We start from the raw sequence: 230,686 nt of genomic DNA, 5'->3' as shown, positions 1-230,686 counted from the left end.
CCGTTACGATTTCCAAAATTTTAAAGTTAGCGTTAAGGCGTCCAATGTATTTATGACGCTGCAGGCCTACCGCAAGCTTTCCTCTCAGCTAGAACAGCCGTTGCACTTGGGGGTTACCGAAGCGGGAACCTTCCGTTCTGGCACGGTGAAGTCTGCCGTGGCGCTAGGCGCGCTACTGATGGAAGGCATTGGCGACACTATTCGTGTTTCTCTGGCGGCGGACCCGGTAGAAGAAGTACGCGTTGGTTTCGATATTCTGAAAAGCCTGAACCTGCGCAAAAAAGGCGTGAACATCATTGCCTGCCCTAGCTGTTCACGGCAAAACTTTGATGTGATCAAAACCGTGAACGAGCTGGAAGCGCGTCTGGAAGACATCAATGAATCCGTCGACCTGGCGGTGATTGGCTGTTTGGTAAATGGCCCCGGCGAAGCCCGTGAAGTGGATGTGGGGCTCACCGGCGGCACGCCCAATAATTTAGCCTACCGTGACGGTGAAAAAAGCCACCACATTACCGCTGACGATCTGGTCGACGAGCTTGAGCGAATGGTGCGCGCCAAGGTCAAGAAACAGCGCGAAGACGAAGAAAAAGGCATTATCGCCCGTAGTGAATAGAAGGCGAGGGATCCAGTGGGCCGGGCGTGATGGGTTTGCGTCTGGTGCTTGGTGTCCAGCGTTCTGCGTTTTTTAAGGAATTGCAGTGAGTAAGAAAATCACGTCTATCCGTGGGATGAACGATATCCTGCCGGAACAGACCGGCCTGTGGCAGTGGCTGGAAGCAAAAGTGGGTGCGGTGCTGGCCAGCTATGGTTACCAGGAAATCCGCATGCCGATTGTGGAGCAGACCGACCTGTTCAAGCGCAGTATCGGTGAAGTTACGGATATCGTCGAAAAGGAAATGTACACCTTCGACGACCGCAACGGTGACAGCTTAACCCTGCGTCCAGAAGGTACCGCCAGTTGCGTACGCGCTTGTGAACAGCATGGTCTGTTGTACAACCAGACCCAGCGCTTGTGGTACGCCGGGCCCATGTTTCGCCACGAACGCCCTCAGGCGGGCCGCTATCGCCAATTCCACCAGATCGGTGTAGAAACCTTTGGTATGACAGGGCCAGATATTGATGCGGAAGTCATCCTGCTTACCGCACGCCTGTGGAAAGCTTTGGGGCTGGAAGACAAGGTGGTCTTGGAACTGAATTCCTTGGGCGACAGTGCTGACCGGGCTCGTTATCGTGATGCTCTTGTGGATTATCTGAAGGCCCATTTTGACGACTTGGATGGGGACTCGCAGAAGCGCTTGGAGCGTAGCCCGCTGCGTGTCTTGGATAGTAAAGACACGGGCACTCGCGAGGTGCTCAAAGGCGCGCCGCAGCTGGCGGATTATTTGAATGATGAGGCGGTGGCCCATTTTGAAGGGCTGAAAGCCTTGCTAGATGCCAGTGGCATTGCTTATAAGGTGAACCCGTATTTGGTACGCGGGCTCGATTATTATGGCAAAACTGTTTTCGAATGGGTGACCGATGCGTTAGGCGCACAGGGCACAGTATGCGCCGGTGGTCGCTACGATGGCCTAGTGGAGCAGCTGGGTGGCAAACCGACCCCAGCAGTGGGTTTCGCCATGGGGATCGAGCGGTTGATTTTGCTTATCGAGCAGGAAAGACCGGAACTGTCAGCGCCGGTGGACGTCTATGTGATGGCTATGGGGGATGTGCTGGCTCCGACCATGGCGTTGTCCGAACATCTTCGTGATGCTTTGCCCGGTCGTGCAATTCAGTTGCACTGTGGTGGCGGCAGCTTCAAAAGCCAGATGAAAAAAGCCGATCGCAGTGGTGCTGCGGTGGGCTTGATTATGGGTGAAGATGAATTGGCCAGTGGCGTGGTGACGGTGAAGCCACTGCGCGGTCAGGGCGAACAGGTGCAGGTTGCTCAGGGCGATGTGGCCAATGCGGTGACATCGTTTCTTGAATAATAGAGTGTTCTGAACGAGACAACAGACGAGTTTAAAGTTTAAAGTTTAAACGAGATCAAGATATTGCCATCCGGAAAGGATTTCTCCGCACTCTTGAGCTTTAAACTTTCAACTCGACAAACAACGACCCGAACCAACCTCGGGATATAAATACGAAAGGAGAGCAGGGTGGCAGATTACATGCGCGATGAAGAAGAACAGGCAGAGCTGCTAAAAGAGTGGTGGCAAAAGAACGGTACGGCCACGATTATTACCGTGGTGTTAGCTGTAGCCGCTCTGATTGGTTGGCGTGAATGGCAAGACCACCAAGGCGAACAGTCCGCCGAAGCCTCCAAACACTATCAGGTGATGGTCGAAGCGCTGACTGCACAGGAAGTGGATGAAGCGACAGTGAACCAGAAGGCTGAAGCGTTGAAAGAAAATTTCCCCGGCAGTGCCTACGCCAACTACGCCAATTTGGCGCAGGCTCGTTTGGCGGTGCAAGCGGGTGATTATGAAAGCGCTGCATCTCTACTGCAGAGCGTGGTTGATGATGGCGCTACAGATGCGCTGATTTACACCGCCCGCCTACGCTTGGTACGTGTGTTGTTGCAGCAAGAAGCCTATGACAAGGCCGCCGCCGAGCTGGATAATAGTTTCCCGAGCGCCTTCAATGGCATGGCTCTGGAGCTGCGTGGTGACTTGGCGAAGGCCCGTGGCGATCATCAAGCTGCCACGGATGCCTATACCCAGGCGCTGGAAACCCTGCAGGATAACGGTGAAAAAGACCGTGTGCAGATGAAACTGGACGACCTGAAGAGCTAAATGAAATATTTCCTTCTCCCCCTCGCACTGACCGGCCTGTTGTTGACCGGTTGTAGCTCCAACCCGAATGCCATTGAGCCCAATGACTTGCCGGATTTTGATGCCAGCTACAAGGTAAAACGGCTCTGGAAGGAGGGCGTGGGTGACGGGGTGGAAGAAAGCCAGTTAACCCTGCGCCCGGCGGTGACCCAGCAACAGGTGTTTGCCGGTGATGTGTTCGGTGAGGTGTATGCCGTTAGCCGCGATAAGGGCAAGCGCCAGTGGCGGGTTAAAACCGGCGATCGCATTGGTGGTGGCTTCTACGCCGGTTACGGCATGGTGCTTTACGGTACACGCGAGGGTATGGCTGTAGCTCTGTCCATGGATAATGGTGAGGAGCTGTGGCGAACCCGACTTTCTGGTGAAGCGCTGGCAATTCCTGCCAGCAACGGCGCTATTGCTGTGTTTCAGACTCAAGACGGCCATGTGACGGCGCTGGATGCTAGCACGGGTGAGAAAATGTGGGATTACGAAACCGTGGTGCCCACTCTGACCCTGCGTGGGCTGGCCCAACCCGCCATTGTCGATGGCCGTGTGTATGCCGGTTTCGCCAATGCCAAGCTAGCGGCTCTGGACGCTGAAACCGGTGTGCCCGTATGGGAGCAACGCATTGCTGAACCTACCGGGCGTTCTGAACTCGACCGTCTTACTGATGTGGACGGGAACTTGATCGTGGAAGGCGGCGGCGTTTTCGCGGTGGCGTTTCAAGGCAAGGTAGGTGTGGCGGACCAGGTTAATGGCCGGCAATACTGGGCTAAGGAAATGTCCAGCGCTCAGGTGATCAGTGCAAGCGGTGGCCGTTTGTTTGTGGCCGATGACAATGGTGTGGTGTGGTCTGTGGACCAGCGCACCGGCAGTATCATTTGGAAGCAAGACAAACTTTATGGGCGCCGGCTCACTGGCACAGCGGTTCAGGGAGAGCTGGTCGCAGTGGGTGATTTTGAAGGTTATCTGCACTGGATGAATACAGATGACGGCACCCTGCTAGCACGCAAGCGGCATGACCGTGATGGCTTTGCTGGCACCCCGGTTAGCTTTGACGATACCCTTTATGTGCTGAGTTATGACGGTAAGCTTGCGGCTTATGGATTGCGTCAAAAGTAACCCGTGCATTTAGTTTACCTTTGAAAAATCTGCGTGCTGCGCAGATTTTTTCGTTTGGCGCCGCCTTTGGCGTTACCATAGCGCCGTTGAAACCTCGTTGAGATGACTATGAAGCCGGTAATCGCCTTGGTTGGGCGGCCCAATGTGGGCAAATCCACACTTTTTAACCGACTGACCCGCACTCGTGATGCCTTGGTGGCTGACTTTCCGGGGCTGACCCGTGACCGTAAGTACGGGGATGGCCAGCTGGGCGGGTATTTGTACACCGTAGTGGATACCGGCGGTATCGGCGAGAACGATGACGGCATTGACGTACCGATGACCAGTCAATCCTTGCAGGCGGTAGGTGAGGCGGATGTGGTGCTGTTCATGGTGGATGGCCGTGCCGGCCTGACCGCCGCCGATGAGCAGATCGCCAGTGAGTTGCGCAAGCTGCCCAAGCCCACCTATCTCATCGTCAACAAGACCGATGGCGTGGACGCGGATTCGGCCATGTCTGAGTTCTTTGCGCTGGGGCTCACCGAAGTGTTACCTATCGCCGCGGCCCATGGCCGTGGTGTGACCAGCATGATTGAACATATCCTCGAAGGGTTCACGGATCTGGAGCTGCTTCCGGAAGGCGAGCATCGCACCTCTAAGAAACCCGGTGAAGACAGCATTCGCGTGGCGGTATTGGGGCGCCCTAACGTGGGCAAATCTACCCTAATCAACCGTATGCTTGGTGAAGAACGGGTGGTGGTGTTTGACCACGCTGGGACCACTCGTGACTCCATTGAGGTGCCGTTTGAGCGCATGGGCCGCGCTTATACCTTGATCGACACTGCCGGAGTGCGGCGGCGCGGTAAAGTGTTCGAAATGGTTGAAAAGTTTTCTGTGATAAAAGCGTTACAGGCCATGGAAGCTGCCCAAGTGGTGGTGGTGGTGATCGATGCCCGCGAAGGTATTACCGATCAGGATCTGCACCTTCTGGGCTATGCCCTAGATAGCGGCCGCGCTTTGATGATTGCTGTGAACAAATGGGATGGTCTGGAGGCAGATCATAAAGAACGGGTTCGAGTGAATCTTGGGCGACGTTTGGAGTTTGCTCCCTGGGTAAAGATAAAATTTATTTCTGCTCTGCATGGTACTGGGGTTGGGGACCTTTGGGGCATGGTAGAGCAAGCTTGGGATAGCGCCTTTATCAAGATTGGCACCAACGAGCTGACTCGGATGATGGAAGAGATCACCAACGGCCACCCGCCACCGCGCAATGGACGCTTTCGTGCCAAATTGCGTTATGCTCACTTGGGCGGCAATAACCCACCGACGTTGGTGTTGCACGGTAACCGCACGGAAGCCTTGCCGACCAGCTATAAGAAATTTCTGGAAAATCGTTTCCGCGAGCTGCTGAAACTGGAAGGTACGCCTATCCGGCTGGAATTTAAATCTGGCACGAATCCTTATGAAGGGCGCAAGAATGTACTGACAGACCGGCAAGTGCACAAGCGCAAGCGGATGATCAAGCGGATGAAGAAATAACCCTTCTGGGCAATGCCGGGGGCGGTAACGCATATCACGGGGGATGGGTTATCAAACGTTGGGGATACGTTGGAATAGCCGGGGGGCTAAGCCTGCTCTGTGCATCGGTGCAGGGTATGGAGCCAATAATGGAACCCGCCCAGCAGCCGGCCATGGTGCTGACACCTGCCCGTGTCAGCCAGCCTCAGTCTGAGGCCCCCGCCAGCGTTACCGTTATCGATCGCACCTTAATTGAAGCCAGTGGCGCTCGCGAACTCTACGAGGTTCTTAAGCTGGTGCCGGGCATGGCCGCCGTGAAAGTGGATGGCAATGTTCCCTCTGTGGCTTACCACCCAACCCTGGCGCGGGATCAGCGCCGCATGCTGGTTCTATTGGATGGCCGTAGCCAGTACCAACCGGGCCTGTCCCGGGTCAGCTGGAACGATATGCCGGTGGATATACGGGATGTGGAACGCATAGAAGTGACCCGTGGCCCGGCAGCAGCAGCATACGGTGCCAACGCCTTCACCGCGGTCATTAATATCATTACCCGAGATCCGCGCGATATCAGCAGCAGCGGTGTGACAATGCTGGGCGGAAACAATGGCATTCGTGATGCCCATTTGGTCGGAGTTCATCAGCTGAGCAATGGTGCCGTGCGGGCCTCGGTGTCCCGTCGGGCGGATAACGGCTACGATGAACCTTTCGAAGGAAAAACCCTGCCGGATGACAAGCACATCGAAACACTCAACACTGAATGGGTGTGGGAAGCGGATGAGCGTAACACGCTTACGGTGCAGGCAGGGGGAAGTCAGAGCCGCTTGGAGCGCCAGCAGGAAGCGGGACTGACGGATATGGGTGAATACCAAGACGACCCGATACAGAAAGGCGAACGGGCCTTTTTATCGCTGCAATGGCAGCACAACTTTAGCCGTACTCATCAGCTGCAGATCCTCACATACGGCCAATACAATCAAGAAGTAACCGGTTTTGAGTTGTGTTATCTGGACCCGGTGACCGGCAAGCCAGGCCCTGGTGGCGGTCTGTTTTTTAGCAAGGAATTACGGGATTTGTATTTGCAAAATGGCGGTGACATAGAGGCGACTTTCGCTGCCTTCCCGTCCGACCTTGATGTCATGAATCGTTATTTGAGCCTTCAAAGTGCGGGCTCGCCTTTTTGTGCCAGTAGTGAGCTGGATATTCAAGAGGTTCGCTATGATTTGGAAATACAAGACACCTTACACTTGGCTCGCTGGGCTAGATTAGTCAGTGGTGCGGAGGTCCGCCATGACCGGGTTCAGTCCGATAGTTACCTGGGCGGCACAGAGGATAATGTCAGCTATCGTCTGTTTGGCAATTTGGCACTGGATGTTCTGGATCCGGTAACGGTAAATTTAGGTGGCTATTGGGAGCGAGACCAGATTAGCGACGATCACTTCAGTCCTCGTGCTGGCGTAAACTGGCGAGTGTTCCCCGGTCATCACCTGCGTTATGTTTATTCTGAGGCTCTACGCACCCCGGATATTTATGAAGAACGCGCCAATATCAATTTCCAAGCGCAAGCTCTGTCATCTCCCTTTGGCGAAAACGCCCAGACACTACTGGGCTGGTCGCCAGCCTATTTTTTTGTGACTCAACAAAGTCCTGCGACCTTTAAACCAGAGAAAATGCGCTCCTGGGAGGTAGGCTATTACGGTCAGTTTTCCGCGGTTGAGCTGGATGTTCGTTATTTTCAAGAAACCCTGACTAACCTGCTCAGCACAGCATTGAATTCCTTTGATTTTGAACCCAACAACGACGGTAGGGTGAATCACCAGGGCACCGAAGCCCAGCTCACCTGGCGCCCGGCAGCGTCGCATTTGTTCCGCGTAACCGGTGCTCATATCCACACCCGGAGCAATGTGAAGACTGAGTACCGTCTGGCTGCACGGAATTCCGGTAGTGCTCTTTGGTCATGGCAGTTCAGCCAGCATTGGGCATTTTCTTCGGCCTACTACCTATCTAATGATTACAACGATAATCGTTTTGAACGTGTGGATATGCAGCTCCGTTTTCGACATCGTGCGGGCCCTACGGAGCTGGAATGGCAGGCTGTCGTGCAGCATGGGCTGAACAAGCAGCCGGTAGTCTTTCCAGAGAACCGTTATCAGCAAGACAGGATGTGGTTTGGTGTGACGGTGAGGATGTAATCGGATGCGGAGCTGGCAGGGACCTATTCTCGGTTTCCTTTTGCTGTTGGTATCGGCAGTCCCTGCGTTGTCTGCGCCGCCAGTAACGGTGCATGTGCTTGCTGAACCCTCCCCTTTTAGTGATGTATTTGTATCGTCTCTGACACAAGAGCTACCGAACAACCTGCGTATGGTTGATGAGCCTGAGGCTGCCGATGTGTTGGTGGCGCTCGGTGATGCGGCTTTTAGCGGTGCTCTGGTCCATGGTAAACCGTTGCTGGGCATTTATGTCAGCCGTGCGTTGAGTGAAGACGCCGAACGGCAAGGCTGTCAGTGTGCGGCTGTTTGGGCGGGAGTGAGCCTGCTTGACCAATTGCGCATGGTGCACACCATGATGCCCCTAGCCCGTCGGGTCGGCGTGGTAATGGGCACAAACAGCGTTTGGCCTATAGAGGTGGTGCGCCGCCACCGTGGCGCCATCAAGCTGGAGTCGTTGCCGGTAAACAATGCCCGGGATTTGGGCAACACACTGCGTGAAAATCTTAATCATCTCGATGCAATTGTGTTGCCCGTGGATGATGCCTTGTTGGGGCCTGATGCGGCCAAGCTGGTGTTACTGACCAGTTACCGCCAGCGTCGCCCGGTGTTTGGCCCAGACCTAACGTTTGTGAATGCGGGTAGCGTTGCTTCATATTTTGCCAGCGGCAGCGACCTGGTCAGCGAAGGGGCTCAGCGGCTGCATTACTTTGCTAATAACAGGCAATGGCAGGCATCGTCGTTCGTGGTTCGCCCATCGGTGGTGGTTAACGAGCATGTGGCCAGAGGGTTTGATATGCGTTACCGCACCAGCGGTACGCTCCAAGATGCCTTACAAGACGCGAGGGCGTTGCCTTGACTGGTTCTGACTCACCGCGCAAGGGCCCGGGCATTCGCAAACAGCTGCAAATCTTGGGGCTAGCACCTGCGCTGTTTATGCTCGGCCTTTTGTTGATGGCGTTGACTTGGCAGCGTTTTGAAGATGCAGACCGGGATCTGCACGAGTTAGGCAGTTTCCTCGCTCAGCAGATTGCCTCGGCGTCAGAGTATGGTGTGTTGGCGGGCAATTACACGGATTTGCGTCGTCAGGCACAGATGGCCATGCAGCGGGCTGATCTGCAATACGTGGTGTTCCGGGATAGCGATGGGCTGGTGTTACTCTACGAGGGGCGCGATGCACTGGAGGAAAACGCGGATATTATCGAATTCCACTCCGGTATTTATCGTCAGCCGGTGGTACCCGAAGGCATGCTCGACCATACCGAAGGGCGGAACATAAAGCCGGATCGTATTGGTGAAGTGGTGTTGGGGATGTCCAGCGCCCGGTTGCTGGCCCGGCAGAAAGAAATTTTGAAGGCTAGCCTGATTCCGGCCTTCTTTGCGATAATTTTGGGGCTCTGGATCGCACACTATCTGACCCGGCAGATTGCGGCCCCGCTTGGCGACCTGTCTGGTCTGCTTCGGACTCTACGTTACGGGGAATACACGGTACGCGGCCGTCGTCGTTTGCAAGGCGAGTTGGGTGAGCTGCAGGACAATATCAATGAATTGGCCGGCGCCCTAGAGGGTGCCCGCCGCAAGCAGCAAGCGGCCATGACTGAATTGCAGGATGCTCATCGTCATGCTCAGACGGCAAGCCAGGCAAAAAGTGACTTTCTAGCGATGATGAGCCATGAGCTACGTACGCCTATGAACGGCGTTCTGGGTATGCTGCAACTGCTGGAAGAAACCGCTCAGAATGATGAGCAGCACGAATATACGCAGGCGGCCTTGGAGTCCACCGGACATTTACTCGATGTAATCAACGATATCCTTGATTTTTCTCGCATCGAAGCCGGCCGCATGGATCTCGACCCCTCCTTTTTCGAGATACTGCCTTTGCTGAAAAATTGCGTGGCGACGTTCCGCTATGTGGCAGAAAGCAAAGGCCTGTATTTGCAACTAGAAGGCGCAGAGGCGCTGGCTGGACAAGTGGCGCGCAGCGACCCAACCCGGTTGCGACAGGTGCTTAGCAACTTGATTTCCAATGCGGTGAAATTTACTCAAGAGGGGGGGGTTACTGTGTCCGTATCGGTATCACCGGTACATGGCGACTGGCTAGACCTGAGTATTGCCGTGGCCGATACCGGCATCGGTATTCCTCGCGAAAAACGCGCAGGCCTATTCAAGGCGTTCTCGCAGATTGATTCGTCCACCTCGCGCCGTTTTGGTGGTACCGGGTTGGGGCTCGCCATCGCTCGCAAGCTTAGTGAAATGCTTGGCGGCACTCTGACCGTGGACGGCCGTGAAGAGGGCGGCAGTATCTTCACGTTATCGCTGCGTCTATTGTGCCGAGAACAGCGAGAGCCCAGTGAAGGTGATATTGCGAGCCGGCAGATTGAACAGGATCAGCCCATTCTGCATGGGGTAGTTTTGTTAGTAGAAGATAATCCGATCAATGCCATGGTGGCCCGGCGTATCCTTGAGCGGATGGGCGTTTGCGTGGTGACAGCCGGAAACGGTCACGAGGCGCTGGAAAAGGCGCGCCAGCGCGACTTTGACTGCATTCTCATGGATGTGCAGATGCCAATAATGGATGGGCTGGCCGCTACCCGATTGTTGCGGCAATGGGAGCGGGAACAGGGGAGGGCGCCGATGCCGGTAGTGGCGCTTACCGCCAATGCCATGAATGAAGAACGTGAACGTTGCCTAGCGGCGGGGATGAACTCCCATCTCGCCAAACCCTTCCGGCGCCAGCAATTGGCGCGAGTGCTCAGTCCGTATCTGACACCTGGACGTGTTCTACCCGGGCGATAATTTCGCCGTCGGCCAGCCGGGTAGTCAGGGTGTCGCCGGCTTGCAGCTGTTCCACAGAGCGCACCGCCTGGTTCCCCTTAAAAGTAATACTGTATCCCCGTGCTAGGGTTTCCAGCGGGCTGGCGGTATGCAGGCGCTTACTCAACCCGGCTAGCTGCAGTTGTTGCTGCTGAAGTTGGCGCAGGATTGGCTGAGGGAGTCGCTTGCTCAGGGTTGCTAGCCGTTGCTGGCGCTCCACCAGCAATCGTTGCGGGGACAGCCGCGCCAGCCGTTGCTGGCTGGGTTGCAGGCGGCCCTGCAGCAGGGTGAGGCGATGTTGCATTTGCCGCTGCAGGCGGTTTTGTAGCTCATCCAGTCGCTGGCTGCTCTGTTCAAGGTGCTGGCGGGGGGAGCGCAGCCGTTGGCTGAGATGGCGCAGGCGCTCTTGCACAGTACGTAGCTCTTGCGCCATGACCCAGCGAAGTCGCCGGTGTAGCCCCGCAAGTCGTTGACTGACAATGGAGAGATCCGGGCTCACCAGCTCGGCGGCGGCGGAGGGGGTAGGCGCGCGTAGGTCGGCGGCAAAGTCGGTCAAGCCGGTGTCCACTTCATGGCCCACCGCTGAAACAATGGGAATGGGGCAGTTCGCCACGGCTCGGGCCAACCCTTCGTCATTGAATGCCCACAAGTCCTCCAGAGAACCGCCGCCACGCCCCAGGATCAGCACATCACATTCATTACGTGCCACGGCCAATGCCAGCGCTTGGCGCAATTGCGCCGGAGCCTCGGCTCCTTGAACGGCAGCGGGGTAGATCAGCACGGGTATGGAAGGGCATCGGCGCTGCAGTACTTGCAAAATATCGCGAATAGCGGCGCCGCTGGGTGAGGTGATGACCCCAATCTGGTTGGGCCAGGCGGGCAGCGTTCGTTTGTGTTCCTGGGCGAACAGGCCTTCACTTTGTAGCTGGGCTTTCAAGGCGTCGAACTGGGCTTTTAATGCGCCCTGGCCAGCGGGCTCCATGTGTTCGACCACAATCTGGAAATTGCCGCGGGGAACGTAAAGGGTGATCTTGGCGCGCACCAGCACCTGTTCCCCGTTTTGGGGGGCAAAATTCAGTAGCCTGTTACGATTACGAAACATGGCTCCATTAATCTGGGCACGGGTGTCTTTCAGGCTGAAATACCAGTGGCCGGAGGCCGGGCGAGAGAAGTTGGACAGCTCTCCCTGGAGCCAAATCAGGGGAAAAGAACTTTCCAGCAGGCCCTGGGCATCCAGGTTTAACTGGCTGATAGACAGCGGTTCGGCGCGGGATGAAATGGTCATCGCGGGAGGGTAGCCCGTTTTTTTGTACCCTGCCAGCGGTGATTGTGTGGTTAGCCGGTAATGTCGTATAATCGCCCGCCTAATTTAACGGGGTGCCTGTCTAAATTTTAGGTGCTACCGCTCCGCCCGGTGGAATCCGCCAGGCTCCCCCCTCACTTCCTACGGTGCAATATGCTCAGAATTGCCCAAGAAGCACTGACGTTTGATGACGTTTTGCTTGTGCCCGCCCATTCCAATGTGCTGCCCAAAGATGTGTCCCTAAAGTCCAAGTTGACTCGGGGTATTGCTTTGAACATTCCGCTGGTATCCGCAGCCATGGATACGGTTACCGAGCACCGCCTAGCCATTACTATGGCGCAGGAAGGGGGTGTTGGTATCCTCCATAAAAGCATGGATATCGAGGATCAGGCGCGCAACGTGCGGATGGTTAAAAAGTATGAATCCGGGGTAGTGAAAGACCCGATTACCGTCACCCCAGATACCACGGTTGCCGAGCTGATTCGTATTACCGAAGCGAATAATATCTCCGGTGTGCCGGTGGTTGAGAAAAAAGGGAATGGCGATAAGGTTGTGGGTATTGTGACCAGTCGTGATACCCGTTTCATTACCAACTATGACCAATGTGTTAAAGACATCATGACCGGCAAGGATCGGTTGGTGACTGTGCTGGAAGGCGCTGGCGCCGATGAAGTCCAGGCCCTGCTACACAAACACCGCATTGAGAAAATCATTGTGGTGAATGAAGCGGGTGATTTGCGTGGCATGATCACCGTCAAAGACATTGAGAAAGCCGCTAAATATCCTAATGCCTGTAAAGACTCCCAAGGTCGCTTGCGTGTTGGGGCCGCGGTGGGTACCGGTGCGGGCACTGACGAACGTGTTGCTGCGTTGGTTGAAGCCGGTGTGGATGTGATCGTTGTCGATACCGCTCACGGACATTCCCAAGGTGTGATTGATCGGGTGTCTTGGGTGAAGAAACACTTCCCCGATGTACAAGTCATTGGCGGTAACATTGCTACCGCTGCGGCAGCAAAAGATCTGGTTGCTGCTGGCGCAGATGCAGTGAAAGTCGGTATCGGCCCCGGTTCCATCTGTACTACCCGTATTGTGGCCGGTATTGGTGTGCCGCAGATTACCGCTATTTCTGACGTGGCGGCAGCATTGGAAGGTACGGGTGTGCCCTTGATTGCTGACGGTGGTATCCGTTTTTCCGGAGATATTTCCAAAGCGGTGGCGGCAGGCGCCAGCGCCATCATGATCGGCTCCTTGTTGGCGGGCACAGAAGAAGCGCCGGGCGACGTTGAGCTGTTCCAGGGTGGCTATTACAAAGCCTACCGTGGCATGGGGTCTTTGGGGGCCATGTCTGGTTCTACGGGCTCCTCAGACCGTTATTTCCAGGATGCTGCTGCAGGCATTGAAAAGCTGGTTCCGGAAGGTATCGAAGGCCGGGTTCCCTACAAGGGCCCAATGAGTGCCATCGTTCATCAGTTGACGGGTGGCCTGCGTGCCTCCATGGGCTATACCGGTTGCGCCACCATCGAAGAGATGCGGACCAAGCCGGAATTCGTGAAGGTGACTAACGCCGGCATGAAAGAGTCCCACGTGCACGATGTGACAATTACCAAGGAAGCGCCCAATTACCCAGTAGGGTAATGCGAACGTAGACGTAGTGTCGCTGGCCAAGAGCGCTATGCTTGAAGCCAGAGACGGAATGCTGAAATCGGTCGAGCCGCGCTCGACCGATTTTTCTTTTTAAAGTGCTAGGCGGCAAATATTTGGCGCTTGGTCCGTTCTAACCAGGTTCGGCTCTAACCGCCGGCAACCACCGGGATAGACCCCAATGACAGACATTCATGCCCAGCGCATTCTCATTCTGGACTTCGGATCCCAATACACTCAACTGATTGCGCGTCGTGTGCGTGAAATCGGGGTATATTGCGAAATTCGTGCCTTTGACATGACGGCTGAAGAGCTGGCCGAATTCGCGCCCAAAGGCATCATCCTTTCCGGTGGCCCCGAATCTGTTACCGCAGCGCAAACGCCACGGGCGCCTCAAGCCGTGTTCGAAGCGGGCATTCCGGTGCTGGGTATCTGTTACGGCATGCAGACAATGGCCGAGCAGTTGGGCGGTAAGGTCATCGCTGGCGAAAAACATGAATTCGGTTATGCCCGTGTGGAAAAAGCAGAGCCTAATGCGCTGCTTGATGGCATCGTTGACCATGAAGAACAGGGCAAGGAATTCCTCGATGTATGGATGAGCCATGGCGATCGTGTTGGTGAAATGCCAGCGGGGTTTGTGGCCACCGCCACCACCGGCAGTTGTCCCATTGCTGGCATGGCCAATGACGAAAAGCGCTTCTATGGCATTCAGTTTCATCCGGAAGTGACCCATACCTTGCAAGGTGGTCGTCTGCTGGAACGCTTTATACGCGAGTTGTGTGAATGTGAGGCGCTTTGGACGCCGAGCAACATCATCAGCGATGCCATTGATACCATCCGTGAGCAGGTAGGCACCGACGAGGTGATCCTGGGGCTTTCCGGCGGGGTGGATTCTTCCGTGGTCGCAGCGTTGCTGCACAAGGCAATCGGCGATCAGCTCACTTGTGTGTTTGTCGATAACGGTCTGTTGCGTCACCAGGAAGGTGACCAAGTAATGGAAATGTTTGCCGATAACATGGGTGTTAAGGTGATCCGGGTGGACGCGGAAGACAACTTCCTCGGAAAACTGGCCGGTGAAGCGGACCCGGAGAAAAAACGCAAAATTATCGGTAATACCTTTATCGATATCTTCGACGATGAAGCGAGCAAATTGCAGAACGCTAACTGGCTCGCCCAAGGCACTATCTACCCGGACGTGATTGAGTCCGCCGCCAGCAAGACTGGCAAGGCCCATGTTATCAAGAGCCACCATAACGTGGGTGGCCTACCGGAAGATATGAAGCTCAAGCTGGTTGAGCCTTTGCGTGAATTGTTCAAGGATGAAGTGCGCAAAATTGGCTTAGAGCTGGGGCTGCCCTACGACATGGTTTACCGCCATCCTTTCCCTGGGCCGGGGCTGGGCGTACGTATCCTGGGTGAAGTGAAGAAGGAATATGCTGACACCTTGCGTCTAGCGGATCATATCTTCATTGAAGAGCTGCGAGCGGCAGGCCTGTATCACAAAACCAGTCAGGCTTTTGCGGTGTTCCTGCCAGTGAAATCGGTCGGCGTGGTGGGTGATGCCCGTCGCTATGAATACGTGGTGGCCCTGCGTGCAGTGGAAACCATCGACTTCATGACCGCCCGCTGGGCGCACCTACCCTATGATTTCCTAGAACTGGTTTCCAGCCGGATCATCAATGAAATTCCAGGTATTAGTCGGGTGACCTACGATATTTCTTCCAAGCCACCTGCAACTATCGAGTGGGAATGATCACTCGTTAGGCACTAGCTGGTACTAACTGGCATTTAATGACAAAAAAGGCCCATGTTTTCATGGGCCTTTTTTGTTTTTATATCTGGCAGTATTTGGCAAATGATGGCAGCGAGGAGCATCGATTGAGCGTGGTATCCAAGGTGGTATTATCGAGACATGAGAGGTAGGTTGAAGGGGGCATGGTACAGAGGGCTTGAATAACTTTCTCTTGGAGCAATCTGAAAACTGTTATACCCGTATAGCGTCAAGTTGCTTTGCCTTATCTGTGCTGGCTGATCGATGCCGAGTTCCGCCGATGTTCCACAAGAGCAGCAGGAATTTTTATGATGGACAGAAATTCGGGTCAAAAACTGACATTGAAGCGGCTCGTAAGGGTGAACATTGCTCGGGTCGTCGTCGCCGCGATTGTCGTCGGCCTAGGCGCTTGGGCGTGGTGGTTTGTTCAACCAAAGGGTTTGCCAGAAGGCTTTGCTGCTGGCAACGGCCGAATCGAGGCCGTTGAGATCGACGTCGCGGCCAAGACTGCGGGCCGGGTCAAGGAGATCCTGGCTAACGAAGGCGACTTTGTCCGCGCCGGGCAGGTGCTGGCGAAAATGGATTCGGTCGTTTTGGAGGCACAACTGCGCGAGGCCCAGGCGCAGTTGCGGCGCGCGCTTATCGGCATAGAGACTGCGCAAAGCCAGGTGACCCAGCGAGAAGCCGAGAAGCAAGCGGCCGAGGCGTTCATTGCTCAGAGGAAGGCCGAACTCGATGCTGCGAAGAAGCGCCTTGACCGTACAGAAGAGTTGGCTTTGAAAGGGGCCGCGGCCCTGTCCATGCGGGATGACGATCGTGCCGCCTTCCAGGCGGCGAAAGCCGCAGTCGGCGCCGCGGAAGCGCAGGCGGCCGCCGCCCAAGCGGCCATAGGACGAGCCAAGTCGGATGTTATTGGGGCGCAGGCGTCGGTGGAAGCGGCGCGGGCCACCATCCAGCGCATCCAGGCTGACCTTGATGACAGCGTTCTGAAGTCGCCGCGCGACGGTCGTGTCCAGTACCGCGTCGCTCAGCCCGGCGAGGTGTTCTCTCCGGGTGGCGTCGTGCTGAATATGGTTGATCTCGCCGATGTCTACATGACCTTCTTTCTGCCGACAGAACAAGCCGGGCGCGTCGCGTTGGGAACCGAAGCGCGGCTCGTGCTCGACGCCGCTCCGCAGTACGTGATACCGGCCCAAATCTCGTTCGTCGCGGATGTCGCACAATTCACGCCCAAGATGGTGGAGACGGAAGAAGAACGCCAGAAGCTAATGTTTCGCATCAAGGCGCGGATCGACCCTGATCTGCTTAGGAAGCACCTCCACCAGGTCAAGACCGGCCTCCCCGGCATGGTCTATGTGCGCCTCGACCCGCAGGCAAGCTGGCCTCCTGAACTGCAACTCAAGCTGCCACAATGAAACGGGATACGAGCCAAACGTCCAATAACAGCGAGTTGGCCGCCATGCCGGTCGCCCGCTTGAGGAACCTGACCTTGCGCTACAGGGAGGTCCACGCGCTCGATTCCGTTAGCCTTGAGATCCCGGCCGGCTGTATGGCCGGGCTGATTGGCCCGGACGGGGTCGGCAAGTCGAGTCTGCTGGCGCTGATCGCGGGTGCCCGCGTGATTCAGGAGGGTGAGGTCGAGGTGCTCGGCGGCGATATGGCCAATGCGCGCCACCGCCGTAGCGTTGGTCCGCGCGTTGCGTATATGCCGCAGGGGCTCGGGCGGAACCTTTATCCGACGTTGTCTGTGCGCGAGAACCTCGACTTCTTCGGACGCCTGTTCGGGCACGACGGCGGCGAACGGGCGCGTCGCATCGAAGCGCTGACCGAGGCCACCGGACTCAAGCCGTTTCTCGATCGGGCGGCGGGCAAGCTATCCGGCGGGATGAAGCAGAAGCTCGGACTCTGCTGCGCGCTGATCCATGATCCGGACCTCCTGATCCTCGACGAGCCGACCACTGGGGTGGATCCTCTGTCACGACGCCAGTTCTGGGAATTGATCTCCGAGATTCGTTCTTCCCGAGCCGGTATGAGCGTGCTGGTGGCCACGGCCTATATTGAGGAGGCGGCACGCTTTGATTGGTTGGCGGCGATGGACGGTGGGCGGGTGCTGGCTTGTGACAGCCCCGAAGGTTTATTACAGCGTACAGGAATGGATTCGCTGGAAGCGGCCTTCATCCGGCTGCTGCCGGAAGACAAGCGCCGGGATTATCGGGCGGTTGAGATTCCATCGCGGTCGGAAGAGGCTGTCGATACCGCGATCGAGGCGCAGGATCTGACCATGCGTTTCGGCGATTTCACTGCCGTAGACCGTGTGAACCTGAGAGTCCCAAGGGGCGAGATCTTCGGTTTCCTTGGCTCTAACGGCTGCGGCAAGACCACTACCATGAAGATGTTGACCGGCCTGCTGCCGCCGAGTGAAGGCCGCGCCTGGCTGTTCGGGCAGGAGGTGGACCCGCACGACCTCGCCACCCGTCGTCGCGTCGGCTATATGTCACAGTTTTTTTCGCTCTACACCGAACTGACGGTGCGGCAGAACCTGGAACTGCACGCCCGGTTGTTCCAGGTGCCCGCCGCCGAGATTCCGCAGCGTGTGGAGGAGATGATCGAGCGCTTTGATCTGGTCACCGTGGTGGACAGTTTGCCGGGCCGACTGCCCCTCGGGCTCCGACAGCGCCTGTCGCTGGCGGTGGCCATGATCCACAAGCCCGAGATGCTGATCCTCGACGAGCCCACCTCGGGTGTCGACCCGGTTGCACGCGACGCTTTCTGGCGCATGCTGGCTGAGCTGTCGCGTCGGGATGGAGTGACTATCTTCATCTCCACTCATTTCATGAATGAGGCCGAGCGTTGCGACCGCATTTCGCTGATGCACGCCGGCCGGGTGCTGGTGACCGATACGCCTGCTGCTCTGATCAGCCAGCGGGGCGTGGAGACTCTGGAAGAGGCGTTCGTGGGGCATCTGGAGGAGGCGTTGCAGGAGGCCGAGAGACAACCAGAAGGGATAGCTTCGCTCGGTTTGGTTGATGCGTCAGCAGGCCATGTCGAACTACAGGGCTGGCGACGCCGGTTTGACCCCCGGCGCATGCTCAGCTATGCGTGGCGCGAAGGGCTGGAGTTGCGCCGCGATCCCATCCGGCTAACGTTGGCGCTGGTCGGTAGCGTCATCCTGATGTTCGTGATGGGCTATGGGATCAGCCTTGATGTCGAGGATCTCACCTTCGCGGTACTGGACCGCGACCAGACCACCGTCAGCCGCGATTATACGCTTAACCTCGCCGGCTCCCGGTACTTCGTCGAGCGGGCGCCGATTACCGATGATGCCGATCTCGACCGGCGGATGCGCGAAGGCGACCTTAGTCTGGCGGTCGAGATCCCGCCGGGTTTCGCGCGTGACATCGCCCGGGGCCGGCGGGTCGAAATCGGCGCCTGGATTGACGGCGCCATGCCGGCACGGGGAGAGACCGTTCGCGGCTATGTGCAGGGGATTCATGCCCACTGGCTGGCGACCAAGGCGCGTGAGGCCGGCTACGGCGAGGCTTTGGCGGGACTTGTTAATATCGAGACCCGGTTTCGCTATAACCCGGACGTCAAGAGCCTGGTGGCGATGGTGCCGGCGGTGATCCCGCTGCTGCTTATGCTGATCCCGGCTATGCTCGCGGCGCTCAGTGTGGTGCGGGAAAAGGAGCTCGGTTCCATCACCAATTTCTATGTCACGCCGACGACGCGGCTTGAATTCCTGCTCGGCAAGCAGTTGCCCTATGTCGTGCTGAGCTTCCTGAGCTTCCTGCTGCTCACGCTGCTCGCGGTGAGCATCTTCGGCGTGCCGCTGAAAGGTAGCTTCCTGACGTTGGCAGTGGGTGCGTTGCTCTATGTCGGCACCGCGACGGCCTTGGGGCTCCTTATCTCTACCTTCATGCGCAGCCAGATCGCGGCGATCTTCGGCACGGCGGTGCTCACTATCCTGCCTGCAGCGAACTTCTCGGGCATGATCGATCCGGTGTCGTCCTTGGAAGGAATGGGCCGGCTGATTGGCGAGGTCTATCCGACCACGCATTTCTTGATGATTGCGCGCGGCACCTTCTCGAAGGCCCTCAATTTCTCCGATTTACATGCCGCTTTCATCCCGTTGGCGCTGGCCGTGCCGGTCCTGACCGTGCTGTCCGCCGCGCTGCTCAAGAAGCAGGAGCGGTAGCCCATGCGCCTTGCCAATATTCTCCACCTTGGGGTCAAAGAGTTACGCAGCCTCGTCCGCGACCCGATCATGCTTGTGCTTATCGTCTACGCCTTCACCATTTCGGTCTACACGGCGGCCACGGCCATGCCGGAGACCTTCAACAAGGCCCCGATCGCGATTGTGAATGAGGATCGCTCTCCAGTGTCATGGCGCATCGTCAGCGCCTTTTACCCGCCGTACTTTGTTCCCCCCGACGTGATCGACCAGGCCGAGATGGATGCCCGCATGGATGCCGGCATCGACACCTTTGCCCTCGACATCCCTCCCGACTTCCAGCGCGACCTGCTGGCGGGGCGCAGGCCAACGATCCAACTCAACGTCGATGCCACGCGCATGAGCCAGGCTTTCAACGGCAGCGGCTATATTCATAGCATTGTGAGCGACGAGGTGCGGGCCTTCGCGCAGCGCTACCGCGAGGTTCCGGAGTTACCGGTCGATCTGGCGCTGCGGGCGCGCTTCAATCCCCAGCTCAACAAGTCGTGGTTTGGCGCCATCATGCAGGTCATCAACAACGTGACCATGCTCTCCATCGTCCTCACGGGCGCGGCGCTGATCCGCGAGCGCGAGCATGGCACGGTCGAGCATCTGTTGGTCATGCCGGTCACCCCTTTCGAGATTATGACGAGCAAGGTGTGGGCGATGGGGCTGGTGGTCCTGGCCGCCACCGCCTTCGCGCTTACTGTCGTCGTGCAGGGCTGGCTGTCTGTGCCGATCGAAGGCTCGCTTACGCTATTTCTGGCCGGGGCGGCGCTGCATCTTTTCGCAACCACCTCGATGGGCATCTTCCTCGGCACCGTCGCCCGCTCCATGCCGCAGTTCGCCTTGCTACTCATGCTGGTGCTGCTGCCGTTGCAAATGCTCTCCGGTGGCTCGACACCGCGCGAGAGCATGCCGGAGGCTGTCCAGTACATCATGCTCGCCGCGCCCAATACCCATTTCGTGATGCTGGCCCAGGCGATTCTGTACCGCGGCGCGGGCTTCACGGCGGTCTGGCCGCAGTTCCTCGCCATCGCCGTGATTGGGTCGGCCTTGTTCGGCTTCGCGCTCGCCCGGTTCCGTCGCACCATCAGCACCATGGCTTGAGCATACAAAAAAGACAGGGACAAAAGGTCAGGACGCCCTCGCTGGCCGAACAGGCCCAGAAAATTATTCACTAAATGTCAGGTTCTTAGGAGCCGCGTGGCTGGAATAGCCAACGCAAGAACGAGCCGGCGCGTTCGGCGTTACCTTGACCTGGTAGAACGTGCGCCTGAGCGATAACCACGTCCCGCGTACCCGCGAGTTCAAGGCCCAGAATGAGGTCGACGAATTCGGAGCCCTCAACCTCTCAGTGCGACTTTAGGGTGTGGCTTAGAGTATTACGCTAATACCTGAATGCTTGCTTCTCGAATTCATGCCTCGAAACGAATTGGATGAGTTGGGAAAGTGCGCTTGGATGATGCGCCGTCGCCCAGTTTCTCTTTCTGGTTCAATTGTTTGTGGTGAATTATTTTACAGAAAGGCCCATTTTCTCATGGGCTTTTTTGTCTCTGTTTGGCCGCCGATTACGTTTCGTAAAAGCGAGTAAAACTGGCCATTGGTTTAATGCGTTGTTGTTGTTTTGGGAGTACTACTTGGATCGACCTTTTGGATCGTTTTTGTTGCAGTACACGGTTAAGGGGGCGAACAATTTTTAAGCATGTTCTAATCATGGTGTTTTCATGGGTCTCGCACTCTGTGCGATACCGAAATACGCGCCGTAATATTACTACTCAGCGATAGACTCTTAATGTTCATTGGGGGTCTATGAGCGATACAGGAGTAACACATGAGCGATAAACCAGCGAAACCCACCACAACAGATGGTGGCATCCCAGTAGCCAGTGATGAACACTCCCTCACAATAGGAGCGGACGGGCCGATTGTCCTTCACGATCACTATTTGATTGAGCAAATGGCGAATTTCAATCGCGAGCGTATCGTAGAGCGCCAACCCCATGCGAAGGGCGGCGGTGCGTTTGGCCACTTCGAGGTGACCAAGGATGTAAGTGCATACACTAAAGCTGCAGTATTTCAGCCCGGCACCAAGACGGACACTCTGATTCGATTTTCTACGGTAGCCGGTGAGCGCGGCAGCCCAGATACTTGGCGTGACCCACGAGGCTTTTCGCTGAAGTTTTACACCAGTGAAGGCAACTATGACATGGTGGGTAATAACACGCCGGTTTTCTTCGTGCGGGACCCAATGAAATTCCAGCACTTTATCCGCTCGCAGAAACGTCGCGCCGACAACGGCCTACGCGACCACGATATGCAATGGGATTTCTGGACGCTTTCGCCTGAGTCGGCGCACCAGGTGACTTGGTTGATGGGCGATCGCGGTATACCCAAGACGTGGCGTCACATGAATGGCTATTCCAGTCATACCTATATGTGGATCAACGCCAAGGATGAGAAGTTTTGGGTTAAATACCACTTCAAGACCGATCAGGGTATTGAATGCATGACCCAAGATGAAGCCGACAGCATGGCCGGTAAAGATGGCGACTATCACCGCCGTGATCTGTTTGACTCCATCAAAAACGGCGATTACCCAAGCTGGACTCTGCACATGCAGATCATGCCGTTTGAGGATGCCAAGACCTATCGGTTAAACCCTTTCGATTTGACTAAGGTGTGGCCGCACAGTGACTACCCCTTAATGGAAGTCGGCAAACTGACGTTGAACCGCAACCCGACTGATTTTCACACCGAGGTGGAGCAAGCCGCATTTGAACCTAACAACCTCGTGTCCGGCATCGGTTTGTCCCCCGACAAAATGTTGCTAGCTCGTGGCTTCTCATACGCGGACGCTCACCGTCACCGGCTGGGGGTGAACTACAAGCAGATTCCTGTCAACAAGCCAAAGTGTCCGGTGAACAGCTACAGCAAGGACGGAGTGGGGCGTACCGAAAATGTTTCCGATCCGGTTTATGCGCCGAACTCCTACGGTGGGCCAGAAGCTGATCCGCAACGGGGCCAGGATGGTACGCAGTGGTATGCCGATGGCGACATGGTTCGCCAAGCGTACACGTTGCGCAAAGACGACGATGACTTCGGTCAGGCGGGAGCCTTAGTACGCGAGGTACTTAACGACGAAGAGCGTGATCGCCTTGTAGATAACATTGTTGGTCACCTGTCTGCGGGTGTATCCGAGAGGGTTCTGCAACGCGCGATTGAGTATTGGTGCAATGTTGATAAAACGCTGGGTGATCGTATTGCCAAAGGTCTTAAAGGCTAGTGGCTGCATGAACCGCAGGGTGGTCGACGTTTAGGTTTCTGCGAAGACGTTTTAAACCCCCGCTAGCAGGCCTTTCGTCAGCCTGAGGCAGCCGTCAATGGTTGTCTCAGGTGCTACAAGGCGTTCAGTTACTGATTGGCCCTAATCCAAAGAAATACACAGGTTATCGTTGGCGTTTATGCTCGGCGCCGCATCACTGAAGGTTCGGTCTAGCGCCCAATTGCTAAAGGGCAGATAGAGCTCTTCCTTCTCTCTACATTTCTGTTGGTTTGTTACGGTTTATAGCTAACAGTTCCGACGGCGGGTGTTGATCGCCAAGCCAAATAACACCGGCACTAGCAGTGCCAATCCGAGTATCAAATTGATAGCTCCTTGTGCGCTCCCCGTATGTGTCCAGTAGCCTGCAATTGCCCAAGGTGCAACGGCCCGTGCCAGCGACATGGGAATCAGCATGATGCCGTTAATTCTCCCGTAATGGTGGCGGGACAGTAGCTCGGGAACGGCCATTGCGCGAACGATGGTGAAGATGCCATTGGCGCCACCGTAGAGTAGACACAGCGCAACCAGCGTTAGTGTGCTCGGCGGAGCTTTCAGCAGCACAATGGCAACGGGGAAGGTGATACCGGTGAGCAGGCCCAGTTGTCTTATCGTGATCTTTTTGAAAAGTAGTATCAGTACCCTTGCACCGACTTGGGCAGGACCAATGAGCGCTATGGCCAGGACCACGGATTGGGTGTCATCAGAGCGCGCGACCAGCAGGGGGTAGAGGTGATACGTGAAACCTGAAAACAGGGCCATGTAAGCACAGAATGATGCGCTTAAAAGATAAAATGTTGGCTGCCGCAAGATGGGGGAAAGGGACGGTTGATTTGCGGCGACGGTTTTGGGTGGTGTGACGTTGCGTGCTGTTGTGGCTGGCGGAATGGCCCAGTAATAAAGTGGTGCGGCGATGGCCAGGTTAATGGCGGCAAGAGACAGCAAGGTGCCGCGCCAGCCTAATGCATCCAGCATGGACTGCACCAAGGGTACGAACAGGGTGCTGGAAAAGCCTGCCCAAAGGGTTATCGCGGTAATGGCTGAGCGTGCCTGCTGAATGTTCAATTGACGAACCACCACAGCAAAAGCGGGCTCATACAACAATGTGGCTTGAAGCCCAGCCAGCGTAATGATGGCTGCATAAAAGGCGGGCGCCGTTGCGGCATAGGACCATAATAGCGTGGTTAGTGATGCGGCGAAGGTTGCCCCCACCATAATCTTGCGGCCATGCCCACGATCGACCAGGGTGCCAACCGGATAAGCCATGGCTGCCGCGAGAAGTAAGCCGGCAGTGGCCGCACCGTAAATCGAACTGCGGCTTATTCCTGTGTCGTTAATCATCGCCTCTGCTATCAAGGGGAAGCTGTAATACAGCACGCCCCAAGATACCAGTTGCGAAAGGCCCAAAGCGGCAACAAAGCCATATTTAGCGGGCTGCACATTCATCCCGGGCACGTGGGTGCCGCGCAGGGTTGAACTGGAGTTGGCTCCTCTTCGCTGTCCAGCGCGGAGATCACCGATAAAACCTGCTTATAACCGGTGCGAAGCAAAAAAGTGGGAGCCCGACCGTAGCTTTTTATGCCAACGATATAGAGATTCGATTCAGGGTGAGACAGTTCGGCTGCGCCATGCTCAGGTACGGAGCCACAGCTGTGCATGTTTGGGTCGATCAAAGGCGCTAGCCTGGTGGGGCTTTGTGTGGCCGGATCGATGGTGGTGCGAAGCTCGGATAACACACTGAGGTCAGGACGGAAGCCGGTTGCCGCAATGATGCGGTCAACAGGAGGAAGTGACTTGCCATTACTGTGTACGATAAGGCGGTTCCCGTCTTGGCTAATGGTGTCGACCTCAATGCCGGTATGAACGTGTATTCGGTCTTGCTCGAGTAACGCTTGTATATGCACCTCCAATGCTCTGCGCTCTTGGAGTTCATCATTAGCAGGCGAGCGAACTACGTTAGTGACGGATTCGCTGCGAACAGCCCAATGCACTTGCATGCCGGCGCTTTGTTCTGAAAGTCGAACCAGGTCTTGTAAGGCATTAAAAGCCGAGTGACCGCCGCCAACCACAAGTACCGATTTGTCGGTGTAGTGTGCACGGTCAACGCCAAGGACATCAGGAACGCCGTAGCGAATGGCGTTGGACGCAGCATTTTCTCCTAATGCAGGAATGCCATGGGCGCCAAGCCAGTTGGGCGTTTGGTAGGTGCCTGAGGCGTCGATTACCGCTTGAGCGGTGACGTCGTGCTCTCCATCAGGTCCTGCTATGCGGAGCACAAAAGGGGTGTCGTCCCGTCCTTTTGTGCGTAATACATCATGGTTGCATCGACTCACATGGAGAACCCGGTTGTTAAGGTGCAGGTGCGAGGCGATTTTGGGGTGGTTGGCTAGCGGCAATACATAATGCTCTAGGAGCTCTTTCCCGGTGGGAAACTTCGCTAGCGAGGGTTCCGTCCAGTTACCTTGGTTCAGCAGCTCAACGGCGGCAGGGTCGATGTTGTACGACCAGGGTGAAAACATGCGGACATGTCCCCAGCGAGCAAGATGGGCGCCGGCCTGCGTGCCCGCCTCAAAGATGATGGGTGTGTAGCCGCGATTAAGCAGATGAACGGCGGCGCTGAGGCCAATCGGGCCTGCGCCGATAACGGCGACCGGGAGAGTGGCGAGTGTTTTGTGCATACTGTCATCCTTCTTAATCTGTTGGTACTAACAACAAAATGGTTAAAAAATGCCGCTATGAGCCTAGGCGAGCGCGGGCCGCAGCGGTCAGCTGGCGGATCAAGGCCAGGGCGCCATCGACCACTTCCGGCGGCAGGTTCTTTATCATTGAGGCTTCTTCAGCTACCAAATCCTGGCGGATCGTCTGATACAGTTTTTTGCCCTCAGGCGTCAGCGAAAGTTGCACCGCGCGTTGATCTGACGGATCCGGGGTTTTCAGCACATATGCCTTGCGCAACAGGGAGTCGACGACTCTGCTGGTCGTGCTTTTGTCCAGATACATCTCCGAAGCCAGGGCCTGCAGCCGTAAAGGGCCACGCTTTACTAGGGTTTCGAGCGCATAGCACTGAGCCACGGATACGTCGTGGGAACAAATGTAATCGCGATCGCGGAACTGGTGAACCCGTATCAACTGATTGACGGCTTCATACAGCTGTTCGGCACGATCTGTACTGGAGGACATAGATAATTGTCTAAACGTTTATGTTGTTACTGGCAACTATATTAATGGAATCGGCACAGTGCAACATCACGCGTAAGTAAATATGGATGTGATGCTTGAAAAGTAACCGGATTTGCTTAAAATACCCATCCTTCCTGGGAGTTGGGGCCAGTCTTCGAAAGGGTAGGCCGTGCTTCGATTAGGCTTTCAGGTAGAACTCATTCCGTTTCAGCTAGTTGCGTACGTCGGCCAGAGTAAGGGTCGGGGTTGTTGTGCCCGTTGTGGTGGCATACAATGCGCGCCTATTTACTGAGGCGGTGAGGCTACTCGCCTCGTTTTCGACAACAGATTGGAGGTTCACGACATTAAGCGTGGAGGCAAAGGCCGCGAGCAGCGCGCCAATACAAATCAGCAAATCCAGGCAACCGAAGTTCGGTTGATCGATGTGGATGGTGAGCAGGTCGGTATCGTCAGCCTGCAGGACGCCTTGGAAAAGGCCACTTCTAAACAGCTGGATCTGGTGGAAATCTCCCCTGGTGCAGAACCACCGGTTTGCCGAATTATGGATTACGGCAAACATCTGTTCGAGGCTAAACAAAAGGCCAAAGAGGGGCGCAAAAAGCAGCGTCAGACTCAGGTCAAGGAAATCAAATTCCGTCCCGGCACCGATATCGGTGACTACGATGTGAAACTGCGTAACCTCATTCGTTTCCTTGAGGCCGGCGACAAAGCAAAAATCACCGTCCGCTTTCGCGGTCGTGAGATGGCTCACCAGGAACTGGGCCGGGAACTTCTTGCTCGTATCGAGAAGGACTTGGAAGAATACGGTTCTGTTGAGCAACGTCCGAACATGGAAGGGCGCCAGATGATCATGGTGCTCGGCCCGGGCAAAAAGAAGAAGCAGTCATAACGGACTGTTTAATTAATTCATCAACTTGAGAAGGTACCATGCCTAAAATCAAGACAAACCGTGGGGCTGCCAAGCGTTTCAAAAAAACCGCCTCCGGTTTCAAGCGCAAGCAGGCATTCAAAAACCACATTCTGACCAAAAAGTCTTCCAAGACTATTCGTAAACTGCGTCCGAAGCAGGAAGTCCACGAGAATGATGTGGCTCTTGTTAAACGCATGATGCCCTACGCATAACTTTTACGGATCTGGAGACTAAACAATGGCACGAGTAAAACGTGGTGTGCAGGCGCGCCGTCGGCACAAGAAAATTCTCAAGCAGGCTAAAGGCTACTACGGTGCCCGCAGTCGTGTATTCCGCGTAGCGGTACAAGCCGTTACCAAAGCCGGTCAGTATGCTTACCGCGACCGTAAGGTTCGTAAGCGTCAATTCCGTCGTCTGTGGATTGTGCGTATCAACGCGGCTGCGCGTTTGAACGGTCTGTCTTACAGCCGTCTGATCAATGGACTGAAAAAAGCGTCCATCGACATCGACCGTAAAGTACTGGCGGACATCGCTGTCCGCGATCAGGCAACCTTTAGCGCTTTGGCCGAAAAAGCCAAAGCGAGTCTCACCGCCTGATTTACTGTTCGGTCTTAGACTGAACAGCATACTCAACGGGGGAAGAGTTCGCGCTCTTCCCCCGTTTTTGTTTGAAAAAAGACCAGTTGAAAGTTGAAAGTATAAAGTTGAAACGCGGTTGGGTTTTAATGCCAATCGAGTGGCTTTTCCCCACGCTTTACTGGGGCGCGGCTTTAGCCGTGTCGGGTCGTATCTTTCTGGAATCGCGCTTTGCAACTTTCAATTTTCTTCTGATTTAAAGACTGCGGAGTCTTAAATGGAAAATCTCAATGCCCTGGTCGACGCTGCTCTGGCAGAGGTCGAACAGGCTGGCGACATTCGGGCCTTGGATGATGTGCGGGTAAAGTACCTGGGCAAGAAGGGCGAAATCAGTGCCCTGATGAAAGGCTTGGGTAAGCTGAGCGCTGAGGAGCGCCCGCAGGCGGGTGCGGTGATCAATGAAGGCAAGCAAAAAGTCCAAGACGCCATTGCCGATCGTAAGAGTGCAATGGAGGAAGCGGCGTTAAAACAGCAGCTTGCCAGTGAAACCGTTGATGTCACCCTGCCGGGGCGTGGAGAGTTGCCGGGTGGGTTGCATCCGGTAAATCGTATGCGCCGTCGCATTGAAGATTTCTTCCTGCGTTTGGGCTTTGACATTTCCGAAGGCCCGGAAGTGGAAGACGATTTCCACAATTTTGAAGCGTTGAATATCCCTAGCCATCACCCGGCCCGGGCCATGCATGACACCTTTTACTTTGGTGATGGGCGTTTGTTGCGTACCCATACCTCACCGGTACAGGTGCGGGTGATGGAGCAAGGCAAGCCCCCGTTCCGGATTATCGCCCCGGGTCGAGTGTATCGTTGTGATTCGGATCTGACCCATACCCCCATGTTCCACCAGGTGGAAGGTCTGTTGGTAGACAAGGGCATAACCTTTGCGGACCTGCGTGGCACCGTGGCGGAATTCCTGCGTTACACCTTTGAAGTGGAAGATCTGCCGGTGCGTTTCCGTCCCAGCTATTTTCCGTTTACCGAGCCAAGCGCCGAAGTCGATGTGGGCTGTGTCAGCTGTGGTGGAGAAGGCTGCCGGGTGTGTTCGCACACAGGTTGGATCGAAATCATGGGCTGCGGCATGGTGCACCCAACGGTGCTTGAGGCCGGCGGCGTTGATGCAGAAGAGTACAGCGGTTTTGCGTTTGGTATGGGCATCGAACGTATCGCCATGCTCCGTTATGGCGTAAACGATTTGCGGTTGTTCTTTGAGAACGACACCCGCTTTTTGTCCCAGTTTGGCTAACGCCTCCCGCGAACAAGTTTAAGGAATTTCGACAATGCGTTTTAACGAAGCCTGGTTGCGGGAGTGGGTTAACCCGGCCATTGATACCGAGACCCTGGTACAACAACTGACCATGGCCGGTTTAGAAGTGGATGCCGTGGAGCCCGCTGCACCGGCCTTTACCGGTGTTGTGGTTGGGCAGGTTGAAAGCTGCGAACCGCACCCGGATGCAGACAAGCTGAGTGTTTGCCAGGTCACAAACGGTACCGACACGGTGCAGGTGGTTTGCGGTGCATCCAATGTGCGTGTCGGCCTGAAAATGCCTTTCGCCCAAGTGGGTGCAGTGCTGCCTGGCGACTTCAAGATTAAGAAAGCCAAGCTGCGTGGCCAGGAATCCAATGGCATGCTGTGCGGTGCTTCCGAGCTAGGCCTGGAAGACCTGATTGATGGCTTGATGGAGCTACCGGAAGATGCGCCGGTGGGCACGGATTTCCGTGACTATCTGAGCCTAGACGACACCGTCATCGAGGTAGATCTAACGCCTAACCGGGCGGACTGCCTGAGCCTGCGTGGTATCGCGCGGGAAGTAGGGGTGATGAACCAGACGGCGCTCACCGAAGCTTCCATTAGCAAAGTGGCCCCTGTCATCGACGACAGCCTGACTGTGACGTTGGCGGACAGCGCCGGCTGCCCCCGTTATCTTGGCCGCGTCATTAAAGGAGTGGACGTCAATGCCGCCACTCCACTGTGGATGGTAGAGCGCCTGCGTCGAGCTGGCCTGCGCACCATCGACCCGATTGTGGACGTGACCAACTATGTGTTGGTAGAGCTGGGGCAGCCGCTACATGCATTCGACCTGGCAAAACTGAACGGTGGCATCACCGTCCGTAAGGCCAAGGCTGAGGAAAAGCTCACCACTCTGGACGACCAGGAGCTGACCCTGCGCGATGACACTCTAGTGATCGCCGATGATACCGATGATAGTACTGCTTTGGCGTTGGCCGGTGTGATGGGGGGCAAGCCCTCATCAGTGACCACGGACACGCAAGACATCTTCCTAGAGTGTGCCTTCTTCGCGCCGTTGGCTATTGCTGGCAAGGCTCGCTCTTACGGTTTGCACACGGATTCTTCTCACCGCTTCGAGCGGGGTGTCGACCCACAACTGCAAAACGATGCCATTGAATACGCCACTGCCTTGATCCAGAAAATTGCCGGCGGTCAGGCTGGCCCTGTCACTGAAACGGCGGACGAAGCGCAGCTGCCCAAACAGGCTGAGCTCACCTTGCGTGCCGAACGCATCGAGGGCTTGCTGGGGATGGCCCTTCCCTCTCAACAAGTGGAAGACATTCTCAGCCGCTTGGGCATGGACATCTCAGCCAAGGATGAGGGCGAAGAGTGGCGCGTGCTGGCGCCCAGCTGGCGCTTTGATATGGCCATCGAACAGGACTTGATCGAAGAGCTGGCGCGGATTTACGGCTATGAAAAACTGCCTAGCCGCGTGCCCGCGGGCTCACCTTCCGGTGATACCGTTCCAGAGCATATTGTGGCACTGCGGCGTTTAGCCGACACCCTGATGGACCGGGGCTACCAGGAGGCCATTACCTACACCTTCGTAGAGCCAGGCCTATTGGCTAAAGTGGAACCCCGAGTAGAACCGCTGCCATTGCTCAACCCGATCTCTATGGATCTGGGTGTCATGCGTACCACGCTGTTGGCCGGCTTGTTCAGTACCGCCCGCCACAATTTGAACCGCCAGGCTGATCGCCTGCGTCTGTTCGAGACCGGTCTGCGTTTTGTCCCTACCGATGCGGCAGACGTGGAAGGCGGGCTAGCCCAGACGCCCATGATCGCCGGCCTGCTTTACGGCAGTGCCCAGCCGCAGAACTGGGAAGGCAAACGCCCGGTAGATTTCTTTGACCTGAAAGGGGATGTGGAAGCCTTGCTGGCCTTGTCCGATGCGGATGCCTTCAGTTTCGAGCCCGCCGAGCATCCGGCGTTGCATCCGGGACAGACCGCTGCGCTGAAACGTGACGGCGAGATCGTTGGTTATCTGGGGCGGATTCACCCACGGCTAGCGGCAGATCTGGACCTGCCGGGTCAGCTGTACGCCTTCGAGCTGGCCCAGGCGCCATTGCAGCAAGGTGTCCTGCCGAGCTTCCAGTCGGTGTCTGATCAGCCACGCATGCGCCGTGACCTGGCCTTCGTGGTAGAGGATAGTATCCCCGCAGGTGAGCTAATCGCGGCGGTGCGTTCTACCTGTGACGAGCGTCTCACCGGGGTCAATATTTTCGATATATATCAAGGTGATAGCATCGGTGAAAATCGTAAAAGCCTCGCTTTGGGCTTGACCTTCCAGGACCGTTCGCGCACTCTTAAGGATCAAGAGGTGAATGACTTGGTGGATGCCGTAGTATCCCAGTTAAAACAACAGTTTAACGCCATCTTAAGGGACTGAATTAAGGAAGGGCAGGGGAGCTATTAATGGGAGCGCTGACCAAAGCAGATATGGCCGAGCGTTTGTTCGAAGAATTAGGCTTGAACAAGCGTGAAGCCAAAGAAATGGTGGAAATGTTTTTTGAAGAAATCCGCCATTCGCTGGAAGATAATATTCCGGTGAAGCTCTCAGGCTTTGGCAATTTCGACCTCAGAGACAAGAGTGAACGCCCAGGGCGGAACCCGAAAACCGGTGAAGAGATTCCCATTACCGCTCGCCGGGTTGTTACCTTTCGTCCAGGGCAAAAATTAAAACAACGGGTTGAGGCGTATGCTGGAACCAAGTCATAACGACGAATTGCCGGCGATTCCAGGGAAGCGATATTTCACCATTGGTGAAGTCAGTGACCTATGTGACGTCAAGCCGCATGTATTGCGCTATTGGGAACAGGAGTTTCCACAGCTCAACCCGGTAAAGCGCCGTGGTAACCGCCGCTACTATCAGCGTCAAGACGTGCTGATGATTCGTCAGATCCGCAGCTTACTGTACGATCAGGGCTTTACCATCGGTGGTGCCCGACAACAGCTTTCTGGCGGCGCCAACGCTGAGCAGGTCACACAGTATCATCAACTCATCAAGCAGATGATTGTGGAGATGGAAGAGGTTCTAGACGTACTTAAAGCCTCCTGATCCAGACAGATCTCTTGCAGGTGTTTGCCTGTAAGCAAGAAGCCCCGGCAGCCTCGCTTCCGGGGTTTTTTCATGCCTGCTTCCCCGCAATCCGCTCACCTCGTAGGCGCGGTCGTTCGGCTGCGAATGGGCAGCCGGCTATAGTTTTCGGTGGAACTACCCTTTTCACAGGCCCGGTCTGACAAGCCGGGCTGGAGAGCGGATACGACGTTGCTGTCTCGGCGCCGCATGAGTCCGACTTGTTGCTTGCAACTTGGCGCTTGTGTCTTCATCGCTTAAACCCTGATCAACCAGTACGTTACTGGTTCCATCCCCCAATCAAATCCGCTATTATGCTCGCCGCTTTGGTAGCACTGCCTACCAAGCACATCTCGGGGCGTAGCGCAGCCTGGTAGCGCACTTGCATGGGGTGCAAGGGGTCGGAGGTTCGAATCCTCCCGTCCCGACCAATCGAGATACAAAAAAGCCTGACTGGAAACAGTCGGGCTTTTTTGTGCCTGGGCCGAATGTAGAAAACCAAAACCCCCTACAAGATTAATCTCGTGATTTTGGAAATATGTAAGTCAGGAATCGTCTTACTCCACGACAGATCACAGCGGTCCTCTTCATGGTTTCGCTAACATATCCGGCAATGGCATGTTGTTTCTCAATGGCTGGGTGTCCGCGCCGAACGTGCCTTTATCTAAGTGTGACAGAATCAAACCTTCAGCTATGTCATCTTTTGTTTGTTGCCGCTTTTTCTTTCTTTGATGAAATCTTCCCGTTTAAGAGAAAAGATTGAAGTGTACGAGAGTTAATTCGTTCCCCAAAGCCATCCTTTGACCTCATCCCTGTTGGCCAGCACCACCTGCTGGGCCTCGGGGTCTCGGTGCTGCGGTCCATCCAGTCTTAGGAGCTGCACAATGTAATTGGCCATGGCCGCCCGACACTCAATAGTCAGCGCCCCATCGGTCATGCCGTAATCCAGAGCAATCACCGCCTGCTGAGCCGGAGATAGGCGAGGATCTGGGGTGACCTGCAGAGTGAGCCGCTCTTGCCAGGCATCATCCTGTTCAGCGTGGTGTTCGCCGGGAAGCGTCAGCTCGGGTTCATCTTGAATCCGGCTTAATACGAAATCCCGATAGTCACTATTTTTCTCGCACCAGGCACGAACATGCCAGCGCATACCACTGTGCACCACGGTGTGGGGCTGGATGACTCGATATTCCGGTTCCGGATTACTCAGGGAGGCGTACTGGATTTCCACACGTAGATTGTCTCGGCAAGCTTGAAGAATCGGGCGCAGCACACTAGGGCGTAGGTCACGGGAAGGAGGAAGCAGCACTTCGGTATTGAGTTCGCGTACATCCAGAGTTTCAAAAGCACAGCTCAGATCCTCCCTGGCATGCATCATCTGCAGGTATTCGTCGGCCACGCCCCGAGTGAATACCGGCTTGAAGGTGCTGGCGGGCTTGTAGCCCTTCAGGGAGCGGTCGTAATCCAGGTTGCCAGGCGCATATTCAGCAAGATAGTGGTTAATATCCTTGCTGGCCTGCTGCCGGCCGATGCCAAAAGCTCGCTGCAAGTGGTTCGTCGTCAGTCTTCCCTCCCAGAGCGCGATGACCTCGATCAGTCTGTAGCGCAATAACAGATCCCAGCGCAGCGGCCAGTCTGCTGCGTTTTTACCTGCAGTCCGTGCCATGGATATGCTCCAAAAAGCGATATGTGCCAAAAAGTGACGTGTTAATGTAGCCAGTATCGACATGACAATAATAAGTAAATATCCTTTGGGTGTCATCATGGACGAGACAAAAGCGGCAGGATGCCGCATCTGACTTAGGGAAAAGTGGCAAAGGAGAAAACAATGAAAGTCTATGCACTACTGATGCTGGTCCTGGCGGCCATGGCCATTACCGGCTGTTCCGATCCCACCATCGATGCCTCCAGTGAGGCCAAGATGAAGGAGTCAGTTGCCAAGGTCCGGGAGTCATTGCCAGAGGCGAAACGGTCAGACTTTGACCAGGCGGTTCAGTTGATTGCCTTTAGCCAGGTCGATATGAAAAGCCTGTTTGCCAATGGCGGTGCTGATGCGGGAGATATGGAAGGCAAAATGCGGGATGCCCTGAACGGCAAGACGGCGGAGCAGGTGCTGGCTCAGGCAGAGCAAATTCAGGCCGACCGCAAAGCCCGGGAGAAAGAGCAAGCACTGGCCGAGATTCGCGAACTTGTTGCCAAGCGGGAAAAGGCTGAGCAGGCCAAACAGCAGCTGGATAAGTTCCAGGTGGTACGCTCCCGCTTCACTATGCGAGAAAGGCAATACCTTGGCGAGCAGCCGATTATTGAGCTAACGGTGAAGAACGGTACGGATCGGGCCATCTCCCGTGCTTATTTTTCAGGCACCATTGCCAGTCCTGACCGGAGCGTGCCCTGGCATAAAGACCAATTCAATTACAGCATTCCCGGTGGTCTGGAGCCGGGTGAGGAAGCCTCCTGGACGCTGGCTCCGAACAGTTATTCTGGTTGGGGTAAGGTGGATGCCCCTGCAGATGCTGTGTTCACCGTGATGGTGGAAAAGCTGGATGGGCCTGATGGGGAGGTTCTGTACTCCACGAGAGATTTCAGCGAGCGAGATCGTAACCGGCTGACGGAGCTGAAAAAGCAATATGACGTTGATTAAACAGACCATCATCCAAATTGCAGAGAAATAGTGATGGGTAAAATGTAGAGGGGGAGGCAGTCATAGCTCTTTGTGATAGCCTTCTCAAAAAAGTGAATATACTTCACGCGTCTTGAGAAGCTGCTTTGACATCAAGGTGATATCAGGGCGGAGAGCCAAGAGCATTGGGATTCTGACAATGAGTAAGAATCGCCAAGCATTATGGAGCCTCGCCTCCCGGTGTATAGGGGTGTCGTGCCGGGGCAGGCAGGGGGAAAGGGATTTATGAAGTCTGTCAATTTCGAGTTTCTACGCCCGGCTAATGAAGCCTTGACCGAAGTGGCGGGTTTGGCCGAGGCGGTCCTGCATATTGATCCCGGCAGTGCCCTGACCCGGCTCAGAGGCTTTGCTGAAGAAGTCACCAAGGCCATCTACAAAGAAGAGCTGCTGCCGCGCCTGCCCCAGGCGACCTTCTACGAGTTGCTCAAAGATCCGGTGTTCACAGCTTGCACCAGCAAGCCGCTGGTCTACCAGATCAATGCTTTGCGTATTCAGGGCAATGAGACCGCTCATGGCGCCAAGGGCTCGGTGAGGGATGCCAAGGTGGCGCTGGGTACAGCGCACCAGCTCGCCATGTACATGGCAATCAAGTATTACGGGAAGAAGAAGGCAGATATTCCCGACTTCCAGGAAATCCCGGATCAATCCGCGGCGCTTGGCGAGCTAAAGCAATCGGTTGGTGCTTACAAAGAAGAGCTGGAAGCCCGGCAGGAAGAGGTAAAGGCACTTCTGGAGGAGCTGGACAGGGAGCGGACAAAAAATGTTCAGCATATCGATCCGCCCCAGCCTGTAGAGCTGCAAGAGAAACACCAGAAAAGCCAGGCCGTTGCCGATAGCTTGCAGTGGAACGAGGCCAAAACCCGCAAGCAGCTCATTGATGTCATGCTCACCAAGGCAGGTTGGGATGTGGGTGACTCGGAGCAGGTAGGCCAGGAAGTCGAAGTGGACTTCCCTAATAATCCCTCAGGCAAGGGCTATGCCGACTACGTGCTGTGGGGTGATAACGGCCAGCCCCTGGCCGTCGTGGAAGCCAAGAAATCCGGCAATGTCAGCTTGCAGGCGGGTCGCGAGCAGGCCCGCCTGTATGCCGATGCCTTCGAACGCATGGGCTATCAGCGCCCGGTCATCTTCTACAGCAATGGCTACGAAACCTTCATCTGGGATGATCACCAGTACAATTCGTATCGCCAAGTCTACGGTTTCTATAGCAAAGACAGCCTCAATTACCTGATTTACCAGCGTCACTACCGCGCCGCCGAACTGGAGAAGTTCAACCCGGAACTGCGCATTGCGGACCGCCCTTACCAGATAGAAGCCATCAAGACGGTTGCCGCTCACTTTCAAGGCCAGCGCCGCAAGGCTTTGATCATTCAGGCCACGGGCACCGGGAAAACCCGAGTGGCCATTGCTCTGGGCGAGCTATTGTTACGCACCGGTTGGGCCAAGCGCGTGTTATTCCTTTGTGATCGCAAGGAGCTGCGTATTCAGGCGGACGAAGCCTTCAAGCAGAATCTGCCCAGCGAACCGCGCTGTGTCATCGGTGAAACCAACCAGATCGACCAGAATGCGCGCATCTACATTGCCACCTATCCCGGCATGATGAACCGCTTTGCGCAGCTGGACGTGGGCTTTTTCGACCTGATCATCGCCGATGAATCCCACCGCAGTATCTACAATAAATACCGTGATCTATTTGATTACTTCGACGCCCTGGAAGTGGGTCTTACCGCCACCCCGGTGAAATTTATCAGCCGTAACACCTTCGACATGTTCGGTTGTGAAACTACCGACCCCACCTTCGAATTTGGTCTGGATGCGGCGATCAACAACGAACCACCATATTTGGCGCCGTTCCGCGTCAAGGATCTCACCACCGACTTCCTGCGTGATGGCATCCACTACAATGACCTGAGCGATAAGCAAAAGCAGCGCCTGGAAGAAGACCTTGGCGAGGAGGAAGCTCGCACCACCACCATCGCTGGCAAGGACATTGGCCGTAAGATCTTCAGCGAAGATACCGATCGCATCATCCTGGAAAACCTGATCAATAACGGAATCCAGGACGAAACCGGCTCACTCGTAGGCAAGACCATCATTTTTGCCCAACGCCAGGACCACGCGGAGCACCTGGAGGCGCTGTTCTGCAAGCTCTACCCGCAATATGGCACCAAGGTATGCAAGGTCATCCACAACAAGGTTCCCCATGTGGATAGCCTGATCAAGGAATTCAAGAAAGCCGATAACGACTTCCGCATCGCCATTTCCGTCGACATGCTCGACACCGGCATTGATGTGCCCGAAGTGGTCAACCTGGTTTTCGCCAAGCCGGTTAAGTCTTGGGTCAAGTTCTGGCAGATGATCGGTCGAGGTACCCGTCTTTGCCCGAACCTGTTTGGCCCCGGCAAGGATAAAACCGAATTTCTTATCTTCGATCATTACAGCAACTTCGATTTCTTCGAGCAGGAATATAAAGAGCCGGAAGACACCGGCGGAAAATCCCTGCTACAAACTACCTTCGAGGCCCGTCTGGAGCTGGCCGAAAGCGCACTCAAGAACAGCAACGCTCCAGCCTTCGATGCCGCCATCGCACTGCTTCAGGCCGACATTAACGACCTGCCGGAAACCAGCGTTGCCGTAAAACGTGAGCTGCGCCTGGTGCACCAGCTTCAGCAAACCGATGGCCTGAAGAAATTCGAGGCCACTACCCGGCATAAGCTTGCCGAAACGCTAGCGCCCCTAATGTCAGCCAGAGTGCTGCGAGACAAGCACGCCACCGCGCTCGATAAGCTGATCGCCAGCATCCAGCGCTGCCTGGTGGAGCAGGCTAGTTGTTTTGAAGATGGCCGGGATGAATTCCTGGCCGAACTGGACAAGCTGGCGGTGAATATCCAGGCCGTCCGGCAAAAAGATGCCCTGATCGCCGATGTACGCAGTGCAGACTTCTGGCAGCAGCCCAGCATCGAAAAGCTGGAAAATGCCCGTAGCGGGCTGCGCGGCATCATGAAATACAAGCAATCGGGTGGAACAGGCGGCTACGCCACGCCTTCTACCGGTACGTCTGATGGCGGCGTAGAAGAAGGGGAGCGGAAAGTCACCATCGCCGGTGCCAACGAAGCCATGATCTATCGTCGCCGCCTGAAAGGCATTCTCGATGACATGCTGGCCGCCAACCCGGTATTGCAGAAAATCCGTCAGGGCGAGCCCATTGCTGTGGCGGAACTGGAAACGCTCACCTCCACCATCCTCACCAGCCACCCCGGCGTCAGCCTCGAAGTCCTTAACGACTTCTATGGCCGTACCGCGGACCAACTGGCTGTCACCGTCCGGGAAATCATCGGGTTAGACCCGCAGGCAGTGGAAAACCACTTTAAACAGTTTCTCCACCAGCACCCCAGCCTCACTGCCCAGCAGGTGAGGTTCATGAACCTGCTCAAGAACCACATTGCCCAGCATGGCTCCATCGTCGTGGACAAGCTCTACGAGGCACCGTTCGACAGCATCTCCCACGAGGGGATTGATGGTGTATTCAGCCCACAAGACGTGGATGACCTGATTGCCGTGCTGAAACCCTTTTTGCGTCAGGATGACGCACATTGATTGATTGATTGATTGGAAATAAGGAAGAAGGATGCTCTGGAACACTGAACATAGTGTGGTAATGGTTGTTGCAGCCGTGGTCTTTATCGGCATGGGCTATTTGCTGGCCGCGCTGAAAGCAGCAAAACGGGTTGCCGGGCTGGAAGGCCAGCTTGATCAGGCTAAAGCCGACCTGCAAGAAACCCGGAGGCAGCTGACACAGGCCCAACAAGAAGCCGCAACGCTAAAAGTAACTACTCACCAGCAAGAACTGGAAATGAGCAAGCTGACTTCCGAGCTTGCCACAGAGCAGAGCCGTGTTAAGGAACGCCAAACACGCCTTGAAGAGCTTCAGGCTCAGTCAACATCAGAGCTTCAGCAGTCGCGGGACGAATTGCGAACCATTCGTGATGAAAAACACCATGCAGAGAAAAGCCTGGAAGCGGCCCAGTCCGATATCCGTGCCAGCGAGAAACGCCTGGAGGACGCCAGTGCGCGCATTCAGGAACTGAAAGACCTGGCCGCTGAAAATACACAGGCCCATAAGGCCTTGAATGAACGCTATCTCAGCCTGAATACCGAACACACCCAACTGAAGACCAACCTGGAGCGGAAGGAAGAGCACTACAAGGAGCAGTTAGAGCAACTTGGCGAGGCCCGGCAGTCCCTCACCAAGGAATTCGAGAACCTTGCCCACAAGATCTTCGAGGAAAAGGGGAAGACCTTCACCGATACCAGCAAGGCCAGCATCGACGTTATGCTCAAGCCTTTTCGTGAACAGGTCGAAGGCTTTCAGAAGCGCGTCAACGAAGTGCATGAATCCTCCGTGCGAGGTCAGACCGAAATGCACAGCAAGATCCGAGAGGTGCTGGATATCGGGCTGAAGATGAGCGCCGAAGCCAATAACCTCACCTCGGCGCTGAAGGGTGACTCCCAGCAGCGGGGGGCGTGGGGTGAAGTGCAGTTACAGCGAACTCTGGAAATGAGTGGCCTCATTGAAGGTGATCACTACGACGCCCAAAGCGAATTCAAAGACGCTGAGGGGAAACGCAAGCGCCCGGACTACCTGATCAAGCTGCCTGACAACAAACACATTATTATCGACAGCAAGGTCTCTTTAGTGGCCTACGACAAGGCGGTGGGTGCGGAAACACAAGAAGAGCACCACTTGGCCATGGACGAACACGTTAAGGCCGTTAAGCGCCATATTGATGACTTGGATGGAAAGGACTACACCAACCTTATCGGCATGCGCAGCCCCAGTTTCGTTCTTATGTTTATGCCCATCGAGCCAGCCTATATCGAAGCGATGAAATACGATAAAGGGCTGTTCGAATACGGCTACAAAAAGAACATCGTTCTGGTTTCACATACCACGCTAATCCCGATCCTGCGCACCGTGTCCAATCTGTGGATGATCGAGCGTAGTAATGCCGAAGCCCGCGAAATCTCCGAAAAGGCAGGTGAGATCTTCAATCAGGTTTGCACCGTGGCAGAGCGGCTCAACAAGCTGGGCGGCACCCTGAAAACCGTTAGCAGCCACTACAACAGCACGGTAACCGCGCTGGCGGGGCAGCAAGGCCTGTATGGGAAAGTGGAGCGTTTCGGCCAGCTTTCCACCAAGGTCAGCAAGTCATTGCCCAGTCTGGAGCCCTCTCATACCGATTTTGAATCCGAGCGCCTCGCCTTGATCGTCGAGCCACTGGAAGAACCAGACGAGAGGGATGAAGAAAGACCAGAACAGGGCGAAGCATTAGGCCAGATTAGTGACCAATCACTCTCAGGTGCTGACGAATCAGCAGATGAAACACCGAATCAAGAGATCAACTAAATGCTCACAGGCCAGCTAAAAAACGACATCGACAAACTATGGGAAAAGTTCTGGACCGGGGGTATCACCAACCCCCTCACGGTCATCGAACAGATCAGCTACCTCATGTTCGCCCGCATGCTCGACATGCAGGAAGAAGTGGCAGAGCGTAAGGCCGCCCGCAGCAAGAAGGAGTTCGACCGCCTGTTCCCGAACACCCCGGAAGGTCAGCTACTGCGCTGGAAGAACTTCAAGAACCTCAGCGGCAAGGAGCTGCACAAGCACCTCAAAAATGCGGTCTACCCCTATTTCGCCAGCCTCGGGCAACATGCAGAAGAAGAGGGCCTGGGCAGCGAAGGCAGCGCCACCCAGGCGCTGGGCCACATCGGCGAATACATGCAAGACGCCGATCTGGAGATCAAGAACGAATCCGTACTGGTCTCCGCCGTGGAAATGGTCGATAACCTGCCGCTCACCCAGAGCGACGTGAAAGGCGACATCTACGAATACCTGCTCAGCAAGCTCACCACCGCCGGCATCAACGGCCAGTTCCGCACCCCGCGCCACATCATCGACGCCATGGTAGAACTGATCGACCCACAGCCCACTGATGTCATCTGCGACCCGGCCTGTGGCACCGCCGGCTTCCTGGCCCGTGCCATGGAATACCTCAACCGGGTGCATTCCAGCGAGGCCGGCACCTTCGAAGACGAAGACGGCAACAAACATTACACCGGCGACCTACTGGAACCCTACCGGGAGCACATCAACAAACAGATGTTCTGGGGCTTCGACTTCGACACCACCATGCTGCGCGTCTCCAGCATGAACATGATGCTCCACGGCGTAAACGGCGCCAACATCCTCTACCAGGACAGCCTCAACAAGTCCGTAAAGGAAAACTACCCGGAACAGGAAGAAGACTTCTTCGACATCATCCTCGCCAACCCGCCGTTCAAGGGCAGCCTGGATGAAACTAACACCAACCCGGATGTGCTCGGCCTGGTCAAAACCAAGAAGACCGAACTGCTGTTTGTCGCCCACATCCTCCGAGCCCTCAAACTCGGTGGCCGTGCCGCCGTTATCGTCCCCGATGGCGTCTTGTTCGGCTCCTCCAAGGCCCACCAGCAACTGCGCACAGAGCTCATCGAAAACAACCAGCTCGAAGGCATCGTCAGCCTCCCCAGTGGCGTATTCAAACCCTACGCCGGTGTCAGCACCGCTATCCTGCTGTTCACCAAAGGTGGCAGCACCGAGCGCGTCTGGTTCTATGACCTGCAAGCCGACGGCTACAGCCTGGACGACAAGCGCACCCCGCTGAAAGGCGAAGGCGGCGATGATCTGCCAGATGCCATTGCCAAATGGAAGCAGTACAGAGAATTGGTCGAAGCCAACGCCAGCGAGAAAAAAATAGAAAAGGCATTCGGCGACAAAACCCAGAAAGCCTTCGTCGTCAACGCAGCCGACATCGCCAGCAACAAGTACGACCTCTCCATCAACCGCTACAAGGAAGTGGTGTACGAAGAGGAAGAATACGAAGACCCGAAAGTGATCCTCAAGCAGCTAATGGCGCTGGAAGAAGAGATTATAGGGGATTTGAAAGATCTGGAGGAGATGCTGTGAGTTGGCCTCTCGTACCTGCCTCAGAAATAATGGTGAAACGCGGCGGTTCTTTAAACCCGGCGAAATTTCCTGACGAAACGTTTGAGCTGCTTAGCATCCCTGCCTTTGACAAGAATAAACCTGAAATCTTGAAGGGGGCAGAGATTGGTTCCTCAAAAAACTGTATTGAGCCTAGGGATGTTCTGCTTTCGAAAATCGTTCCCCATATCAGGCGCTGCTGGGTAGTGCCGGAGAAGGGCGGCTATAGGCAGATTGGTTCGGGGGAGTGGATTATTTTCCGTGATGAAAGATTTTATCCGGGGTTTCTGAAGCATTATTTCACCTCCGAGTTATTCCATAGGCAGTTTATGAATACTGTGGCAGGGGTGGGTGGATCTTTGGTTCGGGCTCGCCCAGCTGGTGTTGAACGTATCGAAATTCCGCTTCCTCCCTTGGAGGAACAAAAACGCATCGCCACCATCCTCGACAAAGCCGACGCCATCCGCCGCAAACGCCAGCAAGCCATCCAGCTCGCCGAAGAATTCCTCCGCGCTGTGTTTCTGGATATGTTTGGTGATCCAGTGACTAACCCGAAGGGGTGGAAAGTTAAAAAAATTGATGATCTTTGTGAGGTTCAAGGTGGGCTTCAAGTAAGTAAAAAACGATCAGAACTTTCAATTTCAGCTCCTTATTTGCGCGTAGCAAATGTGCTTAGAAATCGTCTCTACCTGGGCGAGATTAAAGAGATAAACCTTACTCAAGCTGAATATGATCGAGTTAGGTTAAAGCGCGATGATGTTTTGATAGTTGAGGGGCATGGAAATCCAAATGAAATCGGTAGAAGTGCTCTCTGGACTGGAGAAATTGATGGCATGGTTCACCAGAATCACTTGATTCGTGTTCGAGTTAAGTCTAAGGAAATCCGTCCTCGATTTGTAAATGACTATATCAACTCGCCAGGAGGGCGGGTTCAAATGATGAAGGCTAGTAACACTACCTCGGGATTGAATACGATAAGTACAGGTATTGTTAAGTCGACCGAAATTATTGTGCCCCCTATTTATCTTCAAGATAAATACATGTCTGTGGTGAGTAAGTTTGAAGATGTTCTTGTTAAAAGCAGAATGCATGAAGGCGGAATTGATTCAAGCCTTTTTTCGTTAATCAAAAAGGCTTTTAAGGGAAATCTTTAGGTGGGAGGTAGGTTGTGAGTAAAAGCACATTCAAGGTGGATACACGTTTAGCCTATTTGCTAAGTGAGAATTACCGATCACCGGAAAAAGCCTTGAAGGAGCTGGTAGATAATGCTTGGGATGCTGAAGCGCTAAGGGTGAGCATTACGTTGCCAGAGCCAATGAGTGGTGATGCCATCATTGTGGAGGATGACGGTGCGGGTATGACCTTGAATGAGTTGCAGAATGAATACCTGAATGTGGCCAGAAACCGCCGTCAGCGGAGTGGCGATTTTACGCCAAATTTACGGCGAAAGGTAAAAGGCCGCAAGGGGATTGGTAAGTTTTCGGGGTTGATGTTTGCTGCATCGATGACCTTGGAGACACGGGCAAGAGGGACGCAATCCACATTCTGTCTCGATCGGGATCTTTTGGAGAGCTCTGAGGGATTGCCTGAAATGCCCTTAGAGATAGTGAATTCAGATGTTTCCCCGGATGTCCATGGTACCCGTATTAATCTAGCTGAGTTGAACCAGAGCCAAAAGTTCCCAAATGAAAATAAGCTAAAGCAAGTGCTTATTGCAGATTATGGCCGAGAAGAAGGCTTTGAAATTGTAATTAACGGAAAGCCTTTAGGGGTAGACGACCTACAGGGCGAATATAAAGAAGAATCAATTCAATTAAGTTCAGGTGAAGCGAAATTGCGCTCCACAGTTAGTGACCAGAAGCGTAAATTGCGAAAACCGGGAATTACAGTCCGCATCGACGGGAAGGTCGTTGGTGATCCTTCTTTTTTTGGTCTGGATAAAGATGACGATATTCCTCGTAAGCTGCTGGATAAGTGCTACGGCGAGATTGAAATTACTGGTTGCTCAGATGATGTGACTGCAGACTGGGGTGCAATTATTGAAGGTAGTAAGACCGAGCAAGATTTGATTTCTTCTATTCAGCCTGTCCTGCGAGAACAACTAAAATCTGTTTACGGTCAGGAAATGCATTTAGCTCAGGCAAGATTGAGGAAAAGAGCCAAGGATCGTATATCGAGGCTTCCTGAAAATCGGAGAGCTTTTGCTGATGAAGCAATAAAGAAGATTCTTGACCGGTTTTATCAAGAGCCAGAGGACAAGCTGGAACCAGTAGTTAATGTGCTGCTGAATGCGATCGAGCTTAATGATTACAGGGTTGTGCTAGAGCATATTAATGATGCAAAGCGGTCTGAAGTAAGTCGTTTCTCAGAGGCTCTGGAAGAGTTTGGAATCATAGAGCTGGCGATGGTGGCAGAACAGGCACGGAGCCGGCTTCGTTTCCTGGACTACCTTGAAGGTATGTGCGGAAGGAAGGAAACCTTGGAGGTTCATGTTCATAAAGCGATTGAAAAAAATCTTTGGATCTTTGGTGCGGAGTACAGCCTGTTTAGCTCAAATGAAACGTTAAGACGCCAAGTTGAAGTTTACTTGAATAGTAAGTATGTGGGCGATAGGGAAGATAAGCGGCCTGATTTATTTCTCACCGAGAATATAAATGGTGAGCGTCTGCTAATCGAATTTAAGCGGCCGAATCATTCTTTAAGGTTTAAAGATTATCAGCAAGCGACAGCTTACAGAAACGACTTCCATCAAAATGGCATTGATAAGCAGATCAATGTGATTTTGATCGGAGGGAAGCTTGGCAATGATTTGTCTATCCAGGAGCGGCGGGAGCCGAATGTTAAAATAATGGCATTTGCTGATTTAATCTCCTCGGCTAGACGTCAGTGCCAATGGTTATTGGAGGCGAAATGAATGGGGGAATGCTGACGGGGCTTGCGGTGTATGGATTTTGAGGTGTTCGTGTAGATTCCCCGCTTGTTGGTTTGTAGTTGCTGCCTGGTGTAAATTGTACTTATTTGTTTTTTGTTGATTAATTTATGCCTTCTAAATCAATGGTATATGTTTTTGGTGTGTAGTTATGATTGACCCGGGTGTGAATTTTCCTTTGAGGCTGGTGAGTCCTGATTTTGACTCGCCGCTAACAGATACATTGATGGAGCTGAACCACCTTCGCAGGCTGAAACTGGGGGGGACAACGGCCCCATGGATGTTTTTTCAGCTCAAGAATATCTTTCATATTCTGGAGAGTATTGGCTCGGCTCGTATCGAGGGAAACCGGACCACCATCTCGGAATGTTTTGAGCAAAAAATTGAACATGGGGGGCGCTCCAACGAAAGGTTCTCGGAGATCGCCAATGTTGAAAGGGCGATGGAGTTTATTGAAGAGCAAATTGATGAAGGTACTGAGATAACCCATGTCTTTATTCGTGAGCTGCATAACCTTGTCGTTGATGAGTTGAGCGATGAAGGGGATAGAACACCAGGAGCTTACCGAACGTGGAACGTCCAGATCCAGAATGCGGCGCATATTCCACCCGAGGCGCATTCTGTCCAGCCTTACATGGATGAGTTGATTACGTTTATCAACCGGGATGATCCATCGAAGTACGACCTGCTAAAGACCGCGTTAGCTCATCATCGCTTTACCTAGATTCACCCCTTTGGCAACGGTAATGGCAGGGTGGTTAGATTGCTGACGTATTCGTTGCTGATCAAATACGGCTTTAACGTCAAGAGTGGGAAAATTCTTAATCCAACAGCAGTGTTTTGTAATGACCGGGACGTGTACTACGAGCGCCTTGCTGAGGCAGATATTGGCACGGATACGGCGTTGCTCAACTGGTGTGACTATGTATTAAGCGGCGTGCTCGGTGAGGTAACCAAACTGAACAAGCTGCTGAATTTCGATTTTTTACTGGAAAGAATCTTGCTGCCGACTTTGCTAAAAAGCGAAGAGCGGCGATATATTACCAGGGCGGAATCAAGAATTCTGCAGGCTGGAGTACGCAAGCAGAGCTTCAAGGCAGGGGATATTAATAAGTCTTTCGATGGCCTGGATGCCCGGCAAAGAACACATAAAATCGCCAAGATGAAAGATGCGGGGCTGATAAAACCTTTAAAGCCGGGTGGTCGCACTTACCATGTCAGCTTTATGAATAACTTCTTGATGAGAAGCCTGATTCAGGTGCTGGAAAGCGAAGATTTCATTCCACCTATTGATCGCTAGAGGATAAGGCCGTTAGCGGCCAATCTACTGTGAGGGATAAGGCTATGTCTGACGGGGATACGTCAAAAATAAAAATCCGCACCACCCTGGTGGAAAAGATCAACTTCGCCTGTCACCAGAGCGCATTTGCGGTGCTGCGGGAATTGCAGATCGAGAATCTGGATGAAGAGCAGGATCTGTCAGACCTGGCGGTGACATTAGAAGCCTCACCGGCGTTTGTGAAGTCGAAGACCTGGACGGTGGACCGGTTGGCGGCGGGTGGTTTGCTGGCCATGAAAGACCGTGACTTGGAGCTGGATGGCGGTTTCCTGCTGGGGCTGACGGAATCCATGCGCGGCAGGGTGACAGTTCGTGTCACTCAGGCTGAGCAGTGCCTTGCCGAGACGATGATTTCGGTGGAGTTGCTGGCGTGTAATGAGTGGGGTGGGGCGACCTACATCCCTGAATTGTTGGCAGCGTTCTGCACCCCGAACGACCCGGCAGTGGATCGGTTGTTGGGCCAGGCCAGCCAGATTCTTCGCAAGGCGGGTAAGTCGGGCAACATCAACGGCTACGATTCCGGCAGCCGTGAGCAGGTGTGGCTGATGGCGCAGGCCATTTATTCCGCCATTGTGAAAATGCAGATCGGCTATGCGCTGCCGCCAGCCAGTTTCGAGAGTAATGGCCAGAAAATCCGCCTGCCCAACCAGGTTGAAAGCGCCAAGGTGGCTACCTGCCTGGATACTACCTTGCTGTTTGCGGCAGCACTGGAGCAGGCGCAGCTGAACCCGCTGGTGATTCTTACCCAGGGGCATGCGTTGGTTGGGGTATGGCTGGACAAGGAAGATCTCTCCAGTGTTGTGGTTGATGAAGCCGAGACGCTGCGTCAGCGGATTCCCCTGAAAGAATTGATCCTGATTGAAACCACGTTGATGACCAATCACCCTGCACCACCTTTCTCCAAGGCGGTGCAGGAGGGTAGTAAGCAAGTGTCGCTGGACAAGGATGGCGAGTTTGTCGCAGCCATCGATATTCGCCGGGCACGAGCGCATCGTATTAATCCCATTAGCCTAAAGTCGCAGATCGCGCGGAAAGAGGAAACCATTGATGATGAAGAGGATGTTGAGCTCTGGATTGAGTCTCCGCCAGATGACCTAGGGAAGTCGCCAGTACATATGGAAGGCGATGTACCGGAGGATACGCCGGGCGGTCGCCTTGAGCGTTGGCAGCGCAAGCTGCTGGATCTGTCTGCGCGTAATCCGCTGCTGAATCAGAAGCCCAGCAAAAGTAGTTTGACGTTAGTATGTCATGACCCGGGTGAGCTTGAGGACGTTCTGGCTACTGGGGCTAGAATTTCTGTTGCTCCCTTTCCCCAGTTGAAGGCTCAGGATCAGGATTCGGATATCCATCGACAACGTACCGGGGATGACCTGAAAGAGGTTTATGCCCGCGATGCGCTGACCAAGAAGCAGGTGTTGGTAGACCTGACTCAGGATGATTTGGATAAGCGGGCGGTGGAGATTTACCGCAAGGCGCAGACGTCGCTGAAGGAAGGCGGGTCCAATACCTTGTTTCTGGCCGTGGGCTTTCTGCTATGGAAGCCGCAGGACAAAGGGGACCGCCGCTACCGAGCGCCGCTGATTCTGTTGCCGGTCTCTCTGGAGCGTAAGTCCGTGCGCAGTGGCGTGAAGATGGTGGCCAATGATGATGAGCCCCGTTTCAACACCACTTTACTGGAGTTACTGAAGAAAGATTTCGGTATCGAGATTCGCGGCCTCAGCGGGGCTCTGCCTGAGGATGAAAGCGGTGTTGATGTGGCGGGCATCTGGAATCGGGTACGCCATGCCATCAAGGATGTGCCGGGCTTTGAAGTGGTGGAGGAAACCGTGCTGGGCCACTTCTCCTTCGCCAAGTACCTGATGTGGAAAGACCTGGTGGATCGCTCCGAGGCGCTGAAAGAAAGCCCGGTGGTGCGGCACCTGCTGGATACGCCCCGCGAGGCGTACGAAAGTGATATCCGGTTTGTTGACCCCAAAGAAATTGATCTCGAATACACCCCGGCAGACCTACTGACCCCGCTAGCAGCAGACTCTTCTCAGATGGCTGCTATTGCCACGGCGGATCGCGGCAAAGACTTTGTCATCATCGGCCCACCAGGCACCGGTAAGAGCCAGACCATCGGCAACCTGATTGCGCACATGCTGGGCAAGGGCAAGAAGGTGCTGTTTGTCTCCGAGAAGACCGCCGCTCTGGAGGTGGTGCACCGGCGTCTCAAGGATATTGGTCTGGGCCAGTTCTGTCTTGAGTTGCACTCGAACAAAGCCCGGAAGGCTGACGTGCTGGATCAGCTACGCACCTCCTGGAATAGCGCCTCCCAATCCACGATCCGTGACTGGAAGGCTGAGGCAGAGCGCCTTAAGGCATTGCGCGACCGCTTGAACAGGGTGGTGAATGCCTTACATCAACGGCACCGCAATGGCCTGACGGCGCACTATGCCATTGGGGTGAAGGTGCGTGATGCTGATTTGGCCGCCAAGGTGAAGCTGAGCTGGCCCAATGCAGCCTATCACGATGAAGTGCAACTGCAGAAGCTGCGTGAAATGGCCGAGTTGCTCGCAGTGCAGGCTAAGGCGGTTGGCAACTTGGTCGATCATCCTCTTGGTGTGATCAGCAACTTTGACTGGCGGCCACAGTGGGAAGAAGAAGTAGTGGCTGCTGCTCGCAGCCTGAAAACGGGTGGCGCACAGTTGACCGAGAAACTGACCTTACTTGAGAAGGCGCTGGGCATCAGCCTTGGTGTGGTGGGCTTGCCCAAGCTGGCCGCCATGGCAGAGTGCGGGCAAGTATTGTTGGACGCCTACCGCCAGCAGGCTTCTTTTGCGCTGGAGCCAGATGCAACGGATCGGCTGGATGCGCTCGAAGAAGCCGTCACGCAGCTGAAGACCTATATCGAGACGCAAGCGAAACTGAGCTGTACCTATGAGGCGTTAGCTTGGCAAAAGCTGGACGCGGGGGTACTGGGGCAAGCCTGGGCGGAGGCTAATGATACCTGGTGGCCCAAGAGCTGGTTTGCCAAGCGTAAGGTTGTGAAGCAAATGCGCGAAGGCGGAGCGCAGGGTGATCCGGACCCCACCAATGATATCCCGGTGCTGCAACAATTGCGGGAAACCGGTGGCCAGATCGACCGTCTCGATGGCGTGCTGAAAGGCCTGCGGGAATGGGACTCTTATAACTCAGACCCTGTTGCCATGACTGCCTTGAAAGAGCTCGGTTCACGGGCTCGTGTCGCTGTTGGCAAGCTGGCGGATGACGCGGAGTCTCTGGTGGCCCTGCGCGGCAAGATTCGAACCTTGCTTTATGACGCGAACGACCTGTTGGCTCCAGAGGCCCCCGTGGGGCGTGCAATCAATGATTTCAGAGCGTCTTTCGAGTCCTTTAATACCCATAAGGAAAAGTTCGAGGCATTGATTGGTGCTTCGTTGGAGGCTCGGCTTTCTGGCGATGTGCCGGCCCTTGAGTCACTTGGTGCGCAATGTCAGGAAATTGTCGATAATCATATTGCCTTGCGAGACTGGTGCGCTTGGGTGCGACGTCGTTCCGAGGCACTGGATTTCCAGCTTGGCCCGCTGGTGGACGCCCTTGAAAATGGCACGGTGCCTGCGGACCAGGTGGAAGAGGTCTTCGAGGCGGCCTATTGCAGTTGGTGGTCGTCGGCGGTGATTGGTGAGGATGAGGTGCTGCGTACCTTCTCTTCTCCAGAGCATGAAGCGGCGATTGAGAATTTCCGGGAGCTGGATACCCGGTTCAGTGATCTGACGGCGAAGTATATTGCCGCGAATCTGGCAGGGGAAATTCCGGACCAGGAGACCACAAAGAAGAAGTCGTCTTGGGGTGTGCTGGCCCATGAGCTTCAAAAGAAAATGCGACATAAACCCGTTCGGGAAATGATGGAGACCATCCCGGATGTAATTACGACGTTGGCTCCCTGCTTGATGATGTCGCCTCTGTCGATTGCCCAGTTCCTGTCTGCCGGGCAGGCACAGTTCGATGTGGTGATTTTCGATGAAGCCTCTCAGATCACCGTGTGGGATGCGGTGGGCTCACTGGCCCGTGGTAAGCAAGTGATTGTGGCCGGTGACCCGAAGCAGATGCCGCCCTCCAATTTCTTTGGCCGTTCTGATGATGATCCAGATGGTGACATAGACGGGGAGGGGGATCTGGAAAGCATCCTGGATGAACTGATCGGCGCGAGCATTCCTCAGCGCGTGCTGAACCTGCATTACCGTTCACGCCGGGAAAGCCTGATTGCCTTCTCCAACAGCCGCTACTATGACAGCTCCCTGATCACCTTCCCGGCGCCAGTGCATCCCGACAAGGGGGTGTCACTGGTGAAGCCGGAGGGCTTCTATGCCCGAGGCAAGGCCCGCCATAATCAGGGGGAGGCCAAGGCCATTGTGGCGGAGATTGTACGGCGCCTGACGTCGGATGATCCTGCCGTTCGCAATCTCTCCATTGGGGTGGTGACGTTCAATACTGAACAGCAAAGTCTGATTGAGGATCTGCTGGATAAAGCCAGGGCGGAAGATCCGGGCATCGAATGGGCCTTCTCCGAGGACGAACTGGAGCCGGTGTTCGTGAAGAACCTGGAAACCGTGCAAGGGGATGAGCGGGACGTGATCCTGTTCAGCATCACCTATGGCCCGGATGAGGCCGGTCACGTCACCATGAATTTCGGCCCACTTAACCGGACTGGCGGCGAGCGTCGCTTAAACGTGGCCATGACACGAGCGCGCTCCGAAATGATGGTGTTCTCCACCATGCCGCCAGAGCGCATCGATCTGGCGCGCACGCAGGCCCGCGCCGTGGCGGATCTCAAGCACTTCCTGGAATACGCCGAACGTGGCGCCTCTGCCTTGGGTGCGGCGGTACACGGCTCCATGGGCGACTTCGAGTCCCCCTTCGAAGTGGCCGTGGCCAGAGGGCTGCAGGAAAAAGGCTGGACAGTGCATCCCCAGATCGGCGTTTCTGCCTACCGCATCGACATGGGTATTGTTCACCCGGACAAACCAGGTATATACCTGGCCGGTATCGAGTGCGATGGCGCCATGTACCACAGCTCCGCCTATGCCCGTGAGCGCGATAAGATCCGTCAAGGGGTATTGGAAGGACTGGGTTGGACCCTGTTCAGGGTATGGTCCACGGATTGGTGGACGAATAAGCACAAGGCTTTGGAAGAGGTAGATGCTGCATTGCGTGAACAGCTTTCTGCCGCGCGGGGCGGGGGGGTGAAGCTGTCCACTCCACCTAAACTGAGACAGACCTGATTAGAGACAGCGCCTGAGAAATCTGGTCTGGAACGTTTATTCCGGCGGCATCAGCGCACAGCTGGATAACCAGCACGCGGGTGTTGAGTTCGTTGATTGACACAGGGCTCGGCGCCTTGCTGAACACGAACTGCTTAATGATCAGGCCCATGAAGGGGCTGGTTTTGCTGGTGGGAGGCGAAGATAGGCAGGTAATTTAGTTACTTCCGGTGCTGCCCTTCGCCTTATACGCCGCCTTCCTGGCTTTCTTCTTCGCCTCTTTTTCCTCTTCTTTTAGCCTGCGTATCTCTGCCACTTTCACATGCTCTTTCTCGGCCATGGCCGGGGTTTCCAGGGTGATGGGGCCGAGTTTGCCGCTGCGGTATTCGTTGATGAGCAGGGCGGCGGTGCGGTCGAAGTCCACGTGGCCGCCTTTGCCGATACAGCCGCGTTGCTTGCCGATGGTTTCCAGAAACGGCACGCCTTCATCGGGCAGCGTGTCGAGTTTGAAGCGCTCCTTCATTAATTCTGGATAGGCTTGCATGAAATACTCGGCGGCAAACAAGGCTACGTCGTCTTCTTGCATGGCGGTGGCTTTGATGGCGCCGGAGAGGGCCAGGCGGTAGCCGCTGTCCGGGTTTTCAATTTTAGGCCAAAGGATGCCGGGGGAGTCGATCAGGATAAGGCCGTTGCGCAGGTCGATGCGCTGTTGGCGCTGGGTGACGGCGGGCTCGTTACCTGCCTTGGCAATGATACGGCTGGCCAGATTGTTGATCAGGGTGGATTTGCCCACGTTGGGAATGCCGGTGATCAGGGCGGTGACGCTGGTGGCCCGGTCTTCGCGTTTACCAGCCATTTTCAGGGCGGTGTCTAGCAGCTTGCGGATCTGTTCCGGCTTTTCGGTGGTGATGGCCAGGGCGCGGACGGTTGGATCTTGTTCAAGATGAGCCAGCCATTGTTGAGTAATGGCGGGATCGGCCAGGTCGCTTTTACTGAGCAGTTTCAGGCAGGGCTTGTCGGCGCGAAATTGTTCGATTACCGGGTTGGCACTGCTATAGGGTAAGCGGGCGTCTACCACTTCGATGACCAGGTCCACCTTGGGGAGAATGTCGCGAATTTCGCGGATGGCCTTGTTCATGTGGCCGGGGAACCAGTTGATGCTCATGGGGCGCCGTATCGTTTGTATTGAATGAAACGGCAGTATAAACCAGCTGAGCGGGGGAGTATTGCCGGTTGCTTGGGGCTGGGCCCTGCGGGCTATTAACATTGCCAAGCCATTCTTAATGCGTGTTTTTGAAAATATCGTGGGCTTTCTGCGCTATTTCGATTTTCCCGATTTGCCTGAAAAGGGTGAAGGCGTCTTTATCACTCCCGGTTACAAGGCACATTGATGCTGCTAATAGTATTGGGGCTAAGCGCACAACCCTTGGCGGCGAGGTGATTGCCAACAGCCTGCAGGCGATGCTGTTGAGTTACATTGCATTCAAGTTTGTAAATCGGCAGGAAAGCGCCACCATCGAACCAATTACGCTGGCGGCCCTCTAACCATTATGGTTCGACTCTCCTCACGCATGCTTCGCCCACTAGGCGCTGGCTTGTTGTTATTGCTGGTTATCGTATTGCTGCTGATTCTGGTGGCGGTAGGCTGGGCCTATAGCGCAGGAATACGCGTCAGTGAGCCGGGGTGGCAGCACGGCCTGACGCTGGGCCAGTGGCGTGTTGTGCGCGACGACTGTGTGGCCGCACAAGGTACCGACCTGAGCATTGAGAGTGTTTGGCCGCTGAACGTGACGCAGCAGACGCTAGCGTTATATCACTGTGCGAAAAGTGATTCTGCGCAGACGTCGGCTAGCCCCTTTGCTGACGGGCTTCCCTGGGCGCCCCCTTTCCATCTAGACGTTGTCGAACTGGATTTGGCCGGCGTTATTGACTATCCCCTTCCGGTAATGATGCTGACACTCCACCAGCAGGCGCAGCATTGGCAGCTGCAAGCCTCCGCCCCGCACGTGGCGCTACAGGCGCAGTATCAGCGAGCCAGCGGGGCTTGGGAGGCCAGCGGTGAGGGAGCGTTAAACGCAGTATTACCGGACTGGCAGGGCCACTGGCAATGGCGTGGCCAAGGGGCTTGGCAGGGCGAATCCGCTGGGGAAATACAGCTGGATCTTGATTCGGCCGGGCCAGTGTCGCAAGCACAACGGGCGGACCTGTTGGCGCAGGCTCAGTTTCAAGGTGCCCAGTGGCAGTTGGAGGCGGACCTGTCCCAGCCGTTAGCGCTGAATAGTGACTGGCAGCTGACGGCAGCAGAGCCTCTTAGTGTTTCCGGCAATGGCGTGGCATTAGCTCGGGCAAAAGTGGCGCTGGCGTTGGCCGGCCCGCTTGGCACCGTGACGTTGCAGGCAGCCACTCACTGCGCGCCGCCCGAAAACTGTGAACCAAAAGCTGCCGCAGACTCCCCTCAGGCGATTGAACAGGGGCGGGGAACGCTGCGATTGCAGGGCGAAAGCCTGGAGGGAGAAGTGGCATTTTACTGGCAGGATCGGCTGCTGGTGCTTGAGCCCGCCTCCCTGACTTTGCCGCAAGCAGTCACTGCCCAGTGGCAGGAGCCCTTGCAGATACCCATGGCTCGTTCTGGGTTCACAGCGTTGCCGTTGGCGTTGGGCTACCAAGGATTGAAAGTAACCACCGGTGCCAGTGAGGTTCAGTGGGCACTGGCAGACGACGATGCGCTGGCAGCGATAGAGTGGCAGTGGGCTGGCGATGTGGCCTTGCATGGCCAATGGCAGGGATACCAGTGGCAAGGGGCCTGGCAAGGCGTGGTCGGTAGCCACGGCCTGGAGGGGGTTCCACTCACGCTGAGCGCACGACAAGGGAGTGACCAGCTGACCTTTCGGTTGCCCGTGGATACCTTGCAACAGGCACCATACGGTGCCGAGGCTAGCGTGGCTGGTAGTCTGTCCGGTTACCCGCTAGAGGGTAACCTGGCGTTTGCCCAGTCTGGTGCCGGTTGGGCCGGCACCTTGCAGGCAAACACCGTCTTGCCGCAGTTTGAACAGGGTGGGCAGGTGGCGGTCAAGGCGCCTTGGTCGCTGGTGGATGGCACTGTCAGCGTGGCGGCGGGGAGCCAGGCATCAATCTCTGAAGGTTTGATCGGGCAGGTCTTGATCCGGCCTTTATCGTTGAGTGCAACGGGGCCGTTGCGGATCAATGAACAGGGCATCAGCGGCGACCTGGCCATCCACAGTGAGGGCTTGCTGGCGGCACGCTGGCGTTTGCCGCCGATATCGGGAACCGCGACGGTGGAAGGCGACCAGATTCAGAGCCGGTTAACGGTTAGCGAGTGGCAAAGTGACCTGTGGGCCAACGCCACGCTTGATGGTAACGGGGGGGCGAAAGGGGCGATGGCGCTGCGTAGCGCGCTGACCCCTGCCATGGGCGTCGGCTTGGACGTCACGCCACGGCAAGGGCAGCTGGAAGGGCGTGGTCATTGGCAATGGGGGAAAACGCTGAAAGCCAGCGGCGATATTACTCTCACCGAGACAGACTTAGACTGGGGCAGCGTCACCGCTCGTGGTGCTGCCGCTGAGATCCATGGTGAATACCATGACGGTGATATTCAGATCAGCAGCACGGGGCCGGTGACGGTGCACACTCTGGATATCGGTACGCCAATGACCGACCTGGCGTTAACCGTGAAGAGTGACCTGTCACAGTGGAATGTTACCGATCTTCGCGCGAATCTGCTCGGTGGTTATTTGCGCTCTCCGTCGCTGGACTGGCCCTCCGCTCGGCCTCAGCCGGTAGTGATCAGTCGCATTGATCTAGCCCAGGTCGCGGCGCTGCAGAACCCGTCGCCAGTGTTGCTGGCCGGGCGAGTAGGGGGATATGTTCCGCTGCAACTGGGTGAGGATTTTATGGTTATCGAGCAGGGGCGGCTGGCCAACGAGGGGCCGCTGTCGTTGATCATTCCTGATTCGTCCAGCGTACAAAGCATGGCGGAGTCGAATCAGGCGGTGAAGCTGGCGCTGGATAGCCTTAGTACCTTGCTGATTAGCGATTTTCAGGCTCGCATGGCGATGAATAAAGCCGGTTGGCTGGATGCGAAGATTACCATCAAAGGCGAAAACCCACAGAGAAATAATCTGCCGGTGGTGTTTAACTACACGCACCAAGAAAACATGTTAGCGCTGATGCGTAGCTTGCGTATCGGCGATGAAATCACCGAACAACTGCGCACGGAGAATCAATGATGAAACAAGTCGGGCTGGGCACGGTGTTGTTGGCCGGGTGTCTGTTGGCGGCTTGCACGCCTACGGTGGCCCTGAAAGCGCCGGAAGAACCCATCACCATTAACTTGAATGTGAAAATTGATCATGAAATCCGCCTGAAGGTGGAAAAGGATATTGATCAGTTGTTTAGCGAAGATAGCGACCTGTTCTAAGGAGGGGTTATGAAAATGTTAAAACCTGCATTGGCCATGGTGGCATTATTGATGAGCATGGCCGCGTTTGCGCTGGACCTAGGTGAGGCGAAAAGCCAGGGGCTGGTGGGTGAACAAACGGATGGTTATCTGGGAGTCGTTAAAGCTACACCGGCTGCGGTGGAATTGGCCGCGGATATCAATCAGAAACGCAGAAATGCCTACGAGCGAATTGCCAAAAAGAACGGCATTACCCTAGATCAGGTGGCGAGGCTGGCAGGGCAAAAAGCCATCGATAAAACGAGACCAGGGCAATACGTAAAAACACCCGATGGACAGTGGGTAGAAAAATAATTTTCATGAAAATTATCCAAATAATGATTAGGTGTCATTAGTGTGTAAGGCAGTGATCACGCAGGATATGCTTCAATAAACCCTGTGTGAAATAACGATTTTTATGGCCGATTTTTTCTTTTTTATGTTTGGATATCGCAAAAATTTGGACGTGAAACGAAAGAATATTGTCATAAAAAATGGGGTATTGCGGTTGCCATGCGGCTGCTGATTAGGCCCTTTGCTCTGGCCGGAGAAAATCTCTCTGGCCAGTGCGGGTACATCGGTACACGCCCGCCGTGTGGTAGGCCTCTATTTCGCGCTTTTCAACGTTACACTTTTAACTCAACCTCTCTGCTAACCCCGATGCCCGCCAAGTCCGCTTTTTCACCGCACTGTCCAGCACGGCCGATTTGCCGAATTCCAGCAAGGTGAAGCGATCCCGAGCCCGGGTGACGGCAGTGTAGATTAACTCTCGGGTAAGCAGGGGGTGGGGGGCATCGGGTAATACCAGCAGGGTATGCTTGAATTCCGAGCCTTGGGATTTGTGTACGGTCATGGCGTAGACGGTTTCTACCCCGTCCAGGCGGCTGGGTAATACCCACTTGATGCGCCCGTCCGGCAACTGGAACGCCACTCTTAACAGCAGCTCCGCGGTACCCTTCCTGGTCTCAAGTAAGGGCAGCGTCAGTCCCACATCGCCATTCATTAACCCTAGCTGATAATCGTTGCGCGTCATCATCACCGGGCGACCGGGGTACCATTCCCGTTCCGGCGCCAGGTCCTGTTGTTGTAGGTGGTGGGTGATGCGTTGATTGAGTTGTTCTACCCCGAAAGGACCGCTGCGCAGGCCGCTGAGCAGTTGCTGGTGGGTGAGCTGTTTGAGCAGGCCGGCGGCCCAATCATCGAAATCGTGTCGCTGTGCAGGTGGTGTTGCCACCGCGCTAAACAGTGCCCGTAGGCCTGTGTGACCATTACTGCCGTTGAGCAGCAGGGTTTCCAGTTGCTGGCTATCGCTGCTCAGGTGTTGGCGGTACAGGCTGTCCGGGTAGCGTTGAAAGCTCTCGCGCACCTGCGGCAGGTTTTCTTCGTTTACTGCCCGCGCCAGTTCGCCGATGCCGGGGCTGTCCTTGGAGCGCCAGTTGGTGCGCAACATGGCGGTTTGTTGCGCTAGGGCGTTGCCTGGGTTCTGGTCTGTCTCCTGATAGTCACTGATATCCGCGCCACAGGTATTGTTAACGAATTCGATAGTACGTTGCTTGTAGCGACCTTCGTGGGCATGACGGCACAAGTCACCCATCACCGCACCGGCTTCCACGCTGGCCAGTTGGTCCTTATCGCCGAGTAGAATCAACCGGGTGTGTGGGCTCAGGGCTTCCAACAGGCAAGCCATCATGTCCATGTCGATCATGCTGGCTTCATCCACCACCACCAGATCTGCGTGCAGTGGATTATCCCCATGATGGCGAAAGTGACGGCTGTCTGGCCGGGTGCCGAGCAGGCGGTGCAGTGTGGTCACTTCGGTGGGAATGGCATCGCGCACGGTGGCGTCCACGTGGAGTTTTCCTACCTGCTCACCGATGGATTCGGTGAGCCGTGCCGCAGCCTTGCCGGTGGGAGCGGCGAGACGAATACGCAGGCGCTGGTTATCGGCCATTGCCAGGCTTTGCAGCAGGCCTAACAAGCGTACCACTGTGGTGGTTTTGCCGGTGCCGGGGCCGCCGGTAATGATGCTGATCCCGCTGCGGCTGGCCAAAGCACAAGCCACCTGTTGCCAGTCGGTGTGGTTGTTGGAACCGGGAAATAATTTGGCCAGGGCTTCGCGCAGGGGGGCTTCAGGCAGTGGATTGGCGGTGGCCAGTTTTTGCTCGATGGCGTCGGCCACGGCCACTTCCCGGGCCCAGTTGCGGCGCAGGTAAAGGCGGCTGCCGTCCAGTACCAATGGTGTGCTGCCGTTTTGGCTGACCAAGGTGCTTTGCTGCAGTTCATGGAGCCAGTTATTGGGCTCGCCGGGTAACAGGGCGACCAGCTCCGGCGGCGGGTTGGTGCCCCAAAGCTGGGTGGCTAACGCGCGGTTTTTTAGATCCAGACACAGGTGGCCACTGGCTTGCTGGTTGCTGGTGAAGGCGGCGAGTAATAACACCTCGTAGCTTGCTTGCGGGCATTGTTGTTTCAGGAAACGGGCAATGGCCACGTCCAGATCGCGCAGCAAATTGTTGTCGCGCAGCAGGATTAGCGCGTCTTCCCAGGTGAGGGCGGAGAACAGGTCAGCTTGCATAGGATGCCTCCAACCCGGTGGGAGGTTGAACGTTGATCGTTGGAACGCGAGAAGGGCTCGAGCCTGTCGAGCAGGCTCTATGTTGCGATTTGTGTGTGGTGCGCGGGCACGGCATTGCAGTGACAGCAGAGAGCGTTCGCATTTCTGAACGTTGAACTTTCAACTTTTCCCTCATTCCTCACCCCCAAACATGACATCCAGCGCTTCGATCAGTTCGCTATCCGGTCGATCGAATACGGTACCCGCCGCCGGGCCTTGTAAACCACGCAGAAACACATAAACCGCGCCGCCCAGGTGCTGGTCCGGGTGGTAATTCGGTAGGCGGCTTTTTAGCAGGCGATGCAGGGCCAGCAGATAAAGCACGTATTGCACTTCGTAGCGTTTTTCCAGCACCGCGGCGGTCATGGCATCCAGGGTATAGGCGCTGTCGTCTACGCCCAGCCAGTTGGATTTGTAGTCGAGCACGTAGTATTTGCCCTCGTGTTCGAACACCAGGTCGATAAAGCCCTTGAGCATGCCATTGAGGGTGTCGGCTTCCAGTTTTGGGCGCGGGTAGTGCGGGGCAATATGTTGTGGGTGAACGTGCTGGCGGATTAGGGTGTCCATGTCGGCCACGTTGACTCGATGGGCAGGAAACAGGAATTCCAGCTCCGGCACATAGGTGTGCAGGGTATCGAGAGAGACGGTTCCTTCGCTTAATGGCAGCGCAGTGGTGACCGCCTGCTTCCACCAATGGCGGATGACATCGGTGTAATCCTGCCAGCCCCGGGCCTGGAGTTTTTCTTCCACGCTGGTTTCAAAGTCCATGGGGTCGGCCAGGGTTTGTTGGAAGCGCTGGTTGGCGGCCTGCTCAAGCACATCATGCAGCAGCGTGCCCGGCGCTGCGCCGCGTGGGAAAGCGTGGATGGTATCGGCTAACGGTTCCACATCCGCGGCGGGTTGTTCGTCCTGTTGTTCTGCCAATTGATCCCCGCGCGGGTCCGCGGGTGCCAAGGTTTCCTGCACCTGTTTGAGCGCGCTGTAGCTGGCAATCCACCAGGGTTGCCGTTGGCGGGGCGCAGGTATCAAGGGCGGGCGCAGGGTCTGTGATTGCGCTTGAGGCTGATACGATTCGGTGTTGCTGTGCGGTGCCTTAATGATGTTGACGGCATCGTTTGCGACGGGTGCAAGGGCGGCGCTCAAGCCATCGTTGGCCACGCCGTTGCCGAACAGTAACCGGCCGATGGCGCTTTTTTCCAATTGGTTCTGTTTACCCCGGCCTTTGATATAGGGGGCCAGCCCCAGCGTGCAGCGGTGGCAGGCGCGGGTCAGTGCCACATAGAGCAGGCGCATGTCTTCGGCGAGGCGCTCGTGATCCGCCTTGCCTTGTATTGTGTCGTCCGGTTCCAGCGATACATTGAGATGATCGTTCTCGTGGTAACGCAGGGGTGGTTTGTTTTTGTCCGCCGGGCGGAAGCTACAAATAAAAGGCAGATACACCAGCGGGTATTCCAGCCCTTTAGATTTGTGAATGGTGATGACCTTTACCCGGTCGTTGTCACTTTCCAAGCGCAGTATGCTTTCCTTGCTGCTGCCACGGCCTGCTTCAACCGTACTTTCTACAGTGTCTTCAAGATAACGAATCAAGGATTGCTCGCCATCCAATTGGGTAGCGGCTTGCTGTAACAGTTCGGCCAGGTGCAGCAGGTTAGTCAGGGCACGCTCACCGTCCAGGTTTTGGCTAAGCCGGGCGGGCACATGGAAATCCATCAGCAGGCTGCGCAACATGGGCAGCACGCCCTGGTTTTGCCATTGCTGCCGGTAGCCGTGGAACTGCTCTACGGTTTCTTCCCAGCGCACTTCATCCTGGTTGAGGGCATCCAGCTCCGCGTAGGCCAGATCCAGCACGGCGCAGGCAAGGGCACTGCGTACTCGAGTGTCGGATTCCGGGGCCGCGCAGGCGTGCAGAATCAGCAGCAGATCATGGGCTTCGGGCTGGGCGAAAACGGAATCCTGATCGGACAGATAAACGCTGCGCACATTGCGTTGCATTAACGCATCGCGGATGGCTTTGGCTTCGGTGCGGTCGCGCACCAGAATGGCGATGTCGTTGGGGTGCAAGGGCCGGAAGGTGTCGCCTTTCTGAAATCCGGTAACGCCGTTGACCGCACCATTAAGCAGGTGCGTAATTTCACTGGCGCAGCGTGCGGCCTGTTCGTCACGGTACTGGCCGGCACTGACGGGCTTTTCCTTGTCGTCTACCCACAGGGTAATGCCGGATTGTTCTGTCTTGTCGATCAACAGAACATCCTTGCGGCCATTGGCTTTCACGGCGTTGAAGGGGATGGCGTTGTCCATCATGAACACATCGCCAAAGGTGCTCTGGCTGTAGTGGAATAGATGGTTCACCGCCTTCACCATAGTGCGAGAAGAGCGGAAGTTGGTGTCCAGCGTGTAGTGGTTGCCTTCGGTGGCCTGGCGCGCTTTCAGGTAGGTGAAAACGTCGGCGCCTCGGAAGGCATAGATGGCTTGCTTGGGGTCGCCGATCATAAACCAGCCGGTGCTTTGCTGCTCTTCATAAAGGGCGGAAAAAATGCCGTACTGGGTCGGGTCGGTATCCTGAAATTCGTCGATCAATGCCACCGGAAATTGATCGCGGATGACCTGGGCAAGCCGTTCGCCATTACCGCCCTTCAAGGCGTCGTGAAGGCGGCTGAGCATATCGTCGAAGCCCATGGTGGCGGTTTGCCGGCGTACTTGATCCACGCGCTGGTCGATCCAGGCGGCGGCATGGGTGAGCAGCTCGGTGCGGGGCAGTGCGCTGTTCGCCCGGCCTTCCATTACCGCATCCAGTTGTTGGCAAAAGGCAAAGCTCGGGCGGTGCTCTTGACCAGCCTTGGTGAGCTTCATGCCTTCGTGGGAAAACTTGGCCAGGGTGTCATAGGCCTTGCCGTTGAGCCGTTCGCCATTGGCATAGCGCTGCAGCGTATGCAGCATGCCGGGCAGGCTGGTGGTGCGGTAGCTATTGCCGTTTAGCCATTTGTTGTCGCGAGCGGCGCGTACCCATTCAAGAAAGTCCGGCAGTTCGTGGGCCAGTTGCTGGCGGGCCTGCTGGTCCCGTTCCTCTTGCGGGCCGGTTTGGTTCAGCCAGTGAGCCACGCTTTGCGGTAACGCTGACGGGTCGGCTTCTTTCAATCCCAGTAACGGCCGACAGGCTCCCAGCAAGGCGTCCGGGTTGCCCAAGTTCTCGTTTTGCAGGGCATTGGCCGCGCTTACTGGAAATTGGCTAATCACCGAGCGCCAGTAATCTCGAGCAGCCAGTTGCTGCTCTTCGCTGGCGTCTTCCTGCAATTCCAGGCTGAACAAGCTGCCCGAGTCGAAGGCGTGCTGTTTGAGCATGCGGTTGCAGAAGCCGTGGATGGTGTAGATGGCGGCTTCGTCCATCCACTGGGCGGCGGCATCCAGGCGCTGGGCGCAGCTGGTGCGTTGTTCGTTTTCACTGTAATCGCTAAGCAGTGCCGCCAGCACTGGATCGTCGGCTTCAGCGTGGGGGTCGGCAAAAATGCGCGCGGCATCAGCCAAGCGGTCGCGGATGCGTTCGCGTAGTTCTTCGGTGGCGGCTTCGGTGAATGTGACCACCAGAATTTCCGGCGGCAGCAGCGGACGTGAAAACCCGTTTTCGCCTCCATGGCCCAGTACTAGGCGCAGATAAAGAGCGGCCAAGGTAAAGGTTTTGCCGGTGCCCGCACTGGCTTCGATCAGCCGGGTGCCGTGCAGTGGAAAGGTAATCGGAAGCGGACGTTCAATGTTCATGCGTCATCCCCCGGTTCGAGCCACTGGGCATGCTGGTAGAGCGGGGCATAGAGTTGTTCAGTCCAGTATTCGAAGGCGTTGGCATCGCCATGGGAGGCGGCCAGTAAGGTGTCGAAGTCGGCCCAGGCGCGGGCAATGGCCGGTTCTTTTTCCTGTTCGCCGGTATGCATAAAACCGGACTCAAACACCTTGCGTGCTTCGTTCTCACCGTTGTCTTTTTCTTCCCCTTTTAGCCAGGCGAAGGCGGTGGCGCAGGCCACGGGCAGGGGTTCGCATAACGCCTTCTGCCAGGCGTAACCTAGCTGATCCAGGCATTGCTGGGCGTCGCTGCGATGAATGTGGGGCAGGCTAAAGCGCCCGTCCTGACCTTGAATATGCGTGGTCAACGGCAGCCCGGCGGCGCAGGCGGCCAGGTGCAAGGTCCAGTCCCGAGTCAGTTTGTCGAATCGCTCTTTTAACTTGCCGGTGTGCAGCACCAACCGTTGGGCGTTGGCGCTAGAGCCACGCAAATCAGTGAGCCAATCTTCGATTTGTAAGGGGCCGGCGGTGAGGCGAATTTCCTGCTGTGGTTGCAAGGTTCCGCTGTCGGCCAGCAGCGTAAAGTAGTGTTCCAGTGGCTGCGCGAGCGGCAACAACAGGCTGTCGCGGTTGCCCTCGTCAAAGGGCGCCAGGGGTAGGTCGCCGCTGCCAGCGAGACGGTCCATGGCTACGCGCATGGCGTCATTGGCATGTTCCGGGCCGGCGCGCAGCGCTTCATTAAGCAACTGATCCTGTAACTGGAAACGTTGCAGTCCATCGAATGAAAACGGTTCGCTGTCATCCAGCACTTGGCGCTGTTGTTTCAGGCGCGCCTTTAAGCGCTGCTCGAAAAAATGGGCCACGGGTTGTTTGAGAAAACGCCCCAGGGCGGCGCAGGAAATGGGCTCGTTATTTTCCAGTGGCGGCAAGGGCTGATCATTGTCGACCCTGTGCGTTTGCTCCTCGTGGAGGGCGCGCCATTCGTTGGCGTAGGTGTGCAGGATGTGGGCGTCGGCGTTGTTGGCTGCACTGGCGTCGTTGGCCGAATAAAAATAACGGGCGCTGAACGGTTGCAGCGGATGCGACACGGTGAGGGCGTCCACCGGTTCGCCCTGATCGGTGTGCCAACGTTGATTAATGTGATCGCGTAGTTGTGCCACCAGTACCGAGGGCGGGCGTTCACTGTTGTCGCGGACGTTGCGGCCTGTCCAGCTAATGTAGAGGCTGTCGCGGGCACTGAGCAGGGCTTCCAGAAACAGGTAGCGGTCGTCGTCGCGGCGGGAACGATCCCCTGGGCGGTAGTTACCCCATTGCCGCATTAAATCAAAGTCCATGGGTTGCTGTTGGCGCGGGTAGTCGCCGTCTTTCATTCCCAGCAGACAGACATGGCGAAAGGGAATGGCGCGCATGGGCATCAGGGTGCAGATGTTAATACGCCCGGCCATGAAGCGCTGTGACATGCTCTCGGCATTGAGGGCATCGAGCAGGGGGCGGCGGGCCACGGTGAGAGGCAGGAGGCTGTCGAAGTCGGCTTCGGCGCAAGCGGCCAGCCAGTCGTTAAGGGCATCGCGCAGGCCTGCGTCCAGAGTCTGGTCTGCTTCGTCCACGGGGGCGAACAGGTCATCCAGCAGTTGGGTAAAGCGTTGTTGCCACTGTCGGGCGCTGGCGTCCGTACGGCTTTGCTGCCAGTGCTGCTCCAGGGTGTCGAGCAGGCGCGACAGTCGTCCGGCCAGCTCCGCGCCCAGGCCGGCTACTTCGTCCAGCGGCTCGATGCCCATCCAGGCCGGGCCGTCGCCGAGCAGGTAGCCGGCCAGCATCCGTTTCAGGCCGAAGGCCCAGCTATTTTGTTCAAAGCCGGGCACGTCCAGGGTTTTGCGTTGTGGGCTGTTCAGGCCCCAGCGAATGCGCGCCTGGTCGATCCAGCGGGCCAGTTGCGGCAGGTCGCCTTCGTCGATGCCGAAGCGCTCGCGCACCGCGGGCACATCCAGCAGGTCGAGAATATCGGTGGCGGTGAAGCGCCATTGCGGCAGGTGCAGCAAGGATTCCACTGCTTGGGCCAGCGGCGAGGCGGCGCCGGCACTGCGGTCGCTGAGGGTGTAGGGCAGGTAGCGTGGATCGTCCCGTTCCAGTCGGCCGAATACCGCATCAATGTGCGGCGCGTAGGCTTCGATGTCTGGCACCATCACGATCACATCGCGGGGCTGCAGGGTAGGATCGTTGCTGAAACGGTCCAGCAGTTCGTCCTGGAGGATTTCCACTTCCCGCTGGGCGCTGTGGCCGATACGGAACTGAAGAGAGCTGTCCATTTCCAGAGGCAGGCGCCGGTTCGGTTCGGGCAGCGGTTCCAGATCGAGAATGTCCTGCTGCAACTGTTGCAACAGGGTATGCGGCTCGCGGTTTTCAAACAGATCAATCTGGTTTTGGAAGGCGCTGCGATAACTGTCCGGGTCGTCGTGGTCGTAGAGCAGGCCGATAAAGTCCCGGCCCTGTTTGCCCCAGGCCGCCAGCAGCGGATTGACCCGGTTTTCCGGCAGGGCGGTCAGGTGACGTTTGCGGTTGTCCAGCTGGCGGCGCAGCAGTTGTTTGTCTTCGACGATATCTGCCCAGTAATGCTGACAGGGGTTTTGTACCAGCATCAGTATTTGGCAATGCTGGCTCAGTGCGGCCAGTGCTTCCAGGGCCTGCTGGGGCAGGGCGCTGATACCGAAGATGATCAGCCGGCGTGGTAGCCTCGGCGGTGGCGTGCCCTGTTCCTGTTGTTGAGTGAGTGCAGCCATGAAATCCCGGTGGATGGCGCTGCGGCTGAGGCCTTGTTTGCTGTCATCCATGTCCGCCAGCAAGGCACGCCACAAGTGAGCTTGCCATAACTGGCTGGCGGGAAAATCATCGAAGGTGTCGCGATCCTGGGTTTTGCGCAGGCGGTCGTTGCCGTTTTCCCAGTCGTCCAACCAATCTGCCCGGTACATTTGATAGGCATCGAACAAATCCGCCAGTCGCTCGGCCAGTTGGTGGCGTTTGCGGCCATCCACATCGTCGGCAAGAAAGTGGCGTAGCGGGCCGAAGTGTTCGCTATTGAGCAGGGTGGGCAGCAACCGGTACAACCGCCACAGCAGGCGGGATTTGTCGAAAGGGGATGTGCGCGGTACCTGGTCTTCACCCAGCACGGTGCGATAGGCCCCCCACAGGAATCGGGCTGGCATCTGGAACTGGAAACCGGCGCTGATGCCGAGTGCATCCGCCAGCTGCAGTTTCAGCCACTGCGCCATGCCGTTGGACTGCACCAGAAAGGTTTCCGTTTCCAGCGGTGACAGTGGTTCGCGCTGCAACCAGTCGGCCACCAGCTCGGTGAGGGTTTCCAGACGGTTGCCGTGCAGCACCATCAGCCCGTTTTGCATGGATATTCCTTGCCTGACTTGTGTGTATGCGAAAGGAGTTAGATTAAGGGAGAGCGCGGCTTGGTGCCACAAAAGAGCCGCTCCTTACACGCGAGAGTATTTAAATAATCGGATGCTGGAATAATGGGTGCTTCATTCTCTTCAGGCTTTAGGTTGTTGGCAAAATGAAAACACCCCGCATCGGCGGGGCGTTTTCATGCTGGCTGTCCGTTGCTGTTAGCTTTCCATTTCTGCCAGCTCATCTTCAAAGAAGAATTTCTCTTCGCCGAAGGCCGGTTCCAGATGATTGAGCCAGGTGGCTTCTTCGTTGTATTTGGCGAAGAAGGGGCGCTGGACCCAATCGTGGTTGCGGCCTTGAATGAAACGCAGGGCGAAAACTTTCTCGCCGTTGATTTCGGTAACGCCCTGGATTTCCACCTTGCCCGGGTGGCTGGACATGCTGGGGCCGCGCGCGGTGCGAGCGATGCCGGAGACCTGTTTCATGGCATCGCGATAGATGTTCCAGGCCTTGGCCAGCGGCACTTCAAAGTAATGGCGGGCGCCGGTGTCTCGCTCTACGAACATGTAATAAGGAATGATGCCCAGCTCGACCTGGGTTTGCCACAGGCGCGCCCAGTCGTCGGCGTTGTCATTAATGTGCGCCAGCAGCGGCCCCTGGGCACGGATCACGGCACCTGTGGCGCGGACCCGTTTCACCGCTTCACGGGCGATGTTGGTTTGCAGTTCCTGCCAGTGGTTGTAGTGGGCCATCAGCGCAAGGTGTTTGCCGCTGGCGATCACCTCTTCGAACAGGTGTAGCAGATCCTTGGCGTCGGCATCGGAGACCACTCGCTGGGGCCAGAAGGTGAGTGCCTTGGAGCCGATACGGATGGTGCGGATCTGTTCCAGTTCCAGCAGCGGCTCGATATGAGCTCGCAGGTTCTTGGTTTTCATCACCAGCGGATCACCGCCGGTAATCAAGACATCGGAAATTTCCGGGTGGGCTTGAATGTACTTCTTCAGCTGGCCGGCTTCCTTGGTAGCGATTTTCAGGTCGTTGTCGCCGATGAACTGGGCCCAACGGAAACAGAAGGTGCAGTAGCTGTGGCAGACCTGACCCTGGCTGGGGAAAAACAGCACAGTCTCGTTGTACTTGTGTTGGATGCCTTCGATCTTCTCGCCGTCCACTTCTGGGATGTTGTGTTCCATCTGCCCCGCAGGGTGCGGGTTCAGCGCTTCACGCACTTCGGCGATAGCGGTTTTAATGGCGGTTTTGTCGCCGCCACGCATGGCATCGGCGACCTTGTCGAAGTGTTCCGGGGCCAGCATGCCTTTCTGGGGAAAGGTGAGCTGGTAGATGGGATCATTGGGCACATTATCCCAGTTGATCAGTTCGTTGATCACATATTCGTTGACCCGAAACGGCAGAACATTGGCCACCACGTCCATGGCAAATCGGGTCTCGTCGTCCAGGCGCTGTAGTGGTTCGATTTTGTCCAGCTGGCGCGCGGTGTAGACCTTGAAGCGACGGGGCTCGTCGTAGGCGTGGTCGAAAGTATGGGCCAACGTGGCGGTGCTTTCTTGGATGTCCTGGTGCAACGGAATAACGGTATTGGTTTCGGGCATGGTATTGCTCCTCATCATGCGCCGGCATGACGTAAACGCCGTCAACACCGGTACACTGGTTATCTAAACCAGTGGAATAATCGTGACTACTGATGGCCAGCGGCGGCTGGCGCTAAGCTGGGCTTGTTAGCCCGTTTTACGTGCGTCGGCGTGGCAACGCAGAGGACTTGGAACGGATTGCCCCCCAGCCATATCGGGGGGGGGGGGGAGAGTGGTCGTTATCTGTACGCGGCTTAACTGGCGCCAGCTGACCGGTGCTCCAAAAGAGGGCGTATTCTAAGGAACCAACGAGCAAAGCGCAAAGCCCCACCGCCTCGGGCCTAGCCGGTTATGCTATCGTTGGGCCGATACCCGCTTCAGGGACGGAACTTGATGCCTTTGGATGCCACTTACTGGACCGCTGAGATTGATGCATTATTGATAATGCTGGAACCCTATTGGCCCTACGTGGCAGCCGTCATTAGTATCGGGTTGGCGGTAACAGTGACCGTGCATGTCGCTCAGAACAAACGTGATGCTCGGGCGGTGGCGGCGTGGACCGGTTTGGTCTGGCTGGTGCCGGTGCTGGGTGCTGTGCTGTATTACATGCTGGGGGTCAATCGCATTCGTCGGCGGGCTCGTCAGCTAACCGGTGGGTTGATCGACAGTAACGATGGCTGGCGTATCGCTGCCGAACCTGAACCGGATCTTGAACACCTGAAGGTCCTTAGTCGTCTGGTGGGGCGGCTGACACATCTGCCGCTTACTGATGGCAATCATATTACCCTGCTGGATGCGCCCATCGCTTATCAGGCAATGATGGATGCCATCGATAGCGCCACGGAAAGCATTTATCTGGCGACCTACATTTTCGGCAATGATGCTGCCGGCAAGCCGCTGGCGGATGCGCTTTCGGCGGCGGTGGCGCGCGGGGTCAAGGTGCGGGTGTTGGTGGACGGCGCCGGCGCCCTGTATTCCTTGCCTTCGATAGTCTGGCGCTTGCGCCGTGGCAAGGTGCCTGTGGAGCGTTTTCTGTATTCCCTGGCTCCGTGGCGCATGCCGTATTTGAATCTGCGCAATCATCGCAAATTTATGGTGGTGGACCGTCGCTATGGGTTTACCGGGGGGATGAATATCCGGGCGGGCTATATACAGCAGCCGCCAAAGATCACGGATTTGCATGCCCGTATTGAAGGCCCAGTAGTAGGGCAGTTACTGCGCACTTTTGCTGCTGATTGGTATTTCACTAGTGGTGAATTGCTGGACACCTGTTATTGCGGCCCAGCTTGGCTGGGCGCAGTGCAGTCCCGGGGTATCAGTGCTGGGCCGGATGCGGATTTCGATAAACGTCGGATGACGTTGCTCGCGGCCATTGGCAGCGCTGAATCCCGAATTCGCATTGTTACCCCGTATTTTGTGCCGGACCTGACTCTGCTGGCCACATTGCAACTGGCGCTGCTTAAAGGCGTGCAGGTGGAGATTGTGATTCCTCGCAAGAATAATCTGCGGCTGGTGCACTGGGCCAGCCTGCATGCTTTGCGCTGGTTGGTATCGGAAGGCGCGGAGCTGTACCTGTCACCGCCGCCATTCGACCACAGCAAGGTGATGACGGTGGACCGGCACTGGGTCATGTTGGGCTCGGGAAACTGGGATGCGCGCAGCCTGCGATTGAATTTTGAGTTTGACCTGGAATGCTATGGGGAGGCGTTAGCTGGGCAGATTGATGAAATGCTGGATGAACGTATTGCGTTGTCTCAGCGGTTCGACCAAGTGGGTTTTGAGCAGTTGGCACCTTGGCGACGGGTCCGTAATGCACTCGCGCATATGCTGGAGCCCTATTTATAAAAGGGGGTTAGTTAGCGCTTAGAGAAAAGCGTGATTATTTGTGTGGTCTTGATCGCGCACTGCCGGATTGAAGGGGCACATTTGCGCTATTGCTAGTGTTGATGGTTGTGAGCCTGCCCAGCGTTTGTCTGGGTGACTATGACGCGGTGGGGATGGATGTATATGCATACATGGGGCTGTGCATTGGTTATCTAAGTCATCCCCCCTTTTGGCCAGTAAAAACCGGATGCCCCTGTGCGAGAGCCTGTTACCCAGGAGCCCAGCGGGCCACACGGGATTACCTCACGGCTACTTGCAGACACTGGGTGCCTGGCAGCAATCCGCAGGGAATCGAGCGGTGGCCGCGGTGACCCCCGAAAAAAGTTAGCGCTTCAGGGGGGACCCTGGTCCCATCAGTGCCCAGATAATTAAGCCAATCAGCGGCACAATCAGTACCAATAATACCCACAATACTTTGGCGCCGGTTTCAGCGGAGGATTGGAGAATCATTACGATGGCGTAGATCGCCACGGCCAGTTGTAACAGTCCCAGTAATTTCATCGACATTCCTTTTTATCCAACGTGAGCCTTCAATTTAGAGGACTTGGTGGAAAGGGTAAATCTCTGAGGTGTAAAACCGGGTCAAGATTGCGGGCGCTCGCCCCATAGTTTTGTCTAGTGATCAGCATCAGACCCTTATAGAACAGGGCTATCACCGACAGGCCGGCTCCAGAAACACAATGCTCACCAGCAGGTCGGCCAACAGAAAAGGCTGCTGATCCGAATGATCATAAAAAAAGTGATGCAGAGGAAAAGGAAAGGTGGTGCCCCGGAGACGATTCGAACGTCCGACCTAGCGCTTAGGAGGCGCTTGCTCTATCCAACTGAGCTACCGGGGCTGAAAGAGGTGACGATTGTAAGGATTTTGCTGCGCGGTGCCAGTTATGGGGGGAGCAAGCGGCTATTTTATCGGCGCTTACTCGCCCTGCGGGCGCCGGCAAAGCGGCGGTATCCGCTTCGCGTTCGTTCGGCCAAAGCACGCTTTGGCCCCCCCCGCACTCACCCAACTGATCTACCGGGGCTTAAAGAGGTGACGATTGTAAGGATTTTGCTGCGCGGTGCCAGTTATGGGGGAGCAAGTGGCTATTTTATCGGCGCTTACTCGCCCTGCGGGCGCCGGCAAAGCGGCGGTATCCGCTTCGCGTTCGTTCGGCCAAAGCACGCTTTGGCCCCCCCCGCACTCACCCAACTGAGCTACCGGGGCTTAAAGAGGTGAAGATTGTAAGGATTTTGCCGCGCGGCGCCAGTTCCGGGGGATGGTGGCTAATGTTGCGACGACTTTGGGTGATGTTGTGAGACATGTAGCGCTCCGCCCATTCCGCTATTGCTTGAAGCTTTCACGTAACGTTTGCGACAAGCCTGCATCTAATTGATAGCATTAAAGAAATTGAAAAAGGTGAAGTATGCAGGACACCCACGATTTATTGGTGCGCAGCAGCACAGATTTTCCGTCACTACGTCGCTATGGAACGTCCGTGTTGCAAGTGAACTTGGGTTATCTGTGTAACCTGAGTTGTGTGCACTGCCACGTGAATGCTGGCCCCACGCGCACCGAGCTGATGGATAAGGCCACTATCGACCTGGTTCTTCAGGTGATCCGCAAGCGGGATATCAAGGTCATCGACCTTACCGGCGGCGCGCCGGAGATGAACCCGCATTTTCGTTACCTAGTGCGTGAATGCCATGCACTCGGTGTGGAGGTTATCGATCGCTGTAACCTCACCATCCTGCTCGAACCCGGCTATGAGGACTTGCCACAGTTTCTGGCCGATCACCATGTGCATGTGGTGGCTTCTTTGCCGTGTTATTCCGAAGAGAACGTGAATAAGCAACGCGGAAAAGGGGTGTTTCAGGGGAGCCTAGAGGCGATTCGGCGGCTTAACGAAAAAGGCTACGGAGAGGATCGAGTATTGGATCTTGTCTATAACCCCACCGGAGCCTCCCTGCCGCCTCCCCAGCAGGCCCTGGAAGCCGATTACAAGCGCGAGCTGATGGAGCATTTTGGTCTGCGTTTTAATCATTTGTTGACGATTACTAATATGCCGATTAGCCGTTTCGGCGCGGTGTTGTTGGCCCATAATCAGTTCAACGACTACATGCAACTGCTGCGTGACAGTTATAACCGCGAGACTTTGCCGGCATTGATGTGCCGTTCCATGGTCAGTGTGGATTATCAGGGGTATCTCTACGATTGTGATTTCAACCAGATGCTGGATATGCCGCAAGGTCATCATGAAAACCATCAGCATCTGTCGAGCCTGCTGGATGAGGATATTGAAGGCGAGCCGATTTATGTGGCAGATCATTGCTTTGGCTGCACCGCCGGTGCCGGAAGCAGTTGCGGTGGCGCGCTGGGATGAGTCGGGTGAGCGTTATCATCCCTGTGCTCAATGAGGCCGATGTGTTGGCCGAGTCACTGGCGAGAGTGCGCGCTGCATTGCATGCAGGTGACGAACTGATTGTGGTGGATGGCGGCAGTACTGATGATAGTGTTGGTATTGCCCGGCAGATTGCCGATACGGTGCTAACCAGTGAGCCGGGCCGTAGTGCCCAAATGAATGCCGGTGCGAAGTGTGCCACTGGCGTATGGCTGTGGTTCGTGCACGCGGATACCGTGCTCGACTCGCGTCACCGTGAGGCCTTGGATGAGGCGCAGCCGAAAGGGCAATGGGGGCGTTTCGATGTGCGCTTGAGTCAGCCGCGTTTTCTGTTTCGCATAATCGCTTTCATGATGAACTGGCGTTCTCGCCTCACTGGCATCGCCACCGGCGACCAGGCCATCTTTGTGCGCCGGGATGTATTCTGGGAGCAGGGTGGATTTCCCGCCCAGCCATTAATGGAAGATATTGCCCTGTCACGCAGGTTGCGTGCGCAGTCTCGGCCACTGTGTTTGCGTCCACCGTTAATTACCAGTAGCCGGCGGTGGGAAGCCAACGGCCCCTGGCACACTATTTGGCTTATGTGGACGTTGCGTTTTCGATACTGGCGTGGTGCTAGCCCAGATGTTTTGTATCGGGATTATTACCGGGGGGATGCGGGTTGACGGACACGCCATTGCTGATCATTTTCGCCCGAGCTTTGCAGGCAGGGCAGGTAAAAACACGGCTGATCCCGAACTTTGGTGCCGAAGGGGCCATGCAGATTTATAAGCAGTTGCTGTGGCGTACCTTTTCTGCCGCGCAGGAGTTTCCTGGCGATGTGCAGTTGTGGCTGGATAAGCCAGATGCGGCGTTGAAGGCTGAAGCAACAGTGCGTGGCTGGTCTTGTCATTTACAGTCGGATGGCGATCTTGGTGAACGGATGGCCAGGGCGCTCTCACATGGATTGGATCACTTCTCTCGGGTTTTGCTGATAGGTAGTGATTGCTTGCTGCTAGGTCGCCCCTACTTCGAACAGGCACTGCATACACTCGCGCACGCGCCTGTAGTGTTTGGTGCCAGTGAAGATGGTGGCTATGTGCTTCTGGGTAGCAGTCAGGCATCGCTCTGGTCTGCCGCTCGTTTTAACGGTGTCCGCTTTGGTGGTCACCATGCACTGCAGGATAGTTGTGCCTGTTTTGCTCCGGAACAAATAGTGGTGTTGCCGCCGCTATGGGATGTGGATGAAGCGAGTGATGTTGCCAGGGCCCGCTCGTCCGGACTTTTACCGCCTGTCGCTTGTCCTGAGTTGGTGGGTGCGAGGAAGGGTTGGACTTGATTAAATTTCTAGCCTGTAACACAAACAGAGTTTCTGTCGTGGCTGTGGTAGCGGCGGTAAAGGATCACGGGGTAGGTTGATGCAAGATGGATCGCTCCTCGATGCTGAGCTCGTTTCCGAATTGCAGGAGATAATGGGCCAGAATTTCCAGATGCTGGTTGAGTCCTTCCGGCGTGATGGTGAGCAACGTCTGGCCGCCATGGAAAAGGCGCTGAAAGCAGAGGATAAAGAGGCTCTTCGCCGCCAGGCGCACAGCCTCAAAGGTAGCAGCAGCAACCTTGGTGCTGTCCGTGTCGTAGATGTGTGCGTGGCACTGGAGTTAGCGGTGTCTAATCGTGAGTTAGCCAATGTTCCCGTTTTGCTTGAATGTTTGAAACAGCAATTCAGGCAGGCCTGCACGGCACTGCAGGCCTGCCTAGCGTAAAAAGATCGTCAGGGCTGGTCGGATTTTAGGCAAAAAAAACCCTCTTCCGAAATTGGGTGGAAGAGGGGTGTTGTGAGCGCTATTGCTAGCGCCTTGGGGGGATACTGGTCGATCTATGGTGCCTTGTAGCACCACGTTTCTATGGAAATAATGCTACCGAGAAGTGCTTCCTCTTGCTGTAAAGAGCGGTGAGGAAATGTAAGAGTTTGAGTGGCTTTTGGCTTCGAGATGTAGCCATTTTGCTCCGAGCACTGGTTATTGGGTGAGGTATCTTGTAAGCAATCTCTTACAAGACTGTAGGATAAACTGGTGTTTTTGGCAAGATTTTAGGATTGAAACGCAGAGAAATATCATTAAGTATTTGTTTTTAATGGTTATTTATTTTTTGTGTGATTTTCGTCCAGACTTTTAATATTTATTTTACCCACAGAGCAAAATCCGGTTGATATAGTATTTGCGTGTTCAGGGAGTTGGGCACAAGGATTTGCAGGGATTGCAGTACAAGGATGTTGCGGTGAGCGCAAAAGAGTCAGGATGACTCGACGCAAAAAGGGCGGCAGGATGCCGCCCTTTTATTTTGCCCAGAGAAAAAGGATCCGCTTAGCGGATCAGTTTCTCCCGCTTGTTGGGCACACCGTCCCACTCTTCAGCGTCGTCCGGCGCATCTTTCATTTCGGTAATGTTCGGCCACTTCTCTGCCAGATCCGCATTGATCTCTAGGAAATCTTGCTGGTCGTCTGGCAGCTCATCTTCCGAAAAAATCGCGTTTACCGGGCACTCCGGCTCGCATAGTGCACAGTCGATACACTCGTCCGGGTGGATGACCAGAAAATTCTCGCCTTCGTAGAAACAATCTACCGGGCACACTTCCACACAATCGGTGTGTTTGCAGTTAATGCAGTTCTCACCTACTACGAACGTCATATCCTGTCCTCGCCAGGTGTCTTCAATTTATACAGCGCCAGTGACTGATTATAACAGCAACGGGCACGGTCTCGCTTGGGGTGGCGCTAGTCTAGCGATATGCCCTGAGGCAGGCAAACGGAGTGTTGATATAAGGTTATAGCGCCAACACTCTTTCTATGCGCGCCGGCAGCTCGCGCCCACTTAGGTTGCTCTGCAGCGTCTCTAAGAGGGCTTAAGTCAGCTTTTTCAATGTATATAGCGCCTCCAGGGCTTGCTTTGGTGTCAGCTCGTCTGGGTCTAGATCGGTCAACGCTAGCTCGATCGCATTGGGTTCGTTGAATAGTGAGGCCTGGGCCGGAGCCGCCGCCGGTGATGGGGCGGCATAGCTGCTGGGGGGAGTGGCTGAAGGCGCCAGCGGTTTGCTTTGTTCCAACTCGCGTAATTTCTCACCGGCTCTATGGATCACGCTGCTCGGCACTCCCGCCAGTTGGGCTACCTGAAGACCGTAACTGCGACTGGCCGGTCCTTCTTGTACTCGGTGCAGAAAGACAATGCGGTTATCGTGTTCGCTGGCGGTCAGGTGTGCGTTGTAGATGCCCGGCAGTTGCTCTGGTAGTTGAGTCAACTCGAAGTAGTGTGTGGCGAACAGGGTAAACGACTTGAGATTGCGCGCTAGGTGCTCGGCGGCAGCCCAGGCCAGGCTAAGGCCATCAAAAGTGCTGGTGCCGCGGCCAATCTCGTCCATCAGTACTAGGCTTTGGGCGGTGGCGTTGTTGAGGATGTTGGCGGTTTCTGACATTTCCACCATAAAGGTGGAGCGGCCACCGGCCAGATCATCGGACGAGCCAATGCGGGTGAAGATCCGGTCCAGGCTACCGATGCGGGCACTGGCCGCCGGCACACAGCTGCCAAGGTGAGCGAGCAGCGCGATCAGGGCGGTTTGGCGCATGTAGGTGGATTTACCGCCCATGTTGGGGCCGGTAATGATCACCATACGGCGGGCATTGTCTAAGTGCAGGCTGTTAGGAACGAACGCGTCGTCTAGCACCTGTTCCACCACCGGGTGACGGCCATCCACAATTTCGATGATCGCTTCGTCATCTACTAACTGTGGGAGCACCCAGTTGAGTGCTTCGGCCCGTTCGGCCAGCGATGCCAGCACATCGAGCTCGGCCACGGCGGCAGCACTGCGCTGAAGGGCGTGCAGGTCGGCGGCCACTTTTTCCAGTAGTGCTTCGTAGAGGCGTTTCTCCAGCGCTAGAGCTTTGCTGGACGCGGACAGGGCCTTGTCCTCAAATTCTTTCAGTTCGGGAGTGATAAACCGTTCAGCATTTTTCAGTGTTTGACGGCGTTGATAATCTGTCGGCGCCTGATCGGACTCGCGTCGCGACAGCTCAATGTAATAGCCATGCACGCGGTTGTACTTCACGCGCAGGGTGGAAAGCTGGGTTCGTTCGCGCTCGCGGGTTTCGATATCCACTAAAATCGCACCGGCGTTTTCGCTGATGGAACGCAGCTCATCCAGCTCTTCACTGTAACCGGGAGCAATGACGCCGCCGTCGCGTATCAGCATGGGCGGATTCTCGATCACCGCCGTGCCCAGCAATTCCACCTGGTTCGGAAACTGGCCGATGCGCTCAATCAATTCGCAAAAACAATCGGCGGCGGGTAGGGTGCCGATTAGAGGCGGCAGCGCTTTGAGGCTGGCGTGCAGGCGCGTCAGGTCCCGAGGGCGAGCAGAACGTAACGCCACCCGGCCGAGAATGCGTTCCATGTCGCCGATGTCGTTAAGCACATCGCGGGCGGACTCAAAGCACCAGCCCTGACGCAGGGCGTCGATCTGGTCCTGCCGCTGGGTGAGCGTGGTGCGGTTGCGCAATGGCTGGTGTACCCAGCGTTTAAGTAAGCGCGCGCCCATGGCAGTTTTGGTGCTGTCCAGCACCCAGGCCAGGGTGTGTTGCTCCTGGCCATCCAGGGTTTCAGTCAGCTCCAAGTTACGGCGGGTGGCTGCATCCATGGCGACCGCATCATCAAAGCTTTCTACTGTTAGGCCGGTGATATGTGGGAGTTCGCCGCGCTGGGTTTCCTTGGCATAGCCAAGCAGTGCGCCAGCGGCGGAAACCGCCACGGGAGATGGCTCACCAAAGCCGGCCAGATCCTGCACCTGGAACTGTTGGCACAGCTGGCGACGGGCAGCGTCTTCATCAAACTCCCAGCTCGGACGTTTACGAGTACCCGGTCGATCGGACCAGCGCCCCGGCAGACCATGCTCTTCACTGATCAACAATTCCGCTGGCGACCAACGCTCCAGCAAGGCCTGTAATTGCTCGGCACCTTCTACTTGAGTGACGAGAAAACGCCCGGCGGCCAAATCCAGGCTGGCGCAACCGTATTGATTATTATGGTCGAAAACCGCGCACAATAAATTATCCCGACGCTCTTCCAGTAAGGCCTCATCGCTCACCGTACCGGGCGTGACGATGCGAACCACCTTGCGCTCCACCGGCCCCTTGGCCAGCGCCGGGTCACCGATTTGTTCGGCAATGGCCACGGATTCGCCCAGCTTCACCAGCCGCGCCAGGTAGTTCTCCGCCGCGTGGTAGGGAATGCCGGCCATGGGAATCGGCTTGCCGGCACTTTGACCGCGTTGGGTCAGCGTGATATCCAGCAGTCGCGCCGCTTTCTGCGCATCGCCAAAGAACAACTCATAGAAATCCCCCATGCGGTAGAACACCAGCTGGTCCGGGTGTTCGGCCTTAATGCCGAGGTATTGCTGCATCATCGGCGTATGTTGGCTTAGGTCCGCGGTCACAGGTCCTCCATGGGGCGGTAATGAATCAGTGGGCGGTCATGATATAGCGATATGGGAGAGGATTCATGGGGAGATCTGGATGGTTTTTAGGAGGGACTATCTCTGTCTGCCCATTACCGAGTTTATATGCAGGCCGGGTGAGGCCGTTTGGCTTGCACGGAGGGCATCATTCATGCTGCCCCGCGATCTAAACGAGGTTGCCGTTGCCAGGCATAAAAGCCGCTGGGGTGAACGTCCAACAGGAAGCATCGCTCGCTATGTTTCTTTATAAAGGTGTACCTCAATCGGACTGACTAGCAAAGTACGCCGCGGCTTTTTTTAGGATGTCACGCTCTTCGGTAACGCGGTTAAGCTCTTTCTGGAGCTGGCGGATCTCTGCCAGGTCATCGGTCTTAGCCTGATGCTGCTCGGAATCCGGGCCAAATTTCCTGATCCAGGCGTACAAACTGTGGGTAGTGGCACCGGGTCGATCAGCCACTTGGGCTACGCTGTGACCACGATCCGTCACCTGACGAACCGCCTCAATCTTGAATTCTTCGGGATAGCGTTTGCTGCTCATGGGTACCTCTCTGATTGCCATTTTGGATGGCTGAAAGGTGTAGCAAACTGGTGGCGATTCAACCGGCAGAATTCAATGCACAGTTAGAGGTGAAGTTACCGGATGGTAGCCATGCATAACAAAGCCAGCCAGAGGGACCAAAAAACCGCCGCTTCGCTCTGGTTTTTCGGCCCCTGCTGGCAGGCGTTAGGTTTAAGGTGAACTAAATTGATACCTGTTGAGAAAACAACGTTCGGAGTTCCACGATTTCTAGCCTTCATAGACCTGGGTTATCTCAATGAAGCTGTGAAAATTGCTGAAGAAGTTTTTGAGGTTCAGGCTCGAGAAGCTGGCAACGCGCCAGACCAGAATCAATTAGGGAATATAAACGCGACTAGACAAAGTCTTTACAGATCCATCTTTATAAGTGCATATGCATGCTTTGAGCAGAATCTTGATGAGCTATGCAATATGAAGCGTGAAAAATTAGCGTGTTTGTTGAAACCAAACGACCTGAAAGATCGAGGGATAGCGCGTTCAATAAAGTATGCGCAAAAGGCGCTTTCTGCTGCTATTGATACCAATAAGAAACCCTGGGTAACGCTAGAGCTTCTAGGCTCCGTCAGAAATCACTTGGTTCACTACGGTCCTAGCTTCAATGATTCCGGTGAGCACTCCAAGCTCTACGGTCGGCTACAAAATTCAGATCTTGTGTCTCTTAGACCCATGATTTGTTTCGATGCTGAGCAGCTTGAGAAGGTGTTTGATGTGCTTCTTACTGGGGTGAATGATTTTTCGGAGTCAATGTCTTGAATTTGAATGTGTATATGAAAAACCTAACAAGGTCCTGCAGTCGGACAAAATCATAGTGTCATGTCTTTTGCAAAATTTGCAAAATCCCCGCCACTACGCTTTTGCCGCTGAGGAACGGCGTTAAATGGCTCTGCTTTATTGTTGCAGCGCAAGATTCTGAGTCGGTGCTATAGCGAGCGTTTGTGTGCCGTTAGAAAAATAAGAGGTTGTGGCTTGGTTGCCCCGTTCGTTTTGGGCGGCCACATTCATTGTTGGGGGTGGCTGCAAAGTCTTCGTTCTTGCGGGTGCCATAATTCAGTTTGGTTCGCAGGCTCACATCGTGCCAGTAGAGGCGTTGGTGTGTCGCCACTTAACCAGGCAAGGCCGCGGACGCAAAATGCGCGCTGATCTGTAACCACTTTTGTGGACAGAGTTTTCTGTTCATGAGAGGGGTGCAGTGTGGGACCGTGATTCGGGGGCAGATACCCTCTTGAGTTTCCGACTCTGCCCCCGAAATTATCACTGCTTGTAATAGCTGGTGGCCAGATCGATCTGAAGCTTCCGTCACCCATGTCAACGGCTGGAAAGTACAGTGACTCGATCCTTGCTTCCTTTTCCTTCATCAACAATGAGCTGCCCCTGGCCGAAATCAATGAGAACCTGTGCTCAACAGAAGGGGGAGTGAACAACTAGTGTTTGAGTCAGGTAACCGGATTATTTCTGTCTTGATTTTGTGCGTGTCCCCGATGAGTACAGCCTGTAAAAATGGATATAGAAGTGCAATAAAAAGGGCCGGAAGACAAGATTCCGGCCCTTTTGCGTTACTGAGCCCGCAATTCTTTCTTCATGATCTTACCTATCGGATTGCGGGGAATGACATCTACTAGCCTCATCTTTTCGGGAAGCTTGTAAACACTCATACCCTGACTCTTCAGGTAGTCATTGATTTCCTCTAACGCTGGCGGATGGCTCTCATCCGCAGGCACCACGCAAATGCAGACACGCTCCCCCATGATTTCGTCCGGGTGGGGTATGACGGCAACGTCTTGCACCTTATCAAAGCCAAGCACGGCGTTTTCCACCTCGACACTGGAGATGTTGAAGCCTCCGCGGATCACCATGTCTTTCTTGCGATCGTAAAAGCCTACGTGGTTGGCATTTTGCACAATGAACAGGTCTCCGGTGCGGAAGAAACCGTCAGCGGTGAAAGACTGCTCGGTGATGTCCGGGCGTTGGAAGTAACCGGCAAAGACCCCCGGGCTTCGGTAGCAAAGCTCTCCGATGCCTCCGGGCTCGGTGATCTCTTCATCTTGGTCGCCGAGAATCTTCACTTCAATGCCATTGATGCCGGAGGGCCATTCGACGCTTTCTCTGCCCCACCAGGGTAGATGATCCACCCGCATAGCCAGGTCCGGTACGTCGGCGGGGCCGGCCACTAGGCAGGAGCCTTCGTTCTGGCCCCAGATATTGACGATGTCGATATCCCAGCGGCGCTTGAACTCCTGCATGGACCAGGCAGAAGGCGGTGCTGACCCGGTGGTGATGGTCCGCACGCTGGACAGATCGAGCTGGTCCACGTTGGGCAGTTTGGCGATCATGTTCAGCATCGCCGGTACTAGGATGGTATATTGAATGCGCTCTTCGGTAAGCTGGCGCAGCAAGATCTCCGGCGTGATGGGATGGTGCAGCACTAGGGTCCCTGCTGTCGCTAGCCAAGGTACGTAGTTCACCCCCACCGCTGTCATGTTTACCAGGGGCGCCACGCATAGAATCCGGTCGCCCTGCTGCAAGCCACAGGTGGTGAACACGAGGTTAATCATGTACTCCCAGTTGTTGTGGCTCATGGGGCAGCCTTTAGGGTCTGCCTCAGTGCCAGATGTCCAGCACAGCGTAAAAATATCATTGGCTTCTACTGGCACCTCAGGTCCCTGGCTGGGTTTGCTGCGGGCAATATCGGTCAGTTCTTTCAGGCCGATGTAGTGCTCGAAACCCAACTCCTGGCCTAGAGCTTGGTAATCAAAGCCGTGAAAGCTCTCAGCCGACGCGTAGAAGCGGGCCTCGGTCATTTTTTTCACATAACCCACATCCTTGCTTCGCCATTGCATAGGCAGTGCAGAAAGCAAGCCGCCGGCCTTTGCTGCGGCTAGGTACAACATGGCCAGCTCCCACACGTTGGGTAACTGGGCCACTAATACGTCGTCCTTACCAAAGCCGCGGCGCGACAATTCTGCTGCCGTAGCATCCACTGCCTGGCCGAACTCTGCCCAGGTGAGGCGCTGGGCGGGGGTGCCCACCAGCTCGTTCCGGTTGGGGGGATCCACCACCGCTTCTCGCTCTGGGTGGGCGATACAATTGGCGGCCGCGCGCTGGAGCAGGGTCTTGTCCCCCCAGTGCCCCATGTTCGTATATTTCTCAACCAGTTCAGGTTTGTGCAAAATCATGAATTAATTCTCCTGTGACGGTTATTGTTGTTGCCATCCAATTGGAAGCGATGATGGTTGACGTCGACACTCGGGACCACTTCCTGCCAGTAGTGCTTCGACACTATCCGCCAGTGATACTTATTTTTCTAGGACGGGTTTGAACGTCTCGATCATTTTGCTGGCATTGCTAATATTGTATTTCTTGGTGTAAGTGGCGGCATGGGTGTAGATGCTGAGGGCATGTTGCTGTAGTAAGTTACGGTAAAGAGCCGCAATGGGCCGCTTTGGAAAGGGCGGGGATCTCCACCGAAGCGCATTCAAAAAGTCTCGCTAACCGGAATGTATATGCCTCGCATCGCCGTCTTTGCTGACGTCCAGAATATTTATTACACCACCCGCCAAGCTTTTGGGCGGCCTTTCAATTATCGGGCGCTTTGGCAGCTGCTGTCGGCGCAGGGCGAAATAGTTCACGCATTGGCCTATGCCACTCACCGTGGCGACGACGGGCAGACGAAATTTCAGGATGCGCTTAAACACATTGGCTTCACGGTTAAACTCAAACCCTATATTCAGCGCAGTGACGGTTCCAGCAAGGGTGACTGGGATGTGGGCATTGCGGTGGATGTGATGACGCTGGCTCCAGAGGTGGATACGGTGGTGTTGCTTTCCGGGGACGGAGATTTTGATGTGTTACTAACGCGAGTTGGCGCTAATCCGGGGGTTCGTACGGAAGTGTATGGTGTTGAGCCGCTGACTGCGCGTTCGTTGATTGATAGTGCCTCGGTGTTTCATCCGATAGGAGATGCGTTGCTATTAAAGTGATATCAGAGACTTCCGAGCGCTGATAGGCGCGGCAATGGATATCTTTGGCTGACTGTTGATAACCAAACGCAACGATTTTGCTAATGCTCTGGGGTTAAAAATCCGGATGATAGGACGTTCGAGCCTACCCTAGGTGTCAGGCCACTGCGATACGGATAACAATAAGGAGCAGCAAGTATGGCCCGTAAATTGTCTATTATGGATTCCGGCTGGTTAATGATGGAGACCCGGGAAACCCCTATGCATGTGGGGGGGTTGGCGTTGTTTGCCATTCCAGAAGGTGCTCCTGAGGATTATGTGGAAAGTATCTATCGATACCTGGTGGATGTGGATAGCATCTGCCGCCCATTTAACCAAAAGATTCAGTCTCATTTGCCCCTGTACTTAGATGCTACTTGGGTGGAAGACAAAAATTTCGATATTGACTACCACGTACGGCATTCTGCCTTGCCTCGGCCGGGACGGGTGCGTGAGCTGTTGGCGTTAGTATCGCGGTTGCACGCCCAGCGTTTGGATCCTAGCCGCCCGTTGTGGGAGAGCTATTTGATCGAGGGGTTGGAGGGAAACCGTTTCGCTCTTTATACCAAGATGCATCACTCCATGGTGGATGGGGTGGCAGGGATGCACCTAATGCAGTCTCGCCTAGCTACTTGTGCGGAAGACCGTTTACCCGCCCCTTGGTCTGGCGAGTGGGATGCAGAGAAGAAACCGAGAAAGAGCCGTGGCGCTGCAGCGGCGAATGCCGGTATGAAAGGAACAATGAATAACCTGCGCCGAGGTGGTGGTCAGCTTGTGGACCTGCTGCGACAGCCCAAGGATGGCAACGTAAAGACTATCTATCGGGCGCCGAAAACCCAGCTAAACCGCCGGGTGACGGGCGCGCGACGCTTTGCTGCCCAGTCGTGGTCGCTGTCGCGGATTAAAGCCGCGGGCAAACAGCATGGCGGTACGGTGAATGATATTTTCCTTGCCATGTGTGGCGGCGCGCTGCGTCGCTATCTGCTCAGTCAGGATGCCTTGTCCGATCAGCCGTTGGTAGCCCAGGTGCCAGTAGCCTTGCGTAGTGCGGATCAGGCTGGTGAGGGTGGCAATGCCATTACTACGGTTCAGGTAAGCCTGGGTACGCATATTGCTCAGCCGCTGAATCGGCTGGCCGCAATCCAGGATTCCATGAAAGCGGTGAAATCTCGGCTTGGTGATATGCAGAAGTCCGAGATCGATGTTTATACGGTGCTGACCAATATGCCGCTGTCTTTGGGGCAGGTCACGGGCCTGTCCGGGCGCGTAAGCCCCATGTTTAACCTAGTGATTTCCAATGTGCCGGGGCCGAAGGAAACGCTTCATCTCAATGGTGCGGAGATGTTGGCTACCTATCCGGTGTCATTGGTTCTGCATGGTTACGCCCTAAATATCACTGTGGTGAGCTACAAGAATAGCCTTGAGTTTGGCGTGATCGGTTGCCGTGACACGTTGCCTCATATTCAGCGTTTTCTGGTTTATCTCGAAGAATCGCTGGTGGAGCTGGAGCCTTGATTCGGTAATGGTGACTTGATGTATAGAGGCTCCCTAACAACATTGCAGCTTGGTGATTGAGTCGATAATCAACGCGCATTTCTGCTGTATGTTTTTCCCCTTAACCACACATTGCCGGCATGCTAACGGGTTCGCGTATGGAACCCATGCTGCTGCATCCCTCAGGGGGCTGAGTTCTGGTGGAGTAGGTGTATCGATGTAATCGAAGGTTTATGAGGCGTACGTTAAATTGCCACTCCCAACCGCTCTTTTGTTCTTCTCGCCTGCATCTTCCCTTAAAATACCGGGCAACTAATTCCTCTGGAGCAAGATGTCTATGGGCCGCGCCTACCAAAACCGCAAAGAATCCATGGCGAAAACCTCGGACATGAAAGCCAAGGTGTACAGCCGCTATGGTCGGGAAATCTACGTTAGCGCGAAATCCGGTGGTGTGGACCCTACTGCGAATCTGGCATTACGCAGCCTGATTGAACGCGCCAAAAAAGATCAGGTGCCCGGTCATGTGATTGATAAAGCCCTCGACAAGGCTAAAGGGGGTGGCGGTGAGGATTACTCCCCGGCCCGCTATGAAGGCTATGGCCCTGGTGGCAGCATGGCACTGATTGAATGCCTCACTGATAACCCGAATCGTACCTTTGGTGATGTGCGTATGGCCTTTACCAAGACCAAATGTAAGATCGGTACCCAGGGTACGGTGAGCCACATGTTCGATCACGTGGCGATTTTCGTTTTTGCCCACGAAGATGAAGATGCGGTGCTCGAAGCCCTGATGGATGCGGATGTGGATGTCAGCGAAATAGAAAACGATAACGGTATGCTGACGGTGTTCACGCCTAACACCGAGTATTTCAAGGCTAAGCAGGCGCTGGTCGAGGCCTTCGGGGAATTGGAATTCGAGGTGGATGAAATTCAGTTTATTCCGCAGAGTTACACCACCATCAGCGCCGAAGACATGGACATGTTCGATAAATTCATGGCCATGTTGAATGATTTGGATGACGTTCAGAACGTCTATCACAACGTGGATCTGGGCTGATTCCAGTCCTGCAATCGTCAATCCGCAACGGAGAATGCCCTGTGCTGGATAACGACATCCTCGTCGCCGCCGTCGCACTGGCCGGTGCCCTGCAAAAACAACGTTTGCTGTTGGCCACTGCGGAGTCCTGTACCGGGGGGGGCATTGCCCAGACGCTCACCAGCCTGTCCGGCGCATCCACTTGGTTCGATCGGGGTTTTGTCACCTATTCTAATGAGGCTAAGCAAGAGATGCTTGGCGTGCAGGCCTCCACGTTGGCGACCTCGGGCGCGGTTAGTGAAGCAACGGCACTGGACATGGCGCGGGGCGCTATTAGCCATTCCCGTGCCCATGTGAGCGTGGCGGTGACGGGTATCGCCGGGCCGGATGGCGGCACGCCAGATAAGCCGGTGGGCACCGTCTGGATTGCCTGGGGGCAGAAGCTGGGTTATGCAGAAGCTCGCTGTTTCCAATTCGACGGGGATCGCGATGCCGTCCGTCAGCAGAGCATCCTGCACGCCATTCTGGGCTTGAATGCCCGTCTCAAGTAGCCACAATCAGGCTATTCCTTTTCAGCCCTGCTGAGGCGGGGCAGACCAGACAACGATCTGGAAGGTTGCAATGCACAGCCAATGTTGGTCATAATACTGTCCATAACGCCAGTGCTGGCCGAAAGGTCAGATAAGGCGGGTCGGATACGGTTAGATACGGTTAGCGTCAATGAATGACGCGCCGAACACGGAGAGGGGTCACAATGAGCGATAAAAGTAAGGCGCTGTCCGCTGCGCTGTCACAGATTGAGCGCCAATTTGGCAAAGGTTCTGTCATGCGCATGGGCGATCGCAAGCGTGAGCGCATGCCCTCCATCTCGACCGGCTCACTGGGGCTGGATGTTGCCTTGGGTATTGGCGGTCTGCCCAAGGGCCGTATTGTCGAGATTTATGGCCCTGAATCCTCCGGAAAAACCACCCTGACATTGAGCGTGATTGCCCAAGCTCAAAAAAAAGGTGCCACCTGTGCCTTCGTGGATGCTGAGCATGCGCTAGACCCGGATTACGCAGAAAAGCTGGGCGTAAACGTGGACGACCTGATTGTTTCCCAGCCAGACACCGGAGAGCAGGCACTGGAAATCACCGATATGCTGGTGCGATCCGGCGCGGTGGATGTGGTCATCGTCGATTCTGTGGCTGCGCTGGTGCCGAAAGCTGAAATCGAAGGGGAAATGGGTGACACCCACGTGGGGTTGCAGGCTCGTCTGATGAGCCAGGCGCTGCGTAAAATTACCGGTAATGTGAAAAACGCCAATACACTGGTGGTCTTCATTAACCAGATTCGCATGAAAATTGGTGTGATGTTTGGTAACCCGGAAACCACCACCGGTGGTAATGCCCTGAAGTTCTACTCCTCTGTACGCTTGGATATCCGCCGTATTGGTGCGGTGAAGCAGGGCGACGAAGTAACCGGTAACGAAACCCGGGTGAAGGTGGTGAAAAACAAGGTGTCGCCGCCGTTCCGTCAGGCTGAGTTCCAGATTCTCTACGGCCAGGGTATTAATCAGCTGGGAGAAGTGTTGGACTTGGGTGTTCAACAGGGGTTGGTGGACAAATCTGGCGCCTGGTATGCCTACAAAGGCGACAAGATTGGCCAAGGTAAGCAGAACGCCTGCGAGTACCTGCGAGAAAACCCGGCCATTGCCGAAGAAATTGAAACCGAAATCCGGGCCCGCCTGTTGCCGGACCCTACAGCTGAAGCCCCGGCAGAAGAGGCCGCCCCCGCTGACGATGAGTGAGCCGCTGACCGAAGCCGAGTTGCGCCAGCGGGCAGTTGCCCTGCTGGCCCGGCGCGATCACTCCCGCCGTGAGCTTGTCACCAAGCTGCAACAGCGCCTGGGGGATCAGCCGGCGCTGGAGGCGGTGCTAGCCTGGTGTGAGGAGCACGATTTTATCGATGACCGGCGCTTTGCCGGTTTTTTTGTGCGCGCGCGTATTGAGCGAGGGCAGGGGATGTTGCGGATTCGTCAGGAACTGCAGCTAAAAGGCGTTGAGAATGACTGGATTGCTGAAGCGCTAGAGAATGCCGAGGTAGATTGGTTCGCGCTGGCGAAAGACGTTCGTGCCCGCCGTTTCCGGCAGTACCCCCAAGACCAGAAAGAAAAAGCCAAGCAGCTACGTTTTCTGCAAAGTCGCGGCTTTAATGCGGAACAGAGCTTCGCTGCGCTGGATATGCAGGACGCTGAACTGGATTAAATCTGCTGTTTTCTTGTGCTTTCAAGTGCTCCCCCGTTGCGTTGCTGGCGGCGAAATTCAAGCCAGGACCAAAAGCACTTTCGCCCCAGAGCGCACAGGACAGATAGAGATGCCCTTAGGTGAGCGCGCCGCTAGCGTTGCTCATGCTCTTAGCGCGGGAATGCGATTGGGCGGGAGTATATGTGTTGTGCTCTGGTGAGCATCTTCTTGGCGGCGTATTCTGCGTTTTTAATGCGTGTGTGAGATTTTTCATGGAATACCTGTCTGATCCTTGGCTGGTGGCTGCCATGCTAGGCGCTGGTGTGTTGGCAGGTTTTATCAATACTCTGGCAGGAGGCGGCGGTTTGCTGATCTTGCCACTGTTAATGCTCAGCGGCATGAGTGCGGCCCTGGCCAACGGTACCATGCGCGTTGCAGTGTTGATTCAAAGCGCGGAAGCGGTGCGCCAATTCAATAAACGTGGCTCTATGCCCTTTGCCGATCTGCCCGCGATATTGGTGCCGAGCTTGCTGGGAACATTGGTGGGGGCGCTGGCAGCAGCCTTTCTTCCCGAAACTATTCTTAAGCCTGTGCTTCTAATTACGCTGGTGGTGGTCGCGTTACTAATGGTGCTGCGCCCGTCGCAGATGTCACCGGACCCGAACTCAGTGCCATTGTCTCCTAATACCAGCCTGTCGGGCTGGATAGGGCTGTTTTTCGCTGGAGCCTATGGTGGTTTTGTTCAAGCGGGCGTGGGCTTCGTGTTACTGGCGGTGCTTGCCGGGCAGTTACGCTACGACCTGCTACGCAGTAATGCGTTGAAACTGGCTATCACGGGCAGCTTCACCATATTAGCGCTGGCTATCTTTGTGGCCCGGGGGCAGGTGGCCTGGTTGCCTGGGCTGGTGGTTGCGGCGGGTAGTCTGATTGGCGTTCGGCTTGGGGTCAGCTTTGCTCACGCCGTGTCCCCACGTGTGCTCAAGCGTATTTTGCTGGTGATGGTGTTGGCAGTATGCCTAGCCGCGGCAATCAAGGGGTGAGCTTCAAACCATACCCCATAAGGTGCGAGAAGAAAGAGGGTGAGCGGGGAGCGCTTATGACCGTATTTTTCCTCTCAGGTTTGTACGTGGCCAGGGTCTGTCAGCTTTACAGGTGATGCTTCTTTGTTGCCGCTTGGGGTTTGTTGCTTCAGGTTAACTTGTCACCATCGCAACCACGCCTTGAGGGCGGTATACTCGGCGCCTCTGACCGCCAGCCAAGAAAACGTTTCTCTTATGAAAAGTGCTGAATTACGCCAGGCCTTTCTGGACTATTTTGCCAGCCAGGGGCACACCAAGGTGTCGTCCTCCTCACTGGTACCTGCTAATGACCCGACACTGTTGTTTACTAACGCGGGCATGAACCAGTTCAAGGATGTTTTTCTGGGACGTGAGTCCCGGGATTACACGCGTGCTACAAGCTCCCAGCGCTGTGTCCGCGCCGGCGGTAAGCACAATGACCTGGAAAACGTGGGTTATACGGCGCGGCATCACACCTTCTTCGAGATGCTGGGCAACTTCAGCTTCGGGGACTATTTCAAGCGCGAAGCGATCAAGTTTGCCTGGGAGTTCCTCACTGGCACCTTGGGGCTACCGGAAGAGCGGCTGTGGGTTACTGTGCATGTTTCCGACGATGAAGCCGCTGATATCTGGCTAAAAGAAATGGGAGTCAGTGCCGAGCGCTTTTCACGGTTGGACGAAGACAATTTTTGGCAAATGGGCGATACCGGCCCATGCGGCCCGAGCTCTGAAATTTTTTATGATCACGGCGCCGATGTGCCCGGTGGCCCACCGGGTTCTGCAGATGAGGATCTGGATCGCTATATCGAGATATGGAACCTGGTGTTCATGCAGTATGACCGCCAGCCAGATGGGGAACTGCAGCCTCTGCCTAAGCCCAGTGTTGATACCGGCATGGGCCTGGAGCGCATTGCCGCAGTGCTGCAGGGCGTACATTCCAACTACGAGATCGATCTGTTTCAGGCATTGTTGCAAGCTGCGGCCAAGGCCACGGGCTGTACTGATCTGGAAGAGAAATCACTGCGCGTGATCGCAGACCATATTCGTTCAGCCAGTTTTTTGATTTGTGATGGGGTGATTCCTTCCAACGAAGGTCGTGGCTATGTATTGCGCCGCATCATTCGTCGCGCCCTGCGTCATGGCCACAAGCTAGGGCAGGACAAACCGTTCTTTTCCACCTTGGTGGCCGCACTGGTGGCGGAGATGGGTGAGGCCTACCCGGAGCTGGGCCGGGAACAGGCGAGAATTGAAAAGGCCCTACTGGCGGAAGAAGAGCAATTTGGCCGCACTTTGGCTGCGGGCATGAAAGTACTGGAAAGTGCCATTGAGCAGCTTGATGGTAGGGTGTTGCCCGGTGACGTGCTGTTTAACCTCTACGATACCCATGGCTTTCCACCGGATCTGACCGCGGATGTAGCCCGTGAGCGCGATTTGAGCGTGGATATGGACGGGTTTGAGGCCGCCATGGCTGCCCAGCGAGAGCGGGCCCGTGGTGCCGGTAGCTTTGCCAATGATTACAGCGATCGCCTGAATATCGATGCGATAACCGATTTTTCCGGTTACGAGAAATTGGCCGATGACAATACGGTGGTTGCTTTATACAAGGACGGCGCCGCTGTGGACACCCTCAATGCCGGCGAAGAAGGCATGGTGGTGCTGGATCGTACGCCGTTCTATGCGGAATCTGGTGGGCAGGTGGGTGATACCGGTGCTCTAATTGCGGATGAAGCCCGCTTCATGGTCACCGATACCCGTAAGCGTCAGGCAGCACATGTGCATGTGGGCAAGCAGGTAAGCGGCAGCTTGACCATTGGTGGCAAGGTGTCGGCCTGTGTGGATGTGGATCGTCGTCTTGCGGTGATGCGTAATCATTCCGCAACCCACCTTATGCACGCCGCCCTGCGTAACGTGTTGGGCGAGCATGTACAGCAGAAAGGATCGTTAGTATCGGCGGACTATCTGCGGTTTGATTTCTCCCATGGAGAAGCGGTCAGCGAAGCCCAGCGTGAAGAGATTGAAATTCTGGTGAATCGTCAGATCCTCGCTAACACTGCGGTAACTACGGAGTTGATGGATATTGAGTCCGCCCGTGAAGCCGGTGCCATGGCACTGTTTGGTGAGAAATACGATGATCAGGTGCGTGTGCTGAGTATGGGCAGTGACGGTTTTTCCAAAGAATTGTGTGGCGGCACCCACGTAAACCGCACCGGTGATATTGGATTATTCCGCATTACTCTGGAAGCCTCCGCAGCGGCAGGTGTGCGGCGTATTGAAGCGGTCACCGGTGAGCATGCGCTAGCGGTGATGCGCCGACAGGAGCGCGCGCTCAGCGAGATTGCGGCCACGGTGAAAAGCTCGCTGGATAATGCTGCTGATCGCGTGCGTAGCCAGGCACAGAAAGTCCGTGAACTGGAAAAAGAGATCGAGCGTCTCAAGCAGAAATTGGCCAGCGGCGCCGGTGGTGACTTGACCAGTGAAGTACAGGATATTAATGGTGTGAAGGTGTTGGCGACGCAGATTGATGGTGCCGATGGTAAAACCTTGCGGGTCACTATGGACAAGCTGAAAGACAAGTTGGGTTCCGCGGTGATTGTGTTGGCAGCAGTGGAAGGCGAAAAAGTGGCTTTGGTGGCCGGTGTTACTAAGGACCTGACCACCAAATACAAAGCGGGTGATCTGCTCAAGTTCGTGGCCGAACAAGTTGATGGTCGCGGCGGTGGTCGCCCGGACATGGCCCAGGGTGGCGGTAATAATCCCGCTGCGCTGCCCGGGGCGCTGGAAAGTGTAAAGGCCTGGGTGGCCGAGTAGGGCAGCTGGGCCACTAATACGGGGTATTTTTGGCCAAGAAAACCCACTTTGGTGGCGGAATGAGGCTCAAATTCATTCCTCCACACCACCTCAACATGAAATGGTGGCGCGTCTCTGGTATAGTTTCGCGCTCCTTTTTGCAGAAAAAGCGACTTTATGGCTCTTATCGTGCAGAAATACGGCGGTACCTCGGTAGGTACAGTCGAACGTATCCAGGCCGTTGCCGAGAAGGTAGCGGGCTTTCACAAACGGGGTGACCAAGTGGTCGTCGTGGTCTCCGCAATGAGCGGGGAAACCAACCGGCTCATCGAGCTGGCCAACGGCGTTACCGACAAACCCTCTCCACGGGAAATGGACGTGCTGGTCTCTACCGGCGAACAGGTCACTATCGCCCTGTTATCCATGGCGCTGCAGAAGCAAGGCCTCAATGCCCGCTCCTACACCGGCAGCCAGATTCCTCTGCGCACCGACAATACCTACTCCAAGGCCCGCATCGAAGAGATCGACGACAAGAAGGTTCGCGCCGATCTGGATGGTGGCAGTGTGGTAGTGGTGGCGGGTTTCCAAGGTGTTGATAATGACGGCAACATTACTACGCTGGGCCGTGGTGGCTCCGATACCACCGCGGTAGCGTTGGCTGCTGCGCTGAAGGCGGATGAGTGCCAGATTTACACCGATGTGGATGGTGTGTACACCACCGACCCACGAGTAGTGGATAACGCCCGCCGCCTAGACAGCATTACCTTCGAGGAAATGTTGGAAATGGCTAGCCAGGGTTCCAAGGTTCTGCAGATCCGTTCTGTGGAATTCGCCGGCAAATACAATGTGCCGCTGCGTGTTTTGTCCAGTTTCCAGGATGGCCCTGGGACACTTATTACCGTCGAAGACGAGGTTGATATGGAAAAGCCGGTAATCTCCGGAATTGCCTTTACCCGTGATGAAGCCAAGATTATCGTGCGTGGCGCCCCGGATACCCCGGGTATTGCCTACAAAATCCTCGGCCCGGTGAGTGCAGAAAACATTGAAGTGGACATGATCGTACAGAACGTAGGTAAAGACGGTGCTGCCGATTTCACTTTTACTGTGCATCGCAACGATTTTGCCCGCGCTCAGGAAGCCCTGCGTAATGCGTCTGAAGAGCTGGGTAACCCGGAAATCATCGGCGATGACAAGATTGCCAAAGTCTCTTTGGTGGGCGTGGGCATGCGTTCTCATGCTGGCGTGGCGTCCAAAATGTTTCAAGCGCTCGCTACCGAAGGTGTCAATATCGAAATGATTTCCACCTCTGAGATCAAAGTGTCAGTGGTCATCGCCGAGAAGTATCTGGAGCTGGCAGTCCGTGCCCTGCACTCCGCCTTCGAGCTGGATCAGCCCGGCGTCTGAGCGACATACCATCAGGTAGGTGTGGGGCGACGACCGGTCGGTCTAGCCCCCTTTCACGGCAAGACTTGAGAATGTGATTCAGGCATACTATCGGCCCCGTGCCAGGGGTGGGTAAAGGTCTCTACACCAAGGAGTCGTCAAGGACGGCAACCCGCGAGCCTTAGGTACGGAAAGCGCTCACGGAAATGAAAGGACCCCAGGAGGGATCATATGTTAATTCTTACGCGTCGAGTTGGTGAGACCTTGATGGTGGGTGACGAAGTCACTGTTACTGTGCTGGGAGTAAAAGGCAATCAAGTTCGTATTGGTGTGAATGCGCCAAAAGAAGTTGCCGTGCACCGTGAAGAAATTTATCAGCGAATTCAGCACGAAAAATCATCAGATGGCGAGTCTGCCTGATTTTTGAGCTGTATTTTGTTCGCAAAGTCGTTATCATGCGCGGCGAGTTTGGTGACAGGGCCGATTAAGAGCGTTCACCACCAGACCACAAGCAGTACCGCATTCCGGAGAGGTGGGTGAGTGGCTGAAACCAGCTCCCTGCTAAGGAGCCATACGGGAAACTGTATCGCGGGTTCGAATCCCGCCCTCTCCGCCATATTCAAAAAAGCCCCGCAATGCGGGGCTTTTTTTGTATTGTTTCCGCTGGCGCTGCTTCTGCGCAGCATTGGCTTTCCTAACTCCGCCTAGCCCTGAACTTGCGCTACACTACGCTCCCGAACCGCTGTCCCCATTTCCATGGTAAAAGGTGATCCCATGACCGACTCCCTGACTATTGCTCGCCCTGACGATTGGCACTTGCACTTTCGCGACGGCGATTTGTTAGCGGAGACAGTGCCTGCCACGGCAAATGTATTTGGCCGGGCCATTGTTATGCCTAATCTGACACCGCCGGTAAATACCGTGGCCGAGGCCGCCGAGTATCGTGAGCGGATTCTGGCGCAGGTGCCGGCTGGGGTGAACTTTGAGCCGTTGATGGTGTTGTACCTCACGGATAGCACTCCGGTGCAGGAAGTAGAGCGCGCTGCGAACAGTGATTTTGTCCATGCGCTCAAACTCTATCCAGCGGGGGCCACCACCAACTCCGACAGCGGGGTGACCGACCCGGGCAAAATTACGCATCTCTACGAAGCGATGGAGAAGCACGATGTGCCGCTGCTGGTGCATGGTGAGGTCACCGATGCGGAGGTCGATATTTTTGATCGGGAGCGAGTATTCATCGACCGATACCTAGCGGATATCCGTGACCAATTTCCAGCATTGCGCATTGTTTTTGAGCATGTGACCACGGCAGAAGGCGTTAACTTTGTGCGCGAGGCGAATGCGCTTACAGCGGCGACGGTCACACCTCAGCATCTTTTGATGAACCGCAATGATTTACTGGTGGGAGGCGTGCGCCCGCACAATTACTGTCTGCCGATTCTCAAGCGTCGCCAGCATCAAGAAGCTATTCAGAAAGCGGTGATTGAAGGCAATAGCCGTTTCTTCCTGGGCACTGATTCTGCACCCCATGCACGCACTAAGAAAGAAGCCGCCTGCGGTTGTGCCGGTTGTTATTCAGCTCGTGCGGCATTGCCGCTCTATGCGACCTTCCTAGAGCAACACAATGCGCTGGACAAGCTGGAAGGGTTTGCCAGTCACTTCGGTGCGGATTTTTATCGCCTGCCTCGCCACACTGATACCGTAACCTTGGTGCGTAAACCTTGGGCTGTGCCTACAGTAATCGATGCAGCAGGTGAGCCGGTGGTGCCTTTCTTTGCCGGCGAGCAGCTGCCCTGGTCGCTGGGTTGATCGCCATGGAACCACGCATTCCGGTTGTAGTGCTGACTGGCTTTCTGGGTAGCGGTAAAACCACACTGCTTAATCGTTGGTTACGCGAACGAAAGAACGTTGCCTTGATCATCAATGAACTGGGTGATATTGGCATCGACCAGTACCTTACCGGTCGCCGAGATGTGCCGGTGTCGCTACTGGCTGGGGGCTGCTTGTGCTGCGTGATTCAGGGCTCCTTGTCCACCACATTGCGCAACCTGTTGATGGCTCGCAAGAGCGGAGACATTCCTGCTTTTGAAACTGTGGTGATTGAAACTACGGGGGCGGCGGACCCCTTTGGTGTGATTTCACCACTGGAGCAGGATCTCTGGTTAAAAAAACGCTTTTTTTGTCAGTCTGTACTGACTGTGGTGGATACCCTGGCCGGTACCGATGCGCTTGACCGCCACCCCGAAGTGCTCGAGCAAATCCACGCTGCAGATGTGTTGTTGCTTTCCAAGGCAGAGCAGGTCGATGAGGCTTCACTACAAGGGTTGCAGTCGCAGTTGCGGGAGCTGAATGCGACAGCACGGCAATATCGATTGGACAACGATGATCCCGGTTCGCAATTGCTGGATAACGTTTTTGAGCGACGCTGCCGGGTGACGGGTCTGTTTTCGCTGGTGGTTGATCCTGCTACGCCTGCGGTATCCGGTTTGGTGAGTCGCCCGGTACAGAGCCAGGGGCGTCATAACTTATTTAGTGCTTCCTTGCGCTGGCCCTATGGATTGAGTTGGGCGCTGTGGCAAGCTGCTCTGCAGCAGTTACAAGAGCAATGCGGCGAAGCGTTGGTGCGGGTGAAAGGGTTGCTGCAGGTAAGCGGCTTGGATGGCCCTTTGCTGGTGCAGTGGGTGGCGGGGCAAGCTCCGGAGATGACACCATTGAATGATTGGCCTGACCAAGACGGTGACTCGCGACTGGTGCTGATTGTGAGACATAATCAGGCTGACTTTGCGGGCGAACAACTGGCACACTGGCAGGCATTGTTGGATCAGTTGCTGACGACTTCGGCGTGAACCGCCAGCCCTAACGAAAGCGCCTTTCATTGCGGCAGAGTTTTATGGGTTACCTCTATTTGTCCCTAGCCATTGTGGCGGAAGTCGTGGCCACGTCGGCATTGAATGCCTCTCAGGGCTTTACCCGGTTGTGGCCCTCGGTGACCACCGTAGTGGGCTATACCATTGCTTTTTATGCCCTGTCCCTAGCCTTGCGCACTATTCCTATGGGTATCGCCTATGCGGTTTGGGCAGGAGTGGGTATCGTATTGATTGCGTTGGTGGGAGCGGTGTTTTTCAAGCAGCTCCCTGACGTGCCTGCCATGGTGGGTATGGGTTGTATTATTACGGGCGTGGTGTTGGTCACGCTGGTCTCTAATACGGCCAGCCATTGAGCACGTTGAGTCAGTAAGCCGATTAAAAACAAGGAGATGTTGTGACGGATCGAATTAATCAGGTAGAGCTGGCGGTGGATCGGGTTATTGAGGCCACTGGTGGCGAAATTCGCCTAGCCATGCCGCTTGGGCTGGGTAAGCCTAACCGGTTTGTGAATGCGCTCTACGCCCGTGTGGAGGCGGACACACGCTTGAGCCTTGATATCTATACGGCTTTATCTCTGAGCAAGCCCAGTGCTGGCAGCGATTTGGAAAAGCGTTTTCTGAATCCGTTTGCCGATCGGCTTTTTGCTGACTACGAAGAGTTAACCTATTTGGCCGCGCAGAAACGTGGAAACCTGCCTGCCAATATTCGTGTATTCGAGTTTTTTGTGCAGCCAGGCAGCATACTGGGCAATGATGTGGCGCAACAACATTACATTAGCAGTAACTACACTCATGTGGCGCGAGACCTCAATGCTCGGGGCGTGAATGTGGTGGCACAGTTGTTGGCGCATCGCCAGGTAGACGGCAACGATGAATACAGTTTTTCCTGCAATCCAGAAGTCACTCTCGACCTTATGCCGCTGTTAAAGGCGCGCCGTGAAGCCGGTGAAACCATTTTGGCCGTGGGCCAGGTGCATCGGGATCTGCCGTTTATGGAGAACGATGCTCGGGTGGAGGAGTGGCTGCCCGAAATGGATCTACTGGTAGATGATCCGCAAGGACATACCCGTTTGTTCAGTACACCGAACATGCCGGTGAATATTCAGGACCATTTCGTTGGGCTGCACGCCAGCACTTTGGTGCGCGATGGCGGTACGTTGCAAATCGGTATTGGAGCATTGGGTGATGCGCTGGTGCACCATTTGCGCTTGCGAGATCAGGATAACCCCCGTTACTTGAAGGCAGTAAAAGCCTGGGCAGTGCCACCGGAGCATGAGGCGCTGATTGAACAAGAAGGGGGAACCGGTGTTTTCCGTGAGGGCGTTTATGGTTGTAGCGAAATGATGACCCATGGGCTGTTGACGCTGATTGATGACGGCATCATTCGCCGCCCTGTGTATGACTGGGCGCCATTGCAACGGTTGGAAATGCATAACCCGACCACCCCGGGGCTGGCACTGCTGGATGCTTTGCGAGAACAGTCAGCAATTAGTCGGCGGCTGGATAAGGAGCAATTGCGTACGCTGAAGCGGTTTGGCATTTTTCGTAATGAAATTGATAAGCACGGGGATGAATTACAGTTGCCCAATGGGGTGACGGTACCCAATGATCTGGATGATCGCACCACCCGTGAGGCTCTGAAAGCGGTGTTCGGTGACCGTTTGGTTGGGGGGGTAGTCATGCATGGTGGCTTTTTCCTGGGCCCCCGTGATTTTTATGCGCGCCTGCTGGAGATGAGTAAGCAAGAGCACGCCCAAATTAACATGACCCGGATCAGTTTCATCAATCACTTGTATGGTGATGAAATCCTCAAACGGTTACAGCGTCAAGATGCCCGTTTTGTGAATACCGCTTTCACCGTCACCTTGCTTGGCGCGGTGGCTTCGGATCAAATTGAAAACGGCAGGGTACTTAGCGGGGTAGGCGGGCAGTATAACTTTGTCAGCCAGGCCCATGAGCTGGAAGGTGCCCGTTCTATTTTAATGGTACGAGCCTGGCGAGAACGCGCTGGCGAGGTCATGAGCAATATAGTGTTCAGTTATGGCCATAACACCATTCCTCGACACTTGCGCGATATAGTGATCACAGAATATGGGGTTGCCGACCTTCGTGGTAAGACCGATGAGGAAGTGGTGATGGCCATGCTAAACGTGGCCGATAGCCGTTTTCAGATAGAGCTGATGGAGCAAGCTCAGGCAGCAGGTAAATTGCGTGAGGATTACCAAATACCTGAAGTGCATCGTCGTAATAATCCCGAACACCTGCACGAAATAGCAGAACGGTGCGGTAAGGATAGCTTTCCATTGTTTCCGCTGGGTACGGACTTCACTGAGGTCGAGCAACGCTTGTTGACAGCGTTAACTTGGTTGAAAGAAAAAGTGAGTCACAAGGAGTACCTGAAATTGGGACGCAGGGCGTTATTCCACGATGGCAGCCCGTCCGAGTTTGCTGCGCAATTGAAACGTATGGAACTTAACAAGCCGGAAGGGGTTCGAGAACATATTTTCCAGCGCTTGTTGCTGACTGCGCTGGAGGCCACACAGGAAAACTAGGTTTATACAAGCTTTCCACTAGTCTGTTGGGTGTCTAGGCAGGGGCGGCAGAGAGCGCTGCCTTAACCCCTGTTGGCGAAGGCGTTACTTGTTATCGTTCTTTTTGTTTTCCGGGTTGATTTTTCGGCCCGGGCGGGGACGGTCGCTACTGGAAAGGGTGCGCCAGAAAGGAATGCGACGGGTCACCGAAACCATTTCGTCGACGCTGTCGCTAATGCCGGACAAGCGATCAACCGTGTCGCGTAACCCCACCAGTTCATCCACGTGAGCAGCAATCTTGAACATCACCATGTAAAATTCCAGCAGGGCGCGTAATACTGATGCGGTTACTAGGAAAGTGAGTGGCGCGCCAATGAAAAAGTAAAAAAGGCCGCGCCAAGTGGACGTCATAAACGCGTCCACACACAAATAAATCAGAACCAAGGCAATGGCGGCCAGAGCGATACCATACACACCCGGTAGGACCTGAATGATCATGTATTTATCGAACTTGAAGTTAAATAGTTCGCGCCAGTATTGCACCATCCAGAAGTAACCCCGGCGGATTTTTTCATTGAAGGTTGCCGGTGTGGAAGTTTGTTGGTCGGTACTTTCATCGGTGTCGCGTTTTTGATCTACCATTTTGCGTATTGCTCCTCGACAAAACCGTAGTGGCGTTTGATGCAAAGTCGGCGCCCGTCATCCAGGCGAAGTTCGCCATCGAAGTGGCCAAACAGCTGATTAAAGTTGCTGGCAAAGAGGCCCAAATTAAGGCGCTCTTTGTGGTTCCCGTTGGGAGTGAACTGCAGGTTTACACGCCCGCAGAGGCTATGGATATCCCAAGGTTGCATCAGATCATCACGATTGTAATCAAATAGCACCCCGCCGGTAGGGACCATGACATTATCAATCCACAAGCAGTTTTCGGAAAAGGTTGTCTCATTGACACCGCAGGATAGGTTCAGTCCGACGCGAGTGTCGCCCACCCGGGTGGACAGGCAGGCCCAATTCCAAAAGGTTTCACGGCGCATATAGCCGGCGGAAAAATCATGGTGCCCGCTGGCATCTAAGGCAGTCAGGTCAGTATGCTTGCCTTGGCGCTGCAGTGATCCGGTGACGGCTTTGCCTGCCACTTTATTGGCATACACCCAACCATTAATACCGGTGCGGGTGCACAAAGACATGGGTTGAAAATCTGTGCCTTCGTCCATCTGGGCATGGAGGGTTAGGTCGTCTAACTTCACTGATAGACTTTTGCTGAGAGCACCTACACTATCCTGCTGGTAACCGAGGCGGATAACCACATTCTTTTGCTGAAATACGCTTTCTCCTTGTCGTGGAGAAGGCGACATGTGCAACCCTTTGCCTAATGGTGAGCGCCAAGTATACTGGTGGAGAACGCCGGTTTGCGGCTCAAAAAGATAGAAAAAAGCCATGCCCAAGTAGGCCGTGTGGGCAAATGCGCAACCGGCTAGAAGTTCATCGCTGATAATGCCGAAGTACTGGAACTGCTTGTAATGAAAATGCCGAGTAAAAGACGACGCCGGCTTGCCCATGGGGGTGCGATAATCCGCTTCACGACCGTTGATGGTAGCAACAGTGTGCGGGAATACGCCGAAAGCGACCTGGCCTTGATCATTAACTAAGGCCGGCGGTTGTTGTGATTTCATAGGGTCGGCCAGCTGACAGGTATAATGAAGCCCGGTTGGTCATGGAGAGGGTTTGTGACCATGAGGGGCGAGAGTTTGATCCAACATAGTCAATCAATGAAGGGGGATCAACGAAAGTGGGCTCTTTGTCCGACATAAACGGGGGCGTCCAGAACGGACGATCAATGATGGACCTAGTACCCTCATCCAACTCATGTATGGTTCGCCACCATCCGTGCTCGTGGCCAGCGGCCAGCATTTCCCCTTCGCTGGGAGTGTCGCAGTGATAGAAGAGGCTGCCGCGTGTTAGCAGGGGCTGGCCGTTTTCTTCCCCGCCTTGTTTTACTCGCTGAGCGCGGGCAATCTCTGATTGATATCGGCATAATCCCCCAGGAATTAGCAGGAGCCAAAATTAGAGTATTCTCGTGCTCTATGCGCAGAAGGTTTTGCATTAAACGATTAAAATTTACTGACAACCAAGTCATGGCTATTCTCAAGCAAACCGAAGGCGGTGTTCCGGTACCTGAGCTGTGCCGGGAATAGCTGAGCAGTGCTAAATTTACAAGTAGCGCAGCAAATACGGTGGCACGGATGCCTCAATAATGGCTAGCCTGAAGGAGCTTGAAGATAGAGAATCGGCGGCTGAAAAAGATGTACGCTGAGGAGCGCCTCAAGTCTGAGCTACGTAAGGAAGCCGTCGAAAAAAGTGATAAGCCCTGCCAAAGGCGCGAGCTTTCTAAAGCAGCGGTTGGTTAACAGGGCGTCAGTATGCGGGTGTGTAGTTCCCCCGCTTTAGTGGACACCTTCTCTTAATCAGAGGAGGTGGCATATGCCCCGATACAACAATCCGAGAAAGACTTGGCGGTATTCGACAGACTTTAAAGTAAAGGCCGTTGAGCTTAGCTGTCAGGAAGGCATTCAGGTTCAGCAAGTGGCAGCTGGGTTGGATATCCACCCGATGATGCTTTCGAGGTGGCGCAAGGAATACCGTGAAGGAAAGATCAAGCCAGATGGCCGAAAGCGTGTTGGTGTGATGAAAGAAAAGAAAGCTCCCTCCGGCGAGGAGTTGAAAGAGCTCGATAAGCTCAAACGGGAAAACACCCGCTTGCAGAAGGAAAATGACCTTCTAAAAAAGTGGCAACGGTATCTGTCGGATCGACATCAGAGCGATTTGGATTCATCCAGGAACACGGACGAAGACTAGGCGTCAGGTACCTGTGCAATTGGTTGGGTGTGTCGAGGAGTGGCTACTATGCGTGGTGCAAACGCAAGGAGCCGCCACGAGCCCGAGAAGATAGATGCTTGCTGAAGAAAGTGCGCCGGATCCATGGGGATTGCCGGGGCGTCTATGGCAGCCCGAGAGTGCATCAGGCCTTGCGTCACGAAGGCGTCCGGATTGGCCCGTAAGCGTGTTGAGAGGCTGATGAGGGAGGCTTCGCTGGTGGGGCGTGTGGCAAAGCTGTACCGCAGGGTGCCGGGGGTGGAGCGATTCTATCAACGCCACAAGAACCTGCGCCTGAATAGGCCCGCTCCAACCGGGGTAAATCAGCAGTGGGTAGCGGATCTCACTTATATCAAGGTTAACCGGCAATGGCAGTACCTGGCGGTCGTGTTGGATGTCTATTCGAGGAAGGTGATTGGCTGGTCGCTGGGGGACAGGAAGACAGCTAATCTGACTCTGAGGGCCTTGCGCCATGCTTTACGGGTGCGAATGCCGTGTTCCGGTCTAATATTCCATACGGATCGTGGAGTGGAGTATGGCGCGTACTTGATCCAGAACGAGCTAGGCAGGCACGGCATCAGACCCAGTATGAATCGGCCTAAACACTGCACGGACAATGCGCATATGGAATCGTTCTTGCATAGTATGAAAGCTGAAGTGATCCATGGCGTATCGTTTAAGGATGAGCAAGAGTTGCGAGCGGTTCTGAGTGGCTACATCAACCAGTTTTATAACCAGAAAAGGTTACACTCTGGCATTGGCTACGTGGCCCCGGCAGAATACGAGAGAATGGCAGCGTGAAATGAAGCGTGTCTATTTTGTCGGGGGAAGATCAGTGGCCTGCGAGGCCTATAGTATGAGTGAACGCAGTTACCGTTATCAGGCCAGATTCAGCGACGAAAATGCCGCCATCGCCGATTGGCTGCTGCGGTTAACTCGCAACCAGCGCAACAGGAACTTCGGTCTATGTTTCTTGTACTTGCGCAACGTGAAGGGTTTTCCATGGAATCACAAGCGGGTGTACCGCATTTGCCGAGAGCTGGAGCTTAACCTTCGAATCAAGCCTAAGAAGCGGCTCAAGCGTGAGAAACTTGAGGAACTGTCGGTACCGGCTGAGCATCGGTCGGCGAACTTCATGCATGACCAGTTGGGCTATGGCCGCAGTTACCGGTTTCTCAACGTGACCGATGAATGTAATCGATAAGGCCAGAGTATAGAGGTGGATTTCTCCTTGTCCGCTGAGGGGGTTATCAGAACACGGGATCGGCTGATTGAATGCCGAGGTAAGCTCAAGCGATTGCGTGGCGACAATGGGTGGGAATATCTCCGTGGTGTACTCGCAGCCTAGACTGATAAGAATGGCATCACACTGTCATTTATTCAGCCAGGTAAGCCGCTACAGTTTCCACTCAATTATTGATGTTCAGGATTGTGCAACTCAGTGGCGATGGCTTTACAACCATGAATGGAAAATATGGTCCTTGGCCCATACCTCTACTTTTAGCTCCAGTTAAAATGGGAGGTTATTACATTTGAATGAAATTCGAACGAATTAAAGAGGCGGTTCTGGCCAAAAAGTACGGACGTTAAAAAATAAAAAAAAAGCGGCTAAAGAACGCAGAAGATTTAATCGAAGATTCAGAATTATATTGAATTATAAAACCCCACCGGATTTAATGAGAGAGCATATCAAGGTCATTGCCACTTAAAGGGTGGTGTGCTTCTGATTTGAATCTGCGATTGAAAATACTCAGCTATCGAGACCAACGTCAATGAAAAAACGTATAGCCGCTCAATCAAGCTCAACGGTAGCGCTTGTTAATTCATCAAATGGTTCATTACGGGGCACCCAGCCTGAAGACAAGTTCAATGAGCAACAGGATTGCACAAACCTTGGTGGATCTATCTCGCCGGAAATCAAATCCCTCCCTTTGGCCAGCGCACAGCGTGGTTTATGGTTTGGTGAGCAAATTGGGCCTAAAGATGCGGTATATAATATAGCGGAATATTGTGAAATTCTTGGTGAAATTAAAGTCGATATTTTCATTGCCGCGCTTAAGCAAATTACCCAAGAGGCTGAGACTACTCGAGTCGAGATTCACGACACAGCAGACGGTCCTAAGCAAATTATTCTAGATCGCTATAAAAGCGAGTTTCCGGTGATAGACTTGAGCGGGGCCACTGATCCTAGGTCTGAAGCAGAGAAATGGATGATGGATGAGCTCCATCGGCCTGTTGATCATGCCTGTGACCCGCTGTGGTTTTGCGCACTCTTTAAAATTAGTGAGCAGTGTTATTTTTGGTATCAACGTAGCCATCACCTAGTGCTTGATGGTTTTAGTGCCGGCATTATTTCACGGCGATGCGCCGAGATTTATAATGCTTTACTTGAGCATCGAGACATTGGTCCTAGTCCATTTCTACCTTTGCGCATTCAGCATGAGCAAGAGCAGCGCTACCGTGAGTCTGCACGGTATGAGCGTGATCGTAATTACTGGATAAATCAACTTAGCGGATTACCCGATCCGGTGTCGCTTACCCGACACAATGCAGTGCGCGCGGGGGGAATGCGCAGGAGCACCGCTCAGTTATCTATAGACACTAGCAATACACTGCGTAATTTAGGAAAAGACACTAAGGCGAGTTTGCCTCAGATACTAATTGGTTTGTTTTCGGCCTATATATATCGGATGACAGGCGCAGATGATTTGGTATTTGGTATGCCCGTATCTGCTCGCCCCAATCGTGATATGCGCAGTATTCCGAGCATGATGGCCAATGCAGTATCGATTCGTTTGGCGATGAATGCTGAGCTCAATTTAAGCACTTTAACAGCGCAAGTATCTAAAGCTGTCAGGCAGGCTTTGCGACATCAGATGTTTCGCTATGAGGATTTGCGCCGTGAGCTAGGCTTGCTAGGCCAAGGACAGCAAATTTCTTGGGTCGGCGTGAATATAGAGCCCTTCGATTATGACCTGCGATTTGGCGGTCATCAGTGCCTCGCCCATAATATTTCCAACGGCACCGTCGAAGATTTAACGGTGTTTATCTATGATCGTGGTGCTCATGCGGGCTTGCGTATTGATTTGGATGCTAACCCCGCCCTGTATTCTCAACATGATTTAGATACTCACAGAGACCGTTTTGTGCGGCTAATTAGTTCGGTTGTTAACGATCCTAGCGCACCAATCGGAAACATAAGCCTGTTGTCTGAATTTGAAAGAAAATGCATCTTAGATGACTGGAATAAAACTGAGAAGCCATTACCAGACACTAATTTGCTGGCGCTATTTGATAGCCAAGCGATAAAAACGCCGGATTCGATAGCTCTTACAAGTGGTGACAAAAAACTCACTTACCAGCAACTACAGAGTGAAGTCGTTAGGTTAAGCCACGCCTTAATCCAGCGTGGCATTGGCAGCGGCGACATTGTTGCAGTTGCTCTTCCCCGCGATGAATCTATGCCAATCGCTCTTCTCGCCATAATGAGAACTGGTGCCGCCTATTTGCCGTTAGATCCGACGGCGCCTGCAGAGCGCTTGGCATTGGTATTGGGTGAGGGTAAGCCTACGCTGATCTTATCTGCGTCGTCTATTAGCCGTGCATTATTTAAAGACGATGTCGCTGTACTTAATTTAGATACTGTCGATACTGGCTTAGCTGAAACAAGTATTAACCCTGCACCTATTCACGGCAACACCAGTGCCTATGTTATATATACATCTGGATCAACTGGGCGCCCTAAAGGGGTTGAAATCAGCCACCGGGCGTTATTGAATTTTTTGTTAGCTATGCAGGATGAACTGCAAGTTCATGCCAATGATAAATTATTAGCTTTAACGACCGTCGCATTTGATATTGCCGCGCTTGAATTATATTTGCCATTGATCAGTGGTGCTGAGGTGGTGATCGCAAGTCGCGAGATTGCAAAAGATCCCGAAAAGCTTGCAGCGCTTATTGCCGATGAAAAAATTAACCTAATGCAGGCGACACCTTCCCACTGGCAAGCATTATTGGCAGATTATGCCGATCAAATTAGCAATGTACGGCCCTTGGTGGGGGGGGAAGCATTGCCTGCGCAACTCGCCCATAAAATGCGCAAATTAGGCCATCCTATTATTAATCTCTATGGCCCAACTGAAACTACGATTTGGTCTACCATCATGAAGTTAGATGGCGACGATTTAGACGCGCCGCCGATTGGTCGTCCGATCCAAAACACGACAGTATATGTGTTAGATCAAGAGATGCAGCCAGTGCCCTTAGGAGCGATTGGGGAACTGTATATTGGCGGTGTTGGTTTAGCAAAAGGCTATTTACATCGGCCTGAACTTACCGCAGAGCGTTTTATCGAAAACCCCTTTGGGGCTGGTCGCTTATATAAAACCGGTGATTTAGTTCGTTGGCGCGCAGACGGTGTATTAGATTATTTGGGCCGTAATGATTTTCAAATTAAAATCCGTGGTTTTCGTATAGAAGCTGAAGATGTAGAATCAAATATCCAACGTTGCGAGGGTGTAAAACAAGCCGTTGTCACCCTTCGCGAAAATCCGGACGGCGAGAAAAGGTTAGTCGCGCACTTTGTTCCCTGCAGGCTCGACACCGGAGAGAGCGCAATAGTTGATACTGCAGTGTTGCGTAAGCGCTTAGCGCAAAGCTTACCTGATTATATGATTCCATCGGTGTTTATGTGTGTCGATACCTTGCCCACCAACGTTAATGGCAAGTTAGATCGAAACGCCCTGCCGGAGCCGACCTGGCAAGCCTCTCTTGGTTATGTCGCACCTCGTACAACGCTAGAAACACAGCTCGCGGCTTTATGGTGTGAGATTTTTGGGCGTGAACGAATCGGTATTCACGATAGCTTTTTTGACCTAGGCGGCGACTCTCTAACAGCTGCAAGAATGGTATCGCGTTTACGTGAGTTGCTTACTCAGGATATTCCTCTCGCCGCCATCTTTGAAGCCAGCACAATCGCAGAACTCGCTGCGCAATTAGAACATCATCAATCTGTTGACCCCTTGGACATGATGTTACCGCTTAAATCCTCTGGCACCGCAAGCCCGCTGTTTTGTATCCATCCGGTAATTGGTTTAAGTTGGAGCTACAGCGGTTTAACCCGCTATCTCGATAAAGAACAACAGCTTTATGGTGTGCAAGCCCGAGGTTTAGCCACCGAACCCCAACAACATGGGGCTGCAGGTTTAGGTTTACCTACAAGCATCACAGAAATGGCTGGCGAATATATTGAACAACTGCGACGCGTGCAGCCAGCAGGGCCGTATAAACTATTGGGCTGGTCCTTAGGTGGATTAGTGGCACATGAAATCGCACGACTCCTAGAGGCTGAAGGCGAGGAAATAGGTTATTTAGCAGTGTTGGATTCCTACCCTTATGTGCAGCAGCCAGCGCAGTTAGCAGACGAAGCACAATTAGTACAAAGTGCATTGACTTTTATGGGTTTGGCCTCGGACTCTTTGCCTCAAGGCGAAGAAAGTATGGCCAATTTAAGCGATTTGTTGTGCCGCGAATATGATATTCACAACCTCCCTTTTGTGAAAGAAATGCAGCAAAGTAATGGCAATATTATAGAGAGCGTTAGGCTGATTATCGAAAATAATCTTGTTATTTCCCGCCAGTTCACGCCAGGGAAAATCAAAGCTGCAATGCTGTTTATTGCCGCAACTGAAACAGTAGAAACTGACATGGTCGATGTACTGCACAACAGCGCTGATATTTGGCAAGAGTATGTTGGCAAACTCACGATTCATCACGTGGACTGCCATCACCAAGATATGTTCGACGCACCTGCGCTAACGAAAACCGGCCCCTTAATCGCTGACTCACTTATGCCATAAAATGTGGCGTACAAATGAACTACCGTGAAACCTCAGTACAAGGTGTCAAGTGCGAGGCACTTATTAGCGCTGTAAAAGAGCAGTAATTATGCTTAAACATCACTACCATATTTAGGCTGTTAATGAATATTACCATCTTTAGTATCGGCACTCAGGGTGACGTTAGGCCCTTTATCGCTCTGGGTTTAGGATTGCAGGCTGCGGGCCATAAGGTCTGTATCGCCAGTGGTAAAACCTGTAAGGACTTGGTTATAAATCACGGCCTGAGATATGCGCCCTTGACCGCAGATTTCTTTGAACTTATGGCTAAAGATCCGCGTGCTATTCAACGCGGCCTGAATCCCTTGGCCTTAATGAACACCGCGCGCAAGCATCTTAAGGATATGGGTCGACACTGGGCTGAAGAAGGGTTGGCCGCCGCTAAAGATGCTGATTTACTGTTAGGCAATGGCATGATGGCGGTGCTAGCGAACTCTCTGGGCGAAGCACTGAATATCCCGACGGTAGAAACGCATTTGCAGCCAGTAACCCCTTGCCCTGACATTCCGCCGATGATGCTGACACCACCGAGCAAACCACGTAACGGCAGGGTTAACGAATGGCTTTACCACCTTTTGCGAGTCATTACATGGCGTATGCTAAGTGCAGCTTACAGTCCAGTGCGTAAAGCCCTTCAACTGCCGGCACTACCTTGGTATGGCCCGTATTATCAACAAAAGATAGAAGACCGCAGGATTCTTTACGGCTACAGTCCCGCCTTACTTCCACGATCACGCCACTGGCCCGCGGGTGTGCAAGTGACAGGAAATTGGTTTTTAAACGGTGAATCACAGTGGCAGCCATCAGCGGAGTTAGAGCAGTTTCTCGCTACTGGCGACAAACCAATATATATCGGCTTTGGCAGTATGCTAAGTGACGACACCGATAATCTTAGTGCCCTCATCTATGAAGCCGTTGCAGAAAGTGGACGCAGAGCAATTATTGCGACGGGATGGGGGGGGCTTAAAGCAAAGTTCAATAATAATCCTAATATTTTAGTTATTGAGGCTGCGCCGCATGACTGGCTATTTCCCAAGGTTTGTGTCGCGGTTCATCATGGCGGTGCGGGTACCACGGCCGCAACCATTCGCGCGGGCATTCCTTCGGTGGTTATTCCATTTTTTGGTGATCAACCGTTCTGGGCTTGGCGACTTGAGCAAAATGGTGTGGCGCCCAAAATGATTAAACGCAAAGACCTCACCGCTGAGAAATTAGTCGCCGCCATCAACATGGCTTGTGTACCTGAGATGCAAAACGCCGCCGCTAAAATGGCAGTAAAAGTGGCCGAGGAAAATGGCGTTCAATGTGCGATAGATCTATTGACACAATGGGGCTTACTCGATTCTTCCGACCTCAATGCCAACACGTTATCGGCTGATACTTGAGCGCTATCCACGCAAGTTACGGCGACGTGATTAAGCCATTAACACAGGGGCTATCGAATTTTTTTACTGCTGGTAAAACCGTTATACTCAGCGGTTTTACCGGCACCTGCTATCACTGCCGCTTTGACGCCGCGCATTACCATGATGCCCTCTTTGCACGTTACAAAACTCCCCTTCCCGCCACGCTAAGCAATGCGACAGCCTCACGCAAAGCCGAATTTCTTGCTGGACGCATTGCAGCACATAATGCTTTTATTCAATTAGATTTAAGGCCAGAGATTATTGGCATTGGTTTGCGGCGTGAGCCGCAGTGGCCGCCGACAGTGTTGGGTTCAATCAGTCATCATGGAGACAGTGCATTCTGTATGATGATGCCTCGTCCTGCTCAGGCACCGCTTGTTTCTCCTGGAATTGATGTCGAAAAAGTGATTTCAGCAGACGATCGAGCCCTCTTGAGCCCAAGTATTCTCAGTCATGAGGACTTAGAGTTTATTCACGGAAACTTTGTAAATATAGAATATGGTTTTACAGTGGTATTCTCAGCAAAGGAGGCCCTGTTTAAAGCACTGCACCCAGCGGTGGGGCGATATTTTGATTTCCTAGATGTAAAAATATCGTCAATTCATACTGAGCGTTGTGAGCTAGAACTTCGCCTAGTAACTAATTTGTCCGCGCAGCTTTTAAACGCCCATACCGTCACCGTATATTGGAGGAGGGAGATAAATACCGTCATTAGCTGGGTGCTCCCTAGCCATTGAGGGTTGTAGTGGCATAGCGAATTTGGCCACCTGTTTTTAAGTGCATGATCTCTCACAGAGAAAGTCATGTGGATATGATGACGGAGAAAAGAACTTTTAGCCCGGAGTTTCGTTTGGAGACGGCGGAGCTTGTGGTCGACCAGGGCTACACTTTGAACGCGGTTGCGATGCTATGGGGGTCGGCAAGTCCACGATGGAATATTGGGTGCGTAAACTGTGGGCTGAGCGCGCAGGCGAATGAAGGAGCTTGGGCTGGTCAACACTCAACCGTCGAGTCACGTCTACAAGAAGGCCGATCAGTCGCACGTGGATATTTCCAATCTGTTCGACTGTGAGTTCGATGTAAGAGCGCCCAACAAGGCCTAGGTAGGGGATATTATCTATATCTGGACGGGAGCCCGCTGAGCTTATCTGGCGGTCGTCATCGAGCAGTTCCCTCGTAAACCGGTGGGCAGGGTCTTGTCGTTCTTCCCGAACACCGACATGGTAGAAAAGGCGTTGATGCTGGCGTATGAATCTCGCGGCTGTTCACCCAAAGACGTTCTATTTCACTCGGATTAAGGTTGCTAGTACACCAGCCTGGGGTTCCGGCAGTTGCTTTGACGTTACCGGATGACGCAGAGCCTCAGTCGACAAGGTAATTGCTGGGACAATGCCTCGACAGAGCGCTTCTTCAGGAGACAGAAAACGGAATGGATGCCTGGGATTGGCTACCCCCAATGTTGCGGCAGTGAAGCAATCTGTGACCGGCTATATGCTCGATTACTACAGCAGTCTCAGACCACACAAGCATGCCGATGAACTAGCGCTGAATGTGGCGGAAAAGAGCTACAGCAATGCTCAAAAGTCGGTGGCCAAAAACACTTCACCACTACAGTGGAGATTCGGGCTGTGCTTTATGTATTTACGCAACGTGAAAGGCTACTCCTAAAATCATAAGCGCGTATATCGGCGACCCAGTGGCTGTGGCAATACAATAACGAACGGCCGAATTCAGTCATCGGCGGAGTACCCCCGACCCAGCTACTACCGGTGGGCTAACCTTCTACTCATGGGGGCGGTTAAAAAAGGGGGGGCGGATTACAATGCTCAAAGAGTAATCCTAGACGCCGTGGCGCGGCGTGAACGTGTAATCGTTCGGCCGCTCGGCGCGTAGTAATGCCGGGTCCGCCTGCAATTCATGCTGCAGTAGAATACTGGCATCCAGAAATGGAGAGCAGCGCAACAGAGCGGGAGCGTGTACTAGCCAGCCCAGTTGGCGGGCGAGCGTCTCTGTTGCACTATGGGGCATTACACCGATGTGGGTACGGAGGAAGCCTGCTCTTCGCGCTTTTCCAGGGCGCTACGGACTTCGTCGGCCCAGCGTAGCCAAGTTTGTTGGTCCAGAATGCCACGGCGCAGGGTTAGGTAAGTGAACAGGTCACGGTCCTGATGGGTGTCATTCAGTTTAGCGGCCAAGGCTTCAAAGGTGTTCAGTCGCTCACGCCGTAGATCCGTCTGGTCGTCTAGCTCTCGAATGATGGTGGCGCTGTCGGACATGCTTCCGCCAGCAATCTTCACCATAAAAGCGTCACGAACTCGAGGTGGAGCTGCGGGTTTACGAAGCCAACGAGTCAACTCGTCACGCCCTTCATCCGTGATCCGGTATAGTTTTTTGTCTGGTTTGCCATCTTGGGGAATATGGCGATATTTCACCATGCTTTGATCGTTGAGCTTACCCAGCTCAAGATAGATCTGCTGGTGGGTGGCGTTCCATACTAGCCCGATACTGTTGGCAAATTCGCGAGCGAGGTCATAACCGCTGGCTTCCTGATCTTGTAATAGGACAAGTATGGCATGGCGCAAAGACACGGCTCACTCCTCGTTTTTTTATGATGTCTTACCCGTTTGATAGTAGAGAGCTGTGTAGTTGCTGCGCAATCTGTTGAATAAGGAGTTTTGTAAAAACTTGATGAGGTTACTCTACAGGCTTCAGCAAATGTAAGTATTTGTTATAAAAATAGATGCATCTTGTAGGTCGTATGGCGGATAAAGGAAAACGATGTTGTATTTCTATATCCGCCTTAATGTAACGTTATGCAAGCGAGAGCTTGGCGGATGCATATTCGTCAGCAGCCTAATGTTGCGTTAGATCTATCTCGGGGCGTTACGGTCGATACTAGGTAAGATGTTTTACTGGTAATATTGTCGAAGGGTGCCATCTTTTTAGGTTATTTTAATCGAGGCTTTATTAGGTTTTTATCCGTAGAAATTATGAGGACCTCAATCTGCTTGGACTCCTCGGGCGTTTGCGGCCTTTACATACTCGCTGAATAACGGCTTTGGTCGCTGGTGCAGGTTGTCACTGGAGTATAAGGCTAACGGTGGCGTTGTTTTTTTCAGTCAATGAGCCAAGGACAGTCGTCATATCCGCTAAAGTGCAGGGGTGAATGACTTGAAGTGGTGTTTCGATGGCTGTTTATTTTTCTTGGCGAATGGCAGATGATTCGCGACCGTCAAGAGGCTTGCAAATCAGTAAGCCTGAGGAGAATGTCATGTTAGGCGTCGTGAACGCGGATGCTGACCAAGTTAAACGCTGGTTGCAGCAGGCCAATATTCAGCACTATATCTGTGAGCACTGTCATGCCCTGCACTTGTCCGAACTACAGGAACGGGAAGGGGTGGTGGACGCGCGCCTGTTCGTAGAAGAAGACGGGATTCTGTTGACCAGTGAATTGGAAGTGCGCCCTGCGGCTTTATTTGCGGTGCAGGCGGAGCTGGGCCGGCTGAACATGGCTTACCCCTCGGTGAAGGTGTTTTTGGATGTGAATGATGATTCCCTGCCACGCCTTGTGGTCTGCGATTTGTTGTTGGGCCGCAAAGGGGTGACCTTTGAGCAGTTTATTTATTTTGTCCAAGCGACGGTGGATGCTACGTTGCAACTGCTTGATGAAAGCCAGGAATCTGATTGGTTGCTGTGGCCGGATGACTTTGAATCCGGCGCCAGTGGCGCGCTGCATTAACATTGCCGCCGGGTCCCGGCGTTTGCGCATACGCTAAGAGGGCACGGACGGTGCACGATAATGCGGATTTGTTGGGTGGTGTGGGCGGTAGCCTTTTAGACGGCCTGATTGATGGTTTGGTTAGGCGTGGCTATGCGGTGGCGCCAAATTATTTTTCTGCTGCTTTGGTGCGGGCTCTTCGTGAAGAAGCGCGCTACAAAGATCAGCATGGTGAATTTCGTCTTGCCGGCATTGGTCGTCGCCAAGAACATCAGAAGGACACCCGGGTACGCAGCGACCGTACCTGCTGGTTAAAAGGTGATTCGCTGGCTCAGTGTCAATTGTTTGAAGGGCTGGAAAGTCTGCGTTTGGCTGTGAATCGTGAGTTGTTTATGGGGTTATTTGAGTTGGAGTCTCATTTTTCCATCTATGGGCCGGGGGATTTTTATCAGCGACATGTAGATGCCTTTAATGGCAATAACGGCCGGCTTTTGTCGGTGGTGCTGTATCTCAATGAAGGTTGGCAAAGTCAGTGGGGGGGGCGTTTGCGTATCTGGCCCAAAGCGAATGCTAACCGCGTAGTCACGGAAGTGGAGCCTCGGGCAGGGACGCTGGTGGCGTTCCTAAGTGAGAACATTCCCCACGAAGTCCTGGCAGCTACTCGAGAACGTTACAGTATCGCTGGGTGGTTCCGTTGCAATAACACCACGGCCGACAGGCTCGACCCAGCACGTTGATAGCGTGATGTTTTTTGCCGCCTCGACACCCATTTTGGCCATCGGGCCTGATTCACTATTATAACAATGCCAGAGACACTGTTTTGGTTTCTCAGCGTTGCTTGCCAAAAAAACATCCAACCCCTTGAAAGCGGCTCCCTGAGCCCCATTTTCTCATTCAGTGACAACTGGCCGGTTGGAGTAATGCAGACAGTCTTAGTGACTGCTTTTGACTCCTTGTCACATCAACCATTTTTAAACCGTTTTCCAGCGGATGCCTGCGGGGTCTGCTGGTGAGATTGGAATGAGGATAGTGTGATGAATACCGGATTTTCCCTTGCCCCATTGTTTCGCCATTCTGTTGGCTTTGATCGTTTCGATGAATTGCTGGACGCGGCGTTGCGTGCGGACCAGTCCAATGGTTACCCGCCGTACGATATTATCCGTGAAAGCGATGGCCGCTACCGTATTGTTATGGCGATGGCAGGCTTTGCGCGCAATGACCTGGATATCACCGTGCAAGAAAATGAACTTCGCATTCGCGGTAACTTGAAAACGGAAGACGATAGCGAACGTACTTGGCTGCATCGTGGTATTGCCCGCCGGGCTTTTGAGCGGACGTTCAAGCTGGCTGACCACGTGGAAGTGGAAGCGGCTGGGTTAGAAGATGGCTTGCTGACCGTGACCTTGACCCGCGTGGTGCCAGAAGAGAAAAAGCCCCGTGTGATCCCGGTTGAGGGCGCGTCGCCACCTGCGAAAAGTAATTAATCAGCCATATTGTCGACGCAAATTTGTGACACGGCAAAGGGGCTCTAAGGAGCCCCTTCTTTATTGAATGTGGGTAACCATATGATGGTTTAGGTGCGTAATGGCTGGGTGGCTTGCGCGGCCTCTCGTCCATAAACCGTCACCTGTCCCCGCATCATGCCTGCTGCTTTTTGGCGATGCGGGGCTGGCTCTGTCTGTGCCTAGCGTTCCATCCAATACGCCGCAACATCCAGCATACGGTGGCTGAAGCCCCACTCGTTGTCGTACCAGGCCAGCACTTTTAATTGTTGCTCCAATATCCGTGTGTGGTTGGTGTCGACCACGCAAGAGTAGGGTTGGTGGTTAAAGTCACTGGAAACCAGGGCCAGATGGTTCATGGCCAATACCCCCTGCAAGTCACCGTGGGCCGCATTGTTCAGGCTGTCATGAATCGCCTCCACCGTAGCGGGCTGTTCCAGCAGCAATGTCAGGTCCACCAATGATACGTTGAGGGTGGGAACTCGCACCGCCATTCCGTCCAGTCGCCCGGCCAGGTGAGGCAGCACTTTTCCTACGGCTTGAGCTGCGCCGGTGCGGGTTGGAATCATATTGACTGCCGCGGCGCGGGCGCGCAATAAATCTCCGTGGGCCTTGTCTACCAGGTTCTGGTCGTTCGTGTAGCTGTGGATCGTGGTCATTAGCCCCTGTTTCACCGTGAAGTTGCGGTCCAGTACATCTACCAGCGGAGCCAAACAGTTGGTGGTGCATGAGGCGTTGGAAACGATGCGTTGATTGTCATCAAGAATCTTGTGGTTGACGCCATAAACCACCATGGCGTCGGCGTCGCCCACCGGGTAGCTTGCAAGTACCCGGCGAGCGCCAGCATCAAGGTGCTGTTGAAGTTGTGCTCGTTGCTTGTAGCGGCCGCTGCATTCGAACACTAAGTCTGGAGCCAGTTCACGCCATGGTAATTTTTCCAAATCGGCAATGGCGTAGCAGGGCACGCTGAGACCATTAATTTCCATGGTTTGGCCGTCATAATGCACAGGATGAGGCCAGCGACCATGGGTGGTATCGAAGGCAAGCAGGTGCGCGAGTACATTGAAATCGGCAAGATCGTTGATGGCGACAAGTTCAAAACGCTCCCGGGCTGGATGTTCGCTGAGGGCCCTAACTAGGCAGCGTCCTATACGGCCGAAACCGTTGATGGCAATGCGAATGGTCGGATTGCTGTCCATGAAGCCTCCCTGTTCGCGCTGGGGTTAGATATAGAGTCTGATGGACCCTACTTTGCTTTTTCAAGTGTAGCCTTGCGGCTCGACTGGGGCCAGCCTGCTCAAGCTTTAGCCTGATGAACGCCCAACCCCGGTCGTGCTCTTGCAATAGCGGTGGGCTTTCGCCACAATGCGCGCTCGTTTCGCGGCTACTTGGTTACTAGGCTGCAAACGCGTTATGGTCGACCCGTCGGTCCCCCCGCAACGATAAGCTGCGAACCCCGCCAGGCCCGGAAGGGAGCAACGGTAGCAGTGGACTTGTGTGCCGGGGTGCGGCTGGCGGGAAGACCGCTCTAATTCCTGTACTCCCTCCCATCGCGCTTTTACGTAACACGCTTCTTGTACTGTCCTCCTTTCGGGAACTTCGTTAGCATAAGCTTTTTGATTCCAATCCTTTTTTCTTCGTGGTCGAGAAAGCCGCTGGAGTGCTATGAGTTACCAGGTTCTTGCCCGTAAATACCGCCCCCGCACCTTTGATGAACTGGTGGGGCAGGAGCACGTTTCACGGGCCCTGATGCATGCCTTGGACCAAGATCGTCTCCACCATGCCTATCTATTTACCGGAACCCGCGGGGTGGGCAAAACCACTATTGCCCGTATCCTTTCCCGATGCCTGAACTGTGAGCAGGGTGTTAGTGCCCGGCCGTGCGGTGTATGCCCTACCTGTCAGGAAATCACCGACGGCCGTTTCGTTGACTTGATCGAAGTGGATGCGGCCAGCCGCACTAAGGTGGAGGATACCCGCGAACTGCTGGATAACGTGCAATACGCGCCGACCCGAGGGCGCTACAAAGTGTACCTGATTGATGAGGTGCACATGCTTTCCGCCCATTCTTTCAATGCGTTGCTGAAAACTTTGGAAGAGCCCCCGCCCCATGTGAAGTTTCTGCTGGCCACTACAGATCCGCAGAAACTGCCGGTGACGGTGTTGTCCCGCTGCCTGCAATTTAGTCTTAAGGCTTTGCCTGCAGAGCAGATTGCTGGGCATTTGAAAACGCTGCTCGACAAGGAAATGATTCGCTACGATGAGCCTGCACTGCTCTCGTTGGGCAAGGCGGCTGAAGGCTCTATGCGTGATGCGTTGAGTCTCACGGATCAGGCTATTGCGTTTGGCGGTGAGCAGCTTAGTAGTGAGGCGGTGAACGCCATGCTGGGCACCGTGGACCGTAATCATGTGCTTACCCTGCTGGTGGCGCTGGCCGAACAGGAACCGGGTGGGGTGCTGCAGGCATTAGCATCGGTGAGCGAGCATTGTCCTGGTGAGTTGGCATTGCTGGATGAGCTGATCAGCCAGCTGCACCAACTGGCGGTGTGTCAAGCGGTGCCAGGCAGTTACGATGAGACGCAACAGCAGCTCGCTGCAGCGCTTACTGCAGAACAGATTCAGCTTTATTACGACGTGGCTCTACGTGGCCGCCGTGACCTGCAGGATGCCCCAGATAGCCGCGCAGCCTTGGAGATGCTATTGCTGCGCATGGTGTTGTTCACTCCCAAAGGTGTATTGGTGCAAGGGGATAACCCCTCAGTAAAAAAGCCTAAAGCGGTAGCGTCGTCGGAGGAGCCCGGCGACAAGCCAGATTTGCGTGCCCTGTTGAACAAAACGCCTGCCGCTGCGCCGGCCCCGGTCTCGCTGCCTACACCTGCATCGGCTTCTGCACCTGTTACAGCACCAGAGCCTTCGCCGACACGGGCTGCACCGGCCGCTGCCGAGCAGGCAGCATCAGCGGACGATGCGCCACCTTGGGATGAAAGCCCTGGCCCATCAACGTCTGCTGTCGCGGTCGCGCCGTCGCAGAGTGAACCGCAAGCTGAGCCAGAGCCTAATCAAGCGCCAACGCAGGAAGTAGAACCTCTGGCGCCGCTCGCGGAGCCCACCAATGAGGCGGAAGTTGCCACCTGGTGGGCCGCGTTGTTGTTGCGGCTGGACGTAGATGGCACGGTGCGCAATATCGCTCGCAATGCGGTGCTGATCAGCCGCGAGGAAAGCGTCTGGACGCTGCGCATCAGCCCAGGTCATCAGGTCTTGGTTAACCGCGAGCGGTTGGAAGAATTGAGTGGAGCGCTGGGGAATTACTTCCAGCGGCGTATTCAGGTTCAAGTGGAATTTGAGCAGCAGCCGGGTGCGACACCTGAGGTCATCGCCGAAGCTCGCCGGCAGGAATTGCTGCTCCAAGCTAAAGACACTTTGCATTCGGATCCGGTGGTGCAGCAGTTGATCACCACCTTTGGCGGTCGGTTGGATGATGAGAGTGTCACCCCGAAAGAGAGAGTGGAATAAAGAACGCGACACGCAACAGGCGAGATGATAAAGCATGGTTTGTCCGTGCTGGATGCTGCTTGAAGCGTTATATGGGAGTAAATCATGGATTTCGATATTAACAATCTCATGCAGCAGGCCCAGGCCATGCAAGAGAAAATGAAGAAAATGCAAGACGAAGCCGCCAATGCTGAGGTGGTAGGTGAGTCCGGTGCCGGCTTGGTGAAAGTCACCATGAATGGCCGCCATGATGTGAAAGGGGTGGATATTGATCCAAGCCTAATGAGTGAAGACAAGGAATTGCTGGAAGACTTGCTGGCCGCTGCGGTGAACGATGCGGTGCGCCGGATCGAGAAGCAGCAGCAAGATAGCATGCAGAACATGGCGGGTGGTTTTCCGTTCCCACCGGGTTTCAAACCCTAAGTTCAGCGACGAGACCCCGAAACTGTGAAACACGCGCCGCTGGTTGACCAGCTTATCAATGCCTTTACCTGCTTGCCCGGCGTTGGGCCTCGTTCGGCCCAGCGTATGGCTTATGCGTTGCTGGACCGCGGACGCGAATCTGGACGTCGCCTGGGCGATGCCCTCCATGCGGCTATGGATGGGGTTCAGCATTGCGAACGGTGCCGCAATTATGCGCAATCGACGCTTTGCCCGGTGTGTGAAGATCCGCGTCGAGATGCGTCGTTGGTGTGTATTGTGGCAACCCCGGGAGATGTGTTGGCCTTTGAGCAATCAGGCGAATACCGCGGCCAGTATTTTGTACTGATGGGCGAGTTGTCGCCGCTGGATGGCATAGGCCCCCGTGAGCTGGGGTTAGATGTGCTTGAGCAGCGTCTTAATGAAGGGCAAATCAGTGAATTGATACTGGCCACAGGCACCACGGTGGAAGGCGAAGCCACTGCGCACTATGTGTTGGGCCTGGCTCAAGATGCCGGGGTGGGTGTGAGTCGTATCGCTCAAGGGGTGCCAATGGGGGGCGAGTTGGAGTTTGTGGATGGCGCCACCTTAGCACAGGCTCTGAAAGGTCGCAGGCCCTTTGATGCTTGAAGTTTCGGTCCCTTTCTTGAGCGCCTAATTTTTCCACTTTATCGATAAATCAAAACGATTGGATTCGTCTGGTTTCCTCCTCTGGCTTTCTGGTAAGGTAAAACCAAGCAAGCGCTAGGTTGTTTGTAATCAATAAATCCAAGGAGGCCCTGTGAGTGCCCTGAATTATTTCAATGAAACCCATCAGATGGTGCGCGATACGGTGCGCAAATTCGTTGAACGGGAGATTCTCCCGGAAGTAGACGATTGGGAGGAGGCGGGAGAATTTCCCCGTGAGCTGTACAAGAAAGCGGCATCTGCAGGCATTCTTGGCATCAATGCACCGGAAGAATTTGGTGGTACCGGTGAAGATATCTTCATGAAAGTTGCTGCCTGCGAGGAGCTGGTACGGTGCTCGTCCGGCGGCCTTTGCGCGAGCTTGGGCTCACTGGATATTGGCCTACCCCCCGTTTGGAAATGGGGCAGCGAGGCCATGAAGCAGCGGGTCGTTCCGGAGGTAATCAACGGAGACAAGATTTCGGCGCTGGCGATTACCGAGCCTAACGGGGGGTCTGACGTGGCCAACCTGCAAACTCGAGCGGTACGTGACGGTGATCATTATGTGGTAAATGGAGCTAAAACCTTTATTACCAGTGGGGTGCGCGCCGATTATTACACCGTAGCCGTACGCACGGGTGACAAGGGTTATGGCGGTATCAGCCTGTTGCTGATCGAAAAGGGTACCCCGGGCTTCACCGTTGGGCGCAAATTGAAAAAGATGGGCTGGTGGGCGTCTGATACTGCTGAGCTATTTTTCGAAGACTGCCGGGTGCCGGCGGAAAACCTTATTGGTCCGGAAAACGGTGGCTTCTACTGCATTATGAGCAATTTCCAGATGGAGCGACTGGTACTGGCAGTAACTGCCAATAGCACGGCTCAACTGGCACTGGATGAAGCTCTGCGCTATGTGAAAGAAAGGGAGGCATTTGGTCGGCCACTGGCAGGCTTTCAAGTAACACGGCACAAGTTGGCAGAAATGGCCACGGACGTAAAAGCCAGCACAGAGTTTACCTATCGGGTTGCCGCCAAAATTGCAGCTGGCGAGAATTGCGTGCTGGATGTGTCCATGGCGAAAAATGTGGCAACGCGTTGTGCTGATCGCGTGACCTACGATGCGGTACAACTATTTGGCGGCAGCGGATACATGCGGGGCACCGTGGTGGAGCGCCTATTCCGCGATAATCGGATTCTCTCTATCGGCGGCGGCACCCACGAGATCATGAATGAGGTGATTGCAAAGCAGATGGGGTTATAAACGGCAAGCTTCAAGCTTGCAGCTTAGAAAAGCGCTAAACGTAAGAGGCCGCGTCTAATTTTTATGGACGCGGCCTCTTTGCTTTAGAGCGAAAAAAGCTTCAATTTTTAACTGTCAGCTGCACTCTGCACGGGTCGCTTCCATTTTGCAGCGAACCTTGCGCAGAAGAGTGAGCATGTCCTGATCGTAGTAACCTTCGTCGCGAAGTTGATCACGGGCTTCCTGCATCATGACTTCATATTCGGCTTTGTCCGCATCGGGGATTTCTACCCACCAATGCTTGGCCACATGCTTGGCCTCATTATCTAACTGGCTGGTAATCCGTTGCAGGTTATTATAGAAGTATTCCCGTGATTTTTGAGCCATTTCTGCTGGGAACCGGTCTTTCTTCGCAATTAACTGGAAGGTTAGCTGAACCAGTGGGTAATTGATGATTCCACCGTCTGGGCTCAAGCCCTTGTACAATTCCAGAGCGCTGTAGGCCACCAGCGGTGCAACAATGATATCAACAACGCCATTGTTGAACTTGGTGGAGAAGTTGGTGATGTCTGAGGCGATGGGTGTAGCGCCGACCTGGGAAACGAGTTTGGCTTGGGTTTCATCGTATTCTAGAACCGCGACCTTTTTGCCAGCAGCCTTAGCCAGAGAATTTACTTCTCGGTCATTCACGAAAACAAATGCGGCCCCAGCGGGCGCAATTCCCATAATTTGGTAGGACCCTTGGGATAGTTTGTCCGCGCTTTGGGGGTGGGAAAGTACTTGTAGCAGCACTTTCATATGGTCCATGGTGGGAATGGCCCCAATGGAATCCACTGTCCCTGCATATTTATTGAATGCCCGACCGCGAATGCCAGTAATCAAAGAGGCATCGCAAATACCGGCTTTCAGGTCCTCAGCAACAATGGCCTCGTTGGTATAGGGCACAAGCTCTGTTTCCAGGCCCCAGCCTCGCGCGGCGGCTTTCCAGTCTCTCATGGCGTTCATGATCGGGCCTACATTGCCGACAATATCAAATACACAGATTTTGCGTTTGATGGTGTTTGCCTGTGCGCTAAAAGGCGCAGACAGGGCATAAAGGGCTAGAATGGCGGTAAACAGCTTCTTCATCAGTGTATCCCTGCTTGTTATTACTAGTATGTTTGCCGATGGTTGATTTTCTCGATAGTAGAGATGTCAACCGCCAACGCAATGCCTTTGATTTTTTGCTCAAGGGCATTCTGGCCAATCGCCATCGTAATCAGGTTTGGTGTTGGCGGCGGGTGCACTCGGTGCACTTTCGGTAAGCTTTGCTGGAACTGGATTGATCACTGTAGCCAAGTAAATGGACAATTTTTTCCAGGGGCAGGCAAGGTATTGAGTTGCAAAGGTTTCCCGCACTTTGTTGCGGATACGACTAAAGGCTGTGCCCGCCACTAACAAATGCTGCCGTAGCGAGCGCGACCTTCATGTCCAGCTTTTCAGCAATGGTTTGTAGTGAGCTATTACGACCAAAAGGATTTATTAGGGCACGGGAGGTCAGGTTATTTGATGCTGCGGGAAGGGTACTCTGGGCAGCAGGACGATATTGGCGCAAAAGTAGAGAACCAGTTTGAGCCGCATTTTCACTATCAGTTAGCCAGAAACGTTGGCCAACTGGAACCGCTGCGCTGTGTCGTGCATCCGGCTAGGTGTGAGCGTTATCTGCAACAGTGCCGCCAGCATAGAATGGTCGAAGGCATATCAAGATGGAGTCGCTGCATACTGGCCCGCTGGCGAGCAGCGCGCCACAGCGGAGATGGCCAATGAACGTGGCTGTATGCAAGGTCAAATAGGCCTGCAGTAATGTGAGAAGCTATGCTTGTATGATGACGAAGGTATGAAGCACAAAAAAGCCCCGCCGGGTTTGGCGGGGCTTTTTTGTGGCAGGTTCCTAGCTTGCCTGCTTACGCCTTACCTTGGTTGGCGACTGCTTCTGCCGCTTTCGCTGCAGCTTCGGCATCGCCCAAATAGTAGTTTTTAATGGGTTTGAGATTGTCGTCCAGCTCATAAACCATCGGCACTCCAGTAGGGATGTTGAGCTTTACGATTTCTTCGTCAGAAATGTCGCCGAGATACTTCACCAGCGCACGCAGACTATTGCCATGGGCGCAGATTAAAACCTGTTTCCCAGCTTGAATTTGCGGTTTGATATCACTTTCGAAGTAAGGAATAAAACGGTCCACCGTGTCTTTAAGACTTTCTGACAAAGGAATTTGAGCTTCACTCAAGTCCTTGTACACTCGGAAGTTGCCAGCGTAGCGCTCATCGTCACGTTCCATTTTCGGTGGCGGCGTATCGTAGCTACGGCGCCATATATGTACCTGGTCGTCGCCATATTTGGCGGCTGTTTCCGCTTTATTCAAACCCTGCAAGGCACCGTAGTGGCGTTCATTCAAGCGGTAGTCACGGATAACAGGGATCCACATCTGGTCCATGTTATCCAGAATGCTCCACAGGGTGCGGATCGCACGCTTGAGCACCGAGGTATAAGCCAGGTCAAATTCAAACCCGGCCTCTTTCAGTAGTTCGCCTGCGGTGCGGGCTTCTTCGCGGCCTTGCTCGGTAAGATCAACATCTTTCCAGCCTGTGAAGCGATTTTCCTTGTTCCATACGCTCTGGCCGTGGCGGACCAGTACCAGTTTCGTGCTCATTAGCGTCATCCTGTGCGATTTCAATGCGGCGCAAAGAGTAGCAGAAATGTGCCGGGAAATTGAGCGCCACAGGCCGTATAATCGTCGCAAATTCTGTTGTTGCCGTCGAAGGTGCCTGCTTTGTGTGTATTTTGCAGGTTATTTTGCCCTTCTCTTACGGCAGCAAAGATCCGAGAAAGCCGTATGTTAGGGCTTTTACATTCCCGGAAAAGGCAAAAAGATGGCGTATCTCTGGTGCGAAGATAACAAAGAGATCAGCGAATGGCAGGCAAGCCTGGCGGCAGGTAGTCGGCTATACCTGGACACGGAATTCATGCGTGAGCGCACCTTCTGGCCACAATTGGCACTGGTGCAAGTCCATGATGGTGTGCGCATTCGACTTATTGATACTACCGAGGTTGATGGGCCTACTTTGTTGCCAGTATTTCAGAATCATACCTTGGTGATGCATGCTTGTTCCGAAGACTTGGAAGCAATTGCTACGTTTACTGGCCAGTACCCGGCGGCCATTGAAGACACCCAGATTGCCGCTGCACTGAGCGGCGAAGATATGCAGTGGGGTTACCAGAAAGTGGTTCAAATGCTGTTGGGTGTTGATCTTCCGAAAGGGGCCACGCGAACCAATTGGCTGAAACGGCCATTAAGCGATGAGCAACTTCACTACGCGGAAGATGACGTAAAATATCTCCCGGAAGTGGCGGGGATTCTCGCCGAGCGACTCGATGGCTTGGGCCGCCGCGCTTGGTGGGAAGAAGAATGCGCTCGTTTGCTCAAGCAGGCTCGCAGCCAAGTGCTGCCGCAAGACGCTTGGCGTAACGTGAAAGGCGCGGGCTTGCTGCAGGGCGAAAGCTTGGCGGTATTGGCAGCACTGGCGCCGTGGCGTGATCAGATGGCTCGGGAGCGAGATCTGCCCAAAAGCTTTGTGTTAAAAGATGCCCAGTTGCTGGACTTGGCCCGTACCAATCGTACCGACAGAGGCTTGCTCGCGGACTTGGGCTTTCATCCCAAACAGATTCGTCGCGACGGAGATGCGTTGTTGGCATTGATTGAACAGGCCCGAGGGCAGACTCCCCCCGATCCGTTGCCGGGGCCGCCGGATATGGCACAGAAGAAACTTGCCAAAACCCTGCGTAGCCGGGTTGCGATTATTGCCGAAGAGTTGAATATGAAGCCCGACGTATTGATGCGTCGCCGTTGGCTGGAAGCCCTGATCCGCCACCCGGAGAGGGTGCCGGAACCGTTGACCGGCTGGCGTAATGATGTTGTCACCCAACCTCTGCTGGAGTTGCTGTAGTGAGTGAGGGAGTGCTGAAAGGCAAATTGTTTTGTTCGATCTATAAGAGCCGCCGCAAAAGTGGCATGTATTTGTATGTGGATCGGCAAAAAGGGCTTAAAGAGGTGCCCGAGATATTGATGGGACAGTTTGGTCATGCCGAGCACGTGACTGATATGATTCTGAACCCGACGCGCCCATTAGCACGCGCGGATGTGGAGCAGGTCATGGAAAAAATCCGCGAGCAGGGTTTTTACTTGCAAATGCCACCACCGCCGGATGAAGACCTGTTCATGGCTGATGGCCACCCGGATAAACCGGTTCGACATGATGCCTGATACGACGCTGCCGCTGCGGGGTCAGTTCTGGACTCTCCCGCTGAGCGACCTCAATGTCCGCGAGTGGGAAGCGCTGTGTGATAATTGTGGCCGTTGTTGTCTTGTAAAACTGGAAGATGAAGACAGTGGCGAGTTAGCGTTTACCAATCTGGCGTGCCGCTTTCTGGATAGCAAGCAATGCCAATGTCGTGTGTATGAAGAGCGTTTTAAGCGGGTTCCGGATTGCATTCGTGTCACTGAGAGCATTGCTAGGGATACGAATTGGTTGCCACCCACCTGTGCATACCGTTTACGTGCAAAAGGTAAGCCGTTACCCGCTTGGCATCCGTTGCTCAGTAACAATGCTGACAGCGTGAGGCAAGCGGGGATTAGCGTCGCGGGGCGGGTGGTGTCAGAGCAACTTGTGCGGGAAGATGATTGGGAAGAGCATATTGTTCACTGGATCGACTGATGTAGGCGGTGGCTTGCCGGTGGGTTCAATAACATGAGTGGGAGACGTTGTGACAACACAAGCATATTTATGGGGTTGGTTTGCCTATTTGCTGGGCAGTATCGGTGTCTTGTTCGTTTGGTGGTGGCTAACACGCCCTCTGAGCCGCTGGGCTAAGGTGCCGCTGCGAACTCTGCTAACTGCCCTGTTGCTCACACCATGGTCCGTATCTGCGCAGCATGACGAATGGGCTCCGGCTTGGGTGGTGAGTTTGTTTGACGGCCTGGCTCAGGATAATGTGAGCCTTTGGCGCGCCGGTGGCCCATTGGTGGCGATGTTGCTGGTGGCGCTGGTGGTGGCTGCATTAGAGCTGTGGCGGCAGCGGCGCAAACAAGCGGCTATGCTGGCTCAGCAATGAGCGAGTGTATCTTTTGTCAGATTCAGGCGGGGACTTTGCCCGCCAGCGTGGTCTATGAAGATGATTTGGCGCTGGTGATTCTGGATTTGTTCCCGATCCGTGAAGCCCATTGTTTGGTGATTCCTCGCCAGCATGAATCCTTGCTGGAAGGGTTGGATGCTGCGGTGACGCATCGGTTGATGGATCTGGCCCGGAGGACGATTGTGGCGCAGAAACGGGCCGGGCTTGCCGTAAAGGCGCATAATGTGGTGGTTAATGATGGCCGCGAAGCCAATCAGCATGTGCCCCATGTGCATGTGCATGTGATTCCCCGTCGCGGCGGCGACACTTTAGCGACCGCAATGACTTGGGCAACCCGCCTAATGAATGTGTTCGGGATGGCAAAGCGGCGTAAACGCCTTGATCGGCTTGCGGGTTTGTTAAGCGAGCATTTTCCGGAAAAGCTCTGATGTTTGTTGTCTTGCAGCGTTTCTAAATGGTGCGCTGCGAGAGTCGGTGCTCGCGCTTTGTTATCTTTCTCCTACCCTGCCTAGGGTTTCTTTTTTCTGCGTTTGTGGTCATGTACGGCTTTTGCCAAGGCAGACTTGTCATAGGCTAGGGCTAGCGTTTAATGCCCTGCGGTCGTGCTTGGGGTTGCTTTCACTGAAACAGGTGAGGGGGCTCCCTACAGTAAAATGACTGGTCGTCCTGGCCCTGGACGGTCAGTCACTAAAATGTCCTGTTGAGTCGAAGTGAGCCGCCCATAAACGTCCGTCGGCGCGCTCCAGGTTCAAAGCTATTCCGGCGAGAAGATGGCCTTCAGGTGCTGCGCACCAAGCGATAGTGCCGTAAAGATGGTAGGTGCCGTAGTTTTCCAGCAGAGCAACCCAGAGCTCCACATCCGTATCGGGCTTGATTGGTGAGGGTAGCTCCACGCTGATACCCGCTAGGGAAATGTCGTGAGAGGTTAGATAGAGGCGATCTTCCGGGTCTAAGGAACTCGATCCTGCCGGTAACAAGGTGAGAGACAAGTTCTCTTCACGGTTGATTCGGGGGTGGCGTCGGTTGTCAATTTTTGTAGCCATGTGACTTATCCGTAAATCATTCTGTCAACAACGTAAGCGGCGGTGGCTATGGTGGCAACCACCCCGAACAAGAATAGCAAGAATAACAAGGCGGGTTTGGCCGTTTTGGGGAGGCCTTCGGTTTTTCGTGAAGGCCGGTTTTCTTGGGTTTTACTCATCCGCTATCTCCCTGAAATCTCCAGATACTTTACAGTATTCGTTATTGCGGAACGATAGGAAACTGGCGGGGTGAGAAGCGGGTAAATATGTCCGGTTAGTAGGGGCTTCTTTTTCCAGTTAAATAGTTTTTGTTGCTGAAATAAAAAAGGGCCCGATTGGGCCCTTTTCATGTTCAGTTTGGCGGGTTAATGGGCGCCAGCCTGAATTTTCTGGAACAGGAACTCGTGGAGCGAGTCCGACATCAGCGGTACGTAAGATACCAGCAGCAGTGCGGTCAGCATCACCGCAATAGGCAGTAGGAATTTCTCATAGCGACGGTAGAAGTTGCCACCCGGCACTTTTGCGGATTCCACTTCTTCGTCTCCCACTACTTGCCTTGTTAGCAAGTGGTTTAGCGCCACTGGAGGTGATAGATAACCCAGCTCAAAAGCTACCAGGGTAATCATCCAGAAGTGTAGTGGGTCAATCCCATTATCGAAGGCAATTTGTGCAAGGGTTGCGTTCACCAAAATTACTGCGCCATAGGGGTCCATAATCATGCCGATAATCACCATGGTGACCACCAGCAGTGTCATGGCTACCCAGATACTCGGGAACGTCTCAGGCAGCATTTCCATGACCCCGGAACGCTCGATGATACCGCCGACGCTTACCGATAGAGCCATCAGCATCAGCAACGCGCCAATGTGCCCGGTGGTTTCGTTAGTGGCAAACCGCAATGAGCTTTCCATCTTCTCACCCACACCGGGCTCTGGTTGGTAATGCGGGTCCATATCCGGTGTTTTTACAAGGTAATAAATTGCCAGACAAGCGCCGAGAATAGCATTACGCCAGAAAAGTCCCCAAAACAGATCGTTCAATTCCTCAGCGGAGGTGCCGGTAGGAATAGCACCAGCGTCTAGCGCATTGTTGATGCCCCACAGGTTGTAGCAGGAGTAGATCAAAAGGGGCAACAGGACGATCGTGAAAACGTGCAGGGATTTTGTGCTCAGTTTCTCGTAGGCCAGAATGGCTAGCAGCATTACCGGCAGGATAATGGGTGCGTAGTTTTCGTTTAACTCGGTGTCGAGTAGATCACGGAAGAACACCACTACGGTCCCCATGATAATCACATAGGGCAGTAGAGGGATGAGACGTTTCAAGCTTTGCGGTACTGCTTCAGAGAACGGAGCAATGCGTGCCGGAGCAGTACGGGCAAATTGGCTGTAAATGAAGAACAGGAACAGCGACAAACCAAAGATTTTCAGGCCGGAAGTGAATAGCTCATCTGTGGTCACGCTATTGTTCAAAGCGGCGATGATCACGACCAGCAGGCAGGGACGTAAAACCACGCCCATGGAGCCAGACATGGCGGTGGCGGCCAGCGCCAGTTGTTTACGAGCCCCAGCGCGAACCAACTCGTTATAGATGGTGGCACCGGCAGCAATAACGAAGATACCGGAGGCGCCAGTGTAGGCTGTAGGAACCGCTGCAACAGCAAGCACCACAAAACACATCAACTCCGGTGACATTTTCCAAGGACGTAGCACGTCGAAAACTAGGTGAGCCATCTTGGTTTGACGCAGCAGCATGCCGATCCAGATATACAGTGCCAAGCTCAGGAACAGGGTGGACAGTTCCATCATCATGCCAAGATAAACGCTAATCCCGTGGTAGTAGCCTTGGCTGATAAATTGTGCGCCAGCGGTAAGGCACATGAAGCTGTATAGCGGGATGGTCAACATTGCCTTGCCCCAAGTACCTCCTTCCTCAAGGTCTTTGGGCGGGCGAATCAGCTGGTAGAAAGCAGCGAAAGAGAGCAGCAGGAAGCCGGCAATCCAGAACTGGTGCAAGTAAAAGTGATTGACCTGAACTCCGTCGGCAATGGCGCTGATTTCTTCGCCTCGGTATAGCCAAGCAGAGAGGAGTAGCATTATGTTGGCGGCGAGCTGGCCCAAGCTAGAAACAAAGTGGTCTTTACGTGTATGAGCGGGACGTAGCGAAATGTGGTGGCGCGTTAATGTGGCGGTCGCGGCACAGATCATTACCAGCAAACAAAGCAGTAGACGCTTGTAGTTGCCCAGGGTAGTTACCACTTTGGCTACGCCGCCTTCCAAGGTACGGAAGGCAATCACGCCGGGGGTGGCTTTGTCCTGAATCAACTCATAGCGTTCCCATCTGCCGCGACAGTTATGCCTGGAAGATTCCAAGGACTGACGCAAGGCCGCTTCGTCCACGTCGGTTCCAAAGATGGAGGCTAGAGGATCGTCAGCCATTTGCTGTTTTTTCTGCTTAATGGCTTTTGCCAGCTCCTGATCCAGGTCTGGATCACGGTTACAGGTGGGCTGTTCCACCACTCCAGCGCCACGCAAAAGGAAATAGCCCTCCCAGGTATTCTCGCCGATCTTCAGTAGCTGCGAGTGAATTACTTCGCCGGAAGCCAGAAAAATGGTCAGCAGAAGAAGAATCAGTGTAGGAAGTGAGGATAGCCATTCCGCGACGGAACGGTTTGCAACAGTTAACGAAGGCTTGTCCATTGTGCACCCGGTTATTGTTATACCGCCTGAGCTACGGAGGGGGGGGGCGCTTTGGGGGGTAGGGTAGCGCTTTTGCCCCCGCCTTTTTAGGGCGATGTAAACATTTTTTCTTACCTGATCACCCGTGGGAACGGGTGACAGAATGTGAGTTGTTAATGAAGGACGGGGCCAGTTGGCCCCGTTCAGTTGAACTTTTTATTCAACAGGGTTAACGCACTCTGCGCGTGATGGTTCGTGTTTACAGCGTACTTTACGTAGCAGACCCATCATGTCTTTATTGTAGACGCCGTCTTTGGTGAGGGCGATGCGAGCGTCACGCATCATTTCGTCGTAACGGAGCCTGTCCGCCTCAGGAATACGAATCCACCACTTCTTGTTAACTTCGCTGTTGGCGTTCTCAATGACACGCATGGCGCGGTCAAACTGACCGAGCATGTATTTGCGTGACTGTGCAGCAAAATCAGCAGGGAACTTGTCCTTTTTCAGAATGACTTGTGCGGTCAACTGACCGAGTACGTAATCGACGATGCCGCCGTCAGGCTGCATGCCTTTGTACAATTCCAAGGCAGAGTACGCAGCAATGGGGGCAAAGCAGACATCAACGGAACCATTATTAAACCGGCTAGAGAAGTTGGAAATGTCAGACATAACCGGTGACATACCTACGCGGGAGGCCATGTTTGCTTGAGCCGAATCGTATTCCAGTACCGCGATGGACTTGCCAGACAATTCGCTGACGGTGTCGATAGTGCTGTCTTTAACGAACAGGTAGGCTGCTCCCATAGGGGCGACGCCACCTACTTCATAAGGGCCGGAAACCAACTTTGCATTGATGGATGGGCTCTCGCTGGTTAGCACTGTAATCACGGTGCGCATAGCGTCATAGCTAGGGATGGAGCCAATGGAATCCAGGCTGCCAGTGTAATTGTTGAACTGACGGCCGCGGATACCGGTTAGGACGGCGGCATCACATTGGCCGGCTTTCAGGTCTTCAGATGCGATTTTTTCATCTGTGTAGGGCTTGAGTTCAAAGTCCACGCCCCAGTTCAGCGCCGCGGTCTTATAGTCCTTCATGATGTTGTAGATATCGCCATTCGCGCCAATGATGTCAAATACGCACATAGTGCGCTTTTCGGCGGCTTGGACGGGGGTGAACGTCAATGCCAGAGCGGCAGTGGCGACCGCAGTGAATGCCTTAACATAGCGCATGATAGTCTCCTGGTTACTTCTTTAACTGTTTAACGCGTTAAAAGCGGCCCGAAGGCCGCTAGATGGCTTATAGCAAATCGTTGATATCAATAGCGGGGCCAGACGAGGCTGTGTCATCCCAGAAAGTGCCAGTGCCGCCTATAGGTGTACGCTTACCGGTATTCTCAGTCCATTCACGGTCCGAAATACCTTGGATAATAAAGCCAGCGATGGCGTCTAGCATAGCGTAGTCTGGATTCAGGCCTTCATCATTTGCTGCGTAATCACGGATGGCTTGGCGCAGACGCTCATCGTTGCCTTTGCTGAAAGCGCTCATGGCATACAGGGCGCTGCCCAAACGAATGCCGCTGTCGAACCCTGCCTTGGCTGAGGCTTCCAGCTCGGCCCATGCATCAGCGTTCGGTGGTGCTAGCATTGGTAGCAGGTTCCATACTGCAGCACGGGTACCGCGCGGTACGCCCCACCACTGATCGTTATCCAAGCATTTCATGTTGCGTTCAACTTTGGCTGCGATATCACGAGGTACGCCTACTGCACCGTCGGAAGCGCCGTCGTTAAGCAGGGATTGAACACCGGAAATGTTACCGACCAGCCAGACCATTTCGTCAAAATCGTTATTCATGTTAGGACATTCACCGTCCTTGACTTCGCCGAAGGCTTGCATCATGTAGTTGTAAGCTTTGTACTGGCGATTTGCGGCAATGGCAGACCAGCGTTTCTGCTCGATGCGTGCATCTTGTGCTTCGCTGACTCGGCCATCTTTGACTGAACGCATGTAGCGCAGTTCAGCATCAAGAGCAATTTGCTCGGCGCAGGTGGCGGCAACGGTGAAGACCATGGCGCCCAGTTTGCTGGGGTCGGATCCAACACGCTCGAAAGACATCAACAGAGGTGTCTGTGCTTCGCCGGTGACGCATGCCATACGTACGTCATCATAGGTCATCATGTAGGGCAACATTTCGGATCGGCCGAAGCTGACCAAAACATCACCGGTAGCCTTATAGACAACACCGCAGCCTTGCAGAGCTAGGATGGCGCTTCCTACCAAGGCCAGACCGGAATGTCGTAGCATTTTTTTCATGGAAAGAGAACCCATTCGTAAGCTCCTTGTTTTTGTTCTCAAAATAGGGTCGTCAAAGGTACGAAAGTCAGCCGTTTGACACAAGCGGCAATTACAAAAAATCCTTCAAGCAATTACAAACAATAAATTTGCTATATCATGGTTTCTATCCGATAAATCATGTACTTCATAAAATAGATACGACTTTATTATGAGTGATCACAGTGACGTCAAAGATATGCGGGCCTGGCTGGAGGGCGAACGCAGTGGCCTTTCCCTGGCACTGAATACGGCACGGGGCGGACTACGAATACTCGAAACGTTGGGTGTAGTGGGGCGCCATGGGCTAGGCTGGGCGCTCGGTGATCGCCCGCCAATCCCGGCTTTGCTGCGTGCCACCTTCGAATCTTTAGGGACGACATACATTAAATTAGGCCAATTTATTGCCAGTTCCCCATCAATTTTCCCTGAAGAGTATGTCGAGGAGTTTCAACGCTGTCTCGACAGGACTCCCCCCCTACCTTTTCATTACATTCGGGATACTGTTGAAGCCGAGCTAGGCTCCAGCCTGGAGACGCTTTATGAATTTGTGGACCCTAAACCATTAGCCAGTGCGTCAATTGCACAAGTGCACGCGGCAAAATTGAAGGATGGTCGCGATGTGGTAATTAAGGTTCAACGCCCGGGTGTAAAGAATGTTTTGCTTACAGATTTCAATTTCTTGTACTTCGCGGCAAGACTTACTGAACGGTTGGCGCCGGGGTTGTCACGTTCTGCTATTTCGGGGGTCATTGAAGAGTTACAGGCGGGCATGCTGGAAGAGTGCGATTTCATAAAAGAAGCGGGCAATCTTAAAGCGTTTAATGTTTTCCTGCGCAATACCGGTAACACTCAGGCCATAGCGCCAGAACCCGTTATGTCACATACCACGGGTAAAGTCCTGACCATGGAGCGTTTTTTTGGCGTGCCTCTAACGGATATGAATGTACTAAAGAAGTATACCGACGATCCGGCGGGTACGTTGATTTCTGCGCTGAACACGTGGTTTTCTAGCCTTATGATGTGTGACTTCTTCCATGCAGATGTTCATGCGGGTAATTTAATGCTGCTAGAGGATGGCCGAGTCGGATTTATTGATTTTGGCATCGTCGGGCGTATTCGTCGTGAAGCCTGGAATGGTATGGCGGCTTTCTTTGATGCCATTGGTCGTGGGGATGTGCGAAAGATGGCGGAAGCCATGGTCGTGATCGGAATGACTCGTGACGAAGTAGATGTTGCAGCGTTGGCGCGGGATATTGAAGGATTGCAGGGAGCGTTGGGCCAGGTGGATCCTTCTGCGCTGATGCAGGCAGACCGTAACGACAAGGAAGTGAACAGCCTGCTGGTAGATATCGTGAAAATTGGTGAGGGGCATGGTATTCGATTCCCGCGGGAGTTCGCCTTATTGCTAAAGCAGTTTCTCTATTTTGATCGTTATGTGCAGGTGTTGGCCCCGGAAATGGACATGTTCAGTGATAACCGGGTCGATATGTTTGGTTCCATAGAGGAAATACCTGGCGGATTTTTACATTAGAATTAGCCGTTAGCAGCAAAGAAGATAGAAAAGGAGAACGAGGAAAGTGTCTTCGTTTTCCTTTTAGAATTTTGGGTTTGAACTCTTGAATTGAAGCCGCGGGTAGCGTGATAACCGTGTGGCAGGGCTTTTGGCTACGCGTTGTAGTTTGTGGCTTATTTCTGCGTTTATTCCACCGGATTACTGCATTCCGCTCGGGTGGCGTCGAGCTTGCAACGAACCTTGCGTTGCAGGGTCAGCATGTTGGCATCATAGTAGCCTTTTTGGCGTAGCCGTAGACGCGCTTCCTGCATCATTATTTGATATTCTTTTTTATCTTCTGGCGGAATCTGGATCATCCAGCGTTCTGGCACTTTGACGGCTTCAAGATTCAGTCGTTCCATGATTAGAGGGTAGCTTTTGTAGAATTCTTCGCGCACCAGCTGTGCTACTTCATTCGGGAATTTGTCTTTGCGACCGATCAGCTGCATGGTGATTTGAGCCAGCGGGTAATCAATGATACCGCCATTCGGCCCCATTCCTTTGTACAGTTCCAGTAATTCGTAGGCGAGTAGTGGTGCGACGATAACGTCAACCACGCCGTTGTTGAATTTATTCGGTGCTGAAACGATATCCGATGCAATTGGCGTCGCGCCAATCTGTGAAACCATTTCCGCTTGTGTGGGATCATAGTCGAGCACGGCCACGCGCTTCCCTGCAGCTTTGGCTAGAGTGTTAATGTTCTTGTCATTGACGAAAATATAAGCGCCACCAGCCGGTGCAACGCCGAGTATGACATACTCACCGCTGATCATCTTGTCCGCGCTTTTCGGGCTGGCAAGGGCTTGCAGAAGGATGTGCATGTGCTCTTGGGTTGGCAGGGCGCCAATGGCATCGATGGTGCCGGTATATTTGTTGAATTGGCGGCCCCGTAACCCTGTAATCAGCGCTGCATCACAGAGGCCGGCTTTGAGATCTTCGGCTGCTACGCTTTCTTTGGTGTAGGGCTCGATATGAAGATCCACACCATATTGCCGTAGCCGGGTACGCTGGTCCTCAGCTGCCTTGAAAATTGGCCCGGAGCGACCGCCAATATCCCAGATGCAAATTCGACGTTTGAGGGGCTCGCCCAGACTGAATCCCGCAGCTTTCTGCATGGCTTTGATCCGTTCATCCAGACTACGGTTCTGGTCATAGGCTATCGCACGCAATGTGGCCGCCAGTTCCGGTGTAAATTCCACACCGGGGGCAAAGCGCTCTAGTTCGGCCCGTTGGGCCGGCGTCAGATCAAAGGCTTCATTGGCATGAAGAAATGCGCTGCCGACTAGTAGAAAAGAAAGAAAAAAGTAACGAAAAAATCTCACGATAGCCTCCATGGCTATTATCGTTTGTTGTTGCCATAAGGTGCTGTGGTCTACAGCTATACTGGCAGTGTCGCTCATTAGCTTGGCCGGCTCGGGGGAGAGATGAGCAAAAGATATGTTGTTTATTACTCAATGCTTTGGCTGCATTCGGGGCGACCCGCTTCTAGGCTGCAACGAATACGTTTCATGATGTTCAACATGGTGGGGTCATAATATTCGCTATCGCGTAGCTTGATACGTGCATCGCGCATCAAGCTGTTGTAGTTCTGCTTTTCGTCTTCGGGAAGTGAAATCCACCAGTGAGAGGGAATGCGATCCGCTTCTTTTTTCAGCGTGCTTTGTACCGCTTGGAAACTGTCTGTTGCAATTTCACGAATCAATGCCGAAAAGGCGGGGGGGAAGCGATCTGCATGAGCGATCAGTTGCGCGGTCAATTGTACGATGGGGTAGTCCACGATGCCGCCATTGGGCTCCATGCCTTTGTAAAGTTCTAGGGCTTGATAGGCAATCAACGGGGCGGGTAACACATCAACACTGCCATTATTGAATTGACTGGGAGCAGTAGCGAGAGTGCTGGCGACGGGGGTGGCACCGATATGGGTAACCAATTTGGATTGACCAGGATCGAAATCTAGCACCGCAACTTTTTTTCCTGCTACTTTTGAAAGGGAGTTGAGCGCCCGATCATTGACGAAAAGGTAGGCCGCTCCAGCAGGCGTAATGGCTAGGGTCTGATACTTATTGCTGGCCATTTTTTCGGCCAGTTGTGGGTGAGCAAGGGTGCGCAGTAAAACGTTTACATGCTCCAGTGTAGGCAGGGCGCCCAGTGCATCAATGCTGCCGGTGAAACGGTTAAAATGACGAGCCCGGAACCCGCTCATTAGCGCGGCATCACAGTGACCGTTTTTCAAAGAGGCAACCAACACACCTTCATTAGTGAAGGCTTCTAGACTGATATCAATATTATAGCGCAACAAATCTATGCGTAAATTGGTGGCGCCATTATATATCGGCCCGGAACGCCCGGATAAATCCCAAAGGCATATGTGCCTTTTCAGCATTTCACCGTCGGCAAGCCCCATGGATTGTCGGGCCTGCTTGAGTTGTGTTTTTTGTTTATCGGTCAGTGCCAGAGCACTGCTATGGGTTGCAGCAACCAACAGCAGTGCTGAGCATAGATACCTAAACGTCCCCATGACGATTCCTGTGTCATTCAATGGGGGCGTTTATAGCATTTCGCCGTGTGGCGAAGTTTTACCTGTTGTATGACAATTGTACAAAGCTTTCCGAAAGTCAGGGCGCGCAGGGTTTCCAGTAAGTGTTGTCGCTCACCTATTGGCTGATGCTGCACTCAGAGCGAGCTGGGTTGAACTTGCAGCGGATCTTGCGCTGCAACGTCAACATGTCGCCACTGTAATAGCCTTGTTCGCGTAGCGCGTCGCGAGCGTCCTGCATCATGACTTCGTATTCTTGTTTGTCTTTCTCTGGGATATGAATCATCCAACGCTCGGGTACCCGTTTGGTTTCCTGTTCGACGCGCTTTATAACCGTTGGATAGGCCTCGAATGATGCTTCGCGTATCAGTTGCGCTACTTCGTTGGGGAATTTATCCAGTCTTCCGATGAGCTGCATGGAAAGCTGCGTCAGTGGGTAGTCGACGATGCCGCCATCTGGACTCATGCCTTTATAAAGCTCAAGAAGTTCATATGCCACTAATGGGGCGGGCAAAATATCGATTTGCCCATTATTGAATTTGTTAGGCGCGGAAACGATGTCGGTGGCAATCGGTGTTGCGCCAATGGCGGCGACCATTTGCGCTTGGGTCTGATCATAATCCAACACCGCTACGCGGTGGCCGGCGGCCTTGGCCAGTGAACTGATGCTGCGATCGTTGACAAAAATATGGGCGGCACCGGCAGGGTAGATGCCCATTACTACGTAATCCCCTTGCACCATATGACCAGCCTGTTTGGGATGGGCGAGGACCTGTAGAAGAGTTTGCATATGCTGGTCGCTGGGAACGGCACCAATGGCATCGACGCTGCCGCTGTAAAGGTTGAACTGGCGTGCGCGCATGCCGCTCATCAAGGCCGCGTCACAGAGGCCGGCCTTGAGCTCTTCCACCATCACCGTTTCGTTGGTGTAAGGCACCATGTCCAAATTGATGCCGTACTCGATGGCCAGTGCTCGTTGCTCCATGGCGACATTAAACACCGGCCCATTGCGCCCGCCAATATCCCAAATGCAGATGGTGCGTTTCAGTGCGCTGCCAGCGGGCATTTGGTCCAAGCCCACCATTTGGCTGATGGCTTTGAGCCGGCTGCGAACCGGCATTTCACGGGTATAAAAAATGTCTTCCAGCTTTTCAAGGGTGTTGTCGTTGAGCGTGACGCCGGGCAGCAGTCCTCGTAATTGTTCTTTCTGTGCGTTGGTCAGCGTGGTGGCGCTCAGGGTGGCACATAGTAGGCTAAGAACAAAAAAAACAGAAAGTCGGATGTGCATGGGGATCTCCAGGCCGAGTTGTTGTTATAAGCAACCTTGCGGTAACAGGACTGTGTGTTTTTGAAAAATGCGGCAGGTTGTCACGGCAAGAACTGTTGTGATTGTTTTATAGCCTATAGAGATAGCACGTGACGAGCATAGAAAGGAGGGCTTTGGCGCAGTGGGTGACCGCGTTACGGCAAGCTGTGGGGAAACGGTCAAAGGTGGGACGCGTTGAACGTACTGAAAGTGCCAAAAAGTGCAAATTTCAAACGGGGTAAAGGGTTCAGGGGATATTCAGGACAATGCCCGCGCTGCATTTAGCCGCGAGCATTGAACCGTACCAACACGCTGCTGACGTGATTGCCTCTTTCCAACGTTGACCGTTCTACTTTGAACTTGCCGTTGTTACTTCGGTTGAGCATCGATAGATGCGCCGGTGACGTTTCGGCTATCCGGGCCCAACAAGAACAGATAGGGGGCCATGATGTCGGCGGGGGTCTTCAATGTGAGAGGGTCTTCGCCGGGGTAGGCCATGGCGCGCATGTCGGTGCGCGTACCGCCAGGGTTAACGGTGTTGACGCGAATGTTGCTGGTGTTTTCCAGTTCTTCCGCCAGCACTTGGGCTAGGTTTTCAGTGGCCGCCTTGGAGACCGCATAGGCACCCCAGAAAGCACGGCCTTTGCGCCCCACGCTGGAGGATGTAAATAGCAGGCGAGCATCGTCGCTGGCGCGCAGCAACGGCAACATGGCTTGGGTTAGATAGAAAGCGCTATTCACATTGGTTTGCATGACCGAATCCCAGGTGCCAGTGGCATAACGATCCATAGGCGTAATGTCGCCGAGCATGGATGCGTTGTGCAAGATGCCATCCAGTCGCCCGAACTCTTTGTCAAAAAGCCCGGCCAGTTCCTGAAAATCTTCCGGGCGAGCGACCGTTAGATTCACCGGCGCCAGCGCGGGCTCCGGGCCACCCGCGGCTTTGATTTCATCGTACACCGCTTCCAGTTTTTCCTGGGTGCGGCCTAGCAGAATGACCGTGGCGCCATGGGCTGCCAGGGCCAGCGCGGCGCTGCGGCCGATGCCGGCGCCTGCACCAGTGACGAGGATAATACGACCTTTGAAGGTGTCTTCAGCGCATTGGTAATTGAGGGCTTGTTGTTGGATATCAGTCATGGTGGTTCCTGTGTCGCTTTCGCCAAGCACGAGGCCTGACTTAGGTGCTGTAACTAACCGTAAGGTGGAGCGGGCATCTGCCTTAATTGCCGTTCTAGTGCTGCCCTATGATTAGTTTAGTCCGCGTTTTATGTATAGAGTTTCTGCAAAAGCGGCAGCAGGTCGCTGCCGTCTTCCAGGTAATAATCTGCCTGCCAGCCACGAGGGTCGTCGTCTGCATCGATGTAACCAAAGGCGGCAACGGCGGTGGCCATGCCCGCATTCTTGCCAGCTTGAATGTCGCGCAGGTGATCGCCCACATACAGGCAATGTGCGGGTTTTACCTGGTCGGCGTTGGCGGCAATCAATAGGCCTTCCGGGTCGGGTTTGCGTTGCTTGACGTGCTCCGGGCAAATCACCGGGCCAACGCGTTGGTGCAGCTTGAGCCCTTCCAGTACGGGGCCGGTAAAGCGGTCGGGTTTGTTGGTGACGATACCCCAGGGCAGTTGCTGAGCGTCCAGCCAGTCGAGCACGTCCTCCAAGCCTGGGAACAATACCGTATCCACGGCCAGATGCTGTTCGTAGGCATTGAGCAGTTCGTTCAGCAACAGAGCAAAGCTTGCATCGTCGGGGCCAACACCAAAACCGAGTTCGGTGAGCGCGCGCGCGCCATTGGATACATTAGCGCGCACCGCAGAGTAGCTCACTGTGGGGCGACTATGCTTTTCCAGCAATGTATTGAGTACCGTATAAAAGTCCGGGGCGGTATCGATAAGGGTGCCATCCAAATCGAAATAAACGGCTTCAAGGCGTTCCATTATTGGCTCCCGCAGGCAATCAGTCGCCCTTGCGGGCGTGCATCAAGTAATTCACCGATACATCCCGATTCAGTTTGTAAACCTGGGTGAGCGGGTTATAAACCATCCCGGCGGTGTCTTGTACATCCAGCCCCGCATCGCGGGCCCAGCCAGCCAGCTCGGAGGGTTTAATCAGTTTGGCGTATTCGTGGGTGCCGCGCGGTAGCAGGCGCAGCACATATTCCGCGCCGACAATGGCAAACATGAACGCCTTGGGATTGCGGTTGATGGTGCTGAAAAAGACTTGCCCGCCGGGTTTCACCAGGGTGGCGCAGGCGCGAATCACCGAGGAGGGATCCGGTACGTGTTCGAGCATTTCCAGGCAGGTGACCACGTCATACTGGCCGGCGCGCTGTTCGGCGATCTGTTCCGCCGGGATTTGCAGGTATTCCACCGCTACGCCGGCGTGTTCTGCGTGAATGCGGGCGACCGCCAGCGGGGCTTCGCCCATGTCGATGCCGGTTACTTCTGCGCCGCGTCGGGCCATGCCTTCGGAAAGCAGGCCGCCACCGCAGCCGATATCAATGACTTTTTTGCTCGGCAGGCTGACGCGCTCGTCGATATAGTTCAGGCGCAACGGATTAATGTCGTGCAGCGGGCGGAATTGGGAATTGGGGTCCCACCACTGCTCAGCCAGGGCGTTGAACTTGGCGATTTCGCCGGCGTCTACGTTCGGGGTGTGGGTTTGCTGTTCAGTCACGGTCGGCTCCGGCGATTTTTTCTTGCCACTGCTTGGCATTCTTGAGGATCAGGGCTTCGTTGAGTGTGGTTAGCTGGCGGTTATCCATCAGGCAGCGCCCGCCCACCCATGTGTGGGTGATCTGGTCGCGGGTGGCAGCGTAAATCAATTGGGCCACTGGGTCATAGACCGGCTGGGTCTCCAGTCGGTTCAAATCCACAGCCACCATATCCGCCTGTTTACCCATTTCCAACGAGCCGATTTCGTTATCTCGACCCAATGCTTTGGCGCCATTCAGGGTGGCCATTTTCAGTGTTTCCATGGCCGGTTGCGCATCCGCCTGCAGGCTGACGCCCTTGGTTAAAAAAGCGGCGGTGCGGGCTTCACCCAGCATGTCCAGATCATTATTGCTGGCGGCCCCGTCGGTGCCTAGCGCTACGTTAATATTGGCTTTGCGTAGTTTCTCAACCGGCGCGAAGCCACTGGCCAGTTTCAGGTTGGATTCCGGGCAATGCACAACGTGGGTGCCGGTTTGTGCCACCAAAGCGATTTCTTCATCGGTGAGTTGGGTCATGTGAACGGCCAGCAGGCGCGGTGATAGCAAGCCCAGATTATGCAGCCGGGTCAGGGGGCGCTCGCCAGTGTTGCGCACCTCCATCTGGATCTCCCCGGCTGTTTCGTGCACGTGCATCATTATTGGTACGTCCAACTCTTCGGCGAGGGTGAGTACTTTCTGCAGAGGTCCATCGGACACCGTATAGGGGGCATGGGGGCCAAAGCCGATCTGGATGCGCGGCTCATGTTGCCATTCATCCATGGCGTCGGTGGCCAAGCGCAAATACTCCTCCGGCCCGGAGCCCATAGGGGTGGGGAAGTCCAGCAGCGGGCAGAACAGGCTGGCGCGCAGGCCGGCTTCAACCGTGGCGCGGGCGGCATTGGCGGGGAAGAAATACATATCGGCAAAGCAAGTGGTGCCGGAACGGATCATTTCTGCTGCGGCGAGCCGGGTACCGTCGTAGACAAAGGTTTCACTGACAAAGCGGCCTTCGGCGGGCCAGATATGTTTTTCCAGCCAAGTCATTAGCGGCAGGTCATCGGCGATGCCGCGTAGCAAGTTCATGGCCGCGTGGGTATGGGCATTGACCAAGCCTGGGATTAGCAGGTGATCACCCAGGTGCTGTTGCTCTTCGCTTTGCCACTTTACGTTAGCCAGGGCGCTGGGGAGCAGGTCGGCAATGCGACCGTCTTTGACCACCACGGCATGGTTCTCCAGCACCGCTTCCTGCGGGGCCACAGGGGCAATCCAGCGGGCGTGGACGATCAGGTCAGCCTGATTGTCGCTCATGCATAACTCCTTGCTCGAACTGGGGGCAGTAACCCCCGAATTGTGCGCCGCAGTATAGCGTGTCGCGGTGGATCTTGCCCTGACTGCGTGACGGTAAACTGTTTGCATGTTGGCAAGGGGCGCCATCTTGCGAGCTTCGACGCAGAGATGGCGCCGATACCCTCCAGCTGTGCTATCATCCCGGGCTTTTCCGGGCTTTATAGATCGGAATTCGCAATGGCAGTGGAGTCGGGCAGGGCGAATGTCCCCCGAAATACCTCGGCCTATAAGAACAGACTGCACGGGTGGCCATGGGCACCCCGTGAAATCGGCCCGAAAATGGGCCGGCTTGGGGAAGCCGCAGGGGCTTTCCCAACACCTTGTGGATAGTAAGGATCGCTATGACGGATCTCGCCAGAGAAGTTACCCCGGTCAACATCGAAGACGAACTCAAGCAGTCATACCTAGATTACGCCATGAGCGTAATCGTTGGGCGGGCGTTGCCGGATGTGCGCGATGGCCTCAAGCCGGTGCATCGCCGCGTGCTGTTCGCCATGCACGAGCTGAATAACGATTGGAATAAGGCCTACAAGAAATCGGCCCGTGTGGTTGGTGACGTGATTGGTAAATACCACCCCCACGGTGATTCAGCGGTATACGACACCATCGTGCGGATGGCGCAGCCTTTTTCCCTGCGCTACATGCTGGTGGATGGCCAAGGTAACTTTGGTTCCATCGATGGTGATTCCGCTGCTGCCATGCGTTACACCGAAGTGCGCATGGCCAAGATCGCCCATGAACTGCTGGCGGATCTGGACAAGGAAACCGTGGATTTCGTCGACAACTACGACGGCACGGAACGTATCCCCGATGTGATGCCCACTCGAGTGCCTAACCTGTTGGTCAACGGCTCTTCCGGTATTGCTGTGGGCATGGCCACCAACATTCCGCCCCATAACCTGGGCGAAGTGGTGGATGGCTGTTTGGCACTGATTGATGACGATAGCCTCACTCCGGATGACTTGATGGAATACATCAAGGGTCCAGACTTTCCCACTGCCGGCATTATTAATGGCCGTGCGGGAATCGTGCAGGCTTACCGTACCGGTCGGGGCCGCGTTTATATGCGCGCTCGTGCGGAAATTGAAGCCACCGACAAGAGCGGTAAAGAAGCCATTATCGTCACTGAGATCCCTTATCAGGTGAATAAGGCGCGGCTGATCGAGAAGATCGCCGAGCTGGTGAAAGACAAGAAAATCGAAGGCATCACTGAACTGCGCGACGAGTCTGATAAAGAAGGTATGCGCATCGTGATTGAGCTGCGCCGTGGCGAAAATGCCGAGGTAGTGCTTAATAATCTGTACCAACAGACCCAGATGGAGTCGGTATTCGGTATCAATACTGTGGCCTTGGTAGATGGCCAGCCGAAGATTCTTAACCTGCGTGAACTGCTGGATGCCTTTATCCGTCACCGCAGGGAAGTGGTGACTCGTCGAACCGTTTATGAATTACGTAAAGCCCGCGAAAAGGCTCACCTGCTGGAAGGCCTGGCGGTTGCCCTGAGCAATATTGATCCGGTTATCGAGCTGATCAAGGCCTCACCCAGCGGCGCTGAAGCCAAGGCCAAGCTGTTGGACAAGGGCTGGAAGCCCGGTGACGTGCTGCAAATGTTGGAGCGTGCCGGTGGTGAAAACGCGGCGCGCCCGGATGGCCTGGATGAACAATATGGCCTGGTTGATGGCCTTTATCACCTGAGCCCGGAACAGGCCCAGGCGATTTTGGACCTGCGCTTGCAGAAGCTGACCGGTCTGGAACGGGAAAAACTGATCAATGACTATCAGGAGCTGCTGGAGCAGATCGCTGAACTGCTGAAGATTCTCGGTAACCCCGAGCGTCTCATGGAAGTGATCCGCGAAGAACTACAGGCGGTCCGTGAAGAATACGCTGACGAGCGCCGTTCCGAGATCGTTGCGTCCCGTCAGGACTTCAGCATGGAAGACCTGATTGCTGAAGAAACCGTGGTGGTGACCCTGTCCAACGGTGGTTATGCCAAAATGCAGCCCATCGACACCTACCGTGCTCAGAAGCGTGGTGGTCGCGGCAAGTCTGCGGGCCAGCTAAAAGATCAGGATTATGTGGAGCACCTGCTGGTAGCCGGCACCCACGATACCCTGTTGCTGTTTACCAATGCGGGCAAGGTGTTCTGGTTGCGTACCTTTGAGTTGCCTCAGGGGGGCCGGGCATCGCGTGGCAAACCAATTGTTAACCTGCTGCCGGCATTGGGTGCTGACGAACGTATTACCGCTATTTTGCGTCTGGATGCCGACATGGTGCGCCAGCAGAAAGCCGGTGGCGAAGAAGACATTGTTGATGTAGATGACGCCGCTGACGTAATCGAAGACGAGACAGATAGTGATGTTGAGGTTGAGGGTGAAGTCGAGGCGGTGACTGATACCGTTCCTGGACCCTTTATCTTCATGGCCACGTCCAGCGGTATCGTTAAGCGGACCGCCCTGGCCAACTTTGCCCGTCCACGCAGCTCCGGTTTGATTGCGGTGAAATTGCAGGAAGGCGAACATCTGGTGAACGTGGCCATTACTCAAGGCCACGAAGACATCATGCTGGTTGCCCGCAACGGTAAAGCCGTGCGTTTCCATCAGTCCAAAGTGCGTGTTATGAGCCGTCTGGCTCGTGGTGTGCGGGGTATCAAGCTGGCCGAAGGGGTGGACGTTATTTCCCTGATTGTGCCGGAAGAAAATGGCCAGATTCTTACCGCCTCTGAGCACGGTTATGGCAAGCGTACCCCGCTCACTGACTATCCCACCAAGGGGCGTGGCGGCCAAGGTGTGATTGCCATGGTGATCAACGAGCGAAACGGTGAGCTGGTGGGCGCCACTCAGGTGTTTGGCGAAGAAGACATCATGCTGATTTCTAACCAGGGCACCTTGGTGCGTACCGGTGTAAATCAGGTGAGTACGTCTGGTCGTAACACTCAGGGTGTTCGCTTGATTCGCTTGGCCGATGGCGAGGCATTGTGCGGTCTGGCTACTATTCCTGAGTTGGAAGGTGTCGAAGAAGAGGACGGCGAAGCCGATGAGGTGCTGGACGGTGAAGCAACCCCAGAAGCGCCGAAATCAGACGCTTCGGACGACGCCGAGGAATGAGTCTGTAGGAGCACCATTTGAGGCGCGAATCTTCTCATTCAAAGGAGGGTTTGCATCTTGAAAGGGGCTCTTGCGCGGCTTTAAACCTGCTTTGTTGTTATACCCAAGCCCGGTGTTACCGGGCTTCTTTGATTAACCGGTTTTGTACTTTTAATTCAGTCACGGAGAAATATGCATGTCCCGCGCCTATAACTTCTGCGCAGGTCCGGCGGCATTGCCGCAGGCAGTACTCGAACAAGCCCAGCAGGAAATGCTGGATTATCGGGGTCTGGGTCTTTCCATTATGGAAATGAGCCATCGCGATAACGTTTTTGTAGAGATTGCCGAGCAAGCCGAAAAAGACCTACGCGACCTGATGGGCATCAGCGATGATTACGCTGTGCTATTTCTGCAGGGCGGGGCGTCCAGTCAGTTCGCCATGGTGCCTATGAATTTGTTAGGCGATGGGGAAACGGCGGATTATATCAACACCGGACAGTGGTCCAAAAAGGCCATCAAGGAAGCTGGGCGCTACGGCAACATCAATGTGGCTGCCAGCAGCGAAGACACTAACTTCTCCACGGTGCCGCTCCAGGAAAGCTGGAATCTCTCTGATAATCCGGCCTATGTGCATTATTGCCCGAATGAAACGATCGGTGGTCTGGAATACAGCTTTGTACCGCAAGTGGGGGATACCCCACTGGTAGCGGACATGAGCTCCACTATCCTTTCTCGTCCGATAGATGTGAATCAATATGGGCTGATCTACGCTGGCGCGCAGAAGAATATTGGCCCCGCCGGCCTTACTCTGGTGGTTATTCGTAAGGATTTGCTTGGCAAGGCAGCAAACAATGTTCCGGCGATGCTCAATTACCAGACCCATGCGGACAATGACAGCATGTACAACACACCGCCGACCTTTGCTTGGTACTTGTCTGGCTTGGTGTTCTCCTGGCTTAAAAAGCAGGGCGGTGTGGGCAACATGGGCGAAATCAATCAGCGTAAGGCGGAAAAGCTGTACCATTTTATTGATCACAGCGGCCTTTATAGTAATCCGGTAGAGGTGATCAGCCGCAGTCGTATGAATGTGCCTTTTGTTCTGGCAGATGATCGCCTCGACAAGCCATTTTTGGATCAGGCTCAGGCGGCTGGGCTGTTGAACCTCAAAGGCCACCGTAGCGTGGGAGGCATGCGCGCCAGCATCTACAATGCAGTGCCCGAAGCGGCGGTGGATGCACTGATCGACTTCATGGCAGAGTTTGAAAAGAAGAACGCTTAAGCGCTTCATGTAGCACGCACCACACCCTGCTTGATGTGTTGGTGCCGTCGCGAAGCACAGTGATTGTTTGGAAGGTGGGTAAAACAATGAATTTGAACGGTCGGCGCCAGATCGTAACCAACGCTCCCACGCTTATTCGCGTGTTGCGGGAAGGGCGCCGCGTGCTTGCGAGGTCAATATGACCAATACCTTGGACGACTTGCGTAACGAAATTGATGAGCTGGACCAGAAGCTTCAGGACCTGCTCAACCAACGCGCGGCCTTGGCCCATAAGGTGGCGGAAGTGAAGACGGCCACGGACCCGAACCCGGTTTTCTATCGCCCAGAGCGTGAAGCTCAGGTGCTGCGCCGGGTGAAAGAGCGTAATCAGGGGCCGCTGGATGGCGAAACCATGGCGCGTTTTTTCCGTGAAGTGATGAGCGCATGCTTGGCACTTGAACAACGCATGAAGGTCGCGTTTCTTGGACCGGAAGGCACGTTTACCCAGCAGGCGGCGCTTAAGCACTTTGGCCATGCGGTAGAAAGCCTCCCGCTGGCTGCCATCGATGAAGTGTTCCGCGAAGTGGAGTCCGGTGCGGCCAACTACGGTGTGGTGCCAGTGGAAAACTCCACCGAAGGGGTGGTGAATCACACCCTGGATACCTTCATGACCTCCAGCCTGAAAATCTGTGGTGAAGTGGAGTTACGCATTCATCATCACCTACTGGCCGGGGAGCATACCCGCCAGGATAAGGTGACGCGGGTCTATTCCCACCAGCAAACTTTAGCCCAGTGTCGCCAGTGGCTGGACGCCCATATGCCCGGCGTGGAGCGTATTGCTGTTAGCTCTAACGCAGAGGCTGCGCGCCGCTTGAAAGACGAGTGGAATGCCTTGGCCATCGCTGGGGAAATGGCGGAAGAGCTGTATGGGCTTACTGCGGTGCAGCGCAATATCGAAGATCGCCCGGACAACACTACCCGGTTCATCATCATTGGGCGTCAAGACACTCCGCCCTCAGGCTGTGACAAAACCAGCCTGATGATCAGTGGCAAGAATCGCCCAGGGCTGCTCTATGAGGTCTTGTCACCTTTCCGGGATGAGGGCATCAACCTGACTCGCCTGGAGTCTCGACCCTCTCGCACCGCCAACTGGAGCTATGTGTTCTTTGTGGATTGCGAAGGCCACAAAGAAGATGACACCTTGCAGGCGGTGCTGGATAAACTAGAAGCCGCCGGCAACACCATCAAGCTGCTGGGTTCGTACCCCAAGGCGGTGTTGTAACCTACCCTTTGGCACCGTAATCCCGGTGGGAGCCGTCGTTCGCCCATGATTGTTGGCCTGGGTGCGCTTTCGTGGTCGGGCGACCGCTCCCACAGTTCAAGGAGTCAACAATGACCTGTGACTACATCAAACTCGCCAACAGCGGTGTTCAGCAACTCAAGCCCTATGAGCCCGGCAAGCCCATTGCCGAGCTGGAGCGGGAGCTGGGCGTGACCGATATCGTCAAGCTGGCGAGCAATGAAAATCCGCTGGGCCCTAGCCATAAAGCGTTGCATGCGCTGCGCCATCTGGATGATCTGCATCTGTATCCTGATGGAGCCGGGTTCTCCTTGAAAGCCGCGTTATCGGAAACGTTGGGTGTGGCGAGCAACCAGCTGACGCTGGGGAATGGTTCCAACGATATATTGGAGCTGATTGCCCGCGCCTATTTGCAGCCCGGTGATGAGGCGATTTTTTCCGAATATGCCTTTGCCATTTATCCTTTGGTAACGCTGGGCTGTAGCGCCAAACCGGTACAGGTCTGCTCGAATCTTTATGGCCATGATCTGGCGGCAATGGCTGACGCCGTCACTGAACGTACCCGCGTAATGTTCGTTGCGAATCCGAACAACCCCACCGGTACTTGGTTCAACGCCCATGCGCTGGATGAATTTTTATCGCGCATTCCTGAGCGTGTGATTGTGGTGTTGGATGAAGCGTATTTTGAATACGTGGAAGAAAGCCATTACCCAAACGGCATCGATCGGTTGCAAAAATACCCAAACCTGGTGGTAACGCGAACCTTCTCTAAAATTCACGGCCTTGCGGGTTTGCGTGTGGGCTATGGGGTATCCAACCCGCAGATCGCCGATGTGCTCAATCGTATCCGTCAACCGTTCAACGTGAATACGCCGGCCATGGTGGCAGCGCAAGCGGCGTTGTCTGACGAAGACCATCTGGAAAACTCACGCAGTGAAAATACCAGTGGTTTGGTACAGATCGCGGAAGGCTTGCTGACGCTAAATCTTGAGCAGATTCCTTCGGTGGCCAACTTTATTGCTTTTGATTGCGGGCGAGAAGCCATGCCGATCTATCAAGGTTTGCTCAAACAAGGCGTCATTGTGCGGCCTTTGAGCGGCTACGGCATGCCCAACCACCTTCGCGTCACCGTGGGCACCAGTCGTGAAAATGAGCGCTTCCTTGATGCGTTGAAACATGTGCTCAAGGAAATGGCGAATGAATAGGCCCCAACCTTTTTTGGGCGCCCTTGTGGGGGCGCCGTTCAGGGCGTCAACCGTACCGGTAATGGCGGCTCACAACGTGGTTCACACCCCGAGGCGTGTTCGTGCAGATAAACGGGAATGCCGTGATGTCTGAGCCTTTGTTTAATCGTATTGCAGTGATTGGCCTTGGCCTGATTGGTGGCTCCTTCGCCGCCGCAGCCCGGGAAAATGGCCTGGCGCGTTCCATTGTGGCGGGCTCTCGTTCTGCCCGTACCCTAGAGCAAGGCATTGCTTTGGGTATTGTCGATAGCGGCAGCCAGGATTTGGCAGAGGCTGTGGCCGGCGCCGATCTGGTGTTTGTTTCTACCCCAGTATCCGCCATGGGTACGGTGCTGTCGGCATTGAAGCCGGGGCTGTCGAACGGAGTTATCGTCACCGATGGGGGTAGCGTGAAAGGCAACGTGGTCAATGCGGCCCGCGATGCTCTGGGCGCCCACTACGCCCGCTTTGTGCCAGGACACCCCATTGCAGGCAAGGAAAAAAGCGGCGTAAGCGCGGCCGATGCGAAGTTGTACCGCGATCACCGGGTGATCCTGACCCCCACCGACGCCACCGACCCGGCAGCTACCGCCAGAGTGCGCGCCCTGTGGACGGGCATGGGGGCGGAAGTGTTGCAAATGGCTCCTGATTATCATGATCAGGTGTTGGCAGAAACTAGCCATCTACCGCATCTGCTGGCGTTTTCTCTGGTGGATACGCTGGCCAGGCAGGGAGATTCCACGGAGATCTTCCGCTATGCTGCCGGCGGTTTTCGCGACTTCACCCGTATTGCCAGCTCCGATCCGGTGATGTGGCATGACATTTTTCGTGAAAACAAGGCGGCTTTGCTGCAGGCGCTGGGACAGTTCAGCGATGGCATCGATCGCTTCCGTCAGGCAGTAGAAAACGAAGATTCTGATGCCCTGATGGGCATCATGACCCGGGCCAATACGGCGCGGGCCCATTTTTTGGCAATGAACGGGCGCACCTCTTATACCCGCGCCCATAGTGTTCAGAGTGTAGGTGACGACACAACCATGACAGACAATACTCACGCCACAACCAATCCCACTTTTGTGGTGGCCCCCGGTGGTCAATTGCAGGGGCGCCTGCGTGTGCCGGGCGATAAATCCATGTCCCATCGCTCCATCATGCTTGGTTCGCTGGCAGAAGGCGTTACTCAGGTGGAAGGGTTCCTGGAAGGGGAGGATGCGCTTGCCACCTTGCAAGCTTTCCGTGACATGGGGGTAGTGATTGAGGGGCCCCATAACGGCCAGGTCACTATCCATGGTGTGGGCCTGCATGGTCTCAAAGCCCCCGAGAAAGCCTTGTACATGGGTAACTCAGGCACCTCCATGCGGTTACTTACCGGCTTGCTGGCGGGGCAGTCCTTTGATGTGGAGTTGACCGGGGATGCGTCCCTGTCCAAGCGCCCCATGGAGAGAGTAGCCAAGCCATTACGCGAAATGGGGGCTCAGATTACCACTGGTACAGACGGTCGCCCGCCAGTGCGTATTCGTGGTGGCCAGTCCCTTAAAGGCTTCCATTACGACTTGCCCATGGCGTCTGCTCAAGTGAAATCAGCGGTGCTATTGGGCGGGCTCTATGCTGATGGCGAAACATCAGTAACGGAACCGGCGCCTACCCGTGATCACACTGAACGCATGCTGGGTGGTTTTGGTTATGAAGTGCGTCGAGACGGCGCCACCAGTGCACTGTCCGGTGGCGGCAAGCTCACTGCGGGCAAATTGGAGGTGCCCGCGGATATCTCCTCTGCCGCCTTTTTCCTGGTGGGCGCTTCCATTGCCGCTAATAGTGAAGTGACGCTACCGCACGTGGGGATCAACCCTACCCGGACCGGTGTAATCGATATTCTCAAGCTGATGGGCGCGGATATTCGCTTGGAAAACCAGCGCGATGCAGGTGGTGAGCCGGTGGCCGACCTGGTGGTTAATGCTGCTCCGCTTAAGGGTATTGAGATCCCCGAGGCGCTGGTGCCTTTGGCCATTGATGAATTTCCGGCCATTTTCATCGCCGCGGCCTGCGCTCAGGGCGACACCATTTTGCGCGGAGCAGAAGAGCTGCGGGTGAAAGAATCCGATCGTATTCAGGTGATGGCCGATGGCCTTGCTGCGTTGGGTGTGAGTCACCAAGTGTTTGATGACGGTATTCGTATTACCGGTGGTGAGTTTGGCGGTGGGGAGGTGCAGTCCCATGGTGACCACCGCATCGCCATGAGCTTTGCCATGGCGGCTCTACGCGCCACTGGCCCCATTACTATTCATGATTGTGCCAACGTGGCCACCAGCTTCCCCGGGTTCGCCCAGTTGGCGACCCATGCAGGCCTGAAGCTGGAGGTGAAATGACCCCGATTTTAACCATTGATGGGCCGGTATCCTCCGGCAAAGGCACGGTGGCCCGGCGGGTGGCAATCCGCTTGGGGTGGCATCTTTTGGATTCCGGTGCGCTGTACCGTGTGCTTGGCTATCATGCAAGAAATCAAGGGGTTGCCCTAGACGACGAGCCTGCATTAATTGCTCTTGCGCAAGACCTGCCAGTACGGTTTGTGGAGCAGCAAGGCAATACTGCGGTGATTCTTGCTGGCGAAGATGTATCCAATATCATCCGCCAGGAAAGTGTCGGCGAATTGGCCAGCCAGGTGGCGGTATTGCAGCCTGTGCGAGACGCTCTATTGGCCCGTCAGCGGGTTTTTGCGGAATCGCCCGGCCTGGTGGCCGATGGCCGTGACATGGGAACCGTGGTGTTCACCTCCGCACCGCTCAAAATTTACTTGACTGCCAGTGCTGAAGAGCGCGCCAGACGGCGTTTTGAGCAGTTGAAGGAAAAGGGCTTTGGTGCTACCCTCGCGACCCTCGTCGAGGACATCCGCACCCGGGATGACCGTGACATGAACCGGGAGGTGGCGCCGTTGCGCCCGGCAGACGATGCCGTGGTGATCGATTCCACCACCCTGACGGTTGATGAAGTGGTAAACCGGATTCTTGATGAGGCTGCCGCACGCCAGCTGGTGTAACGGTAGCGCACATTTCGTTAGCGCCCTTCGGTGGACCGCCACCGTGGGGTAACTCTGTGTTAAGCGGCCGATCTGCTCAACCCTGAAAAAGTAAGCCAGCTGGGGAAGGGCGGATCTCATCTATTGACTAACCCATGTCTGCTGGTTGGCATGTGCGAAAACTGAGTGAATTTCATGACTGAATCTTTTGCTGATCTCTTTGAAGAAAGCCTAAAGGACCTGGACGTTGCCCGTGGCTCCATTATCAAGGGTACGGTTGTATCCATCGATAGCGACTGGGTAACCGTTAACGCAGGCCTGAAATCTGAAGGCATTATTGCCCGTGAAGAATTCCTTAACGAGGCAGGCGAGCTGGAAATTGTCGAAGGCGATGAAGTAGATGTTGCCGTAGACGCCATCGACGATGGTATGGGCTTCACCCGTCTGTCCCGTGAAAAAGCCAAGCGCGCCGAAGTTTGGGGCGAGCTGGAAAAAGCTTTCGACGAAGACGAGATCGTAAAAGGTATGATTTCCGGCAAGGTGAAGGGTGGCTTCACTGTGGACATCGGCCCGATCCGCGCTTTCTTGCCCGGTTCACTGGTTGATATTCGTCCGGTTCGCGATGTTGCGCACCTGGAAGGCAAAGAGTTGGACTTCAAGGTCATCAAACTCGATCCTAAGCGTAATAACGTAGTGGTTTCCCGTCGTGCCGTGATGGAAGCAGAGCACAGCGCAGAGCGCGAGCAACTGCTGGAATCCCTGCAGGAAGGCATGGAAGTCAAAGGTATCGTGAAGAACCTGACCGACTACGGTGCGTTCGTAGATCTGGGTGGTATCGACGGCCTGCTGCACATTACCGACATGGCTTGGAAGCGTATCAAGCACCCGAGCGAGATCGTGGAAGTGGGTCAGGAAATCGACGTTAAGGTTCTCAAGTTTGATCGCGAGAAGATGCGTGTTTCCCTGGGTCTCAAGCAGCTGGGCGAAGATCCGTGGCACGATATCGTGGGCAAGTACCCAGAAGGCACCCGCGTGAAAGCCAAGGTAACCAACCTGACCGATTACGGCTGCTTTGCTGAAATTGAAGAAGGTGTGGAAGGCCTGGTTCACGTTTCCGAAATGGATTGGACCAACAAAAACATTCACCCGTCCAAGGTTGTAGAGATTGGCGACGAAGTGGAAGTGATGATCCTGGACATCGACGAAGACCGTCGTCGTATCTCCTTGGGTATCAAGCAGTGTCAGTCCAACCCGTGGGATGCCTTCGAAGAGAAGTATCAGAAAGGCGAGCGCATTAGCGGCAAAATCAAGTCCATCACCGACTTCGGCATCTTCATTGGCTTGGAAGGTGGCATCGATGGCTTGGTGCACCTGTCCGACATTTCCTGGGAAGAGCAAGGCGAAGACGCCGTGCGTAACTTCAACAAGGGCGATGAGCTGGAAACCGTGGTACTGTCTATTGATGCAGAGCGCGAAAGAATTTCCTTGGGTATCAAGCAGTTGACAGATGATCCGTTTGCTCAGTATGTTGCTGCAAACGACAAGGGAACTATCGTTAAGGGTGTAGTGAAAGCAGTAGACGCGAAAGCGGCCATTGTTGAGCTGGCTGAGAACGTTGAAGCTACCCTGCGCGCCAGCGAAATCAGCCGCGACCGCGTTAACGATGCGACCGAGGTGCTTAAGGTCGGTGATGAGGTGGAAGCCAAGATCACCAACGTTGACCGTAAGAACCGTGTTCTCAGCTTGTCCATTAAGTCCAAGGACCAAGCTGATGAGCGTGAAGCCATCGAAGGCCATCAGGAGCAGCAAGACGCCAACGCTCCGAAGACCATTGGTGACTTGATCAAGAAGCAAATGGAAAGCAGCAACGAGTCATAAACGGCTCCTCCCAGGGGCCGGCATCGCGCCGGCCCCACTGGGCTAGGAGCCCAGGGAGTAAGCTGTAATGGCATTAACCAAGTCAGAATTGATTGAGCGCATCGCCGACCGGCAAGCGCAGCTGTCGCCCAAGGATGTGGAACTGGCAGTAAAAACATTGATTGAACAAATGGCCGATTCTTTGGCCGGCGGTGGTCGCATTGAAATTCGCGGCTTCGGCAGTTTTTCCCTCCATTTCCGTGCCCCCCGAGTGGGTCGCAATCCTAAAACCGGTGCCAGTGTTGAGCTGCACGGTAAGTACGTTCCTCACTTCAAACCTGGTAAAGAGCTGCGTGAGCGGGTCAACGAATCGCTAAGTGCAGATTCCGGCGAAGATGTTGATAATAACGGCAGTAACGGTAATCAAGCTGCCGCCAGTTAGTGTTGCCTGGCTTTCGAGCCTGGCCAGAAAAGGACGTTTCTGATGCGAAACCTTTACCGAATTTTGGTGATCTTGGCCGTTGTGGCCATTTTTCTTATCGCTTTTCTTTTTGTGACCAGCAATCGTGACCTAGTAATGATCGACCTGTTAGTAGACTCCTGGCAATGGCAGGTGTCCTTGGGTGTGCTGGTGATCTCTGTGTTGGCCATCGGCCTGTTGGTTGGGCTGTTGGCGGGGGTTGGCCTGCGAGGTATCAAGGGCCTGTTTTCATGAGCGAATCGTTGTGGCTGATTCCGCTATTTTTTGTAGCGATTTCTGCCGGTTTTTTTATGGGCCGGCGCGAAAGCAAGCGCCGCCAGCGCCGCCGCATGGCGTCCTTGTCCAAGGATTATGTGGCCGGCATCAATTTCTTTCTCAATGAAGAGCCGGACAAGGGTATTGAGACCTTGCTCAATGGCTTAGATCTGAGTGAAGAAGGGCTGGAAACCCATCTGGCACTGGGCAAGCTGTTTCGCAAGCGAGGTGAGTTTGACCGCGCTGCGCAGCTGCATACCCACCTGCTTGAACATGGCGACTATGGTCGTACAGTACAGGAAGAAATTCAGTTGGAGCTGGCCCAGGATTATCTGGCCAGTGGCATTTTTGATCTGGCTGAACAAGTATTGCTGGAAATGCTAGACCAGGACTGCCAAGCAAAGGATGACGTTTGCGAGCAGTTGATGGGCCTGTATGAACAGGAGCGTGACTGGATCAATGCCATCAGCATGGGCGAGCGTTTGCTCAAGAGCCGTGCGAACTTGGCGCCAGTGCTGGCGCAGTTCTGTTGTGAGCAGGCGGACAACCTGCGCCGTGATGGTGATACTAACCCGGCCCGCCGGATGCTCCGTCGAGCGCTCTCGTTCGATAATCAGTGCGTGCGCGCGAGTCTGGCCGAAGGTGATCTGGAAATGGCCGAGTCGCATTGGCAGGCAGCCATCGATGCCTTCCAGCGGGTGTGGACCCAAGACAGTGATTTCTTCGATGAAACCCTAGAGCGTTTGCGGCAGTGTTTTCAGCATTTGGAGAAAGAAGAAGACTTTATTCAGATGCTGGCCGATTACAGCGCTGAGAAACCCAGCACCACGCGGATATTGCTGCTCTCGGAAACGCTTAAAGAGCGTTATGGCGACAAGGAAGCGGCAGACTTTATTCGTGAATACATGAAGGCCAACCCGTCAGTGCGTGGGCTTAACCGCATTATCGACATGAGCCTAGCCAGCATTGCGGAGGGCGAAGCCCGTGAGCATCTGGATATGCTCAAGCAGGTGTCGGAGAAGTTACTCAACGACAAGAGTCTTTATAAGTGCCGTCGTTGTGGTTTTGAAACACCGCTGATGCAGTGGCGCTGCCCAAGCTGCAAACGCTGGGGCACCATTAAGCCGGTGGTGAAGGAAGCATAGCCCGCTACAATGCGAAACAGAGTGTCGCTCGGCTTAAAGCTTTTGGCCGTGAATACTTTGTGCCCTAATTGCGCGACCAACAGACAATTCGGTTTCGATATATTTTTTCGCGTTGCGCCGTGCTGCCCCGAATTCTTGAACCACTGTCTCGCAACGCCTAACATACCCGCGCTCCCACACCTGAGGATTCCCCTATGACGATTTCCAGCCCCGTTATTGTTGCTTTGGATTATCCGGATGCCGCTCAGGCTCTGGCGATGGCGCAACAGCTGGATCCGGCCAAGGTGCGGGTAAAAGTGGGCAAGGAAATCTTCACTCGCAGTGGCCCGGCGGTGGTCGACTCCTTGCACAAGCTAGGGTTCGAGGTGTTTCTGGATCTGAAATTCCACGACATTCCCAACACCGTGGCAGGGGCTGTGGCGGCAGCCGCAGACATGGGGGTGTGGATGGTGAACGTGCACGCCAGTGGCGGCCAGCGGATGATGGAAGGTGCAGCTAATGCCATTGCCAACCATGCCCAGCGCCCACATCTGATTGCGGTGACGGTACTCACTAGTATGGATGATAGCGACCTGCAGCAGGTGGGCGTTGTCGATGTGCCCAAAGTACAGGTGCAGCGGCTGGCAGAATTGGCGAAAGCGTCGGGAATGGATGGTGTGGTTTGTTCAGCCCAAGAGGCGGGGCTGTTAAAGCAAGCCTGTGGCGCCGCCTTTGAACTGGTAACCCCGGGTATTAGACCGCAAGGAACGGCGGCGGGGGATCAGCGCCGGGTACTTACGCCGGTACAGGCTCGTGATGCGGGTGTGGATTATATGGTGATCGGTCGGCCTATTACTCAGTCGGAAACGCCTACGGACGTAGTCGACACTATACTACGCAGCTTGGCATAACTGGCTTACAGCACTATTTGCCGTTGACGGATAACAGCGGTATTTCTGCCTCTTTAAGGTGAGATCTCCATTCAGAATAAAATTAAGGAGATTCCACATGAAAAAATATTACATTGCTATTCTCCCTCTGCTGATGGCGTTGGTGATGCCCGCTTGGGCTGCCGATCTGCAGGCTGCTTCCGGCACGGATGCTGCCAAAACTGCCACCGCCTCCAAAGCGAAAAGTCACACCATCAACCTGAATACTGCGGACATTACCGAACTGGAAAAACTCAACGGGGTCGGCCCGAAAACGGCCCAAGCGATCATTGATTTCCGTAACGCACAGGGTGGCTTTACTAGCCCGGATCAGTTGTTGGCGATTAAAGGTATTGGCGAGAAAACACTGGAAAAAATGCGCGATCAAATTGTGGTGAAATAACACTTGGAGCAAACAACCGGGCCGAGTTGCCGCAGCCAGGGGCTAGGTTCCAGGCTGCGGCTGAGCAGGTTCATCAGGGGTGCGGTTCGTTGCCCCCATCGTTTTGATGATCGAGGGAGCTGATATCTTCAGCACGATCCACGTCACGCTCAGGCTGTGGCGCCTTGGGTGGCACAAGTTCACTTTCAAGTTCTGATTTATCTCCGTTGTTTTCCTTTTGTTCTTTTTTCTTGCTGGCTTTTTCAGCCTGGGCTTCGACTTCCTCGGTGCTCTTCACTTCACCGATTCTAAACGCGGCGAACCCGGCGTGAACCACTTGGTTCACCGCCATGCCCAGCACTCGCCCGTTATAGGGGGCGATAATGGCACTGCCAGTATTGCTGATCGGGTCGGTTACGGTGCCCAGTATCTGCCCTTTTTTCACTTTGTCGTTCAGTTCCACCTCAGACAACAGAATTCCACCTTGGCTTGCGCGGATCCATTCTGATTCGAAAAATACCGGTTGTGGTGCGCTCCAAAAACGGCTGGCTTTGCGCATTTCCAGGTTTTCCAGCAGGGTTTCTATGGCCTGCACACCATAGCTTACCGCCTGGGTTTCTAACCGGTTTGGGCCGCCGGCTTCCATGGTTACAGCGACAATACCTTCTTTTACCGCCGCATCACGGAGCATGCCGGTCACCCCGGGGCTGTGCAGTACGGTCATGCCGCCAAAGTGTTTCGCGAAAGCAACTACGTCCTGATTGTCTAAATCGGCACGTAGTTGGGGTTGGTTAATCCGCTTCTGGGAGCCTGTATGCAGGTCTACCAAGTAATCGCAGTGGCTGACGATATTTCCAAACAACGAGTGGGCGACACGGCTGGCTGCGCTGCCATCCTTATTGCCGGGGAAGTAGCGGTTGAGGTCGCGGCGGTCGCTTAGGTAGCGGCTGCCGCTGCGAAAACCGTCTAGGTTAACAATGGGAACGCCGATCACAGTACCGGCCAGTTCGTTAGGCTCCAGTTCGTACATGAGCCGCCGAACCATTTCTATGCCGTTTAATTCGTCACCGTGAATAGCGGCGGTGAGGCACAGCTTTGGACCAGGTTTTAAGCCATGGGCGACGAGTACTGGGACTGGAGTGGCAATGGAGGCGAACGACTGATCCGGCGTCCAGTGTAGGGTTGCGAAGGTACCGGGCTGTACTCTCTGGCCAAGCAGAGGTAGCGGGTCTGGCCCCGCAGGTTCAGCTTCGCCTGTTGCCTCGTTGGTATCCGAGTGATCGGTGTTTGAGCTCTCTATTCGATGAGGGGGTTTATTCGGCGCGTCCGCATCGGTTTCTTGCTGTCGTTCTAGTGCTCTCTCTTCATCTTCCACCTCGGTGGCCCAAACGGGTTGGGCCAGAGTGGCGAGTAATGACAGGGTGCCCAGCGTTATCCATGACAGAGGTTTGTGCACAATGGCTCCTTGCATATTGTTGTCCGTGTTTAGGGGGCCGCTGCGCTGCGTCAGTGCTAGCCGAACTGGTCCAGTTCATCCCAGCGGGCAAAAGCTTCTGCCAGCTGCTGTTCCAGCTCGCTTTGTTGCGTTTGTGCAGCGCTGATTTGCGCCGCGTCACCCTTGTAAAAATCTGGGTCAGACATGCGGGTTTGTACCGCATCTAAGTCTGTTTCCAATTGTTCAATACGAGCGGGTAATTCTTCCAGCTCCCGTTGATCCTTGTATGACCGTTTTTTGCGCGGCGCAGCAGGTTTGTCCGCCATCACCTGCTTGGCAGCTTTGACGGCTTTTTCCCGTTTGGGTTCCGGGCGCTGCCGTAACCAATCCTGATAACCGCCCACATAGTTGTTCAACCCACCGTGTTCGAAAACCAGAGTGGAGGTCACCACATTGTCGATGAACTCTCGGTCGTGGCTGACGAGCAGCAGAGTGCCTTGGTAATTGATCAGCTGTTCTTCTAGGAGTTCCAGAGTTTCTGCATCCAGATCGTTGGTGGGCTCATCGAGCACCAAAAGATTGAATGGCTTGGTGAATAGTTTGGCCAGTAAAAGGCGGTTGCGTTCGCCGCCTGAGAGCGATTTCACTGGTTGGCGGACCCGAGCGGGGTCGAATAGAAAATCTTGTAAATAGCCGATTACATGTTTGCTTTGGCCATTCAGGTTAATGACATCGGAGCCTTCCGCCACGTTGTCGATAACGCTTTTTTCTTCGTCCAAGGTATCGCGTAGCTGATCGAAATAGGCCACCTGTAACTGGGTGCCCTGTTTAACGGTGCCACTGTCCGGGGTCAGCTTGTCCAGTAGCAGGCGAATCAGGGTGGACTTGCCACAGCCGTTGGGGCCGAGAATTCCCACCCGGTCGCCGCGCATCAAGGCCACGGAAAAATCCCGCACAATTTGTTTGCCGCCCACGGCATAGCTGATGCTATCGGCCTCCACCACAATCTTGCCGGAGTTATCGCTGCTTTGGATGGTCAGGCTGGCGGTGCCCGTGCGGCTGCGACGCTGGGAAAATTCATCGCGCATAGCTTTCAGGGCCCGTACCCGGCCTTCATTACGGGTGCGGCGTGCCTTGATACCCTGGCGAATCCATTTCTCTTCCTGGCTAAGTTTTTTATCAAACTCGGCGTTGGCCCTTTCTTCCGCATCCAGTGCTGCCTGCTTGCCGCTTAGGTACTTTTCGTAACTGCCGGGCCAGCTGGTCAGCTTGCCCCGATCCAGCTCGATAATACGAGTGGCCAGGGAGCGAATGAAGGCCCGGTCGTGTGAAATAAAGACCAGAGTGGTGCCGACGTTTTTCAGAAACTCTTCAAGCCACTGGATGGATTCCATATCCAGATGGTTAGTGGGTTCGTCCAGAAGCAGGATGTCCGGGTCTTGCACCAGTGCACGGGCGAGCAGTACACGCCGCTTCATACCACCAGAGAGGCCAGCGAAAGACATGTCGCCGTCCAGGTTGAGCTTGGATAGCACCGTATCCACTCGTTGGGATAGCTGCCAGGCACCACGGGCCTCAATTTCGCTGCTCAGCTCTTCAAAACGGGCCAGTACCTTGTCGTCTCCGTCGCCCAGATGGTGCACCAGTTCTGCGTGCTCGCTAAGCAGGGCGCCTTGTTCACCCAGCCCTTCGGCCACCATAAAATGCACACTGTGTTCTTGGTCGTCTGGCACTTCCTGTTCCAAACGAGCCACACTTAGCCCCTGAGTCTTCTCGATCTGGCCGTCATCGGCCTGGATTTCCTCGGCGATGACCTTCATCAGGGTGGACTTGCCGGCACCGTTTCGGCCGATTAAACACAGTCGCTCCCCTGTGTCGATGGATAGGTTAACGTGGTCCAGCAGCGGTTGTTGTCCGTAACTGAGTTGAATGTCGCGAAGCGTGAGTAAAGGCATACAGTCGGTTGGTCAAATATGTGAGTATTATGGGGCCAAGCTGCAAGCGACCAGCCACAAATCATAGGCCGCGATCACGCATCTATATCATTCTGCGTTTGTCTGCGCGCACGGATAGGGTGCGCAGAACGGGGCGATGATGAAGGCACGACATATTTGTGTGCTTTGTCGCTTGAGGCTGGTCGCTTGCAGCGCCTTATTGAACGCACAGTGTAGCAGCTTGTTACGGGCGTGTACTGGTCGTTGGGCCTTGGCCTGGGCAGTATGGCGGGGTGAAAAATAGCAGGTGGCTATGGCGTGCCACTGAGCAAGAAAGACCAAAAAAGGGAAGGGGAATGTCGGAATTTCTGCGTGAACGCTACGAAGAAGTGGACCTGACGCCGGGGCAGGGCAAAATCACAGCGACGATTTCCATCGGCCTAGGGTCGCTGGCGTTGTTAGGCAGCTTCTGTTTTCTTTATCCGGAACTGTTCACTACCCCGGAGTTTCGGGCTTTCTATAATGCCGATGTGCTGCGCATTGCCCTGTTTATTGGCATCGGGATTGGTTTTACTTGCGGTTTTTTCAGCGTTTTCCGGCATCAGGAACGGCGTTACGGCATCATCGGTATGGTGCTGGCCTGCATGGCTGCATTGATCGGCTCCGGGCGGCTGGATATGCCGCCGGTGGATGGCCGCAGCCTGTATGCCGGGCTGGATTATTTTATCTTGACCCTGCTGGTACTGGGGCTGGTGTTTATTCCGCTGGAACGCGCCTACCCGAAAAACCAGGAGCAGAAAACCTTGCGCGGTGGCTGGGTCACCGACATGAAGTATTTCCTGTTTAGCCATGTGGGGTTGCAGTTGATCAGCTTCTTTACCGTTATCCCGATTCAGGTATTTCTGCATGACAAGGTGAATATCGGTTTTCAGCAGACCATTGCGAGCCAGCCCTTGTGGTTACAGTTCATCGAAATCCTGATCGTAATCGATTTGGGCAGCTACTGGATTCACCGTGCCTTCCACGAGGTGTCCTGGTTATGGAAGTTCCATGCGGTGCATCATTCCACTACCCAGATGGACTGGCTGGCATCCTCGCGTTTGCATGTAGTGGAAATTCTCGCTAATCGTTTTGTGGGCTACCTGCCAATTTTTATTCTCGGTTTTTCGCCCTCGGCCGTGTATGCCTACTTGGTGTTTGTGTCGTTCCACGCCATCTTTATTCATGCCAATGTGCGCTTCCGTTTCCCGGGCGTGCGCTGGCTGATAGCCACCCCGGAATTTCATCATTGGCATCATTCTTCAGAAGACGAAGCGGTGGACAAAAACTACGCCGCCTTCCTGCCCATCTACGATAAACTGTTCGGCACCCTGATCATGCCGGATCGGCTCGCCGGTGAGTACGGTACCCGTGCCAGCACTCAAGTACCTGAAGGGGTGGTCAAACAGTTCCTGTTCCCGTTTCGCCGGGGGTAAAACAATTTCACCCAAAGGGCATAGGGAGCGCACAAAGAAAACGTTCTAAGTGCGCTCTGTACCCTCTGTGGTTAGCAAGGGTTTGATATGGATGACATCGTAGACATGCTGCGCGAACGCCATGACGGCGGCCTAATCGCCTTGGAGCTACCAGACGAAGACCGGCTGGTAGAGATTGAAGAACAGCTGTTGATTTCATTGCCGGCGGACTACAAAGCGTTCCTGCTTAGTGCCAGTGATATCGTGTGTGGCAGCCTGGAACCTGCCACAGTGATGGACGATTACGCCCACAACTTCCTCCCGGAAATGGCCGCTAATAGTTGGAATCAGGGCTTGCCGCGCTACTTGATTCCCGTCTGTGAGACTCCCAATGGCATCTATGCCATGTCACAGGAAGGTGAAGTGGTGCTGTGGCAGCCCGAGCAGGGGATCAACGAAGACGAGGTATGGGGTAGCATTTGGCAATGGGCCAGAGAGGTCTGGCTGGAAAGTTAAGCTCGCGCCATCAAAACGCGCCCGGTAGGTATTTCCTTCCAGAGACGAGCCCCATTAAGCGAAGAAAAAAGGGGCTGCTCTCTGCCTACCAAGATAACTGCCCGCCAAGATAAAAAGCTTTTCTTTACACGGTGCGCACCTCGAGGGGGCTATTACAGTAGGCTGTGAAGATTTCTCAGAACCCCGCCAAGTCCAGTTCATTATTAATGAGCACCACGCACTGCGACGCAAACAACATGGTTGGCCCCAAACTGATTTTCTCCGTGCCCAGCCGCTTTAAACTATTAAAGCTCTTCTTGGGCATGGGAATATGGTCAGTGAGCAAAAAACAGGGTTTCTGCGCAAAGTCTAGTTCGCGAATGTTCTCGCCTTTCGGGTCCATCATGTATAACTGATGCCCATCCTCGGCCAGTTCCTTCACTACCTTCTCAAAACTCTGTGTGCGCACGGTAATGCCGCTTTCCACGGCCTTCATCTGCTCCTTGCCCATGCCGGCAGAGGCGTCCAGAGCTCGTACCACCTTGGCCAGCAATGCCTGCTCATGGAAGCCTCCAATATCTCGCATCTCCGCCGCCACAAAGGTGATGGTGCGTGAATAGTCCTGGGTGCTTTCCAGCACCAAATGCACCACCACGTCATCACGATGGGACTGAGCCACAAAGATCGCATTCATTAAAGTATGCGCCAGAATCTCGCTATGGGCATCGCCCCCCACATTGGCGAGCAAGGTTTGGCTGTGGGTAGAAGCGGCACGGGCGCGGAGAACGAAGGTACGCATGATCAGTGGCTCAAGAAAATGTGCAGGGGATTGTACATCACAGGAGGCCCGCCCGTGATGGCCCGCCCGTGAAGCAACGAGCCTAGCCCGTTTTCAACAGAACCTTCCTTTCAACCCCGTGTAAGACATTTGTCGTTCAGCCGCTTTAGTGGACACCTTCTCTTAACCTGAGGAGGTGGCTAGCGCTCCGATACACTATCCGAGAAAGGCCTGACAATATTCTACAGACTTGCAAGTAAAGGCTGTTGAGCTTAGTTATCAGGAAGACATTCAGGTTCAGCGCATTGCGGCCGAGCCGGGATATCCTCCAGATAATGCTTTCGAGGTGGTGTAGTGGCGCAAGGAATATCGAGACCGCAAGATCAAGCCAGATGTCCCCGCCGCCTCTTTATACCGGCTTAATTACTGGTCAGATCTAATCCACCAATGATGTACAGCCGGTTTCCGTCGATGGTGTTGGTGTCGAGCATTTTCTGCTCTAACTCACCGTCAGTGGACCAAGTGGCAAAATCGTCATCATTCAGAACACCAAGGTGGTTGTCGTCAATGACCCACAGACCTTCCATCTTGTCGTGGGGAAAATTCACTGCAGCGACCATATCGACGACCAGGCTCTTTTCCGCCGCTACAATGCCTGCGCTGGTCAACGTACTCCAGTCGCCGTCTGCAAGAACCACCTGCTCCAGGGTCTTGCTGTCGATGGTCAGGCCTAGCTGGTCGTCCTGTGCTATGTCTGTGGTGGCGGCTACCTTCTCAAGGTTGGTGGCGTTGGACAGGTCGATGCGGTAGACATGCTTCTGGGCGCTGGGGGTGACAGCACTTGCACCCTCGGGGCCACCATAAAGGAAGCTGCCGTCACGCTCGATGACCAGAAATTCGGTGTCGCTTAGGGCGACAATTTCTGAGTTGGAATTTTGAGTTTTTTCTTGTTTGTACAGGTACTGCCCTACCTCTTTTGTCTCCAGGTTAACCGTGACGATACGGGTGATGTTTAGATCTTTGACGCTACTGTCCGGGTTGTACAGAGTCGATTGCATAATGCCGACGAGGGTCTTTTCGTCCGGAGTGATCGCCAATCCTTCCATCCCGCGGTTGGCGCGGCGGTTAGCGAACTCCGCTGGCAGGTTGATGCTGGTGCGTGTGTCGTCGGCAAAGGCGTTGATACGGTCGATCTCTACGCCGTTGGCATTGTAGTGGACAATGTGCGGTCCATACTCGTCGCTTACCCAGAAGGTTCCATCGCTTAGCGCGACGAGACCCTCGCCATCGAGCCCGTAATTATCCAGTTTGAATGGGTTGGTGGTCTCGTTGTAGGGCTTGGTGTTGTCGATCACGATGGGATCGCCGTTATCGTCGTAGGGGGTCTCACCAGTGCCGCCCAGGGCGGCGCTATTGGGCAGGCCGCTGATGTTATTCCCGTCGCGGTCTTTGAGCAAAAGGGTGCTGACGTGGTTTATCTGGCCGTTCTGCATAACCTCGAATAAACCAATACGCGGGGTGTAGTCCGGGCTTGGAAACTTCTTTCCCTTGCCGTAGTCGCCGGTGAAAACGGCGTTGGGACCTCGGTCGGTAAGGGCGTAGAAGTGGGTGGGCTTGCTGGGATGGGCTGTCATTGCGGAGCCGAAACCCCCGTTACGTACTTCAAATGTTTGTTGGGTTTTGGCATCGATCAGGTCGCTGCGCAGCACATCATAGGATAAGAATACCCCTGCCGCCGGATAGCTTTCCAAGACCGCTGCAGTTTTTACACTGCCTGTTTCATCGTCACTGTCATTATCGCCACCGCAGCCGACGAGCACGGAAGTGGCCAACAGCGAGGTAAGCAACGCTTTTCTCTTAAACATCCGTTTTATTCCTTTTTTTTCAAAAAAATCGCTGAAATTATTCCGGCATAAGGCCACGGGGCACGAGCAGTGCTCGCGCTACTGACAAAATGTTGGGATATATTCGTAAACAAAGGTGGTCTTGGTTTTGGAGTCGGAATCAACCCACCCGCTGAGGCTCTTGAGTGCCTCGAAGGAGTCCTTGGCGCGGTTGACCACTTTGCGTGTGTAGTCCGCCGATACGTCTTCATACTTGAACGAGATTTCGGCGACTAGCGGTTTTTGGCTGCCCGAGGGGATGCCTTGGTACCAGAGGGTGACGCTGATTTGCGCATCGTGCTGCCCCAGGTCTATTTCGACACCGCGGTAGACATGTTCGCGCACGCTCAGGTTGCCGACTAAAGATAAAGCGAGGTCATCATCGAGCCCGTAGTGGGAATGAAATTCAGGGAAGTGGACGTTAACATCCTCTATTTTATTAATAGTGCGCGCGTTGGGGGCTTTGGTGGAGTGGCTATAGACGACCTTGAAGGGTTCGTTGGCATTGGCGCTCACGTCGGACTCAAGTTTCGTCTCGGCACCTGGAGTGTCGGAGGAGACATCCTCGAAATCTGAAAGATAACGGTCTGGGGAACGAAACTTCAGCGCGACCTCGGAGGCGCCGTTTTCAACTCGCTCTCGCAAAGAGTAGCCGCGGCGACGAAGCTCACAGCTGCCCTGCGTGTCGAAAAAACTGATGTCGCGTTGCTTTTCTAGCCACGGCAAGCCGCTCACGCTGCGGTTAATAGCGTGCTCTATTGCGTTGTGCGCATCATCGAGCAGCGAGGTGACGGTGGCGCTTTCAGTGCTATAGCTGAAGGGGGCGACATGTAGCATTAGCTTGTATTCGCGGGAGGTCACATCAGGGTTGGCCAGCGCACTGCCGACGGGCAACAACAGGAAGAGGGCAAGTAGCCGATAGCGATTTCTCATTGCCGTAATCCTTGTGTCTTGTTGTGCCTGATGAGGGAGAGCATTTTCTATGTCCACTGAAGGACTATCGGCATGCACTGAGTGGTGCAAACTGCTAAGTGACAACCGGACGGCGGTGAAACGCGTATTAATTTAGGCGCAAAAAATTACAGTACAGTGACGCTGGCTGAGAGTTTGCTAGCAGAGCTTGCGATTGAAGGACGGGGGGCTGGTCATGCTAAGGGGCATAGCCCGTTATCGACACACTGTGCATCGCTTTTAGTTCACATTCGTTATGCGTGTAGCGGGCTCTGCAAAAGGCTGTATCCAGAAAACCAGTAACTCAGGGGGCTTGGTTTATTTATTCGTTAGCGGCGCAGAGCGCCGCGTGTATTTTGTCGTCACAAGCGCCCCGGCAGAACGTTCGGGACATCCTGCTATCGCTGTTCGGATGGTCGATGATGGGCTCGCTACTGTTTTGTCGGTGTTGCTGATCAGGGTGGGCATTTACCCTTGCCGATACACACGACTTCCGGTTCGTGCAGACGGTTTCAGGGTTAATTGCCGTCTTCCAGAAAGCGATCAGGACAGGATGATGGTGTTAGCCGCTAATTAGCGCTCTCTCCTTTAGCAAACCCTCAATCTCCGGAATACTCGCTGGATCATCAATGGTGGATGGAATGTTGTATTGCTCGCCATTGGCTATCTGGCGCAGTAATTTACGCAGGATCTTGCCGGAACGGGTTTTGGGTAGGCGCTGGGTGATGAGAGTGTCTTTCAAGCAGGCGACAGCGCCGATTTCTTGGCGGATACGGGCGACCAGCTCTTGGTTGAGGGTGGCGGCGTTCACGTCTGTACCATCTTTGAGTAATACCAGCCCTAGGGGGACTTGGCCCTTCAGGTCGTCAGCAATACCGATTACGGCGCATTCGGCCACGGCGGGGTGGCCGGCGAGCACCTCTTCCATTTCGCCGGTGGAAAGGCGGTGGCCGGCTACGTTAATCACGTCGTCGGTGCGGCCCATGATGAACACGTAGCCGTCTGCATCTTTGTAGCCACCATCTCCGGAGGTGTAATAGCCGGGGAACTGTTCTAGGTAGCCTGCGAGGAAGCGAGAATGATTGCCCCAGATGGAGGGTAGGCAGCTGGGAGGTAGTGGCAGTTTGATCGCCACGTTGCCCTGCTGGTTGGGGCCTAGTTCGTTGCCGTTGTCATCTAGGATGCGTATATCGTAGCCGGGGGCGGGCAAGGTAGCGGAGCCGGGCTTGCAGGGCTTGGGATCAATGCCCATGAGGTTGGCGCAGATGCCCCAGCCGGTTTCAGTTTGCCACCAGTGGTCTACGACTGGCAAGCCGGTGATCCCCTTAACCCATTCGTAGGTGGGCGGGTCCAGGCGCTCGCCGGCCATGAAAATTGTTTCCAAGGCCGATAGATCATGTTGCTTGATGCCTTCGGCGTTAGGGTCTTCTTTCTTAATGGCGCGAAATGCTGTGGGGGCGGAGAACAGGGCTTTTACCTTGTATTCTTCTGCTACCCGCCAGAAAGCGGCGGCGTCGGGTGTGCGTACCGGTTTGCCTTCATAGAGCACGCTGGATAGGCCTGCGAGCAGAGGGGCATAGACAATGTAGGAGTGGCCGACTACCCAGCCCACGTCTGAAGCGGCCCAGAAAGTGTCACCTGGGTCCATATTGTAGATGGCTTTCATACTGTAATGCATGGCCACGGCGTGGCTGCCATTGTCGCGGATAACCCCTTTAGGTTTGCCGGTGGTGCCGGAGGTATAGAGGATATACAGCGGATCGGTGGCCAGAACCGGGGTGCACTCTACGGGGCTAGCGGCGGAAACAACCGCTTGCCAGTCCAGATCCCGATCGACCTTCAGTTCGGCTTTGGCCTGGGGGCGTTGGTAAATAATGTTGTGTTCCGGTTTGTGCTCTGCCTGCTCAATAGCAGCATCCACCAGCGGCTTGTAATGGATGAGCTTGTTCACTTCCACTCCGCAAGAAGCCGAGACAATGACCTTGGGTTGTGCGTCATCAATACGCACGGCCAGTTCATGGGCAGCAAACCCGCCAAATACTACGGAGTGAATGGCGCCAAGGCGTGCAGTGGCGAGCATGGCCACGGCGGCTTCGGGAATCATGGGCATGTAGATCAGCACCCGATCGCCTTTTTTCACCCCTTGTTGTTGTAGTGCGCCGGCGAAGATGGCCACCCGGTCGGTGAGCTCGGCATAGCTGATGGCTTGTTTGCTGTTGGTGACGGGCGAGTCGTAATAGATGGCCACCTGGTCACCACGGCCTGCGGCCACGTTGGCGTCTAGTGCCATGTGGGCGGTGTTCAGCACGCCATCGGTAAACCAGCGATCAATGCCGTTTTCATCTTTGCCGAGAATGGTAGAGGGAAAGCTGAACCAGTCCAGTTGGCGGGCCTTGGCGGCCCAGAATGCTTCCGGTGTGGTAATGGATGCGGAATATTCTTGTTGGTAGCTCATGCTGGACCTCTTTTTGTAGCCAGTTTCTCCCCCCGTTCTTATTGGGTAACGGGGGAGTCAATCTGGCGGGCATCGGGGCATTGTTGGGCAACTGTCGGTCAGAACACAGGGTTGCGTTGTGTGATCTTATGCTAGACGAGGGTGGACCTGTAAAAAATTAGACTTAAGTTCAAAATTGAGGGCTACGGTGGGCGGGCTCGTGAAAAAGTAGTGCGTGTTTACGTCAATGCACTTTTTGCGCGAGTGCGTCACCATGGGGCCACATTCACAATGACGGAGGGTGAGATGTATATCGCCATGAACCGCTTCAAGATCAAACTGGGCTGTGAGCAGGATTTTGTAGAGATTTGGAAAGGGCGCGACACTTTCCTGAAAGAGGTGCCGGGTTTCAAGAGTTTTCACCTTCTGCAGGGCGCGAGCAATGAGGAGTACACATTATTCTCATCCCACGCCACTTGGGAATCGCGTGAAGCATTTGAAGGCTGGACTAAGTCCGAGGCGTTCCGCAAGGCCCATGCCAACGCGGGTGCACGCCGGGATATCTACCTGGGGCCGCCGCAGTTGGAATGTTTTGAGGTGGTGCTGTAAAGCTGACTCCGCCGTAGGCGGCGCGATCCCCCTTGCAGTGAACTCAGCAAGCCATCGCGCCGCCAGCGACGCGCCTATGCTACGGTGATTATTTCGGATCCTTGGTCTGATTGGATTTGCCGTCGTTGGCATCCGAGGGGCGCGCGGTGGTGTCCCCACTGTCTTCAGCCGAATGGGTTTCCAGGTTTAGCTGCTCGCCGTTGCCGTTGCGGATATGAATATCCAGCTGGCTGAAGGCAATTTCCACGCCATGTTCGTTGCACATAGCATCAATGTGGCGGTTAATCTCATCGGTGGCGGCCAAGCGGTCGTTGATATTATCCACATGGACGCGCAGTTCGTGGTCCAGCGTGCTGGCACCGAAGCCCATAAACAGCACTACCGGTTCAGGGTCGTGTAACACTCGGCCATTTTCTTTGGCCGCTTGTAGCAGGATGTCGCGGCACTTCTGTAAGTCGGAACCGTAGGCAAAGCCCACCTTGAGGATGATCCGAGTCACGGTGTCGGACAGAGACCAGTTAATTAGCCGCTCGGTGACGAACACCTTGTTAGGAACCAGGATTTCTTTGCGGTCGAAATCAATCAGCGTGGTGGCGCGAATGCGAATGCGGCTGACCGTGCCGTCCAAGTTATTAATGGTAATCACGTCACCAATGCGGATGGGCCGTTCGAATAGCAGGATGATGCCGGAAATAAAATTGGCGAAGATTTCCTGCAGGCCAAAGCCCAGACCCACGCCTAATGCCGCTACTAGCCATTGCATTTTGTCCCAACTGAGCCCTAGGGCGCCAAGGGTGAGTATGATGCCGCTGGCCACAATGACGTAGGAGAGCAGGGTGGTGGTGGCATAACTGGTGCCTTGGCGCAGGTCTAGCCGTGATAGCACTAACACTTCCAGGAGCCCAGGTAGATTACTGGCCAGCAGAAAGGTCACTACACCGATGATCAGAGAGGTCATCACATCGCCAAGGCTGATGGGCGAGGTGGTGGTGGCTTGGCCTGTGCCTTCCGCGGTTTCCCACAGGACAATGTTGTCGGTATAAGCTAAAGCATATAGCACATCTGACCAGACCCAGTAGACCAATAAACCAATAACAGCGACTAGTGCTAAGCGGATAAGACGCAGAGACTGCTCGTTGACTTGTTTTAGGTCCAATTGCGGCTCTTCGACTTCTACAGCTTCAGCGCTGCTGGTCTCTTCTTTTTGTTCCGCTTCGCGCTGGGCCACGGCCCGCTTATAGGATAGCCGCTGCGCAGCCACGGCGAGCCCGCGTACAGCGGTAGCATCTAGGATGATCCACAACGCAATCAGATAAAGGCTGTAAATCATGTGTCCGGTGAGCCGTACTGATGTGTAGTAGTAACCCACGCCAGTGAGCACGATGAGAGTGAGTGGGGCAAGAATACATAGCCCCGTGGCGAGGCTGCGCATGGTGCGGCTGTAATGACGGCCGGGGTATGACTGGGCCACCCAAGGCAAGCTCACCATGATGGTGATCATGGCCACCATCATAATCACTAGACCTAGCCGATCGTTGCTGAGTTGGGCAGGCCACTGATCGCCGAACGCGACCAGTAACGTGAGGGGGATTAACGCCAAGCCGGTTACTAGCAGGCGCCGGCGCATTTGTTGGTTGTATTCCCTACTCCAGCGGAACTGGCGTTGTGCGATGCCATTGTTCTTGAGTAGACGATAGAGCACTTCAAAAACTAGCCACAGCAAGGCGACTTGGGCCATGGCGGCGCCCATGACGCTAGTGAACGTGCCGGGCTGTACCCATAGGCCAGCAGCCAGCAAGACAAGGAAAAGCGGGAATGGGGCAGCAATTAAAAAAGTATAAAGCAAACTCAGGGGCGTATGGGCCTGGCTGTCACGGCGCAGGAAACCCACATCCTTATTCATTGTATCAATGCGCGATTTCAGTTTATTGCGAATCAGCATCAACAACGCCGCCGGGAGAATTAGGCCGATCAACCAGGCCCATTTGCGAGTGAGCAGCTCGCTGGTGCCCTCCTGCAGATCAGCCCAGGGAATGGCTTTAAGTTGTTCCATTAACTCCTTAGGTAGCTTGCCGAGCCATTCGAAACTGAGAGGTTGGTTGCTGGGCATCCAGAAGGTTTGTTCGGAAATGGTGTTGTGTAAGCTGCGGGTGATTTTACGTAGTTGTTCATGGCTAAGCTGGGTACGCGTCAGGATCGCCAATTGGCGGCTCAGTTCTTGATCCAGTTGATCGTAAATGGCCAAGCGCTCTTCGCGCAGAAGGGCAAAGGCTTCCTCTAGGGCCGGGCTCAAGGGGGCGTCTATTTTAGCCTGTGAGGGCAGGGGCGCATCATTTAGATCTTGCATGGCCTGTTGGATTTCGAACTGATTCAGGCGGGTATTGGAAATCTCCTTTTCCAGGTTCAGCTCACCCTGATCCTGAGGCAGGCTTTTTTGTTGTTCGTAAAGAATACGCGATAACAGCAGGCTGCCATCGAGCATGCGGATTTGGTCGTTAACGGTGGATGAGAGAGAGCGGGCCTTGTCCAGTTCGGTTTTTGTCGTGACCGCCTCGCGTAACCGGCTGTTTACGCGTTCGCTGACGCGGGCCAATTGCTCGCGCAGCTGGCTATTTTTTGCCATGGCTTGCTTGACTTGCGGGTGGTCCAGCACGCTTGTGGGAAGGTCTGTATCCGGTGATTTAGCGGTCGGCTCCAGTTGGTTTAGGCGCCGTTCATTAATCAGTGGCTGCAGGGCATCCAGTTTTGCCTCGATGATGAGTTGTTTTTGTTTGTCGCTCTGTTGTCTCAGCCGGGCAATGTCCTGTTGCTTGTCGACGATAGCCAATTCCTGGTTGTAACGCTCGATGCGTGATTCCAGGGCGCTGATCTCCGTGTTTAGGCTGCGTGTCTGCAATTCAGATAAGGGCTCGCCATCTTCATCTATACCCTGATTGAGGCGTGAGCGGATGGTGTCGAGCCTGTCCATAGCTTTGCTGATTACGTTTTGAGCCTGCTCCGGAAGGGTCTGGGTACGGGTCAGGTCGCTGTTGGCGTCGGCTAGATCTTCTTGGTTCGTTTCCAGAGCGTTTAATTCATTGACCAGCGTTTGTACCAGTGTTTCAAGTGTTTCGCCGGCGTAATGCTTGCTCCAATCGGTTTCTCTCTGTTGACGCAGGCGTATAAGTTCCGCGTTTAGTTGCCGGCGCTCGCTAGCTGCTTTATTGGAAAAGCGTTTTAGCTCCTCGATTTTTTTCTGGTTGCTATCGATTTCCTCTCGGAATTTCAGTGTTTGCTTGAGCTGTTCCTTTTCAGGGTTTTGCGTGCCGTCGGATTGCTTGTCGTTGGTTTCAGTAAGCTGTTTTTGTAGGTCGCCAACACCGGGCAAGGTGAAGCTGGCGGACTGTGCCATGGCGAGAACGGGCAGCAATATCAGCAAGACGAGAGGCAGGCGTCGATCCATAATAAGGAGGGCTCTTGGAAAGTATGGGTATCTTTGTATCACAGGGTCGGGGCTATTGCTTTCCCTGCGATGATAATCGGCGAAGTAATTGGCGAACCAGGCCCAGTTCCCGGTCGTTAGCCAGCGGTAGTAATTCATCTACCCATTGGTGCAGGTTTTCATTGGGTTGTATGTGCAACGAGGCAAGCTGCTGATGCACTGCCTGACGCGTATGGGAAAAAGTGGCCGGGTCCGGTTCTGTTATTTTTACAGCGGGTTGCTTGCGCAATTCCCAAGCGTAGATCATTACCGCCTGCGCGAGATTCAGCGATGGCTGCTGCTGCGCCAGTGGAATACTGCTAGCCAAGTCGCAAAGGCCCAGCTCGTCGCCGGTGAGACCGCTGGCTTCCCGGCCAAAAACGATAGCCACCCGCTGTACGCTGTTTCCCTTGCCGGCCACCAGTGCGGCACAGTGATCTGCATCCACGTAGCGATCTTTTTGCAAGCGGTGCCGGGCGGTGCAGCCGATGCTTAGGTCTACATCAACCAGGGCCTGCGCCAAGGAATCCACGATCATGGCTTGTTCCAGCACGTCGTTGCTGTGGTGCGCCACCCAGTGGGCGGCGGTCATATCGCCGGGGTTTACCAGCCGTAACTGGGAGAAGCCCATGGTTTTAATAGCACGGGCTGCGGCGCCAATGTTTTCCCCGCGAGCGGGTTCCACCAGAATAAAAACAATATCCATTTATAGTCACTTGTTCAGGCTGTGTGTAACGCGAACCATTCTATACGAGCCGTTGGTACGGTTTGCAGAAAAGAGGGTTGTAGATAGAGGGGGGATAAAGCCCATGCTCAGACGGGGATTGTTATACGCATCTATTTTTGTGCGTAAATAATAGGGGGAGGGCTTCCACGGCGACGCTCGCACTCACTGGCCACGAATATAGCAACCGGCCGAAATCCTGCATGAACGGCGTGATCAGGGCGTGACACAGCAGCCAGAACCTTCGTTTTAAGGCGCCGCCGAAGAGGAGGGAGGCTCGCTGGTCTTTGGGCAGGGCTGGTTGCCGATTTCGCGGGCACTCGCCTGGATCTCTGGATCGTCCGGAGCCAGCGCTAAGGCCTGGCAGAGACTTTTGCTAGCCTCTTGTTTCTCTCCCATTGCCAACTGAGCATAGGCCAAGTTATTCCAAGCAGCGGCCAATTCAGGTTCATTGTGCACGGCCTTTTCAAAGGCTGCTCGCGCCTGCGCCTGTTTATTTTGTGCCCACAGGGCATTGCCATAGCCAAACCATAATGGGCCGTTTTGTGGAAATGCCTCTACGGCCGCTGGCCAGAAGTCGATGCTATTTGGTAATGCAGAGATGGCGCGCAATAGCGCATCCGGTTCGGCGCTGGCGGGGAGCTGGCCGGGGGCGACCAAGGTGAATCCCCATTGATCGGCTCTTGCCCAAGTGCGGATAAAGCGGTTCCAGTGGCTGGTGTCGCTCTGCGTTGTACCGCTGTGCAATACTACAGTATCGCCCTGGTTACGGTAGCCGGTAACCACCGCGAAGTGCCACTTTGGCCAGTTTGGCAGCGCCAAATTCTGCATCACCAGCACCGGCCGGTTAGCCTGCAACTCCTGGAACAGGTGGTCGGCAGATTCCACCGGGTAAGCCATTAAACCGCGGCTGCGGGCGGCGGCACGCAGTTCAATACCCAGCGATCCTTTGCGCTCCGGTAGCCAGACTTCGTCCACTAGGGCGTCGGCGCTGACAGGCTTACCCGCCCATTGCAGCATCATTGCCAGTGCGGCCGGGCCACATTGATAGGCGTCTTGGGGGACAAAGGGAACCACGACCTGCTGGGAGGTTTGCACTGTGGCACTTTGCGGAGGCGGCACACTCTGACAGCCACCCAAAGCGAGCAGGGCGGCTGTCAATAGAATGGCGAGAGATCTGGGCAGCGCTGTAGTTATCATCAGCTTGCCGGTCGCTTAATTAACCGGGTCGATTACAGGGAAGACATCGGTAGCGCCGAGCAAATCCAAAATCACCAGCACTAGAATGATAGCAAGCACGACGCCGAATACGCCTTGGCCGGCGGGTAACGCTTCGGATTTCTGGGCTAGCTGTTGCAGTTCAGTATGGGTGAGGCGATCCAGTCGCTGGCTCACTTGTTCTTGGTTGACGCCGTATTCGCTCAACGCCTGGGCGGCCACTTTATGATCCATTAACCGCATGACCTGCTGCTTCATGGCGGCGCGATCCTGTTGCTGGATTACAGTGTCATTACCAATCATGGCGGCCTGCGAGGCGGGTACAATGAGCACCTGCATAAATAGCAAAACAAAGGCACTAAGCATTCCGGTAACGCGTTTGGATGGGGTCATGAAGCAATCTCCTCAATGGTTGATGGCTATACTTTACCAGTGTGGCCGCTATTCAAAAGAATGGCGGCATCATTAGAAGTTTTTTTTACAAGAACTTTACCGATCTCCGCCGCTGCAATGCCTTTGCTATCAAGCCGTTGCAGTGCCTGTTTGGCATAGTCAGCGTGCAGGCAAAATAACAACCCCCCAGCGGTTTGCGGGTCGCACAGCGCGGTGAGTAATGCTTCGGCCACTGGTTGTTGCTGTTGGCAGTGCACCAGTATTTGGCGATTGGCGTCACTAAGAGTGCTGGCCACACCCTGCTCAATTAACGAGAGCGTGCCGGGTAGCAAGGGGACCTTGTGGCAGTCCACGGACAGACTAACTTGGCTTTGCTGGCTGATTTCATAGAGATGACCCAGCAGCCCAAAGCCGGTGATGTCGGTGCAGGCATTTACCGGTATCCCCTGTAGCGCTTGCTGAGCAAGATGGTTGCTGATCAGAAGATGGCGCAGGGTGGTGTCCAGCCAGGGGCCGTGGAACGCGGAGCTCGGCTCGCGGCTAACCTGCATCAAGGCGGCCAATTGCACCCCGCTACCCAGCGGCTTGGTGAGGATAAGGCGGTCGCCGTCACGGGCGCCGTGTTTGTGCCAGAGCTGTGCTGGGTCTGCCTGGCCATTGACGGTGAACCCGGCGGCCATCTGTGGCCCTTCGATGGTGTGCCCACCTACCAGGGTGCAGCCTGCGGCATTCAGCTCGCGAACCGCGCCTGCCATCATCCGTTGCAGGTCCCGGCTCTGCAGTCGCGGGTGGTGCCAGGGCAGGGTGATGTTGGCCAGAGCCGAATGGGGTTGGGCATTCATGGCGTACACGTCGCTGAGGCTGTGCAGCGCGGCGATACGGCCGAACAGGTAAGGCTCATCGATAAAGGCGGGAAAGAAATCCAGGCTCTGCACCAGTCGCTGCCCGGCAGGCCAATCAATAATGGCCGCGTCATCGGCGGCATCCACCCCGGCTTCGATGCCGGGGTTCACCACCGGTTGCAGCTCGGCCAGTGCTTCATGCAAGGCGTCACTGCCCACCTTGGCGCCGCAACCGGCGCAATGCAATGTATCTGGATCAGCGGGACCAGGGGGCATGCTCGGAAGCTGCTGATCGAACTTGGCCATGAACGCCCGGTCGATGTGATCCTTCCAGCGCCATACCCAGTGCCCGGCCACAGACAGCCTGCCGCCACGGCTGGCAATGGCGTCTTTGCCGCCGGTGGACAGCAGCGACAGGAAACGGGATTGCGGGCGATAGGCGACTAGCGGTTGCCCTTGAATGACGGCGCGTAGGTTGGTGGCCAGGGTGCGAGCCTGGCGAACAGCATAGACCCCGGCCTTGGGCAGCGGCGTAGGGAAGGCGGCACAATCACCTGCGGCAAAAATGCGTTTATCAGTGGCCGTTTGCAGGGTTTCCGTGACCCGCACAAAACCTCGTTCGTCGCACTCAAGGCCGCTGTTTTCCAGTATCGGTAAGCCCCGTACCCCGGTGCACCAGAGCACCCATTGGGCGGTGAGTGGCTGATCTCCCATATGCAGTTGCTGATGAGCATCACAATGAACGCGACTGTCGGTATGCAGGGTGACGTTGTGGGCTTGCAGCCGCTTGTGCATTTTCTCGCGCACGCTGGCAGGAAAGCCCGGCAGTAGATTGCCGCTGGTGATCAATTGAATCTGTGCCGGTTGCTGGTGGCGCTGGAAATGTTGGGCCATGGCCAGGGTCATCTCGGTACCGCCGGCCCCGGCGCCGATCACTGCCAACGAGGGCGATTGCCGTTCGGCGTGTTGGCAGAGTTGCTGCCAGCGGGCATAGAAACTGGCCACTGGCTTCACCGGGACCACACGGGGGTGGCTGCCGCCCAGAGGGCTCAAATCCGGGGTGGCGCCCACGTCCAGGCTTAACCAATCGTAGGCCAGTTGGCTGCCATCGCTGAGCTGTAAGTGTCGCTGTTGCGGGTCCAGCTGGGTGACGCTGGCTTGAATAAAACGGCAGCCGCTAGCCTGGCACAACCGGTAGACATCCACGTGGGTGTCATCCAGGGTGTAGTGGCCGGCGATCAGCCCTGGCAACATGCCGGAGTAGGCGCTAAGGCTGTCCGGTGAAACCAGAGTCAGGCGCACGCCGGGAATCGGCTTCATGGCCAGCATGCGCAGGGCCAGCGCGTGGCTATGGCCAGCACCGACAAAGACCAGGTCGTAGTGGGCGGAGGGACTTATCACAGTGGCATCATCACAGTTGCAGTTCACCTTGCAGGTAGCAGCGTGCGGTGCCGCTAAGTGTGACGCGGTCGCCTTTTAACTGACAGTGCAATTCTCCGCCCCGGGCAGATAGCTGGCGGGCATGAAGATGTGTTTTGCCGAGTTTTTCCGCCCAGTACGGCACCAGAGTGCAATGGGCAGAACCGGTGACCGGGTCTTCCGGAACGCCTTTGGCCGGGGCAAAAAAACGGCTGACAAAATCACAGTCGTCGCCGGGGGCGGAAATCATTACTGCGAAGGTATCCAGTGCCGCGATGGCGGTGAAGTCGGGCTGAAAATGACGCACCTGGTCGGCGTTGTCCACGATAACCAGCGTGTCACGAGCCTGTAGCACCTCGCGAAGGGGTAAATCCAGCGCTTGGGAGAACGGGGTGAGATCGGTGAGCGCATGGGCCGGCCGGGACGGAAAGTCCAGGCTCAGTGTTTGCCCACTGCGGGTGACGAACAAGGAGCCGGAGGCTGTGGAAAAGCGTACCCGTTCACCGGGAAATCCCAGAGCATGGAAGACTACCCAAGCAGCAGCGAGCGTGGCGTGGCCGCACAGATCCACTTCGACTGTTGGGGTAAACCAGCGCAGCGCGTAGCCCTGTTCGTCGGGCACCAGAAAGGCGGTTTCCGAGAGGTTGTTTTCCAGTGCGATGTTCTGCAGTAGGGCGTCATCTAGCCAGTGTGTCAGCGGCACCACGGCGGCGGGGTTGCCGGCAAACAACGCATCGGTAAAGGCGTCCACTTGGTACAGTTTCATAGTGTGACTCGTGTTTGCATGTTCCGGGTGTATTTTGGTTAGCGGCGTGCCGGGGCATTGCTTGCTGAAACACCGTGCCCCGGCTGCAGCCTCAGGCGCCGTCGCAGTGTTCGCGACAGAGTATCTACGCCTAGATTGAGCAACACCGTGGCCAGGATCAACAGGGCGGTTCGGTCAAAGCGGAATTCCGCCACGCTAGAGTCAATATAAAAACCCAGAGTGTGAATGCCAAGAATCCCCAGCACCGCCGTTTCACGCATGATCACCTCCCAACGATAGAGCAAGAACGCGAGCAGATTAGGGCTGATGCGTGGCAACACTTCGTAGGCGTAGCGGTTGATGCCGGTGGGAGCATCTGCGCGCAAGCGCAGTGTCTCACTGAAGCGGCCGGTCAGGTGAGCGACGATGGCGCCGGTATGCAAAGCAAGAGCGAGAATGCCGGGCAGCATGGAAGGGCCGAGCAGGATAAGGAAGAAGAAGGCGAGAAAGAATTCCGGGGTAGTGCGTAGTACCACCAGAATGCCCTGGCCCAGAGAGCGGCTGGCTCGGTTGCCGAATAGCGGTGAGGTGAGCGGGAACAATAACAGCGCAAGGATGCCGGTGAGCAGGAGCGCGGCGAGACCCAGCACCACTGTTTGCCATAGGCCGGGCCACAGCTGTTGCTGCCAAAGCATGGCAAACCATTGGCTCAGTTCCAAGAGGCCACCACTTTGACGTAGAGGGGCGGGCACCAGATCTACGGTGATGAAGCGTACCAAGGTATCCAGGTTGCCGGTAAAAAGGGGCGGCGCCCAGGCCACGGCAGCAATTAGGTAAAGCGGAATTAAGCCAGGGCGTAGCCACCAGCGCAGGGTGAAAATCAGGGCAAAGAAGAGGTAGAGCAGGGCGGCGCCCTGGTCGTAGACGCCTTCACGAAACGCGGTTTCCAGGTGGAAGCCCAGGGTAGGCAAACCGATAAAACCCAGAATGGCGGAGGCGCGCAGGGCGCATTCTAGCCGGTAGCTGCCATAGGCTTTGAAGGCCTGCCAGACCAGTGGCAGGCGCGCGAAGAAAAAGCGGCTGATCGTGGTGGTGCTGGCGGGTAATGCATGGGAGGGGGCTGGGTCTGCCTCTTCGAGAAATTCCCCAAATACTTTGGCAAAGATGCCCGCATAGGGAATGGCGATGGCCAGTACCCCGGTAAGCGTGCTCAGCCCGGCAACCTGCAATAGCAGCAGGCCCCAGAATAATTCATGGATGGCGCGGATGCTGGCGGCGAAACCGCGCACGGCACGTGAAGACCAGCAGATCGCCATAAAGAAGCCGAACAGGGCGGCCAGCGCCGTGCCTTGCCAGGCAAAGGCCAGTGTATTGGCCAGTGCTTTGCCCAGTTGTTCGGTGGCAAAAAAGTCCGGGGCGAGAAACCCCTTGCCCATGCGCAACAGTTCTTGGCCGGGGCTGGAACGGGCGATTTCCATATCGGCCAGCAACAGTGCCAGCAGGCCGGCCAGGGCGATGCCACCGGTGGTGCGTCGCCAGCGACTGGCGGTGGTGTTCAATGGGGCGCTGGCCGGTTTCATGGTGGGGTGTTCACTGATACGAGCGGTGTTGGTATGAAGCGTCCTGATATAACGCATCCAGATCGCTGAGTGACAGCGAATGGGTGGCGGCATCGAGTACGACTTTGCCGTGGTTTAGGCCAATGATTCTATCGCTGCAGGCCAGCGCCAGCGCTCGATCGTGCAGGGCGATTACGGCACTGTCATGGCGGGCCAGCGACAGGGTCAGCAAGGCAAGGCCTTGATGTTCGTCCAGGCTGGATACCGGTTCATCGGCCAGTAGAATCGGGCGTTGGGTATAGAGCGCCCGGCCCAGTGCGGCGCGTTGCGCCTGGCCGCCGGAGAGCTGGTCGATACTGGTGAACAGTTTGTCGTGCAGAGACAGATCGGTGGCCAAGGCGCCAATTTGTTCACGCTCATGGCGACTAGGAGCAATCAGATTTCGCAGATTAGTGAGAGTGCTATTGCGTGACAGGGCGCCCATGTAGATGTTGTGGAACACGCTAAGCATGGGCACCAGGGCGCCAGCCTGAGGGCACCAGGCACAGGCGCTCTCCTGCTGGTTGCGCAGGGCATTAAGCAGGGTGGATTTGCCGGCACCAGAGGGGCCGAGCAGGGCGACTTTCTCGCCTTGCTCGATGGTTAGCGTCAGGTTAGAAAAGACAACCTGATCGCCATGCCCCAGCTGAGCCTGCTGAAAATGGAACACGTCAGTGCTGACCGTGGCCGTTAGTCCAACAGACCAATGGCGCTGGCGGTTTCCTCGATGGGGGCGTAGTCCGCATTGGACGCGGGTACAAACTTCTCACGGGGGAACGCTTTCAGCAGCACCGGATCGTCGATGGCCAGTAATACCTCGGTAACGCGCTGGCTAAAGCCGTCGCCAAAACGCTCATTCAGATCACCACGTACTGTCCAGTGGTAGTCGGGGTAGCTGGGAGTTTCCCAGATGACACTGACTTTGCTGGTGTCAATTTTGCCTTCCGCCAGCTCACGCTCCCAAACCTTGAAGTTCACCGCGCCAGTGGCGTAGGCGCCGCTTTGTACCAGTGCAATGGTGCGGCTGTGGTCGCCGGAGAAACCGACTTTTTCGAACAGCGTGTCCGGCGCTTCATTGAACGTATCGCGCAGATAGAATTCCGGCATCAGGCGGCCCGAGGTGCTGCCTTTGGAACCGAAGGTAAATGACGGTTGTGCAATGAAGTCTTCACCCAGTGTCTCTACAGGCTTGAGCCCGGTGCTGCTGTTGGCGATGAAGTAAGACTTGAAGGCAGTGTCTTCCTGGCCCTGTGCAATGGCCTGGGAGCCGGGGACAAGACGACGAGCCTGAACACCGGATAAACCGCCAAACCAGGCCATTTGTACCTCATCGTTGCGAAAGGCGGTAACGGCGGCAGCGTAGGATTTCACCGGAACGTATTTCACCGGTACGCCCAGTTGGTCTTCCAGATAAAGGGCGATGGTGCCGAACCGTTTTTCCAGCTGAGACTCATCCTGGTCGGGGATGGCGGTAAAGATGAAGGTGCCGGTGTGGGGGTCATTGCAGGCAGAGAGCAGCAGGGCAGCAACCAGTGCAACAAGAAGTTTCAAACGCATCGTTGTCTCCGTTCAATAGGGAGGCTTAAGGAATGTTGGATTCGGCAAGGAACGCTTATGCAGTATAGCGGCCTGCCGGTGATATTGCTCAGCGACTGTTAAGGAAAGCACTGACTTCAGCTCGGCTGCCCTGGAACAGGATAGTGCCCGCCCGGCGCGACAACATGTAGTCGTACATGGGGTCGTAATAATCGGCGAGCAGGCTGTGGATCCATTCGCGGTGCAGCTCGGTATTGCCGCAGTTTGCTTGCACGGCCAAGGCTTCCTGAAGCTGTTGACGAAGTTGCTGGTGGCGAATGCCACCCAGGCGGCGGCGAATGCGATCCATGGACGCCAGTAATTCGTCACCGAGTTGTTTGAGAGCGTCGTGTTCACCGAAGTAGCGGGCATATTCCTGCAGTGGGCCAATGACGTAATCTTCCAGCGTTACCTGAACACGGGACTCCAGCGATTCTTCAATGATGATACGTGGTTGCGACTTGATCTGGTCTTGGAGGGAAAAAGGCAGGTGACAGCGCCCGATCAGTTTGCTTTCGTCTTCCACCAGAATGCTTACAGGCTGTGCGGCACGTTGTTTGATCAGAGCAATGGACAGGCTATTTTCGAAATCAATTTGGCTGGGCTGGCCACCTGGGCGACGACCAAAGGATGAACCGCGATGGTGGGCAAGGCCTTCCAGATCGATAGCGTTGGGTTGTTGCTCAATGACTCGTGTTTTGGCGCAGCCGGTGCGGCCACACAGGACCTCCAGCGGTAGGTTGGCGATGCAGGCTTCCATTTCATCGATCAGAAAACGGCGCAGCGCTTTGTAGCCACCAGTCACTAGCGGGGCATCGATGCCGATTTCGCGCAGCCACGCCTGGGTCGTCTGGCTACGCAGCCCGCCACGAAAGCAATATAAGTAGCCGTTGGGATTGGCTTGCCACCATTGCTGCCAAGCGTATAGGCGCCGCTCTCGCTCCTCGCCACAAACCAGCGTGTTGCCCAGATCAATCGCCGCCTGTTGACCATGCTGCTTATAGCAGATGCCTATGCGGTGGCGTTCTTCATCGTTGATCAGAGCGAGATTGGTGGTACCAGGAAAGGCGCCTTTGGCAAATTCCACGGGGGCACGCACGTCCAGCAAGGGTGTGTCATTGAGGAACAGGGACAGGTAATCACAGGTATCGTCGCGCATGGTTGGCGAGTGTAATCCAGCTACACGCTACACGCTACACGCTACACGCGAGGAAATTGGATGTGGAACCGAGGGTGGTCGCCAGTTTTCCTTTTCAACGGTTCACTCAGAACATTCAGCTGACTTTCGTGGGCAGGGCGGTCCGTGTGGCGCCGCGCCAACCCACGTTGCAGCTTGAGGGTTGTAGCTCTCTGCTACTTTACTTTGCCGGGCTGATCTGGCCGGCCAGGTGCGGCTTGATGCCGTCTTTGGCGAGCAGGCGGAAGTCGCTGCCACCGTTGGCGGGCTTGTTCTCGAACTTCACGGTGGCAGGCACGAACATAGGTAGCTTGAATTGCACATCCACGGTGAAGGCGTTTTCCGGCAGCTGGTACTGCAGCTCGGCCAAGCAGCGGGCTTTAGACCACATGCCGTGGGCGATCTGGCGTTTGAAACCGAACAGTTTGGCCGACAGCGGGTATAAATGAATCGGATTACGATCACCGGAGACAGCACCATAGCGACGACCGATATCGCCAGGCACCTTCCATTCCACGGTGTCGGTGGCCGGCTGTGGTTTGGAGGCGTTTTTCTTTTTGCTGCTGTTACCGCCACCGCTGCGGAAAAAGTTCACGGATTCACTTTCCCAGACCCGTTCGCCGCCGGTGCTAACACTGGTGAAAATGGAAAATTCGTAGCCCTTGTCCACTTTTTGCAGGTTGCCCAGGAAGCATTTCACGTTAAGTTGTTCACGCTCGGCAATGGGGCGGTATTGGGTGATGCTGTTGCGTACATGCACCAGACCCATGGCAGGGAAAGGAAAGCCATCGGTAAGAATCAGCGCCATATGTAATGGGAAGGCGTGCATGTGCGGATAGGTCACGGGCAGCTTGCCGTCGGCGGCAAACCCACACACTTTTCGGTAAGCGGCCAAATGTTTTTCATCAAGGGAGACATCATTCAGGCGTAGACCCACGTCCGGCAGGGTGGGGTTACTGCCCGGTTTAACTGTGGCACGTAATACGGCCTTGGCAAAGTTGACCACCATGGGCGGTGTATTACGTAGCTCGCGAAATTTGACCTCACTCATGACTCAATCCTTTCCCGTTGATAGCGTTGCAATGAAAGGCAACGGTGACAGTGAAAAAGAGTATAGAGCAGGGCAGCCGGGTCGCTATTGGCCGTATAGACAGGGTGGCTGGTGAGTTAAGCACAGGGTGCTCGACACAGGGCTAGAAAGGATGAAACTTGTTCAGGAACGGTTTTTGTCTGAACGCCACATGCCCACGCCGAAGTAAATAAGGCGTAGTTGCTTCTCTGCGGTAATCAGCACTTCTTGCTGGCCCGTTTCATCCGTTTCTTCCAGTTCCAACATTTCCTGTGTCAATGCGGTGACATTGTTAACAACCAGGCCTGCCATCATTTGTAGGTCTTCGGCATTAACGTGATCGAGGAAGGGGAAGCGTGCCATGTCCATCGCCAGTTCGTTGGTGAACATGCGGATTTCGCGGCGAATGGCATTGCGCATGGTGGGGGTGCCACTAGCCAGTTCCTTGGATACGAACAGGAAGTGGGCGCGGTTGTTACGCACATAGGTGAAGTAAGTTTCCATGGAGCTGCGCAACATGTGCTCGTTGGGTAATTCCTGCTGGCGTACTTGGCGCATCATCTGACGCAGAGTACGGAAGGATTCGTCCAGCAAGGTGAGGCCCATGGCACTCATGTCCGAGAAATGGCGATAAAAGGCAGTCGGTACTACCCCGGCTTTTTTGGTGACTTCCCGCAGACTCAGGGCAGAAAAGGGGGCCTTTTTGACCACCAGCTCCAACGCAGCCGTCATCAGTGCTTCCCGGGTCTGTCCCCGTTTAGGCTTGCGAGTTCTGCTGGTGCTTTCCTTTGTCATCGTTTTTTGCCTCCAAAATCAGCTGCTTATTCTCTTCTGTGCGGGCTTGTGATGCAACCAATTCCCTATGGCAAGTTATAACACCATGAAAAAAAACGACTTTATCTTTTTTGTGAACACGTGTTGACTGAAGGGCAGGGGGTGTGAATAATGCCTACAACTGTTCACTTGAAGGGCCTGACCCATGAGCTCGATAACACAAACATCCAATCGTTTTCAGCAAGGCGTTAACCGTCTTCTGCAATCCCGTGTGGCCACCATTCTGGCTACTCCTCACGGTGTGGATCGTTATCTGGAAGTATTGAATCCGATGTGGTCGGTCGATGAAGTGCGCGCTGAAGTGGAGCGCGTGGACTATCTCACCGACGACAGTGCCACCGTGACACTACGCCCCAACAGTAATTGGCAGGGGTTTATTCCCGGGCAGTTTGTGCAACTTACCGTGACAATCGATGGCAAGCGTCAAACACGTTGCTACTCCCCGGCAAACTCTGTGCACCGCGCAGATGGCCGCATTGAGTTAACGGTGAAGGCTCATGCTAACGGTTTTGTTTCGCGCTACCTGCGTGAGCAGATGTCAGTGGGGGAAGTGGTGACCTTGTCTCAGGCGGCGGGCGAATTTGCGCTCCCGGCAGAGCGACCTGAACGGGTGTTGTTGATCAGCGGTGGCAGCGGCATTACCCCGGTAATGTCCATGCTACGGACACTCTGTGATGAAGGGTTTTCTGGGCCTGTGACGTTCTTACACTATGCCAACAGCGCGGCTGACATGATCTATGCCTCCGAGCTGGAGAGCATTGCTGAGCGTCATGACAATGTGACTCTGTTGCGTTGCTTCAATGACGAAAGTGAACACGGAGAATTAACGGGCTTGTTTAGCCGTGAACATTTATTCCGTTCCGTGCCGGACTATGCCGAGGCAACGGTTTTCCTGTGTGGCCCGCCGCCGATGATGGCCGCAGTTGAAAAAATATGGGAGGAAGACGGACTTGGCGACCGGCTGCATAAAGAGCAATTCACCTTGGCCTCACCGGATCTGCAAAGCGACAACGTTGCAGGCGAAGTGCGCTTCCTACAGAGCGAACGAGTAGAAGTAAACAGTGGTGCGACTCTGCTTGAGCAAGCAGAAGAGGCCGGGCTAACTCCCCAATCCGGTTGCCGCATGGGTATCTGCCATACCTGCTCTTGCCGCAAGACAGCGGGCAAGGTCCGCGACATTCGTACTGGTGAAATCAGCGATGCCAGTGAAGAAATCATCCAAATCTGTGTGACCGTGCCGGTGGGCACGGTCACGCTGGATATCTAAATCGATCAAGGAAGGCGAGACATTATTATGAGCATTTTTAGCAACCTTACCGCCGAACAATTCGAGACGATTGGCCAGCAATTAGACGAGATCCGTAACCGCGAGCTGGCGGACTTGGGTGAGAAAGACGAAAAGTACATCCGTAGCGTAGTGAAGCGTCAGCGTCAGCTGGAAGTGGCTGGCCGTGGCTTGTTAATGTTGGGTTTCTTGCCACCAGCATGGTTGGCCGGGGTGGCTTGCCTGTCCGCCTCAAAGATCATTGATAATATGGAAGTCGGTCATAATGTGATGCATGGCCAGTATGACTGGATGGGTGACCCGAACCTGAACTCCAGGACATTCGACTGGGATAACACCTGTACTAATAAAAACTGGAAACACACGCATAACTTCGAGCACCACACTTATACCAACGTGCTCGATATGGACCACGATATTGGTTATGGCCTGCTGCGCATGTCTGAAGATCAGAAGTGGGAGCCCCGTTTTCTGTTTAACCCGGTGTTGTCGGTGATTCTTGCCGTGTTTTTCCAGCACTTTGTGGCCGTTCAAAGTCTTAAGTTAGAAGACTATTTGATCAACAAAACCAAGAGCAAAGAAGACATTAAGGCTGAGTTTAAGCCGATTTGGAAAAAAATGCGTAAGCAGTTGGCTAAGGATTATCTGCTCTTTCCCGCATTGGCAGGCCCGTTTGCGCCGCTGGTGTTTGCCGGAAACCTGGCCGCAAACGTGACGCGTAATCTATGGTCCTGCGTGGTGATTTTTAACGGTCATTTCCCTGAAGCGGTAGAGCAATTCGCCGAGTCCGTGGTGGAAAATGAAACTCGCGGCCAATGGTATGTGCGACAGATGCTAGGCTCTGCCAACTTTGAAGGTAGCCGCTTGATGCACTTGATGAGTGGTAACTTGAGCTTTCAGATTGAACACCATTTGTTCCCCGATATTCCGGCGCATCGCTATGCTCGAATTTCCCTTGAAGTACAAGCCATCTGTGAAAAACATGGGTTGCCTTACAATACGGGCTCTTTTATTGGCCAATCGATCAGTACTTGGAAGAGGATTCTCAAGCTGAGCCTGCCAGGCAAGCGCAAAAAAGATGGGCAAGGCCCTGGTTTGCTGAAAGGGTGGCAAGCCAAGGCAGAATCACTGACTTCAACGCCAGAAGCAAAAAACCGTAGCGCGGCCTGAGCCAATACGATTTCTTGGGTAGGCCGGAATGCTGTTCTGGGCCTGCGTCCTTATGCTACTCTCAGGCCCTCTGAGGCTAGTTTTTTTGTTTGGAGACAAGCAAGCGCATGGCAGAAATGACGGATTCCGGTGTGCTGTTACGAATGGCGTACAAAGCCATGGTAAAAGCCGGTATTGATGCTGATGCCGTGTTGGCGGAGGTCGGGCTGGATAAGTCCATTTTGCAGGTTCCGGACCTGCGCACTCCCCACGATGCCCAAGAATGGTTCTGGCAGGCGCTGGAAAAAGTGTCCGGTGATGAGTACGTCGGATTACATTTGGGCGAACATATTCCCGTCTACAAGGGCCAGGTGCTTGAGTACTTGTTCCTTTCCAGCCCGACCTTTGGTGAAGGGCTGAAACGGGCCTTGGACTATCAGCGCTTGCTTTCTGATGCCGCTCAGGGCGAATTGTTTGAGGAAGGTGACCGAGTTTTTCTTAAGCAAAAAATCTGGAGTGTTCGTCTCAGCCATCTCAATGAATGCATGATCATGGGTTTGATCAAGTTCTTCCGCTTCGTCACCGATGATGCATTTGAGCCATTAGAAGTGCATTTCGGCCATCCCCGCCACGCGGATCAACGTGAATACGAGCGCCTGTTTGATTGCCCGGTGAAATTCGACATGCCCAGTGTGGGTCTGTATTTCGATGCCAAACTCATGAACTTGCCTTCCGCGCATCACGAGCCAGAGCTGTTGTACTTGCACGAACAGCTTGCCAGTGAACAGGTGGCCCGGCTTGAGAAGCAGGACTTGGTGGCGCAGGTAAACCGGTTAATTGGTGAATTGCTGGAATCCGGTCATGCCAACCTAGAAGAAGTGGCGGAACGGTTGGGTATTAAGGCACGCCAACTTCGCACCCGGCTGGCGGATGCGGGCACCAACTTTAATCAGTTGGTGGCTGACTACCGTTGCCGTCTGGCAAAACGATTGTTAGCTGGTACCGACGAATCCATCGACGAAATTGTCTATCTCACTGGGTTCTCAGAACCGTCCACCTTTTATCGTGCATTCAAACGCTGGGTCGGGATGACCCCTATCGAATACCGTAAACTGAAGGCGGAAGAGGATGCGATGGGGTAAAAGCCCCCGTGTCCTTGTAAATACAAAACTGAAAAAGCGTAGCTGGCCACTACTGTTACACGGTTGGCGGCGTGATAAAGCGAATCTCATCTGAGCTTCGCTTTTTTTATGTTTGTTTAGACGCTATGGATTAAGCGTTTTTCCAGGCTTTGCGCGCCGTAAGCCGGTTGGGTGTGTAACACGCGAATGATGTTAATGATGTTCTAGAGTGCCCCGCCTTCACGGGAAAAGCGATCAGCAGGTGAGTGATTATTGCAATCCAGACGTGGGGGGCGCATTGCATGAGGTGCCCATATGATTCTTAATCTGTAGGTTCTGTTTGATCTCTTTAGAATTAAGAAGCATCCGCTCTACCGGGTAACGGAAGAGCTGACGATGGACGCTTCCGGTTGCTATTGGTCGGTGCGGTGGGATTCGCCCTCAATGGTGTCGCCGCCGGTAATGGTGCGATCATCATTGCTGGTTGGGCGTTGCTGAAATGGATTGCTTCCCCCGTTTGTATAGTGGGTGCGGGTGTAGGCAAACCCGGCGCCTTTGACGGTGGTGAAACTTTGCAAGGATCCTTTTTGAATCACCTTGTTTGCCATCCAGCGGCGTGAGGCGGGTAACAGTAGGGCAAACCCCACGGTATCGGTAATAAATCCGGGGGTGATCAGCAGTGCGCCGCCGAGTAGCAGCATCATACCTTCGACCATTTCTTGGCCGGGCATTTCACCCTGTTGCATACGCTGATTCAGTCGCACCCAAGTATCCAGCCCCTGGCGACGAAATAGATAACTACCCAGCAAGGCTGTTATCACCGTAGCGAGGATGGTAATGGGCCAGCCAATAGTGCCGGCCACCTGTGCCAGCACCAAGACTTCCAGTAGGGCGAAACCGAAGATAAAGAAGAAGACGCGACCAAAACCCATGGGGTGTCCTGTTTGCTGTTAATAATCAATATGTGGTTATGCTTAGCTCGGAATTCAAGGGGCGGGTTCTTCCGGCAGCCTTTCTTTGCGCTGCTAGAGCGAAAGCCGCGCTCTTTAGGCTATTACCCATATGAGATCAATCACAAAAAAACCGCACCCTAAGGCGCGGCTCTTTTGTTGATATGTGGCTCGGCGTCACACGGGCTGCGTGAAACGTGTCGCCTACCGCGGACGTTTACGCCCCCAAGAGCATCTGCCCACACACACGTACTACGTTGCCGGTCAGGCCTTGAGATGCCGGGCTAGCAAAGAAGGCGATGGTTTCTGCCACATCTACTGGCTGACCGCCCTGGTTCATGGCGTTCATACGACGGCCTGCTTCACGGATGGTGAAGGGGATAGCGGCGGTCATCTGAGTTTCGATGAAGCCCGGCGCCACGGCATTGATGGTGATGCCTTTCTCGGCGTACTCATCTTTAAAAGCATCGACCATGCCAATTACTGCTGCTTTGGAACAGCCGTAGTTGGTCTGGCCCAGGTTGCCGGCAATGCCTGCGATGGAGCTGATGGAGATGATGCTGGCGCCTTTGCCCAAGCCGCCGCTGGAGAGCAGGGCCTCGTTAATGCGTAGTTGGCTGGCAATATTGATGTTCAATACCATGTCCCAGAATTTTTCCGACATGTTGCCCAGCATTTTATCGCGGGTTACACCGGCATTGTGGACAATCACGTCATAGCCGCCAATGGCCTTCGCTTTTGCGGCGATGGCTGCAGGGGCTTCGTCAGCGGTGATATCCATTTCAAGGGTGTCACCACCGATCTGCGCGGCTACCGTATTTAGGTCATCGGCCATGGGAGGGATGTCCAGCACGGTGACAGAAGCGCCGTCGCGGGACAGAACTTCAGCAATGGCGGCGCCAATACCGCGGGAACCACCGGTAACCAAGGCTTTCTTGCCTGCCAATGGCTTGTCCCAGTTGAAGTTGGCGGCTTTGAAGCCTGCGTCTGAAACACGCACCACCTGGCCGGACACATAAGCAGATTTGGGTGATAGGAAGAAATGCAGTGGGGACGCCAGCTGCGCCTCAGCGCCTTCATCTACATAGATTAGCTGGGCAGTGGCGCCTTTCTTGATTTCCTTGCCCACGGAGCGAGTGAAGCCTTCTAGGGCGCGCTGGGCAACACGCACTGCGCCAGCCTGTTTTTCTGGAGTGCGACCAATAACGACAACGCGGGCGCATTTATCCAGCTTGCGGATCACCGGGTGGAAGAACTCCCACAGAGCTTTTAGCTCATCTGGGCTCTGGATGCTGGTGGCATCAAATACCAGACCTTTGAATTTAGCATTGTCTTCACGGTTAGCAGTGTAGTTGCCCGCATCAACACCCAGCTTCCCGGCTTTCTTCTGCAATTCGGTGGCGTTGGCGGTGTTGGCAAGAACGGCAACCTGCGCGTCGGGGGCACCTTTAAGGGTTTTCAGTACATTGTCGATGGCTGTGGAGCCCTGGGCGGCACCTACCAGCACGCGTCCTTTGATAAAGGATGCCTGGCCCGGCTGCCAGCGCTCCAGAATAATCGGGATCGGCAAGTTGATGGCACCGAATAGCGCCTTGCCCATGGGAGAGTTGGCAATCGTCTGATAGGTATCGCTCATGGTCCTGTCCTTTTTCCATCGAATGATGAATGTGTTCATTTACCTTAGGGTAAACGAAACGGGTTTAAAGGGGTGCCGCGCAAAGACGGGGTGAAAATACGCCGTCTTTCGTAGGGCAGGAAATCTGCCCCTATCGCACACTGGCGCGTATTGAATCACTGCAGTGTGACGGGTGTATTGACCGGCCCTGACCGTCAAACAGTCGTTTGAGCCAATGAGGCCGGCACGGTAGGGGGTAGACTGCGCCCTGTCGAGTGAATACCGTGGCTAAATTCGCCACCGTTGTCATCGTTGATGACCGTCCATCTCTAGAGGAAAAAATTATGCTGGCAGGTAAAGCCGTTCGTAAGGTCGCCATTATTGGTGGTAACCGTATCCCGTTTGCCCGTTCCAACAGCGCCTACATCGACATCAGCAACCAGGACATGCTGACCGCAGCACTGGATGGTTTGGTGGATCGCTTCAAACTGCATGGTGAGAAAATTGACGAAGTCGCCGCTGGCGCCGTGATGAAGCATGCCCGCGATTTTAACCTGGTCCGCGAATCCGTATTGGGCTCCAAGCTGGCTCCGGAAACCCCGGCCTACGATCTGCAACAAGCCTGCGGAACCGGCCTGGAAGCCGCTATCCTGGTCGCCAACAAGATCGCTTTGGGACAGATCGACTGCGCCATCGCCGGTGGTGTGGACACTACTTCTGACGCGCCGTTGGGTGTGAACGAAGATGCCCGGAAGGTGTTCATGGCGTTGAACCGCGCCAAGACCAATGGCGAACGTGCCAAGCTGGGTTTGAAGCTGCTGAATCCGAAATCTCTGATGCCCGATGTTCCTAAAAACGGCGAGCCGCGTACCGGCCTGTCCATGGGTGAGCACCAGGCAATTACTGCCGCCGAGTGGGGCATTTCCCGTGAAGCGCAGGATGAGCTGGCATGGCGCTCTCACCAGAACTTAGCCAAGTCCTATGAAGATGGCTGGCAAAATGATTTGGTCACGCCTTTCAATGGCCTGGAACGCGACAACAATATGCGTGGCGATTCTACCTTAGAAAAGCTGGCGACTCTTAAGCCTTGCTTTGGTGGTCCTAACGGCACAATGACCCCGGCCAACTCCACCCCGCTAACTGACGGAGCGTCTGTTGTTTTGTTGGCTTCTGAAGAGTGGGCTAAAGAGCGTGGTTTGCCCGTGTTGGCTTACATGACTATCGGCGAAGCTGCAGCGGTAGACTTCATTGGTAAAAAAGAAGGCCTGTTGATGGCGCCGGCGTATGCGGTGCCAAGCATGCTAGACAAGCTTGACTTGAGCCTGCAGGACTTCGATTTCTATGAAATCCATGAAGCCTTCGCTTCTCAGGTACTGTCTACCCTGAAAGCATGGGAAGATGAAAGCTTCTGCAAAGAGCGCCTGGGCCGCAAGAAGGCATTGGGTAGTATCGATCGCAGCAAGCTGAACGTGAAAGGTTCCTCACTGGCTGCGGGCCACCCGTTCGCTGCCACCGGTGGCCGTATTATCGCCAACGCGGCCAAGTTGCTGAACGAAAAAGGCTCCGGCCGCGCACTGATCTCCGTGTGTGCTGCTGGTGGCCAGGGTGTGGTTGCGATTATCGAGAAGTAATCCTCCCTTTTGCTAATAAAAAAACCGGCCAAGTGGCCGGTTTTTTTATGCCGTTCTTTATACCGCCCTGCGGCTGCCTCAGGGTTCTCGTAACAGGAGAGTGCGATGACACTCGCCCTCTCTTTCTCTCGGCCCCGCGTTAATCCTCAATAGATTCCTCGTGTCGTTGTTTCAGGCGATCTGGCCGGTGTGGTGGTTATGTCGGGTTCTCCTCTGAGTTATTCATAGAGCGAGAGGTGTTAAGCGATAGAAGGGTATTGGTGGGTCAGGGAAGGCGTGTGCAAATCCTGCCGGTGGGTTCAGGTCGGTGTCAGCCTGCATTCAGGTTCCATTCAGCTTGGCCCGTTATGGTTCACCCGACCTCAACGAAAAGGAGAGTAAACATGACTTTGACCAAGACAACCTTGATTGCCGCCGTATTGGGTGTGGCTTCTGTCGGTGTGCTGCAAGCTGATGACGTGCCTCATAGCAAGATCGATTCGCTAGTGAAGGACGGGACTATCCAGTCGCTGGATAAACTCGATAAGGTAGCATTAGACAAGCACCCTGATGCGAAAATCACCGATACGGAGCTGGAAAACGAGTATGGCCGTTACCTCTACCAGGTTGAGCTGCGCGACCCGCAGGGCGTGGAGTGGGAACTGGACATTGATGCCAGCAACGGTGATGTGCTGGGCGAAGAGAAGGACTGAGTCCTTGCTTGTTCACACCTTGCCGGGTCAGCGGCCACGTAACAGCAGGGCGATACTTGTCGCCCTGCTTTGCGTGTGTTCATTGTCCAGTGCGGCTGATGACATTAGCCAGGATGAGGCCTTGCAGTTACGTCAGCAGGGCGAAATTGTGGCGTTTTCCTCTTTGTTGGAAACCCTGAAGCTGCGCTATCCACAAGGGCGTGTGCTGGAGGTTGAACTGGAGCGCGACGATGGCCAGTTGATCTATGAGATTGAATTACTGACCGGAGACCGGGTGGTCCGTGAGATTGAGATGGATGCCCGCACCGGCCAGGTTCTTGATGACGAGCGTGACGACTGATGCGCATCCTGTTGGTGGAAGACAGTATTGCGTTGGCGGATCAACTTATGCCCATGCTTCGCGAACATGGCTACGCGGTGGATTGGTTGGCGGATGGCCGTGATGCCTTGCCGGCACTCAATGATGATCCGTTCGATCTGGTGATTCTGGACCTGGGATTGCCGGGCCTGGATGGCCTGCAGGTGCTTGAGCAGTGGCGTGTAGAAGGGCAGGCGGTCCCTGTGCTAATTCTCACCGCCCGTGATAGCTGGGCTGAACGCATTGAAGGTTTGCAGAGCGGTGCCGATGACTACCTGGCCAAACCGTTTCATCCGGACGAGTTGTTATTACGGGTGCAGGCTTTGTTGCGACGCACTCATGGCCGCGCCAATACATCTCAGCTTACCGCGGGCACCTTTACGTTGGATGAAAATCGACACAGCGTCTGGTCAGGGGAAGAGGAAATTAGGTTGACTGGCGCGGAGTTTCGAATGCTTCGTTACTTCATGCATAACCCTGACCGGTTACTCTCGAAAGGGCAGCTGGCTTCTCACTTGTACGATAACGAAAGCGACCGCGATTCTAATGTGCTGGAAGTGCATGTGAATCGCCTGCGCCGCAAGCTGGGTAAAACTGTGATTGAAACCCGCCGTGGCCAAGGCTACGTTTTTACCGGTAAAGCACAATGAGATCCATGGGCCGCCGGCTGGGAATCAGCCTGTTCGTCAGCTTGCTGCTGGCAGGTGGTTTGATCATCCAAGGAACGCTGTGGTGGCTGGAGCGCGATCAACGCCAGACCCTGAGCCTGCAATTGCGCGATGACGCCGCTGGGGTGCTGGCGGCATTAGTGGCTGGCCCGCAAGGCCACTTGAGTTTGGATACGACACGTCTGCATCCCGCCTATCGGCGCCCCTTGTCTGGGCGTTATTTTGTGGTGTTGCTGGGCGAGCAGCGCTGGCGTTCCCGTTCGTTGTGGGATCAGCAATTGGCAGCGCCTTCGCAAGTGGGCGTACACCCTGATTTGCAACCCGGGCCGGCGGATCAGCAACTATTGCGTTTTCGTGGTGAGTACCAAAAAGAAGGGCAGGCTGTCACCGTGGTGGTGGCTCAGGATTACACGCCGGTTCTGAAAACCTATAACCAGACGCGCACCGTGGTGTTGGTGGCCTGGGTGGTAGTGTTGCTGCTGCTGGCGGGTATTCAGCAGTGGCTATTACGCCGGGGGTTGGCGCCCCTGCGCCGGGCGCGGGATGAAATCGAACAGCTGCGCGGCGGTGAACGCCATGAGTTGAACGAACAGGTAGCGCTGGAATTGCATCCTTTGGTGGTGGAGATCAATCGCCTGCAGCGCCATACAGAGCAACAGCTACAGCGCTCCCGCCATGCCCTGGGCGACTTGGGGCATGCACTGAAAACCCCGCTCGCCATTCTCAAAAACCGCTGCACACAGGAGCTGGCCGCGTCTGATCCGGCGCTATACGCCATGCTGACCGAGCAGCTGGGGCAGATGGAAGCCAATATTCGTCGTGCTCTAGGGCGCGCTCGGGTCGCGGCCGGAGTGACAACCCGTAACCGGTTTTGTCCGGCGGAGGATATTCCCTTGCTGCTTGGCACGCTGGAGCAGGCCCACCAGCGGGATCTGGACATCCATCTGGACATGGCGCCGCTGCCGGCCCAGCCGTTTGACCGTGATGACATGCTGGAAGTGTTGGGCAACCTGTTGGATAACGCCTTTAAATGGGCAAATCAACGTGTCAAGGTGATCGCGAAGAGCGACATGGGTGACGACGGACACAGACAGTTGATTCTGTGTGTGGAGGATGATGGCCCCGGCATTCAGGCGGAGCGTCAGAATCAGGTTTTGCAACGGGGGCTGCGCTTGGATGAGCACGCCGCCGGCCATGGGCTGGGGCTATCCATTGTCAGTGATACGGTGGCGGCCTATGGCGGCTCATTGGTGCTGGATGATAGTTCACTGGGCGGCTTGCGAGTTTGCTTACGCTTGCCTGCTTCGCACAGTGAAAGCACTGGTTTTCAGAGAGAACGGAAAGCGTGATGTGCATTCACCACGGGTGAATATTCATATACATATTTGAGCAGGAGAGGTCATGAAGGGGGAGTCCATGCAGCGTCAATGGAGTAGGGGGCTGGCTGTGCTGCTTTGCCTGTTGTTGAGTTGTGTGGCCTTGGCAGAGCCTGTGGCTCTGGATGCACAGCTCAGCGAGTATGCCTATCCCTACCCGGTTCAGAGGTTAACCGTTGCCGATCAGCAGCAGCGCCTGGAGATGGCCTACATGGACGTGCAGCCGCAAAAAGCCAATGGCGAAACGGTCCTGTTACTGCACGGCAAGAACTTCTCCGGGGCGTACTGGAAAAGCACCATGGATGCGTTGCTGGAACAAGGGTATCGCGTGGTGGTGCCCGACCAGATCGGGTTTGGTAAATCGTCCAAGCCGGACCGTTTTCAGTACAGCTTTCAGGTGCTGGCGGATCAGACTCGCCGGCTGCTGGATTCCCTCGAGATAGAGCGGGCCTCTGTTGTCGGTCACTCCATGGGTGGCATGCTTGCCACCCGTTTTGCGCTGATGTTTGCGCAGCGCACAGACTCGCTGACACTGGTCAATCCCATTGGCCTGGAAGACTGGAAACAAAAACAGGTACCTTGGCAGTCCGTGGATGCTTGGTATGAAGGGGAGCTGAAGAAAACCCCCGAGAAGGTTAAAGCGTACATGACGCGCAGTTATTTTGATGGTCAGTGGAAAGCGGATTACGAGCCGTTACTGGCGTTGCAGCAAGGCTGGATTCGCGGCCCTGACTATCCGTTGATTGCCTGGAACTCAGCCCTGACCTACGACATGATTTATAGCCAGCCGGTGGTGCATGAATTTGACCGCCTGGCCGTGCCAACCCTGCTGATTATTGGTAATCGTGACCGCACCGCATTGGGTAGCAATCGCGCTCCTGAAGCAATGCAGGATAAGTTGGGGTTATATGGCGCGCTGGGTCGGCAAGCGGCACAGAGCATCCCGGAGGCAAGCTTGGTGGAACTGGACGGTATTGGCCATGTGCCACAGTACGAAGCGTTCGAAGATTACATCAAGGCACTGACAACGTTCTTGGCCAGTAATCGCTGATGCCAGAACCCGGCATCGTTTGCAGGCAAGCGTTCAGTGTTGCTTTAGGGCGGAGACCCTAGAAAGGGATCTCCGCTTGGCTTCTGGGGAACTTGACTCTTTACACGCCAGAGAGAAAGACGCTCCGTTTATACCATTGCACTAATCTCGCGATAAACCTTATTTGAGCGCCGCCATAATCAGCGATACCGCCTGCTGGCTCACCGCTTCCATGTCGTCCCGGTTTACATAGACCCCATCAATGAACAACTTGCAGAGGCCGTGGATAGTCGCCCAGCTGGCCTGAGCCACCCGCAGGGGGTCTGTGTCAGTGGGCAGGCGCCCCTTAACCAGAGGCTGTAACCCTTCGGCATAGCGACGAAAGCTGCGGTAAGCCACCGCTTTCAGATCGTCTGTGGGGTTGCCGCTTTTCCAGATGGTGCGCCCGAACATCAGCTCATATTGTTCTGGGTTTTCGGTGGCGAAACGCAGGTATTCGACTACGAAAGCCTGGATGTCTGGTTTGCTGGCGGCGGCTTCTAGCTGGTGCTCAATAATGGTGTCCAGCTGCGCAAAGGCTTGGGCGGCAAGCGCGCACAGTAGTGCATTCTTGTCGCGGAAATGATGGTAGGGCGCAGTACGCGAAACCCCGGCTCGTTCGGCCAGCTTGCGCAGTGACAACCCTTCTATGCCCTGCTCATTGAGCAGGGTGTTGGCTTCCTGCAGTAGGGTGTCATGCAGGTCTCCATGGTGGTAGCGAGGGCTTTGGGTCATGCGTGTCCTGTCTTTAGGCGATATATTGACTTTGTGTCTTATGCAGACGGCATAGAGATGCTTGTAGGCTGGGTAAGGTGAATTGTCTCTCGTGCCATCTTGACACTGTCAAAATAACGCCTAAGCTTGACACTGTCCAGATTAATCAACGCGTAGCCATCTGTGGTGCAGATGCCTTTGGAGACAACACCATGACAGCCAACCGCTATTCCAATCTGCTTTCCCCGCTGGATCTGGGGCATACCCAAATCAAGAATCGGGTGATCATGGGGTCTATGCATACGGGTCTTGAAGACCGTTTTTGGCAGTTCCCCAAGCTGGCGGCCTATTTTGCCGAGCGGGCCCGCGGGGGGGTTGGCTTGATCGTGACGGGCGGTTTTAACCCCAACAAAAAAGCGTGGTTCTATCCATTTGCCGGGTTGTTCAACAGCCGCTTCGATGTACGTAATCACCGCAAGGTGACCGATGCTGTACACCAGGAAGGAGGCAAAATTGCCCTGCAAATTCTCCATGCAGGCCGTTATAGCTATCATCCATTCTCTCGTTCGGCTTCGGCGATTAAAAGCCCGATCAACCCTTTCAAGCCCAAGGCTATGTCCACCAAGGAGGTGGAGCAGACGGTCAAGGATTTTGCTCACACGGCATTGCTGGCCAAGAAAGCCGGCTATGACGGTGTGGAAATCATGGGCTCCGAAGGCTATTTGATCAATCAGTTCACTGCGCCGTGTACCAACAAACGCACTGACAAATACGGTGGCAGTGCCGAAAACCGTCGCCGTTTCCCTGTGGAAATTGTTCGTGAAGTACGCAAGCAATGCGGTGACGATTTCATTGTGATGTTCCGTATTTCCGTAGTCGATCTGGTGCCGGACGGGGCGACCCGTGAAGAAGTGTTAGCGCTGGCTAAGGAAGTGGAAGCGGCGGGTGCAAGCTTACTCAATTCCGGTATTGGCTGGCACGAAGCACGCGTGCCCACCATCGTCACGTCTGTTCCCCGCGCCGCCTTTGTGGAAGCGACACGGCAAGTGAAAGAGGTGGTCTCGATTCCGGTGGTGGCCTCCAATCGCATTAATGACCCGGATGTGGCAGAAGCGATTTTGGTCGCTGGCCAGGCAGATGCCGTGTCCATGGCGCGCCCATTGCTGGCGGACCCGGATTTCGTCAAGAAAACCGAACAAGGCAAGGCGGATGAGATCAATACCTGCATCGCCTGTAACCAAGCGTGCCTTGACCATACGTTCCAGCTTAAGCGGGCTTCCTGCCTGGTAAACCCCCGTGCCTGCCATGAAACCGAGTTGTTGTACCTTAAAACGGCAAAGCCGAAAAAAATTGCCGTCGTTGGTGCTGGCCCGGCGGGCTTGTCGTGTGCCACGGTGGCGGCAGAGCGTGGCCATGCGGTGACGTTGTTTGATCAGGCGGGGGAAATCGGTGGCCAGTTCAATATGGCCAAGGTGGTCCCAGGTAAAGAAGAATTTCACAACACCATTCGTTATTTCAGCAAAAAGTTGGAAACCACCGGTGTCACCACGAAGTTGAACACCCGGGTGGAAATCGCCGATCTTGAAGCGGCGGGCTTTGACGAAATTGTTATTGCCACCGGTGTTCTGCCGCGTACGCCGGACATTCCTGGTGTGGATCATCCCAAGGTGTTGTCCTATGTGGATGTGTTGCGTGGCAAAGCCAAAGTAGGTGAAAAAGTGGCAGTCATCGGTGCCGGCGGTATCGGTTTCGATGTGTCTGAATTTTTGGCCGAACATCCCCGTGAAGGCGAGCAGCCGTTACCGGAATGGATGAAAGAGTGGGGCGTGGACATGGCCGGCGATACCGCTGGTGGCCTGGTTGAACCCGCCCCTGAAAAGCCGGCACGCCAGATTACCCTGCTGCAGCGCAAGCCTACGCCATTGGGTAAAGATCTGGGCAAAACCTCTGGTTGGGTGCACCGTGCCACACTGAAATCCCGTAACGTGGAAATGCTGAAGAACTGCAGCTACGAAAAAATTGATGATGCGGGCCTGCACATCAAGATCGGTGAAGAAAGCCGAGTGCTCGACGTGGATAACGTCATTCTGTGTGCCGGCCAAGAATCATTGCGAGAGTTGTACAAGGAAGACAGCAGCAATTTCCACTTGATTGGTGGTGCAGATTTGGCCGCTGAACTGGATGCCAAACGCGCAATAAAGCAAGGGGCGGAAGTGGCTGCGAAGCTTTAAGCGCCCCGACAAGCTGTAAGCGAACAGGAACATAAAAAGCCCCGATATTCGGGGCTTTTTATGTCAGCGATTGATAAAAAATGTGCGCCATCCATGCGCATCATTTTCTTGCAGCTGTCCGTTCAGATGTTGGCCCGTAACCGGCGGGTCTTGAAACTGCCAACGCCCATGGTTGCGATAACCTTGAACAGGGCGAGTAATACGCTTTCGTTTGGTTTGGGCTCTTTGCCGGCACCCATGCGGTGTAGCTGACGGGTATACCAGGACACTTCCATCATGGCCATTTCATCAATGGCTTTAATGCCGGTTTTACGCGGGGTGACGCGGCTGACAACACCTTCTCGGCCAGCTTGAATGGCGTTGGGTAGGTCGGGTTCAACGGCTAGAGGACGAGCAATGCCGATGACGTCGGTCGCGCCACTATTTACGGCTTCGGCCATGGCTTTGGCCGAGCGGAAGCCTCCGGTAACCATCAGCGGAACGGAAACCCGCTTGCGAATTTCATTGGCGTAATCGAGGAAGTAGGCTTCCCGGTTGACGGTGCTTTCGCGCACGCCTTTGGCGCCTGCCATGACCGGGTTTTCGTAGTTGCCGCCGGAAATTTCCAGCAGGTCTAGGCCTTCATCCGCGAGGGTTTTGGCTACGGTCATGGATTCTTCTTCGCTGAAGCCCCCGCGCTGAAAATCGGCGGAGTTGAGCTTGATGCTTACCGGGTAGCCCTCACCCACCTCCTTACGAATAGCGCGATAGATTTCCAGTGGGAAGCGCATGCGATTTTCCAATGAGCCGCCCCATTGGTCTGTGCGACGGTTATGGTGGCCGGACAGGAATTGGCTTACCAAATAACCATGGGCACCGTGAATTTGTACGCCGGTGAAACCGGCTTTCTTACAGATGCTGGCGGTGCGGGCAAAACGTTGGATGATGTCTTGAATTTCTTCTTCAGTCAGCGCGCGGGGAGTTTTAAAGGCACTTTTCAGTTCCTTGCCAAAGGGTACGGCAGAAGGAGAGAGGGTATCGCCGCTGGCCAGCATACGAGGGATTTGCTTGCCGGGATGATTCAGTTGCACCCAGATAGCGCCGCCCTGAGATTTGCCTGCCTCTGCCCAACGCTTTAGTAGTGGCATGTCACGCTCATCTTCCACCACCACATTGTTTGGCTCACCGGTATGGCGGCGATCAATCATGATGTTTCCGGTAATATTCAGGCCGGTGCCGCCCTTTGCCCAACGGGCATAGAGACGTTCCAGCTTCGGAGTAACATGATTATCGATAGTGCCCAGTGCTTCGCTCATGGCGGATTTACCGAAGCGGTTGGGTAGGGTAACGCCGCAGGGTAGTGTCAGAGTCTGGCTCAGGGTATCAGCGTGGCTCACAGTGTTTTCTCCGGTGGTGACTAACTGTGACGGCAAGGTTTGCCGCAACGGTATAGTTTGATGGTGGTCAAACTATAAGCTAGTTTTATAATCGTCAAACTGTTTCTCGTGGGGGGTGTGGGTTTTGGCACAGGAAGACACGGTGACGGCGGATCAGCTTGCTGCAGCCTTTCGTGCACTGTCGAACCCCAATCGGTTGAGGATCTATCAGGTTATTGTGGATCATTGCCGCGAGCATGGTCAGGCGGACCTTGCCAATGTGCCGACAGGCTGTGCCTTTGGGGATTTCATGCAACGATTAAATATTGGTGCGTCAACGGTATCTCATCATGTTCGGGCATTGTCTGATGCGGGTTTAATTCGGGTTGAACGCGAAGGCCGCCGTCGGTTTTGCCATGCGGAGTCGATGATGCAAAGTCGGTTGGCGCATTTTTTTGAAATATAAGGGTACCAAGTACCAGGGGTATGTAATGGCAGTAAATCTATGGGCTCTTTACGGTTGATGACTTAATAAAGTATTTAGCTGTTATCGCTGTCTTGGAGTGACGCCACTCCCCACCCGCCATTCCCCGCCTCGTTGCTGTTTGAATAATGTCGGAGTGCAGCAAGGTTATGCCTTCTATATTCGGTTAATCAAAAAAGCCGCTTCTGACTAATATCAGAAACGGCTTTTTATCAGAAGGTATTGCTCGGGCAATGTTACTTCAATTCTTTGGAACTAAGCCCCAATATACGGCGAGCGATAACGAGTTGTTGAATTTGTTGGGTGCCTTCAAAGATATCTAGGATTTTTGAATCACGGGCCCACTTTTCTAGCAATTCATCTTCGGTGTAACCCAAACTGCCTGCTAATTCCACACAGCGTAAAGTAATGGCATTACCAACACGCCCGGCCTTGGCTTTTGAAATGGAGGCCTCCAAGGTGTTGGCTTTCTTATTGTCGGCCATCCATGCCGCCTTCACAGCAAGCCAATAGGCCGCTTCCCAGTCAGCTTCCATCTTGTAAATTTCCGCTTCTACTGCGGAGCAGTTGTCTACCGGTTTACTGTAATCGTAGTTGATGCTGTCTTTGAGCAACTCCTTGATGCGCTCTAGGGAGGCCTTGGCACAACCAATGGCCATGGCCGCCACCAGCGGGCGTGTATTGTCGAAGGTCTCCATGACACCCGCAAAGCCTTTCTTGGTGTCGATCTCCGGGGTGCCGAGCAGATTTTCTGCCGGTACCCGGCAGTCCACAAAATTAATCGCTGCGGTGTCGGAAGCACGGATGCCGAGCTTCTTCTCAAGGCGTGCCAGTTCCATGCCCGGGGTGCCCCAGTCTACGACGAAAGACTTGATGGCCGCGCGGCCCAGCTTTGGGTCCAGTGAGGCCCATACCACCACGCAGTCGGCGCGCTCTCCGGAGGTCACAAAAATTTTCTCACCATTGAGAATGTAGTGGTCGCCGTCCTGTTTAGCGGTGGTGCGAATGGCTGCGGAGTCGGAGCCGCAGCCGGGCTCGGTGATGGCCATGGCGGCCCATTTGCCTTTAAAGCGTTCCAGTTGTTCGTCGTTGGCTACGGCCGCGATGGCCGCGTTACCTAGACCCTGGCGGGGCATGGCCAACAGGAAGCCGGTATCGCCGTAGCACATTTCCATGGCACCCAAGCATACGCCCATGTTAGCGCCATTTTTGACGCTGCCGTCATCCTGCACCTTGCCGCTACCGGTGGTGGCGGCGCCAGCGGAATTGGCCGGGTCGCCTTCGTTAAAGCCATCCAATACCGAGGCGAGCATATCCAATTCTTTCGGATATTCGTGCTCACCGCGGTCATACTTGCGCGACAGCGGACGGAGAGTGCTTTGGGCTACCTGATAGGCGTTGTTAATTAGGGGTTTAAACTTCTTGGGAATTTCAATATTCATGGTTGTCTCCCTCCTTACAGGTGCAGGCCGCCGAAGGCGATACCCACAGCACGCAGATCCCGATACCAGCGTTCCACCGGGTACTCTTTAGTGAAGCCGTGGCCACCGAGCAGTTGCACGCCGTCGGTACCGATTTTCATGGCTTTATCTTTGACTAAGGTACGCGCCAGGTGGGTTTCTCGCTGGAAGCTTTTGCCCTGTTCGGCACGGCTGGCGGCGCGGTAGGTGAGCATGCGCATGGCATCTAATTCGATGGCCATATCGGCGATCATGAATGCCACAGATTGACGGTGGCTGATGGGTTCGCCAAAGGCGGTGCGTTCGTTGCAGTAGGGGCCAACGTAATCGAGTACCGCCTGGCTCGTGCCAATGGTCATGGCACACCAGGCTAGAGTGCCCAGATCTACAAAAGCGCGATAATCAAAATCGTCATTGCCCAAACGGTTGTCTGCTGGGATGCGGACCTCGTCCAGTTTCAGTGGGCGTTGGCTGCTGGCGCGGATGCCCATGGAGGGATCGTTACCGGCAGTGAGCCCGTCGTTGCCACCTTCCACAATGAACACAGCCGGGCCGCTATCGGTTTGTGCCGCTATCAGGAAGATTTCTGCTTCGGCCGCCAATGGCACCAGAGATTTCTCCCCGTTAAGAATGTAATCGTTGCCATCTTTGCGTGCGGTGGTGGCCAGCACCATTGGGTCGAACAAGGGACGCGGCTCGCATACAGCAATGGTAGCTTTGGGCGGATTTTCTTCCGCGAAGCTGCTTAGATATTTGTCTTGTTGCTGCGCGGTGCCCCACTGGGTCAGGGCATTGGCCACGCCCATGGGAGCAAGAATCGCTACCGCTTGGCCCATGTCGCCGTGGGCCAGGTCTTCTGCCAGCAGCATGCTGGTAACGGTGGATCTCTCGGTGGCTGCACCCCCGAGCGCTTCCGGTACCGCGAAGAAGTTAAGGCCCAACTCTTGAGCCTGACCAATAACCTCATCACTAGTCTGCTGTGCGGCGTCGGCGTGTTCGGCCTGCTCACGCAGCACGTCCATGGCAAAGCCTTGAACGCTGTCGCGGATCATCTGTTGTTCGTCGGTAATGCCAAGGTCGAACAGATCGCGGGTATGGCCGGGCGCGGCCAGGCGCTGGGGCTTGTTGCCTGAGCTAGCCGATTTGAACGCACGGGCGGTGGTGGTGAGTACCTGGAACCCGCTTTTGGTGAGGGTGTAGGCAAGCCGTTCGACACTTTTGCGCATGCCGATCTTGTCGAGTACTTCCGAGCAGGCCAGGCGGTTAAGCGCGGTTAGCGCATACCCCACTGCATTTCTCGCCATGGTGAAACCTCATTGTTGTGTCTATGGATTGCACTCGATTATGGCGAGATGGGGCAGAGCCACATTGACCAGTGTGACTGGCTGGCCGGGCATAGTGGCAACAGCCCGGCGCCACAGGCCTAGCCATTGGTAGGATTAGAGGGTATGGGAGGTAAGGGGCAATAGTAGCGGGCCACATTAGATGTGTTGTTTTAAAGAAAAAAGCAAAAGCCGTTTACGGCAGAGATTGCGGAATAAGCACGGCAATCTGTTTTTTTCGGAGGAAAAATGTCTCCTGCTCAATGTGTTACTTTCAATTAGATCACACGGAGAGGGCAGCTGCCGTATGGCACTCATCCCTCCCGCGTGGTCTTGTTATTGCTGCTGATGCAGTTTTTTCAAAGGTTTTCGTACCGGTTCATATCGAGAATGCCAGCCTGGGTTGGCTCGTGCTTTTCCAGATACTGGTTCAGCGCATGGAAGTATTGCCAAAACTCAGGGTGAGTGCGGCGAATACCATAGGCATCCACTAGTTCGGTAAAATCTTTCTCCGTTTTCACCGCTTCCATTTGAGTAACGAAAGCTTGCAGCTGATCTTCCTGCACCAGGAACATGAAGTTGGGATAGCTCGCCAAGACGCCGGGATACAGGGTTAAGGTGTCCAGTGGCGGTTGGTAGCGCAGAGATTCACCCATCATGAACGCGACATTGGTGTGTGCCCGGTTTCGGAATAAGGAATAGATTTCCTGTTCACCCTTGTTGCCCCTTACGTGGATCATGCTGACTTCCGGCATGAAATTGACGGCTTGCAGGTTGGCCGCGCGCCGTGAAGAGATACTGCTGAGGATGTGGTCTGCGTCCTGTTTCCAGGCAGAGACATTGGGCCGTTGGCAGTTTTCACCGTCACAACGGTTTATCGGGTCTGGGCGGGCGTTTAGTTTGGCAAATTTAATCAGCAGATTATTGTTGAACTCGTTCATTGGGGTGCTGGTATCGAACTGGATACTCGTGGGCAGATCCGTATCTACGGATTCATAACTGATCGCCAACCGCAGTTTCCCGGTGTTTTGATACCAGTTGGCCAACACGAGTTGGCGCAGTTTTGCTGGGAGGTAGCGGAGCGTGTTCTGTTCTGCGCCATTACGGATCAGATCAAAGTAGAGGCGAGTCTGCGCCTGATGGGACACGGATCCGAAAACATTAAAGTTAACCACTAGGTTGTAATAGCTGCGTTCGAATAACGGGTAATCCATCACCCAGGTCGTTAAAGGCAAGTCGCCGATCAGGCCTTTGCGTACCGAGGAGTTATCGTGGTGACGGAAGATGGTTAGTAGTGCATTGCGATTATCCCCATCGCCATCCCACAATGAATCCCAATCTGGGCCTTTGGGTTTATTGGTGCCATAGGCCTGTTTGCGAGCTTTCAGGTAGTCGTTACGTTTTTCACTGTACTTGAGCCACTGTGGCCCTAAAGCCAATAGGTCATCGTCTTGACCGGGTAAGCCCAACAGATCACTGACTTGCGCGCGGTAATTGTTATCGGTGATGTAAAGGTCCTGTTCCGGGGCCTGAAACACGGCCCAGAAATGATCGCGAATTACATCGGTGGCTACTTGCCCGCGACAAACCGGACCGCGAATGAAGGTACGAACAAAGTATTCGGCTTCATCCAGCATAAACTGGTAGCGGGCCCGGGCTGGGATAGCGGAAAAGGTAACAAAGGGATTGGCACGTTGTTCGTAGCCATAGCCTGGTAACGTTTCCACGCTCCAGTCAGTGCTGAAGAAGTGCTCTTTGGTCCTAGCCAGTTTGTCCTTGGCTAGGCCAAAGGTAATGTGTGTTTTGTGCACTAAGGTGCCGGGCACAGGTGCAATACGGTACCAGAAATTTTCCGGTGGCATGCCATTGGGGCGATCGGTGGCTACTGGCTTAATCGGCTCCCCGGGAGGGGTGCTAGAGCGATGAAGTTTAAAAAAATGTGCCGGCTTGCTGTCTTGACCTTTGTCCAGGTACAGGTGGGCAAGAAAAAGGTGTTCGTATAGCCAGCGGGCCACCAGCTGGTGTTTTAGGTCTCTTTGGTTGAGAAAAGCTTCCCAGTCGGCAATCAGTTGCTGCTCTTCGTTGGTGGGAGTAATTATTTTAGGCTCCAAAGGGGCCCCTTGCTCCAACCATTGACGGATGGTCGTAAATTCGCTGTCGGTCAGCCCTGCGACCGCCAATGGCATGCCTTCCATGGGGTGACTTTCGGCATAGTCATCGAATTCATCTGGTGCGGGGCATTCGTTCTGCCGAGCTAGGCCCAAGACAATATCGTCTGGAAGTTTCTGGTTCGGTTTAAAACTGTGTTTTTTTCCTAACGCCAGCATTTGATAAAGCAAAGAATCCTGCAGGCCAGAGGTGCTGTCGATGACAGAATAGAAGCCCTTGTCACGCCATTGTGCCGTGGTTTGTGCATCCTTGAACAAGCGCGTTGGGGAGATGGTTTGAGTACGAGCCCCATCGTAAACGTTTTTCTTGCTGGCCCCCCGGTCTAGGCCTTCTACCGCTTCAAGTTTCAATTGGCAGGGGGCGTCATAGCAGCCATGACAGGCTAAACATTTCTTTTCGAAAATAGGATGAATGTCGTCATGGTAATTGGGTGAGGTATTGGTGAGGTACTTGGGAGGGAGCGGGGCGCTGGTAACCGGTGCAGACAGAGCGCAAAGCAAAAAGAACAATATCCCTAGTGAAAAGGGGCCATGTGAATCCCAATGGTTTTTCATATTCCCGAATCTCCCTATAACGGATTGACAGTGTAGCGGGGGCGGACAGAGCCGGCCATGGCTGGCCCCCTATCAGCATCTGTTGTTTTGTAAAAAGCCGAAAATTGGCGGTTAGAAGCAATGCGCCCTTTATAGCATCCAGAACATAGTGGCAGCCCAACCGATCAGGACGGCGATAACGGCGGCGGCGGTGAGTTGATGCCTTAGGTGTCGATACCAAGTGGGGAGTGTGTCATTGAATACCATCTGTTCTGTGCCCCACACGAACATAAGCCCGGCGGCGAGCATGGGCAGCGATAGTTCCAACGGAAGTAGCAGGGAAAGCCATGCCAATAACGCCGGTATCAGACCAAATAGTAGTGTTGGGTACTGGTTGCTGTAGGGCATTTTATCGAGCGCCCTGCCCCAATGAATGGCGCCGAGAAAGGCCAGTACAATGGCGGAGTAGGTGGCCAGAGCATGCAGTGCCCAGCTGCCGGTTTGGGCAAACCAAGATAGCCCAGCCATGCCATAAAAGGGGATAAGTCCAGAGTAGGACAGGGCTTTGGCACGACGGATATTTTTTTCCTGACGTGTGCGCACAGTGTCGATTCCAACGGATGTTTTTTTCTATTATCGATGATGCAGAGTGAAGGTTAAGGCAAGGAGGGGTAGCCAACCCAGGGTTGGGCTTTCAGGTGGCGGGGGAGGTATAGCGGGTGTGCCGGCTCCCCGGAGCGATTAAGGCGAATGTAATGCATGGTTGGCAATTGGCGGACCACCTGCACGGCGCGGTCGTTAAAGCGTCCATGGTTGCCCCAAGCCGCCACGACTAGGTCGGCCTGACGGGCCAAGCGGCGTAGCCAGGCGTCATTTTGTGGGCCCACGGGGTCTGCGGCAGAAAATAGATCCTTTGGGTAAGTTGCCCGATATGCAAACAGGTTGGCCACGCACAGTCCTGAGTAGCCCCAGTCCTGGGCAAAGCCCATGCAGCGACGAATGGTGGGGTTGTCTTGGTGGGGATCAGTGGTGGAGGGGTTGAGGCCAATCAGCAGCATAAAATCATCACCTTCCCCCCACTGGCGCCAGAGCGCATAGCGGTACTGTCCACAGCGTGAAAAGTTGGCGTGACGTTGCAGATTATCGGCTGTCTTGGTCATGGCTGCGTATTATAAATCTCTGGCACAGTGAAGGCTAAGGGCACTTAAACAGGCTAAGAGTATGGAATTTAAAGATGTGATGGCCCGGCGCCATAGTGTACGGGCATTTACCGACCAGCCAGTAAGCGAAAAGGTGCTGAACAAACTGCTCAGCACTGCCGCCTCGGCGCCGAGTTGGTCCAATACCCAGCCTTATCAGATCGCGGTGGCGAAGGGCGAGGTGCTGGAGGATTTGCGGCAAACATTGCCCCCTATGTTTGATGAGTTAATGGACCTAGCGAAGGGCTCTAAATTCAAACAGCTCAAGGCCATGGTGACTAAAAAAGGCATGCCGGACGGTGATTTCAAACCGGTTACCGATTACCCCAAAGACTTGCAGCCACGCCGTAGTGCCACCGGTTATCAGTTATATGAATTGTTAGGCATTCAGCGTGACGATAAGCAGGCTCGCCATCAGCAGATGCGCGAAAACTTCCGTTTTTTTAATGCGCCGGTGGCGGTGTTTATTTTTGTCCATGAAGGGCTAGATGTTTACAGTGCATTGGATGCAGGCATTTTTCTGCAAAGCCTGATGTTAGCGGCCACGGATGCCGGGTTGGCCACCTGTGCCCAAGGGGCTTTGGCAATTTGGCGGTCGCCCTTGGAAAAACATTTTAATATTCCGGAAAACTATAAATTATTGTGTGGCATGTCGCTGGGCTATGAAGCGGATGAAACCATCAACCAGTTCAAACCGGAACGTCAGCCGCTGGAGGCACTATTGGTGCCAAAAAAATAATGGTGGAGTTGCTCTGAACGATTTGGGTTAGATAGACCACAAACCCGCATCCAATCTGATGAAGCCAATGCCAAGGTGTCATCTTGTGCATATCCATCGCTGGTTCTCCTCAATGAATAGAAAATGATCGACTGTTTTAGTTTCAGCGCTGAAGGATGTTCGCGGGACCTTTCAATGGAGTGTTGTTGTTTTTTTGATCGACTAGACATGGGTCTTCCCTTGTAATCTGCCCATTTCGATGCCACAGATGAAAGTAGATGGAGGGCGGCGTGCTTAAACTAGGGCGTGGTCGCTCACACTCAACGGAACATGTGCCGAAAAGGAGAGCAGTCATGTCTGATGATCATGTTTACAAGAAAGTCGAACTTGTTGGGTCTTCGCGTACCACGATTGAAGATGCCATTGAGAATGCGTTGGTAACGGCCAATGAAAGCTTGGAACTAATGGAGTGGTTCGAGGTAACGCAAACCCGTGGCCATATTGAAAATGGCAAGGTGGGGCATTATCAGGTGACCCTGAAAGTAGGGTTCAGGATTTCCGGCTCCTGAATCGCGACAAGCACGAGCTACAAAAAAACCGCACCCGAAAGGGTGCGGTTTTTTTGTAGAGAGCCCAGCGTGGTGCTGGCTGGGCAGCTCAAGCCAAGCATAACTTGGCTTTGTGTTGCCGTGCAGCGTGAAGCTTGCTGCTTCTCTTTTTTATACCATTTCTAGGTCTAGAGCCTGCTGGCAGACCCGCGCGGTACGGATAACGTGCAACTGCTTTGGAGACAGGTCTTCTGGCAATTCCACGGTGCTGTGGTCCTGATGGATCTTGATTGGACCAATCAGGCGACTAGGCAGTTTAGCTTCATTGGCAATGGCACCAACGATATTGCCCGGCTTCACACCGTGATCGTGACCTACCTTGATCCGGTAGCGACGCATGGTTTTGTCTGTGCGACCTTTGTCGCCGCGGTTGCGCGGGTTACGGTCTTCGCGACGGCCACCCACGTGGGCGGATTCGCGACGGCGCGGTTCTTTGACCATCTTGGGTTCTTTCAGAATCAACGGTTCGCGTTTGAACATCATGGTGGCCAGTGCGGCCGCCATGTCATTGTCGCTGATATCCATGGCGTCACGTAGTTGATTCACCAGCGCGCGGGCTTCATCAACGTTGGCTCCAGAGGTGAACCCGGCCAGTTGCTCCTGAAAGCGGGCAATCCGCTTGGCATTGAGGTCATCAACGGAGGGAAGCGCCATCTTTTCGATGGACTGGCGAGTAATGCGTTCGATTTGACGCAACACGTGTTGCTCACGACGAGCCACAAACAGGATGGCGTCACCCTGGCGACCGGCCCGGCCGGTACGGCCGATGCGGTGCACGTAGGCTTCCGGGTCGCCGGGCATGTCGTAGTTCACCACGTGGGTGATGCGCGGCACGTCTAGGCCACGGGCAACCACGTCGGTGGCGATCAGCAAGTCGAAACGCTTATCTTTCAGGCGCTGTACGGTTTTTTCCCGTTGTTGTTGGGGAATGTCGCCGTTCAGGGCTTCGGCACGCAGGCCGCGACGGTTAAGCTGCTCGGCCAGTTCTAGTGTCGCCTGTTTGGTACGAACGAAAACCAGTACTGCATCGTGTTCTTCTGCTTCCAGAATCCGGCACACGGCGTCCAGCTTGTTCAAACCCGCGACGGGCCAGTAACGCTGGCGGATGGTGGTGCCAGTGGTGGCGCCGCCATTATCAATGCGAACCAGTTTGGGTTGCTTGAGGTGCTGGTCGGCAACCTTGCGAATGACCGGCGGCATGGTGGCGGAGAATAGCGCCAGCTGGCAGTCATCCGGAGTACGCTCAAGTACCCATTTCACATCGTCGATGAAGCCCATACGAAGCATTTCATCGGCTTCGTCGAGCACCAGAGCCTTCAGATTGTTTAGCTTCATGGAGCCGCGGTCCATGTGATCCATAACGCGGCCGGGGGTGCCGACAATCACCTGGGCGCCGCCGCGCAGGCCTTTCAGCTGGGTGCGGTATTCACCACCGCCGTAAATGGGCAGAACCTGCAGACCTTTAATGTCTTTGGCAAATTCTTCACACGCAGTGGCAACCTGAATAGCCAGCTCGCGGGTTGGGGCCAGGATCAGCATCTGCGGTTCACGCAGAGACGGATCGAGACGGGCCAAAAGGGGCAATGCAAACGCAGCCGTTTTACCTGTGCCGGTTTGTGCCTGGCCCAGAAGATCGTGTCCATCCAGCAACAGCGGGATGGCTTGCGCCTGAATCGGCGAAGGCTGCTCGAAGCCCTGACGGGCGATCGCAGTGAGCAGAACCTCGGGCAGGCCTAAAGAGGCGAACCCGGAACGGGAATCTGACATGTAGTACCTATGAATTAGGAGGGGAGGAGCCGAGCATGGGTCGGCGAGGACGGCGGAGTATACATAGGTGGGGTTGAAATTGCACGTTTTTTCGCCAGTTGCTGTTAGCGCAGAGGGGGTGCTGTGTTCGTGATGGTGAAAAAGTAGAGCGGCTGATTCTGAGCAGGCAGCGATCGGAATCAGCCGGAAGCCGGGTAAAGCAAACCCGGCAAACTTCTATGTGGAGGGGGTTACATCGGTAGCACTTCAACGGTGCCGAGGTATTGCAGGTAGCGTTCCGTGGCTTTGGGGTTGCTAACGTTTTTGTCGCTTGTGCCCGCTTCCAGGAAGTAACGGCCAGCGGCAGGCCATTGGATGCTGACAATGCCTTTATCATCGCTGGTCACGGACCAGCTTTCTTGGCTGTCACGGTATCGGGTTCCACCCGGAACCAGTTCTACCTTGAGGTCGGAGGTCGGCTTGCCATCGACCAGCAGTTTCCACTGAGCGGTTTCGCCCGCGTAAAGGTCGTTGGGGTGAGTGAGTAACTCAAGTTCCAGGCCCTTGCCGGTGGGCTTCAGGCCGGTTTCGTTTGGCGCCCCTAGGGTGACATAGGTTTCCAAACGGTTGAGAACCTCACGCAGTTTTACTTTATCGGCCCCGCTGGGCACTTCGGCCAGCATCGTATCCGCATCTTTGCCGCGGCTGCGTTTGCGCTCACCGTTGATCTCGTAGGAGATAAAGTAGCTGGGTTGCGCCACACTGATCCGGTAGCTGCCTTCCTTTTCCAGCTGTACGTCAAACACACTACGTGTGTGCATTTTCATGGCGTTATCCACGGTGGCTGGCTTGCCATCCGGGCCGGTCACTTCCAGGCCATCGACAGGGTAGGCTCGCTCGAAACCAAAAATTTCATTGGAGATGCTGGCATCAACGGTAATCCACTGGGGCTCAGAAACGGTGGTGTGGCTGGGCAGTAACCACAGCTTGTGGGCATGGGCGGGTAGGGCTGTGGCCAGCACCAATGCGGCCAGTGCAACTTTAGGGAAACGGACTCGGGTCATGGTGGCGCTCCTTGAGTAGTCGGTGTTATTGAGAGACGGTGAGGGTGACAGTGCCCAGTTCGTCGGTGCCTATTACTTGCTGCTGTTGAGGGCGTTCCCCGGCCGGCCACAGGAACGGTAATTTCAGCACTTCGCGGCCACCGACTTCTCGGGCTGCTTCTACCACCAAGGTGTATTCGCCGGCGGGCAGGGATTTAAGTGCGTCCACATCACTAAAGTCCACAGTGTGAGTGCCAGGAGAGCGGGTGGCGCCAGTGAGACCGTCGTAGGGCGCCGACTGGCTGCGGCCGGTTCTGCGCCACCACTGGCGAATATCTTTGAGCCATTTTTCCTGGTCGTCGTACCACAGGCCCAGTGGTTTTAGGGTGCTACGGTCGGCATTTTCCACCCAGAAGGCCACATAGGGAGCATGATATTCGGCCACACTCAAACGCGGCACTTCCACCTCTACAGAAAAGGTATCAGCCATGGCCTGGCTGGTTAGCAGGGGAAGCAGAGCGAGATAACGCAAGCGCATGAAAATGTCCTTCCTTATCTGAATGTCGGGTCTTAATGCATGAAAAAAATGATCAATAGCCAGGGGAGAACTAACCCCGCCAAAGTGACCGGCCAGGTGGCCGGCCGCCGTTTAGCATGAAGCATCATTAGCCCAAGCCCGGTGAACGCAAATAGCAGGCTGGCGATGGCAAAAATATCGATGAACCAAATCCACACCGTGCCGGTGTGGCGACCTTTATGCAGGTCATTAAAAAACGCAATCCAGCCACGGTCCGTGGTTTCCGCGAGTATCGCCCCGTCACTCATATCAATCGCAAGCCAAGCATCGCCACCAGGCCGGGGCATGGGCAGATAAATCTCATCGGCTGCCCATTCCGGCTCTCCATCGGTGTGCTGCAGGTCCATTTTCCGTGCCAGCCATTGCTGAACGGCGGCGGGCAGTTGGCCGCCGGTTTGGTCTGCGAGCTGAAATAGCAGCTCGGTGGGCAGCGTGTCCTGATGTTCACGAATTACCGGTTCGGCGCTGATCTGGCTGGCATGGTTAAGGGTGATGGCGGTGAGGCTGAACAGCACCAAGCTGATCAGACAGATGGCGGAGGTGACCCAGTGCCACTGGTGGAGTTGTTTCAGCCAAAAGGCTTTGCGTTTCTTGTTCACGGAGTGGCTCGTTCATTTACAACGGAGGCAGGGATGTTAATGAGAACCGTTATATTTAACCACGGTTATCTTCGTAAAGAATGTAATCTTAGGGTGCTTGAATGCGGTTTATTCGATAAAAGCTAGCATTTGCGAATGATAATTTCTATCATTTCTAAAATGCTAGCCGTTGTGAAAATGCCTGCCCGTTTACTGGTCATTGAAGATGATTCGGTACTCAGTGGCCACTTGCTTGATTATTTTTCCGAGCGGCACTATCTGGTTTCGGTGTGTGCCGAAGGCCCGGCGGGGCTGGATGCGGCGACGGCCGGTGATTATGACCTAGTGCTGCTGGACATCCTGTTGCCCGGCCTTAATGGCTTGGAGCTACTTAATGCCCTGCGCCAGCAAAGCCCGGTGCCGGTGATTGTGGTGTCTGCATTGGGCGATGAGCAGGCCCGTATTCAGGGACTTATCAACGGTGCGGATGATTACCTTCCCAAGCCATTCAGTATGGCGGAACTTGCGGTGCGGGTGGATGCGGTGTTGCGCAGGGTGGCGCTGGAACGGGTGCGTCCGGAAGAGCCGCAATGGGAATCAGTGGGTAAACTGGTGCTGTGCGACCACAGCATGGCGGCCTTTTACCAAGAAACCGACCTAGGGCTGACCAACACTGAGTTTCGTTTGTTGCAGGTGCTGTTGGAGCACCGAGGTGCGGTGCTCAGCAAGCCATTCCTCTACCAGGCGGTTCTGCACCGAGGCTGTGGCCGCCATGATCGCAGCCTGGACCTGCACATTAGTCATGTGCGTCGCAAACTTCGTGACGCCGGAGCAGCAGAGTCGGCGGTGAGAACAGTCTGGGGGCAGGGCTATACCCTGATCACTGACAACCTCTGATGTTAAAACGCTACTCCCTTCTTTGGCGCCTGGCGCTACTTCTTGTTGTTACCGTAGTTACCACCATGGTAGTGGGAACGCGTGTTACCAACGCTCTGCGAAATGATGCTCAGCTTTTGAGTGACCAGGCGGTTGCCGTAATGCGCGGTTATGCGGCGGCTGCGGAGCAGGCATGGCTCGCGGAGGGGCGGGCAGGGGTAGACCAATGGCTGGCGGGCATGCGTTCCCGTGAAAGTGGTGATATCGCTGTGATCAGTAACACCGACCAGTCCCTGAGCAGTACTCCATTGACGGTACAGGAGCGTAGCGGGCTTCGCTTTCAGCGGGGTGTTCATAGCCGCATGAGTTTCCGTTACGGCAAGAAGATGCCTTATCTGGGGTTGCCATTTCCTACTGTCCCAGAACAGGGAAGCCTGCTGATGCAGCTGCCTCCCCGGTTTCGTCCGGGTACCTACTGGCCTTGGGTTGAACCTTTATTGTTAGTGGGGGTTCCTACGATATCGGCCCTCATGCTGGGTGGGCTGCTGTTCTGGCGTGCCCGCGTCTTGTTGAAGGCGTTACAAGCGCAGGTGCTCGTATTCAAAGACGATACTGATGCCCGTGTGGTTGGGCCGTTGGCCACCCGTTCAGATGAATTTGGTGAGCTTGCTCGTAGTTTCAACCATATGGCAGAGCAGGTTTGCGGCATACTCGAAACTCAAAAACAGTTACTCAATGATATGTCGCATGAGTTACGTACTCCGCTGAGCCGGTTGTCTGTGGCCTTGGAAAACGCAATCAACGAACAGCAACTGCGCCAGCGGTTAGAGCAGGAATTGCGCCACATGCGCACCTTAGTCGATGACACTTTGGCGCTAGGTTGGCAGGACACCGATACCAATACCGGTAACGCTGGCCTGCAGTCTTTGTCGGTGCCGGTGTTGTGGGACATGGTTGTCGAGAATGCGGCGTTTGAGAGTGGTTGGAGTAAACAACGCTTCCCTTGCACCTTACCTGATGACACGGAGGTGTATGGCAATTTGAATACCTTAGCTCAGGTATTTGAAAATTTGGTCCGGAATGCCATTCGGTATTCGCCTGAGCAGGGGACGGTCTTATTGCAGGGGCAGCGTGAAGGGAGTGCCTGGCATCTTCAGGTGGTGGATCAGGGGCCAGGGGTGCCTGAAGATAAGCTGCACAGTATCTTTGCGCCCTTCGTGCGCCTAAATACCGCGAGGACGACTGATAGCGGTTTTGGGCTGGGATTAAGTATTGCCCGCAGAACAGTGGAGCGGCTTGGCGGAGAGCTTTGGGCACATAACCGGGACCCTGGGTTGTGCGTGCATTTGCGCCTGCCGGCTCCGGCACGTGTATAAAGTGTAAACCTCCTTTTGTTATAAATAAGAATCAATACCATTCCTTTTCTTCGGCAGATCCATTGCTGCTTTCAGCAGCCCTGTCTGGCCGATTTACCAGGGGGAGCTGTATCGGTTTTTCGCTACCAGGCGGCAAGCTTGAGTGGTGAAAGGGGGCGGTTGGCACTCCGGTTGGATGTTGTTGTTTATCTTCGAGGAGGAAAACCATGGGAATGCGCTTGGGGACTCTAACGATGGCGCTGGCCGCAGCCAGTGGCGCCGTGTGGGGGGAAGAGGGAGGACATGAGCTGGGGCAGGTGTCTGTGACAGCCGGAGGGTACATTCAACAGGTGGACGATGCGCCCGTGTCGATTAGCGTTATTGACCGTGAGTAGATTGAAGCGCGTTTCTACCAAGACACCACTGATGCCTTACGGGATGTCCCCGGTGTGATTGTCACCGGCGGAGGCTCCGGCGACCGTGGCACCGATATCGTTATTCGCGGTATGCCGTCCTCTTATACGCTGATCATGGTTGATGGTAAGCCGGTGTCCACTCGGGAAAGCCGTCCTAATGGTAGTGCCGGGTTTGAACAAAGCTGGTTGCCGCCGCTGCAAAGCATCGAGCGTATCGAGGTGGTCCGTGGCCCCATGTCCACCCTGTATGGCTCCGATGCCATGGGGGGCGTGGTCAACATTATCACCCGCAAAGTGGAGACAGAGTGGGGCGGCTCCGTACAGCTGGACGCGATCATCCAGGACGATTCCCGATCCGGTGATAGCCAGCAGGGCAATTTCAGCTTGAGCGGCCCATTGAAAGACGATTTGCTGGGCCTGCAAGTCTATGGAGGCTTTTATAACCGCCAGGAAGATTTATTCGTGGATGGTTATGAGCAAAAAGACTTGCGTAACCTGACAGCTAAATTGACTCTGACACCGACAGAAAATCATGACTTTTCAGTGGAAACTACCCGCACCGAGGATAGCCGCCAGAGTTTGATCGGGCGTAGCGCAGATTCCGACGATAGTTTTACTGATCATACCCGCGAAGCTTTTTCGCTGACCCACACTGGCCGTTGGGCCGTCGGCACATCCGATACCTACATTCAGCGAGAAAAAGCGGAAAATGAAAGCCGTGAAATGACTATCACCAATACCCATGCCAAGACGGCGTTGGTCATGCCGGTGGGTAATCATATGGTGACGGTGGGGGCCGATTTCACGGAAGAAAAACTGGACGACAAAACCTCCAACCGGATTTCTGACCGCACCAATATTGAGTCATCAAAATACGCTCTATTTGTGGAAGACGAATGGATGCTCACCGATACCTTTTCGGTGACCGCAGGTGCGCGGATGGACGATGATGAAAATTTCGGCACCCATGTTAGCCCGCGCCTTTATGGCGTGTGGGGATTCAGCCCGCGCTGGACGGTGAAAGGTGGCGTCTCCACTGGCTTCCGCTCTCCGTCGCTGCGTGAATTGACCCCGGATTGGGGGCAGGTGAGCCGGGGTGGCAACATCTACGGCAACCCAGATCTGGAGCCTGAAACCTCGCTTAACCAGGAGCTGGGCCTGTACTTCAACGCGGGTCGCACGTTGCTGGCCAACGTGACGGTGTTTCACAACGACTTCAAGGACAAGATCACCCGTATTACCTGTCCGGTCAGTATCTGTCCGGATGGTCCCAACCAGTTTGGTTCCGACCCCACCTACCGGGTGAATGTGGATGAAGCGCAAACCCAGGGCGTGGAAGCGGCGCTGTCCACCACGTTGGCGAGGGTGGTGTCCATCAACCTGAGCTATACCTATACCGATTCGGAGCAGAAATCCGGGGAGTACAAAGGCGAGCCGTTGACTCAATTGCCCAAGCATCTGGCCAGCCTGAACCTGGATTGGCAAGCGACAGATACGGTGTCGCCTTGGGACCGTTCGCTATCGGGGTGAGGAGAGTCAGCCAAACACGAGGCCGTCCAGCTGCGCCACCATCGCGCCGTCGAATACCCTGGTTGATGCCGGTATCGGTTTCCAGCTGACACCGCAGACCAAACTCAATACGGGAATTTATAATCTGGCCGACAAGGAAATTTTCTACGACGAATATGGTTACGTGGAAGATGGTCGGCGTTACTGGGTAGGGGTGGTGACAAACTTCTGATTGTCAGCCCGACGTGGGAACAGGTCATGTAAAAACAACAACGCCGGCGAATGCCGGCGTTGTTGTTTTGCTGCGTTCAGGATTACATTTTTTCCTGAATGCGGGTGCGGAAGTCCGCATCGTATTGGGCCAGCTGAGCAATCTGGTTATAGGTGCTCAGCTCCAACCCACTCTCTTTAACGGCTTCTACCATTTTCTCCTGTGCTTCTTTCTGCACTTTCATGGCTTCTTCAGGCTTGTCTTTGTTCGCCTGCAGTTGCTGGGAGTATTTCTGCTGGATGCCAGACATGTCTTTTTGTGCATCGGCAAAGGCATCAAGCTGTTTGTCGCTGAATTCAGAGGCCTTGGGCAGCTGCTGCATCTGCTGTTGCTGCATTTGTTGCTGCTGGGTCTGTGGGGTTTGTGACGCGGGTGCACCAGGCTGCTGTGCGGCTACCGTGCCAGTGAAGGTAGCGGAAATCATCAGGGCGCCGAGCGCCATCATCCGTTTGCTCATGCTTCATCTCCTTGTCAATCGCCCCGAAGCGGTCGGGGATTACGGTGTTACCCAAAGTGGCCGAAACCAAAATACGGCGACACTGCAAAGTCCGACCACCATCAGCCTGTAAGTTCGACGAGAAATGTTAAATCATGATTCACAGTGACGATGCGTATCGGATACTGATGTGAACAAGCCTTTTATATGTGCTTACGTGCGATTAACTACAGCGTTGGCAGGCCCTATGTGCTGTGGTTGATCGGTTTGGGCGCGGGTTACCCTTTTTGATGGTGCACGGCGAGGCAAAATGGCCGTGCTGAGTTACTGCCTCTGTTTTGTTTTCATATCCCTTTTGGTTATAAAAGTATCACTATATATTACTTTATATTCCTTTTTAGGCCCCTATTATGGCAGCTTGAAATTTCCCTTTTGAGGTGCTGCAGATCATGGGTAATGCACAGCTGATTACACGATTTGGTGACAATACCGTTGGCTTGTCCAAAGAGGCGTTGGAGGAGCTGAATCGTGTCTATCGTCCGCTGAGCTTTGCGGAGCGCATTCGCCGTGTCTACGAAGACTTTGCGCCGGATCGGATCATGGTGACTTCGTCTTTTGCCGCGACGTCGGCTTATTTTCTGCACATCATCTCTACCATCCGTCCTCAGCAATCGGTGCATTTTATTGATACCGGTTATCACTTTGCGGATACCCTGAAGTACAAGGATTACCTGATCGAGCGATTTGGCCTGAATGTGGTCGATGTGACGCCGGATCCGGATCACCACCAGGTATCCCAAGAAAATCGTATGTGGGAAACGGATCCGGACCTGTGCTGCCAGGTGAACAAGGTTAATCCGTTGGAAGAAGCCAAGGAAAACTACGATCTGTGGATTTCCAGTCTGATGGGTTGGCAAACCGAACACCGTGCCGGTCTGGAGGTGTTTGAAGAGCGTCGTGGCATGATCAAGTTCAACCCGATGATTGATGTCACCAAGGAACAGCGTGACGCCTATATTAAGGAGCACGACCTGCCGTTTCACCCACTGGTGGCCCAAGGGTTTGACTCCATCGGGTGCAGCCACTGCACCTTCAAGGGCGAAGGCCGCGAAGGGCGCTGGAAGGGCAACAAAAAAACCGAGTGCGGTATTCATATGTAGCCGTGCGCGAATAGCCAGCTACGCAAACTTCGGTGAAGGGGTAAGCCTCGTTTAACAGCGGGTGTTTAGGTTGCTATACGCGCCTTACCCTTTCGCAAACCTGCTATGTCTTAACATCATGCCGGGCATCTACAGCCTAGCCCTCCCGATTACTTCCTGAAAAGAACCCTCAGCATGTATTGCCCATTGTAGTAACGCCTGTGTGTATGGGGCCTTACACTGCGTTGGCTAGCCCGTGGTTGAAGAATGGGCTGGCCTCGGTCGGCAGAATTTGCTTTTCTTGTGAGTAACACCTGGGAGCCGGGTCTCGCTGTCTAGAGCTATAGGGGGAAAGCATGAAGCGATGGGTACAGCAAGCGCAGCGTTGGCGGAGGACGTTGTTGGTTAGCTTGGTACTGTTGATGTCAACGAATGGGATGGCTGCGCCGGCATTGGGGCCGTCATCTGCCGGTTTACGTTTAGATTTGCGCACCAATGTAGGCTGGGAAATGGCCTATTTCCGTTATATGGGCGCGGACTACGGTGAGGCATTGTTGGCCCAGGCCGGCCAAAACATTGGCCTTACCATTCTTACTCACAAGATCGTTCCTCATCACTGTATGCTCAATTTTTCCCATGAGTATTGCGATGACAGCGGGTATCCAGACACTTGGCAGCGAGCGGTGGAGCCGGTGGTGTGTTCTGGGATCACTGCGGCTTCCAGGGCGTTGTTGTCAGGGGATCATGCCCGTGCCGAGCAACTGTGTGTCACCTTTCGTGGGGGCTTTTCTTCTCCAGCAAGTGGTGCGCATACGGCGCCAGATCTTGTCAGCGATTACCTTGCTCACATTGGCCAACCGGAAAGTGGCGATGACCCAATGACGGTAGAGCTGACAGTGACTTTAACGTTGGATAGTGAGCAGCCGCTGCAACGCTTGTCGCCGGGCTGTTACGGTTCGGTTTGTGTTGGCGATACCTTGTCCAGTGCGCAGGCGACCAGCAAGGCGCCGCTGGATATTATTGCAGGGCAAGGTAGCTGTGGCCGTGTGCGCAGTGCGATGTGGCCCGCGGGGCTATCCGCCCAGTTCAGAAACAATCGTATTACCCGATGGGAGGTCACGCCGCCTTCGGATATTCGTACCCACAGCAATGTGGCGTTGGGCGAATCACTACCCTTATACGCACTCTATGAGGGCGTGTTGGAGGAGACCTCGGAGGCCGGGCCAGGGGTATCGCCGATTAAGGCGGTGTACTGGCAAGTACGAGGCAAGAAAGGTCTTCAATACACGCTCAACAGCGACCGGCAGATTATCGCCATGGCTTCGGGTGGTGAGGCGTTAATGGAGGATTGGCCGTGCCAATAGTGTGTTCACCATTGCCAATGGCAGGCTGGAGCGTGCGATGACGTTGTCAGCAGCGACTCCTCAGACGATGTTCAATGGCATTATTTTTGATCTGGATGGCACCCTAGTCGATTCTCGTCTGGACTTTGCTGCCATCCGTAAGGCTCTTCGTTGCCCGGAAGATGTAGGTGTTCTGGAGTTTATCGACACGTTACCACAGCGTGAGCAGGCAGCCGCTCACGCTGTGGTGCTTGAATATGAGCGTGAAGGGGCGCAACGGGCCACCTGGATACCCGGCGCAGAATCCTGCCTTGAACAATTGTCGGTAATGGGTATTCCTACGGCTATTCTTACCCGTAATGCCCGTGTCATTGCCGAGCTCACCGTTTCACGGCTGAATATTCCTGTGGAGCGTGTGCTGGCAAGGGAGGATGCTGCGCCCAAGCCGGCTCCAGACGGGCTGCTCGCTATTGCCCGTGAATGGAATATGGCGCCTGCCACCATTGCCTACGTAGGGGATTTTAAATATGACCTGCTGGCAGCGCGCAATGCTGGCATGGTTGGGGTTTACTTGGACATGGACGGCCTCAATACCCATGGCTATCTTGCGGACCGGGTTATCCGCCGGTTTGATGAACTGTTGATAGGGTGAATTTTAACCGCGGGCCGCTTGGCGCCAAACTCCAGAGAACGCGAAATCCTTTTCATCATCCACGTGAGTGTTGTTTTTGAGGGGTATTTTTAACTGGCTGTGCCCGTTATAGAAACCTGAGCGGTTTTCCTGCTGGGCTGCCGATGACCTGCTCGTCGAGCATGACAATTTGCCCTGCAATAATCGTGGCCGAAGGCCAGCCTTGCAGCATCATGCCATCGTAGGCGCTCCAGCCTGAAGGTGAGGCCAGTTTGCGGTCATCCACCGCTTGTTTACGTTGCATGTCTACTAAGGTCAAATCAGCATCGTACCCCACCGCAATTCGCCCTTTGCCAGCCATGCCGAACAGCCGCGCAGGTCCTGCGCATACCATATCCACTAATCGCGGGAGGCTGAGTCGTCCCTGGTTAACATGATTGAGCATCAAGGGTAGCAGTGTTTGGGTTCCGGTCATGCCGCTGGGTGAATTCGGATAGGGTCGCTGTTTTTCTTCTCGAGTATGGGGGGCGTGGTCGCTGCCGATGACATCCACGATACCGTTTTGTACCGCTTTCCAGAGCGCATCTTGGTGGCGTTGATCGCGGATCGGAGGATTCATCTGTGCCAGCGTGCCGAGCCGTTCGTAGCACTCCGGTGCCGATAGAGTGAGATGTTGGGGCAGCACCTCTACCGACACGCTGGACTTGTGATGTTGCAAGAACGCCATCTCCTCGGCGGTAGATATGTGCAGCACATGTAGGGGGCGGCCAGCTTCTGCTGCCAGTGCGACAATGCGCTGAGTGGCTAACAGGGCGCTGTTTTCATCGCGCCAAACGGGGTGGGCTACAGGGTTTGCTGCTTCTTCAGCAAGGTGTCGGCGAGACAGTAAGCGGGCTTCGTCTTCAGCATGAACCGCCACTCGCCGGCGACCATGGCGGAGTATATTGCGTAACACGTCATCGCTATCGGCGAGCAAATCGCCAAATGAACTGCCCATAAAAATTTTTACACCGCTGCAGGCGGGTAAACATTCCAGTTCTTCCAGCTGCTCGGCATTGGCGGCGGACCCGCCGATATAAAAGGCGTAATTGCACCAGGCATCCCGTTCTGCAATGGCAATTTTGGCCTGCAAATCTTCCGCGTAGAGCGTTAAAGGCTGAGTGTTAGGCATCTCGAAGACACTAGTGATGCCGCCGAGAATGGCACCGCGTGTGCCAGCTTCCAGCGTTTCCTTGTGTGTCATGCCCGGTTCGCGGAAATGGACTTGGGAATCCACGGCGCCAGGTAAGAGGTGTAAGCCGCGGGCCTCGAAGATCGTGTCTGCCTGAAAGGGCTCGCCAATAGCCACAATGCGGCCATCACGACAGGCCACATCGGTTTCTTCAGGGCCACCAGGCAACAGGACCGTGGCACCTTTGATTAATAGGCTAGAGCTGTTTTCACAGTTCATTTTGAATCCTTTTATAGCCCTGAACGAGTTGCTGATTGGTATCGGATACACTTTCTGAAAACGCGGTGATGTCTTGGCTCACACGGGGAATGAGGCTGAGATCCGTGTCGGGTCCAATACGGCTGGTGGATGGGATATAAAAATTTGCGGGAAGCGTCATGCCGTCGATAACCGCATTATGACGAATGGCGCAGCCGTCGCCGATAGTGCAGTTGAAAAGCACGCTGTTGAAGCCTACAAAAACGCTGTCTCCCACCTCACAGGGGCCATGCACGATGGCTCGATGGGCAATAGAGCTGTGCTTACCAATCGTGATGGGGCCTCCATCCTTGGAGTGCATGACGACGCCATCCTGAATGTTGGTTCCTTCGCCAATGAGAATGGGGTGAAGATTGCCTTGATCATCCGTTTCGTCCGCTCGAATGACGGCGTAGGGGCCGATAAAGACATGGCGACTTACGATGACTTTGCCACAGATGATAGCGGTAGGGTCGACGAAGGCGTCCGGATGAATATCCGGCAAGTCACCATTAGGGTTTTTACGAATCATTTGTTTCTTCCTTCGTCTTTCAGTGCCTGGTTAAACCAGGTTTTCGTCTGTTTCCAGTGCTCGCGGCCGTAAAGCTCAATGAACTTGCGGGTCATGTGGTCATTGTCGTCGTCTAAAGCAATCAGCCTTTCGCGGATAAAACTCTCGCCAAGAGGGATCCCGCATATTTCGGTAATGCAGTGTCGCCATTCGGTGTAGGAGCCGGGCAGGGGCAAATTCACGGTTCTTCTCCACGAAGGTTGTTGATTATTGATGCAATGTTATAACATAACATGAAAGGAGAGCATCATGCCTCATACCATTAGTGAAGAGGCGTTGTTGGCGATGACAGCGTCGCAGTACATGAATGCGAGCCAGCGGGAGTTTTTCCGCAAACGTCTCCTTGCTCTGGCTCTAGAGTGCGAACAACACCTTGGGAACGCTAGAAACAATCTGCAGACACCGGCCCAGGCAGACCCACTGGATGCGGCTGTAGAAGAAGAGACGTGCCGTCACCAGCTACGTTTTATGGCGCGCCAGCAGGCCTTGTTGGGAAAAATACGCGGTGCGTTGAGGCGGCTGCAAAACGGAGACTACGGTTACTGCAAAATCAGCGGTGATCCTATTGGTTTACCGCGTTTGCTCGCTCGCCCCACCACGGAATACTGTGCCGAGGTAAAGGCTCGCCTTGAACAAAATGAACGCCACTATGCCCATCAACGAACCGGATAAAGACATGACAGGCCAGCAAATCAATTCCATTCGCCAGCTTCCCGTTACCGTATTGTCAGGGTTCCTGGGTGCCGGAAAAACCACGGTGCTGAACCATATTCTTAACAATCGAAGCGGGCTGCGGGTTGCCGTTATCGTTAACGATATGAGTGAAATCAATATTGATGCTGCACTGGTCAATCAGAACGTTTCTCTCAATCGGGCAGAAGAGAAACTGGTGGAAATGAGCAATGGTTGCATCTGTTGCACCCTGCGCGAGGATTTGTTGGTGGAAGTGGATCGGCTGGCCAGAGAAGGGAGCTTCGATTACTTGGTTATCGAATCCACAGGGATATCTGAGCCTTTGCCTGTGGCAGAAACCTTTACCTTCGAAGACGAAAACGGTGAAGGGCTATCTTCTGTAGCACGGCTGGACACCATGGTCACAGTGGTGGATGGGGTTAACTTTCTCCGCGATTACAATAGTTGCCGTACGCTCCAGCAAGAGGCAGAAAACCTGGGCGAAGAAGATCACCGCAATGTGGTGGATCTCTTGGTGGAACAGGTGGAATTCTCTGATGTGATCCTGATCAGCAAGACGGATTTGGCCACGAAAAAGGAGCTCGATGCTCTGCAAGCCACCTTGCGGTTGTTGAATCCGGATGCTCGTATTCTACCGATTAGCCACGGTGCGGTGCCGCTGGATGATGTGCTTAACACCGGCCTGTTCGACTTTGAAAAAGCCCAGCAGGCGCCGGGGTGGTTAAAAGAAATGCGTGGCGAACATTTGCCCGAAACTGAGGAATACGGCATCAGCAGTTTCACCTATGAAGCTCGTCGCCCGTTTCACCCGCAACGTTTCTGGGACTTTTTGCAACAGCCTTGGCCCTACGGCACGTTGTTACGTTCAAAGGGTTTTTTCTGGTTGGCCAGTCGGCCCCAATTTGCGGGTAACTGGAGCCAGGCGGGCGATGTTGTTCATCACGGCCCGGCGGGCATGTTCTGGAAAACCGTGCCGGAACAACAGTGGCCCACTGACGAGGAATACCGGGCCTTGATCATGGAAAAGTGGCAAGAACCGTTTGGTGATATGCGCCAGGAGTTGGTGTTTATCGGCCACAACCTGCAACCAGAGGCAACTCGCCAAGCGCTGGATGCCTGTTTGTTGACGGAAGCAGAAATGCTCCAAGGTAAGGCGCTTTGGGAACAGTTGGATGATCCGTTTCCGCAATGGGAGATGGCGGGGTGATGACGATGGCAGTGGCGCAAGCGGAGATTACTACGTCGCAATGGCATTGTTCGCCAGATGCAGCGGTGCTGGCGGACATCGTTCAGGATGATATGGAGGTGGCCGTCTGGGATCGTCCCAGTCCTGTGGGCCAGGACGTGGTAGCGTTGGCCTGCCAACAACGGCTGGCACTAAAACACTGGCTTGAGCTTTCTCAGCTTGAGGGGGCTATCGAGCGAATGCTTCCGGATGAGCGCTATGGGGCGTTGCGGGACGATCTAGTTTTGCTTGCCGACATGACTGCGTGTCTATTTGGCGTGTCTGGCCTAGGGTTACGTGTTACGGCTTTGCAAGCGCCTATGTGCCCACGCTTTCATGTGGACCGAATTCCGGTTCGGTTATTGTGCACCTATGGCGGCCAGGGCAGTCAGTGGCTGCCGTTTGATTGCGTGGACGATCAATTGCTCTCGCCTGGCAGTAACCAGCCTTTGCTTTTTCAGCAAGAAAACGTCAAGCAACTTGAGGCCGGGCAGGTGGCGCTGTTAAAAGGCGAGTCATGGCGGGATAATCCGGGGGCAGGCGTGGTCCACCGGTCCCCGCCCATGTCTCCCGGTCAGCAGCGGTTGTTGATCACTCTGGATATTTAGGCTGAGAACATGGCAGTGAGTCGAACAGAGCAGATTCTTAATAGCGCTGAGCAGCAATGTCGAAAGCTGGGTGTGCGCATGACCCCCCAGCGCAAACAAGTTATGGCGCTAATACTGGAGCAAAAAACCCCGCAAAGTGCCTATCAGCTACTCGACCAGTTCAAAGCCCGCTATCAGAGCAATGCACAGCCGCCCACGATTTATCGAGCGCTGGATTTTCTGGTTCAGCAAGGGTTGGCCCACCGGCTTAGCTCCACCAACCAGTATCTGGCCTGTGATCACATTACCTGCCAACACGGCCATCGCGGAACGGTGTTCTTGTTATGTGATCAGTGTGGTGGCGTTCAGGAAACCCCCATGGCGGGGGCCGCTGTTGACGAATTACAACACACCCTGGATGAAGTGGGTTTTGTAATTCAGCAAGAACCGCTGTTGGAAGTGCATGGCCGTTGTGCCGATTGCGCATCGCTAGCGGGCAGCTAAACAACACTCTTCTCGGGAGACAGTAATGCAACGTTTTCGCCTAGACGTGATGGCTATCGGCCTGTCTAGCCTCTGCATGATTCACTGCGTCGCCAGCGTGGCGGGGCTCTTTGCCATCGGATTGTTATCCGCGTTTGGCAGTGTGGATGAAATATTTCACTTGGTCATGCTGGCCATCATAGTGCCGGTAAGCCTGCTCGCCATTGGCGTAGGTTACCGGCGACATCGTCGTCTTTCCGTCTTGGTTCCAGGCGTATTAGCCTTGGCGGGGTTGTGTCTGCTAACCGTTTTTGAACATGCTATGCACGGCACTTTTTGGGAACCATTGCTGACAGTTCTGATCGGACTCTGTTTGGTGGGAACCCATGTGGGCAATATTCGAGGCTGCAATGACTGCGAGATAAATCATGAAAAACCCTATGCAACCTAAGTGGCTGGCTGCTCTATTACTGCCATTGAGTGTGGCTGGCTTCGCAGCAGATGTGCATCAGCATGGTCATGCCGAGGCGGCGGTTGTACTCGAAGGCGATCAGTTAACCGTTAGTTTCCGGGCGCCGTTGATGGATATTTTCGGTAGCGAGCAGCCACCGGCCGATGCCTCAGCGCGATTGCGTTACAGCAAGCGCTTGGCACAGGTTATAGAACCTCAGCCGTCTGCAGCTGCCCTGTGTGAATTGATCAATGTGTCCTCTCGTTCCGTAGCCGATTTGTTTCCGGAAAGTAAGGCGCATGATCGTGATGACCATGACCACGATGATGATTCCCATGAAGCGGTCAATCATCATCAGGACATCGTCCACGAATGGACGTTTGCCTGCGAGGCCCCTCAGCAGCTGCAAGCCGTAGATCTGCCGTTTCTTAGTACCTTTTCGAGCCTGACCACAGACGTGGTGCTGTTGTTACCGGCCGTCCAGAGCGCTTCGCGTCTGGCTCCGGGTCAAACTCGAATACTCGTGGAGTAAGGCCGTAGTGGGTTTGGTACTGGAGCTCAACGAGCTGGAATACCGCCATCCCGGCGACCTGCGGGCCTTTCTGCAGGTGCCGCATTTTTCCCTGCAGGCGGGAGAACGTGTGTTGCTCCATGGCCCCAGTGGTTGTGGCAAGAGCACCTTGTTGTCCTTGATTACCGGCATTCGTCCGGTGCAGCGTGGCCGTATCCACATTGCAGGCCAGCCCTTTTCCTCGTTGCCCCAGCGCCGCCGAGATGCATTTCGCGCCGATCACCTGGGGGTGATTTTTCAGGCCTTTAATTTGCTTCCTTACCTAAATGCCGTGGACAACGTGTGCTTGGCTGCCGGTTTCTCCCGTCAGCGTTGTGACCGGGAAGGGATTCGCAGTAAGGCCCATAGACAATCCACTGCCCGGGCTTTGCTGGCTCGGCTGGGCTTAGATGACAGCACCGTTACTCTGCCCGCGTGGCAGTTGTCTTTCGGGCAGCAACAGCGGGTGGCCGCAGCCCGTGCTTTGTTCGGTAAACCGGACCTCATTATTGCCGATGAACCCACCTCCGCGTTGGATAACCACAGCCGCGATATTTTGCTTACATTACTGTGTGAACTGTGCGAACAGTCTGGCAGTGCCTTGCTGATGGTTAGCCACGACAAACAGGTGGGCGATCATTTTCAACGCAGTGTGGATTTCGCCCACCTGGCAGGGGAGGCAAACCATGCTAGCTAAGGTGATGCTTGCCTCCCTGAAAACCCGGCGAACATCAGCGCTATTGATCGTTGCTGCCATTGGCCTGAGTGTGCTGATGATCATCGGCATCGATCGGGTACGGCATCAGGTGCGTGCCAATTTTTCCAGTACCATTTCGGGTACAGATTTGATCGTCAGCGCCCGTGGTGGGCCGATGAACATTTTGCTCTACAGCGTCTTCCGGCTCAGTGATCCCACTGCAGGTATTAGCTGGAAGACGGTGGAACATTTGGCTGACCACCCGGATGTGAAGTGGTGGATTCCCATTGCCTTGGGTGATTCCCATCGTGGTTATCCGGTGGTGGCCACCAACGACAGTTATTTAGCGCATTACCGTTATGGCCGAGATCAGCGCTTGGTCCTGCAAAGTGGCGCTTGGTTTGCTCGGGCGGATCAAGCCGTGCTTGGCAGTGCCGTGGCTGCCCGGCTTGGCTATCAGCAGGGTGAGCACATTGTGTTGGCTCACGGTGCCAGCGGGCCGGCCATTGTGGAACATGATAACCACCCGTTTACGGTGGTCGGTATTCTCGCGCCCACCGGCACCCCTGTGGATCAAAGCGTGCATATCTCTCTGGAAGGCATGGCGGTGATTCATCGCGGGGGCGCGTATAGGTCGGGCCTGCCTCCCATGCTAGGCCAAGCACGGGATAAACCCGATTCAGTGAATGCGGTCATGTTGGGATTGAAACGCCGCATGGCCGTGTTGAGCTTGCAGCGGGAGTTGTCCCGTTATGAGCGCGAGCCGCTTACGGCCATTATTCCCGGCGTGCAATTGCAGCGGTTGTGGCGAATCACTGCCGCCGGCGAAAATGCTCTGCGCGCCACATCGCTGGCGGTGCTGGTGGTCGCTTTGCTGGTGCTGGTGTCCACGGTGCTGGCGGCGCTGGAAGGGCGCCGCCATGAAATCGCTGTCCTGCGGGCGACAGGTGCCGGGCGGCTGGCCGTGTATACGGTAATCGTCGGTGAAAGCCTGTGTTTTACCGTGTTGGGCTGCTTGTTGGGTCTGGGGGTGTTATTTTTGGCGCAATGGGGGTTAGCGCCAATGGCGCTGGCTGAATGGTCGTTGCGACTTCCTGAACACTTTCTCGCGTGGCGGGAATTACCGGCCATTGGCGCTATTCTGCTCGCCGGCTCCCTGGCAGGGCTGATCCCGGCAGAAAAGGCCTTCCGTAATAGCTTGGCCGATGGCCTGACCCCAAGGAACTGATCATGCGTTATTTGCTTGCTGTGCTCTGTTTTAGCTGGAGCCTGTCTTCCATGGCGGCCAATGAGATCGAGTGGGAGGCGCTAGTGCCGGAAGGTTATGACCCCTCGGAGATTTATAACACTCTCTTCGATGATATTTATGGGGAACAGCAAGCGCCTGACTCCATTGCGGATGGCGACGCTCGAGGCAAGAAAATGTTAGACGCCATCGATAAAGCCTGGCGCGAAGCGCCGCTGAAACAGTCCTTAGACAATACTGCGGTGCGCTTGGCGGGTTACGGCGTGCCGCTGGATGGCGATGAGGAATATGTACGTAAGTTCCTGCTAGTACCGTATTTTGGCGCCTGTATCCACACGCCTCCGCCGCCGCGCAATCAGATTGTGTTGGTGAAAATGAAAGGCCGGGGCGTGCCGCTGGATCTGGCTCTGGATGCCATGTGGCTCTCGGGAACGCTTACCGTTAGCAGCCAAGAAACGGAATACGGCACGGCCGGCTATGTGCTGGAAGGAGAAAGCGCAGAGCCATTTACTGGCTATGACCAGTAACCCGGCCTTATTTTAATGCGCTTTATGACAACAGCGTATTAGGCGCGCGATTTGCACTGCCGCAACATGGCCCAGTGTTGTACCGACGTGCCGGGGATATCGCCCTCATGCACTACCTCAAACCCAAACCGTTGATACAGAGAAACATTGTTCGGGTTATGGGTATCGAGATAGCAGGGCAAGCCTTGCTGATCGAACAGGTCTAGCGAGGGTTGCAGTAGCGGTGTGGACAGCCCGCGCCCTTGCTGCGAGGGATCAATACCCAGCAGTAGCAGGTACATATGCGGGGTGGTGAGAACCCGGTGGTGCACTGCCTGCATGGCATCTGCAGCCACCATTTGGCGTTTTATGGCGCCGGGGCCTTGCTTGAACAACGCCCGCACCGCACCAAAACGCAACATATCAATTACGCTGTGTTCAATGGCTGACGAGGGCAACCAGACTGCGGCGCCATTAAGGCTATTATGGTCATCGACAGGCTGCGGCGTGGTGTCTACTTGACCGTTGTGGCGAGCATGGGCGACCAGAAAGCGAAAAGTGAAGAACGCCAGTGCTTGCCGTTGCGACGGGTCCGCAAAAAAGTATTCAAACAGTGGGTCATGAAAAAAGGCCCGGCTGAACACGTGGGCAAGGTCATTGAGTGGTGGTTGTGTGGTTGGCATATCTGAAATATCCGGCTGCGACAGGCGGAGCATACCGTAAACTTAGGGCTTCGGTGAGCCTGTTAGGCGCACCTAAGTGAATGGCTCAGGCTGGGCGGGTTTGTTCGTTGGCGGGTTCGCCGCCGAGAAAGGCGCAGGCTCCCAGTGAGTGCGCAGGTTGCATTGCAAACCGCCACAGCTAAATCACCGAATGGCAGCTTACTACCAGGGTGCGGTGGGTATTCTTCCCTTCAGGATATAAGCGCCGTCACGACCAAGCAGGGAAGCCAATACCCCGTTGCGAATGGCCTCTTCTCGTGGCCGAACTCTTCGAGTTTTTATCCGTTAGAGGATGATGCGCGATTGATGGCTTTTCTTGTTATTTCCCCGCGCCCCCGTTTGCCATCGGCGGTGACTCAGATGCCGGTGTGTACAAGGTTGCCAGCTCCACGAACAGTTAAATTCCTATGGGAAAATACGATGAGGCTTACAGACGTTGGGCATATAACAGGCAATGCTTTGACGATGCTGTAGGTGGAAATAACGGTTTCTCTTCTGGTGATCTATTCTGATGGTATTGGGGGGGGGCTCAGCGAGGGTCTTCAAAAAGCCGTTTTCTGTACCTTCGCTACGTCGAACACGAGAATTAAATTCTGTTGCTGCTTCTGCGTTTACCCCGGCTTTGCCCGGGGTTTTTGTTTTCTGGGTTATGGCTAAGCTCCCGCAAAAAAACGCCTTCATGCCCTGTGGGTGTGTTGCCTCTTCTAAGATATAAGCTTCAACCGCCCCTGAAGTAATAACGAGTGCAATAAAGAAGGGTTATGGCGCTCACGTCGCTACGTTGTGGGCTATGCTAGCGTCTATCCGCTAATCGGCATCTGCTCGATAGCGCAACCCGACGGAGACCCCCATGACCAACACCAAACAACAATGGCTGCAGGCTTTCACCGGTGGATTTATTGCCACCCTGTTGTTCCATCAAGGCGTCCTCGCATTGTTTTGGTTGGGCGGCCTTATCCCCACGTTTCCTTGGAACATGACGCCCGTGCCGCCGTTGGGCATTCCTCAAGTGCTCTCTCTGGCATTCTGGGGGGGTGTTTGGGGTTTGCCCGTATGGTTGATCATTCGCCGCTGGCAGGGTATCAAATTTTGGCTTAGCGCCATGATTATTGGCGCCATTGGCCCGACCCTGGTGGCCATGTTGCTGGTTTTCCCTATGAAAGGATTGGACGTGAATGCCACCAAGGTCGTGGGCGGTTTAATCGTGAATGCGGCTTGGGGTTTGGGGTTGGCAGTCTGGATGCAATTTAGCCTGCACCGGTAAAGCTCCCTTTGGGGGCTTTCGATGGCGGTGAAGACCCTCCTTCATCGCGTGTCGGTGTCAATCACTGGCCCTGCATCAGGTATACTCGCCGCTCCTTGAGTTTTTCGGTGATTTTCCATGCAGGCTACGCCTTCCTCCGTACCCGCTAATGCTTGGCGCCAGCGTCTGAGTGCTTGGCTTAATTCTTCGTTATTCGCGAATAGCATCACCGCGTTGATTCTCCTGAATGCCATTATTCTTGGAGTGGAAACGTCCTCAGTAGCGCAAGAGCGAGTAGGGCAGTGGTTGACCTTGGTCAACCAAGTGATTTTGTTCGCCTTCACGCTGGAAATTGCACTCAAGTTGGTGGCCTTTGGTCCGCGCTTTTTCCGTTCCGGTTGGAACGTATTTGACTTTCTGATCGTCGCTATCTCCCTGACGCCAGCCTCAGGGCCGTTGGCTATCTTGCGGAGTTTACGCATCCTGCGGGTGTTGCGCCTGCTGTCATCGGTGAAACGACTGCGCATGCTGGTGGAATCCTTGATGCAAGCCTTGCCCGGTATCGGTTGGACCGCAGCGCTGCTACTGATGATGTTCTACATCTTTGCAGTGATGGGCACCGAGCTGTTCGGCGAAGCGTTTCCGCAGTGGTTTGGCAGCTTGGGCGCCAGCATTTATAGCCTGTTTCAGATTATGACCCTGGAAAGTTGGTCTATGGGGATCGCCCGACCTGTTATGGAGGTGTATCCCCTAGCGTGGATCTTCTTCGTGCCCTTCATCCTCATTTCCAGCTTTATGGTGCTCAACCTGTTTATTGCCATCATTGTGAGCGCGACCCAAGAAGTACATGAGAGCGAGCAGCGTGCAGAGCGGGAAGCCAATAATCTGATTGCCCACGATGAGCGCCAGGAAATGCTGGATCTTATGCGCGCAATGCACGCAAAAATTGTGGCGCTGGAAGCTGCCCAGCAGGGCAAGGCCGGCCAGTAAAGGTTGGCGATTTACCTATCATGGAGCGGCTCTGTGAGTCGTGCACGGTTGTCTTCTGGGCTGTTCAGTTGAGGTGACCTCGACGTGAAGTGGCTCGCTGACAAATAAACCGAGACCGAACGCCGGAGAGTAAACATGAGTAAGCCTGTCGCCACATTTGTAGACACAGCCGAAGACCCGTCCTCGTTGTGGAAAACCATGGGTGGGCGCAACTGGGTAGCTTCCCAGCAGCTGATTGATCATTTGTTCAAGCCCATCGAAGTGCTGCTGGCCGAAGCGGTGCAGGCCCAATCCCCGCGCCATGTTCTTGATATAGGCTGCGGTACCGGTGGCACAACCCGCACGATTCATCGCCATACCCAAGAAGGGCGCTATGCCACCGGCGTGGACGTGTCCGAGGTAATGATCGACGCCGCACGACAGGGTAGTGAGCAGGATGGTGCGGACAAGGAAGGACCCGGCCCAGAGTTTATCTGCGCCGACGCCGCCCGCTATGATTTCCAAGAAGGCTTGTTCGACATGCTGGTGTCGCGTTTTGGCATCATGTTTTTCGAAGATCCCGTGCGGGCCTTTCAAAACCTCAGGCGCGCCGCTAGCAAAGAGGCCACGGCGTTGTTTTTTTCCTGGCGCTCCCCGAAAGAAACCCCCTTTATGACTACCGCTGGCCGGGCGGCCAAGTCTATCGTCACCTTGCCGCAACAAGACCGGAACGCGCCCGGGCAGTTTGCATTTGCAGACCCCCAACGGGTAGAGAGCATTCTTGAATCAGCAGGTTGGCACGACATCAGCATTGAACCGCTGGATTTCGAATGTGCGTTCCCCGAGACCGAGCTGGTGAGTTTTTTCACCCGCATCGGCCCGCTCGGTCGCATTCTTCCCGGTCTGGATGAAAAAACCCAAGCACAGCTTATTACGGTGGTCAGAGAAGCCTTCGAGCCTTTTGTGTTCGGTGATACCGTGAAATTCAACGCTGCCTGCTGGCAGATCAAAGCAAAAGCATCGTGAGATAAGAGGCCACTCTGCGAACGGCATGTGGCTGCGTCTCAGGGGCGCGGCCCTTTGCGTCGATTTCTCTTGCGCACACCAGAATCAAAATCCTGAATCGTATTCATTTATTTGCGCCGTAAGGTCGTGTACATTCGGAACTGAAGCACAAATAAAACGCGGTTAATAATAATGAGCCTGCCAGGATGGTGGGCAATAAAGCAATGAGGGCAGGATGCTTTTATTCCGAAGAACGCAGAAGCAGACAATCTGCCGGATTACCCCTCAGCAATGCCGAACGTTCTCCATGCTGTGCATACTCCTGTGCTCTCCGTTTGCCCATTCAGCCCTGTTCCTTGGTGTCTCACCCGGTGATTCCTGTCTTGAAACCTATGAAATGGAAATTGACAGGGGAGCGGAGGCTGACTTCCCTCTGCACACGATGCTGGAGCACGAACTTCTGGCGTTTTACCGCGACACCCCGGAACGTTCTGAAGTGACTGGGTATCAATGCGGCGAAGACCGTATCTCGTTGGTTTATTACGGAGTCTGGTTCAATAACGAGGAGCACCAAAAGGTTTTCTTTAAAACCCATCAAGCAGCAATAGAGGCAGAATTTGGAGATCCATCATTTAATGCTTTTAATCTCGGCTGGATGGCGAGGCTCGTTTTGTGGTTGGACGGGAAAGAGGACATAGAGGAGACGCTGCCACTGGTTCAGTGGCAGCAAAAAAGTGGCGACAAGCTCATGCTTCAATATTCCTCCTTGCAGATTGATGGCAAAGCCTATGGGGTCACCATGAGCTGGGAGCGATAGTTACCATGGCCACCGTTATACCCAACCTCAGCACCCTGCGTGGCATGACGAAAGGCGAGAGGCGCCTGGGGCAGCGCTTAGAAACGCTATTAGAGGATGACTACACCGTTTGGTACGACACACCGGTGGGCCGCAATCGGCGCTATCCAGATTACATTATCCTGCATCCCGGCCGTGGCTTGCTGTTTCTGGAGGTAAAAGATTGGAAGCTAGATACCCTCAAGACGATCACGCCCCGCGATGCGGAGATTTTTACCTCCGATGGTTTGAAGACCGTCACCAATCCTTTGCAGCAGGCCCGCCAGTGTGCGCTCACCGCCATCAAAAAACTGCAGCGCGATGCGCACCTGCAACAAACCTGCGCACAGCACAAAGGCAAGCTCTGCTTCCCGTGGGGCTATGGGGTCGTGTTCCCTAATATCACCCGTAAGCAATGGAACGAGGCCATTAGTGAGGAGCATCAGGAACTGGTGTTACCCCCACACCGTTTGATCTGCCGGGATGAAATGACCGCCACCATTGACCCGGAAGTGTTCCAGGAGCAGCTATGGGCCATGTTCGAATACACC

General features: G+C 54.7%; 187 protein-coding genes, 3 tRNA genes, 1 other RNA gene and 5 pseudogenes (2 of these 196 only partly in view). 125 read left to right on the top strand and 71 right to left on the bottom strand.

The genetic code is table 11. The annotated features are described in order from the left end of the window. The 8 genes from ispG to ABO_RS09540 form a co-directional block, all read left to right on the top strand. Nucleotides 1-613 carry the 3' portion of a flavodoxin-dependent (E)-4-hydroxy-3-methylbut-2-enyl-diphosphate synthase gene (ispG, locus tag ABO_RS09575; protein ID WP_011589139.1) on the top strand. 506 nt of this gene lie to the left of the window's left edge, so the window shows 613 of its 1,119 coding nt (coding positions 507-1,119); its start codon lies off the left edge, out of view; its stop codon occupies nt 611-613. A gap of 85 nt (nt 614-698) precedes the next feature. Continuing rightward, the gene (gene hisS, locus ABO_RS09570; protein WP_011589138.1) at nt 699-1,967 is read left to right on the top strand and encodes a histidine--tRNA ligase; all 1,269 of its coding nucleotides are present in this window, start codon (nt 699-701) and stop codon (nt 1,965-1,967) included. Nucleotides 1,968-2,135: 168 nt separating this feature from the next. Then, nucleotides 2,136-2,771, top strand: coding sequence for a YfgM family protein (locus ABO_RS09565; protein ID WP_101235030.1), 636 nt, complete (start codon nt 2,136-2,138; stop codon nt 2,769-2,771). After that, entirely contained in the window at nt 2,772-3,914 is a 1,143-nt protein-coding gene (gene bamB, locus ABO_RS09560) for an outer membrane protein assembly factor BamB (protein WP_011589136.1), read from the top strand. Nucleotides 3,915-4,022: 108 nt separating this feature from the next. Next, complete coding sequence (gene der / locus ABO_RS09555; RefSeq protein WP_035461321.1) at nt 4,023-5,432, top strand: ribosome biogenesis GTPase Der; 1,410 nt, start codon at nt 4,023-4,025, stop codon at nt 5,430-5,432. A 128-nt stretch (nt 5,433-5,560) separates the two neighbouring features. Further along, nucleotides 5,561-7,600 carry a TonB-dependent receptor plug domain-containing protein gene (locus tag ABO_RS09550; RefSeq protein WP_231860766.1) on the top strand — a complete coding sequence of 680 codons (2,040 nt, stop codon included), beginning with the start codon at nt 5,561-5,563 and terminating at the stop codon, nt 7,598-7,600. A gap of 4 nt (nt 7,601-7,604) precedes the next feature. Then, nucleotides 7,605-8,474, top strand: coding sequence for a hypothetical protein (locus tag ABO_RS09545; RefSeq protein ID WP_011589133.1), 870 nt, complete (start codon nt 7,605-7,607; stop codon nt 8,472-8,474). Then, the gene (locus tag ABO_RS09540; protein ID WP_011589132.1) at nt 8,471-10,411 is read left to right on the top strand and encodes an ATP-binding protein; all 1,941 of its coding nucleotides are present in this window, start codon (nt 8,471-8,473) and stop codon (nt 10,409-10,411) included. The genes ABO_RS09545 and ABO_RS09540 overlap by 4 nt, the downstream gene beginning before the upstream one ends. On the opposite strand, the gene xseA is transcribed toward ABO_RS09540, so the two are convergent. Beyond that, nucleotides 10,368-11,714 carry an exodeoxyribonuclease VII large subunit gene (xseA, locus tag ABO_RS09535; protein ID WP_011589131.1) on the bottom strand — a complete coding sequence of 449 codons (1,347 nt, stop codon included), beginning with the start codon at nt 11,712-11,714 and terminating at the stop codon, nt 10,368-10,370. The genes ABO_RS09540 and xseA overlap by 44 nt on opposite strands. 171 nt (nt 11,715-11,885) lie before the next feature. On the opposite strand from xseA, the gene guaB reads away from it, so the two are divergent. The 6 genes from guaB (at nt 11,886) to ABO_RS09505 (ending at nt 22,640) form a co-directional block, all read left to right on the top strand. Next, complete coding sequence (gene guaB, locus ABO_RS09530) at nt 11,886-13,367, top strand: IMP dehydrogenase (protein ID WP_011589130.1); 1,482 nt, start codon at nt 11,886-11,888, stop codon at nt 13,365-13,367. Nucleotides 13,368-13,554: 187 nt separating this feature from the next. Continuing rightward, the gene (guaA, locus tag ABO_RS09525; RefSeq protein ID WP_011589129.1) at nt 13,555-15,126 is read left to right on the top strand and encodes a glutamine-hydrolyzing GMP synthase; all 1,572 of its coding nucleotides are present in this window, start codon (nt 13,555-13,557) and stop codon (nt 15,124-15,126) included. Between the two features lie 326 nt (nt 15,127-15,452). After that, nucleotides 15,453-16,559 carry an HlyD family secretion protein gene (locus ABO_RS09520; RefSeq protein WP_011589128.1) on the top strand — a complete coding sequence of 369 codons (1,107 nt, stop codon included), beginning with the start codon at nt 15,453-15,455 and terminating at the stop codon, nt 16,557-16,559. Continuing rightward, nucleotides 16,556-19,339, top strand: coding sequence for a ribosome-associated ATPase/putative transporter RbbA (rbbA, locus tag ABO_RS09515; protein ID WP_011589127.1), 2,784 nt, complete (start codon nt 16,556-16,558; stop codon nt 19,337-19,339). The genes ABO_RS09520 and rbbA overlap by 4 nt, the downstream gene beginning before the upstream one ends. A gap of 3 nt (nt 19,340-19,342) precedes the next feature. Continuing rightward, nucleotides 19,343-20,464, top strand: coding sequence for an ABC transporter permease (locus ABO_RS09510; protein ID WP_011589126.1), 1,122 nt, complete (start codon nt 19,343-19,345; stop codon nt 20,462-20,464). Nucleotides 20,465-21,188: 724 nt separating this feature from the next. Then, the gene (locus ABO_RS09505; RefSeq protein ID WP_011589124.1) at nt 21,189-22,640 is read left to right on the top strand and encodes a catalase; all 1,452 of its coding nucleotides are present in this window, start codon (nt 21,189-21,191) and stop codon (nt 22,638-22,640) included. A gap of 285 nt (nt 22,641-22,925) precedes the next feature. On the opposite strand, the gene ABO_RS09500 is transcribed toward ABO_RS09505, so the two are convergent. From ABO_RS09500 to ABO_RS09490, 3 genes are read right to left on the bottom strand one after another with little or no spacing between them, the layout of a single operon-like run. Beyond that, nucleotides 22,926-24,122, bottom strand: a complete 1,197-nt coding sequence (locus ABO_RS09500) for an MFS transporter (RefSeq protein WP_011589123.1) — start codon at nt 24,120-24,122, stop codon at nt 22,926-22,928. After that, nucleotides 24,119-25,354, bottom strand: coding sequence for an FAD-dependent oxidoreductase (locus tag ABO_RS09495; protein WP_011589122.1), 1,236 nt, complete (start codon nt 25,352-25,354; stop codon nt 24,119-24,121). Before ABO_RS09495 ends, ABO_RS09500 begins: the two co-directional genes overlap by 4 nt. A 55-nt stretch (nt 25,355-25,409) precedes the next feature. After that, a complete protein-coding gene (locus tag ABO_RS09490) occupies nt 25,410-25,856 on the bottom strand; it encodes a MarR family winged helix-turn-helix transcriptional regulator (protein ID WP_011589121.1) in 447 nt (148 codons plus the stop codon). Between the two features lie 343 nt (nt 25,857-26,199). Between ABO_RS09490 and infC the strand changes: the two genes are divergently transcribed. The 8 genes from infC (at nt 26,200) to ABO_RS09450 (ending at nt 32,191) form a co-directional block, all read left to right on the top strand. Continuing rightward, a complete protein-coding gene (infC, locus tag ABO_RS09485) occupies nt 26,200-26,745 on the top strand; it encodes a translation initiation factor IF-3 (RefSeq protein ID WP_035461397.1) in 546 nt (181 codons plus the stop codon). A gap of 38 nt (nt 26,746-26,783) precedes the next feature. Next, nucleotides 26,784-26,978, top strand: a complete 195-nt coding sequence (gene rpmI, locus ABO_RS09480) for a 50S ribosomal protein L35 (RefSeq protein ID WP_007149690.1) — start codon at nt 26,784-26,786, stop codon at nt 26,976-26,978. Nucleotides 26,979-27,003: 25 nt separating this feature from the next. Further along, nucleotides 27,004-27,363, top strand: coding sequence for a 50S ribosomal protein L20 (gene rplT / locus ABO_RS09475; protein WP_007151143.1), 360 nt, complete (start codon nt 27,004-27,006; stop codon nt 27,361-27,363). Between the two features lie 256 nt (nt 27,364-27,619). Then, the gene (gene pheS / locus ABO_RS09470) at nt 27,620-28,639 is read left to right on the top strand and encodes a phenylalanine--tRNA ligase subunit alpha (RefSeq protein WP_011589119.1); all 1,020 of its coding nucleotides are present in this window, start codon (nt 27,620-27,622) and stop codon (nt 28,637-28,639) included. 34 nt (nt 28,640-28,673) lie between these two features. Beyond that, nucleotides 28,674-31,073, top strand: a complete 2,400-nt coding sequence (gene pheT, locus ABO_RS09465) for a phenylalanine--tRNA ligase subunit beta (protein ID WP_011589118.1) — start codon at nt 28,674-28,676, stop codon at nt 31,071-31,073. Nucleotides 31,074-31,099: 26 nt separating this feature from the next. After that, nucleotides 31,100-31,402: an integration host factor subunit alpha gene (ihfA, locus tag ABO_RS09460; protein WP_011589117.1), complete on the top strand. Its 303-nt coding sequence runs from the start codon at nt 31,100-31,102 to the stop codon at nt 31,400-31,402. After that, complete coding sequence (locus ABO_RS09455; RefSeq protein ID WP_011589116.1) at nt 31,383-31,742, top strand: MerR family transcriptional regulator; 360 nt, start codon at nt 31,383-31,385, stop codon at nt 31,740-31,742. The genes ihfA and ABO_RS09455 overlap by 20 nt, the downstream gene beginning before the upstream one ends. 372 nt (nt 31,743-32,114) lie before the next feature. Beyond that, nucleotides 32,115-32,191 (top strand) — tRNA-Pro (locus ABO_RS09450). A 344-nt stretch (nt 32,192-32,535) separates the two neighbouring features. Here ABO_RS09450 and ABO_RS09445 read toward each other — a convergent pair. Then, nucleotides 32,536-33,423, bottom strand: coding sequence for a helix-turn-helix transcriptional regulator (locus ABO_RS09445; protein WP_011589115.1), 888 nt, complete (start codon nt 33,421-33,423; stop codon nt 32,536-32,538). Between the two features lie 162 nt (nt 33,424-33,585). On the opposite strand from ABO_RS09445, the gene ABO_RS09440 reads away from it, so the two are divergent. The 9 genes from ABO_RS09440 (at nt 33,586) to ABO_RS09405 (ending at nt 50,996) form a co-directional block, all read left to right on the top strand. Continuing rightward, on the top strand, nt 33,586-34,398 hold the full coding sequence (locus ABO_RS09440) for a DUF6694 family lipoprotein (protein WP_011589114.1): 813 nt from the start codon (nt 33,586-33,588) through the stop codon (nt 34,396-34,398). A gap of 264 nt (nt 34,399-34,662) precedes the next feature. Beyond that, nucleotides 34,663-38,034 carry a DEAD/DEAH box helicase family protein gene (locus ABO_RS09435; RefSeq protein WP_011589113.1) on the top strand — a complete coding sequence of 1,124 codons (3,372 nt, stop codon included), beginning with the start codon at nt 34,663-34,665 and terminating at the stop codon, nt 38,032-38,034. Between the two features lie 31 nt (nt 38,035-38,065). Beyond that, a complete protein-coding gene (rmuC, locus tag ABO_RS09430) occupies nt 38,066-39,844 on the top strand; it encodes a DNA recombination protein RmuC (RefSeq protein ID WP_011589112.1) in 1,779 nt (592 codons plus the stop codon). Continuing rightward, nucleotides 39,845-41,446: a type I restriction-modification system subunit M gene (locus ABO_RS09425; RefSeq protein WP_011589111.1), complete on the top strand. Its 1,602-nt coding sequence runs from the start codon at nt 39,845-39,847 to the stop codon at nt 41,444-41,446. It abuts the gene before it with no gap. Continuing rightward, the gene (locus ABO_RS09420) at nt 41,443-42,618 is read left to right on the top strand and encodes a restriction endonuclease subunit S (protein WP_011589110.1); all 1,176 of its coding nucleotides are present in this window, start codon (nt 41,443-41,445) and stop codon (nt 42,616-42,618) included. The genes ABO_RS09425 and ABO_RS09420 overlap by 4 nt, the downstream gene beginning before the upstream one ends. Nucleotides 42,619-42,632: 14 nt before the next feature. Beyond that, on the top strand, nt 42,633-44,378 hold the full coding sequence (locus ABO_RS09415) for an ATP-binding protein (RefSeq protein ID WP_011589109.1): 1,746 nt from the start codon (nt 42,633-42,635) through the stop codon (nt 44,376-44,378). A 166-nt stretch (nt 44,379-44,544) separates the two neighbouring features. Beyond that, nucleotides 44,545-45,117, top strand: a complete 573-nt coding sequence (locus ABO_RS14570) for a Fic family protein (RefSeq protein WP_011589108.1) — start codon at nt 44,545-44,547, stop codon at nt 45,115-45,117. 39 nt (nt 45,118-45,156) lie between these two features. Then, nucleotides 45,157-45,693 carry a hypothetical protein gene (locus tag ABO_RS14565; protein ID WP_232501267.1) on the top strand — a complete coding sequence of 179 codons (537 nt, stop codon included), beginning with the start codon at nt 45,157-45,159 and terminating at the stop codon, nt 45,691-45,693. Between the two features lie 44 nt (nt 45,694-45,737). Continuing rightward, nucleotides 45,738-50,996, top strand: coding sequence for a DUF4011 domain-containing protein (locus ABO_RS09405; protein WP_041704988.1), 5,259 nt, complete (start codon nt 45,738-45,740; stop codon nt 50,994-50,996). Nucleotides 50,997-51,192: 196 nt separating this feature from the next. On the opposite strand, the gene ylqF is transcribed toward ABO_RS09405, so the two are convergent. Continuing rightward, a complete protein-coding gene (gene ylqF / locus ABO_RS09400) occupies nt 51,193-52,140 on the bottom strand; it encodes a ribosome biogenesis GTPase YlqF (RefSeq protein WP_041704987.1) in 948 nt (315 codons plus the stop codon). Nucleotides 52,141-52,201: 61 nt separating this feature from the next. On the opposite strand from ylqF, the gene ABO_RS14465 reads away from it, so the two are divergent. From ABO_RS14465 to ABO_RS09385, 4 genes are all read left to right on the top strand, one after another. Then, nucleotides 52,202-52,366 (top strand): hypothetical protein, encoded by a 165-nt coding sequence (locus ABO_RS14465; RefSeq protein WP_156478837.1) that lies wholly within the window; start codon nt 52,202-52,204, stop codon nt 52,364-52,366. A gap of 159 nt (nt 52,367-52,525) precedes the next feature. Further along, nucleotides 52,526-55,222 carry an intermembrane phospholipid transport protein YdbH family protein gene (locus ABO_RS09395; RefSeq protein WP_011589104.1) on the top strand — a complete coding sequence of 899 codons (2,697 nt, stop codon included), beginning with the start codon at nt 52,526-52,528 and terminating at the stop codon, nt 55,220-55,222. Then, the gene (locus ABO_RS09390; protein WP_011589103.1) at nt 55,219-55,413 is read left to right on the top strand and encodes a YnbE family lipoprotein; all 195 of its coding nucleotides are present in this window, start codon (nt 55,219-55,221) and stop codon (nt 55,411-55,413) included. The genes ABO_RS09395 and ABO_RS09390 overlap by 4 nt, the downstream gene beginning before the upstream one ends. A gap of 9 nt (nt 55,414-55,422) precedes the next feature. Beyond that, nucleotides 55,423-55,746 carry a YdbL family protein gene (locus ABO_RS09385; RefSeq protein WP_011589102.1) on the top strand — a complete coding sequence of 108 codons (324 nt, stop codon included), beginning with the start codon at nt 55,423-55,425 and terminating at the stop codon, nt 55,744-55,746. A gap of 319 nt (nt 55,747-56,065) precedes the next feature. Here the strand turns inward: ABO_RS09385 and recD are convergent, their stop codons facing one another. The 4 genes from recD to ABO_RS09365 all read right to left on the bottom strand — a co-directional run bounded on the left by recD (nt 56,066) and on the right by ABO_RS09365 (nt 66,813). Beyond that, the gene (gene recD, locus ABO_RS09380; protein WP_011589101.1) at nt 56,066-58,003 is read right to left on the bottom strand and encodes an exodeoxyribonuclease V subunit alpha; all 1,938 of its coding nucleotides are present in this window, start codon (nt 58,001-58,003) and stop codon (nt 56,066-56,068) included. A 171-nt stretch (nt 58,004-58,174) separates the two neighbouring features. After that, a complete protein-coding gene (gene recB, locus ABO_RS09375) occupies nt 58,175-61,795 on the bottom strand; it encodes an exodeoxyribonuclease V subunit beta (RefSeq protein WP_011589100.1) in 3,621 nt (1,206 codons plus the stop codon). Beyond that, nucleotides 61,792-65,208 carry an exodeoxyribonuclease V subunit gamma gene (gene recC / locus ABO_RS09370; RefSeq protein ID WP_011589099.1) on the bottom strand — a complete coding sequence of 1,139 codons (3,417 nt, stop codon included), beginning with the start codon at nt 65,206-65,208 and terminating at the stop codon, nt 61,792-61,794. Before recC ends, recB begins: the two co-directional genes overlap by 4 nt. Nucleotides 65,209-65,424: 216 nt before the next feature. Beyond that, the gene (locus ABO_RS09365; RefSeq protein WP_011589098.1) at nt 65,425-66,813 is read right to left on the bottom strand and encodes a KamA family radical SAM protein; all 1,389 of its coding nucleotides are present in this window, start codon (nt 66,811-66,813) and stop codon (nt 65,425-65,427) included. 372 nt (nt 66,814-67,185) lie between these two features. Here ABO_RS09365 and ABO_RS09360 point away from each other — a divergent pair, with 372 nt between their 5' ends. Continuing rightward, the gene (locus tag ABO_RS09360; protein WP_011589097.1) at nt 67,186-68,637 is read left to right on the top strand and encodes a phospholipase D-like domain-containing protein; all 1,452 of its coding nucleotides are present in this window, start codon (nt 67,186-67,188) and stop codon (nt 68,635-68,637) included. A 363-nt stretch (nt 68,638-69,000) separates the two neighbouring features. Here the strand turns inward: ABO_RS09360 and ABO_RS14255 are convergent, their stop codons facing one another. Beyond that, nucleotides 69,001-69,177 carry a PLDc N-terminal domain-containing protein gene (locus ABO_RS14255; RefSeq protein WP_081424064.1) on the bottom strand — a complete coding sequence of 59 codons (177 nt, stop codon included), beginning with the start codon at nt 69,175-69,177 and terminating at the stop codon, nt 69,001-69,003. A gap of 261 nt (nt 69,178-69,438) precedes the next feature. Next, nucleotides 69,439-69,515, bottom strand: a tRNA-Arg gene (locus ABO_RS09355). A gap of 564 nt (nt 69,516-70,079) precedes the next feature. Between ABO_RS09355 and arsS the strand changes: the two genes are divergently transcribed. From arsS to ABO_RS09335, 4 genes are all read left to right on the top strand, one after another. Then, entirely contained in the window at nt 70,080-71,036 is a 957-nt protein-coding gene (gene arsS, locus ABO_RS09350; protein ID WP_011589095.1) for an arsenosugar biosynthesis radical SAM (seleno)protein ArsS, read from the top strand. After that, a complete protein-coding gene (locus ABO_RS09345) occupies nt 71,033-71,719 on the top strand; it encodes a TIGR04283 family arsenosugar biosynthesis glycosyltransferase (RefSeq protein ID WP_035461267.1) in 687 nt (228 codons plus the stop codon). Before arsS ends, ABO_RS09345 begins: the two co-directional genes overlap by 4 nt. A gap of 11 nt (nt 71,720-71,730) precedes the next feature. Next, on the top strand, nt 71,731-72,372 hold the full coding sequence (locus ABO_RS09340; RefSeq protein ID WP_231860764.1) for a TIGR04282 family arsenosugar biosynthesis glycosyltransferase: 642 nt from the start codon (nt 71,731-71,733) through the stop codon (nt 72,370-72,372). A gap of 133 nt (nt 72,373-72,505) precedes the next feature. Beyond that, the gene (locus ABO_RS09335) at nt 72,506-72,796 is read left to right on the top strand and encodes an Hpt domain-containing protein (RefSeq protein WP_144412634.1); all 291 of its coding nucleotides are present in this window, start codon (nt 72,506-72,508) and stop codon (nt 72,794-72,796) included. A 600-nt stretch (nt 72,797-73,396) separates the two neighbouring features. Here the strand turns inward: ABO_RS09335 and fdxA are convergent. The 3 genes and pseudogenes from fdxA to ABO_RS09320 form a co-directional block, all read right to left on the bottom strand. Beyond that, on the bottom strand, nt 73,397-73,720 hold the full coding sequence (gene fdxA, locus ABO_RS09330; protein ID WP_011589091.1) for a ferredoxin FdxA: 324 nt from the start codon (nt 73,718-73,720) through the stop codon (nt 73,397-73,399). A 214-nt stretch (nt 73,721-73,934) separates the two neighbouring features. Beyond that, nucleotides 73,935-76,514: a DNA mismatch repair protein MutS gene (gene mutS / locus ABO_RS09325; protein WP_011589090.1), complete on the bottom strand. Its 2,580-nt coding sequence runs from the start codon at nt 76,512-76,514 to the stop codon at nt 73,935-73,937. A 182-nt stretch (nt 76,515-76,696) separates the two neighbouring features. Continuing rightward, a pseudogene (locus ABO_RS09320) lies at nt 76,697-77,073 on the bottom strand (transposase); the annotation flags it as partial. A gap of 207 nt (nt 77,074-77,280) precedes the next feature. Between ABO_RS09320 and ABO_RS09315 the strand changes: the two are divergent. After that, a complete protein-coding gene (locus tag ABO_RS09315) occupies nt 77,281-77,865 on the top strand; it encodes a hypothetical protein (protein ID WP_011589088.1) in 585 nt (194 codons plus the stop codon). 800 nt (nt 77,866-78,665) lie between these two features. On the opposite strand, the gene ABO_RS09310 is transcribed toward ABO_RS09315, so the two are convergent. Further along, nucleotides 78,666-80,285, bottom strand: a complete 1,620-nt coding sequence (locus tag ABO_RS09310; protein WP_011589087.1) for a class I adenylate-forming enzyme family protein — start codon at nt 80,283-80,285, stop codon at nt 78,666-78,668. Between the two features lie 327 nt (nt 80,286-80,612). Here ABO_RS09310 and ABO_RS09305 point away from each other — a divergent pair, with 327 nt between their 5' ends. From ABO_RS09305 to ABO_RS09235, 15 genes are all read left to right on the top strand, one after another. Beyond that, nucleotides 80,613-81,089, top strand: a complete 477-nt coding sequence (locus tag ABO_RS09305; protein WP_041704983.1) for an NYN domain-containing protein — start codon at nt 80,613-80,615, stop codon at nt 81,087-81,089. A 177-nt stretch (nt 81,090-81,266) separates the two neighbouring features. Next, nucleotides 81,267-82,622, top strand: coding sequence for a WS/DGAT/MGAT family O-acyltransferase (locus ABO_RS09300; RefSeq protein WP_011589085.1), 1,356 nt, complete (start codon nt 81,267-81,269; stop codon nt 82,620-82,622). Between the two features lie 316 nt (nt 82,623-82,938). Further along, the gene (locus ABO_RS09295; RefSeq protein ID WP_035461007.1) at nt 82,939-83,658 is read left to right on the top strand and encodes a YebC/PmpR family DNA-binding transcriptional regulator; all 720 of its coding nucleotides are present in this window, start codon (nt 82,939-82,941) and stop codon (nt 83,656-83,658) included. A 41-nt stretch (nt 83,659-83,699) separates the two neighbouring features. Further along, entirely contained in the window at nt 83,700-84,188 is a 489-nt protein-coding gene (locus tag ABO_RS09290; RefSeq protein WP_011589083.1) for a CinA family protein, read from the top strand. Between the two features lie 203 nt (nt 84,189-84,391). After that, nucleotides 84,392-85,426 carry a recombinase RecA gene (recA, locus tag ABO_RS09285; RefSeq protein WP_011589082.1) on the top strand — a complete coding sequence of 345 codons (1,035 nt, stop codon included), beginning with the start codon at nt 84,392-84,394 and terminating at the stop codon, nt 85,424-85,426. Further along, complete coding sequence (locus ABO_RS09280; RefSeq protein ID WP_011589081.1) at nt 85,419-85,883, top strand: regulatory protein RecX; 465 nt, start codon at nt 85,419-85,421, stop codon at nt 85,881-85,883. The genes recA and ABO_RS09280 overlap by 8 nt, the downstream gene beginning before the upstream one ends. 251 nt (nt 85,884-86,134) lie before the next feature. Continuing rightward, entirely contained in the window at nt 86,135-86,902 is a 768-nt protein-coding gene (locus ABO_RS09275) for a sulfite exporter TauE/SafE family protein (RefSeq protein WP_011589080.1), read from the top strand. A 234-nt stretch (nt 86,903-87,136) separates the two neighbouring features. After that, nucleotides 87,137-89,728, top strand: a complete 2,592-nt coding sequence (alaS, locus tag ABO_RS09270) for an alanine--tRNA ligase (protein WP_041704981.1) — start codon at nt 87,137-87,139, stop codon at nt 89,726-89,728. A gap of 156 nt (nt 89,729-89,884) precedes the next feature. Continuing rightward, nucleotides 89,885-91,111, top strand: coding sequence for an aspartate kinase (locus ABO_RS09265; protein ID WP_011589078.1), 1,227 nt, complete (start codon nt 89,885-89,887; stop codon nt 91,109-91,111). A 210-nt stretch (nt 91,112-91,321) separates the two neighbouring features. Beyond that, on the top strand, nt 91,322-91,510 hold the full coding sequence (csrA, locus tag ABO_RS09260) for a carbon storage regulator CsrA (RefSeq protein WP_011589077.1): 189 nt from the start codon (nt 91,322-91,324) through the stop codon (nt 91,508-91,510). 106 nt (nt 91,511-91,616) lie between these two features. Next, nucleotides 91,617-91,706 (top strand) — tRNA-Ser (locus ABO_RS09255). 158 nt (nt 91,707-91,864) lie between these two features. Further along, on the top strand, nt 91,865-92,899 hold the full coding sequence (gene pyrC, locus ABO_RS09250) for a dihydroorotase (protein WP_011589075.1): 1,035 nt from the start codon (nt 91,865-91,867) through the stop codon (nt 92,897-92,899). Nucleotides 92,900-92,904: 5 nt separating this feature from the next. Next, the gene (locus tag ABO_RS09245; protein WP_011589074.1) at nt 92,905-93,936 is read left to right on the top strand and encodes a CobW family GTP-binding protein; all 1,032 of its coding nucleotides are present in this window, start codon (nt 92,905-92,907) and stop codon (nt 93,934-93,936) included. 44 nt (nt 93,937-93,980) lie between these two features. Next, nucleotides 93,981-94,310, top strand: a complete 330-nt coding sequence (locus ABO_RS09240) for a DMT family transporter (RefSeq protein ID WP_035461014.1) — start codon at nt 93,981-93,983, stop codon at nt 94,308-94,310. A 41-nt stretch (nt 94,311-94,351) separates the two neighbouring features. Beyond that, nucleotides 94,352-96,508 carry an acetyl-CoA hydrolase/transferase C-terminal domain-containing protein gene (locus ABO_RS09235; RefSeq protein WP_011589072.1) on the top strand — a complete coding sequence of 719 codons (2,157 nt, stop codon included), beginning with the start codon at nt 94,352-94,354 and terminating at the stop codon, nt 96,506-96,508. Nucleotides 96,509-96,592: 84 nt separating this feature from the next. Here ABO_RS09235 and ABO_RS09230 read toward each other — a convergent pair whose 3' ends face one another. Both ABO_RS09230 and ABO_RS09225 read right to left on the bottom strand, forming a co-directional pair. Next, complete coding sequence (locus tag ABO_RS09230) at nt 96,593-97,129, bottom strand: DUF4282 domain-containing protein (RefSeq protein ID WP_011589071.1); 537 nt, start codon at nt 97,127-97,129, stop codon at nt 96,593-96,595. Continuing rightward, nucleotides 97,123-98,157, bottom strand: a complete 1,035-nt coding sequence (locus ABO_RS09225) for a DUF2804 domain-containing protein (RefSeq protein ID WP_011589070.1) — start codon at nt 98,155-98,157, stop codon at nt 97,123-97,125. The genes ABO_RS09230 and ABO_RS09225 overlap by 7 nt, the downstream gene beginning before the upstream one ends. A gap of 429 nt (nt 98,158-98,586) precedes the next feature. Here ABO_RS09225 and ABO_RS14560 point away from each other — a divergent pair. The 7 genes and pseudogenes from ABO_RS14560 to ABO_RS14240 form a co-directional block, all read left to right on the top strand. Then, a pseudogene (locus ABO_RS14560) lies at nt 98,587-98,886 on the top strand (transposase); the annotation flags it as partial. A gap of 79 nt (nt 98,887-98,965) precedes the next feature. Beyond that, nucleotides 98,966-100,159: pseudogene (locus tag ABO_RS14250) on the top strand (IS3 family transposase). A gap of 37 nt (nt 100,160-100,196) precedes the next feature. Further along, a pseudogene (locus ABO_RS14555) lies at nt 100,197-100,872 on the top strand (DDE-type integrase/transposase/recombinase); the annotation flags it as partial. 258 nt (nt 100,873-101,130) lie between these two features. Then, nucleotides 101,131-105,216 carry a non-ribosomal peptide synthetase gene (locus ABO_RS09205; protein ID WP_011589065.1) on the top strand — a complete coding sequence of 1,362 codons (4,086 nt, stop codon included), beginning with the start codon at nt 101,131-101,133 and terminating at the stop codon, nt 105,214-105,216. Nucleotides 105,217-105,338: 122 nt separating this feature from the next. Beyond that, a complete protein-coding gene (locus ABO_RS09200; RefSeq protein WP_011589064.1) occupies nt 105,339-106,640 on the top strand; it encodes a glycosyltransferase in 1,302 nt (433 codons plus the stop codon). After that, entirely contained in the window at nt 106,637-107,398 is a 762-nt protein-coding gene (locus tag ABO_RS14390; RefSeq protein WP_011589063.1) for a 4'-phosphopantetheinyl transferase family protein, read from the top strand. The genes ABO_RS09200 and ABO_RS14390 overlap by 4 nt, the downstream gene beginning before the upstream one ends. 706 nt (nt 107,399-108,104) lie before the next feature. Continuing rightward, entirely contained in the window at nt 108,105-108,329 is a 225-nt protein-coding gene (locus tag ABO_RS14240; protein ID WP_035461017.1) for a hypothetical protein, read from the top strand. 171 nt (nt 108,330-108,500) lie between these two features. Here the strand turns inward: ABO_RS14240 and ABO_RS09185 are convergent, their stop codons facing one another. After that, complete coding sequence (locus tag ABO_RS09185) at nt 108,501-108,689, bottom strand: hypothetical protein (RefSeq protein ID WP_035461018.1); 189 nt, start codon at nt 108,687-108,689, stop codon at nt 108,501-108,503. Then, complete coding sequence (locus ABO_RS09180; protein WP_011589061.1) at nt 108,689-109,249, bottom strand: PadR family transcriptional regulator; 561 nt, start codon at nt 109,247-109,249, stop codon at nt 108,689-108,691. Before ABO_RS09180 ends, ABO_RS09185 begins: the two co-directional genes overlap by 1 nt. A 683-nt stretch (nt 109,250-109,932) precedes the next feature. Here ABO_RS09180 and ABO_RS09175 point away from each other — a divergent pair. The 3 genes from ABO_RS09175 to ABO_RS09165 all read left to right on the top strand — a co-directional run bounded on the left by ABO_RS09175 (nt 109,933) and on the right by ABO_RS09165 (nt 111,863). Then, nucleotides 109,933-110,400 (top strand): YbjN domain-containing protein, encoded by a 468-nt coding sequence (locus ABO_RS09175; RefSeq protein WP_035461020.1) that lies wholly within the window; start codon nt 109,933-109,935, stop codon nt 110,398-110,400. A gap of 50 nt (nt 110,401-110,450) precedes the next feature. Then, nucleotides 110,451-111,116, top strand: a complete 666-nt coding sequence (locus ABO_RS09170) for a 2OG-Fe(II) oxygenase (protein ID WP_050731511.1) — start codon at nt 110,451-110,453, stop codon at nt 111,114-111,116. Nucleotides 111,117-111,413: 297 nt separating this feature from the next. Continuing rightward, on the top strand, nt 111,414-111,863 hold the full coding sequence (locus ABO_RS09165; protein WP_011589058.1) for an Hsp20 family protein: 450 nt from the start codon (nt 111,414-111,416) through the stop codon (nt 111,861-111,863). 200 nt (nt 111,864-112,063) lie between these two features. On the opposite strand, the gene gap is transcribed toward ABO_RS09165, so the two are convergent. Continuing rightward, nucleotides 112,064-113,080: a type I glyceraldehyde-3-phosphate dehydrogenase gene (gene gap / locus ABO_RS09160; RefSeq protein WP_011589057.1), complete on the bottom strand. Its 1,017-nt coding sequence runs from the start codon at nt 113,078-113,080 to the stop codon at nt 112,064-112,066. A gap of 224 nt (nt 113,081-113,304) precedes the next feature. Between gap and ffs the strand changes: the two genes are divergently transcribed. The 5 genes from ffs to ABO_RS09140 all read left to right on the top strand — a co-directional run bounded on the left by ffs (nt 113,305) and on the right by ABO_RS09140 (nt 117,717). Next, nucleotides 113,305-113,401: signal recognition particle sRNA small type (ffs, locus tag ABO_RS14235), an RNA gene on the top strand. Nucleotides 113,402-113,546: 145 nt separating this feature from the next. Then, entirely contained in the window at nt 113,547-115,394 is a 1,848-nt protein-coding gene (dnaX, locus tag ABO_RS09155) for a DNA polymerase III subunit gamma/tau (protein ID WP_011589056.1), read from the top strand. A gap of 84 nt (nt 115,395-115,478) precedes the next feature. Beyond that, nucleotides 115,479-115,796 carry a YbaB/EbfC family nucleoid-associated protein gene (locus ABO_RS09150; protein ID WP_011589055.1) on the top strand — a complete coding sequence of 106 codons (318 nt, stop codon included), beginning with the start codon at nt 115,479-115,481 and terminating at the stop codon, nt 115,794-115,796. Nucleotides 115,797-115,820: 24 nt separating this feature from the next. Then, nucleotides 115,821-116,423: a recombination mediator RecR gene (gene recR, locus ABO_RS09145; RefSeq protein ID WP_011589054.1), complete on the top strand. Its 603-nt coding sequence runs from the start codon at nt 115,821-115,823 to the stop codon at nt 116,421-116,423. 151 nt (nt 116,424-116,574) lie between these two features. Next, on the top strand, nt 116,575-117,717 hold the full coding sequence (locus ABO_RS09140) for an acyl-CoA dehydrogenase family protein (RefSeq protein ID WP_011589053.1): 1,143 nt from the start codon (nt 116,575-116,577) through the stop codon (nt 117,715-117,717). 114 nt (nt 117,718-117,831) lie between these two features. Here the strand turns inward: ABO_RS09140 and ABO_RS09135 are convergent, their stop codons facing one another. Both ABO_RS09135 and gpmA read right to left on the bottom strand, forming a co-directional pair. Then, a complete protein-coding gene (locus tag ABO_RS09135; protein ID WP_011589052.1) occupies nt 117,832-118,824 on the bottom strand; it encodes a putative solute-binding protein in 993 nt (330 codons plus the stop codon). Between the two features lie 815 nt (nt 118,825-119,639). After that, the gene (gpmA, locus tag ABO_RS09130; RefSeq protein ID WP_011589050.1) at nt 119,640-120,386 is read right to left on the bottom strand and encodes a 2,3-diphosphoglycerate-dependent phosphoglycerate mutase; all 747 of its coding nucleotides are present in this window, start codon (nt 120,384-120,386) and stop codon (nt 119,640-119,642) included. Nucleotides 120,387-120,606: 220 nt separating this feature from the next. Here gpmA and rnd point away from each other — a divergent pair, with 220 nt between their 5' ends. The 5 genes from rnd to ABO_RS09105 are packed head-to-tail and all read left to right on the top strand — an operon-like array spanning nt 120,607 to nt 123,294. Continuing rightward, the gene (rnd, locus tag ABO_RS09125) at nt 120,607-121,680 is read left to right on the top strand and encodes a ribonuclease D (protein WP_011589049.1); all 1,074 of its coding nucleotides are present in this window, start codon (nt 120,607-120,609) and stop codon (nt 121,678-121,680) included. Further along, nucleotides 121,680-121,997, top strand: coding sequence for a YcgL domain-containing protein (locus ABO_RS09120; protein WP_011589048.1), 318 nt, complete (start codon nt 121,680-121,682; stop codon nt 121,995-121,997). Before rnd ends, ABO_RS09120 begins: the two co-directional genes overlap by 1 nt. Beyond that, entirely contained in the window at nt 121,987-122,448 is a 462-nt protein-coding gene (locus ABO_RS09115) for a YcgN family cysteine cluster protein (protein WP_011589047.1), read from the top strand. The genes ABO_RS09120 and ABO_RS09115 overlap by 11 nt, the downstream gene beginning before the upstream one ends. Before the next feature lie 49 nt (nt 122,449-122,497). Next, a complete protein-coding gene (locus ABO_RS09110) occupies nt 122,498-122,845 on the top strand; it encodes a hypothetical protein (RefSeq protein WP_231860751.1) in 348 nt (115 codons plus the stop codon). After that, on the top strand, nt 122,842-123,294 hold the full coding sequence (locus tag ABO_RS09105; protein ID WP_011589045.1) for an HIT family protein: 453 nt from the start codon (nt 122,842-122,844) through the stop codon (nt 123,292-123,294). The genes ABO_RS09110 and ABO_RS09105 overlap by 4 nt, the downstream gene beginning before the upstream one ends. Before the next feature lie 252 nt (nt 123,295-123,546). Here the strand turns inward: ABO_RS09105 and ABO_RS09100 are convergent, their stop codons facing one another. The 5 genes from ABO_RS09100 to ABO_RS09085 all read right to left on the bottom strand — a co-directional run bounded on the left by ABO_RS09100 (nt 123,547) and on the right by ABO_RS09085 (nt 128,889). Then, complete coding sequence (locus tag ABO_RS09100; RefSeq protein WP_011589044.1) at nt 123,547-123,909, bottom strand: PilZ domain-containing protein; 363 nt, start codon at nt 123,907-123,909, stop codon at nt 123,547-123,549. 5 nt (nt 123,910-123,914) lie between these two features. After that, nucleotides 123,915-124,067, bottom strand: a complete 153-nt coding sequence (locus tag ABO_RS14460; protein ID WP_155849267.1) for a hypothetical protein — start codon at nt 124,065-124,067, stop codon at nt 123,915-123,917. A 186-nt stretch (nt 124,068-124,253) separates the two neighbouring features. Beyond that, entirely contained in the window at nt 124,254-126,584 is a 2,331-nt protein-coding gene (locus ABO_RS09095) for a TRAP transporter large permease subunit (protein WP_011589043.1), read from the bottom strand. A 195-nt stretch (nt 126,585-126,779) separates the two neighbouring features. Further along, nucleotides 126,780-127,793, bottom strand: a complete 1,014-nt coding sequence (locus tag ABO_RS09090; RefSeq protein ID WP_011589042.1) for a putative solute-binding protein — start codon at nt 127,791-127,793, stop codon at nt 126,780-126,782. A 67-nt stretch (nt 127,794-127,860) separates the two neighbouring features. After that, nucleotides 127,861-128,889: a hypothetical protein gene (locus tag ABO_RS09085; RefSeq protein WP_011589041.1), complete on the bottom strand. Its 1,029-nt coding sequence runs from the start codon at nt 128,887-128,889 to the stop codon at nt 127,861-127,863. Between the two features lie 175 nt (nt 128,890-129,064). On the opposite strand from ABO_RS09085, the gene ABO_RS09080 reads away from it, so the two are divergent. After that, nucleotides 129,065-130,426, top strand: a complete 1,362-nt coding sequence (locus ABO_RS09080; RefSeq protein ID WP_011589040.1) for an ABC1 kinase family protein — start codon at nt 129,065-129,067, stop codon at nt 130,424-130,426. Between the two features lie 167 nt (nt 130,427-130,593). Here the strand turns inward: ABO_RS09080 and ABO_RS09075 are convergent, their stop codons facing one another. From ABO_RS09075 to ABO_RS09045, 7 genes are all read right to left on the bottom strand, one after another. Beyond that, nucleotides 130,594-131,769 carry a putative solute-binding protein gene (locus ABO_RS09075; RefSeq protein ID WP_011589039.1) on the bottom strand — a complete coding sequence of 392 codons (1,176 nt, stop codon included), beginning with the start codon at nt 131,767-131,769 and terminating at the stop codon, nt 130,594-130,596. A gap of 125 nt (nt 131,770-131,894) precedes the next feature. Next, on the bottom strand, nt 131,895-132,965 hold the full coding sequence (locus tag ABO_RS09070) for a putative solute-binding protein (RefSeq protein ID WP_011589038.1): 1,071 nt from the start codon (nt 132,963-132,965) through the stop codon (nt 131,895-131,897). 136 nt (nt 132,966-133,101) lie between these two features. Beyond that, a complete protein-coding gene (locus ABO_RS09065; RefSeq protein ID WP_011589037.1) occupies nt 133,102-134,271 on the bottom strand; it encodes a putative solute-binding protein in 1,170 nt (389 codons plus the stop codon). 387 nt (nt 134,272-134,658) lie between these two features. Beyond that, on the bottom strand, nt 134,659-135,426 hold the full coding sequence (locus tag ABO_RS09060; RefSeq protein WP_011589036.1) for a YciK family oxidoreductase: 768 nt from the start codon (nt 135,424-135,426) through the stop codon (nt 134,659-134,661). A gap of 128 nt (nt 135,427-135,554) precedes the next feature. Beyond that, entirely contained in the window at nt 135,555-136,223 is a 669-nt protein-coding gene (locus ABO_RS09055; protein ID WP_011589035.1) for an HAD-IA family hydrolase, read from the bottom strand. Between the two features lie 19 nt (nt 136,224-136,242). Next, nucleotides 136,243-136,962: a bifunctional 2-polyprenyl-6-hydroxyphenol methylase/3-demethylubiquinol 3-O-methyltransferase UbiG gene (gene ubiG, locus ABO_RS09050; RefSeq protein ID WP_041704977.1), complete on the bottom strand. Its 720-nt coding sequence runs from the start codon at nt 136,960-136,962 to the stop codon at nt 136,243-136,245. Continuing rightward, nucleotides 136,955-138,286: a TRZ/ATZ family hydrolase gene (locus ABO_RS09045; protein WP_011589033.1), complete on the bottom strand. Its 1,332-nt coding sequence runs from the start codon at nt 138,284-138,286 to the stop codon at nt 136,955-136,957. The genes ubiG and ABO_RS09045 overlap by 8 nt, the downstream gene beginning before the upstream one ends. 380 nt (nt 138,287-138,666) lie before the next feature. Between ABO_RS09045 and gyrA the strand changes: the two genes are divergently transcribed. From gyrA to ABO_RS08985, 12 genes are all read left to right on the top strand, one after another. Then, nucleotides 138,667-141,429, top strand: coding sequence for a DNA gyrase subunit A (gyrA, locus tag ABO_RS09040; protein WP_011589032.1), 2,763 nt, complete (start codon nt 138,667-138,669; stop codon nt 141,427-141,429). Nucleotides 141,430-141,604: 175 nt separating this feature from the next. Beyond that, nucleotides 141,605-142,687 (top strand): 3-phosphoserine/phosphohydroxythreonine transaminase, encoded by a 1,083-nt coding sequence (gene serC, locus ABO_RS09035; protein WP_011589031.1) that lies wholly within the window; start codon nt 141,605-141,607, stop codon nt 142,685-142,687. Nucleotides 142,688-142,865: 178 nt separating this feature from the next. Beyond that, the gene (pheA, locus tag ABO_RS09030) at nt 142,866-143,948 is read left to right on the top strand and encodes a prephenate dehydratase (protein ID WP_011589030.1); all 1,083 of its coding nucleotides are present in this window, start codon (nt 142,866-142,868) and stop codon (nt 143,946-143,948) included. A 110-nt stretch (nt 143,949-144,058) separates the two neighbouring features. Next, the gene (gene hisC, locus ABO_RS09025) at nt 144,059-145,171 is read left to right on the top strand and encodes a histidinol-phosphate transaminase (protein WP_011589029.1); all 1,113 of its coding nucleotides are present in this window, start codon (nt 144,059-144,061) and stop codon (nt 145,169-145,171) included. A gap of 125 nt (nt 145,172-145,296) precedes the next feature. Then, nucleotides 145,297-147,555, top strand: a complete 2,259-nt coding sequence (locus ABO_RS09020; protein WP_041704976.1) for a bifunctional prephenate dehydrogenase/3-phosphoshikimate 1-carboxyvinyltransferase — start codon at nt 145,297-145,299, stop codon at nt 147,553-147,555. Then, complete coding sequence (cmk, locus tag ABO_RS09015; RefSeq protein ID WP_011589027.1) at nt 147,552-148,223, top strand: (d)CMP kinase; 672 nt, start codon at nt 147,552-147,554, stop codon at nt 148,221-148,223. Before ABO_RS09020 ends, cmk begins: the two co-directional genes overlap by 4 nt. A gap of 174 nt (nt 148,224-148,397) precedes the next feature. Further along, complete coding sequence (gene rpsA / locus ABO_RS09010) at nt 148,398-150,080, top strand: 30S ribosomal protein S1 (RefSeq protein ID WP_011589026.1); 1,683 nt, start codon at nt 148,398-148,400, stop codon at nt 150,078-150,080. Between the two features lie 67 nt (nt 150,081-150,147). After that, nucleotides 150,148-150,501 (top strand): integration host factor subunit beta, encoded by a 354-nt coding sequence (gene ihfB, locus ABO_RS09005; RefSeq protein ID WP_011589025.1) that lies wholly within the window; start codon nt 150,148-150,150, stop codon nt 150,499-150,501. A 42-nt stretch (nt 150,502-150,543) separates the two neighbouring features. Continuing rightward, entirely contained in the window at nt 150,544-150,774 is a 231-nt protein-coding gene (locus ABO_RS09000; protein ID WP_011589024.1) for a lipopolysaccharide assembly protein LapA domain-containing protein, read from the top strand. Then, a complete protein-coding gene (gene lapB / locus ABO_RS08995) occupies nt 150,771-151,940 on the top strand; it encodes a lipopolysaccharide assembly protein LapB (RefSeq protein ID WP_011589023.1) in 1,170 nt (389 codons plus the stop codon). The genes ABO_RS09000 and lapB overlap by 4 nt, the downstream gene beginning before the upstream one ends. Nucleotides 151,941-152,134: 194 nt before the next feature. Then, complete coding sequence (gene pyrF / locus ABO_RS08990) at nt 152,135-152,830, top strand: orotidine-5'-phosphate decarboxylase (protein WP_011589022.1); 696 nt, start codon at nt 152,135-152,137, stop codon at nt 152,828-152,830. Nucleotides 152,831-152,927: 97 nt separating this feature from the next. Then, nucleotides 152,928-153,251, top strand: a complete 324-nt coding sequence (locus ABO_RS08985; protein WP_011589021.1) for a ComEA family DNA-binding protein — start codon at nt 152,928-152,930, stop codon at nt 153,249-153,251. A 73-nt stretch (nt 153,252-153,324) separates the two neighbouring features. On the opposite strand, the gene ABO_RS08980 is transcribed toward ABO_RS08985, so the two are convergent. Both ABO_RS08980 and ABO_RS08975 read right to left on the bottom strand, forming a co-directional pair. Next, nucleotides 153,325-154,701, bottom strand: coding sequence for a succinylglutamate desuccinylase/aspartoacylase family protein (locus tag ABO_RS08980; RefSeq protein ID WP_231868122.1), 1,377 nt, complete (start codon nt 154,699-154,701; stop codon nt 153,325-153,327). A gap of 41 nt (nt 154,702-154,742) precedes the next feature. Next, nucleotides 154,743-156,620, bottom strand: coding sequence for an ATP-binding cassette domain-containing protein (locus tag ABO_RS08975; protein WP_011589018.1), 1,878 nt, complete (start codon nt 156,618-156,620; stop codon nt 154,743-154,745). Between the two features lie 335 nt (nt 156,621-156,955). Between ABO_RS08975 and ABO_RS08970 the strand changes: the two genes are divergently transcribed. Both ABO_RS08970 and ABO_RS08965 read left to right on the top strand, forming a co-directional pair. After that, on the top strand, nt 156,956-158,074 hold the full coding sequence (locus ABO_RS08970; RefSeq protein ID WP_011589017.1) for a sterol desaturase family protein: 1,119 nt from the start codon (nt 156,956-156,958) through the stop codon (nt 158,072-158,074). An 87-nt stretch (nt 158,075-158,161) separates the two neighbouring features. Next, the gene (locus ABO_RS08965; protein ID WP_011589016.1) at nt 158,162-158,569 is read left to right on the top strand and encodes an SMI1/KNR4 family protein; all 408 of its coding nucleotides are present in this window, start codon (nt 158,162-158,164) and stop codon (nt 158,567-158,569) included. Nucleotides 158,570-158,744: 175 nt separating this feature from the next. On the opposite strand, the gene trmY is transcribed toward ABO_RS08965, so the two are convergent. The 4 genes from trmY to ABO_RS08945 all read right to left on the bottom strand — a co-directional run bounded on the left by trmY (nt 158,745) and on the right by ABO_RS08945 (nt 164,615). Next, on the bottom strand, nt 158,745-159,347 hold the full coding sequence (gene trmY, locus ABO_RS08960) for a tRNA (pseudouridine(54)-N(1))-methyltransferase TrmY (protein WP_011589015.1): 603 nt from the start codon (nt 159,345-159,347) through the stop codon (nt 158,745-158,747). Nucleotides 159,348-159,745: 398 nt separating this feature from the next. After that, complete coding sequence (locus ABO_RS08955) at nt 159,746-161,191, bottom strand: esterase-like activity of phytase family protein (protein WP_035461058.1); 1,446 nt, start codon at nt 161,189-161,191, stop codon at nt 159,746-159,748. A 78-nt stretch (nt 161,192-161,269) separates the two neighbouring features. Further along, the gene (locus ABO_RS08950) at nt 161,270-162,142 is read right to left on the bottom strand and encodes a hypothetical protein (RefSeq protein ID WP_011589013.1); all 873 of its coding nucleotides are present in this window, start codon (nt 162,140-162,142) and stop codon (nt 161,270-161,272) included. A 580-nt stretch (nt 162,143-162,722) separates the two neighbouring features. Then, a complete protein-coding gene (locus ABO_RS08945) occupies nt 162,723-164,615 on the bottom strand; it encodes a propionyl-CoA synthetase (RefSeq protein ID WP_011589012.1) in 1,893 nt (630 codons plus the stop codon). 285 nt (nt 164,616-164,900) lie between these two features. Between ABO_RS08945 and ABO_RS08940 the strand changes: the two genes are divergently transcribed. Next, the gene (locus ABO_RS08940; protein WP_011589011.1) at nt 164,901-165,203 is read left to right on the top strand and encodes an antibiotic biosynthesis monooxygenase family protein; all 303 of its coding nucleotides are present in this window, start codon (nt 164,901-164,903) and stop codon (nt 165,201-165,203) included. 88 nt (nt 165,204-165,291) lie between these two features. On the opposite strand, the gene mscK is transcribed toward ABO_RS08940, so the two are convergent. The 12 genes from mscK to ABO_RS08880 form a co-directional block, all read right to left on the bottom strand. Further along, the gene (gene mscK, locus ABO_RS08935) at nt 165,292-168,645 is read right to left on the bottom strand and encodes a mechanosensitive channel MscK (protein WP_041704975.1); all 3,354 of its coding nucleotides are present in this window, start codon (nt 168,643-168,645) and stop codon (nt 165,292-165,294) included. A gap of 52 nt (nt 168,646-168,697) precedes the next feature. Continuing rightward, the gene (locus tag ABO_RS08930) at nt 168,698-169,369 is read right to left on the bottom strand and encodes a tRNA/rRNA methyltransferase (RefSeq protein ID WP_011589009.1); all 672 of its coding nucleotides are present in this window, start codon (nt 169,367-169,369) and stop codon (nt 168,698-168,700) included. Nucleotides 169,370-169,636: 267 nt separating this feature from the next. After that, on the bottom strand, nt 169,637-170,587 hold the full coding sequence (locus ABO_RS08925; RefSeq protein WP_011589008.1) for a PA2778 family cysteine peptidase: 951 nt from the start codon (nt 170,585-170,587) through the stop codon (nt 169,637-169,639). 15 nt (nt 170,588-170,602) lie between these two features. Beyond that, entirely contained in the window at nt 170,603-170,998 is a 396-nt protein-coding gene (locus ABO_RS08920) for a PA2779 family protein (protein ID WP_011589007.1), read from the bottom strand. A 26-nt stretch (nt 170,999-171,024) separates the two neighbouring features. After that, nucleotides 171,025-173,241 (bottom strand): selenide, water dikinase SelD, encoded by a 2,217-nt coding sequence (gene selD, locus ABO_RS08915; protein ID WP_011589006.1) that lies wholly within the window; start codon nt 173,239-173,241, stop codon nt 171,025-171,027. Nucleotides 173,242-173,251: 10 nt separating this feature from the next. Next, nucleotides 173,252-174,025, bottom strand: a complete 774-nt coding sequence (locus ABO_RS08910; protein ID WP_011589005.1) for a PhzF family phenazine biosynthesis protein — start codon at nt 174,023-174,025, stop codon at nt 173,252-173,254. A gap of 38 nt (nt 174,026-174,063) precedes the next feature. After that, nucleotides 174,064-175,641: a PhnE/PtxC family ABC transporter permease gene (locus ABO_RS08905; RefSeq protein ID WP_232501266.1), complete on the bottom strand. Its 1,578-nt coding sequence runs from the start codon at nt 175,639-175,641 to the stop codon at nt 174,064-174,066. Next, nucleotides 175,595-176,272, bottom strand: coding sequence for an ATP-binding cassette domain-containing protein (locus tag ABO_RS08900; protein WP_011589003.1), 678 nt, complete (start codon nt 176,270-176,272; stop codon nt 175,595-175,597). The genes ABO_RS08905 and ABO_RS08900 overlap by 47 nt, the downstream gene beginning before the upstream one ends. 20 nt (nt 176,273-176,292) lie before the next feature. Then, nucleotides 176,293-177,159, bottom strand: coding sequence for a putative selenate ABC transporter substrate-binding protein (locus ABO_RS08895; RefSeq protein ID WP_011589002.1), 867 nt, complete (start codon nt 177,157-177,159; stop codon nt 176,293-176,295). Nucleotides 177,160-177,247: 88 nt separating this feature from the next. Then, entirely contained in the window at nt 177,248-178,336 is a 1,089-nt protein-coding gene (gene mnmH / locus ABO_RS08890; protein ID WP_011589001.1) for a tRNA 2-selenouridine(34) synthase MnmH, read from the bottom strand. A gap of 199 nt (nt 178,337-178,535) precedes the next feature. Continuing rightward, the gene (locus ABO_RS08885) at nt 178,536-179,405 is read right to left on the bottom strand and encodes a MaoC family dehydratase (RefSeq protein ID WP_011589000.1); all 870 of its coding nucleotides are present in this window, start codon (nt 179,403-179,405) and stop codon (nt 178,536-178,538) included. 162 nt (nt 179,406-179,567) lie between these two features. Beyond that, on the bottom strand, nt 179,568-180,218 hold the full coding sequence (locus tag ABO_RS08880) for a TetR family transcriptional regulator (protein ID WP_011588999.1): 651 nt from the start codon (nt 180,216-180,218) through the stop codon (nt 179,568-179,570). Between the two features lie 184 nt (nt 180,219-180,402). Between ABO_RS08880 and ABO_RS08875 the strand changes: the two genes are divergently transcribed. From ABO_RS08875 to ABO_RS08865, 3 genes are all read left to right on the top strand, one after another. After that, a complete protein-coding gene (locus tag ABO_RS08875) occupies nt 180,403-181,524 on the top strand; it encodes a ferredoxin reductase (RefSeq protein ID WP_011588998.1) in 1,122 nt (373 codons plus the stop codon). A gap of 27 nt (nt 181,525-181,551) precedes the next feature. Next, complete coding sequence (locus ABO_RS08870) at nt 181,552-182,712, top strand: fatty acid desaturase family protein (RefSeq protein WP_011588997.1); 1,161 nt, start codon at nt 181,552-181,554, stop codon at nt 182,710-182,712. 107 nt (nt 182,713-182,819) lie between these two features. Further along, nucleotides 182,820-183,833, top strand: a complete 1,014-nt coding sequence (locus ABO_RS08865; protein ID WP_011588996.1) for an AraC family transcriptional regulator — start codon at nt 182,820-182,822, stop codon at nt 183,831-183,833. Nucleotides 183,834-184,225: 392 nt separating this feature from the next. On the opposite strand, the gene ABO_RS08860 is transcribed toward ABO_RS08865, so the two are convergent. Together ABO_RS08860 and ABO_RS08855 are read right to left on the bottom strand one after the other, a co-directional pair. Beyond that, nucleotides 184,226-184,744, bottom strand: a complete 519-nt coding sequence (locus tag ABO_RS08860; RefSeq protein WP_011588995.1) for an FxsA family protein — start codon at nt 184,742-184,744, stop codon at nt 184,226-184,228. Between the two features lie 235 nt (nt 184,745-184,979). After that, on the bottom strand, nt 184,980-186,398 hold the full coding sequence (locus ABO_RS08855; RefSeq protein WP_041704974.1) for a 3-oxoacyl-ACP reductase: 1,419 nt from the start codon (nt 186,396-186,398) through the stop codon (nt 184,980-184,982). Nucleotides 186,399-186,721: 323 nt separating this feature from the next. Between ABO_RS08855 and ABO_RS08850 the strand changes: the two genes are divergently transcribed. The 6 genes from ABO_RS08850 to ABO_RS08825 all read left to right on the top strand — a co-directional run bounded on the left by ABO_RS08850 (nt 186,722) and on the right by ABO_RS08825 (nt 192,153). After that, on the top strand, nt 186,722-188,008 hold the full coding sequence (locus tag ABO_RS08850) for an acetyl-CoA C-acetyltransferase (RefSeq protein ID WP_011588993.1): 1,287 nt from the start codon (nt 186,722-186,724) through the stop codon (nt 188,006-188,008). Between the two features lie 383 nt (nt 188,009-188,391). After that, nucleotides 188,392-188,700, top strand: a complete 309-nt coding sequence (locus ABO_RS08845; protein ID WP_035461086.1) for a PepSY domain-containing protein — start codon at nt 188,392-188,394, stop codon at nt 188,698-188,700. A 4-nt stretch (nt 188,701-188,704) separates the two neighbouring features. Next, entirely contained in the window at nt 188,705-189,040 is a 336-nt protein-coding gene (locus ABO_RS08840) for a PepSY domain-containing protein (RefSeq protein WP_231483497.1), read from the top strand. Then, nucleotides 189,040-189,708 (top strand): response regulator transcription factor, encoded by a 669-nt coding sequence (locus ABO_RS08835; protein ID WP_011588990.1) that lies wholly within the window; start codon nt 189,040-189,042, stop codon nt 189,706-189,708. The genes ABO_RS08840 and ABO_RS08835 overlap by 1 nt, the downstream gene beginning before the upstream one ends. 5 nt (nt 189,709-189,713) lie before the next feature. Further along, complete coding sequence (locus tag ABO_RS08830) at nt 189,714-191,075, top strand: ATP-binding protein (RefSeq protein WP_232501265.1); 1,362 nt, start codon at nt 189,714-189,716, stop codon at nt 191,073-191,075. A 52-nt stretch (nt 191,076-191,127) separates the two neighbouring features. Beyond that, a complete protein-coding gene (locus tag ABO_RS08825) occupies nt 191,128-192,153 on the top strand; it encodes an alpha/beta fold hydrolase (protein WP_011588988.1) in 1,026 nt (341 codons plus the stop codon). Between the two features lie 159 nt (nt 192,154-192,312). Here ABO_RS08825 and ABO_RS08820 read toward each other — a convergent pair whose 3' ends face one another. Then, complete coding sequence (locus ABO_RS08820) at nt 192,313-192,906, bottom strand: TetR/AcrR family transcriptional regulator (RefSeq protein ID WP_011588987.1); 594 nt, start codon at nt 192,904-192,906, stop codon at nt 192,313-192,315. Nucleotides 192,907-193,097: 191 nt separating this feature from the next. Between ABO_RS08820 and ABO_RS08815 the strand changes: the two genes are divergently transcribed. Then, nucleotides 193,098-195,116 carry an NADPH-dependent 2,4-dienoyl-CoA reductase gene (locus ABO_RS08815; RefSeq protein WP_011588986.1) on the top strand — a complete coding sequence of 673 codons (2,019 nt, stop codon included), beginning with the start codon at nt 193,098-193,100 and terminating at the stop codon, nt 195,114-195,116. 122 nt (nt 195,117-195,238) lie between these two features. Here the strand turns inward: ABO_RS08815 and ABO_RS08810 are convergent, their stop codons facing one another. Continuing rightward, nucleotides 195,239-196,492, bottom strand: coding sequence for an NADH:flavin oxidoreductase/NADH oxidase family protein (locus ABO_RS08810; RefSeq protein ID WP_011588985.1), 1,254 nt, complete (start codon nt 196,490-196,492; stop codon nt 195,239-195,241). 115 nt (nt 196,493-196,607) lie between these two features. On the opposite strand from ABO_RS08810, the gene ABO_RS08805 reads away from it, so the two are divergent. Further along, entirely contained in the window at nt 196,608-196,937 is a 330-nt protein-coding gene (locus ABO_RS08805; protein WP_011588984.1) for an ArsR/SmtB family transcription factor, read from the top strand. 254 nt (nt 196,938-197,191) lie between these two features. Here the strand turns inward: ABO_RS08805 and ABO_RS08800 are convergent, their stop codons facing one another. From ABO_RS08800 to ABO_RS08780, 5 genes are all read right to left on the bottom strand, one after another. Beyond that, nucleotides 197,192-198,397: an acyl-CoA dehydrogenase family protein gene (locus tag ABO_RS08800; RefSeq protein WP_011588983.1), complete on the bottom strand. Its 1,206-nt coding sequence runs from the start codon at nt 198,395-198,397 to the stop codon at nt 197,192-197,194. Nucleotides 198,398-198,411: 14 nt separating this feature from the next. Further along, nucleotides 198,412-199,719 carry an acyl-CoA dehydrogenase family protein gene (locus ABO_RS08795; RefSeq protein ID WP_011588982.1) on the bottom strand — a complete coding sequence of 436 codons (1,308 nt, stop codon included), beginning with the start codon at nt 199,717-199,719 and terminating at the stop codon, nt 198,412-198,414. A 377-nt stretch (nt 199,720-200,096) separates the two neighbouring features. Then, nucleotides 200,097-202,460, bottom strand: coding sequence for a fatty acid cis/trans isomerase (locus ABO_RS08790; RefSeq protein ID WP_011588981.1), 2,364 nt, complete (start codon nt 202,458-202,460; stop codon nt 200,097-200,099). Nucleotides 202,461-202,589: 129 nt separating this feature from the next. Continuing rightward, complete coding sequence (locus ABO_RS08785; RefSeq protein WP_011588980.1) at nt 202,590-203,042, bottom strand: DUF3429 domain-containing protein; 453 nt, start codon at nt 203,040-203,042, stop codon at nt 202,590-202,592. Nucleotides 203,043-203,095: 53 nt separating this feature from the next. Further along, nucleotides 203,096-203,599, bottom strand: a complete 504-nt coding sequence (locus tag ABO_RS08780) for a DUF1643 domain-containing protein (RefSeq protein WP_011588979.1) — start codon at nt 203,597-203,599, stop codon at nt 203,096-203,098. A gap of 61 nt (nt 203,600-203,660) precedes the next feature. Here ABO_RS08780 and ABO_RS08775 point away from each other — a divergent pair, with 61 nt between their 5' ends. Further along, complete coding sequence (locus ABO_RS08775) at nt 203,661-204,377, top strand: nitroreductase (protein WP_011588978.1); 717 nt, start codon at nt 203,661-203,663, stop codon at nt 204,375-204,377. Nucleotides 204,378-204,709: 332 nt separating this feature from the next. Then, nucleotides 204,710-204,925, top strand: coding sequence for a dodecin (locus ABO_RS08770; RefSeq protein ID WP_011588977.1), 216 nt, complete (start codon nt 204,710-204,712; stop codon nt 204,923-204,925). A 150-nt stretch (nt 204,926-205,075) separates the two neighbouring features. Here the strand turns inward: ABO_RS08770 and ABO_RS08765 are convergent, their stop codons facing one another. From ABO_RS08765 to ABO_RS08750, 4 genes are all read right to left on the bottom strand, one after another. Beyond that, entirely contained in the window at nt 205,076-206,731 is a 1,656-nt protein-coding gene (locus ABO_RS08765; protein WP_011588976.1) for a DEAD/DEAH box helicase, read from the bottom strand. Nucleotides 206,732-206,961: 230 nt separating this feature from the next. Beyond that, nucleotides 206,962-207,774 carry a DUF4198 domain-containing protein gene (locus ABO_RS08760; protein WP_011588975.1) on the bottom strand — a complete coding sequence of 271 codons (813 nt, stop codon included), beginning with the start codon at nt 207,772-207,774 and terminating at the stop codon, nt 206,962-206,964. 25 nt (nt 207,775-207,799) lie between these two features. Then, nucleotides 207,800-208,291 carry a DUF2271 domain-containing protein gene (locus tag ABO_RS08755; RefSeq protein ID WP_011588974.1) on the bottom strand — a complete coding sequence of 164 codons (492 nt, stop codon included), beginning with the start codon at nt 208,289-208,291 and terminating at the stop codon, nt 207,800-207,802. A 32-nt stretch (nt 208,292-208,323) separates the two neighbouring features. Next, nucleotides 208,324-208,929, bottom strand: coding sequence for a PepSY-associated TM helix domain-containing protein (locus ABO_RS08750; protein WP_011588973.1), 606 nt, complete (start codon nt 208,927-208,929; stop codon nt 208,324-208,326). 135 nt (nt 208,930-209,064) lie between these two features. Here ABO_RS08750 and ABO_RS08745 point away from each other — a divergent pair, with 135 nt between their 5' ends. The 3 genes and pseudogenes from ABO_RS08745 to ABO_RS08735 all read left to right on the top strand — a co-directional run bounded on the left by ABO_RS08745 (nt 209,065) and on the right by ABO_RS08735 (nt 213,296). Further along, nucleotides 209,065-209,805: a response regulator transcription factor gene (locus tag ABO_RS08745; protein ID WP_011588972.1), complete on the top strand. Its 741-nt coding sequence runs from the start codon at nt 209,065-209,067 to the stop codon at nt 209,803-209,805. After that, nucleotides 209,805-211,160, top strand: coding sequence for a sensor histidine kinase (locus ABO_RS08740; protein ID WP_011588971.1), 1,356 nt, complete (start codon nt 209,805-209,807; stop codon nt 211,158-211,160). The genes ABO_RS08745 and ABO_RS08740 overlap by 1 nt, the downstream gene beginning before the upstream one ends. A gap of 212 nt (nt 211,161-211,372) precedes the next feature. Beyond that, nucleotides 211,373-213,296: pseudogene (locus ABO_RS08735) on the top strand (ligand-gated channel protein). An 82-nt stretch (nt 213,297-213,378) separates the two neighbouring features. Here ABO_RS08735 and ABO_RS08730 read toward each other — a convergent pair. Next, complete coding sequence (locus ABO_RS08730; protein WP_011588968.1) at nt 213,379-213,792, bottom strand: DUF4168 domain-containing protein; 414 nt, start codon at nt 213,790-213,792, stop codon at nt 213,379-213,381. A 428-nt stretch (nt 213,793-214,220) separates the two neighbouring features. Between ABO_RS08730 and ABO_RS08725 the strand changes: the two genes are divergently transcribed. The 3 genes from ABO_RS08725 to ABO_RS08715 all read left to right on the top strand — a co-directional run bounded on the left by ABO_RS08725 (nt 214,221) and on the right by ABO_RS08715 (nt 216,905). Next, nucleotides 214,221-214,931 (top strand): phosphoadenylyl-sulfate reductase, encoded by a 711-nt coding sequence (locus ABO_RS08725; protein ID WP_011588967.1) that lies wholly within the window; start codon nt 214,221-214,223, stop codon nt 214,929-214,931. A 335-nt stretch (nt 214,932-215,266) separates the two neighbouring features. After that, the gene (locus ABO_RS08720; protein WP_011588966.1) at nt 215,267-216,274 is read left to right on the top strand and encodes a hypothetical protein; all 1,008 of its coding nucleotides are present in this window, start codon (nt 215,267-215,269) and stop codon (nt 216,272-216,274) included. 37 nt (nt 216,275-216,311) lie between these two features. After that, the gene (locus ABO_RS08715; RefSeq protein WP_011588965.1) at nt 216,312-216,905 is read left to right on the top strand and encodes an HAD family hydrolase; all 594 of its coding nucleotides are present in this window, start codon (nt 216,312-216,314) and stop codon (nt 216,903-216,905) included. A 106-nt stretch (nt 216,906-217,011) separates the two neighbouring features. On the opposite strand, the gene ABO_RS08710 is transcribed toward ABO_RS08715, so the two are convergent. The 3 genes from ABO_RS08710 to ABO_RS08700 are packed head-to-tail and all read right to left on the bottom strand — an operon-like array spanning nt 217,012 to nt 219,105. Beyond that, nucleotides 217,012-218,334, bottom strand: a complete 1,323-nt coding sequence (locus tag ABO_RS08710) for a dihydroorotase (protein WP_011588964.1) — start codon at nt 218,332-218,334, stop codon at nt 217,012-217,014. After that, nucleotides 218,324-218,884, bottom strand: a complete 561-nt coding sequence (locus ABO_RS08705; RefSeq protein ID WP_011588963.1) for a carbonate dehydratase — start codon at nt 218,882-218,884, stop codon at nt 218,324-218,326. Before ABO_RS08705 ends, ABO_RS08710 begins: the two co-directional genes overlap by 11 nt. Further along, nucleotides 218,881-219,105 carry a hypothetical protein gene (locus ABO_RS08700; RefSeq protein WP_011588962.1) on the bottom strand — a complete coding sequence of 75 codons (225 nt, stop codon included), beginning with the start codon at nt 219,103-219,105 and terminating at the stop codon, nt 218,881-218,883. The genes ABO_RS08705 and ABO_RS08700 overlap by 4 nt, the downstream gene beginning before the upstream one ends. 67 nt (nt 219,106-219,172) lie before the next feature. Here ABO_RS08700 and ABO_RS08695 point away from each other — a divergent pair, with 67 nt between their 5' ends. The 9 genes from ABO_RS08695 to ABO_RS08655 are packed head-to-tail and all read left to right on the top strand — an operon-like array spanning nt 219,173 to nt 225,382. Further along, nucleotides 219,173-219,595: a TraR/DksA family transcriptional regulator gene (locus ABO_RS08695; protein ID WP_011588961.1), complete on the top strand. Its 423-nt coding sequence runs from the start codon at nt 219,173-219,175 to the stop codon at nt 219,593-219,595. A 4-nt stretch (nt 219,596-219,599) separates the two neighbouring features. Further along, on the top strand, nt 219,600-220,823 hold the full coding sequence (gene zigA, locus ABO_RS08690) for a zinc metallochaperone GTPase ZigA (protein WP_041705440.1): 1,224 nt from the start codon (nt 219,600-219,602) through the stop codon (nt 220,821-220,823). Beyond that, nucleotides 220,823-221,449 carry a DUF1826 domain-containing protein gene (locus tag ABO_RS08685; RefSeq protein WP_011588959.1) on the top strand — a complete coding sequence of 209 codons (627 nt, stop codon included), beginning with the start codon at nt 220,823-220,825 and terminating at the stop codon, nt 221,447-221,449. The genes zigA and ABO_RS08685 overlap by 1 nt, the downstream gene beginning before the upstream one ends. A gap of 9 nt (nt 221,450-221,458) precedes the next feature. After that, nucleotides 221,459-221,932: a transcriptional repressor gene (locus ABO_RS08680; protein WP_011588958.1), complete on the top strand. Its 474-nt coding sequence runs from the start codon at nt 221,459-221,461 to the stop codon at nt 221,930-221,932. A gap of 25 nt (nt 221,933-221,957) precedes the next feature. Next, the gene (locus ABO_RS14120; RefSeq protein ID WP_011588957.1) at nt 221,958-222,362 is read left to right on the top strand and encodes a MerC domain-containing protein; all 405 of its coding nucleotides are present in this window, start codon (nt 221,958-221,960) and stop codon (nt 222,360-222,362) included. Next, entirely contained in the window at nt 222,340-222,894 is a 555-nt protein-coding gene (locus ABO_RS08670) for a ZrgA family zinc uptake protein (protein ID WP_011588956.1), read from the top strand. Before ABO_RS14120 ends, ABO_RS08670 begins: the two co-directional genes overlap by 23 nt. Nucleotides 222,895-222,901: 7 nt before the next feature. Next, nucleotides 222,902-223,609 carry an ABC transporter ATP-binding protein gene (locus tag ABO_RS08665; RefSeq protein ID WP_011588955.1) on the top strand — a complete coding sequence of 236 codons (708 nt, stop codon included), beginning with the start codon at nt 222,902-222,904 and terminating at the stop codon, nt 223,607-223,609. Next, nucleotides 223,599-224,837, top strand: coding sequence for an ABC transporter permease (locus tag ABO_RS08660; RefSeq protein ID WP_041704971.1), 1,239 nt, complete (start codon nt 223,599-223,601; stop codon nt 224,835-224,837). The genes ABO_RS08665 and ABO_RS08660 overlap by 11 nt, the downstream gene beginning before the upstream one ends. A 2-nt stretch (nt 224,838-224,839) precedes the next feature. Beyond that, nucleotides 224,840-225,382, top strand: coding sequence for a DUF3299 domain-containing protein (locus tag ABO_RS08655; RefSeq protein WP_011588953.1), 543 nt, complete (start codon nt 224,840-224,842; stop codon nt 225,380-225,382). A 38-nt stretch (nt 225,383-225,420) separates the two neighbouring features. Here the strand turns inward: ABO_RS08655 and ABO_RS08650 are convergent, their stop codons facing one another. Beyond that, nucleotides 225,421-226,044, bottom strand: coding sequence for a GNAT family N-acetyltransferase (locus ABO_RS08650; RefSeq protein ID WP_041705425.1), 624 nt, complete (start codon nt 226,042-226,044; stop codon nt 225,421-225,423). An 889-nt stretch (nt 226,045-226,933) separates the two neighbouring features. On the opposite strand from ABO_RS08650, the gene ABO_RS08645 reads away from it, so the two are divergent. The 5 genes from ABO_RS08645 to ABO_RS08625 form a co-directional block, all read left to right on the top strand. Continuing rightward, on the top strand, nt 226,934-227,347 hold the full coding sequence (locus ABO_RS08645; RefSeq protein ID WP_011588950.1) for a hypothetical protein: 414 nt from the start codon (nt 226,934-226,936) through the stop codon (nt 227,345-227,347). 117 nt (nt 227,348-227,464) lie between these two features. Beyond that, complete coding sequence (locus ABO_RS08640) at nt 227,465-228,316, top strand: ion transporter (RefSeq protein WP_011588949.1); 852 nt, start codon at nt 227,465-227,467, stop codon at nt 228,314-228,316. 135 nt (nt 228,317-228,451) lie between these two features. Next, a complete protein-coding gene (locus ABO_RS08635) occupies nt 228,452-229,321 on the top strand; it encodes a class I SAM-dependent methyltransferase (RefSeq protein WP_011588948.1) in 870 nt (289 codons plus the stop codon). 214 nt (nt 229,322-229,535) lie between these two features. Continuing rightward, a complete protein-coding gene (locus ABO_RS08630; protein WP_011588947.1) occupies nt 229,536-230,117 on the top strand; it encodes a hypothetical protein in 582 nt (193 codons plus the stop codon). Nucleotides 230,118-230,122: 5 nt separating this feature from the next. After that, nucleotides 230,123-230,686, top strand: the 5' end (the start) of a protein-coding gene (locus ABO_RS08625) for a 3'-5' exonuclease (protein WP_011588946.1). Its footprint extends 1,332 nt past the window's final position; only the first 564 of its 1,896 coding nucleotides appear in the window; the start codon lies at nt 230,123-230,125; its stop codon lies off the right edge, out of view.

The sequence above is a fragment of the Alcanivorax borkumensis SK2 genome (genome assembly GCF_000009365.1).
Taxonomy (GTDB): domain Bacteria; phylum Pseudomonadota; class Gammaproteobacteria; order Pseudomonadales; family Alcanivoracaceae; genus Alcanivorax; species Alcanivorax borkumensis.
The sequence above is the reverse complement of the archived record's forward strand: the minus strand, read 5'-3'. Positions and strand labels throughout refer to the sequence as shown.

Bases quoted from the DNA above. Each gene is read 5' to 3' on its own strand.
- ABO_RS08765 (WP_011588976.1), bottom strand. From the start codon at position 206,731: ATGTCAGATTCCCGTTCCGGGTTCGCCTCTTTAGGCCTGCCCGAGGTT.
- csrA (WP_011589077.1), top strand. From the start codon at position 91,322: ATGTTAATTCTTACGCGTCGAGTTGGTGAGACCTTGATGGTGGGTGAC.
- ABO_RS09150 (WP_011589055.1), top strand. From the start codon at position 115,479: ATGGATTTCGATATTAACAATCTCATGCAGCAGGCCCAGGCCATGCAA.
- arsS (WP_011589095.1), top strand. From the start codon at position 70,080: ATGCAGGACACCCACGATTTATTGGTGCGCAGCAGCACAGATTTTCCG.
- ABO_RS09520 (WP_011589128.1), top strand. From the start codon at position 15,453: ATGATGGACAGAAATTCGGGTCAAAAACTGACATTGAAGCGGCTCGTA.
- ABO_RS09225 (WP_011589070.1), bottom strand. From the start codon at position 98,157: ATGAAATCACAACAACCGCCGGCCTTAGTTAATGATCAAGGCCAGGTC.
- bamB (WP_011589136.1), top strand. From the start codon at position 2,772: ATGAAATATTTCCTTCTCCCCCTCGCACTGACCGGCCTGTTGTTGACC.
- ABO_RS09310 (WP_011589087.1), bottom strand. From the start codon at position 80,285: ATGATTTTGCACAAACCTGAACTGGTTGAGAAATATACGAACATGGGG.
- ABO_RS08835 (WP_011588990.1), top strand. From the start codon at position 189,040: ATGCGCATCCTGTTGGTGGAAGACAGTATTGCGTTGGCGGATCAACTT.
- zigA (WP_041705440.1), top strand. From the start codon at position 219,600: ATGACAGGCCAGCAAATCAATTCCATTCGCCAGCTTCCCGTTACCGTA.
- ABO_RS09550 (WP_231860766.1), top strand. From the start codon at position 5,561: ATGGAACCCGCCCAGCAGCCGGCCATGGTGCTGACACCTGCCCGTGTC.
- ABO_RS08715 (WP_011588965.1), top strand. From the start codon at position 216,312: ATGACGTTGTCAGCAGCGACTCCTCAGACGATGTTCAATGGCATTATT.
- ABO_RS08945 (WP_011589012.1), bottom strand. From the start codon at position 164,615: ATGAGCTACCAACAAGAATATTCCGCATCCATTACCACACCGGAAGCA.
- guaB (WP_011589130.1), top strand. From the start codon at position 11,886: ATGCTCAGAATTGCCCAAGAAGCACTGACGTTTGATGACGTTTTGCTT.
- ABO_RS09230 (WP_011589071.1), bottom strand. From the start codon at position 97,129: ATGGTAGATCAAAAACGCGACACCGATGAAAGTACCGACCAACAAACT.
- mscK (WP_041704975.1), bottom strand. From the start codon at position 168,645: ATGGATCGACGCCTGCCTCTCGTCTTGCTGATATTGCTGCCCGTTCTC.
- ihfB (WP_011589025.1), top strand. From the start codon at position 150,148: ATGGCATTAACCAAGTCAGAATTGATTGAGCGCATCGCCGACCGGCAA.
- ABO_RS09200 (WP_011589064.1), top strand. From the start codon at position 105,339: ATGAATATTACCATCTTTAGTATCGGCACTCAGGGTGACGTTAGGCCC.
- ABO_RS08770 (WP_011588977.1), top strand. From the start codon at position 204,710: ATGTCTGATGATCATGTTTACAAGAAAGTCGAACTTGTTGGGTCTTCG.
- ABO_RS09090 (WP_011589042.1), bottom strand. From the start codon at position 127,793: ATGCGCTATGTTAAGGCATTCACTGCGGTCGCCACTGCCGCTCTGGCA.
- ABO_RS08760 (WP_011588975.1), bottom strand. From the start codon at position 207,774: ATGACCCGAGTCCGTTTCCCTAAAGTTGCACTGGCCGCATTGGTGCTG.
- ABO_RS08655 (WP_011588953.1), top strand. From the start codon at position 224,840: ATGCGTTATTTGCTTGCTGTGCTCTGTTTTAGCTGGAGCCTGTCTTCC.
- ABO_RS09085 (WP_011589041.1), bottom strand. From the start codon at position 128,889: ATGGGTTCTCTTTCCATGAAAAAAATGCTACGACATTCCGGTCTGGCC.
- ABO_RS09345 (WP_035461267.1), top strand. From the start codon at position 71,033: ATGAGTCGGGTGAGCGTTATCATCCCTGTGCTCAATGAGGCCGATGTG.
- ABO_RS08635 (WP_011588948.1), top strand. From the start codon at position 228,452: ATGAGTAAGCCTGTCGCCACATTTGTAGACACAGCCGAAGACCCGTCC.
- ABO_RS09390 (WP_011589103.1), top strand. From the start codon at position 55,219: ATGATGAAACAAGTCGGGCTGGGCACGGTGTTGTTGGCCGGGTGTCTG.
- pyrF (WP_011589022.1), top strand. From the start codon at position 152,135: ATGACGATTTCCAGCCCCGTTATTGTTGCTTTGGATTATCCGGATGCC.
- ABO_RS08860 (WP_011588995.1), bottom strand. From the start codon at position 184,744: ATGGGTTTTGGTCGCGTCTTCTTCTTTATCTTCGGTTTCGCCCTACTG.
- ABO_RS08950 (WP_011589013.1), bottom strand. From the start codon at position 162,142: ATGAGAAATCGCTATCGGCTACTTGCCCTCTTCCTGTTGTTGCCCGTC.
- ABO_RS08710 (WP_011588964.1), bottom strand. From the start codon at position 218,334: ATGAACTGTGAAAACAGCTCTAGCCTATTAATCAAAGGTGCCACGGTC.
- rnd (WP_011589049.1), top strand. From the start codon at position 120,607: ATGGCGTATCTCTGGTGCGAAGATAACAAAGAGATCAGCGAATGGCAG.
- ABO_RS09505 (WP_011589124.1), top strand. From the start codon at position 21,189: ATGAGCGATAAACCAGCGAAACCCACCACAACAGATGGTGGCATCCCA.
- ABO_RS08955 (WP_035461058.1), bottom strand. From the start codon at position 161,191: ATGTTTAAGAGAAAAGCGTTGCTTACCTCGCTGTTGGCCACTTCCGTG.
- ABO_RS08775 (WP_011588978.1), top strand. From the start codon at position 203,661: ATGGAATTTAAAGATGTGATGGCCCGGCGCCATAGTGTACGGGCATTT.
- ABO_RS14460 (WP_155849267.1), bottom strand. From the start codon at position 124,067: ATGAGTAAAACCCAAGAAAACCGGCCTTCACGAAAAACCGAAGGCCTC.
- recA (WP_011589082.1), top strand. From the start codon at position 84,392: ATGAGCGATAAAAGTAAGGCGCTGTCCGCTGCGCTGTCACAGATTGAG.
- ABO_RS08820 (WP_011588987.1), bottom strand. From the start codon at position 192,906: ATGACCCAAAGCCCTCGCTACCACCATGGAGACCTGCATGACACCCTA.
- ABO_RS09275 (WP_011589080.1), top strand. From the start codon at position 86,135: ATGGAATACCTGTCTGATCCTTGGCTGGTGGCTGCCATGCTAGGCGCT.
- pyrC (WP_011589075.1), top strand. From the start codon at position 91,865: ATGACCGACTCCCTGACTATTGCTCGCCCTGACGATTGGCACTTGCAC.
- ABO_RS08725 (WP_011588967.1), top strand. From the start codon at position 214,221: ATGGGTAATGCACAGCTGATTACACGATTTGGTGACAATACCGTTGGC.
- ABO_RS09045 (WP_011589033.1), bottom strand. From the start codon at position 138,286: ATGAGCGACAATCAGGCTGACCTGATCGTCCACGCCCGCTGGATTGCC.
- ABO_RS09060 (WP_011589036.1), bottom strand. From the start codon at position 135,426: ATGACTGATATCCAACAACAAGCCCTCAATTACCAATGCGCTGAAGAC.
- ABO_RS08925 (WP_011589008.1), bottom strand. From the start codon at position 170,587: ATGATAACTACAGCGCTGCCCAGATCTCTCGCCATTCTATTGACAGCC.
- ABO_RS09185 (WP_035461018.1), bottom strand. From the start codon at position 108,689: ATGCCCCATAGTGCAACAGAGACGCTCGCCCGCCAACTGGGCTGGCTA.
- ABO_RS09065 (WP_011589037.1), bottom strand. From the start codon at position 134,271: ATGCACATCCGACTTTCTGTTTTTTTTGTTCTTAGCCTACTATGTGCC.
- ABO_RS08880 (WP_011588999.1), bottom strand. From the start codon at position 180,218: ATGACAAAGGAAAGCACCAGCAGAACTCGCAAGCCTAAACGGGGACAG.
- ABO_RS08870 (WP_011588997.1), top strand. From the start codon at position 181,552: ATGAGCATTTTTAGCAACCTTACCGCCGAACAATTCGAGACGATTGGC.
- ABO_RS08645 (WP_011588950.1), top strand. From the start codon at position 226,934: ATGACCAACACCAAACAACAATGGCTGCAGGCTTTCACCGGTGGATTT.
- ABO_RS08660 (WP_041704971.1), top strand. From the start codon at position 223,599: ATGCTAGCTAAGGTGATGCTTGCCTCCCTGAAAACCCGGCGAACATCA.
- dnaX (WP_011589056.1), top strand. From the start codon at position 113,547: ATGAGTTACCAGGTTCTTGCCCGTAAATACCGCCCCCGCACCTTTGAT.
- ABO_RS09365 (WP_011589098.1), bottom strand. From the start codon at position 66,813: ATGCCCGAAACCAATACCGTTATTCCGTTGCACCAGGACATCCAAGAA.
- ABO_RS09300 (WP_011589085.1), top strand. From the start codon at position 81,267: ATGGCCCGTAAATTGTCTATTATGGATTCCGGCTGGTTAATGATGGAG.
- ABO_RS08845 (WP_035461086.1), top strand. From the start codon at position 188,392: ATGACTTTGACCAAGACAACCTTGATTGCCGCCGTATTGGGTGTGGCT.
- ABO_RS08965 (WP_011589016.1), top strand. From the start codon at position 158,162: ATGGATGACATCGTAGACATGCTGCGCGAACGCCATGACGGCGGCCTA.
- ABO_RS09510 (WP_011589126.1), top strand. From the start codon at position 19,343: ATGCGCCTTGCCAATATTCTCCACCTTGGGGTCAAAGAGTTACGCAGC.
- ylqF (WP_041704987.1), bottom strand. From the start codon at position 52,140: ATGAGCATCAACTGGTTCCCCGGCCACATGAACAAGGCCATCCGCGAA.
- ABO_RS09360 (WP_011589097.1), top strand. From the start codon at position 67,186: ATGCCTTTGGATGCCACTTACTGGACCGCTGAGATTGATGCATTATTG.
- gyrA (WP_011589032.1), top strand. From the start codon at position 138,667: ATGACGGATCTCGCCAGAGAAGTTACCCCGGTCAACATCGAAGACGAA.
- ABO_RS09335 (WP_144412634.1), top strand. From the start codon at position 72,506: ATGGGCCAGAATTTCCAGATGCTGGTTGAGTCCTTCCGGCGTGATGGT.
- ABO_RS08865 (WP_011588996.1), top strand. From the start codon at position 182,820: ATGGCAGAAATGACGGATTCCGGTGTGCTGTTACGAATGGCGTACAAA.
- gap (WP_011589057.1), bottom strand. From the start codon at position 113,080: ATGGACAGCAATCCGACCATTCGCATTGCCATCAACGGTTTCGGCCGT.
- pheA (WP_011589030.1), top strand. From the start codon at position 142,866: ATGACCAATACCTTGGACGACTTGCGTAACGAAATTGATGAGCTGGAC.
- ABO_RS08970 (WP_011589017.1), top strand. From the start codon at position 156,956: ATGTCGGAATTTCTGCGTGAACGCTACGAAGAAGTGGACCTGACGCCG.
- ABO_RS09445 (WP_011589115.1), bottom strand. From the start codon at position 33,423: ATGGCACGGACTGCAGGTAAAAACGCAGCAGACTGGCCGCTGCGCTGG.
- ABO_RS08755 (WP_011588974.1), bottom strand. From the start codon at position 208,291: ATGCGCTTGCGTTATCTCGCTCTGCTTCCCCTGCTAACCAGCCAGGCC.
- ABO_RS09265 (WP_011589078.1), top strand. From the start codon at position 89,885: ATGGCTCTTATCGTGCAGAAATACGGCGGTACCTCGGTAGGTACAGTC.
- cmk (WP_011589027.1), top strand. From the start codon at position 147,552: ATGACCCCGATTTTAACCATTGATGGGCCGGTATCCTCCGGCAAAGGC.
- ABO_RS08685 (WP_011588959.1), top strand. From the start codon at position 220,823: ATGACGATGGCAGTGGCGCAAGCGGAGATTACTACGTCGCAATGGCAT.
- ABO_RS09495 (WP_011589122.1), bottom strand. From the start codon at position 25,354: ATGCACAAAACACTCGCCACTCTCCCGGTCGCCGTTATCGGCGCAGGC.
- ABO_RS08780 (WP_011588979.1), bottom strand. From the start codon at position 203,599: ATGACCAAGACAGCCGATAATCTGCAACGTCACGCCAACTTTTCACGC.
- ABO_RS09280 (WP_011589081.1), top strand. From the start codon at position 85,419: ATGAGTGAGCCGCTGACCGAAGCCGAGTTGCGCCAGCGGGCAGTTGCC.
- ABO_RS09435 (WP_011589113.1), top strand. From the start codon at position 34,663: ATGAAGTCTGTCAATTTCGAGTTTCTACGCCCGGCTAATGAAGCCTTG.
- ABO_RS09095 (WP_011589043.1), bottom strand. From the start codon at position 126,584: ATGGACAAGCCTTCGTTAACTGTTGCAAACCGTTCCGTCGCGGAATGG.
- ABO_RS08630 (WP_011588947.1), top strand. From the start codon at position 229,536: ATGCTTTTATTCCGAAGAACGCAGAAGCAGACAATCTGCCGGATTACC.
- ABO_RS08855 (WP_041704974.1), bottom strand. From the start codon at position 186,398: ATGAGCGATACCTATCAGACGATTGCCAACTCTCCCATGGGCAAGGCG.
- ABO_RS08850 (WP_011588993.1), top strand. From the start codon at position 186,722: ATGCTGGCAGGTAAAGCCGTTCGTAAGGTCGCCATTATTGGTGGTAAC.
- rpsA (WP_011589026.1), top strand. From the start codon at position 148,398: ATGACTGAATCTTTTGCTGATCTCTTTGAAGAAAGCCTAAAGGACCTG.
- xseA (WP_011589131.1), bottom strand. From the start codon at position 11,714: ATGACCATTTCATCCCGCGCCGAACCGCTGTCTATCAGCCAGTTAAAC.
- ABO_RS09105 (WP_011589045.1), top strand. From the start codon at position 122,842: ATGAGCGAGTGTATCTTTTGTCAGATTCAGGCGGGGACTTTGCCCGCC.
- ABO_RS08720 (WP_011588966.1), top strand. From the start codon at position 215,267: ATGAAGCGATGGGTACAGCAAGCGCAGCGTTGGCGGAGGACGTTGTTG.
- ABO_RS09295 (WP_035461007.1), top strand. From the start codon at position 82,939: ATGGGCCGCGCCTACCAAAACCGCAAAGAATCCATGGCGAAAACCTCG.
- ABO_RS09115 (WP_011589047.1), top strand. From the start codon at position 121,987: ATGATGCCTGATACGACGCTGCCGCTGCGGGGTCAGTTCTGGACTCTC.
- ABO_RS08730 (WP_011588968.1), bottom strand. From the start codon at position 213,792: ATGAGCAAACGGATGATGGCGCTCGGCGCCCTGATGATTTCCGCTACC.
- ABO_RS09205 (WP_011589065.1), top strand. From the start codon at position 101,131: ATGAAAAAACGTATAGCCGCTCAATCAAGCTCAACGGTAGCGCTTGTT.
- recB (WP_011589100.1), bottom strand. From the start codon at position 61,795: ATGAACATTGAACGTCCGCTTCCGATTACCTTTCCACTGCACGGCACC.
- hisC (WP_011589029.1), top strand. From the start codon at position 144,059: ATGACCTGTGACTACATCAAACTCGCCAACAGCGGTGTTCAGCAACTC.
- guaA (WP_011589129.1), top strand. From the start codon at position 13,555: ATGACAGACATTCATGCCCAGCGCATTCTCATTCTGGACTTCGGATCC.
- ABO_RS09080 (WP_011589040.1), top strand. From the start codon at position 129,065: ATGAGTGATCACAGTGACGTCAAAGATATGCGGGCCTGGCTGGAGGGC.
- ABO_RS08795 (WP_011588982.1), bottom strand. From the start codon at position 199,719: ATGGCGAGAAATGCAGTGGGGTATGCGCTAACCGCGCTTAACCGCCTG.
- ABO_RS09455 (WP_011589116.1), top strand. From the start codon at position 31,383: ATGCTGGAACCAAGTCATAACGACGAATTGCCGGCGATTCCAGGGAAG.
- ABO_RS09100 (WP_011589044.1), bottom strand. From the start codon at position 123,909: ATGGCTACAAAAATTGACAACCGACGCCACCCCCGAATCAACCGTGAA.
- ABO_RS08790 (WP_011588981.1), bottom strand. From the start codon at position 202,460: ATGAAAAACCATTGGGATTCACATGGCCCCTTTTCACTAGGGATATTG.
- ABO_RS08695 (WP_011588961.1), top strand. From the start codon at position 219,173: ATGCCTCATACCATTAGTGAAGAGGCGTTGTTGGCGATGACAGCGTCG.
- ABO_RS08680 (WP_011588958.1), top strand. From the start codon at position 221,459: ATGGCAGTGAGTCGAACAGAGCAGATTCTTAATAGCGCTGAGCAGCAA.
- ABO_RS09490 (WP_011589121.1), bottom strand. From the start codon at position 25,856: ATGTCCTCCAGTACAGATCGTGCCGAACAGCTGTATGAAGCCGTCAAT.
- ABO_RS09385 (WP_011589102.1), top strand. From the start codon at position 55,423: ATGAAAATGTTAAAACCTGCATTGGCCATGGTGGCATTATTGATGAGC.
- ABO_RS09395 (WP_011589104.1), top strand. From the start codon at position 52,526: ATGGTTCGACTCTCCTCACGCATGCTTCGCCCACTAGGCGCTGGCTTG.
- serC (WP_011589031.1), top strand. From the start codon at position 141,605: ATGTCCCGCGCCTATAACTTCTGCGCAGGTCCGGCGGCATTGCCGCAG.
- pheT (WP_011589118.1), top strand. From the start codon at position 28,674: ATGCGTTTTAACGAAGCCTGGTTGCGGGAGTGGGTTAACCCGGCCATT.
- rmuC (WP_011589112.1), top strand. From the start codon at position 38,066: ATGCTCTGGAACACTGAACATAGTGTGGTAATGGTTGTTGCAGCCGTG.
- pheS (WP_011589119.1), top strand. From the start codon at position 27,620: ATGGAAAATCTCAATGCCCTGGTCGACGCTGCTCTGGCAGAGGTCGAA.
- trmY (WP_011589015.1), bottom strand. From the start codon at position 159,347: ATGCGTACCTTCGTTCTCCGCGCCCGTGCCGCTTCTACCCACAGCCAA.
- alaS (WP_041704981.1), top strand. From the start codon at position 87,137: ATGAAAAGTGCTGAATTACGCCAGGCCTTTCTGGACTATTTTGCCAGC.
- recC (WP_011589099.1), bottom strand. From the start codon at position 65,208: ATGCAAAACGGGCTGATGGTGCTGCACGGCAACCGTCTGGAAACCCTC.
- ABO_RS08905 (WP_232501266.1), bottom strand. From the start codon at position 175,641: ATGCGTTATATCAGGACGCTTCATACCAACACCGCTCGTATCAGTGAA.
- ABO_RS09070 (WP_011589038.1), bottom strand. From the start codon at position 132,965: ATGGGGACGTTTAGGTATCTATGCTCAGCACTGCTGTTGGTTGCTGCA.
- ABO_RS09245 (WP_011589074.1), top strand. From the start codon at position 92,905: ATGGAACCACGCATTCCGGTTGTAGTGCTGACTGGCTTTCTGGGTAGC.
- ABO_RS09305 (WP_041704983.1), top strand. From the start codon at position 80,613: ATGCCTCGCATCGCCGTCTTTGCTGACGTCCAGAATATTTATTACACC.
- ABO_RS14120 (WP_011588957.1), top strand. From the start codon at position 221,958: ATGCAACGTTTTCGCCTAGACGTGATGGCTATCGGCCTGTCTAGCCTC.
- der (WP_035461321.1), top strand. From the start codon at position 4,023: ATGAAGCCGGTAATCGCCTTGGTTGGGCGGCCCAATGTGGGCAAATCC.
- ABO_RS08985 (WP_011589021.1), top strand. From the start codon at position 152,928: ATGAAAAAATATTACATTGCTATTCTCCCTCTGCTGATGGCGTTGGTG.
- ABO_RS08830 (WP_232501265.1), top strand. From the start codon at position 189,714: ATGGGCCGCCGGCTGGGAATCAGCCTGTTCGTCAGCTTGCTGCTGGCA.
- ABO_RS09135 (WP_011589052.1), bottom strand. From the start codon at position 118,824: ATGAAGAAGCTGTTTACCGCCATTCTAGCCCTTTATGCCCTGTCTGCG.
- ABO_RS08745 (WP_011588972.1), top strand. From the start codon at position 209,065: ATGATAATTTCTATCATTTCTAAAATGCTAGCCGTTGTGAAAATGCCT.
- rbbA (WP_011589127.1), top strand. From the start codon at position 16,556: ATGAAACGGGATACGAGCCAAACGTCCAATAACAGCGAGTTGGCCGCC.
- ABO_RS08825 (WP_011588988.1), top strand. From the start codon at position 191,128: ATGAAGGGGGAGTCCATGCAGCGTCAATGGAGTAGGGGGCTGGCTGTG.
- ABO_RS08975 (WP_011589018.1), bottom strand. From the start codon at position 156,620: ATGCCTTTACTCACGCTTCGCGACATTCAACTCAGTTACGGACAACAA.
- ABO_RS09500 (WP_011589123.1), bottom strand. From the start codon at position 24,122: ATGAATGTGCAGCCCGCTAAATATGGCTTTGTTGCCGCTTTGGGCCTT.
- lapB (WP_011589023.1), top strand. From the start codon at position 150,771: ATGAGCGAATCGTTGTGGCTGATTCCGCTATTTTTTGTAGCGATTTCT.
- ABO_RS08910 (WP_011589005.1), bottom strand. From the start codon at position 174,025: ATGAAACTGTACCAAGTGGACGCCTTTACCGATGCGTTGTTTGCCGGC.
- ABO_RS08920 (WP_011589007.1), bottom strand. From the start codon at position 170,998: ATGACCCCATCCAAACGCGTTACCGGAATGCTTAGTGCCTTTGTTTTG.
- ABO_RS09165 (WP_011589058.1), top strand. From the start codon at position 111,414: ATGAATACCGGATTTTCCCTTGCCCCATTGTTTCGCCATTCTGTTGGC.
- fdxA (WP_011589091.1), bottom strand. From the start codon at position 73,720: ATGACGTTCGTAGTAGGTGAGAACTGCATTAACTGCAAACACACCGAT.
- ABO_RS09545 (WP_011589133.1), top strand. From the start codon at position 7,605: ATGCGGAGCTGGCAGGGACCTATTCTCGGTTTCCTTTTGCTGTTGGTA.
- ABO_RS08640 (WP_011588949.1), top strand. From the start codon at position 227,465: ATGCAGGCTACGCCTTCCTCCGTACCCGCTAATGCTTGGCGCCAGCGT.
- ABO_RS08800 (WP_011588983.1), bottom strand. From the start codon at position 198,397: ATGAATATTGAAATTCCCAAGAAGTTTAAACCCCTAATTAACAACGCC.
- ABO_RS09020 (WP_041704976.1), top strand. From the start codon at position 145,297: ATGTCTGAGCCTTTGTTTAATCGTATTGCAGTGATTGGCCTTGGCCTG.
- ABO_RS09175 (WP_035461020.1), top strand. From the start codon at position 109,933: ATGTTAGGCGTCGTGAACGCGGATGCTGACCAAGTTAAACGCTGGTTG.
- ABO_RS09000 (WP_011589024.1), top strand. From the start codon at position 150,544: ATGCGAAACCTTTACCGAATTTTGGTGATCTTGGCCGTTGTGGCCATT.
- ABO_RS08980 (WP_231868122.1), bottom strand. From the start codon at position 154,701: ATGCAAGGAGCCATTGTGCACAAACCTCTGTCATGGATAACGCTGGGC.
- ABO_RS08940 (WP_011589011.1), top strand. From the start codon at position 164,901: ATGTATATCGCCATGAACCGCTTCAAGATCAAACTGGGCTGTGAGCAG.
- ABO_RS09240 (WP_035461014.1), top strand. From the start codon at position 93,981: ATGGGTTACCTCTATTTGTCCCTAGCCATTGTGGCGGAAGTCGTGGCC.
- recD (WP_011589101.1), bottom strand. From the start codon at position 58,003: ATGCAAGCTGACCTGTTCTCCGCCCTCACCTGGGAAGACGCGCTAATC.
- gpmA (WP_011589050.1), bottom strand. From the start codon at position 120,386: ATGAGCACGAAACTGGTACTGGTCCGCCACGGCCAGAGCGTATGGAAC.
- ABO_RS08875 (WP_011588998.1), top strand. From the start codon at position 180,403: ATGAGCTCGATAACACAAACATCCAATCGTTTTCAGCAAGGCGTTAAC.
- ABO_RS08650 (WP_041705425.1), bottom strand. From the start codon at position 226,044: ATGCCAACCACACAACCACCACTCAATGACCTTGCCCACGTGTTCAGC.
- ABO_RS08705 (WP_011588963.1), bottom strand. From the start codon at position 218,884: ATGATTCGTAAAAACCCTAATGGTGACTTGCCGGATATTCATCCGGAC.
- mnmH (WP_011589001.1), bottom strand. From the start codon at position 178,336: ATGCGCGACGATACCTGTGATTACCTGTCCCTGTTCCTCAATGACACA.
- rpmI (WP_007149690.1), top strand. From the start codon at position 26,784: ATGCCTAAAATCAAGACAAACCGTGGGGCTGCCAAGCGTTTCAAAAAA.
- ABO_RS09440 (WP_011589114.1), top strand. From the start codon at position 33,586: ATGAAAGTCTATGCACTACTGATGCTGGTCCTGGCGGCCATGGCCATT.
- ABO_RS09425 (WP_011589111.1), top strand. From the start codon at position 39,845: ATGCTCACAGGCCAGCTAAAAAACGACATCGACAAACTATGGGAAAAG.
- ABO_RS09055 (WP_011589035.1), bottom strand. From the start codon at position 136,223: ATGGAACGCCTTGAAGCCGTTTATTTCGATTTGGATGGCACCCTTATC.
- ABO_RS09405 (WP_041704988.1), top strand. From the start codon at position 45,738: ATGTCTGACGGGGATACGTCAAAAATAAAAATCCGCACCACCCTGGTG.
- ABO_RS08885 (WP_011589000.1), bottom strand. From the start codon at position 179,405: ATGAGTGAGGTCAAATTTCGCGAGCTACGTAATACACCGCCCATGGTG.
- ihfA (WP_011589117.1), top strand. From the start codon at position 31,100: ATGGGAGCGCTGACCAAAGCAGATATGGCCGAGCGTTTGTTCGAAGAA.
- ABO_RS08930 (WP_011589009.1), bottom strand. From the start codon at position 169,369: ATGGATATTGTTTTTATTCTGGTGGAACCCGCTCGCGGGGAAAACATT.
- ABO_RS08895 (WP_011589002.1), bottom strand. From the start codon at position 177,159: ATGCGTTTGAAACTTCTTGTTGCACTGGTTGCTGCCCTGCTGCTCTCT.
- ABO_RS14255 (WP_081424064.1), bottom strand. From the start codon at position 69,177: ATGAAATTACTGGGACTGTTACAACTGGCCGTGGCGATCTACGCCATC.
- ABO_RS08815 (WP_011588986.1), top strand. From the start codon at position 193,098: ATGACAGCCAACCGCTATTCCAATCTGCTTTCCCCGCTGGATCTGGGG.
- ABO_RS08740 (WP_011588971.1), top strand. From the start codon at position 209,805: ATGTTAAAACGCTACTCCCTTCTTTGGCGCCTGGCGCTACTTCTTGTT.
- ABO_RS08670 (WP_011588956.1), top strand. From the start codon at position 222,340: ATGAAAAACCCTATGCAACCTAAGTGGCTGGCTGCTCTATTACTGCCA.
- ABO_RS14570 (WP_011589108.1), top strand. From the start codon at position 44,545: ATGATTGACCCGGGTGTGAATTTTCCTTTGAGGCTGGTGAGTCCTGAT.
- rplT (WP_007151143.1), top strand. From the start codon at position 27,004: ATGGCACGAGTAAAACGTGGTGTGCAGGCGCGCCGTCGGCACAAGAAA.